Source organism: Sinorhizobium alkalisoli, assembly GCF_008932245.1.
In the GTDB taxonomy this organism is placed as follows: Bacteria; Pseudomonadota; Alphaproteobacteria; order Rhizobiales; family Rhizobiaceae; genus Sinorhizobium; species Sinorhizobium alkalisoli.
In genome coordinates, this window is record NZ_CP034909.1 from 676,526 (window position 1) to 896,382 (window position 219,857).

At 62.1% G+C, this 219,857-nt stretch carries 227 protein-coding genes, 2 tRNA genes and 5 pseudogenes (2 of these 234 running past the window's edge); 127 read left to right on the forward strand and 107 right to left on the reverse strand.

From position 1 onward, the window contains the following. Positions 1-571, forward strand: the 3' portion of a protein-coding gene (locus EKH55_RS03275) for a glutathione S-transferase family protein (protein ID WP_069460530.1). The gene continues 131 nt to the left of window position 1, outside the view; only the last 571 of its 702 coding nucleotides appear in the window; the start codon falls outside the window, past its left edge; the stop codon is at positions 569-571. 216 nt (positions 572-787) lie between these two features. Here EKH55_RS03275 and EKH55_RS03280 read toward each other — a convergent pair whose 3' ends face one another. Further along, positions 788-1,129 carry a DUF2147 domain-containing protein gene (locus EKH55_RS03280; protein ID WP_069460531.1) on the reverse strand — a complete coding sequence of 114 codons (342 nt, stop codon included), beginning with the start codon at positions 1,127-1,129 and terminating at the stop codon, positions 788-790. Between the two features lie 494 nt (positions 1,130-1,623). Here EKH55_RS03280 and EKH55_RS03285 point away from each other — a divergent pair, with 494 nt between their 5' ends. Next, positions 1,624-1,890 (forward strand): SEL1-like repeat protein, encoded by a 267-nt coding sequence (locus tag EKH55_RS03285; RefSeq protein ID WP_069460532.1) that lies wholly within the window; start codon positions 1,624-1,626, stop codon positions 1,888-1,890. Positions 1,891-1,907: 17 nt separating this feature from the next. On the opposite strand, the gene EKH55_RS03290 is transcribed toward EKH55_RS03285, so the two are convergent. Together EKH55_RS03290 and EKH55_RS03295 are read right to left on the reverse strand one after the other, a co-directional pair. After that, positions 1,908-3,023, reverse strand: a complete 1,116-nt coding sequence (locus EKH55_RS03290; RefSeq protein ID WP_151610969.1) for a pyridoxal phosphate-dependent aminotransferase — start codon at positions 3,021-3,023, stop codon at positions 1,908-1,910. Between the two features lie 88 nt (positions 3,024-3,111). Beyond that, complete coding sequence (locus EKH55_RS03295) at positions 3,112-3,549, reverse strand: hypothetical protein (RefSeq protein ID WP_069460534.1); 438 nt, start codon at positions 3,547-3,549, stop codon at positions 3,112-3,114. 456 nt (positions 3,550-4,005) lie between these two features. Between EKH55_RS03295 and EKH55_RS03300 the strand changes: the two genes are divergently transcribed. The 4 genes from EKH55_RS03300 (at position 4,006) to EKH55_RS03315 (ending at position 7,865) form a co-directional block, all read left to right on the forward strand. Continuing rightward, positions 4,006-4,095 (forward strand) — tRNA-Ser (locus EKH55_RS03300). Positions 4,096-4,197: 102 nt separating this feature from the next. Beyond that, complete coding sequence (locus tag EKH55_RS03305; protein ID WP_192803741.1) at positions 4,198-5,961, forward strand: site-specific integrase; 1,764 nt, start codon at positions 4,198-4,200, stop codon at positions 5,959-5,961. A gap of 128 nt (positions 5,962-6,089) precedes the next feature. Further along, positions 6,090-7,343, forward strand: a complete 1,254-nt coding sequence (locus tag EKH55_RS03310) for an NACHT domain-containing protein (RefSeq protein ID WP_151610971.1) — start codon at positions 6,090-6,092, stop codon at positions 7,341-7,343. A gap of 228 nt (positions 7,344-7,571) precedes the next feature. Continuing rightward, on the forward strand, positions 7,572-7,865 hold the full coding sequence (locus tag EKH55_RS03315; RefSeq protein ID WP_151610972.1) for a hypothetical protein: 294 nt from the start codon (positions 7,572-7,574) through the stop codon (positions 7,863-7,865). A 75-nt stretch (positions 7,866-7,940) separates the two neighbouring features. Here the strand turns inward: EKH55_RS03315 and EKH55_RS03320 are convergent, their stop codons facing one another. Further along, positions 7,941-8,687, reverse strand: a complete 747-nt coding sequence (locus tag EKH55_RS03320; RefSeq protein WP_210249907.1) for a DUF6998 domain-containing protein — start codon at positions 8,685-8,687, stop codon at positions 7,941-7,943. 41 nt (positions 8,688-8,728) lie between these two features. Beyond that, the gene (locus EKH55_RS03325) at positions 8,729-10,312 is read right to left on the reverse strand and encodes a hypothetical protein (protein WP_151610973.1); all 1,584 of its coding nucleotides are present in this window, start codon (positions 10,310-10,312) and stop codon (positions 8,729-8,731) included. A gap of 139 nt (positions 10,313-10,451) precedes the next feature. On the opposite strand from EKH55_RS03325, the gene EKH55_RS03330 reads away from it, so the two are divergent. Together EKH55_RS03330 and EKH55_RS03335 are read left to right on the forward strand one after the other, a co-directional pair. Beyond that, complete coding sequence (locus EKH55_RS03330) at positions 10,452-10,643, forward strand: GIY-YIG nuclease family protein (protein ID WP_345790217.1); 192 nt, start codon at positions 10,452-10,454, stop codon at positions 10,641-10,643. A 603-nt stretch (positions 10,644-11,246) separates the two neighbouring features. After that, on the forward strand, positions 11,247-12,281 hold the full coding sequence (locus tag EKH55_RS03335; RefSeq protein ID WP_151610975.1) for a porin: 1,035 nt from the start codon (positions 11,247-11,249) through the stop codon (positions 12,279-12,281). Positions 12,282-12,506: 225 nt separating this feature from the next. Here EKH55_RS03335 and EKH55_RS03340 read toward each other — a convergent pair whose 3' ends face one another. The 4 genes from EKH55_RS03340 to EKH55_RS03355 form a co-directional block, all read right to left on the reverse strand. After that, on the reverse strand, positions 12,507-13,442 hold the full coding sequence (locus EKH55_RS03340; RefSeq protein WP_069460536.1) for a tyrosine-type recombinase/integrase: 936 nt from the start codon (positions 13,440-13,442) through the stop codon (positions 12,507-12,509). 164 nt (positions 13,443-13,606) lie between these two features. Beyond that, positions 13,607-14,590, reverse strand: coding sequence for a porin (locus EKH55_RS03345; RefSeq protein ID WP_069460537.1), 984 nt, complete (start codon positions 14,588-14,590; stop codon positions 13,607-13,609). A gap of 234 nt (positions 14,591-14,824) precedes the next feature. Next, positions 14,825-15,688, reverse strand: coding sequence for an alpha/beta fold hydrolase (locus EKH55_RS03350; RefSeq protein WP_069460538.1), 864 nt, complete (start codon positions 15,686-15,688; stop codon positions 14,825-14,827). Between the two features lie 254 nt (positions 15,689-15,942). Then, a complete protein-coding gene (locus EKH55_RS03355; protein ID WP_151610976.1) occupies positions 15,943-18,003 on the reverse strand; it encodes a lytic transglycosylase domain-containing protein in 2,061 nt (686 codons plus the stop codon). 316 nt (positions 18,004-18,319) lie between these two features. Between EKH55_RS03355 and dapA the strand changes: the two genes are divergently transcribed. Further along, positions 18,320-19,204: a 4-hydroxy-tetrahydrodipicolinate synthase gene (dapA, locus tag EKH55_RS03360; protein ID WP_151610977.1), complete on the forward strand. Its 885-nt coding sequence runs from the start codon at positions 18,320-18,322 to the stop codon at positions 19,202-19,204. Beyond that, entirely contained in the window at positions 19,204-19,683 is a 480-nt protein-coding gene (gene smpB / locus EKH55_RS03365; RefSeq protein ID WP_069460541.1) for an SsrA-binding protein SmpB, read from the forward strand. The genes dapA and smpB overlap by 1 nt, the downstream gene beginning before the upstream one ends. 144 nt (positions 19,684-19,827) lie before the next feature. Here the strand turns inward: smpB and EKH55_RS03370 are convergent, their stop codons facing one another. Beyond that, positions 19,828-20,406, reverse strand: coding sequence for a LabA-like NYN domain-containing protein (locus EKH55_RS03370; RefSeq protein WP_034854310.1), 579 nt, complete (start codon positions 20,404-20,406; stop codon positions 19,828-19,830). Between the two features lie 474 nt (positions 20,407-20,880). Here EKH55_RS03370 and rpoZ point away from each other — a divergent pair, with 474 nt between their 5' ends. From rpoZ to EKH55_RS03430, 12 genes and pseudogenes are all read left to right on the forward strand, one after another. Further along, positions 20,881-21,285, forward strand: a complete 405-nt coding sequence (rpoZ, locus tag EKH55_RS03375) for a DNA-directed RNA polymerase subunit omega (protein ID WP_151610978.1) — start codon at positions 20,881-20,883, stop codon at positions 21,283-21,285. 106 nt (positions 21,286-21,391) lie between these two features. Then, a complete protein-coding gene (locus EKH55_RS03380) occupies positions 21,392-23,617 on the forward strand; it encodes a RelA/SpoT family protein (RefSeq protein ID WP_069460543.1) in 2,226 nt (741 codons plus the stop codon). A 215-nt stretch (positions 23,618-23,832) separates the two neighbouring features. Then, positions 23,833-23,985: a DUF3563 family protein gene (locus EKH55_RS03385; protein WP_069460544.1), complete on the forward strand. Its 153-nt coding sequence runs from the start codon at positions 23,833-23,835 to the stop codon at positions 23,983-23,985. A gap of 202 nt (positions 23,986-24,187) precedes the next feature. Further along, positions 24,188-24,724, forward strand: a complete 537-nt coding sequence (locus EKH55_RS03390; protein WP_151610979.1) for a DUF2062 domain-containing protein — start codon at positions 24,188-24,190, stop codon at positions 24,722-24,724. A 17-nt stretch (positions 24,725-24,741) separates the two neighbouring features. Next, positions 24,742-25,161, forward strand: coding sequence for a holo-ACP synthase (gene acpS, locus EKH55_RS03395; protein WP_069460546.1), 420 nt, complete (start codon positions 24,742-24,744; stop codon positions 25,159-25,161). A gap of 220 nt (positions 25,162-25,381) precedes the next feature. Next, positions 25,382-26,125: a signal peptidase I gene (gene lepB / locus EKH55_RS03400; RefSeq protein WP_069460837.1), complete on the forward strand. Its 744-nt coding sequence runs from the start codon at positions 25,382-25,384 to the stop codon at positions 26,123-26,125. After that, entirely contained in the window at positions 26,125-26,841 is a 717-nt protein-coding gene (gene rnc, locus EKH55_RS03405; protein WP_106407947.1) for a ribonuclease III, read from the forward strand. The genes lepB and rnc overlap by 1 nt, the downstream gene beginning before the upstream one ends. Before the next feature lie 8 nt (positions 26,842-26,849). Further along, positions 26,850-27,779, forward strand: coding sequence for a GTPase Era (gene era / locus EKH55_RS03410; protein ID WP_069460838.1), 930 nt, complete (start codon positions 26,850-26,852; stop codon positions 27,777-27,779). A gap of 195 nt (positions 27,780-27,974) precedes the next feature. Beyond that, the gene (locus EKH55_RS03415; protein WP_151610980.1) at positions 27,975-28,988 is read left to right on the forward strand and encodes a glutathione S-transferase family protein; all 1,014 of its coding nucleotides are present in this window, start codon (positions 27,975-27,977) and stop codon (positions 28,986-28,988) included. Between the two features lie 437 nt (positions 28,989-29,425). Next, entirely contained in the window at positions 29,426-30,682 is a 1,257-nt protein-coding gene (locus EKH55_RS03420; RefSeq protein ID WP_151610981.1) for a cyclopropane fatty acid synthase, read from the forward strand. A 193-nt stretch (positions 30,683-30,875) separates the two neighbouring features. Beyond that, positions 30,876-33,182 (forward strand): Tex family protein, encoded by a 2,307-nt coding sequence (locus EKH55_RS03425; RefSeq protein WP_151610982.1) that lies wholly within the window; start codon positions 30,876-30,878, stop codon positions 33,180-33,182. 216 nt (positions 33,183-33,398) lie between these two features. After that, a pseudogene (locus EKH55_RS03430) lies at positions 33,399-33,712 on the forward strand (hypothetical protein). Between the two features lie 181 nt (positions 33,713-33,893). On the opposite strand, the gene rkpK reads toward EKH55_RS03430, so the two are convergent. From rkpK to EKH55_RS03445, 3 genes are all read right to left on the reverse strand, one after another. Then, positions 33,894-35,207 (reverse strand): UDP-glucose 6-dehydrogenase, encoded by a 1,314-nt coding sequence (rkpK, locus tag EKH55_RS03435; RefSeq protein WP_069460552.1) that lies wholly within the window; start codon positions 35,205-35,207, stop codon positions 33,894-33,896. Positions 35,208-35,495: 288 nt separating this feature from the next. Then, the gene (locus EKH55_RS03440) at positions 35,496-36,518 is read right to left on the reverse strand and encodes an NAD-dependent epimerase (protein ID WP_069460553.1); all 1,023 of its coding nucleotides are present in this window, start codon (positions 36,516-36,518) and stop codon (positions 35,496-35,498) included. Positions 36,519-36,753: 235 nt separating this feature from the next. Next, positions 36,754-37,491: a L,D-transpeptidase gene (locus EKH55_RS03445; protein ID WP_069460839.1), complete on the reverse strand. Its 738-nt coding sequence runs from the start codon at positions 37,489-37,491 to the stop codon at positions 36,754-36,756. A gap of 211 nt (positions 37,492-37,702) precedes the next feature. Here EKH55_RS03445 and recO point away from each other — a divergent pair, with 211 nt between their 5' ends. Then, positions 37,703-38,449 carry a DNA repair protein RecO gene (gene recO / locus EKH55_RS03450; RefSeq protein ID WP_106407949.1) on the forward strand — a complete coding sequence of 249 codons (747 nt, stop codon included), beginning with the start codon at positions 37,703-37,705 and terminating at the stop codon, positions 38,447-38,449. A gap of 112 nt (positions 38,450-38,561) precedes the next feature. Here recO and EKH55_RS03455 read toward each other — a convergent pair whose 3' ends face one another. Further along, positions 38,562-40,562, reverse strand: a complete 2,001-nt coding sequence (locus tag EKH55_RS03455) for a PhoX family protein (RefSeq protein WP_069460555.1) — start codon at positions 40,560-40,562, stop codon at positions 38,562-38,564. Between the two features lie 261 nt (positions 40,563-40,823). On the opposite strand from EKH55_RS03455, the gene EKH55_RS03460 reads away from it, so the two are divergent. Further along, complete coding sequence (locus tag EKH55_RS03460; protein ID WP_151610983.1) at positions 40,824-43,613, forward strand: DUF2339 domain-containing protein; 2,790 nt, start codon at positions 40,824-40,826, stop codon at positions 43,611-43,613. Continuing rightward, entirely contained in the window at positions 43,610-44,266 is a 657-nt protein-coding gene (locus EKH55_RS03465) for an HD domain-containing protein (RefSeq protein WP_069460557.1), read from the forward strand. The genes EKH55_RS03460 and EKH55_RS03465 overlap by 4 nt, the downstream gene beginning before the upstream one ends. A gap of 53 nt (positions 44,267-44,319) precedes the next feature. On the opposite strand, the gene rbsK is transcribed toward EKH55_RS03465, so the two are convergent. The 5 genes from rbsK to EKH55_RS03490 form a co-directional block, all read right to left on the reverse strand. After that, positions 44,320-45,261 (reverse strand): ribokinase, encoded by a 942-nt coding sequence (rbsK, locus tag EKH55_RS03470; protein ID WP_069460558.1) that lies wholly within the window; start codon positions 45,259-45,261, stop codon positions 44,320-44,322. 49 nt (positions 45,262-45,310) lie between these two features. Next, positions 45,311-46,309 carry a LacI family DNA-binding transcriptional regulator gene (locus EKH55_RS03475; protein WP_069460559.1) on the reverse strand — a complete coding sequence of 333 codons (999 nt, stop codon included), beginning with the start codon at positions 46,307-46,309 and terminating at the stop codon, positions 45,311-45,313. Between the two features lie 18 nt (positions 46,310-46,327). Then, on the reverse strand, positions 46,328-47,239 hold the full coding sequence (locus EKH55_RS03480; RefSeq protein ID WP_069460560.1) for a carbohydrate ABC transporter permease: 912 nt from the start codon (positions 47,237-47,239) through the stop codon (positions 46,328-46,330). Then, positions 47,239-48,357 carry a carbohydrate ABC transporter permease gene (locus EKH55_RS03485; RefSeq protein ID WP_151610984.1) on the reverse strand — a complete coding sequence of 373 codons (1,119 nt, stop codon included), beginning with the start codon at positions 48,355-48,357 and terminating at the stop codon, positions 47,239-47,241. Before EKH55_RS03485 ends, EKH55_RS03480 begins: the two co-directional genes overlap by 1 nt. 66 nt (positions 48,358-48,423) lie before the next feature. Continuing rightward, a complete protein-coding gene (locus EKH55_RS03490) occupies positions 48,424-50,064 on the reverse strand; it encodes an extracellular solute-binding protein (protein ID WP_069460840.1) in 1,641 nt (546 codons plus the stop codon). Between the two features lie 322 nt (positions 50,065-50,386). Between EKH55_RS03490 and EKH55_RS03495 the strand changes: the two genes are divergently transcribed. The 7 genes from EKH55_RS03495 to EKH55_RS03525 all read left to right on the forward strand — a co-directional run bounded on the left by EKH55_RS03495 (position 50,387) and on the right by EKH55_RS03525 (position 58,264). Continuing rightward, positions 50,387-51,463 (forward strand): ABC transporter ATP-binding protein, encoded by a 1,077-nt coding sequence (locus EKH55_RS03495; RefSeq protein ID WP_151610985.1) that lies wholly within the window; start codon positions 50,387-50,389, stop codon positions 51,461-51,463. Positions 51,464-51,586: 123 nt separating this feature from the next. Further along, a complete protein-coding gene (locus tag EKH55_RS03500) occupies positions 51,587-52,438 on the forward strand; it encodes an MOSC domain-containing protein (RefSeq protein WP_151610986.1) in 852 nt (283 codons plus the stop codon). A gap of 122 nt (positions 52,439-52,560) precedes the next feature. Then, a complete protein-coding gene (locus EKH55_RS03505) occupies positions 52,561-53,796 on the forward strand; it encodes an MFS transporter (protein ID WP_069460564.1) in 1,236 nt (411 codons plus the stop codon). A gap of 171 nt (positions 53,797-53,967) precedes the next feature. Next, on the forward strand, positions 53,968-55,047 hold the full coding sequence (nadA, locus tag EKH55_RS03510) for a quinolinate synthase NadA (RefSeq protein WP_151610987.1): 1,080 nt from the start codon (positions 53,968-53,970) through the stop codon (positions 55,045-55,047). Positions 55,048-55,097: 50 nt separating this feature from the next. Continuing rightward, positions 55,098-56,696 carry an L-aspartate oxidase gene (locus EKH55_RS03515; protein ID WP_151610988.1) on the forward strand — a complete coding sequence of 533 codons (1,599 nt, stop codon included), beginning with the start codon at positions 55,098-55,100 and terminating at the stop codon, positions 56,694-56,696. A gap of 40 nt (positions 56,697-56,736) precedes the next feature. Beyond that, positions 56,737-57,639, forward strand: coding sequence for a carboxylating nicotinate-nucleotide diphosphorylase (gene nadC / locus EKH55_RS03520; RefSeq protein WP_069460567.1), 903 nt, complete (start codon positions 56,737-56,739; stop codon positions 57,637-57,639). A 103-nt stretch (positions 57,640-57,742) separates the two neighbouring features. Beyond that, positions 57,743-58,264, forward strand: coding sequence for a superoxide dismutase family protein (locus EKH55_RS03525; protein ID WP_427915836.1), 522 nt, complete (start codon positions 57,743-57,745; stop codon positions 58,262-58,264). A 3-nt stretch (positions 58,265-58,267) separates the two neighbouring features. On the opposite strand, the gene EKH55_RS03530 is transcribed toward EKH55_RS03525, so the two are convergent. The 8 genes from EKH55_RS03530 to EKH55_RS03565 all read right to left on the reverse strand — a co-directional run bounded on the left by EKH55_RS03530 (position 58,268) and on the right by EKH55_RS03565 (position 63,473). Next, entirely contained in the window at positions 58,268-59,290 is a 1,023-nt protein-coding gene (locus tag EKH55_RS03530) for an NUDIX hydrolase (protein WP_069460568.1), read from the reverse strand. Next, positions 59,238-59,777, reverse strand: coding sequence for a tyrosine phosphatase family protein (locus tag EKH55_RS03535; protein WP_069460569.1), 540 nt, complete (start codon positions 59,775-59,777; stop codon positions 59,238-59,240). Before EKH55_RS03535 ends, EKH55_RS03530 begins: the two co-directional genes overlap by 53 nt. Continuing rightward, positions 59,774-60,388 (reverse strand): HD domain-containing protein, encoded by a 615-nt coding sequence (locus EKH55_RS03540; protein ID WP_069460570.1) that lies wholly within the window; start codon positions 60,386-60,388, stop codon positions 59,774-59,776. Before EKH55_RS03540 ends, EKH55_RS03535 begins: the two co-directional genes overlap by 4 nt. Continuing rightward, complete coding sequence (gene ygfZ / locus EKH55_RS03545; RefSeq protein ID WP_069460571.1) at positions 60,385-61,233, reverse strand: CAF17-like 4Fe-4S cluster assembly/insertion protein YgfZ; 849 nt, start codon at positions 61,231-61,233, stop codon at positions 60,385-60,387. The genes EKH55_RS03540 and ygfZ overlap by 4 nt, the downstream gene beginning before the upstream one ends. A gap of 66 nt (positions 61,234-61,299) precedes the next feature. Then, entirely contained in the window at positions 61,300-62,040 is a 741-nt protein-coding gene (locus tag EKH55_RS03550) for a hypothetical protein (RefSeq protein ID WP_069460572.1), read from the reverse strand. Positions 62,041-62,054: 14 nt separating this feature from the next. Beyond that, positions 62,055-62,324 carry a hypothetical protein gene (locus tag EKH55_RS03555; protein ID WP_106407932.1) on the reverse strand — a complete coding sequence of 90 codons (270 nt, stop codon included), beginning with the start codon at positions 62,322-62,324 and terminating at the stop codon, positions 62,055-62,057. Between the two features lie 158 nt (positions 62,325-62,482). Then, a complete protein-coding gene (locus EKH55_RS03560) occupies positions 62,483-62,911 on the reverse strand; it encodes a TIGR02301 family protein (protein WP_069460573.1) in 429 nt (142 codons plus the stop codon). Between the two features lie 133 nt (positions 62,912-63,044). Beyond that, positions 63,045-63,473: an NUDIX hydrolase gene (locus EKH55_RS03565; protein WP_069460574.1), complete on the reverse strand. Its 429-nt coding sequence runs from the start codon at positions 63,471-63,473 to the stop codon at positions 63,045-63,047. 58 nt (positions 63,474-63,531) lie between these two features. Between EKH55_RS03565 and EKH55_RS03570 the strand changes: the two genes are divergently transcribed. Beyond that, complete coding sequence (locus tag EKH55_RS03570; protein ID WP_069460575.1) at positions 63,532-64,302, forward strand: SOS response-associated peptidase; 771 nt, start codon at positions 63,532-63,534, stop codon at positions 64,300-64,302. A 9-nt stretch (positions 64,303-64,311) separates the two neighbouring features. On the opposite strand, the gene EKH55_RS29305 is transcribed toward EKH55_RS03570, so the two are convergent. Beyond that, complete coding sequence (locus EKH55_RS29305) at positions 64,312-64,464, reverse strand: hypothetical protein (protein ID WP_165614752.1); 153 nt, start codon at positions 64,462-64,464, stop codon at positions 64,312-64,314. A 410-nt stretch (positions 64,465-64,874) separates the two neighbouring features. Here EKH55_RS29305 and cysS point away from each other — a divergent pair, with 410 nt between their 5' ends. The 7 genes from cysS to rarD all read left to right on the forward strand — a co-directional run bounded on the left by cysS (position 64,875) and on the right by rarD (position 71,551). Next, positions 64,875-66,275: a cysteine--tRNA ligase gene (gene cysS, locus EKH55_RS03575; RefSeq protein WP_069460577.1), complete on the forward strand. Its 1,401-nt coding sequence runs from the start codon at positions 64,875-64,877 to the stop codon at positions 66,273-66,275. Positions 66,276-66,324: 49 nt separating this feature from the next. Continuing rightward, a complete protein-coding gene (locus tag EKH55_RS03580; RefSeq protein WP_069460578.1) occupies positions 66,325-66,804 on the forward strand; it encodes a GFA family protein in 480 nt (159 codons plus the stop codon). Further along, positions 66,804-67,280 (forward strand): GFA family protein, encoded by a 477-nt coding sequence (locus tag EKH55_RS03585; protein ID WP_069460579.1) that lies wholly within the window; start codon positions 66,804-66,806, stop codon positions 67,278-67,280. Before EKH55_RS03580 ends, EKH55_RS03585 begins: the two co-directional genes overlap by 1 nt. Beyond that, a complete protein-coding gene (locus tag EKH55_RS03590) occupies positions 67,280-67,780 on the forward strand; it encodes a GFA family protein (RefSeq protein WP_069460843.1) in 501 nt (166 codons plus the stop codon). Before EKH55_RS03585 ends, EKH55_RS03590 begins: the two co-directional genes overlap by 1 nt. Beyond that, positions 67,777-68,739: a prolyl aminopeptidase gene (pip, locus tag EKH55_RS03595; RefSeq protein ID WP_069460580.1), complete on the forward strand. Its 963-nt coding sequence runs from the start codon at positions 67,777-67,779 to the stop codon at positions 68,737-68,739. The genes EKH55_RS03590 and pip overlap by 4 nt, the downstream gene beginning before the upstream one ends. A 48-nt stretch (positions 68,740-68,787) precedes the next feature. Beyond that, positions 68,788-70,404: a citramalate synthase gene (gene cimA, locus EKH55_RS03600; protein WP_069460581.1), complete on the forward strand. Its 1,617-nt coding sequence runs from the start codon at positions 68,788-68,790 to the stop codon at positions 70,402-70,404. Positions 70,405-70,612: 208 nt separating this feature from the next. Further along, positions 70,613-71,551: an EamA family transporter RarD gene (gene rarD, locus EKH55_RS03605; protein WP_069460844.1), complete on the forward strand. Its 939-nt coding sequence runs from the start codon at positions 70,613-70,615 to the stop codon at positions 71,549-71,551. Positions 71,552-71,595: 44 nt separating this feature from the next. Here rarD and EKH55_RS03610 read toward each other — a convergent pair whose 3' ends face one another. After that, positions 71,596-72,213: an LOG family protein gene (locus EKH55_RS03610; RefSeq protein ID WP_083265423.1), complete on the reverse strand. Its 618-nt coding sequence runs from the start codon at positions 72,211-72,213 to the stop codon at positions 71,596-71,598. A 245-nt stretch (positions 72,214-72,458) separates the two neighbouring features. Here EKH55_RS03610 and EKH55_RS03615 point away from each other — a divergent pair, with 245 nt between their 5' ends. The 4 genes from EKH55_RS03615 to EKH55_RS03630 all read left to right on the forward strand — a co-directional run bounded on the left by EKH55_RS03615 (position 72,459) and on the right by EKH55_RS03630 (position 78,017). Next, positions 72,459-74,159 (forward strand): LysM peptidoglycan-binding domain-containing protein, encoded by a 1,701-nt coding sequence (locus EKH55_RS03615; RefSeq protein ID WP_069460583.1) that lies wholly within the window; start codon positions 72,459-72,461, stop codon positions 74,157-74,159. 177 nt (positions 74,160-74,336) lie between these two features. Beyond that, positions 74,337-76,229, forward strand: coding sequence for an ABCB family ABC transporter ATP-binding protein/permease (locus EKH55_RS03620; RefSeq protein ID WP_069460584.1), 1,893 nt, complete (start codon positions 74,337-74,339; stop codon positions 76,227-76,229). A gap of 198 nt (positions 76,230-76,427) precedes the next feature. Continuing rightward, positions 76,428-77,126, forward strand: a complete 699-nt coding sequence (locus EKH55_RS03625) for a phosphatidylserine decarboxylase (RefSeq protein WP_069460585.1) — start codon at positions 76,428-76,430, stop codon at positions 77,124-77,126. 39 nt (positions 77,127-77,165) lie between these two features. Next, positions 77,166-78,017: a CDP-alcohol phosphatidyltransferase family protein gene (locus tag EKH55_RS03630; protein ID WP_225192498.1), complete on the forward strand. Its 852-nt coding sequence runs from the start codon at positions 77,166-77,168 to the stop codon at positions 78,015-78,017. A gap of 144 nt (positions 78,018-78,161) precedes the next feature. Here the strand turns inward: EKH55_RS03630 and EKH55_RS03635 are convergent, their stop codons facing one another. The 5 genes from EKH55_RS03635 to alr form a co-directional block, all read right to left on the reverse strand. Beyond that, a complete protein-coding gene (locus EKH55_RS03635; protein ID WP_069460587.1) occupies positions 78,162-78,902 on the reverse strand; it encodes an SDR family NAD(P)-dependent oxidoreductase in 741 nt (246 codons plus the stop codon). 12 nt (positions 78,903-78,914) lie between these two features. Then, complete coding sequence (gene purF / locus EKH55_RS03640) at positions 78,915-80,405, reverse strand: amidophosphoribosyltransferase (RefSeq protein ID WP_069460588.1); 1,491 nt, start codon at positions 80,403-80,405, stop codon at positions 78,915-78,917. A 143-nt stretch (positions 80,406-80,548) separates the two neighbouring features. Continuing rightward, a complete protein-coding gene (locus EKH55_RS03645) occupies positions 80,549-81,148 on the reverse strand; it encodes a CvpA family protein (RefSeq protein WP_069460589.1) in 600 nt (199 codons plus the stop codon). 112 nt (positions 81,149-81,260) lie between these two features. Continuing rightward, on the reverse strand, positions 81,261-82,664 hold the full coding sequence (gene radA / locus EKH55_RS03650; RefSeq protein WP_151610989.1) for a DNA repair protein RadA: 1,404 nt from the start codon (positions 82,662-82,664) through the stop codon (positions 81,261-81,263). A gap of 216 nt (positions 82,665-82,880) precedes the next feature. Continuing rightward, positions 82,881-84,020 carry an alanine racemase gene (gene alr, locus EKH55_RS03655; protein ID WP_151610990.1) on the reverse strand — a complete coding sequence of 380 codons (1,140 nt, stop codon included), beginning with the start codon at positions 84,018-84,020 and terminating at the stop codon, positions 82,881-82,883. A 250-nt stretch (positions 84,021-84,270) separates the two neighbouring features. Here alr and EKH55_RS03660 point away from each other — a divergent pair, with 250 nt between their 5' ends. The 3 genes from EKH55_RS03660 to EKH55_RS03670 all read left to right on the forward strand — a co-directional run bounded on the left by EKH55_RS03660 (position 84,271) and on the right by EKH55_RS03670 (position 86,202). Further along, positions 84,271-85,128, forward strand: coding sequence for an AraC family transcriptional regulator (locus EKH55_RS03660; protein ID WP_069460592.1), 858 nt, complete (start codon positions 84,271-84,273; stop codon positions 85,126-85,128). 118 nt (positions 85,129-85,246) lie between these two features. Continuing rightward, positions 85,247-85,900, forward strand: coding sequence for an AzlC family ABC transporter permease (locus tag EKH55_RS03665; RefSeq protein ID WP_106407950.1), 654 nt, complete (start codon positions 85,247-85,249; stop codon positions 85,898-85,900). Further along, positions 85,897-86,202, forward strand: a complete 306-nt coding sequence (locus tag EKH55_RS03670) for an AzlD family protein (RefSeq protein WP_069460594.1) — start codon at positions 85,897-85,899, stop codon at positions 86,200-86,202. Before EKH55_RS03665 ends, EKH55_RS03670 begins: the two co-directional genes overlap by 4 nt. Positions 86,203-86,353: 151 nt before the next feature. Here the strand turns inward: EKH55_RS03670 and EKH55_RS03675 are convergent, their stop codons facing one another. From EKH55_RS03675 to rpsF, 5 genes are all read right to left on the reverse strand, one after another. Next, positions 86,354-87,853, reverse strand: coding sequence for a replicative DNA helicase (locus EKH55_RS03675; RefSeq protein WP_069460595.1), 1,500 nt, complete (start codon positions 87,851-87,853; stop codon positions 86,354-86,356). A 334-nt stretch (positions 87,854-88,187) separates the two neighbouring features. After that, entirely contained in the window at positions 88,188-88,763 is a 576-nt protein-coding gene (gene rplI, locus EKH55_RS03680) for a 50S ribosomal protein L9 (RefSeq protein ID WP_069460596.1), read from the reverse strand. A gap of 35 nt (positions 88,764-88,798) precedes the next feature. Further along, positions 88,799-89,752, reverse strand: a complete 954-nt coding sequence (locus tag EKH55_RS03685) for a YybS family protein (RefSeq protein ID WP_069460597.1) — start codon at positions 89,750-89,752, stop codon at positions 88,799-88,801. Between the two features lie 191 nt (positions 89,753-89,943). Then, positions 89,944-90,192 carry a 30S ribosomal protein S18 gene (gene rpsR, locus EKH55_RS03690; RefSeq protein WP_012707461.1) on the reverse strand — a complete coding sequence of 83 codons (249 nt, stop codon included), beginning with the start codon at positions 90,190-90,192 and terminating at the stop codon, positions 89,944-89,946. Positions 90,193-90,218: 26 nt separating this feature from the next. Continuing rightward, entirely contained in the window at positions 90,219-90,662 is a 444-nt protein-coding gene (gene rpsF / locus EKH55_RS03695) for a 30S ribosomal protein S6 (RefSeq protein WP_069460598.1), read from the reverse strand. Positions 90,663-91,037: 375 nt separating this feature from the next. Between rpsF and EKH55_RS03700 the strand changes: the two genes are divergently transcribed. Beyond that, entirely contained in the window at positions 91,038-91,370 is a 333-nt protein-coding gene (locus EKH55_RS03700; protein ID WP_151610991.1) for a four-helix bundle copper-binding protein, read from the forward strand. Between the two features lie 15 nt (positions 91,371-91,385). Here the strand turns inward: EKH55_RS03700 and EKH55_RS03705 are convergent, their stop codons facing one another. Beyond that, the gene (locus tag EKH55_RS03705; protein ID WP_069460600.1) at positions 91,386-92,429 is read right to left on the reverse strand and encodes an aldo/keto reductase; all 1,044 of its coding nucleotides are present in this window, start codon (positions 92,427-92,429) and stop codon (positions 91,386-91,388) included. Positions 92,430-92,792: 363 nt separating this feature from the next. Between EKH55_RS03705 and fabD the strand changes: the two genes are divergently transcribed. The 4 genes from fabD (at position 92,793) to fabF (ending at position 96,539) form a co-directional block, all read left to right on the forward strand. Then, positions 92,793-93,737, forward strand: coding sequence for an ACP S-malonyltransferase (gene fabD, locus EKH55_RS03710; protein ID WP_069460845.1), 945 nt, complete (start codon positions 92,793-92,795; stop codon positions 93,735-93,737). Between the two features lie 26 nt (positions 93,738-93,763). Continuing rightward, positions 93,764-94,501: a 3-oxoacyl-[acyl-carrier-protein] reductase gene (fabG, locus tag EKH55_RS03715; RefSeq protein ID WP_069460601.1), complete on the forward strand. Its 738-nt coding sequence runs from the start codon at positions 93,764-93,766 to the stop codon at positions 94,499-94,501. Positions 94,502-94,813: 312 nt separating this feature from the next. Continuing rightward, complete coding sequence (locus tag EKH55_RS03720; protein WP_003531676.1) at positions 94,814-95,050, forward strand: acyl carrier protein; 237 nt, start codon at positions 94,814-94,816, stop codon at positions 95,048-95,050. A gap of 223 nt (positions 95,051-95,273) precedes the next feature. Beyond that, on the forward strand, positions 95,274-96,539 hold the full coding sequence (gene fabF / locus EKH55_RS03725) for a beta-ketoacyl-ACP synthase II (protein WP_069460602.1): 1,266 nt from the start codon (positions 95,274-95,276) through the stop codon (positions 96,537-96,539). Between the two features lie 265 nt (positions 96,540-96,804). On the opposite strand, the gene EKH55_RS29650 is transcribed toward fabF, so the two are convergent. After that, the gene (locus tag EKH55_RS29650; protein ID WP_245314737.1) at positions 96,805-97,059 is read right to left on the reverse strand and encodes a hypothetical protein; all 255 of its coding nucleotides are present in this window, start codon (positions 97,057-97,059) and stop codon (positions 96,805-96,807) included. On the opposite strand from EKH55_RS29650, the gene mltG reads away from it, so the two are divergent. The 3 genes from mltG (at position 96,953) to gmk (ending at position 99,993) form a co-directional block, all read left to right on the forward strand. Next, on the forward strand, positions 96,953-98,074 hold the full coding sequence (gene mltG, locus EKH55_RS03730) for an endolytic transglycosylase MltG (RefSeq protein WP_245314731.1): 1,122 nt from the start codon (positions 96,953-96,955) through the stop codon (positions 98,072-98,074). The two genes, EKH55_RS29650 and mltG, sit on opposite strands and share 107 nt — an antisense overlap. A gap of 368 nt (positions 98,075-98,442) precedes the next feature. Further along, positions 98,443-99,330, forward strand: a complete 888-nt coding sequence (locus EKH55_RS03735) for a YicC/YloC family endoribonuclease (protein ID WP_069460847.1) — start codon at positions 98,443-98,445, stop codon at positions 99,328-99,330. A 3-nt stretch (positions 99,331-99,333) separates the two neighbouring features. Continuing rightward, a complete protein-coding gene (gene gmk / locus EKH55_RS03740; RefSeq protein ID WP_069460603.1) occupies positions 99,334-99,993 on the forward strand; it encodes a guanylate kinase in 660 nt (219 codons plus the stop codon). Between the two features lie 260 nt (positions 99,994-100,253). Here gmk and rsmA read toward each other — a convergent pair whose 3' ends face one another. The 6 genes from rsmA to lptF form a co-directional block, all read right to left on the reverse strand. Then, positions 100,254-101,078, reverse strand: coding sequence for a 16S rRNA (adenine(1518)-N(6)/adenine(1519)-N(6))-dimethyltransferase RsmA (gene rsmA / locus EKH55_RS03745; protein WP_069460604.1), 825 nt, complete (start codon positions 101,076-101,078; stop codon positions 100,254-100,256). Next, entirely contained in the window at positions 101,078-102,106 is a 1,029-nt protein-coding gene (gene pdxA / locus EKH55_RS03750) for a 4-hydroxythreonine-4-phosphate dehydrogenase PdxA (RefSeq protein WP_069460605.1), read from the reverse strand. Before pdxA ends, rsmA begins: the two co-directional genes overlap by 1 nt. A 9-nt stretch (positions 102,107-102,115) precedes the next feature. Beyond that, complete coding sequence (locus EKH55_RS03755; RefSeq protein WP_069460848.1) at positions 102,116-103,057, reverse strand: peptidylprolyl isomerase; 942 nt, start codon at positions 103,055-103,057, stop codon at positions 102,116-102,118. Between the two features lie 303 nt (positions 103,058-103,360). Continuing rightward, the gene (locus EKH55_RS03760) at positions 103,361-105,709 is read right to left on the reverse strand and encodes an LPS-assembly protein LptD (protein WP_151610992.1); all 2,349 of its coding nucleotides are present in this window, start codon (positions 105,707-105,709) and stop codon (positions 103,361-103,363) included. Continuing rightward, complete coding sequence (gene lptG, locus EKH55_RS03765; protein ID WP_069460607.1) at positions 105,709-106,791, reverse strand: LPS export ABC transporter permease LptG; 1,083 nt, start codon at positions 106,789-106,791, stop codon at positions 105,709-105,711. The genes EKH55_RS03760 and lptG overlap by 1 nt, the downstream gene beginning before the upstream one ends. Next, positions 106,788-107,957, reverse strand: coding sequence for an LPS export ABC transporter permease LptF (lptF, locus tag EKH55_RS03770; RefSeq protein ID WP_151610993.1), 1,170 nt, complete (start codon positions 107,955-107,957; stop codon positions 106,788-106,790). The genes lptG and lptF overlap by 4 nt, the downstream gene beginning before the upstream one ends. Positions 107,958-108,338: 381 nt before the next feature. On the opposite strand from lptF, the gene EKH55_RS03780 reads away from it, so the two are divergent. Both EKH55_RS03780 and EKH55_RS03785 read left to right on the forward strand, forming a co-directional pair. Then, positions 108,339-109,832 carry a leucyl aminopeptidase gene (locus EKH55_RS03780; protein WP_069460609.1) on the forward strand — a complete coding sequence of 498 codons (1,494 nt, stop codon included), beginning with the start codon at positions 108,339-108,341 and terminating at the stop codon, positions 109,830-109,832. Between the two features lie 38 nt (positions 109,833-109,870). Next, positions 109,871-110,320, forward strand: a complete 450-nt coding sequence (locus EKH55_RS03785; RefSeq protein WP_069460610.1) for a DNA polymerase III subunit chi — start codon at positions 109,871-109,873, stop codon at positions 110,318-110,320. Between the two features lie 100 nt (positions 110,321-110,420). Here EKH55_RS03785 and EKH55_RS03790 read toward each other — a convergent pair whose 3' ends face one another. Further along, positions 110,421-111,347 carry a Gfo/Idh/MocA family protein gene (locus EKH55_RS03790; RefSeq protein WP_151610994.1) on the reverse strand — a complete coding sequence of 309 codons (927 nt, stop codon included), beginning with the start codon at positions 111,345-111,347 and terminating at the stop codon, positions 110,421-110,423. A gap of 174 nt (positions 111,348-111,521) precedes the next feature. Here EKH55_RS03790 and EKH55_RS03795 point away from each other — a divergent pair, with 174 nt between their 5' ends. Then, the gene (locus EKH55_RS03795; protein ID WP_151610995.1) at positions 111,522-112,361 is read left to right on the forward strand and encodes a GNAT family N-acetyltransferase; all 840 of its coding nucleotides are present in this window, start codon (positions 111,522-111,524) and stop codon (positions 112,359-112,361) included. Positions 112,362-112,410: 49 nt separating this feature from the next. Here the strand turns inward: EKH55_RS03795 and EKH55_RS03800 are convergent, their stop codons facing one another. Beyond that, the gene (locus EKH55_RS03800; RefSeq protein ID WP_069460613.1) at positions 112,411-114,300 is read right to left on the reverse strand and encodes an ABC-F family ATP-binding cassette domain-containing protein; all 1,890 of its coding nucleotides are present in this window, start codon (positions 114,298-114,300) and stop codon (positions 112,411-112,413) included. A gap of 316 nt (positions 114,301-114,616) precedes the next feature. Here EKH55_RS03800 and EKH55_RS03805 point away from each other — a divergent pair, with 316 nt between their 5' ends. Continuing rightward, a complete protein-coding gene (locus EKH55_RS03805) occupies positions 114,617-114,895 on the forward strand; it encodes a hypothetical protein (RefSeq protein WP_192803742.1) in 279 nt (92 codons plus the stop codon). Between the two features lie 276 nt (positions 114,896-115,171). Then, a complete protein-coding gene (locus EKH55_RS03810; protein ID WP_151610997.1) occupies positions 115,172-117,841 on the forward strand; it encodes an AMP-binding protein in 2,670 nt (889 codons plus the stop codon). Here the strand turns inward: EKH55_RS03810 and EKH55_RS03815 are convergent. Then, the gene (locus EKH55_RS03815) at positions 117,782-118,294 is read right to left on the reverse strand and encodes a DinB family protein (protein WP_069460615.1); all 513 of its coding nucleotides are present in this window, start codon (positions 118,292-118,294) and stop codon (positions 117,782-117,784) included. The genes EKH55_RS03810 and EKH55_RS03815 overlap by 60 nt on opposite strands. 172 nt (positions 118,295-118,466) lie before the next feature. Between EKH55_RS03815 and EKH55_RS03820 the strand changes: the two genes are divergently transcribed. Further along, positions 118,467-119,156, forward strand: a complete 690-nt coding sequence (locus EKH55_RS03820) for a glutathione S-transferase family protein (protein ID WP_069460616.1) — start codon at positions 118,467-118,469, stop codon at positions 119,154-119,156. A 103-nt stretch (positions 119,157-119,259) separates the two neighbouring features. Beyond that, the gene (gene ndk, locus EKH55_RS03825) at positions 119,260-119,682 is read left to right on the forward strand and encodes a nucleoside-diphosphate kinase (protein ID WP_034854226.1); all 423 of its coding nucleotides are present in this window, start codon (positions 119,260-119,262) and stop codon (positions 119,680-119,682) included. A 72-nt stretch (positions 119,683-119,754) separates the two neighbouring features. Here ndk and EKH55_RS03830 read toward each other — a convergent pair whose 3' ends face one another. Further along, positions 119,755-120,258: a hypothetical protein gene (locus EKH55_RS03830; protein WP_069460618.1), complete on the reverse strand. Its 504-nt coding sequence runs from the start codon at positions 120,256-120,258 to the stop codon at positions 119,755-119,757. After that, a complete protein-coding gene (locus EKH55_RS03835; RefSeq protein WP_069460619.1) occupies positions 120,255-120,812 on the reverse strand; it encodes a CGNR zinc finger domain-containing protein in 558 nt (185 codons plus the stop codon). The genes EKH55_RS03830 and EKH55_RS03835 overlap by 4 nt, the downstream gene beginning before the upstream one ends. Before the next feature lie 167 nt (positions 120,813-120,979). Here EKH55_RS03835 and EKH55_RS03840 point away from each other — a divergent pair, with 167 nt between their 5' ends. Next, positions 120,980-121,876 carry a branched-chain amino acid ABC transporter permease gene (locus tag EKH55_RS03840; protein ID WP_151610998.1) on the forward strand — a complete coding sequence of 299 codons (897 nt, stop codon included), beginning with the start codon at positions 120,980-120,982 and terminating at the stop codon, positions 121,874-121,876. Between the two features lie 118 nt (positions 121,877-121,994). Here EKH55_RS03840 and EKH55_RS03845 read toward each other — a convergent pair whose 3' ends face one another. The 5 genes from EKH55_RS03845 to EKH55_RS03865 all read right to left on the reverse strand — a co-directional run bounded on the left by EKH55_RS03845 (position 121,995) and on the right by EKH55_RS03865 (position 126,327). Beyond that, positions 121,995-122,459, reverse strand: a complete 465-nt coding sequence (locus tag EKH55_RS03845) for a molybdenum cofactor biosynthesis protein MoaE (protein ID WP_069460621.1) — start codon at positions 122,457-122,459, stop codon at positions 121,995-121,997. Positions 122,460-122,463: 4 nt separating this feature from the next. After that, positions 122,464-122,724, reverse strand: coding sequence for a molybdopterin converting factor subunit 1 (gene moaD / locus EKH55_RS03850; RefSeq protein WP_069460622.1), 261 nt, complete (start codon positions 122,722-122,724; stop codon positions 122,464-122,466). Then, entirely contained in the window at positions 122,721-123,308 is a 588-nt protein-coding gene (gene pgsA, locus EKH55_RS03855; RefSeq protein ID WP_069460623.1) for a CDP-diacylglycerol--glycerol-3-phosphate 3-phosphatidyltransferase, read from the reverse strand. Before pgsA ends, moaD begins: the two co-directional genes overlap by 4 nt. A 233-nt stretch (positions 123,309-123,541) precedes the next feature. Then, positions 123,542-125,356, reverse strand: a complete 1,815-nt coding sequence (gene uvrC / locus EKH55_RS03860; RefSeq protein WP_427915840.1) for an excinuclease ABC subunit UvrC — start codon at positions 125,354-125,356, stop codon at positions 123,542-123,544. Between the two features lie 206 nt (positions 125,357-125,562). After that, positions 125,563-126,327 (reverse strand): SDR family oxidoreductase, encoded by a 765-nt coding sequence (locus tag EKH55_RS03865; protein WP_069460625.1) that lies wholly within the window; start codon positions 126,325-126,327, stop codon positions 125,563-125,565. Between the two features lie 369 nt (positions 126,328-126,696). Between EKH55_RS03865 and EKH55_RS03870 the strand changes: the two genes are divergently transcribed. Beyond that, positions 126,697-127,335 (forward strand): outer membrane protein, encoded by a 639-nt coding sequence (locus EKH55_RS03870; protein ID WP_151610999.1) that lies wholly within the window; start codon positions 126,697-126,699, stop codon positions 127,333-127,335. Between the two features lie 69 nt (positions 127,336-127,404). On the opposite strand, the gene EKH55_RS03875 is transcribed toward EKH55_RS03870, so the two are convergent. From EKH55_RS03875 to EKH55_RS03890, 4 genes are all read right to left on the reverse strand, one after another. Then, entirely contained in the window at positions 127,405-127,995 is a 591-nt protein-coding gene (locus EKH55_RS03875; protein WP_151611000.1) for a glutathione S-transferase, read from the reverse strand. A gap of 16 nt (positions 127,996-128,011) precedes the next feature. Then, complete coding sequence (locus EKH55_RS03880) at positions 128,012-128,629, reverse strand: ribonuclease T2 family protein (protein WP_425353250.1); 618 nt, start codon at positions 128,627-128,629, stop codon at positions 128,012-128,014. 74 nt (positions 128,630-128,703) lie between these two features. Further along, positions 128,704-129,147, reverse strand: coding sequence for a hypothetical protein (locus EKH55_RS03885; protein WP_069460629.1), 444 nt, complete (start codon positions 129,145-129,147; stop codon positions 128,704-128,706). A 51-nt stretch (positions 129,148-129,198) separates the two neighbouring features. Further along, positions 129,199-130,068, reverse strand: coding sequence for a 23S rRNA (adenine(2030)-N(6))-methyltransferase RlmJ (locus EKH55_RS03890; protein ID WP_151611001.1), 870 nt, complete (start codon positions 130,066-130,068; stop codon positions 129,199-129,201). A 68-nt stretch (positions 130,069-130,136) separates the two neighbouring features. On the opposite strand from EKH55_RS03890, the gene EKH55_RS03895 reads away from it, so the two are divergent. Together EKH55_RS03895 and EKH55_RS03900 are read left to right on the forward strand one after the other, a co-directional pair. Next, positions 130,137-132,269: a molybdopterin-containing oxidoreductase family protein gene (locus EKH55_RS03895; RefSeq protein WP_151611002.1), complete on the forward strand. Its 2,133-nt coding sequence runs from the start codon at positions 130,137-130,139 to the stop codon at positions 132,267-132,269. 45 nt (positions 132,270-132,314) lie between these two features. After that, complete coding sequence (locus EKH55_RS03900; RefSeq protein ID WP_151611003.1) at positions 132,315-132,911, forward strand: NUDIX domain-containing protein; 597 nt, start codon at positions 132,315-132,317, stop codon at positions 132,909-132,911. Between the two features lie 61 nt (positions 132,912-132,972). Here EKH55_RS03900 and purN read toward each other — a convergent pair whose 3' ends face one another. Both purN and purM read right to left on the reverse strand, forming a co-directional pair. Continuing rightward, positions 132,973-133,647 (reverse strand): phosphoribosylglycinamide formyltransferase, encoded by a 675-nt coding sequence (gene purN, locus EKH55_RS03905; RefSeq protein ID WP_151611004.1) that lies wholly within the window; start codon positions 133,645-133,647, stop codon positions 132,973-132,975. Then, positions 133,644-134,714 (reverse strand): phosphoribosylformylglycinamidine cyclo-ligase, encoded by a 1,071-nt coding sequence (gene purM, locus EKH55_RS03910; protein WP_151611005.1) that lies wholly within the window; start codon positions 134,712-134,714, stop codon positions 133,644-133,646. The genes purN and purM overlap by 4 nt, the downstream gene beginning before the upstream one ends. Before the next feature lie 245 nt (positions 134,715-134,959). Here purM and EKH55_RS03915 point away from each other — a divergent pair, with 245 nt between their 5' ends. From EKH55_RS03915 to ppx, 4 genes are all read left to right on the forward strand, one after another. Then, a complete protein-coding gene (locus EKH55_RS03915) occupies positions 134,960-136,081 on the forward strand; it encodes an AI-2E family transporter (RefSeq protein ID WP_069460850.1) in 1,122 nt (373 codons plus the stop codon). Positions 136,082-136,103: 22 nt separating this feature from the next. Continuing rightward, entirely contained in the window at positions 136,104-136,793 is a 690-nt protein-coding gene (gene hdaA / locus EKH55_RS03920; protein WP_069460635.1) for a DnaA regulatory inactivator HdaA, read from the forward strand. A 106-nt stretch (positions 136,794-136,899) separates the two neighbouring features. Next, positions 136,900-139,062 (forward strand): RNA degradosome polyphosphate kinase, encoded by a 2,163-nt coding sequence (locus tag EKH55_RS03925; RefSeq protein WP_225190759.1) that lies wholly within the window; start codon positions 136,900-136,902, stop codon positions 139,060-139,062. 11 nt (positions 139,063-139,073) lie between these two features. Next, positions 139,074-140,597 carry an exopolyphosphatase gene (ppx, locus tag EKH55_RS03930; RefSeq protein WP_069460637.1) on the forward strand — a complete coding sequence of 508 codons (1,524 nt, stop codon included), beginning with the start codon at positions 139,074-139,076 and terminating at the stop codon, positions 140,595-140,597. 66 nt (positions 140,598-140,663) lie between these two features. Here ppx and EKH55_RS03935 read toward each other — a convergent pair whose 3' ends face one another. The 4 genes from EKH55_RS03935 to EKH55_RS03950 form a co-directional block, all read right to left on the reverse strand. After that, positions 140,664-141,746 (reverse strand): adenylate/guanylate cyclase domain-containing protein, encoded by a 1,083-nt coding sequence (locus tag EKH55_RS03935; RefSeq protein ID WP_069460638.1) that lies wholly within the window; start codon positions 141,744-141,746, stop codon positions 140,664-140,666. Between the two features lie 245 nt (positions 141,747-141,991). Next, complete coding sequence (gene rnd, locus EKH55_RS03940; RefSeq protein WP_069460639.1) at positions 141,992-143,143, reverse strand: ribonuclease D; 1,152 nt, start codon at positions 143,141-143,143, stop codon at positions 141,992-141,994. A gap of 80 nt (positions 143,144-143,223) precedes the next feature. Then, complete coding sequence (locus tag EKH55_RS03945) at positions 143,224-144,624, reverse strand: multicopper oxidase family protein (RefSeq protein ID WP_069460640.1); 1,401 nt, start codon at positions 144,622-144,624, stop codon at positions 143,224-143,226. A gap of 116 nt (positions 144,625-144,740) precedes the next feature. After that, entirely contained in the window at positions 144,741-145,976 is a 1,236-nt protein-coding gene (locus tag EKH55_RS03950; protein WP_069460641.1) for an MFS transporter, read from the reverse strand. A gap of 291 nt (positions 145,977-146,267) precedes the next feature. Between EKH55_RS03950 and aspS the strand changes: the two genes are divergently transcribed. Continuing rightward, positions 146,268-148,055: an aspartate--tRNA ligase gene (gene aspS / locus EKH55_RS03955; RefSeq protein WP_069460642.1), complete on the forward strand. Its 1,788-nt coding sequence runs from the start codon at positions 146,268-146,270 to the stop codon at positions 148,053-148,055. 69 nt (positions 148,056-148,124) lie between these two features. Here the strand turns inward: aspS and EKH55_RS03960 are convergent, their stop codons facing one another. The 9 genes from EKH55_RS03960 to EKH55_RS04000 all read right to left on the reverse strand — a co-directional run bounded on the left by EKH55_RS03960 (position 148,125) and on the right by EKH55_RS04000 (position 158,884). After that, complete coding sequence (locus tag EKH55_RS03960; RefSeq protein ID WP_151611006.1) at positions 148,125-149,450, reverse strand: extracellular solute-binding protein; 1,326 nt, start codon at positions 149,448-149,450, stop codon at positions 148,125-148,127. Positions 149,451-149,534: 84 nt separating this feature from the next. Continuing rightward, on the reverse strand, positions 149,535-150,383 hold the full coding sequence (locus EKH55_RS03965) for a carbohydrate ABC transporter permease (RefSeq protein WP_069460643.1): 849 nt from the start codon (positions 150,381-150,383) through the stop codon (positions 149,535-149,537). Continuing rightward, positions 150,380-151,315 (reverse strand): carbohydrate ABC transporter permease, encoded by a 936-nt coding sequence (locus tag EKH55_RS03970; RefSeq protein ID WP_069460644.1) that lies wholly within the window; start codon positions 151,313-151,315, stop codon positions 150,380-150,382. Before EKH55_RS03970 ends, EKH55_RS03965 begins: the two co-directional genes overlap by 4 nt. Continuing rightward, entirely contained in the window at positions 151,308-152,408 is a 1,101-nt protein-coding gene (locus EKH55_RS03975; protein ID WP_151611007.1) for an ABC transporter ATP-binding protein, read from the reverse strand. The genes EKH55_RS03970 and EKH55_RS03975 overlap by 8 nt, the downstream gene beginning before the upstream one ends. 243 nt (positions 152,409-152,651) lie before the next feature. Further along, positions 152,652-154,160 (reverse strand): arabinosylfuranosidase ArfA, encoded by a 1,509-nt coding sequence (gene arfA, locus EKH55_RS03980; protein ID WP_151611938.1) that lies wholly within the window; start codon positions 154,158-154,160, stop codon positions 152,652-152,654. 105 nt (positions 154,161-154,265) lie between these two features. Beyond that, positions 154,266-155,192 (reverse strand): ArsR/SmtB family transcription factor, encoded by a 927-nt coding sequence (locus tag EKH55_RS03985; protein WP_069460647.1) that lies wholly within the window; start codon positions 155,190-155,192, stop codon positions 154,266-154,268. 242 nt (positions 155,193-155,434) lie between these two features. Then, on the reverse strand, positions 155,435-157,063 hold the full coding sequence (gene groL / locus EKH55_RS03990) for a chaperonin GroEL (RefSeq protein WP_069460648.1): 1,629 nt from the start codon (positions 157,061-157,063) through the stop codon (positions 155,435-155,437). 130 nt (positions 157,064-157,193) lie between these two features. Then, the gene (locus EKH55_RS03995; RefSeq protein WP_034854195.1) at positions 157,194-157,412 is read right to left on the reverse strand and encodes a hypothetical protein; all 219 of its coding nucleotides are present in this window, start codon (positions 157,410-157,412) and stop codon (positions 157,194-157,196) included. A gap of 278 nt (positions 157,413-157,690) precedes the next feature. Then, a complete protein-coding gene (locus EKH55_RS04000) occupies positions 157,691-158,884 on the reverse strand; it encodes a hypothetical protein (RefSeq protein WP_069460649.1) in 1,194 nt (397 codons plus the stop codon). 465 nt (positions 158,885-159,349) lie between these two features. Here EKH55_RS04000 and parC point away from each other — a divergent pair, with 465 nt between their 5' ends. Then, positions 159,350-161,626, forward strand: coding sequence for a DNA topoisomerase IV subunit A (gene parC, locus EKH55_RS04005; RefSeq protein WP_069460650.1), 2,277 nt, complete (start codon positions 159,350-159,352; stop codon positions 161,624-161,626). 169 nt (positions 161,627-161,795) lie between these two features. After that, entirely contained in the window at positions 161,796-162,095 is a 300-nt protein-coding gene (locus EKH55_RS04010) for a metalloregulator ArsR/SmtB family transcription factor (RefSeq protein ID WP_069460651.1), read from the forward strand. A 110-nt stretch (positions 162,096-162,205) separates the two neighbouring features. On the opposite strand, the gene EKH55_RS04015 is transcribed toward EKH55_RS04010, so the two are convergent. The 4 genes from EKH55_RS04015 to hemB form a co-directional block, all read right to left on the reverse strand. Further along, entirely contained in the window at positions 162,206-163,117 is a 912-nt protein-coding gene (locus EKH55_RS04015) for a DMT family transporter (RefSeq protein WP_151611008.1), read from the reverse strand. Positions 163,118-163,119: 2 nt separating this feature from the next. Beyond that, complete coding sequence (locus EKH55_RS04020; protein ID WP_151611009.1) at positions 163,120-163,899, reverse strand: arginyltransferase; 780 nt, start codon at positions 163,897-163,899, stop codon at positions 163,120-163,122. Between the two features lie 118 nt (positions 163,900-164,017). Continuing rightward, on the reverse strand, positions 164,018-164,482 hold the full coding sequence (locus tag EKH55_RS04025; RefSeq protein WP_069460654.1) for an RDD family protein: 465 nt from the start codon (positions 164,480-164,482) through the stop codon (positions 164,018-164,020). Between the two features lie 71 nt (positions 164,483-164,553). Then, complete coding sequence (gene hemB, locus EKH55_RS04030) at positions 164,554-165,567, reverse strand: porphobilinogen synthase (protein ID WP_069460655.1); 1,014 nt, start codon at positions 165,565-165,567, stop codon at positions 164,554-164,556. A gap of 183 nt (positions 165,568-165,750) precedes the next feature. On the opposite strand from hemB, the gene EKH55_RS04035 reads away from it, so the two are divergent. The 7 genes from EKH55_RS04035 (at position 165,751) to EKH55_RS04065 (ending at position 172,538) form a co-directional block, all read left to right on the forward strand. Further along, positions 165,751-166,188: a DUF6163 family protein gene (locus EKH55_RS04035; RefSeq protein WP_069460656.1), complete on the forward strand. Its 438-nt coding sequence runs from the start codon at positions 165,751-165,753 to the stop codon at positions 166,186-166,188. Between the two features lie 133 nt (positions 166,189-166,321). Further along, positions 166,322-166,846: a transcriptional regulator LdtR gene (gene ldtR / locus EKH55_RS04040; RefSeq protein WP_069460657.1), complete on the forward strand. Its 525-nt coding sequence runs from the start codon at positions 166,322-166,324 to the stop codon at positions 166,844-166,846. 441 nt (positions 166,847-167,287) lie between these two features. After that, the gene (locus EKH55_RS04045) at positions 167,288-168,619 is read left to right on the forward strand and encodes a L,D-transpeptidase family protein (RefSeq protein WP_069460658.1); all 1,332 of its coding nucleotides are present in this window, start codon (positions 167,288-167,290) and stop codon (positions 168,617-168,619) included. 185 nt (positions 168,620-168,804) lie between these two features. After that, positions 168,805-170,100 carry a serine hydroxymethyltransferase gene (gene glyA / locus EKH55_RS04050; protein ID WP_069460659.1) on the forward strand — a complete coding sequence of 432 codons (1,296 nt, stop codon included), beginning with the start codon at positions 168,805-168,807 and terminating at the stop codon, positions 170,098-170,100. 12 nt (positions 170,101-170,112) lie between these two features. Continuing rightward, entirely contained in the window at positions 170,113-170,586 is a 474-nt protein-coding gene (nrdR, locus tag EKH55_RS04055; protein WP_069460660.1) for a transcriptional regulator NrdR, read from the forward strand. A gap of 120 nt (positions 170,587-170,706) precedes the next feature. Beyond that, positions 170,707-171,933, forward strand: coding sequence for a bifunctional diaminohydroxyphosphoribosylaminopyrimidine deaminase/5-amino-6-(5-phosphoribosylamino)uracil reductase RibD (ribD, locus tag EKH55_RS04060; protein ID WP_069460661.1), 1,227 nt, complete (start codon positions 170,707-170,709; stop codon positions 171,931-171,933). After that, positions 171,918-172,538, forward strand: a complete 621-nt coding sequence (locus EKH55_RS04065) for a riboflavin synthase (RefSeq protein ID WP_069460662.1) — start codon at positions 171,918-171,920, stop codon at positions 172,536-172,538. The genes ribD and EKH55_RS04065 overlap by 16 nt, the downstream gene beginning before the upstream one ends. A 67-nt stretch (positions 172,539-172,605) precedes the next feature. Here EKH55_RS04065 and EKH55_RS04070 read toward each other — a convergent pair whose 3' ends face one another. Together EKH55_RS04070 and EKH55_RS04075 are read right to left on the reverse strand one after the other, a co-directional pair. Further along, on the reverse strand, positions 172,606-172,872 hold the full coding sequence (locus tag EKH55_RS04070) for a hypothetical protein (RefSeq protein WP_225190744.1): 267 nt from the start codon (positions 172,870-172,872) through the stop codon (positions 172,606-172,608). 391 nt (positions 172,873-173,263) lie between these two features. Further along, positions 173,264-173,800, reverse strand: a complete 537-nt coding sequence (locus EKH55_RS04075; protein ID WP_069460663.1) for a GNAT family N-acetyltransferase — start codon at positions 173,798-173,800, stop codon at positions 173,264-173,266. 347 nt (positions 173,801-174,147) lie between these two features. On the opposite strand from EKH55_RS04075, the gene ribH reads away from it, so the two are divergent. The 4 genes from ribH (at position 174,148) to EKH55_RS04095 (ending at position 178,657) form a co-directional block, all read left to right on the forward strand. Next, entirely contained in the window at positions 174,148-174,609 is a 462-nt protein-coding gene (gene ribH / locus EKH55_RS04080) for a 6,7-dimethyl-8-ribityllumazine synthase (protein WP_069460664.1), read from the forward strand. Further along, positions 174,606-175,088: a transcription antitermination factor NusB gene (gene nusB / locus EKH55_RS04085; protein WP_069460665.1), complete on the forward strand. Its 483-nt coding sequence runs from the start codon at positions 174,606-174,608 to the stop codon at positions 175,086-175,088. Before ribH ends, nusB begins: the two co-directional genes overlap by 4 nt. Positions 175,089-175,092: 4 nt before the next feature. Continuing rightward, positions 175,093-176,325, forward strand: a complete 1,233-nt coding sequence (locus EKH55_RS04090) for an MFS transporter (protein WP_069460666.1) — start codon at positions 175,093-175,095, stop codon at positions 176,323-176,325. Positions 176,326-176,521: 196 nt separating this feature from the next. Continuing rightward, positions 176,522-178,657 (forward strand): sodium-translocating pyrophosphatase, encoded by a 2,136-nt coding sequence (locus tag EKH55_RS04095; RefSeq protein WP_069460667.1) that lies wholly within the window; start codon positions 176,522-176,524, stop codon positions 178,655-178,657. A gap of 76 nt (positions 178,658-178,733) precedes the next feature. On the opposite strand, the gene EKH55_RS04100 is transcribed toward EKH55_RS04095, so the two are convergent. After that, entirely contained in the window at positions 178,734-179,243 is a 510-nt protein-coding gene (locus EKH55_RS04100) for an outer membrane protein assembly factor BamE (protein WP_151611010.1), read from the reverse strand. A 139-nt stretch (positions 179,244-179,382) separates the two neighbouring features. On the opposite strand from EKH55_RS04100, the gene EKH55_RS04105 reads away from it, so the two are divergent. The 7 genes and pseudogenes from EKH55_RS04105 to EKH55_RS29655 form a co-directional block, all read left to right on the forward strand. Continuing rightward, a complete protein-coding gene (locus tag EKH55_RS04105; protein WP_069460852.1) occupies positions 179,383-179,925 on the forward strand; it encodes a ubiquinol-cytochrome C chaperone family protein in 543 nt (180 codons plus the stop codon). Positions 179,926-180,159: 234 nt separating this feature from the next. Then, positions 180,160-180,711, forward strand: a complete 552-nt coding sequence (locus EKH55_RS04110; protein WP_069460669.1) for a YceD family protein — start codon at positions 180,160-180,162, stop codon at positions 180,709-180,711. 197 nt (positions 180,712-180,908) lie between these two features. Then, positions 180,909-181,952, forward strand: a complete 1,044-nt coding sequence (gene plsX / locus EKH55_RS04115; RefSeq protein ID WP_069460853.1) for a phosphate acyltransferase PlsX — start codon at positions 180,909-180,911, stop codon at positions 181,950-181,952. Positions 181,953-181,969: 17 nt separating this feature from the next. Continuing rightward, entirely contained in the window at positions 181,970-182,941 is a 972-nt protein-coding gene (locus EKH55_RS04120) for a beta-ketoacyl-ACP synthase III (RefSeq protein WP_069460670.1), read from the forward strand. A gap of 102 nt (positions 182,942-183,043) precedes the next feature. Continuing rightward, entirely contained in the window at positions 183,044-183,382 is a 339-nt protein-coding gene (locus EKH55_RS04125) for an integration host factor subunit alpha (protein WP_069460671.1), read from the forward strand. 219 nt (positions 183,383-183,601) lie between these two features. Then, positions 183,602-184,132: a MerR family transcriptional regulator gene (locus tag EKH55_RS04130; RefSeq protein ID WP_069460854.1), complete on the forward strand. Its 531-nt coding sequence runs from the start codon at positions 183,602-183,604 to the stop codon at positions 184,130-184,132. 67 nt (positions 184,133-184,199) lie between these two features. Continuing rightward, positions 184,200-184,413: pseudogene (locus EKH55_RS29655) on the forward strand (IS481 family transposase); the annotation flags it as partial. A gap of 130 nt (positions 184,414-184,543) precedes the next feature. Here the strand turns inward: EKH55_RS29655 and EKH55_RS04140 are convergent. Genes EKH55_RS04140 through EKH55_RS04210 form a run of 16 tightly spaced genes read right to left on the reverse strand, consistent with a single transcriptional unit; the run spans position 184,544 to position 192,197 of the window. Then, positions 184,544-185,719 (reverse strand): tyrosine-type recombinase/integrase, encoded by a 1,176-nt coding sequence (locus EKH55_RS04140; protein ID WP_151611011.1) that lies wholly within the window; start codon positions 185,717-185,719, stop codon positions 184,544-184,546. Further along, the gene (locus EKH55_RS30230) at positions 185,605-185,910 is read right to left on the reverse strand and encodes a helix-turn-helix domain-containing protein (RefSeq protein ID WP_151611012.1); all 306 of its coding nucleotides are present in this window, start codon (positions 185,908-185,910) and stop codon (positions 185,605-185,607) included. The genes EKH55_RS04140 and EKH55_RS30230 overlap by 115 nt, the downstream gene beginning before the upstream one ends. Next, complete coding sequence (locus EKH55_RS04150) at positions 185,907-186,221, reverse strand: hypothetical protein (protein ID WP_151611013.1); 315 nt, start codon at positions 186,219-186,221, stop codon at positions 185,907-185,909. Before EKH55_RS04150 ends, EKH55_RS30230 begins: the two co-directional genes overlap by 4 nt. Continuing rightward, complete coding sequence (locus EKH55_RS29660) at positions 186,218-186,628, reverse strand: hypothetical protein (RefSeq protein ID WP_151611014.1); 411 nt, start codon at positions 186,626-186,628, stop codon at positions 186,218-186,220. Before EKH55_RS29660 ends, EKH55_RS04150 begins: the two co-directional genes overlap by 4 nt. Before the next feature lie 43 nt (positions 186,629-186,671). Further along, the gene (locus tag EKH55_RS04160) at positions 186,672-186,911 is read right to left on the reverse strand and encodes a hypothetical protein (protein ID WP_151611015.1); all 240 of its coding nucleotides are present in this window, start codon (positions 186,909-186,911) and stop codon (positions 186,672-186,674) included. Further along, positions 186,908-187,255 (reverse strand): HNH endonuclease, encoded by a 348-nt coding sequence (locus EKH55_RS04165; protein ID WP_151611016.1) that lies wholly within the window; start codon positions 187,253-187,255, stop codon positions 186,908-186,910. The genes EKH55_RS04160 and EKH55_RS04165 overlap by 4 nt, the downstream gene beginning before the upstream one ends. Continuing rightward, positions 187,255-187,431, reverse strand: coding sequence for a hypothetical protein (locus EKH55_RS29310; protein WP_192803743.1), 177 nt, complete (start codon positions 187,429-187,431; stop codon positions 187,255-187,257). Before EKH55_RS29310 ends, EKH55_RS04165 begins: the two co-directional genes overlap by 1 nt. Next, the gene (locus EKH55_RS04170; RefSeq protein ID WP_151611017.1) at positions 187,431-187,844 is read right to left on the reverse strand and encodes a hypothetical protein; all 414 of its coding nucleotides are present in this window, start codon (positions 187,842-187,844) and stop codon (positions 187,431-187,433) included. Before EKH55_RS04170 ends, EKH55_RS29310 begins: the two co-directional genes overlap by 1 nt. After that, positions 187,841-188,470 (reverse strand): hypothetical protein, encoded by a 630-nt coding sequence (locus EKH55_RS04175; protein WP_151611018.1) that lies wholly within the window; start codon positions 188,468-188,470, stop codon positions 187,841-187,843. The genes EKH55_RS04170 and EKH55_RS04175 overlap by 4 nt, the downstream gene beginning before the upstream one ends. After that, complete coding sequence (locus EKH55_RS04180; RefSeq protein WP_151611019.1) at positions 188,467-188,739, reverse strand: hypothetical protein; 273 nt, start codon at positions 188,737-188,739, stop codon at positions 188,467-188,469. The genes EKH55_RS04175 and EKH55_RS04180 overlap by 4 nt, the downstream gene beginning before the upstream one ends. Continuing rightward, positions 188,736-189,200: a hypothetical protein gene (locus tag EKH55_RS04185; RefSeq protein WP_151611020.1), complete on the reverse strand. Its 465-nt coding sequence runs from the start codon at positions 189,198-189,200 to the stop codon at positions 188,736-188,738. The genes EKH55_RS04180 and EKH55_RS04185 overlap by 4 nt, the downstream gene beginning before the upstream one ends. Then, positions 189,197-189,652 (reverse strand): hypothetical protein, encoded by a 456-nt coding sequence (locus EKH55_RS04190; RefSeq protein ID WP_151611021.1) that lies wholly within the window; start codon positions 189,650-189,652, stop codon positions 189,197-189,199. The genes EKH55_RS04185 and EKH55_RS04190 overlap by 4 nt, the downstream gene beginning before the upstream one ends. 2 nt (positions 189,653-189,654) lie before the next feature. After that, positions 189,655-190,620 carry a recombinase family protein gene (locus EKH55_RS04195; protein WP_151611022.1) on the reverse strand — a complete coding sequence of 322 codons (966 nt, stop codon included), beginning with the start codon at positions 190,618-190,620 and terminating at the stop codon, positions 189,655-189,657. Beyond that, complete coding sequence (locus EKH55_RS04200; protein ID WP_151611023.1) at positions 190,620-191,597, reverse strand: hypothetical protein; 978 nt, start codon at positions 191,595-191,597, stop codon at positions 190,620-190,622. Before EKH55_RS04200 ends, EKH55_RS04195 begins: the two co-directional genes overlap by 1 nt. A gap of 1 nt (position 191,598) precedes the next feature. After that, the gene (locus tag EKH55_RS04205) at positions 191,599-191,847 is read right to left on the reverse strand and encodes a hypothetical protein (protein WP_151611939.1); all 249 of its coding nucleotides are present in this window, start codon (positions 191,845-191,847) and stop codon (positions 191,599-191,601) included. Between the two features lie 17 nt (positions 191,848-191,864). Next, positions 191,865-192,197, reverse strand: a complete 333-nt coding sequence (locus EKH55_RS04210) for a hypothetical protein (protein WP_151611024.1) — start codon at positions 192,195-192,197, stop codon at positions 191,865-191,867. Between the two features lie 205 nt (positions 192,198-192,402). Between EKH55_RS04210 and EKH55_RS04215 the strand changes: the two genes are divergently transcribed. Beyond that, positions 192,403-193,152, forward strand: coding sequence for a DUF5131 family protein (locus EKH55_RS04215; protein ID WP_151611025.1), 750 nt, complete (start codon positions 192,403-192,405; stop codon positions 193,150-193,152). Here the strand turns inward: EKH55_RS04215 and EKH55_RS04220 are convergent. Together EKH55_RS04220 and EKH55_RS04225 are read right to left on the reverse strand one after the other, a co-directional pair. Then, positions 193,142-194,008 carry a three-Cys-motif partner protein TcmP gene (locus EKH55_RS04220; RefSeq protein ID WP_151611026.1) on the reverse strand — a complete coding sequence of 289 codons (867 nt, stop codon included), beginning with the start codon at positions 194,006-194,008 and terminating at the stop codon, positions 193,142-193,144. The genes EKH55_RS04215 and EKH55_RS04220 overlap by 11 nt on opposite strands. A 54-nt stretch (positions 194,009-194,062) precedes the next feature. Further along, positions 194,063-194,782 carry an XRE family transcriptional regulator gene (locus tag EKH55_RS04225; protein WP_246231797.1) on the reverse strand — a complete coding sequence of 240 codons (720 nt, stop codon included), beginning with the start codon at positions 194,780-194,782 and terminating at the stop codon, positions 194,063-194,065. Positions 194,783-194,850: 68 nt separating this feature from the next. Between EKH55_RS04225 and EKH55_RS04230 the strand changes: the two genes are divergently transcribed. From EKH55_RS04230 to EKH55_RS30060, 5 genes and pseudogenes are all read left to right on the forward strand, one after another. Beyond that, positions 194,851-195,057, forward strand: a complete 207-nt coding sequence (locus EKH55_RS04230) for a transcriptional regulator (RefSeq protein WP_151611027.1) — start codon at positions 194,851-194,853, stop codon at positions 195,055-195,057. After that, positions 195,054-195,503, forward strand: coding sequence for a GapR family DNA-binding domain-containing protein (locus tag EKH55_RS29315; protein ID WP_192803744.1), 450 nt, complete (start codon positions 195,054-195,056; stop codon positions 195,501-195,503). The genes EKH55_RS04230 and EKH55_RS29315 overlap by 4 nt, the downstream gene beginning before the upstream one ends. Continuing rightward, positions 195,504-195,746, forward strand: a pseudogene (locus EKH55_RS04240) (DUF2312 domain-containing protein); the annotation flags it as partial. A gap of 947 nt (positions 195,747-196,693) precedes the next feature. Continuing rightward, positions 196,694-197,056 (forward strand): hypothetical protein, encoded by a 363-nt coding sequence (locus EKH55_RS04245; protein WP_151611028.1) that lies wholly within the window; start codon positions 196,694-196,696, stop codon positions 197,054-197,056. A gap of 81 nt (positions 197,057-197,137) precedes the next feature. Further along, positions 197,138-197,260, forward strand: coding sequence for a hypothetical protein (locus EKH55_RS30060; protein ID WP_269808417.1), 123 nt, complete (start codon positions 197,138-197,140; stop codon positions 197,258-197,260). A 23-nt stretch (positions 197,261-197,283) separates the two neighbouring features. On the opposite strand, the gene EKH55_RS04250 is transcribed toward EKH55_RS30060, so the two are convergent. Beyond that, a complete protein-coding gene (locus EKH55_RS04250) occupies positions 197,284-197,538 on the reverse strand; it encodes a hypothetical protein (RefSeq protein ID WP_151611029.1) in 255 nt (84 codons plus the stop codon). A gap of 46 nt (positions 197,539-197,584) precedes the next feature. Here EKH55_RS04250 and EKH55_RS04255 point away from each other — a divergent pair, with 46 nt between their 5' ends. The 5 genes from EKH55_RS04255 to EKH55_RS04275 are packed head-to-tail and all read left to right on the forward strand — an operon-like array spanning position 197,585 to position 201,165. Continuing rightward, entirely contained in the window at positions 197,585-197,980 is a 396-nt protein-coding gene (locus EKH55_RS04255) for a hypothetical protein (RefSeq protein WP_151611030.1), read from the forward strand. Further along, on the forward strand, positions 197,977-198,717 hold the full coding sequence (locus tag EKH55_RS04260; protein WP_151611031.1) for a hypothetical protein: 741 nt from the start codon (positions 197,977-197,979) through the stop codon (positions 198,715-198,717). The genes EKH55_RS04255 and EKH55_RS04260 overlap by 4 nt, the downstream gene beginning before the upstream one ends. Further along, entirely contained in the window at positions 198,714-200,096 is a 1,383-nt protein-coding gene (locus EKH55_RS04265) for a DUF4942 domain-containing protein (protein ID WP_151611032.1), read from the forward strand. Before EKH55_RS04260 ends, EKH55_RS04265 begins: the two co-directional genes overlap by 4 nt. Then, positions 200,093-200,263 (forward strand): hypothetical protein, encoded by a 171-nt coding sequence (locus EKH55_RS04270; RefSeq protein ID WP_192803784.1) that lies wholly within the window; start codon positions 200,093-200,095, stop codon positions 200,261-200,263. The genes EKH55_RS04265 and EKH55_RS04270 overlap by 4 nt, the downstream gene beginning before the upstream one ends. Then, a complete protein-coding gene (locus tag EKH55_RS04275) occupies positions 200,260-201,165 on the forward strand; it encodes a DNA adenine methylase (RefSeq protein WP_151611033.1) in 906 nt (301 codons plus the stop codon). Before EKH55_RS04270 ends, EKH55_RS04275 begins: the two co-directional genes overlap by 4 nt. 5 nt (positions 201,166-201,170) lie before the next feature. On the opposite strand, the gene EKH55_RS04280 is transcribed toward EKH55_RS04275, so the two are convergent. Beyond that, positions 201,171-201,350 (reverse strand): hypothetical protein, encoded by a 180-nt coding sequence (locus EKH55_RS04280; RefSeq protein WP_151611034.1) that lies wholly within the window; start codon positions 201,348-201,350, stop codon positions 201,171-201,173. A 68-nt stretch (positions 201,351-201,418) separates the two neighbouring features. Between EKH55_RS04280 and EKH55_RS04285 the strand changes: the two genes are divergently transcribed. From EKH55_RS04285 to EKH55_RS04315, 7 genes are all read left to right on the forward strand, one after another. Next, complete coding sequence (locus EKH55_RS04285; protein WP_151611035.1) at positions 201,419-201,805, forward strand: DUF1064 domain-containing protein; 387 nt, start codon at positions 201,419-201,421, stop codon at positions 201,803-201,805. A gap of 256 nt (positions 201,806-202,061) precedes the next feature. Next, positions 202,062-202,658: a hypothetical protein gene (locus EKH55_RS04290; RefSeq protein WP_246231771.1), complete on the forward strand. Its 597-nt coding sequence runs from the start codon at positions 202,062-202,064 to the stop codon at positions 202,656-202,658. After that, a complete protein-coding gene (locus EKH55_RS04295) occupies positions 202,600-203,376 on the forward strand; it encodes a hypothetical protein (protein WP_192803745.1) in 777 nt (258 codons plus the stop codon). Before EKH55_RS04290 ends, EKH55_RS04295 begins: the two co-directional genes overlap by 59 nt. After that, positions 203,373-203,798: a GcrA family cell cycle regulator gene (locus tag EKH55_RS04300; protein WP_151611036.1), complete on the forward strand. Its 426-nt coding sequence runs from the start codon at positions 203,373-203,375 to the stop codon at positions 203,796-203,798. Before EKH55_RS04295 ends, EKH55_RS04300 begins: the two co-directional genes overlap by 4 nt. An 18-nt stretch (positions 203,799-203,816) precedes the next feature. Further along, on the forward strand, positions 203,817-204,416 hold the full coding sequence (locus EKH55_RS04305; RefSeq protein ID WP_151611037.1) for a transcription termination/antitermination NusG family protein: 600 nt from the start codon (positions 203,817-203,819) through the stop codon (positions 204,414-204,416). Positions 204,417-204,634: 218 nt separating this feature from the next. Then, positions 204,635-205,108, forward strand: coding sequence for a BA14K family protein (locus tag EKH55_RS04310; protein ID WP_151611943.1), 474 nt, complete (start codon positions 204,635-204,637; stop codon positions 205,106-205,108). Between the two features lie 146 nt (positions 205,109-205,254). Then, positions 205,255-205,329: transfer RNA gene (locus tag EKH55_RS04315), tRNA-Met, on the forward strand. Positions 205,330-205,734: 405 nt separating this feature from the next. On the opposite strand, the gene EKH55_RS04320 is transcribed toward EKH55_RS04315, so the two are convergent. Next, positions 205,735-206,040: a hypothetical protein gene (locus tag EKH55_RS04320; protein ID WP_151611038.1), complete on the reverse strand. Its 306-nt coding sequence runs from the start codon at positions 206,038-206,040 to the stop codon at positions 205,735-205,737. A 120-nt stretch (positions 206,041-206,160) separates the two neighbouring features. Here EKH55_RS04320 and EKH55_RS04325 point away from each other — a divergent pair, with 120 nt between their 5' ends. Continuing rightward, positions 206,161-206,781: a putative metallopeptidase gene (locus tag EKH55_RS04325; protein ID WP_151611039.1), complete on the forward strand. Its 621-nt coding sequence runs from the start codon at positions 206,161-206,163 to the stop codon at positions 206,779-206,781. Here EKH55_RS04325 and EKH55_RS04330 read toward each other — a convergent pair whose 3' ends face one another. Further along, a complete protein-coding gene (locus EKH55_RS04330; RefSeq protein ID WP_151611040.1) occupies positions 206,782-207,027 on the reverse strand; it encodes a hypothetical protein in 246 nt (81 codons plus the stop codon). 41 nt (positions 207,028-207,068) lie between these two features. Here EKH55_RS04330 and EKH55_RS04335 point away from each other — a divergent pair, with 41 nt between their 5' ends. From EKH55_RS04335 to EKH55_RS30235, 4 genes and pseudogenes are all read left to right on the forward strand, one after another. After that, complete coding sequence (locus tag EKH55_RS04335; protein WP_151611041.1) at positions 207,069-207,533, forward strand: DUF2280 domain-containing protein; 465 nt, start codon at positions 207,069-207,071, stop codon at positions 207,531-207,533. Further along, the gene (gene terL, locus EKH55_RS04340) at positions 207,520-208,917 is read left to right on the forward strand and encodes a phage terminase large subunit (RefSeq protein ID WP_151611042.1); all 1,398 of its coding nucleotides are present in this window, start codon (positions 207,520-207,522) and stop codon (positions 208,915-208,917) included. The genes EKH55_RS04335 and terL overlap by 14 nt, the downstream gene beginning before the upstream one ends. A gap of 8 nt (positions 208,918-208,925) precedes the next feature. After that, positions 208,926-210,266, forward strand: a pseudogene (locus tag EKH55_RS04345) (DUF1073 domain-containing protein); the annotation flags it as partial. 72 nt (positions 210,267-210,338) lie between these two features. Next, positions 210,339-210,749, forward strand: a pseudogene (locus EKH55_RS30235) (anti-CBASS protein Acb1 family protein); the annotation flags it as partial. Here EKH55_RS30235 and EKH55_RS04350 read toward each other — a convergent pair. Continuing rightward, positions 210,750-210,977, reverse strand: coding sequence for a hypothetical protein (locus tag EKH55_RS04350; protein WP_127672336.1), 228 nt, complete (start codon positions 210,975-210,977; stop codon positions 210,750-210,752). 43 nt (positions 210,978-211,020) lie between these two features. On the opposite strand from EKH55_RS04350, the gene EKH55_RS04355 reads away from it, so the two are divergent. From EKH55_RS04355 to EKH55_RS04390, 8 genes are read left to right on the forward strand one after another with little or no spacing between them, the layout of a single operon-like run. Next, positions 211,021-212,166 carry a DUF2213 domain-containing protein gene (locus EKH55_RS04355; RefSeq protein WP_151611044.1) on the forward strand — a complete coding sequence of 382 codons (1,146 nt, stop codon included), beginning with the start codon at positions 211,021-211,023 and terminating at the stop codon, positions 212,164-212,166. Between the two features lie 12 nt (positions 212,167-212,178). Next, entirely contained in the window at positions 212,179-212,649 is a 471-nt protein-coding gene (locus EKH55_RS04360) for a structural cement protein Gp24 (RefSeq protein WP_151611045.1), read from the forward strand. A gap of 25 nt (positions 212,650-212,674) precedes the next feature. Next, on the forward strand, positions 212,675-213,649 hold the full coding sequence (locus EKH55_RS04365; RefSeq protein WP_151611046.1) for a DUF2184 domain-containing protein: 975 nt from the start codon (positions 212,675-212,677) through the stop codon (positions 213,647-213,649). Positions 213,650-213,661: 12 nt separating this feature from the next. Beyond that, positions 213,662-214,003: a hypothetical protein gene (locus EKH55_RS04370; protein WP_151611047.1), complete on the forward strand. Its 342-nt coding sequence runs from the start codon at positions 213,662-213,664 to the stop codon at positions 214,001-214,003. A 50-nt stretch (positions 214,004-214,053) separates the two neighbouring features. Further along, positions 214,054-214,548 carry a DnaT-like ssDNA-binding protein gene (locus tag EKH55_RS04375; RefSeq protein ID WP_151611048.1) on the forward strand — a complete coding sequence of 165 codons (495 nt, stop codon included), beginning with the start codon at positions 214,054-214,056 and terminating at the stop codon, positions 214,546-214,548. Beyond that, on the forward strand, positions 214,548-214,907 hold the full coding sequence (locus tag EKH55_RS04380) for a hypothetical protein (protein ID WP_151611049.1): 360 nt from the start codon (positions 214,548-214,550) through the stop codon (positions 214,905-214,907). Before EKH55_RS04375 ends, EKH55_RS04380 begins: the two co-directional genes overlap by 1 nt. Continuing rightward, complete coding sequence (locus EKH55_RS04385; protein WP_151611050.1) at positions 214,904-215,941, forward strand: phage minor head protein; 1,038 nt, start codon at positions 214,904-214,906, stop codon at positions 215,939-215,941. The genes EKH55_RS04380 and EKH55_RS04385 overlap by 4 nt, the downstream gene beginning before the upstream one ends. Beyond that, positions 215,941-216,387: an HK97 gp10 family phage protein gene (locus tag EKH55_RS04390; protein WP_151611051.1), complete on the forward strand. Its 447-nt coding sequence runs from the start codon at positions 215,941-215,943 to the stop codon at positions 216,385-216,387. The genes EKH55_RS04385 and EKH55_RS04390 overlap by 1 nt, the downstream gene beginning before the upstream one ends. Here EKH55_RS04390 and EKH55_RS04395 read toward each other — a convergent pair. Beyond that, the gene (locus EKH55_RS04395) at positions 216,365-216,589 is read right to left on the reverse strand and encodes a hypothetical protein (protein WP_151611052.1); all 225 of its coding nucleotides are present in this window, start codon (positions 216,587-216,589) and stop codon (positions 216,365-216,367) included. The two genes, EKH55_RS04390 and EKH55_RS04395, sit on opposite strands and share 23 nt — an antisense overlap. Between EKH55_RS04395 and EKH55_RS04400 the strand changes: the two genes are divergently transcribed. The 5 genes from EKH55_RS04400 to EKH55_RS04415 all read left to right on the forward strand — a co-directional run. After that, complete coding sequence (locus EKH55_RS04400; protein ID WP_151611053.1) at positions 216,588-217,004, forward strand: phage tail terminator-like protein; 417 nt, start codon at positions 216,588-216,590, stop codon at positions 217,002-217,004. The two genes, EKH55_RS04395 and EKH55_RS04400, sit on opposite strands and share 2 nt — an antisense overlap. Positions 217,005-217,019: 15 nt before the next feature. Next, positions 217,020-217,508, forward strand: a complete 489-nt coding sequence (locus EKH55_RS04405; protein WP_151611054.1) for a hypothetical protein — start codon at positions 217,020-217,022, stop codon at positions 217,506-217,508. An 8-nt stretch (positions 217,509-217,516) separates the two neighbouring features. Continuing rightward, the gene (locus tag EKH55_RS04410; RefSeq protein WP_151611055.1) at positions 217,517-217,903 is read left to right on the forward strand and encodes a hypothetical protein; all 387 of its coding nucleotides are present in this window, start codon (positions 217,517-217,519) and stop codon (positions 217,901-217,903) included. A gap of 179 nt (positions 217,904-218,082) precedes the next feature. Then, complete coding sequence (locus EKH55_RS30240; protein WP_427915841.1) at positions 218,083-218,283, forward strand: phage tail assembly chaperone; 201 nt, start codon at positions 218,083-218,085, stop codon at positions 218,281-218,283. A 4-nt stretch (positions 218,284-218,287) separates the two neighbouring features. Further along, positions 218,288-219,857 carry the 5' portion of a phage tail length tape measure family protein gene (locus EKH55_RS04415; protein WP_192803746.1) on the forward strand. 578 nt of this gene lie beyond the right edge of the window, so the window shows 1,570 of its 2,148 coding nt (coding positions 1-1,570); the start codon lies at positions 218,288-218,290; its stop codon lies beyond the right edge, outside the window.

Below are 219,857 nucleotides of genomic sequence, written 5' to 3' on the forward strand. Positions count from 1 at the left end.
GGAATTCCTGGAGATCTCGCCCAATAACCGCATGCCGGCGATCGTCGATCCCGAGGGCCCGGACGGCGTGCCGATCTCGGTGTTCGAGTCGGGTGCGATCCTGCAATATCTCGGCCGCAAGTACCGCAGGTTCTATCCGAGCGACGAACGTGCCCGCGTCGAAGTCGAGCAATGGCTCTTCTGGCAGGTCGGCGGTCTCGGCCCCATGGCGGGGCAGGCCCATCACTTCCGGCAATATGCGCCGGAACGGATCGCCTATGGCATCGAGCGCTACACCAATGAAGTGAACCGCCTCTATGGCGTGATGAACAAGCGTCTCGCCGACCGGCCCTTCCTGGCCGCCGATTACTCCATTGCCGACATGGCTGCGATCGGCTGGGTGATCCCGCACGAGAACCAGGGGCAAGATCTCAACGAGTTCCCGAACCTGAAGCGCTGGTTCGAGACGATGCTCGCGCGCCCGGCGGTCAAGAAGGCAATCGAGGTCGGCAAGGAGGAGCGAGCCCGTCAGAAGAGCCTTGCAGAGGACAAGGAAGCCCAGAAGATCCTGTTCGGCCAGCGCGCGCGGTAGCGCCGGGTGAGGCGACATGTGGTGCAAACGAATGCCGCTTCGCGGCAACCCTCTTCAACCCCACAGGTGGGAGGGGCTTGGAGATTGCGGCAAATCCCTGGGCATTTCACTGCCTTAGCTCCTGCTGCTACAGTCAAGATGCGGTGAGGAGGTGCGGCAGATTAAGCACCTCCCACCTGTGGGGAGGGGTCTTGCTTCGACCCTGATCAAAACCGCTTACAGACGAGTCCAGGTCTGTGACTTGCAAAGCACCTTCAGCACGCAGCCCTTCATTTGCAGCGAATTGCCGTCGACCGAGCCCGAGCCGCTATAGGTCTTGTCGCTCTCCGGATCGGTGATTTCGCCGCTGTAGCTGCCGGCAGCGCCAGCAAGATTACCAATGCGTTTCCCGGCATGTTTGCCCGTCTTCAGCGTGACGCAGAAGGAACCGCTGCAGGGGGCGATTTCCGCCGTGGCGCCGCTGGCGGTCTTCCAGTTGCCGACGATCGGTTCGGCTGCCTGGACCGAGGCTGCCGCGGCAAGAGCGAGTGCCGCGGCTACGAGCAAAGTGCGAATCATTCAAGTTCCTCCGACAAAATGGGCGGCCTCCACGCCGCCTGAGCACAGGATAACTTACGCATACGTAAAGGTAAATAAGCCGGAAAGCGGGCATTTGGCGAGGCGGAGCGCCGCGCAAGCGGACCCGTTCCTGGTTTCATGGTTAGCGTATGGTTGAAATCGAAGATTGAAGATTTCGTAAAATTCTAGGCGAATTGCCGCTGTTTGAGGGGCCGCGATGCTTAACAAAAACCCAAGTTTACCAAGTATTTGAACTTTGTTTTCGGCAAATTAAGCATGCATTTTAAGCGCCTGTTGAAGGGCCTCGGCGATACTCGGAGCCATAAGAGGAGCGGGGCGAACACCCCGCCGAAAAACCGGAAGCGACGCTGCGCAAAGACGGTGCACTTCCGGAAGCCCGCCAAGAGGCAAGACGAAGACAGGGACCGACAAAACGACAAAAGACAGGTGCGCCCTACGATTGAGGCGCACCAATCGAAGACAGGGACACGACAATGGCACGCTTTGACATGCAGACTGTTTCGGATGCCGCGATGGGTGGCGACAACCGGGCCGACGCCCTCTGTGAAATGGGCCTTGCCTATGCCACGGGCCGCGGCAGGCCAGTCGATTTGGTCGCCGCCCACAAGTGGTTGAACATCGCCGCCATCAAGGGCTCCGATCGCGCCGCGGGTCTTCGCGCTGACCTTGCCGCCACCATGAGCAAGACCGAGCTTGCGGCCGCCCTCCGCGCGGCGCGCGAATGGATGACGATGCACTGACGTCGAGGCGGCGCCGTTCAGTTCAGGTTCTTGAGGACGGCGGGAAGCGAGGCTGCAAGCAGGTCCATCTCCGCATCCGGCCCGGCGCTGATCCGGACGCAGCGATCGAGCGGCGCCACACCCGGCATGCGGATGAAGACGCCGTGGTCGCTCATCAGCCTTTCGACGATCGCTCTGGCATAGCGCGCGTCGCGGCCGCAATCGACGGCAACGAAATTCGTCGCGGAGGCAAGCGGCGTCAGGCCATTATCCCGGGCAATTGTGGCAATCCGGTCGCGGGACCTCGCGATCCGCCGAGTGACTTCAGTGAGATAGGCCTGATCTGCCAGTGCCGCGATTGCCGCCGCAACGCCCACGCGGCTCATGCCGAAATGATTGCGGATCTTGTCGAAGGCCTGGGCGGTGCCGGCTGTCGCCAGCGCGTAGCCGACGCGCGCACCGGCAAGCCCATAGGCCTTGGAGAAGGTGCGGGTGCGAATCACATTGGGTCGGTCGATCAGGCTTTCGACCGGTGGGACCGACTCCGGCGGGGCCGTTTCGCTGTAGGCCTCATCGAGGATGAAGAGCGTCGTTTCCGGCAAGGCGGCGGCAAAATCGACGATGCGATCGGCTGGCCACCAACTGCCCATCGGATTGTCGGGATTGGCGAAATAGACGAGCGGCGCGTCCTCACGCCTCACGGCGGCAAGCAATCCCTCGAGGTCTTCGCGGTCGTTGACATAGGGTACCGTCACCAGCCGGCCGCCATGGCCCGCAACGTGATAGTTGAAAGTCGGGTAGCCTCCGAGCGAGGTGACGACCGGTGCGCCGGGCTCGACGACGAGGCGGACGATCTGCCCGAGCAGGCTGTCGATGCCTTCGCCGATGGCGACACTAGCCGGCGGCACCCCGAGATGGGCGGCAAGAGCCTGCTTCAGTTCCCAATTTTCAGGATCCGCATATTTCCACGTTTCGCCGGCCGCCTCCTGCATGGCCAGTAGCACTGACGGAGCCGGGCCGAACCCGCTCTCATTGGCGCCGATGCGGGCGGCGATCCTGCGGCCGCGCTGTCGCTCGATGGCCTCCGGTCCGACGAAGGGAATGGTGGCCGGCAAGGACTGGATGAGCGGCGTGAAACGCGAGAAGGCGGACATATGGACGACCCTGTTCGAAGTGCGCCCGGAACTTAACGCATAAGAACCGAAATCGGAATCGCCTCGCGCAAGAAAGATCGCGGTCGTTTCAGCCGCGGCTGTCCGCGCCGAAGAAGAAGGGGCGCGCCGGCGCCGTGAGGCGACGTGGGTCCCTCGTCGTTCTCGCGTTTCGGCTTTCTCCGGTAAAGTAATCGAGGCGGACGATCTCGTGCAGGAACGATTCTTCGATCGTCTTGATGAATTGCACCGCGAGTTTGTCGCCCGCCCGGTGGATCTCGGCGCAACCGATGCGCCGGTTCGTTCCGACGACGTGGAGATAGTAGTGCAGCGGCAAGCCGATCGTGGTGCCGACGGAAAAGCGCGCTCCGCCACGCGAGATTTCGATCATCCTGCAGGCCCGTATGGATACTCCGCCAAGCCCCGGCTGCACCGCCATCAGCGTTCCGGCATGGGCGATGGCGAAGCGCTCGTGACGTTCGTCATAGAGCGGCGAAGGCGCAAGCGAATACATCGTCGACTGCTGCATGCATCTGCTCCGGCAAATGGAGCGCCGACAGTGCAAAGGCGGGCATCATCGGCTTTCGCCGGCGTCGCACCCGTCGCTCCGGTCGGGCTCATGGAAGGTGGAATCCCGGCAAGTCATTCGCCGGCGCTTTTCGCAAACCTGTTGCAAAGGCCGACAGTCAGTCTCCGCCGGCAAGCTTGCAATCCCTTGAAGATATTCGATAGAAATCTAACGAGCGTCGCTTTCCCGCAGACGCCGCTTTGCCTCCGCGCCGGCGCTGCATGAAGACGGTCGGCAAATTGGATACGGATCAGCCGATCCAGGAATGCCTTTGCGGGCAGCACGTCGAAGCGTCTGCAGCGCGCTTCTGATTCGACGGCTCGCCCCGCCGGAACCCGGACGAAAATGGTAGGATTTCCTGAAATCCGACAAAAAAATCTTGCATTGCCGACGCACTGACACTAGTCAGGCGCTAACGGAGAGGTGGCCGAGTGGTCGAAGGCGCTCCCCTGCTAAGGGAGTATACCGGAAACGGTATCGAGGGTTCGAATCCCTTCTTCTCCGCCATTTCCCTCCGATTAGCCCAGGCATGCTGGATTTCGGCCTCTAGGCCAAAGGTTTTGTCGTCAACTGCTACACAAACGTGCTACACGCACGGGTATGGACGACATGGCAAAACCACCGGGCCTCGTTCAGCGTGGCCGTATTTGGTATCTCCGCAAGAGAGTTCCCAACGACCTCGTTGGTCGATACGGGCGGCGCGAAATTCCCATCAGTCTGGAAACCGACGACTACGACACGGCCTTACCCCTGTTTCACGCAGAAATGGCCAAGCTCGAAGCGGAGTTCAGCGCAATACGGCGTCGGCGCGATTTGTTTGCTGGTGTCGCTACCTCAGACTTGCCGCAAGATGTGTTGAACGTCACCGAGGAAGAAGCTGTCGCTATTGCGCGTGCTCTAGTGAAAGAGCGCATTTCCGATCCGGAGAGCAAGCGGACGGCGAGGGAGTACCTTCCTGAGGCAGTTTCCGACATCCGTGACGAAATGAGCGCCGATGTTGGCGATCTACTCGACCCTGACAGCCTTGCTGCCGATCAACGCGTTCAATCAGCCGCCGTGAGTGCATTACGCCGAAATGGCTACAGTGTGCTGGATCGACAGCGCGTGGACGCGCGCCTGTTGGAGATGGTTCGCCGCGCTCTGGCGGCGGCTGGGCGCATTGAATTGGCGCGGTTTGATGGGGACTTTTCCGACGATCCGCGAGATGCGGCCTTTGCGGACTTGTGCGAGGATGATTTGTCGCGGGTAGCGGTCGCCCGTAAGCCAAACATATCCGTATCCTCGGCCATCGACCTATTCTGGGATCGGGTGATTTCCCTTGAGCCGAAGGCGGCGAAAACGGAAGCCAAGTACCGAGCGATCTTCGAGGTCATCAAGCGCTTTTTCGGGGCCGATACCCCTGCCGCGACCATCACCCGTGAGCAATGCTTCGCGTTTCGCGACGCCGTCGCCAGACTGCCACCGAACTACGCGAAGAAGAAGGGCGCGCCGCCACCCGACGCGAGCATAGATGAGATCATCGAATATGCTCGCCAGAACGACCTCCCGGCAATGTCCTATGGTACGCAGGCGATCTACGTTGCATTGATGGTGCGGCTCTTCACATGGGCCAGCAACGAGAGGATGACTAAAGACCTCGTGGTGACCGACATCAAACCTCGCGGCAAACGACCCGCCAAGCACGAGTTGCGCGGCGCCTTCTCTGCCGAACAACTTGCTGCAATATTCGATGCGCCGATCTATCGCGGCTGCAAGGATGACAAGCTCGGATTTGCGACGCCCGGACCCAATATCATCAAGAAGAGCCGATATTGGTTGCCGCTATTGGGACTGTTTACCGGTATGCGCGAGGGGGAAATCCTGAGCCTAACAGCGGACAACGTCCTCATTAGTGAAACGGGTACAGCCTACATCGATCTCAGCAAACGCAAGGGTAAGAACGCCTACAGTAGACGTGAGGTGCCCTTGCATTCAGTTTTGCTGCAGGCGGGTTTTTTGAAGTTTGTCGAAGAGCAGCGGAACTCGGAAAATGGCGCCCTGTTTCCGGACGTTAAAAAGGGCGCCGACGGCACGCAAACAGCGATCTTCTCGAAGCGCTTCGGGACTTTTCTGAAGGCCTGTGGGATCAAGGACATCGACACCGCAGCCTGCTTTCACATGTTCCGCCATACGCTGAAGGATGGGCTCGATCGCGGTCACGTGCCGGAGAATTATATCGAAGCTATCCAAGGATGGTCCCGCAAAATGAAAACAAGCAGGTCATATGGGCAGGGCTTCGAAGCCGATACGCTCAAGCCTTGGATCGAGAAACTAGTGCTGCCGAAGTTCGACCTTTCGCACATCACGGGGCGCACGTGTATGGCCGAATACTAAGCACCCTTGCCGCCCAAAATACCGAGTGAAACCCACGGCGTAATACAACTATGTGGATTACATTTCGGTGCCCTTGAACCTGTTCCACTTCTAGTATCAGGTGAAGATCGCTAGGGCGAGGGTTGCTGATGATAAGTGAGGTTGCGCTGGGTCTTGTCTCCTCGGCATTGCACGAGGGACTGAAACATCCTGTTACCGCGATTAAGTCTGCGGCAACTAGAAGAGCGGAGCTCGGAAAAGCGCTCGATGGCACATCAGCCAGCAATGAGCAGGCGAGTAGAGCCGCTGCAGCACTGGCTGACCTAGCGCGGGTAATCGCCCACCGCTACAATGAATACTCGGAACGAGTGGACGAATTTCTGTCTGAGATCAAGCGCAGTGCTATACCGTCGACACTTACCCATCTACTAATGTGCTCATTGTCGCCGGACGAGATTAAGCCAGCGTTTGACTGCATTTACAACACGTATACACCTCTTCCTTTCGGGGCAGACGAGCTGTTTGATGCATACTGCACGGCAGTTAGGCTTCGGCTAGAGGAGGCAGTCAAGGACAAAGAGCTTCTCAGTATTCTGCAGGCTCAGGTAGGCGATTTGCGGCAGCGTGTAGACGATGTGAGGCGAGCGCTATCGTCAGCAGACAAACTGAAGACAACTCTTTCTTATGACCAGTATCGCGATGCAAAGCTGAAATTGGCAAAGGCAGTTGAGGCCGCAAACAGGGATGTTGCGGTCGAAACAGATCGCGGTACAAAACGCGTGCTAATAAACAAGATTGTAATCTCGGCGCGTCTAAGCTTAACCGATGGAGAGAAAATAGCTGTCCCGAGCCCTGACGGCTCTGGAGACGGACAGAAGCTTAGTTTAAGTGACTTCAAGAGGAGCTTCTATCGGGCGGTGGTTCTCGGCGATCCGGGTGGGGGGAAGTCAACTCTAACCCAATTGCTGTGCTATGATCTGGCAAAAAGAATTTCCGTCGAGGCACAGAATACAAAGCGACCCGGTTTCGAACCACGAGACCTGCTGCTCCCCCTAAAGATAACCTTGAGAAGTTTCGACAAGAAGCAGAAGCAAGACCCTAGCTTCACGCTAATTGATCACATCGTCAACGAGCTCAGAGTGGTGTTGGACAATGATCCCGCGTTTACGGAGGCGTTTTTACTGCACGCTGCCGGTCTACAACGGCTTTACCCACGAAGAGAGGGTGCGCGGCTGGCAGTTAGTAATGTTCATGATCGACAACGACTGGGCGACACGCGGTGCAACATGTTGCATCTCGGGGCAGACACAGCAGCTAAGGCTGCACAGCGAAACTTATTATGGCTGGGAGCCGTACACCCTAAATCATTCGATCCATATGGCCCTCCACCAGCGCTTCAGTAAGCCGGATCAGTGGCGGCGCATTGTCGAGCGATACGCCGCGACAGGCGAAGAATGGTTCGCCCGGCTGTCTTCAGTGCCGATTGACCTCGCGGCGCAGCTACGCGCCAAATTTGGCCCGGAAATTGCGGACATCTTCGCACGCGCTCCGATCCCGGAAGGCGTCACCATTCCCCACCATCAGATATACCGCCGGTCTCCACTGGCGGACTAACCCACAGAGGAGTTGTCATGTTCTCTCATCCTGTCGCCGGTTTCGGCAAGGTCTGCATTCTGGGTGGCATTCTGTTCGCCGGGGTGGCTTTCTCGATGCGCCCGGATCAAGCATCGTTGCTGTTCATTCTGTCTGGCATTCTTGAGAGCTTGGGCTTCTTTTTCCTCCTGCTCGGCGTGATTGCTCAAGGTTTCCTGCGGATCGAGCGCCATCTTGCAGGCATTCCGGAGATGAAGGTTGCGTTTGAAGCATCCGAGCCAAAAACGGCGGCCAGAGGCAACCCTTATCAGAGGAAAGACGAACAGAAATGATCGCCTCCAGCCGAAGCGAGCAGCCTGTTCAAAGCGGTCGCGTTCGCCCAACTGACACAGGCAAGATCACATTGGCTATCTGTCGGTTGGACGACAGTCGCCTTCGGAAAAACCAAAATCATCGCCCATATCAGCGCCTTCACGCGCATTCAGCGCGCGAATGATGTCCGCACCGAGTGCCTGCGTGTTTTTCAGTCCGCCCTTAGAATTGAACAGGTCTACGCCAATTTCTGTCGCTATTGGTCTCAACTTTTCCTTGACGACGACCGGCTGGGCCTTCCCATCTCGACGGATGCGGATTGCGCCGCTTTCGTATTGGACGATTTCAAGGTCGGCGTAATGCGCTTTGGCGATGATCTCCAAATCTTCGGCTGGTCGCTCTTCTCGAAATCCTCGGGCAATCGGATAGATGAGTTGGCTTCCCTGTGGGCGCATCAGGCGTTGCGCATCCTCAGCGGAGATGTCGAGTAGCTCTTCGACCGAGACGCCTTTTTCCTCATCGATATTCATCCGGAGGACCATAATGCGGTCAACGTGGTGAAAGGTGTTTTGGTTGAAGGCAACATGGTTAGAGGTCGTGACGGTTTTCACCGAAATCCGCTCGTTGGAAGCGGAGACGACATCGTATCCGCGTTGATTGGTGTCCAGTGCCATCTGCCCGCGTGTGATCATCGCGGCGTAAAGCTCGCCGATCCGTCCGGTAAGATGGTTCAACTCGCCCGGACTTACGCCCCAGCTGATTTCTTTCTCGAACCAAGACAGTGCCTCGGCGAGTGACTGGATGATCTGGACTTGAGTGAGGGTAGGCCTATTGGTCTTCATTGTCGCTGCCTATGCAACATGTTGCACGAGATATAATTTGGTTAATGCGTTTGCGTCCCAAGTGGTTGTTCTTCTTCGATGGGGCGAATGCCTAATCGACGCTCAATTGCTTGGATGAAAGTCGGGCGCGTGCCAAACCGTTCGTGGGGATCGGAGAAATCTGGTAGGAGGTCCGCTAGGTTGGGATATGCGCCAGTTTGCGTATGGACCCAGTCGCAGTAGTCAACGATGTTTCGCATAGCGAGGATGCGATCACGGGAAAGGCGGGGGGCGTTGAAGGCGAGTTTCGCCCAGAGTTGTGCGACATACCTGCGAGTTTCTTCCTCGCCCGCCTCCCAGACATAGCCCCTTCGCCAATGGCGGAGGCGCCTTATAGTCTCTCGAACTCTATCTAGGGCGCCTTCCCGCTCGGTGGGGGCCAGTTCTATGGCTTCTAGAATGTGATTGGTTGCTCGGATGTCGGGCATCCACTCAATACGATTGCCATTCCAGTAGCCGTCATGACCGAGAAAATTGATGCCCGAAGGTTCTGTTATGACGCACTCCTTCGGGGCCTTCAGCCCCAGAGGCCCACAATCGTGGTCTCTTGCACGACCTACAAGGTAGGCATCTGCCGCCCTCACGCTGTCTAATGCACGTCCGAGGATCAAAATGTTATCCGCGTAGGACATTACACGGACATCATCGGGCATACCGGCTAAAAGGTCTGCCACAAGAACTTCGGCGGCGACAGGCGAAGCAGCGCTTCCTTGTGCCAGCAAGCCTCTGGGGGGAAGAGGCGCATCATCAACTGCCTCGGTAGAATGATCGCCAGACGAACCGGGATTTCCGTGTCTGTAACCGATGACATTCATCACCACCGAACCCGGTAGCGGCCTCAGCAACTTCGCAAGCCCTTGGAGGTTCACGTGAGGATAGAATTGCTCGATGTCCCGTTCTATCGCGTAAACGAACCGTTGCTGGGCATGCTCATCAACCGCCCTTAGAGCGGCTTTGACACCGCCATTTATCGTGAAATGCCGTCCCGTGGGAAGAGGAAACATCGCCTTGATCAGGTCCGCCACCATGCATTGCAGCGCATGCTTTCCCGGCCCGAACGAATATATGGTTCGGCGTCGCTTGTGTGGGGCGGGTTGATGCGTCCTTGCTGTCACGGCTTCAGAGAAATGATAGGTAGCCGTCATTCTTGCGGCCACCTCACGCATCGCGTCGGGCGGATAGCTCGCAAGCAGCTTCTTCGCTCGAACGCTCTTAAGCAGATACAACAACTTCAGATTTTCGTCGCTTAGAAACCGGCGAATGAGGAAGCGTCGTTTATCCCGGTTCGCAGTGTTTTCGATCCGCGCCAGAAGGGCGTCCCGGCGTTCCCTATGGCTAAGGACTTCTTCAACGAAGCTGAGGTGATCGTCGCGGTAGTTGTTAAAGGCGTAAGGCGGCTGGGTCATGCAGACCGTGTAGAACGAACGACGGCCCTTGACCAGAACATGCAGCCGTTGCAACGCGCTGCAAACTGCCTTAACGGTGCTACACGTAACTGCAACACAAACGACGCAGTGTGGCGACCACAGATCGCGGTTTTCCGGGCTCTCTGAGGAATTGATGGCGTTTCCCTTCTTCTCCGCCATCCTGCTTCGCTCTTCGAGCTTCGCAGGATTGGCAGAACTTTTCTGGCGAAGCAGGATGCCCTCCGAAGCTTTAGCGAAGGAGGGCTTTTTGTATTACGTCTACCTTATCGAAAGTCTGTAAACTTGCGGTGAGCGCTATGTGGGGATGACCGCTGATCTCAGGCGGCGCCTGCAAGAGCACAACGCCGGAAAATCTTCCCATACGGCCAAGCTCAGGCCGTGGCGTCTGGAGACCTATATCGCCTTTTCCGATCGGACAAGGGCCGAAGCGTTCGAACGCTATCTGAAGTCCGGATCGGGCCACGCCTTCGCAAGCAAGCGCCTCTGGTGAGAGCCGGCCTTCACCCCTTAACCCTCGATCCGGCGCCTAGCGCGTTCCGCTCTGCATGCGCACCGGCATCTGCGGTTGAACGCTAGCTCCCGAACCGAATCGCCACCCGCTCCACAGCGCCCCCGATTCGCCCATCCCGCGCACAGATTCCCTTGAGAATCACCCGATCCACCCCGATTCTGAGTGTCCGTGCGGCTCGGCCCCCATGCCGAGGCAGACGCAAAGTCCCCGCCCGAATGGGGCCGATGCCCGGTTTTGCCCCGAATTTCGGCCGCTTTCTGCCTCTTTTCGGAACAGCGGGTGCACTATGCATCGCGGCTAAACCCTAGTCGACAAAGGATTTTCTTAAGGCTTTGTTAATCCTTTCAGGCCGTCTGGGGCGATTTTGTGTCGTTTGAGCAACAGGGATCGGGGAAGGGCGGCGCAAAGCAGTTGATCTCGCAAGTTGGTCGTTGCGCGCCCCACCCGGTTTTGTATTTTCAACTCCGGAAGCAAGGGCGGTTGATCGTCCGACTTCTTGAACGAATTGGGGATGGGGCAGGGAACGCTGTCCTTCAGCAAAGAAACCCAGACCCGTGTGAAACTTTTGACTGGAGGTCAGAAATGAACATCAAGAGCCTTCTTCTCGGCTCCGCTGCTGCGCTCGCAGCAGTATCCGGCGCCCAGGCTGCCGACGCGATCGTCGCTGCCGAGCCGGAGCCCATGGAATATGTTCGCGTTTGCGACGCTTTCGGCACGGGCTACTTCTACATCCCGGGCACGGAAACCTGCCTCAAGATCGGCGGCTTCATCCGCGTTCAGGGCGACTTCGGCCGTGACGCCGCGGACAACCGTTGGAACCAGGACGATCTCGGCGGCAACAACCAGTCCACGTCGGATTGGGATATGTTCTCCCGCGCTTACATCTCGTTCGACGCCAAGAGCGACACCGAATTCGGCACGCTCACCGGCTTCTTCGCCATGGAAGCAAACGCCGACAACGATGCTGCCAGCGACGCTGACAGCCTGTTCGACGTCGACGAAGCCTACATCCAGCTCGGCGGCCTCAAGGCCGGCTTCTTCTACAGCTGGTGGGATAAGGGCCTGAACGGCGAAACCGACGACCTCTCCACCAACTCGGAATTCAACTCGATCGCCTATCTCTATGACGGCGGCACGTTCCAGGCTGGCGTTGCCATCGACGAACTCGAAGGCACCTCCACGAAGGCTAACGGCGTTGGCATCGAAGGTATCGTCTCCGCATCGCTCGGCGGCGTAAGCTTCGACCTGCTCGGCGGCTACGACACCGAGTTCGAAGAAGGCGCCATCCGCGCCCTGCTTTCGGCCGACCTCGGTCCGGGCGTCTTCCAGCTCGCTGGTATCTGGGCTTCCGACTTCAACGCCTACTACGGCGATGCCGAGTGGACCGTTGCTGCTTCTTACCGCTTCAATGCAACCGAGAAGTTCGCAATCACCCCCGGCGCTCAGTACTGGAGCGATGTCGACTTCATCGACGGCAACGACCAGTGGCGCGTTGGCGTAACGGCCGACTACCAGATAACCGAAGGTCTCGCTTCGCGTCTGTCGGTTCAGTACACCGATCCGGACATCGGCGACGACTCCGTCAGCGGCTTCCTCCGCCTGCAGCGTGACTTCTAATCTGACCTGACCTCGGTCAGTAAAGGAAAGCCCGGCTCATCGAGCCGGGCTTTTTTGACTCCGGGGCTGCGATCGGCATGGTAGAGATTCTTGAACCCGGTCACGTGTCCGATGGAATAACTCCGGGACAGCCGCCGGCGAGCTGGCGATCGGAGAGGAAAGTCTCTTCAGCCAAGGGCTTGGCGCAGGATTCCGGTCACAAATGCAGGATGAGGATCGGTGAGTTCAACTCGCCAAATGCCGCTCGAGAACGGGCACGCACATGTCCAGATCGTGCGTTGCCAGATGGGCGTAGCGCATGGTCATCGTCAGCGTCTGATGGCCGAGCCACATTTGAACCCGTCGGAGATCGATGCCGCCGCGCACCAGGCGCGAGGCGCAGGTATGTCTTAGGATGTGGGGAACGATGTCTTCTTCATCGCCGAGCCCCGCATCCTGCTTGGCCGCATTCCAGACCGCCCGAAATTTTTGCGGGTCGACGTCGCCGAATGGTCCTGGGGATCGATCTGCGAGGGCTTTCAGAACCCTTTTTGCTCTCGTGGTCAGGGGGACAGTGCGGCTGCGTCCCGATTTCGTGATCCAGAACGTTGCCCGCCCCTCATGAATGTCGTTCCACTTGAGGCCGATGGCCTCGCCGAGGCGAGCGCCCGAATCCACGAGGAATATCGAGAATTGCAGAAAGAGTTCGGAGCGGATCCCGATTTCCCGGAACAGCGCTTCCTCTTCATCGGCTTCCAGGAAGCGCAGGCGTCCGGCTCGCTCCTTCTGGCGCCTGAATTCCGGCAGACTGTGGATCTCGCCCATCTTATACGCTTTCCGCAGCAGCTTGCTCAGCGCCGACATCTTTCGATTGATGGTCGCGTTGCTGTTGCCGCGTTTGCGTAATGCGCCGATCAGACTGTCGAGCAAATCCTGCGAGAAGGTGGAAAACCGGGCGCCGAGCAGAATCTCGTCGAGCTCGCCGATGAAGGCTTTTACATTATATTTGTGGTGGCCTTCGTCCCACAGGATGTCGGCGTAGCGATGAAACAATTCGGCTAGCGAGGTCTCCTTGACCAGGCCCTTCGGGCCCTTCTGACCAAAACAATAATTGACCTCGTATTCCGGACTTGCGCCCGAAATCCCGAAGTCGCTCGCCAATTTTGCGGCGCCTGACGTCACGTTTGCTGTTTCCTTACCACCCCACCACGAATGGACCAAGAAACCGCTGGCGCTCAAGCCAACGCTTATATTTCATCCGCCTAAAGAACCCAGGCGGCACGCATATGTTGCAGTACGGCAACAGCCCGCAACCCTTAGAGTTGCGGGCTTTGCGCTCGTTCAGATTAGAAGTCGCGCTGCAGGCGGAGGAAGCCACCGACGGAGTCATCGGCATTGTCGGCGTCGGTGTACTGAACCGACAGACGCGACGAGAGACCTTCCGTGATCTGATAGTCGGCCGTTACGCCAACCTTCCACTTGTCAACGCCGTCGACGAAGGCGAGATCGCTCCAGTACTGGGCGCCGGGGGTGATCTTGAACTTGTCGGTGACCTTGAAGGCGTAGGAGGCGGCAACCGTCCACTCAGACTGGCTGAAGTAGGCGTTCGCGTCGGAAGCCCAGATACCAGCGAGCTGGAAGACGCCCGGGCCGAGGTCGGCCGAAAGCAGGGCGCGGATGGCGCCTTCTTCGAGTTCCGTGTCGAAGCCGCCAAGCAGGTCGAAGCTTACGCCGCCGAGCGAAGCGGAAACGATGCCTTCGATGCCGACGCCGTTGTTGCGGGTGGTGATGTCTTCGAGTTCGTCGATGGCAACACCAGCCTGGAACGAACCACCATCATAGAGATAGGCGATGGAGTTGAATTCCGAGTTGCTGGAGAGCGAGTCAGTCTCGCCGTTCAGGCCCTTATCCCACCAGCTGTAGAAGAAACCGGCCTTCAGGCCGCCGAGCTGGATGTAGGCTTCGTCGATCTTGTAATCGGCATCGGCGACGTCGTTATCGGCATCAGCCTCGAGCGCATAGAAGCCGGTGAGCGTGCCGAATTCGGTGTCGCTCTTGGCGTCGAAGGAGATGTAAGCGCGGGAGAAGACATCCCAGTCGGAGGGAGCAGATTCATCACGGCCGAAGTCGCCCTGAACGCGGATGAAGCCGCCGATCTTGAGGCAGGTTTCCGTGCCCGGGATGTAGAAGTAGCCCGTGCCGAAAGCGTCGCAAACGCGAACATATTCCATGGGCTCCGGCTCGGCAGCGACGATCGCGTCGGCAGCCTGGGCGCCGGATACTGCTGCGAGCGCAGCAGCGGAGCCGAGAAGAAGGCTCTTGATGTTCATTTCTGACCTCCAGTCAGAATTGAACATCGGGCCACCGATGGCGATCGCCGCTACCCCCTCTGGCCTGCCGGCCATCTCCCCCACAAGAGGGGGGAATCGATGCGGCACCATTGCGCCTCCACCAGCGCGTTCCGCTTGTAGAAACGTTTCGATTGGATCGAGGGGCAGCCGAGCACATTCTCCCCCCTTGTGGGGGAGATGGCCGGCAGGCCAGAGGGTAGAGCTTGCGGCCTTCTACCTGCGCACGAAATCGCCGATCGCCTGCTTCAGTCCGTCGAGATGCAGGAGCGGCGCGTGGCCTTGGCCGATCGCGGTCACTGCGATCAGTCCGGAATGCCGTCGCGCCATTTCCTGGACCGTCGCTTCGCTGAGCAGTCGGGAATGTTCACCGCGTACGACCATCATCGGAATATTGGTGAAGGCGTCGAACTGGGGCCAAAGTGGCGAAAGCACGCTTTCGCCGGTGAGATCCAGCAGCTGCGCGGCGATCGCTGGATCGTAGTCGGCGATCGGCGTGCCATTCTGGTCGCGGTAGATCGCTTCGGCCATGGCGCGCCAGTCGTCGGCGGTGAGGATCGGGAAGTCCGGGCCGTGCACCGTCCGGAGATAGTCGGGCGCCACCGCCCAACTCGCCGGCCCGTCCTTGGTGTTCAGGTAGTCGCGGATCGCGAGCAATCCCGCCAGTTCGATCACAGGGCCGATATCGTTGAGAATGGCGCGAGCAACAAGGGCAGGGGTGGTGACGGCGAGGTGATGAAGGATCAGGCCCCCGCGCGAGGTGCCGATGAAAGTGGCCTTGTCGATGCCGAAATGGGCGCATGCCGTGACGATGTCCTCGGCCTCGACGGGAATTGCGTAGCGGCTCTTGTCCTCGTCACGCGCCGACTGCCCGCGGCCGCGATAGTCAAGCGAGACGATCGCGTGCGCGCCGCCTTCGGGCGAGGCGAGGAAAACAGCGAGGTCGTGAAAATCGCGGCTGTTGCGGGTCAGCCCCGGCAGGCAGACGATAGGGCTGCGACGTTGCCCGATCGCGGGGCCGTAGGATCGAGCATAGAGCTTCAAGCCGTCCTTGGCGCGGAAATAATGTTCCTGAAACATCTGGCTCCTTTGGGGCGGGTGGGTCGTTAAAGGTGCTGGCAGCCGCGACCCCCTCTGGCCTGCCGGCCATCTCCCCCACAAGGCGGGAGACGACTCGCGGCACCGTGCCGCCTCCACTGGAGCTTTCCGCTTCCAGCAGCGTTTCGGTTGGAAGCGAGGGGTATGCCGCTTGTATTCTCCCCCTTGTGGGGGAGATGGTCGGCAGGCCAGAGGGGGTATGCCGGCTGGCAGGACGTGCGTCGCCGTTTCCGAGCTCAAGGCTCCCGCCCCACCCGCAAGTCCGCAACGATATCGGCCTTTTGCCCGAGGCGGGCCTTGTACACCTGGTAATTCTCCATCACCCGCTGCACGTAATTGCGCGTCTCCTCGAATGGAATGCGCTCTATCCAGTCGACGATGTCGTCGATCGGCTTGCCGCGCGGATCGCCGTAGCGTGCCATCCACTGCGGCACCCGGCGCGGGCCGGCATTGTAGGCGATGAAGGTCAGGATATAGGAGCCGCCGAAACTCTCGATCTGCTCGCCGAGATAATGGGCCCCGAGTGTTGCATTATAGCCGGCGTCCGCCGTCAGCCGCTCTGCGGAATAGGCAAGGCCATAGCGGCTGGCCACGCCCTTGGCGGTTGCCGGCAGAAGCTGCAGGAGCCCGCGGGCATTTGCCGCGGAAACGGCCGCCGGATTGAAGGCGCTTTCCTGGCGGGCGATTGCATAGGCGAGCGCCTTGCCGGCGCCGCCGATATTGGCGCCCGACGGAATGACGCCAAGTGGAAAGGCGAGGGCGGCGACGTCGATGCCGCGGCCGAAGGCGATCTTGCCGATCTGCAGTGAAAGTTGATGGCCCCGCGTTTCTTCCGCCCGCGCCGCAAGGATCGCGAGTTCCTCGGGACTGGTCAGCTCCTCGGCCAGCGCCCGGTAGAGGCTGTCCGCACGCCAGCCATGTCCTGCCTCCTCCAGCCGGTCGATAGCCCGGACGGCTTCGCGCTCTTGGAACCGCCTCCGGTCTTCCTCCGTCGGCGTCGGATAGCTGACATTGAGCGTGGGGCGGCCGAGTCGGGCCGCGGCCAGTTGCCCGTAGAAGCTTGCCGGATAGTACGCCGCATTGGCGAAATACTCCTCCGATTTCCCGGGGCCGCCAGCCTCCGCGGCGCGCCCGAGCCAATACCAGGCGCGTGAGGCCGAGATCGGCCGGCTGGAGGCTTCGAGGATCCTGCGGAAATGGCGCGCCGCCGTCGCCGGCTCTTCGAGCGCGCGCAACGCATACCAGCCGGCATGGAATTCGGCATCGACGATGTCGGTCGGCTCGTTTGCCGCATGGTGCGCCGCGATGCGATAGGCGCCGCGGAAGTCGCCCTGATCGAGCAGCCCACGGCTGACGATGCGCTGCTCCGTCCACCATTCGCCGGCATCGACAAGGGCGCTTTTGTCGCGCGGCATCCGGTCGAGAAGCTTTGCCGCCTCCTCATATTTTTCCTGCTTGCGCAGATATTCGATGCGCAGGAAGAGATAGGCGGGATCGTCACGCCAGGACGAATCGACGGCCGCGATCAGATCGGCGGCCTTGCCGCTGCCGCGGATGACGGCGGCCCAGGCGCGGTACAGAGACTGCGCCTTGCCGAGCGCGGCGAAGCGCTCCGCCTGCTCGACGCGGCTTCTGTAAAGGAGCATCTCCATGCGCTGCTTGTGGTCGGCAGGCTGCAGCAGCGCGGAGAATTCCGAGAGCACCTTGTCTTCGATGTCCTTGTCCAGAGCATCCTTGACCCAAAGGCCCCGCAGGTGCCCCGCCGCTTCGGCGCTTCGGTCTTCTGCGGCGAGCGCACGCGCGAGGACGATCGCGCCCTCCGCGGTTTCCGGTCGGGTCGCGCCGAAGGCGGCGATGACGTCCGCAGCCGGCGGGTTCTCGCGGTAAAGCGCCCGCTCCGAATGGGCGCGCAGCGACTTCAGGCCCGGCCAGCCCTCGAGTTCCTGTTGCGCCGCGGCAATTTCACGGGACGGGACGCCCCTCTGGCCAGAGAGCGCGATTGCCCAGGTGAGGATATGCCGGTCGAGCGTGCCCATGCGCAGTCCGTCGCGAACGGCGATCGCCTGCTCCGGTTTCCGGTTGGAAAGGGCGTCGAGGCCGGCCTTCACTTGCAAGCTGCGGGGCGCAGTCGCGGCCGGAATGGTGGCGGTCGCTTCTCCGGACGCGACGCGTCCCGTCTTGGCCGGAAATTCAGGCTTGCTCGTCGGCACGGGTATCCGGCCTTCGCTTGCGGCAGACGAAGCCATCATCGCGACACCAACGCCGGCGGCGAGAGACAGAAAGTGTGATCCGCGCATCAAGAACCCCGAGCTTCCCCCATTGTCTCAGTCTTCATTTGGCGCCGGATTGCCCTAACGAAACATTAATCCGCGCGAATCCGTCGAGGAGCCAAAGGCCGCTACGGTTGTCGAACGCAACGCTTCTCTGTCGTAAAACGACATCGATCCAACACCACAGGCCGCAACAATCGACTTGCACGGAAACTGACGGCAAATGCATCGTCACGCCGCTTGCCGCAGCCATATCACATGATTATGGTGCGGCAGTTTTTAACCATCGAATGCGGCCAAAGAGTGAGCGTTTCTTGCCCTTCCGAGCCGTCAGGAGTTGTGCATGTTCAAGGGTTCCATTCCCGCACTCGTAACCCCGTTCACGTCCACCGGTGCCGTGGACGCGGATCGTTTCGTCGCGCATGTGGAATGGCAGACGAAAGAGGGCAGCCACGGACTTGTGCCGGTGGGCACGACCGGCGAGTCCCCGACGCTTTCGCATGACGAGCATAAGCAGGTCGTGGAACTCTGCGTCGAGGCGGCCGCGCGGCGCGTGCCGGTCATCGCCGGCGCCGGCTCCAACAACACGATCGAGGCGATCGAGCTTGCGCAGCACGCCGAGAGGGCCGGCGCCGATGCGATCCTGGTGGTTACGCCCTACTACAACAAGCCGACGCAGAAGGGGCTCTTTGCCCATTTCGCGGCGATCGCCGAAAGCGTGAAGCTGCCGATCGTGATCTACAATATTCCCGGCCGGTCTGTTGTCGATATGAGCGTCGAAACCATGGCCGCGCTCGCAAGGGCCTATCCGACGATCGTCGGTGTCAAGGATGCGACCGGCAAGATCGAGCGCGTTTCCGAGCAGCGCATGGCCTGCGGCAAGGATTTCGTCCAGCTTTCCGGCGAGGACGCGACCGCGCTCGGCTTCAACGCGCATGGCGGGGTCGGCTGCATCTCCGTCACAGCCAATGTCGCCCCGCGGCTCTGCGCTGAATTCCAGGAGGCGACGCTCGCGGGTGATTATGCCAAGGCACTGGAATACCAAGACAAATTGATGCCGCTACACAAGGCGATTTTCATGGAGCCGGGTCTCTGCGGCGCGAAATACGCGCTCAATCGCCTCGGCCGGATGAGCCGCACGGTGCGGTCGCCGCTGCTCTCGACGCTGGAGCCGGCAACCGAGGCGGCTATCGACGCGGCGCTCAGGCATGCGGGATTGATGAATTGATGGCACAAAAGGGCAGCGAGCGCACGGTCAGAAGAGTTGTGGCGGAGAACCGCAAGGCTCGCTTCAACTACGAGATCGTCGATACCTACGAGGCCGGTCTCGTCCTGACCGGAACGGAGGTCAAGTCGTTGCGTGAGGGCAAGGCCAATATTTCTGAATCCTACGCGACCGACGAGGGCGGTGAAATCTGGCTGATCAATTCCTATCTGCCGGAATATCTGCAGGCCAACCGCTTCAATCATGAGACGCGCCGCCGGCGGAAACTGCTTCTGTCGAAGCGACAGGTCAATCGCCTGCAGGGCGCCGTCAACCGCGAGGGCATGTCCCTGGTGCCGCTCCGGATCTATTTCAACGAGCGCGGTCGGGCGAAACTCGAACTGGCGCTCGCCAAGGGCAAGAAACTGCACGACAAGCGAGAGACGGCCAAGGAGCGGGACTGGAACCGGCAGAAGAGCCGGCTGCTCAAGGAGCGCGGTTGAGTTCTGTTGATTGTTGGAGGGCGCTGGTGCCCCTCATCCCGCTGCCGCGACCTTCTCCCCGCAGGCGGGGAGAGGGCTAGTCCTCGGGTTAAACCCGAGGAGAGGGGCACCACGCCGCACGCCCTGGTATCCCGTCTATTCTGATCAAAGCTCCACATCATCCGCAACCGGCTCTGCCGGCCGCGGCGTGCGTTCCGAAGGTTCGCGGCCAACCTCGCCTCTGAGCGTTGCGAGATCGATGAAATGGTCGGCCTGGCGGCGCAGGTCGTCGGCGATCATCGGAGGCTGCGTCGACATGGTCGAGACGACGGAGACCTTGCGGCCCTTGCGCTGCAGCGCCTCGACGAGCGTGGTGAAATCGCCGTCGCCGGAGAAGATCACCAAGTGATCAACGGTCTCGGCCTGTTCCATGGCGTCGATCGCAAGCTCTATATCCATATTGCCCTTGATCTTGCGCCGTCCGAGCGAGTCGGTGAATTCCTTGGCCGGCTTGGTCACGACCTTGTAGCCATTGTAGTCCAGCCAGTCGATCAGCGGCCGGATTGAGGAATATTCCTGGTCCTCGATGAGCGCCGTGTAATAATAGGCCCTGAGCAGGTAGCCGCGTTTCTGGAATGCTTTGAGCAGCTTGCGGTAATCGATGTCGAAACCTAGGCTCTTCGAGGCGGCATAGAGATTGGCGCCGTCGATAAACAGAGCGATTTTCTCCCGGGGATCGAACATCGTGATTTCCTTTTCCACGCCTGCGCATTGTACCGACCGCCCCCGCGGAAGGCTGCGCTTAAATAGGTGCACTACATTAATAATTGCTGGTATGGCAAATAATGTAAGTTAGGCGATTGCATTAATCCAACAGGCGTATGCTGCCTATTGCAAATTTTAGCAGTCGCTGCAGTTCATCCACACGTTCAATTTACGATTGTCGGCGGCGTTTATACCTCGCTTGCAATGAAATACGATCCATATCTAACGCCTGCAACCCGTGCCGGGACGGCACATTCTACCATGCGGCGGGGAAGGATGTGAGCGCCGGATGCAGGAAAAACTTGAACTTGTGCGGATTTGATTGTATCCGGGCGCTAATTCCAGAAATCGGAGCCAATGGAGCCGTCACGTTACGGCAATTTCCGGTTTCGACGTCGTCAATCTGCGCAGCGGCAATGCCGCCGCGCCTTTCCAGTCGCAAAGGACAAGGCCATGGCCCGCGTCACCGTCGAAGACTGCATCGACAAGGTCGAAAATCGTTTCGAGCTCGTCCTGCTTGCCAGCCACCGCGCTCGTCTCATATCGCAAGGCGCCCAGATCACGGTCGACCGCGACAATGACAAGAACCCGGTCGTCGCATTGCGCGAGATCGCCGACGAGGCGCTTTCGCCCGGCGATCTGAAGGAAGACCTGATCCACTCGCTGCAGAAGCATGTCGAAGTGGACGAGCCAGAGCCCGATGCGGCCGCGCTCACCCAGACCGAGACGGCCGCTTTCGCGGAAGCCGCGGAGGAAGAAGACCAGCCGGAAGCGCTGACCTTCGACCGCATGTCCGAGGAAGAACTGCTGGCCGGCATCGAGGGCCTGGTTCCCCCGGAAAAGAGCGACGACTACTGAGATCCGTTCGGCAAAAGCTGTTCCAACGTGTTTTCGAAGCAGTGCGCCACTCGTATGATTGGCGCACTTTTTTTGTTTGTTGTGATTGCAATGGAGCCGCCAGCGGATGATGCGCCAATACGAGCTCGTTGAGCGCGTGCAGAGCTACAAGCCCGATGTCAATGAGGCCTTGCTGAACAAGGCCTATGTCTACGCCATGCAGAAACATGGACAGCAGAAGCGGGCAAGCGGCGATCCCTATATTTCCCACCCCCTGGAAGTGGCGGCGATCCTGACGGAGATGCACCTCGACGAGTCCACGATCGCCGTGGCGCTGCTGCACGACACGATCGAGGACACGACAGCGACGCGACAGGAGATCGACGAACTCTTCGGCGAGGATATCGGCGCGCTGGTCGAGGGGCTGACGAAAATCAAGAAGCTCGATCTCGTCACCAAGAAAGCGAAGCAGGCGGAAAACCTGCGCAAGCTCCTGCTGGCGATCTCGGACGATGTCCGCGTTCTCCTCGTCAAGCTCGCCGACCGGCTGCACAACATGCGCACGCTCGATCACATGTCGGCGGAAAAGCGTGCCCGGATATCCGAGGAGACGATGGACATCTATGCGCCGCTTGCCGGGCGCATGGGCATGCAGGACATGCGCGAGGAACTCGAAAACCTCGCCTTCCGCCATATCAATCCAGAGGCTTACGAGACGGTCACGAGGCGGCTGGAGGAGCTCTCCCAGCGCAATGAAGGCCTGATCAAGAAGATCGAACAGGAATTGAGCGACTTGCTCGAGGCCGAGGGCCTCAAGAGCGGCTATGTGAAGGGAAGACAGAAGAAGCCCTATTCCGTCTTTCGCAAGATGCAGTCGAAATCGCTCTCTTTCGAGCAATTGTCGGATGTCTGGGGCTTCCGCATTATCGTCGACGATATCCAATCCTGCTATCGGGCGCTCGGCATCGTCCACACCCGCTGGCGCGTGGTACCGGGCCGTTTCAAGGACTACATCTCCACCCCGAAGCAAAATGATTACCAGTCGATACACACGACGATTATCGGACCGTCCCGCCAACGCATCGAACTGCAGATCCGCACCAAGCGCATGCATGAGATCGCCGAATACGGCATCGCGGCGCATGCGATCTACAAGGATCGCGACACCGTCTCGGGGGAGGCGACGCGGTCTCCGACGTCGAATGCCTATGCGTGGCTGCGCCGCACGATCGAGTCGCTCGCCGAAGGCGACAATCCGGAAGAATTCCTCGAGCACACAAAACTCGAACTGTTCCAGGACCAGGTATTCTGCTTCACGCCCAAGGGGCAGTTGATCGCGCTGCCGCGTGGCGCGACGCCGATCGACTTTGCCTATGCGGTGCACACCAATATCGGCGATACCTGCGTCGGCGCCAAGATCAACGGCCGCATCATGCCGCTGGTGACGCGACTGAACAATGGTGACGAGGTGGAGATCATCCGCTCCGGCATTCAGGTGCCGCCACCCGCCTGGGAAGAGATCGTCGTCACCGGCAAGGCGCGCGCCGCCATTCGCCGCGCGACGCGTGCGGCGGTGCGCAAGCAATATGCCGGCCTCGGCTACCGCATCCTCGAGCGCACCTTCGAGCGGGCCGGCAAAACCTTCTCACGCGAGGGATTGAAGCCGGTGCTGCACCGGCTCGGGCAGAAGGAAATCGAAGACGCGATAGCCGCCGTCGGCCGCGGGGAGCTCTCCTCGCTCGACGTGCTGCGTGCCGTCTTCCCCGACCATCAGGACGAACGCGTGACCGTCAAGCCTAGCGCAGACGACGGCTGGTTCAACATGCGTAGCGCCGCCGGGATGGTCTTCAAGCTGCCGGGCCGCTCGAAAGAGGCGACCGCTGCGCAGCAGGCCGAAGGACCGGAAGCGCTGCCGATCCGCGGCCTGTCCGGCAATGCCGAGGTGCATTTCAGCCCCGCCGGGGCGGTTCCCGGCGACCGGATCGTCGGCATCATGGATAAGGAGAAGGGCATCACCATCTACCCGATCCAGTCGCCGATCCTGCAGAAGTTCGACGAGGAACCGGAGCGCTGGATCGATGTGCGATGGGATCTGGACGAGGCGAACAACAGCCGTTTCATGGCAAGGATTGCTGTCAGCGCCTTGAACGAGCCCGGCACGCTGGCGGAGATTGCCCAGGCGGTTGCTACCACCGACGTAAACATCCGCTCGCTGTCGATGGGCCGCGTGGCAGCCGATTTCAGCGAATTGCAGTTTGATCTCGAAGTCTGGGACCTGCGCCAGCTCAACCATCTGATGACGCAACTGAAGGAACTGCCGAGCATTTCCATGGTGAAGCGCCTGTTCGCGTGATCCAAATACCAGGCTCGGTGACAGGAGCCGATAGGGCCGGCTCGATCCTGGGCGTCGAGAACCTGCTGATGCAAATGCCTGAATATCGGGCACGGATGAGCGAGAAACCGGTGTTGCCATGCGCGCGGCGCATGGCTGCCGCCTCATCCCGGCGCTGGTGTAGCAGACATAGCTAAACTATCTTCCTGCTCGGGAGGTAAACGAAGAGGTTTGCCATGTTCAAGCAGTTGAAGAAAATCACCCGTGCTCTGCACATTCCCACCGTCGAGGAACGCGAGATCGCCTATCTGAACGGCTCGGTCGATCGCATGGACCTCGAGCACCGCCAGCGTCAGATCGATCGCGGCCTTTTTCGGAAGTATTATTGACCTGCAGCCGTTGCGCCCCGGTGAGGCGCCGCGGAAGCGCTCAATCGAGTCATGCGCCATTTGCATGGCTCCCACGCTGGCAGACCCGTCATGGTCTCCCTTGCGTGCGGCGCTGCTCGCACTTATCTTTCGCCAGAACGAGGCGGGCGGGCCGTCTTGCGCCGATTTGCGGCGGTCTCTGCATGGGATCATGACGGCATAGATGTTATTTAGGCGTAGAAAACCGGTGCCGCTTGCCGAAAGACTCCGCGCCGTGATCTCGCCGCGCAAGGGGCGAGGGCGCGGTTTGCGCTATATCGCCCTGCGTATACTGCGCCTGAAATCGTCGCCGCATTCGATTGCCGTCGGCGTGGCGGCGGGCGCAGCATCCTCCTTCACTCCGTTCTTCGGTTTGCACATCGTTATGGCGGTCATCCTTGCATCGGCCTTCTCGGGCAATGTGCTCGCAGCCGCCATCAGCACGGTACTCGCCAATCCGATCACCATTCCGGTGATCCTGACCGTTTCCTATGAGATCGGCACCGCGCTTTTGGGGCCAGTGGGCGGTGCGGCCGTCACCGCGGCGGAAATCGGCCGGATGATCGAGCACATGAACCTGGCTGAACTCTGGGGACCGGTTCTGAAGCCGCTGCTCGTCGGTTCGATCCCGCTCGCCTTGGCCGGCGCCTTGATCTTCTATCCGCTTGCCTTCCGGGCCGCTTGGCATTTTCAGAAGCAGCGCCGGCACCAGCGTGTGTAGAGGGTCGGACATTCATCATGATCATCGGCATCGGCAGCGATCTCATCGATATCCGCCGCATAGAGAATTCTCTCGAGCGTTTCGGCGAGCGTTTCGTCCAGCGCTGTTTCACCGACATCGAAATCGCCAAGTCGGAGAGCCGCAAGAACCGCGCGGCATCCTACGCCAAGCGCTTCGCGGCCAAAGAGGCCTGTTCGAAGGCGCTGGGTACCGGCCTGGCGCAGGGCGTGTTCTGGAAGGACATGGGCGTCGTCAACATGCCGGGTGGAAAGCCGACGATGCAATTGACCGGCGGCGCGGCGCAGCGCCTGCAAGGGATGTTGCCCGTCGGACACCGCGCGGCGATCCATCTGACGATCACCGACGATTTTCCATTGGCGCAGGCCTTCGTGATTATCGAGGCTCTTGCGGTTGCTCCGGCGGATGGAACGGTTTAGAGCACTCTCGGGAAGACGGGACCTGCGCGCGAGCGCACTGCGCCACTGAGACCTTGTGCCTCCGAAAAGACGCACGTCGCTGCAAAGGTCGCTTGAGGTGCGGTATTCCCGGAAACTATAGGATCGACTTGCGCGGCGTCGCGCAGGCACGGGAGTTCGGGGCATTCGAATGCTGAATCGCAAGGCACCCACCGGTCAGGATGACAAGGAAGAAGGCAGAGTGTCAGAGAACACAGAAACGAAGCAGAGCGGTCTCTGGGAAAATGTGAAGGTCATCATCCAGGCACTGCTCCTGGCTTTGGTCATCCGGACGGTCTTCTTTCAGCCCTTTACGATTCCGTCGGGTTCCATGATGCCGACGCTGCTCGTCGGCGACTACATCTTCGTCAACAAATTCGCCTACGGCTATTCGAAATACTCGCTGCCCTTCTCGCCGAACCTCTTCAGCGGGCGCATTTTCGCGAGCGAGCCGGAGCGCGGCGATATCGTCGTCTTCCGTTTCCCGCCGAACCCGGACATCGACTACATCAAGCGGCTGGTCGGCCTTCCGGGCGACCGAATCCAGGTGCGCAACAGCGTTCTCTACGTCAATGACAAGCCCGTTGATCGCGTGCCGGACGGGTCGTTCCGCGCGGACGACCAATACGACACGGGCGGCGACATCCCGGTTTACCGGGAGACCATGGACAACGGCGTTTCCTATGACACCCTCGACCAATTCCCGGATTCGCGCGGTGATAATACCCGTGAATTCATCGTCCCCGAGGGCCACTACTTCATGATGGGCGACAACCGGGACAATTCTGCCGACAGCCGCTTCGATGTCGGTTTCGTTCCGGCTGAGAACCTGGTCGGCCGCGCCAGCCTGATCTTCTTCTCGCTCGGCAACGACACCTCGTTCCGTGAGATTTGGAAGTGGCCGGCCAACCTGCGCTACGACCGCCTGTTCAAGGGCGTCGAATGATGAAGGGACGCTCGCTGAGCGCGGAGGATCGGGCAAGGCTCGAGACCGCGATCGGTTATCAGTTCTCGGAGAAGGAGCGGCTTGATCGCGCCCTGACCCATTCCAGCGCCCGAACGGCGCGGGGCAGCAACTACCAGCGGCTGGAATTTCTCGGCGATCGCGTGCTCGGGCTCTGCGTAGCGGAACTCCTGTTCCAGACCTTTCGTGACGCCAACGAGGGCGAGCTTTCGGTGCGCCTGAACCAGCTCGTCAGCGCAGAGAGCTGCGCGCGGGTTGCCGACGAGCTATCGCTGCACGAATTCATCCGCACGGGGTCGGACGTCAAGAGAATTACGGGCAAGCACATGATGAATGTGAGGGCCGATGTGGTAGAGTCGCTGATCGCCGCCATCTATCTCGACGGCGGGCTGGAGGCGGCGCGGCGCTTCGTGCTCAAGCACTGGACCGATCGCGCCGAAAGCGCCGACGGTGCCCGGCGCGATGCGAAAACCGAATTGCAGGAATGGGCGCACGCCAGGTTCGGTGTCGCGCCGAAATACAGGACGGATGATCGTTCCGGTCCCGACCATGATCCCCGCTTCACGGTGACGGTCGAGGTGGCCGGGCTAGCGCCCGAGACGGGCATGGACCGCTCGAAACGCGCCGCGGAGCAGATCGCCGCCATGAGGTTGCTGGAGCGCGAGGGTGTTTGGCAGAAGCGGTCTGCCGGAGATTGACGGATATCATGACGGACAAGGAACAGGACAAGGGCGCCGGCGCCAAGCCGACCCGCTCGGGTTTCGTGGCGCTGATCGGCGCGACGAATGCCGGCAAATCGACATTGGTCAACCGCCTTGTCGGGGCGAAGGTGACGATCGTCAGCCATAAGGTGCAGACGACGCGGGCGATCATTCGCGGCATTGCCATTCACGACAACACCCAGATCGTCTTCCTGGATACCCCCGGCATCTTCAAGCCGCGCCGGCGGCTTGACCGCGCCATGGTCACCACCGCATGGGGCGGCGCAAAGGATGCCGACGTGATCGTGCTGCTGATCGACAGCGAGCGCGGGCTCAAGGGCGATGCGGAGGCGATCCTCGATGGCTTGAAGGAGGTCCGGCAGCCAAAGGTGCTGGTGCTCAACAAGATCGACCGGGTCCGCCCGGAGGAACTGTTGCAGCTTTCGGCCGCGGCAAACGATGCCGTCGGCTTCGAGCGTACCTTCATGATTTCGGCGCAGAACGGCTCCGGCTGCCAGGATCTCATGGATTACCTCGCGGCGACGCTGCCGGAGGGCCCGTGGTATTATCCCGAGGACCAGATTTCCGACCTGCCGATGCGCCAGCTCGCGGCCGAGATCACCCGCGAAAAGCTGTTCCTTCGCCTGCATCAGGAGATCCCCTACGCCTCGCATGTCGAGACCGAGAAGTGGGAAGAACGCAAGGATGGCTCCGTGCGCATCGAGCAGGTGATCTATGTCGAGCGCGACAGCCAGAAGAAGATCGCGCTCGGCAAGGGCGGTGAGGCGATCAAGGCGATCTCGACGGCGGCCCGCAGGGAGATTTCGGAGATCCTGGAACAGCCGGTCCACCTGTTCCTGTTCGTGAAGGTGCGCGAGAACTGGGGGGACGATCCGGAACGCTTCCGCGAAATGGGGCTCGAATTCCCGAAGTAGCCCGTAGCTCCGCGGCTTGCGGTCGTTAGACTGTAAACGAGTAAGATTCGCTCGCGCCCACCTCCTCCCGTGAGGCAAGTCCGTTATCCAGAGCGCGAACAATCTGTCACCCCTCCACGCGATTGACCCGCCGGTAGTCTCATGGGAGGAGGTGGGCGATGGCGCCGGTGAGTACAGCGTCTCGGGAGAGCTCGAATGCCGCAACTGGTCGACGGAGAATGGGTAAGGACCGATGTCGCCGCGAGCGAGATGAAGGACGGCGCCTTCCACCGCGAGCCGACCCGGTTCCGCAACTGGATCACCGCCGATGGACGGCCGGGGCCGGACGGCCAGCCGGCGCGAAGGGCGGAAGCCGGCCGCTACCGGTTGTTCGTATCGTATCTTTGCCCCTGGGCCTCGCGCACCATCGCGATGCGCGTACTCAAGGGTCTCGAAGGGATCGTCAGCCTTGCAGTGGCGGATCCCGTGCTGGGAGACGACGGATGGGCCTATCGCGAGCCCGCCGACGCCGGCACCCGCGTCGGCCGCATTCGCTACCATCACCAGCTCTACACCGCAAGCGATCCGACCTATACGGGCAAGGTCTCGGTGCCGGTGCTGTGGGACATGCAGGAGGGATCGATCGTCAACAACGAATCGGCCGAAATCATCCGCATTCTCAATACGGCTTTTGATCGGCTCTCAGGCAATCGCCTGGACTTCTATCCTGCATCTTTGCGCAAGGACGTCGAACGTTGGAACGAGCCGATCTACACCCGCGTGAATAACGGTGTCTATCGGGCGGGCTTCGCCAAGACGCAGGCCGCCTATGACGAGGCCGTCGCGGCGCTTTTCGACATGCTCGACGAGCTCGAATCGCATCTTTCGACGCACAGATATCTCGCCGGCGAATATCTTACCGAAGCGGATCTCCGCCTGTTCGTAACCCTGGTCCGTTTCGACGCCGCCTATTACGGTGCCTTCAAGTGCAACATTCGCCGGATCGAGGATTATCCTTCGCTCTCCGGTCACCTGCGGGAGATCTACCAGTGGCCGGGCATCCGCGAGAGCGTACGCATCGACGAGATCAAGCGCGGCTATTACAGCCTGCGCAACGTCAACCCGACCGGAATCGTACCGGCCGGACCTGCAATCGACTTCGATCGTCCGCATGATCGAGACCGTCTCCCCGGCCGGGGCGTCTTCGGCGCCGGCTCCATGTTTCCGTAAAGCTTGACCGGCTGCAGTCGAGTCCGCTGCAGCGATCTCTACGCATCAGAACAAGACGAACGCTGTAGAGGGCCGACACCGGGCGGTACCTCAAACGTATAGCGATAGTTCTTTCGAATATTCTAAGGCGGCAAGTCCTTGAGGGGCCACGGAAAAGCCCCATTGATAAACCGCCGAACCTCGCTAAGTTTAAGGGAAGTTCTGATGGATAGGAGCCCTAAACGGCTTGCCTGACGACATCCCGGTCGCTGCTCCTGCGCGCATTGCCGGTTCAGCTTTCCGGAGGCCGTGAGGCTTGCCCGAGCCGGTTTCCGGCCACTTCCGGACGCGACCATTTCGCGAGCGCAGCACATATTTCCGGAAGACGGCCGAGCCACCCTACGCTCCGTGCGGAAGAACCGAAAGGTTTCAGTCGAGGTCTGGCGTCGAGGTAGGATATGAATGCGGCATTGGTGAATTTGCTTCGCAGTCTGGTGCAGAAGGGAAAACTCAAGGTCATCTTCGCGACGGGTGAGCAGGTCGTGTTCGGCGACGGCACGGGGAAGCCGGCGACCATAAGGCTCGTCGACGCCGAAGCAGAAAAGGCCATAGTGCGCGATCCCGGGCTGAAGTTCGGCGAAATGTACATGGACGGTCGCGTCGTCATCGAGGAGGGCGATATCTTCGATGTCCTTTCCATCGCCAAGAGCAATGGTCTGGAGAACGCCGCAAACGCCGCCAACACCGTGACGGCGGTTTGGCACGTTCTGCGCCAGCAGCTAAAGAGCCGGCTGCCGGTCAATCGCAACCGCCGCAACGTCGCGCATCATTACGATCTCGATGGCAAGCTCTTCAACCTCTTCCTGGATGAGGACTGGCAATATTCCTGCGCCTATTTTCATCCGCCGGGAATCTCGCTCGAAGAGGCTCAGCGCGCCAAGAAGCGGCACATCGCGGCCAAGCTTCTGCTCGAACCCGGCCAGAAGGTGCTGGAGGTCGGCTCCGGCTGGGGCGGAATGGCCATGTATCTCGCCGAATCCTCGGGGGTCGAGGTTACGGGCATCACGCTCAGCGAGGAGCAGCTCAAGGTTTCGCGCGAGCGCGCAGCCAAACGCGGCCTTTCCGATCGCGTCCGATTCGAATTGCAGGACTATCGCACTATGCAGGGGCGGCAGTTCGATCGCATCGTCTCCGTCGGCATGTTCGAGCATGTGGGCATCGGCAATTACGGCATTTTCTTCCGCAAGATGAAGGAGCTCCTGAAGCCCGAGGGGGTGATGCTGCTTCACTCGATCGGCCAGATGTACAAGCCCTGGGCCACCAATCCGTGGATCGAGAAATACATATTCCCCGGCGGCTATATCCCCGCCCTTTCGGAGGTTCTGCCGCCGGTCGAAAACGTTCGACTGCTGGTCAAGGACATCGAAATCCTGCCGATGCATTACGCCTGGACGCTCAGGGCCTGGCGCGAGCGCTTCGTGGCGCGGCGGGAAGAGGTGCTGAGGCTGTACGACGAGCGCTTCTTCAGGATGTGGGAATTCTATCTCGCTGCCTCGGAGACTGCGTTCCTCTACGACAAGCATTTCGTTTTCCAGCTCCAGCTTTCGCCATCGCTCGAGACGGTTCCGGTGTCGCGCGATTACATCGAAGCGAAGGAGCGCGAACTGCTGGAATTCGAGAAGACGCGGCAGCGGCTGGAACTCATTGCCGTTTGACCATCCGCCTGCGATATTTTTGAAGAAGCGATGAGAGGGCGCACCATCCCCCTTCGCCCGCATGCGGGGAAGAAGCCGCGGGGAATCGTTTCTGCTCTCCTGTGGAGTTCCGGCTGGCCGCAAACGGCTTTCGCTTGGCCTTGCCTCGTTGCGCCGGTATGGTCCCGCCGGAAACAGAAGAACGGAATGCCGAATGGTCACGACCGCAAAGCCCATCGCCACCATCATCGCAAGCGAGATCAAGGCGACCCCTGCTCAGGTCGGCGCCGCAGTCGAATTGCTCGACGGCGGGGCCACCGTGCCGTTCATCGCCCGCTACCGCAAGGAGGTCACCGGCGGTCTCGACGATACGCAACTGCGTATTCTCTCCGAGCGGCTCACCTATCTGCGCGAACTCGAGGCGCGGCGCGTGTCGATTCTCGACTCGATCCGCACCCAGGGCAAGCTCACCGATGACCTCGAAGGCAAAATAGCCGCCGCTGTCACCAAGGCGGAGCTCGAGGACATCTATCTGCCCTACAAGCCGAAGCGGCGGACCAAGGCGGAAATCGCACGGGAGCGCGGCCTCGGGCCGCTCGCGGAAGGGATCCTTGCCGATCGCACCATCGCGCCGGCCGAGCGTGCGGCCGCCTTCCTGAGCGCGAATATCCCAGACGTGAAGACGGCGCTCGACGGCGCCCGCGACATCATCGCCGAGGGCATGACCGAAAATGCCGACCTTCTCGGGCGCCTGCGCAACCATATGCGCGAAGCGGCCTTCCTGCGCGCCAGGGTGGTTGACGGCAGGCAGGAGGCCGGCGCGAAATTCTCCGACTATTTCGACCATACGGAGCGCTGGGCCACCGCGCCCGGGCACCGGGCGCTGGCGATGCTGCGCGGTTGGAACGAGGAGGTCCTTTCCGTCGATATCGTCGTCGATCAGGACGAGGTTTCGCCGCAGAAACCCGTCGAACGGATGATCGCGGCTGCCTATGATGTGCGCGGATCCCTGCCGGGAGACAAGTGGCTGCTGGAGGTCATAGGCTGGACCTGGCGTATCAAACTTTCGCTGTCGCTCTCGCTGGACCTGATGCGCGAGCTGCGTGAGCGGGCCGAGGAGGAGGCGATTCGCGTCTTCGCACGCAATCTCAAGGACCTGCTGCTTGCCGCCCCGGCCGGCTCGCGTGCGACCATGGGTCTCGATCCCGGCATCCGCACCGGCGTGAAGGTCGCCGTCGTCGACGGCACGGGAAAACTCCTGGACACGACGACCGTCTATCCCTTTCCGCCGAAGAACGATGTTCGCGGCACGCAAGCCGAACTCGCATCATTGCTGCGCAAGCACCAGGTTGAGCTGATTGCCATTGGCAACGGCACCGGCAGCCGCGAAACAGAGAAACTCGTCGCCGACATGCTAGCGCAAATGCCGGCACCGAAGCCGACGAAAGTCATCGTCTCGGAAGCGGGAGCCTCGGTTTACTCCGCTTCGGAAACGGCGGCCGTCGAGTTCCCGGAGCTCGATGTTTCACTGCGCGGGGCCGTGTCGATCGCGCGGCGGCTGCAGGATCCGCTTGCCGAACTCGTCAAGATTGAGCCGAAATCGATCGGCGTCGGTCAGTATCAGCACGACGTCGACCAGTCGAAGCTCAGCCGGTCGCTGGACGCAGTGGTCGAAGATGCCGTGAATGCCGTCGGCGTCGATCTCAACACCGCTTCGGCCCCGCTTCTGGCGCGGGTCTCGGGACTCGGCAAGTCGTCGGCGGAAGCGATCGTTGCACATCGCAATGCGATGGGCCCCTTTGCCAACCGGCAGGAACTTCTGAAGGTGGCGCGCCTCGGTGCGCGCACCTTCGAGCAATGCGCCGGTTTCCTGAGGATTCCGAATGGACCCGAGCCGCTCGATGCCTCCGCCGTGCACCCGGAAGCCTATGGCATCGCCAAGAAGATCGTCGCCGCCTGCGGCCGCGATGTGCGCTCGCTGATGGGCGATAGCGCTGCCTTGAAGAAGCTCGACCCGCGGATTTTCGTCGACGAGCGCTTCGGTCTGCCAACCGTCAAGGACATTCTCGCCGAGCTGGAGAAACCCGGCCGCGATCCTCGTCCGAGCTTCAAGACCGCGACCTTCGCCGAAGGTATCGACGATATCAGGGACCTGAAAGTCGGCATGCAGCTCGAAGGCACCGTGACGAACGTCGCAGCCTTTGGCGCCTTCGTCGATATCGGCGTGCACCAGGATGGCCTCGTGCATGTGTCGCAGCTCGCAGATCGTTTCGTCAAGGATCCGCATGAGATCGTCAAGGCCGGCGACGTAGTACGTGTGCGCGTCACGGAGGTCGATATCGCCCGCAAGCGTATCGGCCTTAGCATGCGCAAGGATGGCGGCGCCGACACCGGCCAAGAGGCGAGGGGAGCAAATCCGAGCGGCGGCAATCGCAATGCGGGCGGGCGGCCGCAGAAGAGCCAGGCCCCGGCACAGGGTGGGTTCGGTGCAGCGCTTATAGAGGCGATGCGCAAAAAGTGAGCGCCGGAAGGAACGGCTTTTGCCGCGGATCGTTAGTACAACGACACGGTTGGCTGGATTCCGATTTTTCAGTTCCTGAACCGGCCCTCCGTCATCCCTCCGGTGGCGACGCACGTCGTCGCATGTAGGTGTCGACCTTTAGGAGTGCCGGTCTACTGCGGAACAGGCCCGTGAAAATCCTCTTCCGCCGGAGCCCCCGGTGAGAGGAGGTGCCTCATGGTACGCAATGTGACCCGCAGCCTTCCGCACGCTGCTCTGCTGGCGCTGGCAGCAACGGTTTATCCGGTTCCGGCTGAAGCGCAGGGCGTCGTAAATTGCGCCGAGCGGTCCCAGGTGATCGAGTTCCTGGCGCGGCAATATGCCGAAAAACAGGCGGCGGTCGGACTGATCAACCCGCGGGCGGTGATGGAACTCTATGCTGCCGACAGCGGTACGTGGACTCTGATCGTGAGGATGTCTCCGGTCGCAGCTGCGTTATCTTTGCGGGGCAAAGCTGGGACGCCAAGGTGCCGGTAGGAACGAAGGCCTGACGGATTCGTCGAAGCTTGACTCCTGTCTGCAGCCCCCTTGATTTCCAGGTGCCCAGGCTACAGCGCCGCGCGTCTTTTCAGGCGCGCGGCGCTGTAGCTCTTGAAACTACGCATCGTTCCGAAATCCGGTTCCGGACCGATGCGACCCGGGGCCGTCACGGAGCGACGTGGTTCCGCCTCATCAATCCGGTCTGCCGATGCTGGCATAGCTGAAGCCGTGCTTGGTGACTTCGTCCTTGCGATAGATGTTGCGCAGGTCGACGAGCAGCGGCGTCTTCATGGCGGCCTTCAGCCGGCCGAAATCCAGCGCCCGGAACTCGTTCCATTCGGTGACGATCACGAGCGCATCGGCGCGCGCCGCAGCCTCATAAGGGTCTTTCGCATAATTCATGCCGTCGATGACCTTGCGGGCGTTTTCCACGCCTTCCGGATCGTAGCCGGTGACTTCGGCGCCCGCGTCCCGGAGTGTCTGAACGATCGCGATCGCCGGGCTATCGCGCATGTCGTCGGTGTTCGGCTTGAAGGTGAGGCCGAGCACGGCGATCTTGCGGCCGCGCACGTCGCCGCCGGCCGCCACGATCACCTTGCGGCCCATTGCGCGCTTGCGGTTGTCGTTGACGGCAACTGTGGTCTCGACCAGTCGCACGGGGCTGTCATGGTCCTGCGCCGTCTTGACGAGCGCCAGCGTGTCTTTGGGGAAGCAGGAGCCGCCATAGCCCGGGCCGGCATGCAGGAATTTGGAGCCGATGCGCCCGTCGAGGCCGATGCCGCGGGCCACGTCCTGGACATTGGCGCCAACTTTTTCGCACAGGTCAGCCATTTCGTTGATGAAGGTGATCTTCATCGCCAGGAAGGCATTACCGGCATACTTGATCAGTTCGGACGTGCGGCGCGTCGTGAAGACCAGCGGCGCCTGGTTCAGGTAGAGCGGGCGATAGACTTCTGTCATCACCTCACGCGCCCGTTCGGCATTGCCGTCGAGGCCGATGACGATCCGGTCCGGTCGCTTGAAATCCTCGATCGCCGCGCCTTCGCGCAGGAACTCCGGATTGGAGACGACGGCGAAGTCGGCCTCCGGATTGGTCTCGCGAATGATGCGCTCGACCTCGTCACCGGTTCCGACCGGTACGGTGGATTTGGTGACGATCACGGTGAAGCCGGAGAGGTTGGCGGCGATCTCGCGCGCAGCCGCGTAGACGTAGGACAGATCGGCATGGCCGTCGCCGCGACGCGACGGCGTGCCGACGGCAATGAAGACGACGTCGCTGTTTGCGACGGCGGATGTGAGGTCGGTGGTGAAGGTCAGGCGTCCTGCGGCGACATTGTGGGCGACGAGCTGGGCGAGGCCCGGTTCGAAAATCGGAATCTCTCCCTTCTCGAGGGCCACGATCTTGCCCTCGTCCTTGTCGAGGCAGACGACGTCATGGCCGAAATCCGCAAAGCACACGCCGGAAACCAGGCCGACATAGCCGGCGCCAATCATCGTTATCTTCATCCGCTCTTCCTTTGTCGTTGGGTCTTCAAGGCTCTTGGGAGGTAGGCCAGGCGCTACCAAACCCGCGTCGCAGAATGGGCGAATTTGGTAGATCCCAAGCCAACTGCATGTCTCCTTAAACCTCGTCTAAGAGAAGGACATGCAGAAATTCAAAGTGCTACAGCGACCTTTGCGCGTCTGGTAAGACGCGCGGCGCTGTAGACCAATCCATTGATAGGCAAATAGGACCGATTTTCGACCAGCAAATGACAGGGGCGTGCGCATTCGCCGCAATTGTCTCGAAACGCCTCAATCGGCGCCGCCTGCGTGGTAATATTGCGCATACCATTTCACGAACCTGCCGACACCCTCCTCGATTGAAATCGAGGGCTTGAAGCCGGTGAGCGCCTCGAGCAGTTCCGGCGACGCATAGGTGCGTGGCACGTCCCCCTTCTGCATCGGCAGCATGTTTCGGATCGCTGGACGGCCGAGCGCTTGCTCGACAGTCTCCACGAAGGTCATCAGGTCCACCGGCTGGCCACCCCCGAGATTGACGACACGGAACGGCGCATGGCGCGAGAGGGTGTCGTCGGCCGCATCTGCCGCGACGCGGTTGTCTTCGGAGGGCGCGACGTGCGAAAGCCGGAGAATGCCCTCCACGAGATCGTCGATATAGGTGAAATCGCGGCTCATGCGCCCTTCACCGTAAATGTCGATTGGCCTGTTGTTGTGGATGGCTTCGACAAATTTGAAGAGCGCCATGTCCGGCCGCCCCCACGGGCCATAGACGGTGAAGAAGCGGAAAGCCGTCGTCGGTACCTTGTGGAGATGGGCGTAGCTGTGAGCCATCAGCTCCATCGACTTCTTGGTCGCGGCATAAAGTGTCATCGGCTCGTCGGCCCTGTCGGTCTCGACAAAGGGAATTTTTTCGTTGGCGCCGTAGATCGAAGAGGTCGAGGCGAGCATCAGATGTTTCGGGGCAACCGCTTTCGCGAGTTCCAGGATGTTCCAGGATCCCACGACATTCGAGTCCATGTAGGCTTTTGGGTTTTCGAGGCTGTAGCGAACGCCCGCCTGTGCGGCGAGGTGGATGATGACCTCCGGCTCGGCGAGCCCCGCCGCCCGGTCAAGGGCGGCCCGGTCTTCAAGCATGGCCGTCACTGCCTTGAAGCCGTTGGAGCGCTCGAGAATGGCATGCCGGCGCTCTTTCAGAGTTACGTCGTAATAGGGCGTCATGCCGTCGAAGCCGACCACGAAGTGCCCGTCGTCGATCAGCCGCTTGGCGACGTGAAAGCCTATGAAACCTGCGGTTCCGGTGATGAGGTAACGCACGACGATATCCCAGATTGCAATAACTCACCGTTCATACGCACAAAGGCGGGCGATTGAAAGGTGTCGCTCCGATGGCTTGTCTGCAGCGCGTCATGATCGAGCGTACTCGTGCGACGCGCTTGAGGTCCGTGTTTTTATGCCTGTCATTCCCCAAAACCGCCGCACGTTTTTGGGCGACATGATTACAGCGCCGCGCGTCTTTTCAGACGCGCAAAGGTCGCGGATGCCCCCCCGCTCAGAAGGAAAGAAGCGGGTTGTCGGCCGTCGTGCCCATCGGGGCGTCGCCCGGCGGCAGCGCCGCACTCATCGGCGGTTCCGCCTGGATCACGACAACCCGAGTTCCTTCCGGCACGCGACTATAAAGATCGATGATATCCTGATTGAGCATGCGGATGCAGCCGCTCGAAACCGCCCTGCCGATCGACCAGGCTTCCGGGGTGCCGTGAATACGGAACAGCGTGTCCTTGCCGTTCTGGTAAAGGTAGAGGGCGCGCGGGCCAAGCGGATTGGTAAGACCTGGTTCCATGCCGCCCGCGAGCGGCCCGTAGCGCTCCGGCTCGCGTGCGACCATATCCGATGTCGGGATCCAGCGCGGCCATTCCGCCTTCCGGCCGATGCGGGCCTCGCCGGCGAACTCCAGGCCTTCCCTGCCGACCCCGATCCCGTAGCGCAGCGCCATCCCGCCGTCCTGCACCAAATAAAGATACCGGTCGGGCGTGTCGATGACGATCGTGCCCGGCGGCTCGATGGTGGAGTATGGTACCTGCTGGCGCAGGAAATTCGGGGCCACCTTGCTGATGTCGGTCGCCGGCAGCGGGAAAAGCTCTTCCGGCAACGGCCCGTACATCGCCGTGTAATAAGGGTCGGGTCCAGCCGGCCGGGCGGCCCGCGGCTTGCTGCTGCTCGCGCAGGCTGCGAGGGCAATGGCGGCGACGAGAAGAATGGAAATCTGTGCGAGGCGGAACACAAACATAATCGAAACGATCCTGTCGATGGCAAATGGCATCGGCGAAATCGGCCGTCACGCCTGTGCCCTCATTCGAACACGGCTGCGAATCGACCCGTTTCGAATGTAGTCCGAGGAGGGGGCGGCTGAAAGGGGCCTTTGCGCCTGCGGGCGTCCTGGTGCGGTATTCGATCCATCCCGCTTGATCGGCTTCACGCCGCGGGTGTATGCCTTTTCAATGCAATGGAGCGACCAGGCCATCATTCTCGGCATCCGCAGACATGGCGAGAGCTCGGTCATCGCGGAGGTCATGACGTCCGGGCACGGCCGGCATCTGGGGCTGGTGCGCGCGGGCCGATCGCGTGCCATGCAGCCGGTGCTGCAGCCGGGCAATTCGGTCGAGGTCACCTGGCGCGCGCGCCTCGACGAACATCTCGGCGAATTCCGTGTCGAACCCACGCAGTTGCGCGCCGCCAGTCTGATGGAGACGGCGATCTCGGTTTACGGCATCCAGGCCTTGGGTGCCCTTTTGCGGCTTCTGCCCGAGCGCGATCCGCATCCGCATCTTTACGAGGCGCTTGCCGTCATCGTCGACCACTTGCAGGAACCTGCGGATGCCGGCGAACTCTTCGTGCGCTTCGAACTGGCGGTTCTGGACGATCTCGGCTTCGGCCTCGATCTTTCGGAATGCGCGGCAACAGGCAGGCGCGACGAACTCGTCTATGTGTCGCCGAAATCGGGCCGCGCAGTCAGCCGCGAGGCGGGCGCCCCTTATGGCGAGCGCATGCTCGCCCTTCCAAACTTTCTATCGGGTCGCCAGAAGGCGGCCGATCACGACGCGCTCGCGGCAGCGTTCCGTCTCACCGCGCACTTCCTGAACCGCCATGTCTACGAGCCGCGCGGCATCCATGCGTCTTCCGCGCGCGACGGATTCGTCCAGGCGACGTTGAAGGCTTTGAGTCCGGCCTCGCCGTCAGCTGCCTGATCGAAGAAAAGGGCGCCGCACATCTCATGCGGCGCCCCGTTCACAAAGAATGCTGTAGGCCTGACTCGACGCATCAGCCCGAAAACCGGGTCCGACTCTCGGGCTGATGCGCTTAGCCGATCTTGCCGCCGCCCTGCTTGGTCACGGCGACGACGGCCGGACGAACCGGCATGTCGTCGCGGAAGTCCGGCCAGCGCGTCGCTGGCTTTTCATAGGTCGCAAGCCCGGCATCGCCCGGATGCTGCACGGCGAGAAAGAAGGTGTCGCTCGTGGGGTTGAAGCTCGGGCCGCACATTTCGGCACCGACCGGCACGCGGAAGAAGAGCTTCGAGGTGCCGCGGGCTTCACCTTCCGTGTCGACCGCCCAGATGCCGTCCGTACGGCCGGTCTCCTTTTCATTGTTGCCGTCGGTCGCGACCCAAAGGCGGCCATCGGCGTCGATGGCGCAATTGTCCGGCATGCCGAACCAGCCGTTCTTGGTCGTCGCTGTCGAGAAGGACGCACCGACCTCGGCAACGCTTGGATCGCCGCATTTCAAGAGGATGTCCCAACGCGACTTGGTCGAGGCGAAATCACCGTCCGTTTCGGTGATCTCGACGATGTGGCCGAAGGCGTTCTTGGCGCGGGGGTTGGCGGCGTCGATCTCGTCCTCTTTCCGCTTGGTGTTGTTGGTCAGCATGACGTAGACCTTGCCCGTCTTCGGGTTGGGCTGGACATCTTCCGGGCGGTCCATCTTGGTGGCGCCGAGCGCATCGGCGGCAAGCCGGGTGTTGATCAGCACATCGGCCTGCGAGGCGAAGCCGTTCTCGGCCGTCAGCGGGCCCTCGCCGTGGATGAGCGGCATCCAGGTGACTGTGCCGTCCTCGTCGAACTTCGCCACGTAGAGTGTGCCGTCGTCGAGAAGATCCATGTTCGCCGCGCGGTCGTCGGGCTTGTAGGTGCCATTCGTCACGAACTTGTAGACATAGTCGTACCGCTCGTCGTCGCCGCTATAGAGCACGACGCGGCCGTCTTTGTTGACGATGGATTCACAGCCCTCGTGCTTGAAGCGTCCGACGGCGGTGCGCTTCTTCGGCACGGAATTGGGGTCGAACGGATCGACCTCGACGATCCAGCCGAAGCGGTTGGCCTCGTTCGGCTCCTTCGTGACATCGAAGCGATCGTAGAATTTCGACCATTCATATTGCCCACCCGGCGCGCCGAGACGCTTCAGCACCTTGAATTCCGGATGATCTTCGGCGAGGTCGCCGCCGAAATAGCCGTTGAAGTTTTCCTCGGCCATCAGATAGGTGCCCCAGGCGGTGACGCCGCCGGCGCAGTTGTTGATCGTGCCGAAGACCGTAGTGCCGGTCGCGTCGGCCGAGGTCTTCAACCGCTCATGGCCGGCCGCCGGACCGGAAAGCTGCATTTCGGTGTTGGCGGTGATGCGGCGGTTGAACTTGCCGTCGAGAACCGGCTGCCACTTGCCGTCGACCTTGCGAATCTCGATGACGGTTCCGCCATGGGCCGCCATCTCGATGTCGACCAGTTCCTTGGTGTAGTCGCCGAGAACGACTTTATCCTGTTCCTTGCCGTCCTCCGTCACCTTTTCGACGCGGGCGAAGTTCGGGAACATGATTTCGGCATTGGTGTATTCGTGGTTGACGACCAGAAGGCCGTGGTCGGGACTGCCATCGAGCGGGATGAAACCGACATAGTCGTTGTTGTAACCGAACTGCCGGCTCTGAGCCTCTGCCGTCTGCTTGAGCGGATCGAAGTCGGGGCTGTCGGCGAAGATCTTGTCGCCCCAGCGCAAAAGGATATCGGCATCGTAGCCTTCGGCGACGTGGTGAGTTTCGTCGACGCCGGCTTCGATCTCCTTGAAGTCGAACTGCGACATCTCCTTGGCCCTGGCGTCATCGGCAGTCAGCAGGGCGAGCGGGCTGACTGTCGTGGAAATGGCGGCGACCGCAAGCGAACCGCCGATGAAGGACCGGCGCGAGAAGCGGCGGTTTATGATGTCGCCCATGGTGGGGTTGGCGGAACAGTTCTGGCCGATGTCTTCCAGCTCCTCTCTTCGTTCCGTCAGAGTCTTGATTTCGATTTCTTCCGCCGAGCCGAGATACTTGTCCATGCTTACTCTCCCCGTTGAGACGATAGAACCGCCAGCGTGATGCGGCGTCGACATCGCTCTACCAGCTAGCTCATGACAGTTATGCGACAGTTCAATGAAGAGATTGCAGCGCCTCCCTGCATCAGCAATGCGCCAGGAGGCCAGCGCTTGCGAAATGAACCGATGATTGCGTATCGCCTATGGCTCAATCTATGCTCCGCCTATGGCATTCCACGCCAAGCTGTGCGAATCCTTCGCAAGCTCTTGTGGTGTCGGTGATCCATGCTCGAACTCATTGCCATTGTTGCCTTTATTCTGGCGCTTGCCGCCTTCCTCGGTGGCCGTGGTGCCGCGAAGCGATTCGATGCGGAAATCACGGACCTGAAGGCGGAGATTGCCCGACTCGCGAAACGGCAGGCGACGGATCTGCCGTCCGAGGCAGAAAGGCCATTGGAGGCTGCGGATGAGACCGAACCGGAGGAAGCGCCCCCCGCCGGACCGTGGTCGCAGGCGCGAGAGGGGGCGCGAATCTTCAGCGACGCCGCGGCTGACGAAGGGAGCCTGGGCAGCCCCACCAGCGATCCGGCTGCCGCTGCGGCTGCGCCGATTGCAGCAGCGCCGGTCGAGAGCCTCGAAAGCCGGATCGGCGGGCGGTGGCCGGTCTGGGTCGGCGGTCTCGCACTGGCGCTGGGCGGTTACTTCCTCGTGCAATATTCTATCGAAGCGGGACTGTTGAGCCCGGCCGTCCGCCTGACGCTTTCCGCCGCCTTCGGTCTCCTTCTTGGCTTCGCGGGCGAGGTTATTCGGCGCCAAGCGGTGCCGGCGATCGCCGATCGCTTCCGCAACGCCATGATCCCCGGCGTGCTGACGGCTGCCGGTGCTGTGACGCTGTTCGGCGTCGTCTATGCGGCTCATGGCATCTACGCATATATCGGCACGGCCACGGCCTTCCTGCTGCTGGCGCTGATTTCGCTCGCCACGGTGGGCCTGTCGCTGCTGCATGGACAGGCACTTGCCGGGCTTGGGCTGCTCGCATCGCTGCTCACGCCCCTGTTCGTCTCGAGCGGCGAGCCGCGGCCCTGGGTTCTGTTCGGTTTCCTCTCGACCGCCTGGCTCGCGACGTTTCTCGCCTCGCGCCTCAAGCAATGGACGGTCGTACCGACGCTCGCCAATGCGGGCCTTGGCCTCTGGGGGCTTGCCTATGTCACGCTCGAAGCGCCCTTCGAGGCTCCGCCGGTCGCTTTCGCCCTTCTGGTGATGATCGCTGGCATCGGGCTCGTCTGGCCCGGCAATCTGCCGCGCGAGCCTTTCGATACGGCGGACGCAGTCACGGGCCCTTGGGAGCGGCTGTTTGCACCGCCAAAGGCGGCCATCACTGTCTCCGCAGCGATCGCCGCCGCAGTCCTGGCGCTCCTGTTCATCAGCCCGGCGCTCGAGGCCCTGCGTATCCCGGTTGCCGAATTCGTGATCGTGACGGCGGCTCTTGCCGCGGTGGGCGCCTTGCGGGCGACGGCGGTTTACGCGGCGTTGCTTGCCGCCTTCGCAGCGATCGCCGGCACCTGGAGCCTGACCGCGTTCAGCGGCGTGCTCGCCTATTTCGATCCGTTGGCACCCTCACCGGAGATCGTCATCCCGAGCCGCGTTGCGATGCTGACGGCGATGACCCTGGCAGCTTTGTTCCCGTTGCTTGCGGCCGCGGTTCTAGCCGGGAGGCTCCGGGTGGAGCGGCATTTCGCCATTCTTTGGGCCTGCCTTGCCGCAGGCGTGCCGAATGCCCTTGTCGGCATGTCCTTTCTGATGACGGGCACATTCGCCTTCGACTTGCCGCATGGGCTTGCCGCTTTCGCCGGGGGCCTGTTTCTCCTGGCGCTCGCCGAATGGCTTTATCGGCGCGGTACGGAACCGGGCGAAGGCATCGATGCCGATGCCGCGCTCCTGGTCCTCGGATCCTTCGGCCTGTTCGTCATCGATCTCCATGCCTGGACGGACGGTCTCGTCACGACGCTTGCCATTGCGCTTCTCGGGGCGGGATACAGCTTCGCGACCCGGTTTCGCAACCGGCCGATCCTGCCCTGGGTAACCGCGGCTTCAGCCGTGGTCGTGCTCGGGCGCATTGCCTGGGAGCCGACGATCGTCGGCCCGGGCAGCCTCGGCACCACACCCGTCTTCAACGCGCTTCTGCCGGGCTACGGCATCCCGGCGCTGCTGCTTGTCGCCTGCGCCTATTTCCTGCGGAACGCGCGAGACAGGCGCGTGGTGAACCTCCTGCAGGCACTCGCGTGCCTCTTCGCGCTCCTGACGGTTGCGATCCTTGTGCGCCATGCGATGAATGGCGGCGTGCTCGACAGTTCCGTTCCGACGCTCGGCGAGCAATCGATCTATACGCTGCTCGCCATCGGCGCCTCCGGCATCCTGATGACTCTCGACGGCAGGTCGCCGAGCCCGGTCTTCCGCTACGGCAGCATGGCCCTTGGAACTCTATCGATGCTGTCGGTCCTCGCCGCGCACCTCGTCGGACTGAACCCCTTTTTCAGCGGCGAGCTGCTAGGGTCCCTTCCCTTCTTCGATCTCTTGTTTATCGGTTATCTGCTGCCGGCATTCGGCTATGCCTTGCTTGCCTGGTACGCTCGCGGCAGGCGCCCCTTGCCCTATGTGATGGCGCTCGCCGGCAGCGGCGCCGTCCTTGCCTTCGCGTGGGCGAGCCTGAGCGTGCGCCGCTTCTGGCAGGGCCAGAGTGTTGCCGACTGGAAGGGCTTCCTTCCGGGTGAAACCTATACCTATTCGGTCGTCTGGCTGGCGCTCGGGGTTTTCCTGCTCATGGCCGGCTCGCGCTTCAACGCGAAAAGCATCCGTGTCGCCTCGGCCGTGCTCGTCTTCATAGCGGTTCTGAAGGTCTTCCTGATCGACATGTCGAACCTCGAGGGCTTCCTCAGGGCGCTCTCCTTCATCGGTCTTGGCGGCGTGCTGATCGGCATCGGGCTCTTCTATCAGCGGATCCTATCGAGCCGCGGCCTCGATGTTGCATCCGGGGCTGCGGCGAGCACGGCCGGCGAGGGGGCGCACCGCGCATGAGCCGTCCTGCCACGCTTGCTGCCGCCTTTTCGCCATTTGAAGAGCTTGCGGATGAGCTCCTGCCGCATGCCTTTTCCGGTGATGATGGCTCGCACGATGCCGCACATCTCATCCGGGTCTGGAGGAACGCCGTGCGCATCCGCGCGGAGGAGGGCGGCAAGGCGCGCCAACTCGCAGCCGCGGTGCTGCTGCATGATTGCGTGGCCGTCGAGAAGAATTCGCCGCAGCGTGCCGAGGCCTCGCGGCTTGCCGCAGAAAAGGCATGGCAGGTCCTCGACGGGCTCGGCTGGCGTACGGCGGAAATCTCGCCCGTCGCCCACGCAATTTTGACGCACAGCTTTTCCGCCAACATTCCGCCGGAAACGCTCGAGGCGAAGATCCTCCAGGACGCCGACCGGCTCGACGCCATCGGCATGATCGGCGCCGCCCGCTGCTTCTACATCGCCGGGCGCATGGGCAGCGGTCTTTACGATCCGCTCGATCCGCTCGCCGAGGACCGGCCGCTCGACGACAAGGCCTTCGCCATCGATCACTTCGAAACGAAGCTGTTTCGCCTCGCTGACGGCTTCCAGACGGCCGCCGGCCGGCGCCTGGCGCGGGAGCGCCAGCAGCGGCTGCGCGGCGTGCTCGCCATGGTGCTCGACGAAATTTAGCGCGGCATGAGGAATAGTGTGCGCGGGTTTCCGCCCGCATGCGCGCTAACTTCTTAGAATCGCGTGCGGCTGGAATTCAGAAGCTCGTCGATTTCGGCGCGCAAGGGCATGGCGGGAGCCGTTCCGGAGCGGGTCACTGCAATCGCAGCCGTGGCGCAGCCAAATCGAACCGCCTCGACTGGAGTGTTCCCTTCCGACAGCGACGCGGCGAAGCCTCCGAGAAAAGCATCGCCGGCGCCGGTGGTATCGACGACCTTGCCAGCTGAAAAGGCCGGAACCAGGACGCTCTGTTGGGTGCTGTGGTAGAGTGCGCCGCGGGGGCCGAGCGTGATAATGGCGCAGCCCGCTCCTTTGCGGAGCAGAAGCTCGGCCGCAGCGCGTGCCTGTTCGTCGGTCTCGACGGCATGGCCGACGAGATGGGCGACCTCCACCTCGTTGGGCACGACATAGTCGCACAATGTGTAGATCTCGTCCGGAATGGTTTGGGCGGGCGCCGGGTTGAAGACCGTCGTCACGCCGGCGCGCTTCGCAATGGAGAGTGCGTGGACCGCCGCCTCCAGCGGCTGTTCCAGTTGGGTCATGAATATGGCGGCGTTTTCGATCTCCGCCCTGTTGGCGTCCACGTCCTCGACGCCGATCAGTCCGGCCGCGCCTGGAGCGACGATGATCGCATTGTCGCCATTGTCCTCGTTGACGAAGATGAATGCGGCACCGGTCGAGACGCCTTCCATCTTCATCACATTGGCTTTGACGCCGGCCGCGGCATAGGCCGAAAGCGCCATGTCGCCGAAGGGGTCGTTGCCGATACGGGAAATGAAAGTCACCTTGCCGCCGGCCTTGGCCGCGGCAATCGCCTGGTTTGACCCCTTGCCGCCCGGGCCGAGCTTGAAATCCGAACCGAGCAGCGTCTCAGCGATATGGGGCATCCGCTTGGCGGTATAGGCAGTATCGGCGGCGAAGATCCCGAGAATGACAATTCCGCTGCGTCCGCTCATTTGTTTCTCCCCGTTGGCGGCCGGTCACCGGCCGTGTTCCTATCCGGTTTCAATCGCATCGCGGCGCCGTGGAGCCACGCGCGATCAGTGAACCGTCGATCATCTCGTCCTTGGCGGTGAAAGATCCGCCGAAAAGAAGCGCCACGGCGCGCATTGCCAGCTTTTCCACCGGCTGACACACCGTGGTCAGCCGGGGAACGACGAGTTTGGCGAGCGAAATATCGTCGAAGCCGGCAATCGACAGCTCGCGCGGAACATCGATCTTCAGGTCGCTTGCCGCTCGCAACGCACCGATTGCCTGTTGATCGCTCGCCGCGGCAATGGCCGTCGGACGCTTGTCGGGCGCCAGGGACAGGACTTCGCGGGCGATCATCTCGCCGGATTCGTAGTCGAATTTCCCCGGGTAGATCGTCAGATCGACTGCCTCGCCGGTTTCGCCGAGACGGCGGAGCCGATCGACGAAGCCTTGCTGTCTCAGCCGCCCGACCTCCGTATCGGGCGGCCCAGCAATATAGGCGATCCGGCGATGCCCGAGCCCGTAAAGGTGATCCGCCATCAAGGACGCCGCCTGGGCGTGGTTGGTCGACACCAAGGGGAAGTCGGCGAAACGCCGGTCCAGCGAGATGATCGGGATCGGCAGGTCCCCGGGCAGATGCGGGCCTTGGCTGGAAGCAGCCACGATGATGCCGCACACGGAACGATCCAGAAATGCCGATATGTGGTGGCGTTCGGCCTCGGGGTCGTTGTGCGAACTCGCCAGCATGACCGTATGCTTGCGCTGCATGGCGGCGCTTTCGATGCTCGCGGCCATCTGCGCGAAAAATGGATTGGTGATATCCGGAACGATCAGGCCGATCACATCGGTCTTGCTGGTGCGCAGCGCCCTCGCGGTGACGTTCGGTCGGTAGCCGAGTGCCGCGATCGCATCGGTCACCTTCTCGCGCAGGGCAGGCTTTACCGCCGCTTCCCCGGCGAGCACGCGGGAGACGGTCCCGACCGAGACGCCCGCCTGCTCGGCGACATCCTTGACTGTGGGCATTCTGCGCATGTTCGATACCCGCCGGATCTACTTCACCGCTCCGGCGGTCATGCCTGCAATGATATGTTTCTCGAGCAGGACGCCCACGAAGACCAGTGGAAGGATTCCGGCGGTCGAAAGTGCAGCCATGGACCACCAGTTGATGCCCTGGCTGCCGGTCTGGCTGGCGATCATCACCGGCAGGGTGTTCGTGTTGGTCGAGGTCAGCAGCGCCGCGAAGAAATATTCGTTCCAGCACAGGATCAGCGAGAGGATGAAGGCGGCCACCATGCCTGGAAGGACGAGAGGCACGATGATCCGCAGGAAGGCTCCCCATATGGAAAGACCATCGACGAGCGCCGCCTCCTCGAGCTCCACCGGCACGGTCGCGAACTGGTCGCGCATGATCCAGATCACGATCGGCAGGACCATGAGTGTATAGACCGCGATCATGCCGACATATGTGTCCAGCAGAGCAAGCTCCTTGTAGAGGACCAGAAACGGCAGCGCCAGCACCACGGGCGGCATGATGAGCTGGGAAAGGAAGAAGAACGAGATGTCGGAATTGCGCATATATCCGAACTTGTAGGAAAAGCGACTGAGGCCGTAGGCGGCGAGCGAACCCAGGACGACCGCCAGGCCCGAGGCGGTGATCGACATGATCATGCTGTTCCACAGCCGGCGCATGAATTCCTCGCGTACGGTCGACACATTGACGATCGTGTCGGGCGACAGCCCGAGCGAACGCCAGCCGAGCCAACTGGGCGTGAAATCGAACCATGGGACCAGATTGCCCTTCATCACATCCGCAGCCGTCTTGAAGGAGGTTGAGACCGTCCAGAAGAGCGGGAACATGCAAATCACGGCCCAGGCCGCGAGCAGCCCGTAGACGACGAAGCGCATCGCCCACCAGCGAAGGCGCTGGCCGCGGGCATATTTGTCGAAGTCGATCGAAACCATCACAGCCTTCCCGTCAATTGCCGAACGATCCGGTCCGATAACTTCAAGAGCATGGTCATGCCGAATACGATGATCACCAGGTACACGATCGCGAGCAGCGTGCCGTATCCGACGTTCGAACGGTCGCGGTATTCGCGATAGATGAAGCTTGTAACCGAGTCGGTCGCGCCACCGGGGCCGCCCGCGGTGACCGTTATGATGATGTCGGCGAGCTTCAGCTTGAAGATGATGCGGATCATGACGGCCGTCACCGAGACCGGCAGCATCAGCGGGAAGATGACCTTCCAGAAGCGCTGCCAGCGGGTGGCGCCGTCGACCTCTGCCGCCTCCAGAACCTCCCGGGGCAGGGCCTGAAGGCCGGCGAGGAGCATGATCATCATGAATGGAATGAAGGTCCAGGCGTCCATGATCATGATGGAAAGCCTGGCGGTCAGCGGGTCGCCGAAGAAGGAGGGGTTCTCCCAGCCAAGCCAGCGGGCAAGCCTCGCGATCGGGCCGAAGCGGATTTCCAGCATCGATTTGCCGACCATCCAACTGACCGCGACGGGCGAAAGCATCAGCGGCACGAGGAATGTGACGCGCCAGAACTTTCGCGCGGCAATGTTTTGGCTCAGGAGCAATGCGAGCCCGAAGGCGATTGCGTATTCGACCGCGATCGCCAGGCAGTAGAGCACCATGTTGAGCAGAGCATTGGCGTAGAAGGGATCGCTGAGCATGCGGCGCAGATTGTCGAGCCCGTTGAATTGCCGCCCGGTCAGCGATGCCAGGTTCCAGTCGGAAAAGCCGACCCAGAGCGCGAACAACAGCGGGAAGACGACCATCGAGACGACGAAGAGTGCGGCCGGCAGGACGAACAGCGCTTTCTTCCCGGCCTCGCCATAAAGGACGACGCGCGTCACGCACAGGACGATCGCCCAGAGAATATAGGCATAGAGAACCGGGCGCCAGTTCTCGAAGCCAAAGGCGATCCATCCCGATTCGTGGGCCGCTTGCAGCGCAAAGGACGTGGCAAGCCAGATGGCGCTCAGCCAAAGCGCCGCGCGGCCCCAGAAGTGGCGGCCTGGAGAAATGGAATCGGCTTCGACTGTGTGCAGCAAATCGCGATCGAGCGTCGTCATGTTATCCCTCGGACAGAATTGCCACCGGCGGAGGCGGATTTCCGCTCCGCCGGTGGCGCTGTTCCATTAAAGTCCAAGGCTCGCCCGATAGAGCTTCAACTGGCTCTCGCGGCCGATCTGGTCGGTGATCTTTTCCCAGGCGGCGGCAATCGCGTCCGCGGTCTCCTGGGCCGACTTGTATTGTCCGGCAAAGCCCTTTGCCAGCTCGTCTTCCGCGACGGAGTAGTATTGAAAGATGCCGGGGATGCGGGGCTCGATGGCGGCATTGGTGTGGTTGTAGCTGTCGGCATTCGATCCGAGGTAGTCCTCGATATAGGCACGATCATAGCCGGCTGCCTGCCACTCGTCATAGTTGAAGTGGGACTGCCGATAGGGCTGGAAGCCGGACGGATAGGCCGATGTCCACAGCGAAAGATCCTTGCCGCCCAAATGTGCGGCTGCCGACCACGCGGCCTTGCGCTTCTTCTCGTCACCGGACACCCGCTTGGTGACGTAAATCCCCCAGCCGAGATAGGCCATGTTCGGCGCTTCGTTGTAGGTCTCTTCCCACTGGCCGCTCTTGCGGTTGTACACGCGGTTGGAACCGCGATTGATGCCGAAGCCGACGACATCGCCGACGACCGAGGTGTCGGAAGTGCGAGCGCTCGAGCCCACGTCGCCCCACCACATCAGCATGGAGCCGGTGCCTGCGAGGAACTGAGAGAATGCCGTCGTACCGGGGTCCGCATTGATTTGGTCGGACGGATAGGCATTGGCGGCGATCAGGTCCATCACATCCTGGATCGCCTGGACCCAGGCCGGGTTGTTGACGAGCGGCTTCATGGTGTCTGGGTCGAACAGCCAGGCGGGATCGCCGGGATACTTGGCATAGGCGGTCGCGCGGTTCTCAAGGAAGTAGAAGCCGAAGCCGCCCCAGCCCTTCAGCGGATCGAGATAGCCGTAGGCCGCCAGACCCGTCAGGGGATCCGACTTGCCGATGAGAGCCTTGGAGACTTCATTGACCTCCTGCCAGGTCTTCGGCGGTTCGGCGCGGCCGCTGATCGAGCCTTCGCCGAAATAGTCCTTCCTGTAGGAAAAGGTATGGCAGTCGCCATCGATCGTTACGCGGTAGGTCTTGCCGTCCCAGGTTCCGACCGGTGGCTTCAGGTAACCCACGAGGTCGTCCGCGTCGATCTGCGCTGCGACCCAATCGGGCATTTCGTCCAGGAGCCCGCGGCCCGCTGTATCGCCTTCGAAGGGGGCGCCCATCTCGATGATGTCGAAATCGACGGTGCCGGTCGCGATCGATTGCTGCAGGCGTGCGTTATAGTCGGCCTGGGCCAGGTCGATCCAGTTGATCTTGGCACCCGTATAGGCCTCCCACGGCTTCAGGAAGCCGCGGAAAAGGAAGTTATGAAGGTTCTGGTTGTTGAGGCCCATGAAGGTGAGTTCGACCCCTGCGAACTCACCCTCCGCCACGTTGGCCTTGGTCGGGGCGAGGCAGAGCTCGCCGACCTTCTGCCAATCGGCATCCGTCGGAGCGCCCTTGCCGACGCCCGGAATTTTCAGGATCTGCGCCCGCAGGTCGTCCTCGGCCGAGGCCCTCGTGGGAATGCCGCCCAGGACGCCTGTGAGCCCGACCAACGCCGCAGCGCTTGCGGTGCCCCGCAGGACGTCGCGGCGGTTCGCCTGGCGACGCATCAACGCTTCGTAGATTTCGACTTTCATAAGAGGCTCCTCCACCCTTATCTCGTTGCCGCCCGGCGCGACCTTTGTCAGGCTGGCCATTAGCGCTCGCCACGGGCGGAACTATTTGGTAAGCAAGAAATGAAACGTTTCATATCTTGATTGAAACCGCTCCTCTCGGTCTCGGTGGTGAGGATCAGGCGGCGAAGAGAAAATGTCAACAAGGCAATGAAACGTTTCACGGAGGAGGCTGCAGGGGTCTTCCGAGAAGGGCGCTGGCTTGTTTTGCCCGCTCCGGCGACGTGGAGATTCATGCAGGGAGCGGCCGTGGCTACGCCTGGCCATGAGAGCGAGTGGGAGCGAGATGGCTGGAGTCAAGATTTCCAGGGTGCTGAAGGCTTACGGTACCCTGAACGTGCTTCACGGCGTGGACATCGATATCGCCGATGGGGAGTTCGTCGTGCTGGTCGGGCCTTCCGGCTGCGGCAAGTCGACCCTCCTGCGGATGGTCGCTGGGCTTGAAAGCATCACGAGCGGGACCATTGCGATCGGCGACAAGGTCGTCAACAATCTGCCGCCCAAGGATCGCGATATCGCCATGGTCTTCCAGAGCTATGCTCTCTATCCGCATAAGACCGTCGCGGAGAACATGGTATTCGCTTTGCGGCTGCAGAAGCGGCCAGCCGATGTCATCAAGGAGCGCCTGCGGGCCGCAGCGGAGACATTGGACCTCGTTCCCTACCTCGACCGGTATCCGCGCCAACTGTCCGGCGGCCAGCGCCAGCGCGTGGCCATGGGGCGGGCGATCGTGCGCGACCCGCAGGTGTTCCTGTTCGATGAGCCGTTGTCGAACCTGGACGCGAAGCTACGCGTACAGATGCGCAAGGAAATCAAGGAACTACACCAGCGACTGAAGACGACAACCATTTACGTGACCCATGACCAGGTCGAGGCGATGACCATGGCCGACAAGATCGTGGTCATGCAAAGCGGCAAGGTCGAACAGATCGGCACGCCGCTCGAGCTTTACGACAGTCCGGACAACACCTTCGTGGCGACTTTCATCGGTTCGCCTGCCATGAACCTCCTGAAGGGAGCATACGCGGCGGCTGGCAACCTTTTTGTGACCGAGGCCGGTGACCGGATCCCGCTCGGCTTCAAGCCGGAGGCGACGGATGGGCAGACCGTCCTACTCGGGGTTCGACCGGAGCACTTGGCGCTTGCCGATAATGGCCTTCAGACGACCGTGAACGTAACCGAGCCAACGGGATCTGAGACGATGGTGTTTCTGCGCTACGGCAATGGCGAGATCGTCGCGCTCTTCTCCGATCGTTATGATTTCAAGCCGGGGCAGCAGATCGCCGTCGCCGCCGGCGCAGGAAAACTGCATGTCTTCGATGCGATGTCCGGAAAGAGCTTGCGGCCGAATGCGGCGGTCTGACGCTGGTCGGGCACCACCGGCGGCTCGGAGACCACCGAAGCTCAGCTCTTTCAACGGGTTGCGGCGCCTCCATGAATCGGATTAGGAAAAAATTGATTCTGTTTCTGAACCTGGAAGTGCGCGATGAAAGTGACCGGCCTCAACATTCACCCGTTGAAAAGCGGGCGCGCCATTCCGCAAACCTCGGTGACGGTCAAACTCGACGGCCTCGTGGGCGACCGGCGTTTCATGCTGGTCGAGCCCGGCGGCCGCTTCATCACCCAGCGCGAATTGCAGGCGCTGGCGCAGGTGGAAGCGGTGCCGGTCGACCGCGGCGTGCATCTGAAGATGAACGGCAGCGCACTGTCCGCCCGCTTCGATCCGGACCGGCGACTTGCAGTCCGCGTCTGGTCGAGCGACGTGAATGCCGCGCTGGCTGACGAGGCAGCCAATGAAGCGCTCTCCGGATGGTTCGGACGGTCCCTCAAGTTCGTCCATATGGACGAAGAAGCTGAGCGCTTCGTCGGCGCCGAATGGGCGGGATCGGCGGTGCCGGTCGGGTTTGCCGACGGCTTTCCCATCCTGATCACGACGACCGGTTCGCTTGCCGACCTCAATCGCACCCTCGTCGAAAAAGGGCAGGAGCCGGTCGGCATGGAGCGCTTCCGTACCAACATCCTGATCGACTGTGACGAGCCCTGGGCGGAGGATCTTTGGGAGAGCCTGGAGATCGGCGGCATCGTAGTCGATCTCGTCAAGCCCTGTTCGCGTTGCATCATGACCACGCAGGATCAGACGACCGGGGAGCGCATCGGCGGCAATCCGATCCAGGGCCTTTCGGAAAAACGCATGTCCGCCGATCGCCGCGTTCCCGGCGTCCTCTTCGGCTGGAATGCCGTACCGCGCGGCGAAGGGACGGTAAACCTCGGCGATGTGGCGACCGTCGGACGCTATCGGAAGGAGCGTTGGCCGATGAAGTTGCGCGACAGCGCCTGAAATGCGGATTGGCACGGCTGCGGGAACGTCATCAATTCCTGTGATCCAATCGTCAATTTAATTGGTTTTGCGCAATTAAAGCGTGCTCATAGGATGGCCCCTCAATAGATCGGAGCCTCCCCATGTCCGCAGTCACCCCAGCCGTGCGTACGGCAGATCATGGCAGTCTGCCCTGGTTGATCATTGCCGCCGGTTCCATGATCGCGATGCTGACCTTCGGTCCGCGTTCGGCCATGGGCTTCTTCCAGTTGCCCATGCTCGCCGACACCGGATGGGACAGGACGACCTTCGGTCTTGCCATGGCAATCCAGAACCTCTGCTGGGGTCTCGGCCAGCCGTTCTTCGGCGCCATCGCCGACAAGTTCGGCACCTGGCGCACGCTGGCGCTTTCGGGCCTTCTCTACGCAAGCGGCCTCGTCATCATGGCCTTCGCCAATGCGCCGATCTGGTTGCATATCGGCGGCGGCGTGCTGGTCGGTCTCGGCGTCGCGTCCGGCTCCTTCGGCATCGTGCTCTCAGCCTTCGCACGCAATGTCGCGCCGGACCGTCGTGCGCTCGTCTTCGGCATCGGCACTGCGGCGGGCTCGGCCGGCATGTTTCTTTTCGCGCCGCTGAGCCAGGGGCTGATTTCAGCCTATGGCTGGTCCGACAGTCTCGTCTATCTCGGCCTCCTGATGCTGCTCGTGCCGCTCATCGCCGTCCCGCTGCGCGGCAATGCCAGTTCGGGGAGGCACTCCGAAGCGCTGTCCGCGCAGACCATTGGCGAGGCCGTAAAGGAAGCGCTCGGCCATCGGAGCTATCTGCTGCTCGTCTCCGGCTTCTTCGTCTGCGGCTATCAGGTGGCCTTCATCACGGCACATTTCCCGGCCTATCTCGGCGACATCGGCATCGATGCCCGTTATGCGGTGATCGCGCTTGCGCTGATCGGCTTCTTCAACATTATCGGCTCTCTGTCCGCCGGCATCATCAGCCAGCGCTATTCGAAGCCCTACTTCCTGGCGTGGATCTATCTTGGACGCTCGGTCGTGGTGACGGCCTTTCTCCTGCTGCCGCAAACGCCGATGTCGGTCATCGTCTTCGCGATTGCCATGGGTCTCCTGTGGCTTTCGACCGTGCCGCCGACCAACGCGCTCGTGGCGATAATGTTCGGAACGCGCCATCTCGGCCTGCTCGGTGGCATCGTCTTCCTTTCCCACCAGGTAGGCTCCTTTTTGGGGGTCTGGATGGGCGGCTATCTCTACGACCGCTTCGGATCCTACGATCCTGTCTGGTGGCTCGGCGTCGCGCTCGGCGTCTTCGCGGCGATCGTTCACTGGCCGATCGAAGAACGCGGCGTCGCCCGCCCGGCTATGGCCTGACATCGAGAGGGTGCGTCCGGCAGCGCCGGGCGCACTGCCTGTTTGCGACGCTTGAAATCTGTCACAAAACTTTCTAAATCAGTTCGGCGGCCCCCAGCCGCTTTTTTTTAAGCCAATTATGCTCACATTGAGCATAATTGGTCGAGCCGAGAACGGCAAAAGGAGAGCTCGATGAGCAGACTTAACCTTCGCACGGCCGCGGCGTCTGCGCCAGCCTTCGTGAGCGCTGCGGCGCGCTTCGGCGTCATCGAAAGGCCGGACCTCGCCTACACCCCGGCGGTCGCCCGCGAGACCGAGCATCTCCACGAAAAGGTCAAGGATTTCATTCCGCCGATAGAATGGGCAGCCTATGCGCCTTATATCCACGCCATCAACCGGCTGAAGAAAGAACGCAACGCCGTCATCCTGGCGCACAATTACCAGACGCCGGACATCTTCCATTGCGTTGCCGATATCGTCGGCGATTCGCTACAGCTCGCGCGCGACGCCACCAAGGTGGATGCCGAGATCATCGTCCAGTGCGGCGTGCACTTCATGGCCGAAACCTCCAAGCTGCTCAATCCGGACAAGACGGTGCTGATCCCCGACGCCAGGGCCGGTTGCTCGCTCTCGGAATCGATCACCGGTGCCGATGTGCGGCTCTTGAAGGAGCGCTATCCCGGCGTTCCGGTCGTCACCTACGTCAACACCTCGGCCGAGGTGAAGGCCGAGACCGATATCTGCTGCACCTCGTCGAACGTGTTGGCGGTTGTCGAAAGCCTCGAATCCGACACCGTGCTCTGCATCCCGGACGAATACCTGGCGATGAACGTCGCCCGCCAGACCAACAAGAAGATTCTCACCTGGAAGGGTCATTGCGAGGTTCACGAGCGCTTCACCGCGGCCGAACTCCTCGCCTACAAGGAGGCCAATCCGGGCATCGAGATCATTGGCCATCCGGAATGCCATCCGGACGTGATCGCCGTTTGCGATTTCTCCGGTTCGACTTCGGGCATGATCAACTACGTCAAGGACAAGCGGCCCGGCCGCGTGCTGCTCGTCACCGAATGCTCGATGGCGTCCAATATCCAGGCGGAGGTGCAAGGCGTCGACTTCGTCAAACCCTGCAATCTCTGTCCGCACATGAAGCGCATCACGCTGCCGAAGATCCTCGACAGCCTGCTCGACATGACGGAAGAGGTTCTGGTGGATCCCGCCATCGCCGACCGCGCGCGCCTGGCCGTCGAGCGCATGGTGAACCTCAAGCAGTAATATCGGCTGCAGAGCCAGCCCATGCAGGCCGTCGAAGGAGTGACCGCGCCATGCTGACCGACCATTTCCGTCCGCAATCCTTCAATGGGATCGATGATATCGTCATCGTCGGCGGGGGCCTTGCGGGGCTTTTCTGCGCGCTGAAGCTCGCGCCGCGGCCCGTCACCGTCCTGGCTGCCGCGCCGATCGGCCACGGCGCCTCCTCCGCCTGGGCGCAAGGGGGGATTGCCGCGGCGATGAGCACGGGCGACACGTACGAGAAGCACGTCGCCGATACGGTCGCCGCCGGAGCCGGCATCGTCGACGAGAAGATGACGCGTATGATGGTCGCCGAGGGACCGGCGCGCATCCACGATCTGCTCGAATACGGCGTGCCCTTCGACCGGGATCTCGAGGGCAGGCTCCTGCTTTCGCGCGAGGCCGCGCATTCCGAGCGGCGCATCGTCCGCGTCAAGGGTGACATGGCCGGCCGGGCCATCATGGAGGCGCTGATCGCCGCCGTGCGCGGCACCCCTTCGATCCGCGTGCTGGAAGGTTACGTGGTTGAGGAACTGGTGCGCGAAGGCCGTTTCATTTCCGGTGTCGTGGCCAGGCCTGATGCCGGTCAGTCGAAGAGGCGGGTATCCTTTCCGGCGCGCGCCGTCGTCCTCTGCTCGGGCGGTGTCGGTCACCTCTTCGCGGTTACCACCAATCCCTGGGAGGCTTGTGGCCAGGGCGTGGGCATGGCGGCGCGGGCCGGCGCCATCATCGCCGATCCCGAATTCGTGCAGTTCCACCCGACCGCGATCAATATCGGCAAGGATCCGGCACCGCTCGCCACCGAGGCGCTGCGCGGCGATGGCGCCATTCTCGTCAATTCCAAAGGCCAACGCTTCATGCTCGACATTCATCCGGACGGAGAGCTTGCCCCGCGCGATGTCGTTTCCCGCGGCGTCTTCGCCGAAGTGCAGGCCGGGCGCGGCGCCTTCCTCGATTGCACCAGGGCCGTCGGCAAGCATTTCCCCGAGATGTTTCCGACCGTCTATGCCTCCTGCATCGCGGCCGGCATAGACCCGGTGGAACAGCCGATCCCGGTCGCGCCGGCGGTGCACTACCATATGGGCGGCGTGCTCACCGACGGAGAGGGGAGGACCTCGATCGATGGCCTCTGGGCTGCGGGCGAAGTCACTTCCACCGGCGTCCACGGCGCCAATCGGCTTGCCTCGAATTCGCTCCTTGAAGCGGTCGTCTTTGCCGCGCGCATCGCCGACAACATCAAGGGCGCCCTGCCGGCGCCGAAGCTCACCGAATGGGGCGACAATGCCGGCGAGAACGACGATCCGGTGACGGTCGACGACAGTCCGCCATTCAAGCGCTTGCGTGCGCTGATGAGCGAGTGCGTCGGCGTCGTGCGCACGCGCGAGAGCCTGGCTCGTTCCATCCGCGAGATCGCCGAGCTGGAGCGCGCCAACACGCGGTTGCGCTTCGCCAATATCGTCACCACGGCCAAGCTCATCGCCGTTGCCGCCTTGCAGCGCTCGGAGAGCCGGGGCGGCCATTTCCGCGCCGATTGCCCGGAAGAGCGACCCGAATGGCGGCGCCGCACCTATTTGACACTGGCGCAGGCGGAGCGGCTGGCGGCCGAGGTCGCCGAAACCGAGCCGGCGTGACCCCGCGCCACCGTGGATTCAGACAATGGGGAACTCCGTCATGACCGTCGCCCTTCGTCCCGAACTCCCCGCTCTCATGGTCGAGGAGCAGGTGAGAAACGCTCTATTGGAAGACCTCGGCCGCGCTGGCGACATCACCACGCTTGCGACCGTCGGACCGGATATGGCGGCCACGGCCGAAATGCGCGGGCGCGAAGCGGGCGTCATTGCGGGCCTGGAACTGGCACGCACCGCCTTCCGCCTCATCGATCCGTCGATCAGTTTCGAAGCCCTGGTTAACGAGGGGGAACGCGTGGCAGCGGGAACGGCCATCGCCCGGATATCCGGTCGCGCCCGCTGCCTGCTGTCGGCGGAGCGCGTAGCGCTCAATTTTCTTATGCATCTGTCGGGCATCGCCAGCTATACGGCAAAATTCGCCGACGAGATTGCCCACACGGCGGCGAAGGTCTGCTGCACGCGCAAGACCATCCCCGGCCTGCGGGCGCTCGAGAAATATGCCGTGCGCCTCGGCGGCGGCTCCAACCACCGCTACGGGCTCGATGACGCGGTGCTGATCAAGGACAATCACATCGCGGTTTCCGGAGGGGTCGCCGACGCCATCCGCGCCGCGCGCGCCTATTGCGGTCATCTGGTGAAGGTCGAGGTCGAGGTCGATGGCCTCGCTCAGATGCGCGAGGCGCTGACCGCCGGGCCGGACGTGATCCTGCTGGACAATATGGATCCGGACCTGCTCCGCGAAGCCGTCTTGATAAACGCCGCTCATTGGGGACTCGGCGCCGCCGTATACCCGGGCGATCCGCGCCGCACCCGGCTCGAGGCCTCCGGCAATGTCAAGATCGACACGATCCGCGCGATTGCCGAAACGGGCGTCGACTATATCTCCACCTCGAAGATCACCATGGCGGCGCCGACGCTCGATATCGGGCTCGATATTTCGATCTAGCCGAACCCAAGCCAGCGGTGGCTCCGGCAAAATCCATCCGGGCAGGGGAACGAGGTCGGCAGCCATGCGTTGCCGTCTTGGAGCCGAGAGCAAGGAAGGATTGATGATGATCAGGACGATAGCTGTCGTCGCCTTCGCGGCGGGACTGGCAACCGCTGCGGCCGCACAACAATCATCTCAGACGGCAACCGCCGATTTCATCGGCAAGGATCGCAAGGAGACGGGGCGGGCGACCCTGACGGCCGGCGGCAAGGGCGTGCTGTTTGAGGTGGAGGTCAGCGGCCTGCCGAAGGACACCTGGGTTGCCTTCCACGTGCACGAAATGGGGAATTGCGACCCTGCGGAGAGCTTCAAGTCTGCGGGAAGCCACTTTGCCGGTGAAGACGAAAACGCCGAACACGGATTCCTCGCGGCAAACGGCCCGCATGCCGGCGATCTGCCGAACCAATATGTCGGCGCCGACGGTGTCCTGCGTGCCCACGTGTTCAACAGCTTCGTATCGCTTGATGAAACGGGGACGGCGATCCGCGGCCGCGCTTTGGTGATCCACCAGAATTCCGACGACAACCGCAGCCAGCCGGACGGCGGTGGCGGCGAACGATTGGCCTGCGCCGTCATCAGGTGACGTTTATCGGCCTCCGACCTTAAGGCCCGGAGCGGGCCGCTCGTCGAGAATTTGCCGTCTGAAGCGGAAAAGCGCCGCGGGCCGGCCACCGGTCGACGCCAGCGTTCCTCCCGTGGCTTCGACGAGTTCGGCGCCCTCGACCAGCCGACGAAAATTCTGTTTGTGTAGGTGCTGGCCGGAGATTGCCTCCACAGTCGCCTGCAGATGGGTCAACGTGAATTCCGGCGGCATCAGTTCGAAGACGACGGGCCTGTACTTGATCTTGCCGCGCAGCCGGGCGATGGCGGTGGCAACGATGCGGCGATGATCGTGCCGCATGGCGAGCCCGACCGCCGAACCGCCGGGGCCGCGGCAATGACCGTCGATCACGGCCTCCCGCACCAGCCCCGCCTCGTAAAGCAGCTCGTACCGCTCCAGCACGCGCTCCTCGTCCCAGGGGAAGTCATCGAGACCGAAAGCGAGGCGCAGGCGCGCTCGGCGCTGTGCGCTCGAGACGGATTTCTCCTTGTCGGCCTGGGCAATCTTCCATTGGGCGAGCGCAGGCAGGATCGCCTGGTCGAGAATTGCCGGGCGACCCTGCCGCCAGTCTTCCCAAGGCAGATAACGGTACCAGTCCCGCCAATGGGCGCCTGCCTCCGCCAGCCGTTCGTTGTTCTCGGCGTCGGTGCGCGTCAGCGCGAGATAGCCGACGGAGACCATGTGCTTGCCTTCCTCGCCAGGAAGACGCTGCCGACCGCGATCGCCGAAGGTATAGAGCTGCTCGATATAGCCGAGCTTCAGCGCGGTCCGCTTCTCGACGCGGGCGCGAAGGCTCTCCTCGAAAGTGCGGTGGCGCGCCGGATCGAAGGGCCCGAAGGGCAGGCCGTCGCGCACGTCGCCATCGGTTTCGCTGACGGCGAGAATGCGCGGGCTGCGGTTGACGACGGCGACGATGACCGCATTGAGGCCGATCTCGACCGTAGCGGGTTGTGCGTCAGCCGGCATGCATGGACATCTCCGGGCGAAGTGGCAGGAGGAAGGGCGCATTGCCGTCGGCCTCCGCGCCGCGGCCGATGGCTCGTACCGCCGCGATCAGCCTTCCCTTGCGCGATAACGCATGATCCCCAATTTCCACCAGCCGGGTGTTCGGCGTCGCGAAGGGCGACACCACCCGCAGCCGCGTCGCCAGCACCACGTCGTCCTGATCGGGCTCGACGGCAAGTGCCGCGATCAGCGCTGCGGCCGGTGAGCGCGAAACGCCCATCCAGCAATGGACGAGGAGCGGTCGCGCACGATCCCATTGCCGCGCGAATTCGACGATCTGCTCGACGTGGGTCTCCTGCGGCGCTACGAGGTCGCCCGTCCCGGCGAAGCTGATGTCGTTGACGCCGATCGTCAGATGTTTCGTGCCGTCGATCACCGCAGGGCGATGGAAATCCTGCCCCTTCGCAAGCAGGCTGACCATTTCGCGGCAGCGGTGGCGAACCGCCATTTCCGCTATGCGTGCGAGCGGCGACACGACGATGCCTGTCATGTCACGCTCTCGTGCTTCGCCTTGGCGCGCTCATTCTCGAGCGTGCCGAAACGGGCGGAAAAAAGGCGTTGTGCCTCGATCGCCGGCAGCGGATCGATCAGCAGGGTCTCGCGCGTAATGCCGCGCGGCTGACCGAAGAACCTCCGGGCCTCTTCGGGCGAGAAGCCTGCAATTTCCGTCGCCTCGAAATAGGCGGCGACGCGGTCGGCCTTCTTGATCCGATCCTTAAGTTCCCTGGGCGTGTGCGCCGGCAGACCGAAGCGCAGATGCACCGCGCTCTCCAGGCGGTTTTCCACCGCCTTATAGCCGCCACCGACCACGGCCTTGAAAGGTGAGATCATATCGCCGATCACATATTCCGGCGCATCGTGGAGCAGCGCCATCAGGCAGTCGTCGGCACTGCAGCGATTGGTGCGCCGGAAAATCTCCTCTACGAGCAGGCTGTGCTGGGCGACGGAAAAGGCGTGATCGCCGGTCGTCTGCCCGTTCCAGCGCGCAACGCGGGCGAGTCCGTGGGCGATGTCGGCCAGTTCGACGTCGAGCGGCGAGGGGTCGAGCAGATCGAGCCGCCGACCGGAAAGCATCCGTTGCCAGGCTCGCGCATTCGTCATGCGCTTGCCTCATCGGTATCCGCCGGAAAGACGAGTCCGGTCCAGCCGGGCAGCGTCAGCATCACGGGCACATCGCCGGCAAGGATCGCTTCCCCCTTCGCCATCGCTTCCCCCGCCTTGTCGATGCGCACGATCGCGAGCCCGGCCTTGTCGCGCACCGTCCCGAGCGCGCCGATCGGCCGCCCGGAGGCGGAGATGCTCGTGCCCGTCGGCGGGAGGGCCATTTCGCCGGCGACGATCACCACGCGGCGCCGGGCCGAGCCGCGGTGCTGCATGCGCGAAACGACCTCCTGCCCGACATAGCAACCCTTGCGGAAGGATAGACCGCCATTCAGATCCATCAGCACATCGTGGGGAAAGGCGTCCTGCAAGGCATAGTCCCGACCGGCGACAGCGACGCCCGCCGCGATCCTCAGACCGTCGAGATCGGCGACGGTCGCGTCGGCTTCGGCCGTCTCGGCATAAATCCGGAACACCGGCGTGCCGGCCTTTTCAAAACGGTGGTCGCGATAGCTGCCGCTCGGTCGCTCCTCGCCGAAGACGACCGTCACCGGCGCTGGCGAGGCGAGCGAGAGTTCCACCGCTGATCTGAGCTTGTACATGGTCAGGCGCTTTAGAAGCACCTCGGCCTGATCGCTCGTCGTCTCCAGCCGGAATTTGTCGCCGTCGCGGGAGATCAGAAACTCGAAAAAAATCTTGCCCTGCGGGGTCAGAAGGGCACCGGGACTCGCTTCGCCCTCGGCCAGCGAACCGATATCGGTGGTGACCAGGCCCTGCAACAGCGCTTCTGCGTCCTGTCCGGAAACGCGGATCACTGCACGGTTGTCAAGGCAGAGCTTCGGCATGGCTTCGAATCCTGTTCTGTTTCTCGAACAGGTAGGATTTCCGGTGGGCAAGAGCAAGCGTGCCGGTCAATCGCCGGCGACGAAGAACCTCCATCGGCCGTCGGGCGCAATGCCCACACGATAGAAATTGTAGTTGCCGAGTTCCTCCATGCCGGCGAAGTCACCGGCTGTGACGAGGCGGAACAGATCGACCTTCTCCGGTGGCGTCAGGGACGACAGAGGTTTCTCGGCAAAATAGGGCCAGATATAGGCCTCCTCAGGCGTGCCCTTGTCCGCAAGAACGAAAGCAGTCGAAAGCACGTCGAGGAGGATCGCCAGAATTTCGACGCCGTCCTGGTCGCCGGACAGGCCCTTCAGCACCGCAATCGGATCCTCCTCGCCGGCGGCGCCGGAGACTTGCGTCTGGGTCGGACCCTTGCCGAGCAGGGGGCGCAGCCTCTCGATGTCTCCGGACGCAGCGGCTTCGACGATCAGTTCGCGCATGCGGACGACGGGTGCCGGTAGTTTCGAAACATCCGTCAGCACCTCGACCGGCTCGACCACCTCCGGTGCAGCCTCTTCGATGGCCTCTCCCGCCCCTTCGTTCACCAACGGGTCAGGTGTTGGAATCTCAAGCGGGACGGCCTCTTCGGGCGCCTCTCGAGGTGCCGGTGCATCGCTCTGCCCGTCGGCAACGGGAGCGGGGGCCGGTCGCAATTCGCTGAGCGCGAATGCAGGCGCAACCGCGGTCGGTGACAGGACGACACCTGCCAGCAGCAGCGCAACGAGGCGCACCGGTGTCGCCCGGTAAGCTGAAGTCCGGCTCATGGGCAGTCCTGGCGTTACTGTAGAGTCCGCTGTGGCGAAAATTCTCCAGCGAGCATCCGCTCGCGAAGAGAGTTCAGCATGGCCTCGGCACCCTCTTCGCCGTGGAGCCGAACGGTTTCCCGCATTGCCAGCGCAATGGCCGCGTCGGCGATGATTTCCGGCTCGATTCCGTCGGCCATACCGTCCGCCCAGGCTTCGTTCTGGTGTTCCAGGGCCGCCTGCATTTTTTCGTGGACGATCATGTCGTCAATGTCGGTCAGGCTTGGTTCCATCATTCGATCCATGCGGGTTCCATCAGCTATACTCGGCCTAAGCTAGCGCCTCTCTGCTGAACCGCAACTGAACGGGCAGACAGGCCGGGCACTCCTTACCACTGTCTTAACAACTTAGCAGCCTTTTCCCGAAACGACACGGGCTCGCGGAAAAAGGGGTTAATATCCTGTTAATTCCCGAAGCGTGCCACGATTTCTGAAGCAAGTGTTGCGCCTTCGGCACGGTATCGCGCCTCGGCGAGTGTCGCCGACTCGGTGCAGGCGCTGTAGACGGAGGCAAATGTCCGATAGCCCCGGTTGAAGGCGGCGGTCATGTGCTCGCGTCGTTTCGGTTCGCCTGCCGTCTCACGGTCGATCAACGCCTGCATCGATTGCCGCCAGGTGTCTTCGGGTTTCGCCAGGCAGAGATTGCGCAGGTAATGGACCGAACCCAGTATTTCGGCGAGCCGCAACAGGCGCTGTTCATAGGGCGGCGGTTTCGCCTCGACGGCCGGCGGGGGTGTCTCGGCGGGCGGCGCGTCCTGGGCGGCAGCGGCTGCCGCCAAGGCAAGCGTCACGCAGGTCAGGAACAGCCGTATTGGAAGCGATGCAGCGGTCATCGCTCCATCAAAGCCGAATCGGGTCTGGTTTCAAGCCTGTGCAACGGGAGAACACGAGCATTTTTTGAAGCCCGAGCTGGCGCGAAATACACAACTGGATGCAGGCGGACCATCTTCGATGGATGTCCGCGTCCTATTCCGGGCAGGCCGTCGTCCGGATGCGAACCAGCTTCTCCACGCAGTCACGAACGCTTTTCGGAACGGGCAAGGCAAAGATTTCGTCCGGCGTGAACCAGCCGACATCCAAGGCGTCGTCATTGGCAATAGCTACACAGGCGGCGTCCGCCTCGACCGTGAAGACGGATAGGAGAAAGTGACGGCTCTCGGTTCGTCGCGGGGGAAGGTCGTAAACCTCGAAAAGCACGGGATTGCATCCCCTTATGCCGGTCTCCTCCGCCAACTCGCGAAGGGCGGTTTCCGCCGGCGTTTCGCCGGCCTCGGCGCGACCGCCCGGGAAAGCATACATCTGGGCTGCGGGTGGATTGGCCCGCCGGACGAGGAGATAGCGTCCGTCCCGTTCGAGAATGGCGGAGGAAGCGCGTTCAGGTTGGCTTTGCATAATCCGGATCGAATTGCATGGGGTCGTTGACCCACCTTAAGCGAAGTGCCACATCCCTGTCATGTGCGGACGTTTTGCGCTGACGGCGACGCCGGAAGTATTGGTGGAACTGCTTGGGCTGCTGAAAGTCGAGGGCTTTCCGGCGCGGTTCAATATTGCTCCGACGCAGCCGATCCTTGTCGTCATCGCCACGGAGCGGCCGGAGCCCGGTAGCAATCTGCCGGAGCGCAAGGCGCTCCTCGCACGCTGGGGATTCACGCCGGGCTGGGTGAAGGACCCGCGCAGCTTCCCGCTGCTGATCAATGCCCGTGCCGAAACGGTGGCGGACAAGGCGGCCTTCCGGGGTGCGATGCGGCACCGCCGCATCCTGGTTCCGGCCTCCGGCTTCTACGAGTGGCATCGGCCGCCAAGGGGCAGCCGGGGCGCCTCGCAGGCCTATTGGATCCGGCCGAAGGAGGGCGGTATCGTCGCCTTTGCCGGGCTCATGGAAACCTGGTCGTCAGCGGACGGTTCGGAGGTCGATACCGCAGCCATCCTGACGACCAGCGCCAACAGGGCGGTCAGCCACGTTCACGACCGCATGCCGGTCGTTATCCAACCGCAGGATTTCACGCGTTGGCTCGATTGCAGGAGGCAGGAACCGCGCGAGGTTGCGGATCTCATGGTACCGGCGGCTGAGGAGCTCTTCGAGGCGATCCCCGTCTCCGATCGGGTCAACAAGGTCGGGAATATGGGGCCCGAGCTTCAGGAAGAAGTCACGCCCGCCGCCGGGGCTGCATTGGAGACCGAGGATCCGAGTGGGGACGGGTGCGGCCAGCTGTCGCTGTTCTAGAGGAGGCGCTCACGTGCGGCGCTTGGTGCTCTTAGTGCTCTTGGTGTTCGTCGGCTTGGCCTTGGCTTGCAGGGCGGCAGCGAGCACGGCCTTGATGCCGAGCGGCCGGTATTTCGTGACGAGATCCGCCGCCGGGGTTTTTGTTGTGGTCGCGGCTTTCATTTCACACTCTCCTGTGTTTTCCCGAGTCATGGTAACGCTTCGCTTTCGCATTTGTGCCGAAAGCCGCGTCACTTTTCATTTCCTTGGGAAACAGGATACGGCGCACAACCATGCCTCACGAATCGCTTTCCCGCGTGGCGCTTTCGGATAAGCCAAAACATGACAGATCCGTGGCCATGGGCATCGACGACGACGACTTTCGCTTGCATGCGGCTCGCCTCTTGACCGGGGCGGAGCGACGCGCGATAAGGGGCGCCATGAAGACGGTTATCTGCATAATTTGCCGGAAAATTATTCGCTAGCGCCCCGCTGGCCTGGCCGTTTTCGTCTCCACAATTCCAAGATGACAAAACGTGCGGGCCCCCCGGACGCGCTGTTGCAACGGTTGCATGCAGGCTTGGAGATTTGGGATGGGCGGAATGCCGGTTTTGAAGCTGTACAACACGCTGACGCGGGAGAAGGCCGATTTCCGGCCGATCGACCCTCAAAACGTCCGCATGTATGTCTGCGGACCGACGGTCTACGACTATGCCCATATCGGCAATGCGCGGCCGATCATCGTCTTCGACGTGGTTTTCCGGCTGCTGCGTCATATCTACGGCGAAAGCCAGGTCACCTATGCGCGCAACATCACCGACGTCGACGACAAGATCAATGCACGGGCGTTGCGCGACTATTCCGGCCTTCCGCTGAACGAGGCTATCCGCCGCGTCACGGAATCGACCGAGAAGCAGTTCCTGGAAGACGCCGCGGTGCTCGGCTGCCTCGACCCGACCGTGCAGCCGCGCGCCACCGAAAACATCGCCCAGATGATCGAGATCATCGAGAAGCTCATTGCGAAGGGCCATGCCTACGAGGCCGAAGGCGAGGTGTTGTTCGACACCACGTCGATGGCCGATTACGGGCAGCTTTCCAAGCGCAACCTCGAGGAACAGCAGGCAGGCGCCCGCATCGCCGTCGAGGCCCACAAGCGAAATCCGGGGGACTTCGTGCTCTGGAAGCTCTCGGAGGAGCATGAGCCGGGCTGGGAAAGTCCCTGGGGGCGGGGCCGGCCCGGCTGGCACATCGAGTGCTCGGCGATGAGTGGACGCTATCTTGGCGAGGTGTTCGATATTCATGGCGGCGGCATCGATCTGATCTTTCCGCACCACGAGAACGAGATTGCTCAGTCGCGTTGCGCCCACGGCACCGAAGTGATGGCGAATGTGTGGATGCATAACGGCTTCCTGCAGGTCGAAGGCCGCAAGATGTCGAAGTCGGAAGGCAATTTCATCACCATCTACGAGCTCCTGCACACGGAGAAATTCGGCGGCCGGCAATGGCCGGGCGAGGTCCTCAGGCTCGCCATGCTGATGACGCATTATCGCGAGCCGATCGACTTCTCGATCAAGCGGCTGGAGGAGGCCGAGCATCTGCTCTCGAAATGGCCGGTACCGGGCGATGCGGCTGGGGAGCCGGACCGCCAGGTGGTGGCGGCTCTTGCGGACGACCTCAATACGGTTACAGCGATCCAGGCGCTGCATGCGCTGGCTCAAAAGGCGTCGGCCGATGCGCAATATCTCGGCGCCTTTGCCGCGAGCGCCGCCCTGATCGGCGTCGTGCCGAAGGAGATCGAACTCGACGAGGCGGTCGTGCACGAGATCGACGCCCGCGTGCGCGTGCGCCTCGAACTTCTAAAGGCGAAGAACTATGCCGAGGCCGATGCGATCCGCGCCGATCTGCAGGGGCGGGGCATCCAGCTCAAGGACGGCAAGGATCCGGAAACGGGCGAACGGGTGACGACCTGGGAAGTGAAACGCTCGCAGCCCTGACCGGCGCGACGGCAAGGACCGCCGGTGCGCGAGGCAAGAGGAGGACCACATGGCTGACGATATCCATAGCGGCGGATGCCAATGCGGTGCGGTCCGCTTTCGCGTGGAAGGCAAGCTCGGCGACGCCTCGGTCTGCCATTGCCGCATGTGCCAGAAGGCGAGCGGCAACTTCTACCTGCCGCTCGTCTCCGTTCGCGGTGCAAGGCTTGTCTGGACGCGTGGCGAGCGCAAGCGCTTCCAGTCCTCGAACCACGTGTGGCGCGGCTTCTGTGGAGATTGTGGGACGCCGCTCACCTATGAGGCGCCGGACGGGATGGCGCTGGCGATCGCGGCTTTCGACAGGCCGGAAGGCATCGCGCCGGCGATTCAATGGGGCGTGGAGGCGAAGTTGCCTTATGTCGATCGCGTGCCGGAACTTCCCGGCGAGGAGACGATGGCCGACCGGGATTCGGCATCCTTCCTCGCCGATCTCGTGTCCTATCAGCACCCGGACCATGACACCGAAACCTGGCCACGGAAGGAGAGATGATGAGCGAGACCGTCAGAACAGGAGGGTGCCAATGCGGCGCCGTTCGCTTCCGCACCCGCGGCGCGCTTGGACGTCCGTCGATCTGCCACTGCCGCATGTGCCAGAAGCAGTTCGGCTCGTTCTTCTCGGCCCTGGTGACGGCGCCGAAGGACGGCGTCGAATGGACCCGTGACGAACCGAGCTACTTTCAGTCGTCCGTCAATATCGATCGCGGCTTCTGCCCGAAATGCGGCACGCCGCTGACCTATCGGCATCCCGGGGGGCTCGAAATTGCGATCGGCGCCTTCGACGACCGCTCCGATCTTTCGCCGCGCATCCAGGTCAACTTCCAGGCGAGGCTGCCTTGGGTCGAGACCATTTTCGACCAGCCGGTTCATGAAGATCCGGATTACTATGCGCGACAGGAGCAGATCATCTCGTTCCAGCATCCGGACCATGAGACCGAGCAATGGCCGCCGGCGGGAGTCTGGGCATGATGATCCGGCGCATCTTCACGGGCGGTTGCCAATGCGGCGCGGTGCGCTATCGCGCCGAGGGTACGCTTGAGGATGCGCATATCTGTCATTGCCGCATGTGCCAGAAGGCGGCCGGAAACTATTTCCTGCCGCTCGCCAATATCGCGCGCGAGGATTTCCGGATCACGCGCGGCGAGCCCGCCTGGTTCAGGTCATCGGACCTCGTGCGGCGCGGGTTCTGCCGCGCATGCGGTACTCCGCTTTTCTATGACATGCCGAACGAGAACTTCCTGAACATCACGCTCGGCTCCCTCGACGATCCGGACGACGTGCAGCCGATTTACCAATCCGGTGTCGAGTCGCGCATGCTGTGGTTTTCGCACTTGCCGGCCCTGCGTGAAAAGGAGACCGACGACGGCAGCGATGCGGCCGCGGCGCGCCATCTCGCCGTCCTGGAATCCAACCGCCAGCATCCCGATTTCGACACCATCCACTGGCCACGCGAGGAAGAGTTTCAGTGAGTGCTGATCTGCGTAATCTCTATCCGGAAATCGAGCCCTATGCTTCCGGTCACCTGGACGTGGGCGACGGACATCTCGTCTATTGGGAGCGGGTCGGCACGCCCGGCGCCAAGTCGGCGGTCTTCCTGCATGGCGGCCCCGGCGGCACGATCTCGCCGAGCCACCGCCGTCTCTTCGATCCGGAGCTCTATGACGTCTTGCTCTTCGACCAGCGCGGCTGCGGCAAGTCGATGCCGCACGCCGAACTGGAGGCGAATACGACCTGGCATCTGGTCACCGATATCGAGCGGCTGAGGGAATTGGCCGGTGTCGAGAAGTGGCTGGTCTTCGGCGGCTCCTGGGGATCGACGCTGGCGCTCGCTTACGCCGAAACCCATCCGGAGCGCGTCTCCGAGCTGGTCCTTCGTGGCATCTACATGCTCACCAGAGCCGAGCTCGATTGGTATTATCAGTTCGGCGTGTCGGAAATGTTCCCGGACAAGTGGGAGCGTTTCGTCGCGCCGATCCCGCCGGAAGAGCGCCACGCGATGATGCGGGCCTATAATCGGCGGCTGACGAGCGAGGACCGCGCGACGCGGATCGCAGCAGCAAAGGCCTGGAGCCTCTGGGAGGGCGAGACGATCACGCTCCTACCGGAGCCAGAGACCAGCAACCGCTTCGAGGAAGAGGAATTCGCCGACGCCTTCGCCCGCATCGAGAACCATTTCTTCGTCAATGCCGGCTGGCTCGAGGAGGGGCAATTGCTGCGCGACGCGCACAAGCTCCATGGTATCCCGGGCGTGATCGTGCACGGCCGCTACGACATGCCGTGCCCGGCCAGATTTGCCTGGCGATTGCACAAGGCGTGGCCCGCGGCCGAATTCCACCTCATCGAGGGCGCAGGCCACGCCTATTCGGAGCCCGGCATTCTCGATCGCCTGATTCGCTCGACCGACAAGTTCGCCGGCAAAACCGAATGACGCGGAAGTCGCCGCGGCTTTTGTAGACTTTGCATTTGGAACCAAGCCATGACCAGGGAACGCATCTATCTCTTCGACACGACGCTTCGAGACGGGCAGCAGACGCCCGGCATCGACTTTTCCGTCGAGGACAAGATTGCGATCGCGGCGATGCTTGATGAATTCGGCGTCGACTATGTCGAAGGCGGCTATCCGGGCGCCAATCCGACGGACACGGAATTCTTCAAGCGCAAACGCACGGCGCAGGCTTCTTTCGTCGCCTTTGGCATGACCAAGCGTGCGGGCGTCTCGGCCTCAAATGATCCCGGCCTCAACGCGCTGCTCGCCGCCGCGAGCGACGCGATCTGCCTCGTCGCCAAGAGTTGGGATTACCATGTCTCGGTGGCGCTCGGCTGCACCGAGGACGAAAATCTCGAGAGCATCCGCGCCTCGGTGGAGGCAGTCGTCGCCTCCGGCCGCGAGGCGATGGTCGACTGCGAGCATTTCTTCGATGGCTACAAGGCAAACCCGGCCTATGCCACCGCCTGCGCAAGAGCTGCGCTCCAGGCGGGCGCACGCTGGGTGGTGCTCTGCGACACCAATGGCGGCACCCAGCCCTCCGAAGTCCGCGAGATCGTCTCGGCGATGATTGCGGCGGGCGTGCCGGGTGCAAGGCTCGGTATCCATGCCCACAACGACACCGGACAGGCGGTGGCGAATTCGCTCGCCGCCGTCGAGGCTGGCGTGCGCCAGATCCAGGGAACGCTGAACGGAATCGGCGAGCGGTGCGGCAACGCCAACCTCGTGACGCTGATTGCGACGCTGGGGCTCAAGGAGACCTATTCGGGGTGTTTTGAGACAGGCATCGACGCCGAGAGGCTGCAGGAACTGACTGAGCTTGCCCATGCCTTCGACGAACTCCTCAATCGCTCGCCGGATCCGCAGGCGCCCTATGTCGGCGCTTCGGCATTCGCCACCAAGGCCGGCATTCATGCCTCGGCTCTTCTGAAGGACCCGCGCACCTACGAGCATGTCGCGCCGGAAAGCGTCGGCAACCTGCGCAAGGTCATGGTCTCGGACCAGGGCGGCAAGGCAAATTTCATCAATGCGCTGAAGCGCCGCGGCATCACGGTCGGCAAGGACGATCCGCGCCTCGACAAATTGATTTCGATCGTCAAGGAGCGCGAGGCGACGGGCTATGCCTACGAGGGCGCGGATGCGAGTTTCACGCTGCTCGCCAACCGCATCTTAGGTACGGTGCCGGATTTCTTTCATGTGGAGAGCTTCCGCGTGATGGTCGAGCGTCGCTTCGATGCGAATGGCAATCTGAAGACCGTCTCGGAAGCCGTGGCCAGGGTGATCGTCGACGGCGAGACGATGATGTCGGTCGCCGAGGGCCATGGTCCGGTCAACGCGCTCGACCTCGCGCTGCGCAAGGACCTCGGCAAGTACCAATCGGAAATCGCCGACCTGGAACTCGCTGATTACAAGGTGCGCATCCTCAATGGCGGCACCGAGGCCGTCACCCGGGTGCTGATCGAGTCGACGGACCGGACCGGCGCGCGCTGGTGGACGGTCGGCGTATCCGACAACATCATCGATGCCTCCTTCCAAGCGCTGATGGACAGCATCGTCTACAAGCTGCTCAAGAACCGCGACCAGGTCGGACTGGTGGCGGCGGAGTAGGACCGTTCGAACTTCAAAGGGTATGGCGGCAATTCCTGTCGCAACCTTCAGCAACACTCACGCTTCGCTTCACGGAAATGAATTGGTGCATCACCATTCGTTGGAGTAGGACGCTCGAGGAACGGCGGTCCGTGGGACGAGCCGTGATTTTTGCCGGAGTGATTGCGTGCCCTCGCATGACTCCGGCGCCGTTTTCAGGACCACGACCATGGCCGAGCCGAACGCGAAACCGCCCGCCGACAATACCGATTCCGCACGAGGATTCGCCTTCGCGCTGGCGGCATATCTTCTTTGGGGTTTTCTGCCGTTTTTCATGAAGGCGGTGGCGCATATCCCGGCGCCCGAGGTCGTCGCCCATCGCATCGTCTGGTCGGTGCCGCTCGCGGGGCTCGTGCTTGTGTGGCTCGGCCGCACACAGGAGCTCAAGGCGGCGCTCAGCTCTCCGCGCATGCTGAAAATGGCGACCTTGACGGCCGCGCTCATCACGGTGAACTGGGGCATCTATGTCTGGGCGATCGGTGCCGGCCGGGCGATCGAGACGGCGCTCGGCTATTATATCAACCCGCTCTTCTCCATCTTTCTCGGCGCGGTGCTGCTCAAGGAGCGGCCGAACGCGGCGCAGATGGTGGCGATCGCGCTTGCCGCACTGGCGGTTGCCGTGCTTGCCCTCGACGCCGGCGGTCTTCCCTGGGTGTCGATCGGACTTTGCTTCTCGTGGGGCTTCTACGCTTTTTTCCGCAAGACGCTGCCGATCGGACCGAACCAGGGCTTTTTCCTGGAAGTGCTTCTCCTGAGCGTCCCCGCGCTTGGCTACGTCGTCTGGCTCGAGGCAACGGGTGAGGGGCATTTCGGCGATACCGGAATGACCGATGTCCTTTTGCTTCTCGCTTGCGGTCTGGTTACGGCCGTGCCGTTGATGATCTATGCCAACGGCGCCAAGCTGCTCAGGCTCTCGACCATCGGCATCATGCAATATATCGCCCCGACGATGATCTTCCTGATCGCAGTCTTCGTCTTCAACGAGCCCTTCGGAGCCATGAAGCTCGTCGCATTCATTTTGATCTGGGCGGCGCTGTTCCTCTATTCAGGCGCGATGCTGGCCGAAAGCAGGGCGCGCCGAGCGGCGCGGCCGACGCCGGCCGAATGAGCCGATGTCGGGGCCGCGATCTTCGGCCCCTTTCCCTCGAAAGTTCAGAGCTTGGAGATGATCCCGCTCTCGCCCTCGCTGCCTTTTGAAGTCGCTACGCCGAGAATGCCGGGAACGATCTCCTCGGCCTTGTCGATAACGAGTGGTTGAACGAGATGGGACGTGTGGACGAAGCCTTCGTCGCGCATATGCTGCAGGAGCTCCAGCAGCGGCGTCCAGAATCCATTGATATTTCCGAACACCATCGGCTTGCGGTGCCGGCCGAGTTGCGCCCAGGTCATGATCTCGACGATCTCTTCCAGCGTACCGATCCCGCCGGGCAGCGCGACGAAGGCATCGGCACGCTCGAACATCTTGTGCTTGCGCTCGTGCATATCGGCCGTGACGATGAGCTCGTTGAGCTGCCCCAACGAATGGCGAGTCGCTTCCTTGTCCATCAGAAACTCGGGAATGATGCCGGTGACGTGGCCGCCCGCCGAGAGCACACCGCTTGCAACCGCGCCCATGATGCCTCGCGTGCCGCCACCATAGACAAGCTGCAGGCCATGCGACGCGATGGACTTGCCGAGAAGGCGTCCAGCCAGCATGTGGTCGGGATCACGTCCGGGCTGTGAGCCGCAATAAACGCAGACGGATCGAATCGTGGTAGCTTCCTTGCTCATGCCGCCAAGTGACATTGCAGCGCAGCATGGGTCAAGGAAAATGAGGGAAAAAGCCTCTCCGCGGATGTGCGCCTGCACACTCGGCGCTTGTGCCGAGCCATAGGAAACGTTAGCAATTTCAGCGATACACTGAAGAATTCCGACGGACGGGTCGCCGTTGCGCTATAATGCGGCAAAAGCTTGGCGACCGTAGGCCTGCAATGGGGATGCGCGGAGCATGATGCTCTGCTGCTGTGGAGAGTGGCATGATAAAGAACAAAGCCAGCTGGGTGGCCCTTAGCGTGCTGGCGATTGCGACTGCGCTGATGGTTTTCGTAGTCCAGCCGAACCTGAACGACGAGACGACGGAAGAGGCCGCACAATCCACGGCCGGCGGAGTATCGGGTGAGCCGGCGCTGGCAACGGCGGAAACCGCTCCTGCCAACGGAGCGCAGGTCGCCGCCTCCGATGCGGATGCGGCCAAGGACTGGACCGTACCCGGATTCGACGTCCTTCGCGTCGAGCCCGACGGGTCGACGGTGATCGCCGGTCGCGCTGAACCGGGTACAAAGCTCGAGATTCTAAGTGGTGATACGGTTCTCGGCACGGCGGACGTCAGTGCAGGAGGGGATTTTGCGGCCGTGTTCGACAAGCCTCTGCCGGCCGGCGATCACCAGCTGACGCTCAGGAGTGTCGGCGCGGGTGGTGCAAGCAGGACGTCGGACGAGGTTGCGACCATTTCCGTTCCGAAGGAACCGGGCGGCCAATTGTTGGCGATGGTGTCCCGACCGGGCGAGGCGAGTCGGCTGATCACTACGCCGAAAGCCGAGGACGAGCCGGCGCAGTCGGCCGCTGCACCAGTCGCACAGGCGGATACTGCTGCGGCCCCGGCAACGCCGGACACGCCCAATGCGGTGCCGGGGCTGCAGGTGACGGCCGTGGAGATCGAAGGAAAGACCATGTTCGTCGCCGGCAATGCAAGGCCGGGGGCGCTGGTGCGAATCTATGCCGACGACTCGCTGTTCGGAGAGATGAGGGCCGATGGAAAGGGGCAATTCGTCGTCGATGGTACGATTGATCTCGCGGTCGGCAGCCATATCATCCGGGCCGATATGATGAACGACGACGCCACCAAGGTAGCCATGCGTGCGTCGGTGCCCTTCGATCGGCCCGAGGGCGTGCAGGTCGCGGCGATTGCCGCTACGCCGGCTGACGCCGCCGCCACGGGGCTTGACGGGCTGAAGACGGAAGCAGGCAAGGCGCTCGCTTTGTTGAAAGGCCTCTTCGCCGACGGCAAACAGCCGACGGCCGAACAGCTGGCGGCAGCACGATCGGCCACCGAGTTCGCCCTTCAGTCGCTTGCGGAATTCAAACCCGCCGACAATTCCGCGCCGGCGGTGGTCGCGGCGGCGAATGACGCCTCCAATGCGGCCGGCAAGGCATTGTCGGTTCTGAAGTCTTCGCCGCAGGATCCCGCAAGCGTAGTTGCCGCCCTGGACAAGGTGGATGGCGTGATCGGCCCCGCATTGCCGCGACCGGCGAGTGTCGCGGTGGCCCTCGCTTCAGACAAGCCCGTGATGGCAACGCAACCGGAAACCATGAGCGCTGTCGAGCAGCCAAAGGTCGAGGAAGCGGAAGAAACCGCAGCCAAGTCCGACATCGAGACCAAGCAGATGGCGGCGGCCGCGCCGGCCACTGCGGATGAGCAGCCGGCGACGATCCAGCAGGCGCCGCTCCAGGAAAGCAAGTCTTCCGTGATCATTCGCCGCGGCGATACGCTTTGGGAGATTTCGAGGCGCGTCTACGGGGCGGGCGTTCGCTACACGACGATCTATCTCGCCAACCGTGAGCAGATCGAAAATCCCGACCTCATTCAACCGGGCCAGGTTTTTGGCGTGCCCCACGAGGCGCTTTCCGATGTGGAATCGCGGGAGATCCATCGCAAGCACATGCGACACGAGGATTAATCGCGCTTCCGGCCGCGCTTCCATTGCGGCTTAGGGAGAGCTGACCTATCTGTGAAGCAAAGGCGGCGTCCTCAAAGACGCCGCTTTTCATTGAGCCGGACGAGATAGGGGTTTGCGACGGCCCTTTGAGCGCCCGGAAAACGATGACCATCAAGAGCATCGGAAGCGGACTGACACGTGGCATCCAGCACTCAGACGAAAACGGTTTCCGCCGACACCAGCAACCCCTTGTCGACGATCGCGAATCTCTGGCCCTATATGTGGCCGGCCGACCGTTTTGACCTGAAGCTCAGGGTCGTTTGGGCGACGGTGATTCTCGTGGTTGCCAAGGTCGTCCTCATCCTCGTGCCCTACTTCTTCAAATGGGCCACGGATGCGCTCAATGACAGACCGGATGATCTGGCTTTCCTGCCGCAATTCCTCACCGGCGCCGTCATGCTGGTGCTCGCCTATAACCTCGCGCGTCTGTTGCAGAGCGGTCTTAATCAGCTGCGCGACGCGCTTTTCGCCAGTGTCGGCCAGCACGCCGTTCGGCAGCTTGCCTACCGAACCTTTGTGCACATGCATCAGCTGTCGCTGCGCTTCCACCTCGAGCGGCGCACCGGCGGGCTATCGCGCATCATAGAACGCGGTACCAAGGGCATCGAGACGATCGTCCGTTTCACGATTCTGAACAGCGTGCCGACGCTTATCGAGTTCCTGCTGACGGCGGTGATCTTCTGGTGGGGCTATGGCTTCAGCTATCTCCTCGTTACCGCCGTTACCGTCTGGCTCTATATCTGGTTCACCGTGCGAGCCAGCGATTGGCGCATCGCCATCCGTCGTTCGATGAACGACAGTGATACGGACGCAAACACCAAGGCGATAGACTCGCTCCTGAACTTTGAGACGGTCAAGTATTTCGGCAACGAGGAAATGGAGGCCAAGCGCTTCGACCGCTCGATGGCGCGCTATGAACGGGCCGCGACCCAGGTCTGGACCTCGCTTGGCTGGCTGAACTTCGGACAGGCGCTGATCTTCGGTGGCGGCACAGCGGTCATGATGACGATGACGGCGCTGGCCGTTCAGCGCGGCGAACAGACGATCGGCGACTTCGTCTTCGTGAATGCGATGCTCATCCAGCTCGCCATTCCCTTGAACTTCATCGGCTTTGTCTATCGCGAAATCCGCCAGGGCCTCACCGATATCGAACACATGTTCGACCTCCTGGACGTATGTCCGGAAGTCGTCGATCGGCCGAGTGCGACCGATCTCAAGATCGAGCGCGGAGGGATCGCCTTTCGCGACGTGCATTTCGCCTATGATCCGGCACGGCCGATCCTGAAGGGGATATCCTTCGAAGTGCCCGCCGGCAAGACGGTCGCTGTCGTCGGTCCGTCCGGCGCCGGCAAATCCACCCTTTCTCGGCTTCTCTACCGCTTCTACGATGTGCAGCGGGGATCGATCACCATCGATGACCAGGACGTGCGCGATGTCACCCAGAAGAGCCTGCGCGCCGTCATCGGCATGGTGCCGCAGGACACGGTGCTCTTCAACGACACGATCGCCTACAATATCCGCTATGGCCGGGTGAGCGCTTCCGATGCCGAGGTTGCAGCGGCCGCCGAAGCCGCACAGATCGCCGATTTCATCCGCGGCCTGCCGGAGGGCTACAGCGCAATGGTCGGCGAGCGCGGGCTGAAGCTCTCGGGCGGAGAGAAGCAGCGCGTCGCCATCGCCCGAACAATCCTGAAGGCGCCGCCGATCCTGATTCTCGACGAAGCGACATCGGCGCTCGACACGAAGACGGAACAGGAAATCCAGGCGGCTCTCGACGTGATCTCACGCAATCGCACGACCCTCGTCATCGCCCACCGCCTGTCGACCGTCATCAATGCCGACGAGATCATCGTACTGAAGGACGGGGTCATTGCCGAGCGTGGCACGCATGGGGAACTCATCGATCGCGACGGCCTTTATGCTTCGATGTGGAGCCGCCAGCGCGAGGCGACGCAGGCGGAGGAGCAGTTGAAGCGGGTGCGCGAAAGCGACGATCTCGGCATCGTCGACCGCGGCGTGCCCGCCCTCTGAAGAGTACCGGTTGCAGCCCGGGTCGGCGTCCAGGCGTTGCCGGGCCGTCCAATTCGCGCTACTGCATGTCTCCTTGAATCGAATTCGGTTTAAGGACAAAGACATGCGGCAATTCAACGTGCTACGGCGACCTTGGCGCGTCTGACGAGACGCTTGGCGCCGGAGGTGACGTTCGGCGTAAAATCTGGAGTAGATTTCATGAACTTGGTCGACACAGTGCGCAACACGCTCGTTCCGGTGCACAGGGAAGGCTATCGCTTCATCGCGATCTTCTTCGCCGTTTCACTGGTGCTTGGCCTCCTGTGGGAGCCCTTGATGTGGATCGGCTTCCTGCTGACCGCCTGGTGCGCCTATTTCTTCCGTGACCCCGAGCGCATGACGCCGATCGACGAAGACCTCGTCATCAGTCCGGCCGACGGGCGCGTGTCGGCGATCGCCCGTGTGACGCCGCCGGAGGAATTGGGTCTCGGTTCTGAACCGATGCTGCGCATCTCCGTGTTCATGAATGTGTTCGACTGTCATGTGAATCGTGCGCCGATGGGCGGTACGGTTCGGCGCATCGCCTATCGGGCCGGCAGCTTCCTCAATGCGGAACTCGACAAGGCAAGCCACGATAACGAGCGCAACGGCCTTGTCATCGAAACGAACCATGGCGCGATCGGGGTCGTCCAGATCGCTGGTCTGGTCGCGCGCCGCATCCTCTGCTGGACGCGGGAGGACGCTGCACTGGAAGCGGGCGAGCGTTTCGGTCTGATCCGGTTCGGTTCTCGGCTCGATGTCTTTCTGCCCGAGGGTGCCGCGCCGCGCGTCAGCGTCGGCCAGACGGCCGTTGCTGGGGAAACGGTGCTTGCCGAATTCGGCTCGGAAAAGGGGCCCGTCATCAGCCATCGCGCATAAGGAGTGGTCATGGAAGAGCCCCGGATGGAAGAGCCCCGGATGGACAAGGCGGCGGGTGTGCCGGCATCGGACGCCGACGCGAGCGGCACCCATGACAAGGCGCGCGGGCCGCGGCTGCGCGAAATACCGCTGCGCCTGATGATCCCCAACATGATCACGGTTCTGGCGATCTGCGCCGGCCTATCCGGCATTCGTCTCGCCTTCGAGAATCGTTTCGAGCTGGCGGTTGGCATGGTCTTGCTGGCGGCGTTCCTGGACGGCATCGATGGACGCGTGGCACGCCTGCTCAAGGCGACGTCGAATTTCGGCGGCCAGATGGATTCACTTGCCGATATCATCAACTTCGGTGTGGCTCCGGCACTTGTCCTTTATGTTTTCCTGCTCGATCAGGCACGCTCGATCGGCTGGATCGCGGCCCTCATCTACGCCATTGCGACCGGACTGCGACTCGCCCGTTTCAACGTCATGGCCGAGCGTCAGGTGAAAGCCTCCTGGCAGTCCGAATATTTCGTCGGCGTTCCGGCGCCGGCGGGCGCCATACTCGTGCTCCTGCCGGTCTATATCGGCCTGCTCGGATTCGCGCCCGAGCGGGTGTTTGCCCTGATCGCGTCAGCCTATACCGTTCTGATCGCCTTCCTGCTGGTCAGCCGCTTGCCGGTCTGGTCCGGCAAGTCGGAAACCAGCCGTGTGCGTCGCGATCTCGTGCTTCCGGTCATCCTCGTCGTCGTCCTCTATGTTGCGACGCTGATGACCTATACCTGGGAAACCATGGTGGTGACCGCGCTGGCCTACCTGATCAGCCTGCCCTTCGGCGCGCGCGCCTGGCAGCGCAAATATGGCGACTGGACGGTACCGCAAGGGGGCGATGGGCTTCCAGGGGATACTGAATAGGCGGGGAGAAGGGACTTGCCGCAGCGTCTCAGTACCCTCTCCCCGCGCGCAGGGATTGGGTCAGTCCTCGGGTTAAACCGGTTAAACCCGAGGAGAGGGGCCATCTTCCACTTATTCGAGCCTACAAGCTGTCGTCGAAAAGTCCTATTCCGGCCTGCGGTAATCGACGATCTTCTTCTCACGAACGATGAAGAGCTTGCCAGTTTCCGTCTGCTCGGGACCGAAGAGCGGCATCAGCGCGGCGGCGACCTCGGAAGGGTGCGGCACCGTCGATGGATCCTCGCCCGGCATCATCTGCGCCCGCATGGCGGTGCGGGTCGCGCCTGGATCGACGCTCAGGATGCGCAGCGGCAGACGCTGTGTTTCATGCGCCCAGGTTCGCGCCAGCGCCTCGACGGCGGCTTTCGAGGCGGAGTAGGGGGCCCAGAAGGGCCTGCATTTGTGTGCGGCGCTTGACGAGAGAAGCAGGGCGCGACCCGCATCGGAGCGCACGAGCAGCGGCTCGAGGGAGCGGATCAGTCGCCAGGTCGCGGTGACGTTGATCGTCATCACCTTTTCGAAGACTTTTGCCTCCACGTGGCCGATCGGCGAAGTCGTCCCGAGCACGCCGGCGTTAGCGACCAAAATGTCCAGCTTGCCCCAGCGCTCGTTGATGGCGCCGCCAAGCTTGTCGATAGCGGCCATGTCCGCAAGGTCGAAGGGAACAAGCGTGGCCGAGCCGCCAACGTCCTTGATGGCGTCGTCAAGCTCTTCCAGTCCGCCGACGGTGCGGGCGCAAGCGATAACATGCGCGCCGGCCTTGGCGAGCTCGAGGGCGGTGAAGTAGCCGATGCCGCGCGATGCGCCGGTGACGACGGCGATCCGGTCTTTCAGATTGGGCGTCATTTTGTTGTCTTGTTATCCGTTGCTGGCAAGAACCGAGAGCTTGCGGACGTTGCTCGCGCCTTCCTGGTCGAGTAGGCGGGTGGGGTAATCACCGGTGAAATAGTGATCGGTGAACTGCGGCGCTTGCGGGTCGCGCGACGTGCCGCCGACGGCGCGGTAAAGGCCGTCGATCGAGAGGAACTCGAGCGAATCAGCGCCGATATATCGGCACATGGAGGCGAGATCGGCGTGCTGGTTGGCAAGCAGCTTGTCGCGGTCCGGCGTGTCGATGCCGTAGAAGTCCGGATGGAAAATCATCGGGCTCGCGACGCGCACATGCACTTCCCGCGCCCCGGCGTCGCGGATCATCTGCACGATCTTGACCGAGGTCGTGCCGCGCACGATGGAATCGTCGACGAGAACCACACGCTTGTCCTTGATCATTGCCCGGTTGGCCGAATGCTTCAGCTTGACGCCGAAGGCCCGGATCTGCTGCGTCGGCTCGATGAACGTCCGTCCGACATAGTGGTTTCGGATGATGCCGTATTCGAAGGGAATGCCGCTCTGCTGCGCGTAGCCGAGTGCGGCGGGAGTGCCGCCATCGGGCACGGGAACGACGACGTCGGCTTCGACAGGCGCATCCTTGGCGAGATTGATGCCCATGTTCTTGCGCGCCACATAGACGCTGCGGCCACCGACGACCGAATCCGGACGCGCGAAATAGACGTACTCAAAGAGGCAGAGCCGTTCAGGCCGCGGCGATTCGGGCTTACGCGCATCGATCGAGATCGAGCCGTCCGGCTGGATCTCGCAAATGACCACTTCGCCGTTCTCGACATCGCGGATGTACCTGGCGCCGATGATGTCGAGCGCGCAAGTTTCCGAACAGAAGATCGGCTTGCCGTCGAGTTCGCCCATCACGAGGGGCCGGATGCCGATCGGGTCGCGCGCGGCGATCAGCTTGGTTCGCGTCATCGCCAGCATGGAATAGCCGCCTTCCATCTGGCGAATGGCGTCGATGAAGCGATCGGAGGAGGAGGCTTGCTTGGAGCGGGCTATGAGATGAAGGACGACTTCCGTGTCCGAGGTCGACTGACAGATTGCGCCGTCGGCGATCAGTTGGCGGCGGAGAGTCAGGCCATTGGTGAAGTTGCCGTTGTGGGCGATGGCGATGCCGCCAACTTCGAGTTCGGCGAAGAGCGGCTGAACGTTGCGCAGCGCCACTTCGCCCGTCGTCGAGTAGCGCGTATGCCCGATGGAGATAAAGCCCGGCAGCTTCGCCAGCGTCGCCGGATCGGTATAGTGGTCGCCGACGAGACCCATGCGCTTTTCTGTGTAGAACTGCTTGCCGTCGAAGGTGACGATACCCGCCGCTTCCTGGCCCCGGTGCTGGAGCGCGTGCAGTCCCAGTGCGGTCAGCGTCGCCGCATCGGCATGGCCGAGAATGCCGAAAACGCCGCACTCTTCGTGCAGCGTATCGCCATCGAATTCGTCGTGGATTTCACTGGATCTGAGATCGGTCATCGCAGTCTGCCCTTGCTCCGCGCCGTGCGCATATCGTGATCGCTCCGCCAGTCGTCAAGCAATCTTAGCCGAAAAGCCTTGCGAGCTCATTTCAAATAGACAAAGCCCGCACCGCGGGCTTTGTTTGCAAACGTCTTCCTTCATCAGCCGTTCGTCGCCGGAGCGCCATCGCTCGGCGCCTGCTCGTTGGCGGCGGGCGGGTTTTCGCTCTCTCCTTCGCCAGTCGTATCACGGCCGCGCAAACGGTTGAGAATGGTGGCGTCCGCTTCTTCTGGCAGCAGTGCCACCAGCCTGTTGCCGAGATTGTCGAGCAACGGCTTCGATTTTGCTTGCGTGACCCAGATCGGCTGCTGCTGGGGCGAGACCAGCCAGTTGAAGAACAGCATGGCGACGACGACCAGCAGAATGCCGCGCGCCGCTCCGAAGAGAAAGCCAAGCGTGCGGTCGAGGGCGCCGATGCGGCTGTCGATGATGAAATCGGCGATCCGCATCGTGATAAAGGAAATCACGATCAGCGCCACCAGGAAGATGACGGCGGCCGAACCGATCAGCGCCACCGTATCATTGTCGGTATATTGCTTCGCATAGGGGAGCAGGTACCGGTAGAGAAAATACGCGGCGGCGGCCGCGCCGATCCAACTCGCGACCGACAGAACTTCGCGCGAGAAACCGCGGACCATCGCGAGGATGGCCGAAAACAGAGCGACGCCGAGAACGATACCGTCGAGAATTGTGATGGGCATATTGTCCTTACTCCGACCCCGTCTCCAAGCGGGTCATACAAAGCTTATCTGCCTCCGGACGCCCGCGCATGCGCCCGAGACATTTATCCACCGCCGATCGCGGGCCTATGTCTCAATCCGCCTCCTCCGCCTGCTGCAGAACGCGCCGCGATCCGGCGATCTGCGCCACGAGATCCGGCAGGGTTTCCATCTCGCTTAACCGGCCATTGCCGTTCTTCGGCAGGTCGGGCGATGCAGACGGCAATACGGCCCGGGAGAAACCGAGTTTTTCGGCTTCCTTGAGACGTTGAGCGGTATGCGCAACCGGCCGGACGGCACCCGACAAGCTGATTTCGCCGAAATAGACGCAATCAGCCGGAAGGGCAAGCCCGGCAAGTGACGAAACCAGCGCGGAAGCGACAGCGAGGTCGGCCGCGGGCTCGGAAATGCGATAGCCACCCGCGACATTCAGATAGACGTCGTGCTGGCCGAGCCGTACGCCGCAATGGGCCTCGAGCACGGCTAGGATCATGGAGAGCCGCGCCGAATCCCAGCCGATCACTGCGCGCCGCGGCGTGCCGAGCGAGGTCGGAGCCACCAGAGCCTGTACTTCGACGAGCAGAGGCCGGGTTCCTTCCATGCCGGCAAACACGGCGGCACCCGGCGACTTCTCATTGCGCTCCCCGAGAAAGAGCTCCGACGGATTGGCGACTTCGCGCAAGCCACTATCCGACATCTCGAATACGCCAATTTCGTCCGTCGCGCCGAAGCGGTTCTTGACGGTTCGCAAGATACGGTAGTGATGGCCGCGATCGCCTTCGAAATAAAGCACCGCGTCGACCATGTGCTCGACGACACGCGGACCGGCGATCTGGCCTTCCTTGGTGACATGGCCGACGAGCACGATCGCGGTGCCGGTCTGCTTGGCGAAACGGATCATCGCCTGCACGCCGGTGCGCACCTGCGTCACCGTACCGGGAGCGGAATCGACCGTATCGCTCCAGAGCGTCTGGATCGAATCGATGATGACGAGGTCGGGCCGTTTGCCTTCGGAAAGCGTCGCCAGAATATCCTCGACATTGGTCTCGGCCGCAAGCAGCACGTCACTGTCGGCGGCCCCGAGCCGCTGGGCGCGCAGCCGCACCTGGGCTACCGCCTCTTCACCCGAGACATAGATCACCCGATGCTTGCGGCGGGAAAGGGCCGCCGCGGCCTGCATCAGCACCGTCGATTTGCCGATTCCGGGATCGCCGCCGACGAGCAGCGCAGAGCCGCGCACAAAGCCGCCGCCGGTCACGCGGTCGAGCTCGGAAATTCCCGATTCGATCCGCGGCGCATCCTCGATCTCGCCGGAAAGCGTCGTCAGCGCCACGGGACGACCCTTCTTCGGTGCGCGTGCGGGACCGCCGCCGATGCCGCCCGTCGGGTCTTCCTCGATGATCGTGTTCCATTCGCCGCAGCCGTCGCACTTGCCCGCCCAGCGGGAGTGGACGGTGCCGCAATTCTGGCAGATGAACTGGGTGCGGGCTTTCGCCATATGAACTCGCTTTCGGCAGACGGGAAGGTGGGCGGAGCGTCTTCGCCCGAGAATCACTTTCGGCGGTCACATAATGACCCGAAATGCCGCCTTAGCGCATCGGCCCGAACATGACTTTCGGAAAGCTCGATGAGCGGAGTCAAAGAGCTACAGCGACCTTTGCGCGTCTGAAAGCCGCGCGGCGCTGTAAAGGACGGTTTTCAACAGCGGTCTGACTCAGTTGCCGCCGATATACGCACGGCAGTAGCGCCGACCAAGGCTCGTCAGCAGTTCGTAGCCGATCGTGCCGCCGGCACGAGCCACGTCGTCGATCGCAACGTTGCGGCCGAAGAGCTCGATATAGTCGCCGGCGCGAATGGCGCTTTCCGGCAAGTCCGTGACGTCGAAGAGGCTTAAATCCATCGTCACCCGGCCGACATGCGGCACTCTCTGCCCATGCAGGAAGCCGTAGGCGCCCGACGGCATCGCCTGCCGGAGCGTGACGCCGCCGCCCGAAAGCGAACGGTGATAGCCGTCGGCATAGCCGATCGCGACCGTGGCGATACGGCTGTCGCGGGCAAAGCGCGCCGAAGCGCCGTAGCTTGCCGTGCCGCCTGAGGGGACAGCCCGGATCTGCAGAATGCGCGCTTCCGCAGTTACGACCGGCTTCATCGGATTGGGGACGCCGTTCACCGCCTCGCCGCCATAAACGGCGATTCCGGGGCGTGTAAGATCGAAATGATAGTCCGCGCCGAGGAAAACGCCGCCCGAATTGGCGAGACTCGCGGGGATGCCCTCGAAGGCCGCCGTCACCTCGCGGAAGCGCTGAAGCTGGTAGAAATTCATCGGATGTTTCGGGTCGTCGGCACAGGCGAGATGGCTCATAACGAGCACCGGCGAGAAGCTTGCGGGCCTCGCCGGGTCGTGGGCAAGCGCGAGAGCTTCCTCCACGCAGAGGCCGAGGCGGTTCATGCCGGTGTCGACATGCAGCACGCAAGGATAGTCGCCCCGTTCTGAAAGCGCGGCCATGAAGGCGGCAAGCTGCTCCGCCGAGTTGACGACCGGCACGAGGTCGTTGGCGAAGAAGAGCTCCTCATTGCCCGGCCACATGCCCCCAAGGATATAGATCCGAGCGTCCGGCAGCAGCGGGCGAAGCTCGACGCCTTCCTCGACGCTGGCGACGAAGAAATCACGCGCTCCGGCGGCATAGAGCACCGGCGCCGCCTCGAAGACACCGATCCCGTAGGCGTCGGCCTTTAGGACGGCGGCAGCGCGGGCATTGCCCGAGCGCTCGTCCATGGACCGCCAGTTGTCGGCGAGCGCGGCAAGGTCGATGGTGAGCCGGTTGGAGGCAGCGATGAATTCTGGGCTGTGCATGAGGCGGGCTCTCCTACTGCATGTCTCCTTTAATCGACTTCGATTCAAGGACAAAGACATACAGCATTTCAAAGTGCTACAGCGACCTTTGCGCGTTCAATCAAACGCGCGGCGCTGTAGGGTGGTGGCTTGAGCTTTTACAGGCATGCGTCGATGGCGGCAAATCGGCTTCGCCGAGGCGGACTGAATGTGCGGACGGGCGAGCACTTTTGTACAAGACGTCCAGGCCCGGCGGCGCTAGGATTGATCGATGCATACGATTTCTCAGGAAGAGGCCACCGAGGCCATGCCGCTCAAAGGTGCCGAGCGGACGCGATTCTGGCGGGATCCACGCTTCAATGGGATGGAGTGCCTGAGCGCCACTTTCATCACCCATGAATTCGCGCCGCACGCGCACGACACGTTCAGCATCGGCGCCATCGAGGCCGGCTCGCAGATCAGCACGATCAAGGGCGAGCGATCCCAGACGGGGCCGGGCGACTTCTATCTCATCAACCCCGACGAGGTGCATGACGGGCATCCCGGCGCTGACGGCTACCGCTATCGCATGATCTATCCCTCGATGGAACTTTTCGTCGACGTTCTCGAGGATGTCACGGGCCGCGCTTTCCGTGGAACGCCCTCCTTTTCCCGACAACGGCTGACGGATCCGGAACTTGCCGATGCCTTCCATCGAGCACACCGTACCCTTGAAGGTAAGGCGGGAGCTCTGGAGGCGGACGAAAGCATGTTCAGCTTCCTGGCCACGCTTTTCCAGCGGCACGGAAGTGCGATTATCGTTCCCGTCCGGTCGCGTGAGAGCTCTGCCGTTCGTCGCGCGCGCGACTATCTGATCGAGAACTACGCGCGCGACATCGGCCTCGACGAGCTTGCCAAGGTGGCGGGCCTCAGCCGCGCGCATCTGATCCGCGCGTTCCGCAGGGAGTTCCACATCACCCCGCATGCTTTTCTCACTGACAAGCGCGTGCGCGAGGCACGCAGCCTGCTGCGGCTCGGTTGGTCGGCCGCCGATACGGCGTATCATTGCGGCTTCGCCGACCAGGCGCATTTCACCCGTCATTTCAAGGCGAGGACCGGCGTGACGCCGGGTGCTTTCCGCGCCGGCTGATCACTTTCGTTCAAGACCCGGCATCGTTCTCCCCCTATGAGCTCTGGTAAAAAGGACGGAGATCATGGACGTGAAAAGGGTGGATATCCTCGACGAATTTATCGGCGGCGTACGGGCGATGGCGCCGCTTACCGTGGCGGTCGTCCCGATCGGCCTGGTCTTCGGCGCCGTTGCCGCTTCCAAAGGGTTGAGCAGCCTCGAAACAACGATGATGAGTGCCCTGGTTTTTGCCGGAGGCTCGCAATTCGTGGCCATGGATATCTGGATGCATCCGGCCTCCTGGGGCGCGCTCGCCTTCTCGGCCTTGCTCGTGAACATCCGGCACGTCCTGATGGGCGTCTCGATAGGCACGAGGATGCCGTCCTTTTCCGGGCCGGCGAAGTATGCCGCGATGCTGCTGCTGGCCGACGAAATCTGGGCGATGGCGGAGCTGCGCGCTGAAGAGACACGGTTGACGCCGGCATGGTATGCCGGCCTCGCGATACCCTTCTATTGCGTCTGGGTGCTGACGAGCCTTGCGGGCTCGCTCGTTGGCGCCTTCCTGGGAGATCCGAAGGCGATCGGTCTCGATTTTGCCTTTCCGGCCGTCTTCACGGTTCTCGTCGCGAGTTTCTGGAAGGGCCGCGAGACCGGCGCGGTGCTCGCCGCCAGTGCCGCCGCGGCCGTGCTCGTCCACCAGCTTCTGCCTGGCGTCTGGTACATCGCGGCCGGTGCCGCCGCGGGTGTCGTTGCAACCCTCGTGACGCGCGTCGGCCAGGAGGCCTGCGCATGACCCTCGATCCGAGTACCTTCCTCGCCATCGTCGCCATGGCCGCAGCCACGGCGCTGACGCGCATCGCCGGCCTCGTCCTCATCCGCTTCGTCGCCATCGGTCCGCAGCAGAGGCGAGCGCTGGAGGTTATTCCGCCCGCCGTGCTGATGGCCGTCATCGCCCCGACGGCACTCGCCACCGGCCCGGCCGAAACGCTCGCCACCCTTGCGACGGCAATTGCTGCGACGCGACTGCCGCTGCTTTGGGCCGTTGCGATCGGCGTCTTTGCCGTGGCAATGGGAAGGGCAATGATTGGCGGGTGACACTGGTCTATAAAAGGCGGCCCTCAGCGCGCTGGCGGCCCATTCCTCGCCGGAGGGTCCGGAGAGCATGAGGGGGCGCCACGAGTCCCCTTCTCCCCGCCTGCAGCCAGAAGATCGCGGCAGCGGGATGAGGGGACAACTCCCGTCCGGCTCAATGTTCGTATTGCGTGAACGACGGGTCGGCCAGATCCGAGAAGCGGGTGAATTCGGACTGGAAGGCGAGTTTTACGGTGCCGGTCGGTCCGTGACGCTGCTTGGCGATGATCACGTCGGCCGTGCCCTTCACCTTGTCCATCTGCATTTTCCACTCTTCGTATTTCGGATCGAATTCGTCACGCGGCTCCATGTTCTTGACGTAATACTCCTCGCGGAAGACGAAGAGCACCACGTCGGCGTCCTGCTCTATCGAGCCCGATTCGCGCAAGTCAGACAGCTGCGGGCGCTTGTCTTCGCGGCTTTCGACGGCACGCGAGAGCTGCGATAGTGCAATGATCGGCACGTTGAGTTCCTTGCCGAGCGCCTTGAGGCCGGTGGTAATCTCGGTGATTTCCTGTACGCGGTTTTCCCCCGATTTCTTCGAGCCGGTCATTAGCTGCACGTAGTCGACGACGAGCACGTCGAGGCCGCGCTGCCGCTTCAGGCGTCGGGCGCGCGCCGCCAATTGGGCGATGGAGATGCCGCCGGTCTGGTCGATATAGAGCGGCACCTTCTGCATCATCTGCGAGCAGGCGACGAGCTTTTCGAAATCGGCCTCCGAAATGTCGCCGCGGCGGATCTTCGATGAAGAGACTTCCGTCTGCTCGGAGATGATACGGGTTGCAAGCTGTTCCGACGACATTTCGAGCGAATAGAAGCCGACGACGCCGCCGTTCTTTGCCTTGAACGAGCCGTCCGGCTGCACCTCCGGCTCGTAGGACGCAGCGATGTTGTAGGCGATGTTCGTCGCAAGCGACGTCTTGCCCATGCCCGGGCGTCCGGCCAGGATGATCAGGTCCGAACGCTGCAACCCGCCCATCTTGCCGTCGAGCGAATGGATGCCGGTGGAGATGCCCGAAAGATGCCCGTCGCGCTCGAAGGCTTGGCCTGCCATGTCGATGGCAAGAGCCACGGCATCATTGAACGACTGGAAGCCGCCGTCGTAGCGCCCCGTCTCGGCAAGTTCGAAGAGCCGCCGTTCGGCATCCTCGATCTGGCTTTGCGGCGGCATGTCGAGCGGCGCGTCATAGGCGATGTTGACCATATCCTCGCCGATGGTGATCAGCGAGCGGCGCAGCGCCAGGTCGTAGATCGCCCGGCCGTAATCCTCCGCATTGATGATCGAAACGGCTTCGGCCGCTAGGCGCGCGAGATATTGCGCCACCGTCAGGTCTCCGACCTTTTCGTCGGCCTTCAGGAAGGTCTTGACCGTCACCGGATTGGCGGTCTTGCCCATGCGGATGATTTCGCCGGCGATCTCGAAGATCTTGCGATGCAGCGGCTCGTAGAGATGCACGGGCTTAAGGAAGTCCGACACGCGGTAGAAGGCGTCGTTGTTGACCAGGATGGCGCCAAGCAGCGCCTGTTCGGCTTCCAGGTTGTTCGGCGCCTCGCGATAGTGCTGGTCCGCCTGATCCTTGGCCAAGGGGGCGAGCTTTCGCGCTGCGTCGTTCATGATCTTCTTTCCGTTCCGCCTGTCGTTCCTTCGAGCAATCCGGTTTGCGGCCTGCGCCGGTCCGCGTCTAGTGTAGCCGTGCAACAGTGCCGCGGCATGCAACCTCGCCCGTCGCCTTTGCCCGTTGTCCACATTCATCCACAGGGCCGCCCGAAGGCGCGATAGGGGCCGGTCGCAAGGCAGGGGCAATTGAGACTGGGAGTCCGGATAAGGTATCTGATTCGCGCTTTGGCGTCGCTCGCTAAGCGAGTGGTTAGGTCGACCTGCCCGGGAAAGAAAAAACCCGGACCACAAGGGGTCCGGGTTTCTCCTGAATCAGTTCTTTCGCTGGCGCTTATTCTTCTTCGCCTTCGAACTCGGCTTCCGGGTTGAAGAAGTCTTCCGGCTTCAGCGCGTCCTCGTCGACGCCGTAGATCGCCTCGGCGGAGGTCAGGCTTTCGCCCTTGGCCTGACGCTCGGCTTCTTCGGCAGAGCGGGCGACGTTGATTTCGATGACTGCATCGACTTCGCCATGCAGGTGCAGCGTAACCTTATGGACACCGATAGCCTTGATCGGCTGGTTGAGGTTCACCTGGTTGCGGTTGATGTTGAAACCTTCTGCAGCCAGGGCTTCAATGATGTCGCGAGCGGCAACCGAGCCGTAAAGCTGGCCGGTTTCGCCAGCGGAACGGACGATGACGAAGGACTTGCCGTCGAGCGTTTCGGCAACCTTCTGGGCTTCCGACTTGCGCTCCAGATTGCGGGCTTCAAGCGTTGCGCGCTCTGCTTCGAAGCGGGCCTTGTTGGCAGCATTGGCGCGCAGCGCCTTGCCGAGCGGCAGCAGGTAGTTGCGGGCGAACCCGTCGCGAACCTTCACGGTTTCGCCCATCTGGCCGAGCTTGGCGATGCGTTCGAGAAGAATGACTTCCATGATTTCGTTCCTTTCAGTTTGGCATTGTTCGTTGTTTAGCTTTTTCCCGTCGGCGTAACCGCGATGGTGCGTCGAGTGTCGGTCAATCCGAAGAGAAGGAAGAAGAGCGCCGGAAGCGTGAACACGAATACCGACAGATAGGCGATCCACAGCACGGGCAGCCGCCATGCCCTGCCGCGCGTGCGGTAGTGGAAGGAGGCAAAGCCCGAAAGCAGAAAGCCCGCACCGAAGGTGCCGCAAACGAGGGCGCCGATCGTCGCGGGCGCGCCGCCGATGAAGGCGAGGACGAGCCCTGCGAGAAAGATGAAGATGGCGTTGCGATGCATGCGCAGCGTGGAGGGGATATCTTCCCGCGGCCGCACGGAGCGACCGGACATCTGCACGATACGGATTGCAAGATAGTAGGCCGAAAACAGCATCATCACCCAGACGGCCCCTTGCACGAGCGGGAGCGCCAGCGTGAATATTGCCTTCAACTGGGCGACGGAGGCAGCGTCCGGATTGTAGAGCGGCTCCTGCGCCTTCACCGCCTCGATCAGCATATCGACCATGAGGTCGGAGACGCTCGCATCATAGCCGACGATGTAGCCGACAATGATCATGCCGATGGTGACGAGGCCCGCGAGATGGCTGAGGATGTCTGAAAGCGGATACCAGGCGAGGGCGCTCTCCGGTCCGCCGATCTCGCTGGCCGGGCGGGCGAGATTGGCGAGATGGCTGAGCCAGCCCGCGGGAATAAGGGTCACGACCAGGATTAGAAGCGCGAAATAGGGGGACGCGAGGCTTGCTGCCGTCACGCTAGCGGCGGCAATGGCGGCAATGGCGGCGGCGTTGCCCCAGCCGAGCCCGGCGATCAGGATCGGCAGCGCGGAAGCGGCATAGAGGACAATGGCAAAGGACGACTGCGTATTCGCGCCCATCGACAGAAGGGCGGCGGTAATGCCGGCGAGCGCGCCGACGATCAGCGATGTCCTGTTCCAGTTCTGCACGTTCGCTGTCCTGCTTCAACGCAGTTAGGGGCGACTGTTCGCGTGCCCCAACATGGGATTTGGCGTCTACCGCCGGTTCCGGTCCGCGCCCACCGCGGAAGGGAGAGGGCAGGGCTTCATCCGAGATGAAGAGCCCTGCCCAAGGGATTTGAACTTCCGTTGAGTCAGGCGATCAACGGAGAGTCATGGCCTTACGACACGACGTAGGGCAGCAGGCCGAGGAAGCGTGCGCGCTTGATCGCCTGGGCGAGTTCGCGCTGCTTCTTCTGGGAAACGGCGGTGATGCGGGACGGAACGATCTTGCCGCGCTCGGAAATGTAGCGCTGCAGGAGGCGGACGTCCTTGTAGTCGATCCGCGGAGCGTTTGCGCCCGAGAAGGGGCAGGTCTTGCGGCGACGGTGGAACGGGCGGCGTACCGGAGCGGAAGAAACTTCAGCCATTGTCATCTATCTCCTTCGGCTTCTGATTACGCGCGGTCTTCACGCGGACGGCGCGGGCGGTCTTCGCGGTCACCACGGTCGGAACGGGGACCACGGTCGCCCCCGTCGCGGGGGCCACGGCCTTCGCCGCGCGGACGATCGTCGCGGTCGCGCTTCTGCATCATCGCGGACGGGCCCTCTTCGTGCTTCTCGACGGCGATCGTCATATAGCGCAGCACGTCTTCGTTGATGCGCATCTGGCGCTCGACTTCGTGGACTGCCGGCGCCGGAGCATCGATGTCCATGAGGACGTAGTGAGCCTTGCGGTTCTTCTTGATGCGGTAGGTGAGGGACTTCAGGCCCCAGTTCTCGACGCGACCGACCTTGCCGCCATTCGCTTCGATTACGCCCTTGTACTGTTCGACGAGGGCGTCGACCTGCTGCGGCGTGATGTCCTGCCGTGCAAGGAATACGTGTTCATAAAGAGCCATTGTGGCTTGCCTTTCTTGCGTTAATCAGCCCGGGCCTCGGCGGCTAAGCCTCAACGACTGTTCTTATTGGCTGCGACGAGCCGGCAAGAAAGTGTTGTATCGAGACGGTCGAGAGCGGAGACACGGGAGGCCGGAATATCTCTATATTCCTAGCGGCCTCCAAGGCGGAAGCCGGCCCTCCGTTCAGCCACCAGCCAGAAGACCGGGCGTTTCGAACAGCGCGCTTATACGGATTTTCCGGACAAATGCAAGGCGCGATCGCAAGAACTTGCCGGACGTGCGGCCATTCGGCGCGCTCAGATGGGGAGATTGGGGAACATACGCCTGCCGTCCTTGTTTTGCCTCCTGCAACACCGCAAGCAGCAGGAGACGAAGATGAGCCATATCGACCCCAAGGTGCAGGAATGCATCGACAAGTGCCTCGCCTGCTACAGTGCCTGCCTCTCGACGGCGATAGGCCATTGCCTGGAAACGGGCGGCAAGCACACCGAGCCGTCGCATTTCCGGTTGATGATGGCCTGCGCGGAAGTTTGCCGGACCGCGGCGCATTTCATGCTGGTCGGGACGCGCCATCACCGGCACATCTGCGCCGAATGCGCGGAGATCTGCGCCGAATGCGCGACCGATTGCGAACGCATCGGCGACATGCAGGGTTGCGTCGACGCCTGCCGGCGTTGCGCGGAAAGCTGCCGCTTGATGGCTGCCTGAGAGGGGCGATCCCGATCAGATCGGCGCCGGATAGAGCCGATGCAGACGGCGAATGCCGTTCATGACGTCCTGTGAGAGCGTAATCTCGGCGGCGCCGATATCGGTCTTCAGCTGTGCAATCGATGTGGCGCCGATGATGGCCGAGGCCAGGAACGGTCGCGTCAGGCAGAAAGCGAGCGCCATCTGCGCCGGATCGAGACCCTGTTCCCGCGCGAGCGCCACATAGGCTGCAACGGCGGGTTCCTGGTGCGGCGTGAAGCGGCCGCCGAGATCGCCGTTGATCGACAGGCGCGATCCGGCGGGCTTCGCCCCGTCGAGATACTTTCCGGTCAGGAGGCCGGCTGCGAGCGGCGAATAGGCGAGCAGCCCGACATCCTCATGGTGCGACAGTTCGGCCAGGTCGAGGTCGTAGCTGCGATAAAGTAGGTTGTATTCGTTCTGGATCGTCGCCACGCGTGGAAGGCCATGTTGCTCGGCGAGGTCGAGCATCTTCATCGTGCCCCAGGCCGTATCGTTCGAAAGCCCGACGGAGCGAACCTTTCCGGCCCTCACGAGTTCGCCGAGCTTGTCGAGAATTGCCTTTAGATCGGCGGCGACATGCGCCTTGTCCTGTTTCGATGGATCGTAGGACCACGCATTGCGGAAATGATAGTGGCCGCGGTTCGGCCAGTGAATCTGATAGAGATCGACGTAGTCGGTCTTCAGCCGTTTGAGGCTGGCATTGATCGCCTGGTCGATGCCCTCCGGGGTGATCGCTCCCCCATTGCGGATATAGGAGCGGCCGGAGCCTGCGACCTTGGTCGCGAGCACCACATCGTCGCGCCGCCGCCGCTTTGTCAGCCACTCGCCGACGATGCGTTCGGTATTGCCATAGGTCTCGGGCGAAAGCGGCGTCGTAGGGTAGAGTTCTGCTGTGTCGATGAAATTCACGCCGAGCTCGAAGGCGTAGTCGAGCTGTGCATGGGCCTCTGTCGGCGTGTTCTGCGAGCCCCAGGTCATCGTCCCGAGGCAGATCTCGGAAACCTTGATGCCGGTGCGGCCGAGTGTGTTGTAGCGCATGAGGTGACGTTCCTTGGTCGTGGCGGGCCTTGGTCGTGGCGGGCGCGCGCCGGCGGGAGGGTTGGCGCGCCGCCTCAATGCAGGATGATGCCTGCAGCCCGAGTATAGATGGTGCGCGGCAGCAATGACGAAGGCAAACTTACGTCTTGATTGACGAAGTTCAAGGGCAAAAGCCAAGGAGAGGCTGATGAAGACGGCGCCGCGCGCTTGACTCGCCGGTCAGGAATGTGAATGGAGAGGGGAAAACAGCAGGCGGGTCGGAAGCGGAGGATGTCTTCGCCGGTGTTCCGTTTGAACCACGGGATCGATCGAGGCGGGCCGGATCGCTCCGCCCTGAAACGATCATGGGAAGAGGCACTCCTGATGAGCATTGCATTCACGTTCCCCGGTCAGGGCAGCCAGGCTGTCGGCATGGGCAAGGATCTGGCGGAAGCTTTCCCGGAAGCGGCCGCCGTCTTTGCCGAAGTCGATGAAGCGCTTGGCGAGAAGCTTTCCGAGATCATGTGGAACGGGCCCGAAGAGGCGCTCACGCTAACCGCCAATGCGCAGCCGGCGCTGATGGCGGTCTCGCTCGCCGTCATCCGTGTCCTCGAGGCAAAAGGGCTCGATCTGAAGAGCAAGGTCTCGTTCGTCGCCGGTCATTCGCTCGGCGAGTACTCGGCCCTTTGTGCCGCCGGGACCTTTTCCCTCGCCGATACGGCGCGACTCTTGCGCATTCGCGGCAATGCCATGCAGGCGGCCGTTCCGGTCGGGAAGGGCGCGATGGCGGCGATCATCGGCCTCGAGCACGATGATGTCGAGGCGGTCTGTCGTGAGGCCGCGTCGATCGGCGCATGCCAGATCGCCAACGACAATGGCGGCGGGCAGTTGGTGATCTCCGGCGAGAGGCCGGCGGTCGAAAGAGCGGCGGCGCTTGCTTCGGAAAAGGGTGCCAAGCGGGCCTTGATGCTGCCGGTCTCGGCGCCCTTCCATTCCGCCCTGATGGCACCCGCCGCCGAAGCCATGCGCGAGGCGCTCTCCAAGGTCGAAATGCGCAATCCAGCCGTGCCGGTCGTGGCGAACGTGCGCGCTGCCCCAGTCGGCGATGCCGAGAAGATCGCGCGGCTGCTCGTGGAGCAGGTGACTGGGCAGGTGCGCTGGCGCGAGACGGTGCAATGGTTCGCCGCCAATGGCGTCGCGACGCTTTACGAGATCGGCTCGGGCAAGGTGCTGACGGGGCTTGCCCGGCGGATCGACAAGAATGTCACCGGCATCGCGGTCAATACGCCCGCCGATATCGACGCGGCGCTTGCCGCCCTCGTGGCCTGAGCGCCGCAATCACAAGGGAGAAATCCATGTTCGATCTTTCCGGCCGCAAGGCCCTCGTAACCGGCGCGTCCGGTGGTATTGGCGAGGAAATCGCCCGCTTGCTGCATGCCCAAGGCGTCACCGTCGGCCTGCACGGCACGCGCGTGGAGAAGCTCGAGGCATTGGCGAACTCGCTCGGCGAGCGGGTCCATGTCTTCCCCGCGAACCTCTCCGCCAGGAGCGAAGTCAAGGCGCTTGGCGAAAAGGCGGAGGTCGAACTCGGCGGCGTCGACATCCTCGTCAACAATGCCGGCATCACCAAGGACGGACTTTTCGTTCGTATGAGCGACGAGGACTGGGACAATGTTCTGGAGGTCAACCTGACGTCCGTGTTCCGCCTGACGCGGGAACTGACCCATCCCATGATGCGCCGCCGCTTCGGCCGCATCATCAACATCACCTCCGTCGTCGGCGTCACCGGCAACCCGGGCCAAGCCAATTATTGCGCGTCGAAGGCGGGCATGATCGGCTTCTCCAAATCGCTTGCCCAGGAAATTGCCACCCGCAACGTCACCGTGAACTGCGTCGCGCCGGGCTTCATCGAAAGCGCCATGACCGGCAAGCTGAACGAGAAGCAGAAGGAAGGCATCATGGCGGCCATCCCGATGCGACGCATGGGGAGCGGCGCGGAGGTGGCCTCCGCCGTCGTCTATCTCGCCTCCAATGAGGCGAGCTACGTCACCGGCCAAACCATCCACGTCAATGGCGGCATGGCAATGATCTGATCCCGTGTTCCCGTGGCTGGTTTTCGCGACACCCAGCCGGCCGTCTGAACCGAGGCCAAATGCCTGAAATTCAATGTTGAGCAAGCGAATGTCAGGCATTTTCCGACTTTGCGACAGACTTAAACCGTGTTAATCGGGCCATGACTGTGCGCAGTCGACCGGTCCGGTCGGGTCGTCCGGCAGCTTCGCTGCCACGGTTTTCCGCAGTGTCGGTTGAATGGATTGCCCGGTGGCCCATCTTGGTCTATCAGGCGTGAATTGAATACCGGCGCCATTGGCGCCGCAGAGAAACGAAGGTCGAGGAACTCCGACATGAGCGATATCGCAGAACGCGTGAAGAAAATTGTTATTGATCATCTTGGCGTCGACGCCGAAAAGGTCAGCGAAGGCGCAAGCTTCATCGATGACCTCGGCGCGGACTCGCTCGACACGGTCGAACTGGTCATGGCATTCGAAGAAGAATTCGGTGTCGAGATCCCGGACGACGCTGCGGACTCGATCCTGACCGTCGGCGACGCCGTCAAGTTCATCGAGAAGGCTCAGGCCTGATTGCATTTCGCGGCCAAAGCCGCTTGACGGGCCGCCTTTCTCGCGGCCCGCTCAGCCCTGGGGAGGTGGGCTGGCCCGCGTCTGCCGCGGGTAGCGATCAGCAAAGCGTTCCCGCCTTTCCCTATGAACGTCGTCACAAGATTTGCAGCGGAGGCATGGGTCGGGGCGTCGCAGGCGGTCCGGTCCGGCACTGGAATCGAACAGTCAGGGTGGATCACGGTTTATGAGACGTGTCGTTATCACCGGTACCGGCATGGTATCGCCTCTGGGTTGCGGAACCGAGGTTAGCTGGTCGCGTCTTCTTGCCGGCGGCAACGCGGCGCGCAAGGTCACGGAATTCGAGGTTGAGGATCTCCCCGCCAAGATCGCCTGCCGTATCCCGTTCGGCGACGGTGCCGACGGCACCTTCAATGCCGACGACTGGATGGAGCCGAAGGAGCAGCGCAAGGTCGATCCCTTCATCGTCTATGCGATGGCGGCCGCGGACATGGCGCTGGCCGATGCGGGCTGGAAGCCGGAAAGCGATGAAGACCAGATCGCGACCGGCGTTCTGATCGGTTCCGGGATCGGCGGCCTGGAAGGGATCGTCGAGGGCGGCTACACCTTGCGCGACAGGGGTCCCCGCCGGCTATCGCCCTTTTTCATTCCGGGCCGTCTGATCAATCTTGCCTCTGGCCAGGTCTCCATTCGCCACCGGTTGCGCGGCCCCAACCATTCCGTCGTCACGGCGTGCTCGACCGGCGCGCATGCGATTGGCGATGCAAGCCGGCTGATTGCGCTCGGCGATGCCGACGTGATGGTGGCAGGCGGAACCGAATCGCCGATTTGCCGCATTTCACTGGCGGGCTTTGCCGCCTGCAAGGCGCTCTCGACCCAGCACAACGACAGCCCGCAAAAAGCGTCGCGGCCATATGATGCGGATCGCGACGGCTTCGTCATGGGTGAAGGCGCCGGCGTCGTCGTTCTGGAAGAACTCGATCATGCAAAGGCCCGCGGCGCCAAGATCTATGCCGAGGTGGTCGGCTATGGCCTCTCCGGCGATGCCTTCCACATCACCGCGCCTTCGGAGGATGGTGATGGTGCCTATCGCTGCATGCAGATGGCGCTGAAGCGCGCGGGGATCACGGCCGCCGATGTCGACTACATCAACGCGCACGGCACGTCGACCATGGCCGACACGATCGAACTCGGCGCCGTCGAGCGACTGGTCGGCGACAGCGCGTCGAAAATATCCATGTCTTCGACGAAGTCGGCCATCGGGCATCTGCTCGGGGCTGCGGGCGCGGTCGAGGCGATTTTTTCGGCGCTGGCGATTCGCGACAATGTCGCACCGCCCACGCTCAATCTCGACAATCCGTCCGTCGAGACCAAGATTGATCTGGTGCCGCACGTCGCCCGCAAGCGCGAGATCAATGTTGCCCTGTCGAATTCTTTCGGTTTCGGCGGCACGAACGCATCTCTGGTTCTGCGCCGCTACACGGGCGATTGATGCTGCGCTCTCGGTGTGACAGCGCGTTGCCCGCGCTGTCGAGCCCGGTCCCGCCGCCGAATGTCCTGCTTTTTGCCGCAATGCTCGCTAAAACCTGTCGGCGAAGGGCTTGGCAGGGGGAATGCGGGCGACGTTCCGTGCGCATGCCGCTCTCGAGGGCGGGAGTCATCGTTGACGGGGAACCGGCCGGCTTCATCGCCACGCGGTGGCGATGTTCGCGCAAGGCACGGCTGACAATTGTAGGATACCCATTGCCCTGACACATTCATGCGTGCCGCCGGTCCAGGCCGAAATTCGCGCCGGCGGGCTGCTTGATCGAAGGAGCGAATTTCGGATTCGGGATCATCGTGAGCGACTCAAACGAGAACAGAGCGGCGCAGTTCGGCCGCAATGAGAGCGGGAGCAACGGGCCGATCATTCCGAAGTCGGCCAGCGAGGCGCTGCGACCGGAAAAGGTGCCGCAGCCGCCGAAGCGTTCGCGAAAGGCCCGCAGCCAAGTCGTGATCTTCTTGAACTTCATGATGACTGTCGTCGTCCTAGTGGCACTGGCGGCGGCCGGCGCCGTCTATTACGCCATGCACGAATATGAAAAGCCGGGTCCGCTCGAGGCGAACAGGAATTTCATCGTGCGCAGCGGTGCCGGCATACAGGAAATCGCCAATGGCCTGGAGCGCAACGACATCATCACCGATAGCCGCGTGTTCCGCTTTGTCTCCGAGGCCTATCTGGACGATGACACGCTGAAGGCCGGCGAATACGAGATCAAGGCCCATGCTTCGATGCAGGAGATCATGCAGCTCCTGAAGTCAGGCAAGTCGATCCTCTATTCGGTCTCGCTGCCGGAGGGCCTGACGGTCAAGCAGATGTTCCGCAAGCTCGCCGATGATCCGGTTCTCGTAGGCGAGCTCCCGAGCGAACTGCCGCCGGAGGGGTCGCTTAAGCCGGATACCTACAAGTTCATGCGCGGTACGCAACGCAACGAAATCATCGAGCAGATGATCGCCGCGCAGAAAGCCATGGTCGAGCAGATCTGGAGCAAACGCGATCCCGACCTGCCGATTTCAACGATCGAGGAATTCGTCACCCTTGCCTCGATCGTCGAAAAGGAAACGGGACGTGCCGACGAGCGGCCGCGGGTCGCGTCGGTATTCATCAACCGGCTCGAAAAAGGGATGCGGCTGCAATCGGACCCGACGATCATCTACGGCATCTTCGGGGGAGAGGGCAAACCTGCGGATCGGGCGATCCTGAAATCGGATCTCGACAAGGACACGCCCTACAACACCTATGTCATCAAGGGGCTGCCGCCGACACCGATCGCCAATCCCGGCCGGGCCGCTCTCGAAGCGGTCGCCAATCCGTCGCGCACGCCCGAACTCTATTTCGTCGCTGACGGGACGGGCGGGCACGTCTTCGCTGAAACGCTCGAGGAGCACAACGCCAATGTTCGGCGGTGGCGAAAGCTCGAAGCTGAAAAGGCGGCGGAGGCGGCGAAGGCCGCCGCGGAGGCAGCACCCGCGGTTGAGGCGCAGTAGAAACGAGCCCGTGCGCCATCGGCGCGACCATTTGGACCGTTCTCGCAGCGTCTTCGCCTTTATTTCTGTGCATAAGCCAGGCTATGGCGGAGGAGAGCATTGCTCCACCGCAACCGCCAGACAGCGGCTGTTGTCGCGTGCAGTGACGTCCTGAAGGACGCACAAAGGACGCTGTATTGTGGACGATCGGCAGGCGGCGCGGTTATCCCTTGCGGGATGCTGCGCCGCCGACCTATTGCTGCTGCTACCGCGTGTCTTCTTGAATCGAGTTTGATTTACGGACAAAGACATGCCGCAATTCAAAGTGCTACAGCGATCTTTGCGCGTCGAATGAGACGCGGGGCACTGTAGGAACGATGGAGGATGACATGCCGCTCCAATCGATGACCGGCTTTGCCAGAAAAGAGGGGAGCAGCGGGCGCTTTCGCTGGGCGTGGGAATTGCGCTCGGTCAATGGCAAAGGGCTCGACGTGCGGCTGCGCCTGCCGCCCGGTCTGGAGCGACTGGAGCCGGACTGTCGGCGCCTCGCCGCACAGTATTTTTCGCGCGGCAACCTGCAGATCGCCCTGTCGCTTGCGAGTAGCGAGACGGCGATCGAGGCCGTGGTCAATCACGAAGCGCTGGCGGCAGTGCTGAAGTTGCGGGAGCAGATCGGCGACCGGGTCGATCCGGCGCCGCTTCGGTTCGACACGCTGCTGACAATCCGCGGCATCATCGACTTTCGCGAGCCGGAAGAGAGCGAGAGCGAGCGTGAGGCCCGCGATGCGGACATCCTTTCCGGCCTGGATCAGGCGCTCGCCGACCTGAAAAGCATGCGGGAAAAGGAGGGAAGCGCACTCGGACAGATTCTTTCCGCCCAGGTGGACCGCATCGAGCAGCTGAGGGCCACGGTGGAGAACGATCCGTCGCGCAGCCCGCAGGCCATTGCCGACCGGCTGGCGCAGCAATTGGCGCTGGTGATGGAGAATTCGTCCTCGCTTGACCGCGAAAGGCTGCATGCCGAGGTCGCCTTACTCGCTACCAGGGCTGATCTCCGCGAAGAAATCGATCGTCTGGGTGCCCACGTCGCCGCCGCGCGCGACCTCCTGGCGAGGGGCGGACCGGTCGGGCGCAAGCTCGATTTCCTTGCACAGGAATTTAACCGCGAATCGAATACGATCTGTTCGAAGTCGAACGCCGCCGCTGTTTCGGCTGCCGGTATCGAATTGAAGGTGGTCATCGACCAGTTCCGCGAACAGGTTCAGAACTTGGAGTAAGACATGAAATCGGCGACCCCTTCGCCCATCAAGATTGCCCGTCGCGGATTGATGCTCGTGATATCGTCCCCGTCGGGTGCCGGAAAATCGACGATCGCGCGCAATCTCCTCGAGGCGGATCCGGAACTCAGCATTTCGGTGAGCGTGACGACGCGGGCGCGCCGGCCGAGCGAGATCGAGGGGCGCCACTATTTCTTCAAGTCCGTCCGGGAATTCGAAGCATTGAAGGCGACGGATTCGCTGCTTGAATGGGCCGAAGTGCACGGAAACTACTACGGCACGCCGCGCGACGCCGTCGAGACGGCCATGGCCGAGGGCCGTGATATGCTCTTCGACATTGACTGGCAGGGAGCCCAGCAGCTTCAGGAGAAGATGGCTGGCGACGTGGTTTCGATTTTCATTCTGCCGCCGACCATGGCCGAACTGCAGTCGCGCCTGCATCGGCGCGCCGAAGACACCGAGGAAGTCATCGCCACCCGGCTCGCCAATTCGCGCGCTGAGATCGAGCACTGGCGAGAGTACGATTATATCGTCGTGAACGACGACCTCGACCGCGCCTTTTCTGCAGTCCGCTCGATCATCGAGGCCGAACGGCTGCGTCGCGACCGTCGACCCGGACTGTTCGAATTCGTCAATGGGCTTCTGACGGAGAATCCTTTCTGACTTCTCTGGGCTATTCGGCGAGCGTCGGGAAAGCGGGAAGGGGGCGATGCCCCCTCTGCCCTGCCGGGCATCTCCCCCACAAGGGGGGGAGATCGGCCAGAAGCACAGCCGAGCCAGTATCAACATCGCGTGTGCGAATGCGGAAGACCGGAACCCAGCTATCTGGGGCGAGAGATCGCCACTTGCCGATCTCTCCCCTTGTGGGGGAGATGGCCGGCAGGCCAGAGGGGGTGCTTCGCTGTGTCCGTTCCAGATACCGCTCAAAGGCAATTGGCCAGACGGCAGAATTCTTCGACCGTCAGCGTTTCGGCGCGGCGTTGCGGGTCGATGCCCGCCTTGGCAAGCAGTGCCTCGCCGCCGAGCGGCTTAAGGCTTTGCCGCAGCATCTTGCGACGCTGGCCGAAGGCCGCATGGGTCACTCTCTCGAGTGATTTAACCGGGCAGGGGATCGGATTTTCGATCGGCTCCAAGTGCACGACCGTGGAGGTCACCTTCGGTGGCGGCGTGAAGGCCTGGGGCGGCACGTCGAATGCCAGCCGCGCCTTCGTCCGCCAGCCGCAGAGAACGCCCAGGCGGCCGTAATGATCGTCATCCGCACTTGCGACGATCCGCAGGCCCACCTCACGCTGAAACATCAGGGTCAGCGACTGCCAGAAGGACGGCCAGCGCTTCGGCAACAGCCAATTGACCAGGAGCTGGGTACCGACGTTATAGGGCAGGTTGGCGATGATGCGCGTCGGGCCGTCGGCGAGCGTTTCAAAGTCGATCTTCAGGGCGTCGGCCTCGATCACCTCCAGACGGTCAGGATAATGGGCGCCAATTTCCGCGAGCGCCGGCAGGCAACGGGGGTCGCGTTCGATTGCGACGACCTTCTTCGCACCAAGCGCCAGGATCGCGCGCGTCAGCCCGCCAGGGCCGGGGCCGACTTCGATAACGGTCACGTCCTCGAGTGGACCGGCCGTGCGGGCGATCTTCTGGGTGAGATTGAGGTCGAGCAGGAAGTTCTGCCCGAGCGCCTTTTTCGCGTCCAATCCATGGCGGTGGATGACGTCTCGAAGGGGCGGCAGGCCGTCGAGCGCCGCCATCAGCGAAAAGCTCCCGCCGTGTTGGCGGCGAGTTCCGCCGCCAGGCGCAATGCGGCGATCAGACTGTGCGCGCGTGCTATTCCTTTGCCGGCGATGCCGAATGCGGTGCCGTGGTCTGGCGACGTCCTGATGAAGGGCAGGCCGAGCGTGACATTGACGCTGTCGTCAAAGCCGAGCGCCTTGGCGGGGATCAGCGCCTGGTCGTGATACATGCAGATGGCGACGTCAAAGGTTTCCCTGGCGCGGTCGTGGAACATGGTGTCGGCCGGAAGCGGGCCTGCGACATCCAGTCCCTCGGTGCGGAGCCGGTCGATGACGGGACGGATGATTGCATCGTCCTCGAGACCGAGCGCTCCGCCTTCGCCCGCATGCGGGTTGAGGCCGGCAATCGCGAGGCGAGGCGCCGCCACGCCGAAGCGGCGCTTGAGATCGCCGGCCGTGATCACGGAAGTCTTGTAGATGAGGTCTGGGGTCAGGGCAGCCGGCACCTCCTTGAGCGGAATATGAATGGTCACGGGCACAGCGCGCAGTTTCGGTCCGGCGAGCATCATCACCGGCAGGGTGGGCGCACCCGTCGCCTTCTCCGCGAGGTCGGCGAGATATTCGGTATGGCCGGGGAAGCGGAATCCCGCCTCATAGAGGACGGCCTTGGCGATCGGGTTGGTCGTCACGGCGGTGGCTTCGCCGCTCATTACCAGCCGGACGGCGGTATCGATCGCCCCGGTGACGGTGACGGCGTTCTCCGGGTTGGGTTGGCCGGCAACGACGGCGGCGGGGCAGCGGATCGGCAGGACGGGGAGCGCGTCAGCGAAGGCCACGGCCGCACCCGCGCAATCGGTCTCCCTGATCTGAACGGTCTCTCCGAGGGCCTTGGCACGCTCGGAGAGCACCGCCGGGTCACCGATGAAAAGGAAAGGGGGGATCTCTTGCGACCGCCGGAGCGCCCATGTGGAAAGGGTGATGTCCGGGCCGATACCGGCCGGATCGCCCATCGTCAGGGCGATCGGACCGTCGCTCGTCTCGTTCATGACCGGCCGTTACTTGTTGATGATCTGCGCCTTGGCGCGCAGTTCTTCGAGATATTTGGCGCTGTTCGGATCCTCGCTGCCCGTTTTCTTGCCGAGATCCTCGGCGCGAAAGACGATTTCGGCGGCAGTGTCGTCATTGACCTGGCGCTTTTTGCAGATCGCCAGATATTCGACGCCCTTTTCCGTGACGCGCGTGCCCGTGGTCATCCCGTCGCCCGCTTTCTCGACGAGCGGCTTCCATTCCTCCGGCAGTTGCTGCGCGAGCACCCGACCAAGACTGCGGATCGACACGTCGCGGTAGTTCGCTGCGAAGGCCTTCGAGCTGTCGCAACCGGGAAATTTGGAGCGCGAGGCGTTCGCTTCCGCCTGCCGCTTACCGGTGATCGCGCCGCGCTTCGATTCCGGAATGACGAAGATGACCTGTTGCAGGAAATATTCCGTCGTCACCGGCTTGTCGCCGCCCGCTTCCATCATGCGCTTGACGAGGTCGCCACCGGAAAGACGATTGGCGCTGCCATAGCGGAAGTTCACGAGACGCGGCCAACTCATCTGAACGGCGATATATTGCTTGAAGTGCTCTACCCCGACGCCCGCCTGTTCGAGGATTTTGCCGAGCTGTTCGGTCGAGAGCTTGTTGCCCGCGGCAAAACGCGCGTAGGCGGCATCGACCTCCTGGGTGCTGACCGACTGCTGGACCCGGGCAATTTCGCCCCGCTTGAGGACCTCGTCAATCAGCTGCTTTTTCGCTTCGGCGGCTCCGCCGCTCTGGTGCTGAAGACGAAGGAAAGCTGTGCGCTTGGCAATGTCGCCCGAGGTGATCACGACATTGTTGACGATCACCTTGACCTCGCTTGCCGCCCTGGCGACCGTGGCGGCCGAAAAGCTCAATGCTCCGGCAATCGCCAGTGCCGAAAGTGCCCCCACGATCGAGAATTTCCCACCCATCATCATTCCTTGCCCGTTCCGCGCTCCAGCGTGAGCGACCTTCCGCGGCCGCGCTCTCCCATATTTGGTGGCAAATGCATAATACATGCGGCCAAACGATGACAAGAGCGCATGAATGGCCGAAGAGCGATCTTTGAGCGCTGCTTCCGCCTCTTCCCATCGGAGCAGGATGCCGGTGGTGAGGCCGAGGTCTGAACGCATGGCGCTCCACGAGCCCGCGCACTACAGACACATCTGCGGAGACTGCCTGGCGCACCGGCCACGAGAATCGACCGTTGCGCCTCCGAAAAGACGCACGGCGCCGTAACGTCAGAAATAGTCGAGTTCGTCGACCGTGGTATCGCCCACATTGATATCGCCGAGCGTGCGGAAGCTGATCCGCGCGCCGATCGACCAGTCGTTGGCAAGCGAGTTGTCCGTATCGCGCTCCTGCCTGTAGACGATCGAGAACAGCGTGTCCTGATCGTCATAGGTGATGCCGAAACCATTGCGCGATATGACGCCTTGGTTGATGTCATAGGTCACCGCGCCGAAAACCGACCAGTAGTCGTGGAAGCGATAGGCGGCTGCCGTCTGCACTTCGTCCTGATCGGACGAAGACCCGTAGAGTGGCTGCGCCTCGATGCGCGTATAGGTCAGGGCTGCCTGCCAGGTCAGGCCGAGATAGCCGACGGTCGCGTCCGCGCGGCGCAGGTTGAAACTCTCTTCGTCCAGTCGGCCGGAAAGGCTCGCCATCAGGCCGGACGGCGCGTCGACGCCGAGCATCGCGACATAGTCGGAGCGATCGGTTTCGAGGCCCGAATCCGAGCCGGCCTTGACAAGATCGTCGGTTGCGAAGGAGTTGAGGCCGGCAAGGTGGAAGGACTGGCCGGCACTGGCGCGCAGGCCATAGCCGCTGTCGAAGGTGCCGGTATAGCGCAGGCCGATATTGGCGCGCGTTCCGCCCTCGATCCGGTCGTAGCCCGAGTATTTGTCGCGTTCGAAAAGATTGGTGGCGTCGAAGACAAAGCTCTGGGCGTCCTCGTTCGGCAAGCCGCCCGCGTATTGTTCGTCCGGGCGCACATAGATCTGCCCGATCGGCTCCAGAATATGGCTGCTGCTCTCGCCCGCAAAGAGCATCGGATAACGCGCCTCGAGGCCGGCCGTCAGCATGCGCCGCGTAAGCGCGTCACTGTTGGTGAACTCGCCGGTATAGCCGGCAGGGTCGTCCATGTTGACGCCGATGGCGTCGCCGCGCGCCGCCAGCAGCGGCGTCAGGACGAGCCCGCCGGGCGCGATGAATGTCCGCTTCCATTCGACTTCCGCTGTCAGCCGGTGCGACGTGCCTTCAAGGCCGGGAAAGCGCAGGACGCCGAACCCGGCAGTGTCCACGTCCAGTCGGTTGCGCCTTACGTTTGTCAGGTTGACGTCGGCATTGAGCTCTCCGCCCAGCACCGGTTCCGGCGCGGTGTAGGAATAGTCGAGGACCTGCGCGACCGGTTGCTGGTTTTCCGCCAGGCTGTCCGGGTCTGCGTCCTGGATGTCGAAATAAAAGGCGCGCAGATCGAAATAGTTGCGCCTGCCGAGGCCGGTCAGATAGGCTTGGTTGATATAGGTGGTGCCGTCGAAGGTCGACAGGTCGTAGGTCTTGGCGAAGTTGTTGTCCGTCTGCACGAGGACGTCCCAGCCGAAGGTCCAGCGAGGATTGACCTCGAATCGGCCTCTGGATGCGACCATTGCGCGGTTCGTTTCAAGGGCATCGACGGTACCCGGCGTGAATCGGTCGCGGTTCATCTGGCTTATGCCGGCGACGTTCAGCGTGTGCAGGCCGTTGTGGAATTGCTGGCGAAATTCGCCTTCGAGCAAAAAGCCCTGGCGCGTCAGGCCCGTTGCGGTGACCGTGGCATCCATATAGGGCGAGATCGCCCAATAATAGGGCACGCTGACGCCGGCGCCGAGTTTCTGCGTGTAGCTGAAATGAGGAAACAGGAAGCCGCTCTTGCGCTTGACCGTGTGGTCGGGGATTTCCATCACCGGAATATAGGCGATCGGCTTGCCGAAGAGCTCGAAATAGGCGTTTTCAAGCCGGATCGTATGGGTGCGGCCGTTCTGGATGACGCGCTCGGCCTTGATATGCCACAGCGAGCGATGCTCGGGCTTGGTCGCGCAGGGCGTGCAGGCGGTGTAGACGGCCTTGTTCAGGATGAACTGATCGCCGCTGCGCCGCTCGCCGGTCTCGGCCGCGAGCCTGGTGAGATCCGTCGTCTCGATCCTGAGCGCCTCGACGATACCGTTGGCGAAATCGTCCGTCACGTCCATTCGTTCGGCATAGACGATGTTGCCGTCCGGCTCGATCAGTTGGATATCGCCGGTCGCCACGATGCGGCCGGACCTCTGGTCGTATTCGACTTGGCGGGCGACCATCTTGTAGCCGCCATATTCGATCTGGACGTTGCCGCGCACGGTCACTGTTTCCGCGTCGCGATTGTAGACGAGCTCGTTGGCCGTCAACAGCATCTTGGCGTCGGCGGGGATGTTCGGCTGCAGCGAATCGAGCCGCGTTCCTGTGTCCTGCGCCATGGCTGGCGCATTCATTCCGATGGCAAGGGCATACAGCGCCACGCCTGCAAGCAGGGCGGCATTCATCAAATCCATACGTTCGCGGTTGCCTGCCGCCACTAGCCATCCTCCTGATGCAACAGAATCGTCGAGCCCAGCGCCATCGCTACAACAACTGGCAACCAGGCTGCAACGAACGGAGGCACAATACCGCTGCTCCCGAATGCTTTTACAAGCACGGTGACGACATAAAGCACGAAGCCTGAGAGGATTCCACCGAGAATCACCGCGCGAGATTGGTTGAACCGGCTAAATTTCAGGGACACGCATGCGGCGATCAGCGTCATCGCAACGAGAAGCAGCGGCAGGGACAAAAGCGAGTGAAGCTGCGTCTCCATGCCTTTCGTCGAAAATCCAAAGGAACGAGCGATCTCAATCTTTCGCGGAAGGTCGAAAAACTGAATGGAATCAGCCTTTGCGAGGCGTTCCTGTACGAATTCCGGTTTCAGATTGGTACGAAGTCGTGCTGTTTCCAAACGCCGGGGCAACTGCCCATTCCCGGTTTCGGTGACGCCGTTAAGAAGCCAGTAACCGTCTTCGAGTTTCGCCGACTTCGCATCCTGCCTGAGAATGATCGTTCCCTGTGGATCAAAGTGGATGACGGTGACGTTTATGAGCTCCGTGCCGCCGTTCTGGACGGACCGGGCGCCGATGATCGTGTCGGTACCTTCATAGATCTGCCTCAGCCACGGAATCGAGTTCGTTTGTGCCGCGCGGGACGACCCCCATTCGGCCTCCAGCGCCTCGGCTCTCTTAGCGCCCCAGGCGGCAAGCGGGTTGAGCGCGATCACGGCCAGCACGCCGAACAGAAACGAGCCGAGCACGAATGGCCTCAGGAACTGCCACACGGAAATGCCTGCCGCCCGGGTGACGACCAGCTCGTAACGCCGGTTGAGCGAAATCAGCGCCGCCATCGCAGCAAATAGCGCGACGAAGGGAATGGTCTGCTGCAGAATCATCGGAATGCGGAATGTCGTCATCACCAGCGCACCGGCGACCGAATAATGTGGCAGGTTGGACATGCGGGTGGCGAGTTCGCTGAAGTCGATGATAAAAATCAGCGTGAAGATCCCGATCAGGAACCAGAACGTCGTAACGACGTAACGCCTGAAGAAATAGCGGCCGAGCGTGTTGAGAATCATGATGCCTGCCCCGCGTCAGCGCCGGCCCGCGAGTGCCGGATCCGGGCTATTAGGTCGGAGAGCTTGTCGTGCCACGATGTCGGTATGTACAGTCGGCGATTGCTTGCGAGCTGGCGGATGGCCAGTGCGCCGGTCATGAGTGGGACGAGATACATGAGCGGCACGAACCAGACGGAATCTTCCGCACTGTTGGCCGCATAGAAGGTCATCCAGCGGATGATCAGGGCGGCCCCGACCGCGCTGATCGTCGGATGCACCCGGGCTTCGCGATGGGAGCGGGCATCGCTGCTGATGACGAGCGCGATCAGGCCGAAAAGAAGGGGGTAGCTCCATTCGGTGAAGCGCCGGTGGAGTTCCGCGGTGAAGACAAGCGGGGTCCTCTTCAAGGCAGGATCTTCCGGGTCCGGTTTCAGAAGATAGAATAGGTCGCGGTCCTTGGGCCGGATGTTCGCCTCGCCCGCCGACTTCGTCATGTCCGTGAGGTCGAAGGCGTAGGAGTCGAACTTGATCACCGATACGCCGCCCTCCGGCAGTTTGCGGTGAACCTCGCCATCCTTCATCACCAGCGCCGAGCTCTTCTCGTCCACCGCGCCCTCGCGTGCGTAATAGACGAGTTCGAAATTCGGATTGCGTGAATCGGCGACGAAGATGCCGTGCAGCACACCGCCGCTGCGCCGGGCGCCTACCTGGACGTAGAGCCCGTCCGTGATCTTGCGGAAGGAATTCTCCTGTACCACGGACGACAGCAGGTCGGCATGCGCGGTCGCGATCATCTTGCGGACGGCGACGCGCGAATAGGGCTCGACGAAGTTGTCGATGGCAAAGGAAAGGACACTCAGCCCGGCCGCGAGATAGAGCACCGGCCGGATGATCGACATGCGCGAGCTGCCGGCGGCGCTGAGCACGGTCAGCTCCGAATCGCTGTTCATCGCACTCAGCGTCTGCGTCACGCCGATCACGAGCGCGAAGGGCAGGATGATCGGGACGACAGACGGCAGGATCAGCGTCGCGAGCTTCAGAAAGGCCAGCACCGACTGGCCGCTGTCGGTCACGAGATTGACATTGGCAAGCGCTTGCGTGGTCCAGACGATTCCGAGCAGCGGCAGGAGCGTTGCGAGGAACATGATCGCCGCGCGCCGGAAAATGTAGCGTTCGATCAGCTTCATAGACGATTCCGGTCAACATCCTGCTAAAGATCACGGCCCGCAAATAGGCATCGCGATCGTTTCCAACAAGCGGTGCGAAATGCGTGTGCCCGCCATTCCACCCGCCGCCCTGCCGTCCGCGCGAATCGCCACTGGCGCTGCCCGGCCGGACCGGTTCTCGTTCCTGCGTTGCAAACCAGAATCTGGAACAACAGGGATAATATATGGCGAAGAACTGCGGTTAAGCGCATGTAAACATGTGCGGCCATCTTGCCAAGCGATTCAAAAGCGAGAAGGGTACCCGCCACGGTTTTGCTCGTGGCCGATATTGCGAATGTCGCCCGCTGTAGCTGCCCGGTAACAGACCGGGCGCCTCCCAATCAGAAGTGTCCGGAGTCCTGAATGCCGATGAAGTTCGAATTCACCTTCATGAAATCCCATCGCCCGGCCGGCGGCGTCGCCGTTCTTCTACAGGTGGCGAACGCCAAGGAAGCGGCCGGCGCAACTGTTACCGATCCTGAAGGCGTTCTCGCCAAGGCAGCAAAGATCGGCAAGTTCACAGGCAAGGCGCTCACGACCCTCGATATCGTCGCCCCGCATGGCTCGCCGGCCGATCGGATCGTCCTTCTCGGCCTCGGTGGCGCGGCGGATGTTACGGATCACGATTGGTTGAAGGCCGGCGGTGCGGCGGCCGCCAAGCTGCGCAAGGTCGAGAAGGCGACGATATTCCTCGATGCTCCGGGCATCGACATCACCGGCAAGGCAGCCGCGGACTTCGCCCTCGGCATGGAAATGAACGCCTATGCTTTCGACAGCTACAAGACGCGCAAGTCCGATGACGAAGCCAAAACGCCCCAGAAGCCGGTAAAGGTCACGATCGTCACCGGCGCCGTGATTGCCGCCAAGAAAGCCTTCGCAACGGCTCTGTCGGTCGGCGAGGGTGTTTTCCTGGCGCGGGACCTCGTTAACGAACCGGCCAATATTCTCGGTCCGGTTGAGTTCGCTGCGCGTGCGAAGGAGCTGGAAAAGCTCGGCGTGGAGGTCGAAATTCTCACCGAGCGGGAGATGAAGAAGCTTGGCATGGGTGCGCTGCTCGGCGTCGCCCAGGGATCGGCCCGGCCGCCGCGGCTCGTCATCATGCAATGGAAGGGTGGCAAGGGGAAGGACAAGCCGCTGGCATTCGTCGGAAAGGGCGTCGTGTTCGATACCGGCGGCATCTCGATCAAGCCGGCCTCCGGCATGGAGGAAATGAAGGGCGACATGGGTGGGGCGGCCGCGGTGACCGGTCTCATGCATGTGCTGGCGGCGCGCAAGGCGGCCGTCAATGCGGTCGGTATCATCGGGCTCGTGGAGAACATGCCGGACGGCAGTGCGCAGCGCCCGGGCGACATCGTGACCTCGATGTCGGGGCAGACGATCGAGGTGATCAATACCGACGCCGAAGGCAGGCTCGTCCTCTGCGATGCGCTCTGGTATTGCATCGATCGCTTCAAGCCGAAAGCGATGATCGATCTGGCGACGCTGACGGGCGCGATCCTGGTGGCGCTCAGCAACCACTATGCCGGCCTGTTCTCCAATGACGATCGTCTGGCCGAGCAATTGCTTGCGGCGGGCACCACCACACAGGAGCGCCTGTGGCGGATGCCGCTCGGCAAGGAATACGACAAGATGATCGACAGCAAGTTCGCCGACATGAAGAACACGGGCGGCCGTCATGGCGGCTCGGTTACGGCTGCCCAGTTCCTCAAACGCTTCGTCAAGGACACGCCCTGGGCGCATCTCGACGTCGCCGGCACGGCCATGGGCTCGCCGACCGACGAGATCAACCAGTCCTGGGGTTCCGGTTTCGGTGTGCGGCTGCTGGACGAACTGGTCCGCGCAAACTACGAATCCTGATCGTTGCGCGAGAGAGTGGGTGCCCGGGAGAGATCGGCATGACCGAGATTCTTTTCTACCACCTGACGGAATCGAAACTCGAGGACGCCCTGCCGCCTTTGCTCGACAAGAGCATCGAGCGCGGGTGGCGCGTGGTGGTGCAGACGGTCGATGTCGAAAGGCGCGACGCTCTCGATACGCATCTCTGGGTCTATCGCGAGGACAGCTTCCTGCCGCACGGCACCGATGCGGGGGAATTCGCGGCCGAGCAGCCGATCCTGATCGTCGCCAACGGGGGCAATCCAAGCGCCGCCACAGTCCGATTCCTTGTCGACGGGGCCGAGCCACCGGAGGTCGCCGGTTACGAACGGGTCGTCTTCATGTTCGATGGATACGACCAGGCGCAGCTCGAGGCGGCGCGTGCCCAGTGGAAGCGGCTCAAGGCCGAGGGGCACAATCTCACTTATTGGCAGCAGAATCGCGATGGACGGTGGGAGAAGAAGGCGTGAATCACGTCCAGCAAACCCCTCCTCACAAGGGGGAGGGGTTGGGGAGGGGTGAACAAGCGGCGACCGAGAACGATAGCGAGACGACTTCCGCCGCCACGTCTCAATCGTGAAACGTCTCGACGAACTTGCGGCGCCCGAGCATGAAGGCATCGGCGACGTGCCGGAGCGGCGCCAGGTCGACATCCGATCTGCCGGTTTTGATAATTTCGGCAAAGCGCCGATAGAGCATCGGATATTCCTGCTCGGGCTCCTCGTGGACGATCTTCCCGTCGATGGCGAGCTTTGCGCCGCCTTCGGAGAGAACCATTTCGCCGGCCTCGGTTTCCGCGCTGATGTCCCAGCTCTGCTTGCCCGTCTGCCGCCAATCGAATTCGGCGGCGACGTCGAGCTTCTCGGCGTCGCTGAACGTGATCGAAGCGGCGATCGGCGCATCGCGGTTCTCCGGGAATTCGAGCGTTGCAGAGGTTATGAAGATCGGGCGCGGCAGGATATGGGTGATGATAGAAAGGGCATTGATGCCCGGGTCGAAGACACCGAGCCCGCCGGCAGCCCATATCCATGCCTGATTCGGGTGCCAGTGCCGCACATCCTCCTTCCAGATGATCCGGACGTTGCGGATCGTGGTCGAGGCGAGAAAGGCCCTGGCCGCTTCGACCGCGGGTGCATAGCGCGAATGCCAGCTCGCAAATAGGGAAACGTTCTTTTCGGCGGCACGCGCCTCGAGGTCGGCGACCTCGCTCAAGGTGGCGCCCGGCGGCTTTTCGAGGAAGACATGCTTGCCGGCCGCAAGGGCGGTATGAGCTGCTTCGTAGCGATATTGCGGCGGCATGCAGAGCGACACCGCCTCGATCGCAGGCACTGCTTCCAGCATTGCCTCGATCGACTTGAAGTTGTCGATGCCGTCCACGGTTCCATGGCGGCTCGCAGCCGCGATCAACTGGTAATCGGCGTTCTTCTGGAGCGCCGGCAGGTGCTGATCGCGCACGATCTTGCCGACGCCGACTATGGCAATCTTGATGGGGGACATGATGTTTCGCCCTGATTAGTATGACTTATTGCCGCTGTTGTAGCAGATTGGGGAGAGCGGGCAAGCGGGCTTCGCACTACGGATCAAAGCTGCCAGTCTGGGCACAAAATGCCAACAGGAAAGTTAGACGCCAAGTCCGCGATCCGAGCTTGAGCCAGACGTCAAGGAGTTGCCATGCCGACCATCCGCCACGCGACGCGCGCCGAACTCGATACGATCATCGAGTGGGCCGCAAGGGAAGGTTGGAACCCCGGACTTGAAGATGCCAACGCATTCTGGGCCGCCGATCCGCAGGGCTATTGGGTTGCCACGCAGGACGATGCGCTGGCGGCGGCCATCTCCGTCGTGCGTTATGGCAATCAGCATGCCTTTCTCGGCCTCTATATCGCCGAGCCGGCCTTTCGGGGCAGGGACATCGGCCTTCAACTGTGGAGACACGTGATCGAAAGCGCCGAGGGCCGGACGATCGGTCTCGACGGAGTCGTCGCCCAGCAGGAAAACTACCGAAGATCCGGATTCTCATGGGCGCATGCGAATATCCGCTATGGCGGGACGGCCAATGTCATCGAGCCGCCTGGTACCGACCTCGTCGATGCCGCGCCGGTTCATGCTGCGGCGCTGATCGACTATGACAGCCGCTTCAACCCGGCCCGGCGCGATGCGTTTCTACACGAATGGACCAAACAGTTACAAACGCGCCGCAGCATCGTGCTGCTGCGCGATGGCATCATTGTCGGCTACGGCGCGATCCGCGCCTGCCGCGATGGCTTCAAGATCGGCCCGCTTTTCGCCGACAGCGAGACCGGTGCCGATCTGATCTTTCGAAAGCTCGCCGCCGGCGTCAAAGGTGCGCGGGTCCATCTCGACATTCCCGAGCCGAATGCCTCGGCGCGGGCGCTTTGCGTGCGCTACAATTTGAAGCCGGTCTTCGAGACCGCGCGCATGTATCGGGGGCGGGCGCCGGATCTGCCCCTGGCGCGGATCTATGGGGTAACGACCTTCGAGCTTGGCTGATGATCGGCGATCCCGGGCAAATCCGTAGGGACACTTTGCGGAGCCATGCTCAGTCCGCCATCGCCTCCTCGTACTCGGCAGACAGCATGAGCCATTGCTCCTCGGCCTCAGCCAGTTTGGCAGCCGCCTCGGCACGTTCCTTCGCCCTTTGGGCGGCTTTGGCCGGCGCCTTTTCGTAGAGCGCGGGGTCGGCGAGTTCGGTATCGAGCGCCTGAATCTGTTTCTCCAGTTTTCCCGTCAAGGACTCGATCTCGTTGATCTTTTTCTTAAGCGGCGCCAGTGAGGCGCGCTTATCGGCATTGGCCTTGCGCTGGTCGGCCTTCGACAGCGCCTCATCCGCACCATTCGCCTTCTGCCTGTCATCCCGAGCCTTCGGGCCGCCGACGATAAGGCTTCGGTAGTCTTCGAGATCGCCATCGTAGCTCGTAACCGTTCCGTCACTTACCAGCCACAGGCGATCGGCGGTCGCCTCGATCAGGTGCCGGTCATGCGAGATCAGAATGACGGCGCCGGAATAGTCGTTGAGCGCGGAGATCAGCGCATTGCGGCTGTCGATGTCCAGGTGGTTGGTCGGCTCGTCGAGGATGAGCAGGTTCGGCTGATCGAAGGCGGCGAGCCCCATCAGCAGCCTTGCCTTCTCGCCGCCGGAGAGATCTTTGGCGGCCGTGTCCATCTTTTCCGTCGCGAGCCCCATTTGCGCCACGCGTGATCGCACCTTTGCTTCCGGCGCGTCCGGCATAAGACGGCGCACGTGCTCCACCGCGCTTTGTGTCGGGACGAGATCGTCGAGCTGGTGCTGGGCGAAGAAACCGATCTTCAGGCCGGGTGCGACGCGCACATCGCCGGCGTCAGCCGCGAGGCGGCCCGAGATGAACTTCGCAAAGGTGGACTTGCCGTTGCCGTTGGAGCCGAGGAGCGCAATGCGGTCGTCGGCGTCGATGCGGAGGTTCAGCCTCTTCAGGACCGGCTTGTCGGGCTCGTAGCCGACGGCGCCGCCCTGGACAGCGACAATGGGCGAGGCCACCTGCTTTTCCGGGGCCGGGAAGATGAAACCCTGCACATGCTCCTCGATTACCGCCGCGACGGTGCCCATGCGCTCCAGCGCCTTGATGCGGCTTTGGGCCTGGCGTGCCTTCGTCGCCTTTGCTCTGAAGCGGTCGATGAAGCTCTGCAGGTGCTTGCGCGCGGCCTCGTTCTTGGCGCGCGCCTTCATCTGCAATTCGTTGGCCTCCGCCTTCTGCCGTTCGAACTGGTCGTAGGAGCCGCGGTAGAAGGTGAGTTTCTTCTGGTCGAGGTGCACGATCGCGTTGACCGCCGTATTCAGGAGATCGCGGTCGTGGCTGATGATGATGACCGTGTGCGGATAGCGGCGAATGTAGTCCTCGAGCCAGAGCGTGCCTTCGAGGTCGAGATAGTTGGTCGGCTCGTCGAGCAGGAGCAGGTCCGGCTCGGAAAAGAGCACGGACGCGAGTGCCACGCGCATCCGCCAGCCACCGGAGAAGGCTGAGGCCGGGCGCTTCTGTGCCTCGTGATCGAAGCCGAGGCCGGAGAGGATGCTCGCCGCGCGTGCTTCAGCCGAGTGGGCGCCGATATCGGCAAGCCGCGTCTGGATCTCGGCGATCCGATGGGCGTCCGTCGCCGTTTCCGCCTCGGCGAGAAGCGCCGTGCGCTCCCTGTCTGCCTTCAGAACGATCTCGATCAGTGGCTCGTCCGTGCCCGGCGCTTCCTGCGCCACCTGACCGATCCGCGCGTTCTTCGGCAACGAAACATTGCCGGTCTCGGCCGCAAGCTCGCCCGTGATGATGCGGAAAAGTGTCGACTTACCGGCGCCGTTTCGACCGACGAGTCCCGCCTTTGTGCCCGTCGGAAGCGTCACGGAAGCGTTGTCGATGAGAAGACGGCCCGCTATGCGGGCGGAAAGGCCGGTGATCTGGATCATGCCGGCCTTTTGCCCGGACTCTTTGAGGAAGGCAAGGGGCCGCAGATTCCGCTTCAGCGGGGTCCGATATGCCTGCGGCCGGCATTTTCAAGAGGGGATTGTTATCGGATCATGGACAACGTGTTCCGATAATCAATACTTCCAAACCTCATGATGAGGCCCCACATCTAAAACGAAGGGCTAACCGCTCTTCCGACCGCTTGGCATCGGATTGAACGCTACCGGCTCGGCCGCCGCGTTCGATTTGACCGGTCCGACCAATGTGGCCGTGAGAAAACCATCGTTCAAGCGAACGACCGATCTGGAGTGATTGATCATGAGGAATGCAATCCAAACTGCTCTTGCCGCCGCCCTCGTCGCCACCGCGGTCCTCGGCGGGGCCACCGCCGCCTTCGCGGGCGGCAGCTACTACGAAGGCGTCAGCCCGACCCCGCTCTACACCGGACGCACGGCCAAGGCGGGTGGCGAGACTGTCCGTTACAATGCGAACGGCACCATCGACCGGACCGCCACCGGCTCGGTCTACGGCTATGCACCGCAGCCGAAGGCGATCCCGGGCGGCGAAGGCGAATATTACCAGGGCCTTAGCCGCTGAACTGCCGCGGCGCGGGCATTCTGCCCGCGCTCGCCCGATCCTCCCAAGCACCTGGCTTCGCTCAGCGAAGCCGGGTTCGCTTATTCGGCGCATGGACGGCCCTGGTTCGGAGGTCGGGCGTTTTCGACCGCCGGAGAGTAGATGTGGTCGCTGCCGTCCTTTTCGGCATCTGCCAACGCCAAGGCGAGTTCGGCCGGCGCTGGAACTCCGCGCCAGCGGCTGCGCCATCACCATACTTGACTCTCAGAGTCATCAATAATATGCCGCCTCGCCAGAATGGAGGCGATATTGGGGCCTGGGGATACTTCGAATTTTCCGTTTCGCGTTTCGGCACTGGCGGCCAGGGGCGAGAAGCCGGCGCTCCTGTTTCCCGGCGGCCGGGTCGTCACGTATCGGGATTTGGCCGAGCGCGTCGACCGTCTCGCGAGGCTCTGGCGCGGCCGGCGCGGCCTGGTCATGGTCGAGGCGGACCTCTCGGAGCATGCGGTCGTCGGTTATCTGGCCGCGCTCGAGGCCGGTCACGCCGTCGCCATGCAGACGCCCTGCGGCGCAGAGACGGACTGCGCCGTCTTCAGGCCGGAATATCGCTACCGCCGTTTCGACGGGCGCTGGCGTATCGAGCGGCTCGAGGGCGACCCAGTGATGCCCCATCCTGATCTCGCCGTCCTCCTTTCGACATCCGGCAGCACCGGACAAGGCAAGAGCGTCCGCCTTTCCGCGGGCAATATTTGCTCCAATGCACAGGCCATAGCCGAATATCTCGGTCTCACGGCGGCGGACAGAGCCTGCCTTATTCTGCCGCTCCACTATTCCTATGGGCTTTCCGTGCTGAACGCCCATCTCTCTGTTGGCGCCAGTGTCTATTTGCCGGGCGGCTCCATTCTCGACGAGAGCTTCCTAGACGGGCTTGCCGGGAGCGTCAGTACCAATTTTTCGGGCGTTCCCTATTCCTTCGAACTCCTGGAGAAGGTGGGCTTTCGCGAGCGCGCCTTTGCGTCGTTGCGCTTCATGACGGTTGCCGGCGGGCGTTTGGCGTCCGAGACCATTCGCCTCTACAACGAACACCTCACCGCCCGCGACGCTTCCCTGTTCGTGATGTATGGTCAGACGGAGGCGACCGCCCGCGTGGCCTATATGCCGCCGGAGCATCTTCGCGGCCGGGAGGATCGCATCGGCATCGCGGTCCCCGGCGGCAGCCTGGCAATCGAGGATGAAGAAGGCCGGCTGATCTCCGGCGTGGATCAGCCGGGCGAGCTTGTCTATCGCGGTCCAAATGTGATGATGGGCTACGCCCAATCGCGGGAGGATCTCGCGCGCGGCGCCGACCTTCGCGAACTCAGGACCGGCGACCTCGCCATGCGGGATGCGGACGGATTTTTCCGCATCATCGGTCGAACCAGGCGCATGTCGAAAATTGCTGGCCTTCGTATCGGGCATGACAGCCTGGAAGCCGCGCTCGAACGTCACGGAATTGCCGCCGCCGTCACCGGCGACGATGCCGAGATCCATGCCCATTACGTCGGCGAATGCGGCTCGGAGGCCGTCCGCCGGCTCCTAGTCGCCGCAAGCGGCCTGACCCTGCTGCAGGTCAAAGCCTCGCGTGTCGCCGCATTGCCGCGCCTGCCGTCGGGCAAGATCGACTACCAGGCGCTACGCGATCGCGCGGGCAGGGCGGATGCAGTTGCTGAAAGCAAAGACGTACAGGGCCTGTTCGAACAGCTCTTCTTTCCGGCAAGGGTTCGGCCCGGGGACAGCTTTCTGTCGCTGGGCGGCGATTCCCTCCGTTTCGTGCAATTGTCGCTCGGCCTCGAGAAGATCCTCGGCGAAGCGCCGGAAAAATGGGAACGAATGTCGGTCCGGGACCTGGCGGCCATGGACCGAAGCGTGAGCAAACGCCCGCAGGTCGGCATCGATCTGGTCATCCGCGCGTTGGCGATCTTGCTGGTCGTGGTCCATCACGAAACCCTTTGGCCGATCCCGGGTGGGGCGGCCGCAATGGTCATTCTCGTTGGTTTCGGTTTCGCGCGGTTCCAGAGCGGATCGCTTATTTCCGGCTCGCTCAAGCAGCTGTTGCGGCCGCTCGTCCACATTCTCGTCCCCTATTATCTGATCGTCGCGGCCTACGCGCTTGCCTGGGGTGAAGTGCCCTGGGCTTCCGTCTTCCTCGTGGGCAATTTCGGCTTGGCCGACCCGGAGCGCCACAGCATGGTGCCCTATCTCTACTGGTTCATAGAGGCCTATTGCCAGATGCTGCTGGTGTTCGCAGCCCTGTTTGCCCTACCTTTCGCCCGGCGTTCGGCGGCCGCCCGGCCCTTCGAAACCGGCATGGTTTTCCTTGCCGCCGGTCTCGCGGCTCGGCTCGTGCTGCCGCAATTCTGGGATATCGGCAATCGTCAGATCTTCACCCTGCCGTGGATATTCTATCTTGCAGCTGTCGGCTGGTGTGCGGCGGTCGCCGAAACCCCGCGTCAGCGGCTCGCGTTGATGGTGGCAGGCGCGTCGATTTTCCTCTACTTCGGCATCTACAAGGGCGTCTGGGTCGGCACCAAGATCAAATATCTCCTGCAGATCGCCGTGCTCGCGGGGCTCCTGTTCCTGCCTCGCATCCGTCTGCCGCAATGGGGCACGCAACTGATCCTGCCCGTGTCCGCGGCAGGTTTTCATATCTACATCCTTCACCGCTTCGTGCCGGAGCTCCTGCTTCTGCCGGCGCAGCCGCTGCTGCCGCCCGCCGCCTATTCGCTCCTGGCAATTGCCGGCGGCATCCTGCTCGGCCTTGCGGCATGGGCGGCGCAGCGCCAGCTCTACGCATGGCTTTCACGCACCCGAAACCGCCTCCGTCCGATGGAATGGTCGAACGCGACCCGGCGCTGGACGATTTTTACCTCAGGCCGCCCACTTCTCGCCGTCGGTCCGCAGAAAGAAAACCAGGTCCAGCGTCAGTGAAGGGCGGCCGAGCGCGGTGAGGGTGGCGTGCGCCTGGCCGCGATGGTGGGTCTGGTGGTTGAAGAAGTGGGCAAGCGTCGGTCCGAGCTTCTGCCTGATCTCGCCCGGCATGGTGATGGGCGTGTAGGTGAAATGCGCGCCAAGTCGCGCCTCGTCGAGACCGTCGACATAGCTGATGATGCGCTCGTCTTCGATCCGGCGCGCCACCTCCAGGCCGGCGAGATCATCGTGCAGGATCTGGTCGAGCCGTGTTGGTGCGTCGCCTTCTCCGCAAAAGCGCCTCATCCAGATCCGGTCGGCGGCGAGGATATGGTTGAGCGTGGCATGCAGCGATCCGAAAAAGGCTCCCTTGTCCGTGCGGTATTCCGCATCGGATAACTCCGAAGCGGCGGCATAGAGCTGGCGGTTGGCCCAACGATTGTAATCGGCAAACATCCGGTAATGATCGAGCATCGGCTTCTCCGTGGACTGGCCCTGTTGGAGCAGCCTACAGCGAACAGGCATTTCCGTGTGGAATGCAATTCATGAAATTTACTGATTTGATCGGACGGCGTCGTTGACGTCCTATGGGCCGCCTACTGCATGTCCTTTGGCTCGAGGACACAATCGCTGATCTGGAGATGGAATGATCCGCAAACTTTATGCCCTCTGCGGCACCGACCGCACGCGCCCCTTCTCGCCCCATGTGTGGAAGACCAAGCTTTCCCTGATGCATAAGGGGCTCGATTTCGACGTGGCCCCCGTCGGCTTCACGCAGATCCCGAGGATTGAGCAGGGCGCAACGAAGATAGTGCCCCTGCTGCGCGATGGCGACAGGCTCGTCAGCGACAGTTTCGATATCGCTCTCCATCTCGAGGCAACCTATCCCGAACGCCCGCCGCTCTTCGGCGGCGAGGGCGGCAAGGCGGCCGCCCGCTTCGTCGAGGGCTGGTCGCAGATGACGCTGCACCCGATGATCGGGCGCATTGCCATCATGGATATCCACGACCGCCTTGATCCGGTCGACCGGGCCTATTTCCGGCAAAGCCGCGAGCAGCGCTTCGGCAAGCCGCTCGAGGCGGTGGCCGAAGCAGGGCAGGCCGATATCGAAACCTTTTCGGCCAAGCTCGAACCGCTCCGCCACATGCTGAAGTTCCAGCCCTTCCTCGGCGGAGACGGTCCGCTTTTCTCAGACTATATCGTCTTCGGCGCACTGCAATGGGCGCGGATCGTTTCGCGGCAGTGCCTGCTCGCGGACGGTGACTTGGTAACCGCCTGGTTCGAGCGCTGTCTCGACCTGCACGACGGTTTCGGCCGCTCCGTGACAGCGGCGTGAAACTACAGACGGCTGCGGCGAATCATCACCGCGCCCCCTTGTTTTGCGCGGCATTGGCGGCTAAGGGAACCGCCACTTTCTCCAGAAACGAGGATCTGTGCCAATGGCGATTGAACGTACCTTTTCGATGATCAAGCCGGATGCGACGAAGCGCAACCTGACCGGCGCCATCACCAAGATGCTCGAAGACGCCGGCCTGCGGGTCGTCGCTTCGAAGCGCGTGTGGATGAGCCGCCGCGAGGCTGAAGGCTTCTACGCCGTCCACAAGGAGCGCCCGTTCTTCGGCGAACTGGTCGAGTTCATGTCCTCCGGCCCGACGGTCGTTCAGGTTCTCGAAGGCGAGAACGCGATTGCCAAGAACCGCGAAATCATGGGCGCCACCAACCCGGCCAATGCCGACGAAGGCACCATCCGTAAGGTCTTCGCGCTGTCGATCGGCGAAAACTCCGTTCACGGTTCCGACGGTCCGGAAACGGCCGCCGAGGAAATCGCTTACTGGTTCGCCGGCACCGAGATCGTCGGCTGAATCAAAATCTTCGCTTCGGGCCGCAACGGCTTGAAACGATTCCATGAACGGGGCGGCGACGCCCCGTTTGCTTTATGCCGGGCAGGCGGCCATGTCGAACTGCATCGGCGCCAGACCGTCGCGGAAGACCTCCGGATTCTTGTCATAGGCCGGCCCCACCACCAGGGGCCTCGCCGGCAGGACATCCTGATCGACGTCGGACGTCACCGTCGTTTCCAATTTCTGCAGCGTTGCTCCGTCCGGCCCCTTGACCTCGATCGTCACGGCATAGGGCCTCTCTTTCCTGACGCAGGTGACATCGGGGCTTTCCAGCACGATTTTGTCGAGCTTGGGGAAGAGCTTGCGCGTGAGTGTCAGCGGCTCGCCGCCGGCGGGGTTCTCGAAACTCGCCACCACGACACTGCCGTCTGGGACGGGTTCGGTCTTGTTGAGTGTAATCATGTAGGTGGCGTAAGCCAGCCGGTAGTTGAACACGAATATCTTGCCGGTGAGCTTTAACGGGTCGGGCCCGGTCTCGCGCTGGCAGCCGATAAGAGCCACCGCGGCCAGGACGGCGCAAATAGCTATTCTCTTCATGGCTGCGTTTCCTCTCTGCGGCGATAGTGACGCCTGGCCTTGGAGCGGTTGCCGCAAACCGCCATGTCGCACCAGGTGCGGCTCCTGTTGCGGCTGCGGTCGAGAAACAGCCATTCGCAATTGGGGCAGATTTTCAGTCGGTCCGGCTCCGGATTGGAGACGAGGCTGAGCGCCGAATGCGCCGTCGCCGCGTCGAGGGCGATGTTGCCGCCGCGTTGCGGGGTCCGGCGCAGGACGGCGGCGATTGCTTCCAGAAGATCTGCGAGAAGATCGGGCCGGTCCTGGTCCAGTACCTTCGCCCGGAAATGACGGTCCGCTGCCTCGCGCAAGTCCAGAAATGATTTGCGGTGTTCGGGCCGCGCCCGACCGAGCGGCCCGAAGCGCTGCCGCTCGGCGCCGTAGAGATTGGCGGCGTCGGCGAAGGAGTCCATTGCCGCGAAATCGGCGAAACGGTCGATCCTGCGCTGCGGATCGAAGCGCAGGACGACGGAATTGGCGACGTCCAGCGCCAGGGCGCCCCCGGCGAATCGATGTGCAGTCCAGGTGAAGCTCATGTCGGAAATACTAACTGGCAAAACCAGGTTTGCAAGTTATATTGCATCTGTCGACGGGCCGTAATGGCAAAGCTTCGGGCGGGTTCCCGATCCGCCGCCGCAGTTCGCGATGTAAATTGAGCTTCTGTGAACCCGGATCATCTCGGGGGTGCGTTACGGGAGATGCCATGGCCTATTTTCTTCAGCAGATCGCCAACGCCGCACCCGTGGCCGCGCTGTATGCGGCGCTCGCCTTCGGCTATGCCATCGCCTTCGCCGTGACGAGGCGGGCCGATCTGACCTATGGCGCGCTCTTCGCCTTCGCCGGACAGATCTTTGTGCTCTTTGCCGACTTCGGCTGGAACCGCCTTTGGCTCGTGCTGCCTGCCGCCCTTGGGGTCGGGGCTGCTGCGGCCCTTGCATTCGGCCTTGGTGCCGGCCTCGTCGCAGGGCGCTACGTCATGCGTCCGCTCGCCTTTTCATCCGCAAACGCCGTGGTCGTCGCCTCTCTGGGTAGTCTGCTGGTGCTCATGGAAACGGCGCGTCTTGCGTCGGATACGCGCAGCCTCTGGCTGCCGCCGTTCCTGAACGAGGTCATCGTCTTTTGGCCGAACCCGCGGTTTCCCGTGACCCTGACCACCGTTCAACTGGTGAATACCGGGCTGATGACAGCGCTGGTTGCCGGAGGGCACTGGTTGCTCACCCATTCCTATGCCGGCCGTTACTGGCGCGCCGTCTCGGAAGATCGTGAGGCGGCCGCCCTTTGCGGTGTCGATCCATCGGCCGTCTATATCGCCGCCTATGGCGCGGCCGCACTGATTGCCATTGTCTGCGGAGTTCTTGCCGCATCCTACTACGGCAACATGGATTTCGGCATGGGCCTGAGCTTCGGGGTGAAGGTGCTCTTCATCGCCGCGATCGGCGGCCAGACGGCGCCTCTTCTTGCAGCCTGCGGCGCGGCCGGCGTGGGGCTCCTGGAGACGCTATGGAGCGCTTACGGACCGATCCTCTGGCGGGACTTTGCGATCTTCGGTTTTCTGGTCGTCGTCCTGGTCGTGACGCGTCGGGAGAAGACGATCCCATAGAAGCCGCCCACAGCCGAGTCTTCCTCCTCGCAGGGCCGGCTTCGGTGATCGGTGCGGACGTGGTGCGACTGACGCAATGGTGGGGTGAGTGGTGAAACGCGTTCCCCCTGCAACGTGGTCAGTCTTCCCACCGCTCGCGCGCCGCGTCGTCCACGTCCCTGGCGCTGACCCATTCGCCGGCGCTGCCGTCGGCGTGATGCTCTTTCTTCCAGAAGGGGGCCGAGGTCTTGAGGAAGTCCATGATGAAATTCGCGCCGTCGAAGGCCGCTTGCCTGTGCGGCGAGGCGGCAATCACCAGGACGATGTTCTCGCCGGGATTGATCCGGCCGAAGCGGTGAATGGCGGTCGCCGCCTGCAGGCCGAAGCGCGTCGTTGCCTCGTGGCAGATGCGACGGATCTCGGCCTCCGCCATGCCGGGGTAATGTTCGAGTTCAAGTGCATTGAGCGCGCCCGCCTCGTCGCGGCAGAGTCCGGAAAAGCTGACCACCGCGCCAATGTCCGTCCGCCCGCGGCGAAGCGCGGAGAGCTCGGCAGCGAGGTCGAAGTCCTCCAGCTGGACGCGCACGGTGACGGGCGCAGCCATGGTCCTAGCCGCCCGTCATCGGAGGAAAGAGAGCGATCTCGCGGGCGCCGGCGACCGGTTCGCCATGCGCGACATGTTCCCGGTCGATCGCCGCACGGATGACGTTCTCATGCTCCAGCGCCGCCTCATATTCTGCGCCGAGCGTCTTCAGATAAGCCAGCAGATCGGCGATCGTGACGACGTCCGCCGGCAGTTCCAGCGTTTCCTCACCCTTGCCGATCCGCTCGCGGACCCATGAGAAATAGACGAGATTGACGGTGCTCATTCGTTGACCACGTGTTTGAGTCCGGCGCGGAAATAATCATAGCCCGTATAGAGCGTGATCGCCGCCGCGATCCACAGAAGCAGGATACCCGCTTCCGTCGTATAGGGCACGATCTTGTCGCCGGCCGGACCGGCAAGCAGGAAGGCGATCGCCACCATCTGGATCGTCGTCTTCCATTTGGCGACCCGCGTCACCGGCACGCTGACCTTGAGCGCCGCGAGATATTCGCGCAGGCCGGAAACGAGGATCTCCCGGCAAAGAATAATGATCGCCGCCCAGATCGACCAGCCGGCAATCGTGCCGTCGGCGGCCACGAGCAGGAGGATCGAGGCGACCAGCAATTTGTCGGCGATCGGGTCCAGCATTCGGCCGATATTGGAGGTCTGCTTCCAGATGCGGGCGAGATAGCCGTCGAAGAAGTCCGTGATCGAGGCGGTGATGAAGAGCACGAGCGCCGTCCAGCGGGCGAAATCGGAGCTGTGCAGTCGGCCCTCGATGAAGAAGCAGAACACGATCAGCGGCACGATGAGGATGCGGAAATAGGTCAGCAGGTTCGGGATGCTGTAGGCTACGGGCGTTGGCATAGACTCGGTTTCTCTGGACACGACCTCCCCCATTTCCGCGATCTAGGGTTATCGGCGCTGGCTGTTCTGGTTGCGGGGCGAGCGGGACAAGCTTGACGACGGTTTTCCCGTCCCCCCAAGTTTGCACGTGTACAGAATGACTTTGCGACCGCAAGGTCAACAGGTCATTCGAACACCTCTGTCATATTTCCCGGATTCGGCTGAATGCAGGCTGAATTGCGCCACCCGGAAATTCATTTGGTGGCGTCCTCGTGAAAGTGCTCGTAGACGAGGCGGGCGACCGACTCGGAAATGCCGTTCACCGCCATCAGATCGTTGACGCCGGCGCGCGATACCGCCTTGGCGGTGCCGAAGTGGGTGAGAAGCGCGCGCTTGCGGGTCGGGCCGATGCCGGCGATTTCGTCGAGCGGGTTCTTGACCATCTCCTTCTTGCGCCGCGCCCGGTGCGAACCGATGGCAAAGCGGTGCGCCTCGTCGCGAAGCCGCTGGATGAAATAGAGGACCGGATCGCGCGGCGGCAGGGTGAAGCTTTCCCGGCCTTCAGCGAAGAAGCGCTCGCGTCCGGCATCGCGATCGACGCCCTTGGCGACGCCGATCGCCGCCACGCAATCCTCGATCTCGAGTTCCTCCAGAATGGCGCGAACGGCCGTCATCTGTCCCTGGCCGCCGTCGATCAGGATGACGTCGGGCCAGGCCGGAAAGCCGGTCTCCTCGCCTGGATCAGCCGAGCGGTCTGGCTTCCCTTCCTCCTTCAGGAGACGCGAAAAGCGGCGCGTCATAACCTCGCGCATCATGCCGAAATCGTCGCCGGGGGTGATGTCGGTCGATTTGATGTTGAACTTGCGATACTGGCCTTTGACGAAGCCTTCCGGGCCGGCCACCACCATGCCGCCGACCGCATTGGTGCCCATGATGTGCGAGTTGTCGTAGATCTCGATGCGGCGCGGCACGTAAGGGAGCTTGAAGGTGTCCGCAAAGCCCTCGAGCAGCCGCGACTGCGATGCCGTTTCTGCGAGCTTGCGGCCATGTGCCTCGCGCGCGTTGGCGAGGGCGTGGTCGACGAGGTCCTTCTTCTCGCCGCGCTGCGGCACGAGAATCGACACTTTGTAACCGGATTTCTCGGTAAGCGCCTGGGCGAGGAGCTCCTGTTCCGCGACAGCTTCGCAGAGCAGGATCTGCCGCGGGCAGGGCTTGTCGTCATAGAACTGCGCCAGAAAGGCACTGAGCACCTCGCTTGCCGGGAGCGCCGGGTCCGCCTTGGGGAAATAGGCGCGGTTGCCCCAGTTCTGCCCGGTGCGGAAGAAGAACACTTGAATGCAGGAGATCCCGCCTTCATGATGGATGGCGAAGACATCCGCCTCCTCGACGCCCGCCGGGTTGATGCCCTGATGGCTCTGGACGTGGCTGAGTGCTGCCAGCCGGTCGCGATAGAGCGCCGCGCGCTCGAAGTCGAGATTTTCGGAGGCTTCCGCCATGGCGGCGGCGATCGTCTGCTTCACCGCCTGGCTCTTGCCGGAGAGGAAATCCATCGCCTCCCGGACGAGCTCCGCATAATCTTCATCGCTGATCTCGCCCGTGCAGGGCGCCGCGCAGCGCTTGATCTGGTAAAGCAGGCAAGGACGCGTGCGCGTTTCGAAGACGCTGTCGGTGCAGGTCCGGAGCAGGAAGGCGCGCTGCAGCGAATTAATCGTTCGTCCGACGGCGCCGGCCGAGGCGAAGGGGCCGAAATACTCGCCCTTTCGGCTGCGCGCGCCGCGATGCTTGTAGAGTGCAGGGGCGCGGGTGTCGCCGGTGACGACGATATAGGGAAAGGACTTGTCGTCGCGCAGAAGCACGTTGAACCGCGGACGAAGGCGCTTGATCAGGTTCGCCTCGAGCAGCAGCGCCTCGATCTCCGTCCGTGTCGTGACGAATTCCATATTCGCGGTCTCGCGGACCATGCGCGCGATACGGTTGGAGTGGCCGCGCCCCTGCGCGTAGTTGCTCACCCGCTTTTTGAGGCTGCGCGCCTTGCCCACGTAAAGCACGTCGCCGGCCTCGTTGAGCATGCGATAGACACCCGGCCCGTTCGGCAAGCGCTTGACGAAAGCCTGGATCAATTCGGCGCCTTTGAGACCTTCCGTTTCCGGCGGGCCTTCCGCCCACGCGACCGCGCGGACGGGTCGCTCGCTCTCGCTTGCTTCGACGAGGTCTTCGTCGTCGTCCGTCTCGCTGCCGTCATAAAGAATGCCGCCATCCGTGGGCGTTCGCCCGTTCATTCGACTATCTCCCGAATATCCGGCGTCTCCCAGGCGAGGTGTTGCCCGCCGTCGAGCGCGATCATCTGTCCGGTAACCGAGGGCGTCTCGAAAAGGAAGCGGATCGCGCGTCCGAATTCGTCGAGCGTCGGGCCGCGCCTGAGGATCAACGCCTCGACCTGCGCCTCGAAATCCGCTCGGTCCTGCCGGTCGTTGGGCAGCGTCGGGCCCGGTCCAATGCCGTTGACGCGGATGTCGGGGGCAAGCGCCTGCGCCATCGTCCGGGTAGCCGTCCAGAGCGCCGACTTGGACAGCATATAGGAATAAAAGCGGGGATTGGGAGACCAGACACGCTGATCGATCACATTGATGATGAGGCCGGAGACTCCGCCTGGCCGCTGACGGGCGAAATCACCGGCAAGCAGGGACGGGGCCTTCACGTGGAGCGCGAAATGCCGCTCCCACACCGCTTCGTCGAACTGCTCGAGACTGTCCTTGCTGAAGACGGAAGCATTGTTGACGAGAAGATCAAGCGGGCCGATCCGGGCAACGGCCTCCGCAATCAGCCGGGATGCGGCTTCGGCATTGGTTAGGTCCGCCTTCAGCGCGACGGCCCTGACGCCCTCGGCGCCAAGCTCCGCCACCAATGTCTCCGCGTCGGAGAAGGAGCCGTTCGCATGAATGGCGACCGCAAAGCCGTGCGCCGCCAGATCCTTGACTATTGCCCTGCCTATCCGTCGGGCACCGCCCGTGACCAGTGCCGCCTTGAGTGCCCTTTTCAACGTGTCGTCCCGTTCCGCGAATCCTGTTCCAACAGCTCCAAGATATAGGCCGGAAGCAGGCGGCCGAAACACTCCCCGGACGATTCATTTCCAAAAATTTAACGGGATCGGCGCAAATTGAGTTATTTTCTGCGGTTAAAGTATAGTTTTCGTTAATCTCAAGATATAGTTAATAGATACCCTGTTGTGGGAAAGCAACACCGAATTTCCGCCGCGCTGGCGCCACTGAAATTCCATATTTTGGCTCTTGAGAATCCGCATTTGCTGTCCAATTTTCGGTCAACCGGGCGGGTTAATCACAGATGTCCGGAGCCCGCTAAGGGGCACATCGTGCTTGCTTCGGGGCGCCGGTTCGAAAAGGAGAATAGTATGCGTACACTCACCACCACCCTCATGCCTTCGGCCATGGTTCTCGTTGCCTTCCAGGCCGCCCACGCCGCTGATGCGATCTACGAGGTCCCCGCTGCTCCGGCTGCCGAATACACCGAGCCCGCGGTCAAGAACTGGTCGGGCGCCTATGTCGGCGGCACGGCGAACTGGCATCACGGCGAAGCCAATGCTACCGGCGGCAACACCTCGGCCGGTTTCGGCGGCGGCCTCTACGGCGGCTACAACGTCCAGGACGGGCAGATGGTCTATGGCGGTGAAGCCGATATCAACTATGCCGGCAATGATGCCACGCGGGGCGACCGCCGCGTCAAGCAGGGCGTCAACGGCTCGGTTCGCGGTCGCGTCGGCGTCGACGTGAACCCGGTTCTCGTTTATGGCACGGCCGGTGTCGCGCTCGGCAACGCCAAGCTGTCGACCTCAGCAGGCTCGGACGACAAGACGCTGGTCGGCTGGACCGCCGGCGTCGGCGCGGAGACCTTCGTCACCGATAACATCACCGCGCGTGCCGAATACCGCTACACGGACTACGCCTCGAAGGACTTCCGCCCGGGTGGTACGACTGTCTCGTCCGGCTATGACGAGCACAGCGTCCGCCTCGGCATGGGCGTGAAGTTCTGATCCTCCAAGACGGATTGCTAACGAGAAAGGCCGGGGTAACCCGGCCTTTTTAGCATGCGACCTATTCTGTCAGGCCTTGAATTTCGAATAGTCGGGGAAGTGCTTCTCGAATTTGGCGGGCCATTTTTCGAGTTTGCGCCGGCCTTTCTGCCACTCGCCGGTGAAGCGCAGCTCGATGTAGCGCAGCATGGCGGCGAGAGCGAAGTGGCCGGCATGCAGTTTGCCGCCGGTCTTCGGCAGATTGGCCTCGAGGGTGTCGAGGCCGCGCTCCACCTTTTCCCACTGCCGGTCGATCCAGGGCTGATGCACCTTTTCCGGCGGATGCGAGCGCTTTTCGTAGACGATGGCGAGCAGGCTGTCGCAGATGCCGTCACAAAGCGCTTCCAGCACTTCCACCTCCGTGCGTTTTGCGGGCTTCTTGGGGTAGAGCTTGCCTTTGGTCTCTCGGTCGATGAAGTGCATGATCGCGCGGCTGTCGTAAATCGCCTGGCCATCCGCGTCGACCAGGGTCGGAATCTTGCCGAGCGGATTGTTCGCAACGAGTTCCGGCGCATTGGCGTTGGTGTCCGTCAAGACGCTTTCCGCGGCCAGGCCGACGTGATGGGCCGCCATGCGGACCTTGTTCGAATAGGGGGAGGCGGGGGAGTAAAAGATCTTCATACGGCGTCTTTCTGTTTCATTGGGCGGAAGGCAGGACGACCGCGCTTCTTCTGCAGGCACGGCTATCCACTCCCGGGCAAGTCCTGAAGTTCAGCTCCTTGTCGAAGCAAATCCTGACCTCGTCGAGAAGCCGGCCCTCGCAGGTAACGGCGATCATCTGCTGCGTCATCCCCGGGTTTTTCTTTACAAAAGCCGATTCGATCGACGAGACGGACAGATTGCGCGATTGACCTGTGCTCAGAAGGTCGGGGGGAATGGTGAGCCTTTCGCGAGCCATCCGTGTGACGGCGAAATAATCGGCCTGGCCGAGCCCGGAGCAGGTGCCGTGCTTGCGCCACTGATGGCCGATCAGGCCCATGGACGGGATGAGATCGAGATATTGCCGTCCGAGCGCCTCGGGCACGCGCCGCGGCGCCTGGCTTGGACAATTTTCCGGATAGTCGCGTTCGTATTGCGGCCACAGGCCATGGACGACAAGGCCCCGCCGCCGGCCACCGGTTTCGCATTGATCCGTCTTTCCCTGCGGGTCGTTGGCCTTGCACCAGCTCGGCGACCAGGAAAGTGACAGCACGTAGAAGTCAAAGCCCGTGCCGACTGGAATTGCTTCGGTATTCGCTGCAGGTGACGCCGCCATGCTGCCGTCGTCGCCGCTGCAGCCGGCGATCGCGAAGAGTGCGACGAACGCCGGCAAGAGCCTTTCTGCCGCGATCAACGCAACGAAGCGCAATGGGCGCCGTAGACATACCAAGGATCGAGCCCGCCAATGCAGAACTCGACATTGGAGCCGACGCCGGCAAAGCCCCATGGCCGCTCGATTACATACCACATTGAGCGGCGCAAGCCGTCGGTGGTAACCGCCGTTCCGTAGCAATATTCGCGCTCCACCAGATGGGTGTAATCACGCGGCTCGTACCGCGTGAGACCCATGTCGCGGATCTCGGAAATGGCGATATTCGCGTGGAGATAGTTTGCGGCCTTGTAGTCGAAGCGCCGGGTAATGAAGCCGAGAACGGAGGGATCGCCGCAAGCGCCGATATCGTAAGTCGGCTTGACGACGGGCGCCTCGGCAAAATCGGCAGCGGCGGCATGACCGACTGCTCCGGCGGCAATGGAAAGCGAGGTGAGAAGCATTGCGGCAAGCTTGCAAGTCATGGCTACCTCCCTGAATCACATGGAGAGATTGCGGCCGGCGGCTTGTCTCCGTCAAGTCCCTCGGTTGAGTGGCGTTTCCCCGCGCAGCCAGAAGCAGCGTGCCGAAGCGAACCGATCCTGTGTAAGATGCGCTTTCAGGAAGGGCAGCAGAATGTCGAGTTCGCCCTTGAGCGTGTAGGGCGGATTGACGATGACGAGACCCGATCCGGCGAGCCCCGTCGTGTTCCGGTCGCTTCGGACCGAGAGTTCGGCGACAAGCATTTTCGGGATGTCGAGCGCCTTCAATGCCTCATGAAATTCCTTGATCGGCGCGCCTTTCTTCAGCGGGTACCAGAGGCAGTAGATGCCTCCCGGGAAGCGGCGATAGGCCTTGGCGAGCCCATCGACCAGCCGCTCGTACTCGCCTTCGACCTCGAAGGGCGGATCGACGAGGACGAGACCGCGCTTCTCTTTCGGCGGCAGATGGGCACCGAGCGCTAGCCAGCCGTCGAGCCGCGTGATCCGGCTTTGGAAATCGCCGTCGAACAGCCGGTGCAGCGTTTCATAGTCGTCGGGATGCAATTCCATCGCCGAAAGCCTGTCCTTCGGGCGAAAGAGCATGCGCACGAGCTTCGGCGAACCGGGATAATGGGTGAGCCCGCCTTCCGGATTGAGGTCGCGCACGACCGAGAGGTAGGGCTCCAGGATAGCCGCGACCGTGGCGGGGAGTTCGGCATCGATCAACCGCCCGATGCCCTCGCGCCATTCGCCCGTCTTTTGCGCTTCCTCGCTCGAAAGATCGTAGAGTCCGATGCCGGCATGGGTGTCGAGCACCCGGAAGGCCTTGTCCTTCTGCTTCAGATAGGTGACGAGCCGCGCCAGCACCGCGTGCTTCAGGACATCGGCGAAATTGCCAGCATGGTAGATGTGCCGATAGTTCATGAGAGCCGCCGATGGCTACGATCAAATGTTTCGATGAATGGCGAAAGAGGCTTTGAGCGCCCGGACCCATGCCATATAGAAAAGCCATGAACGTTGCGACCCCCATCAACCCACAAAAATCCGTCCGCCATTCGGTCTGCCCCCACGATTGTCCCTCGGCCTGCGCGCTGGAAGTGGACCTGAGCGCCGACGGACGGATCGGGCGGCTGCGCGGTGCCGCCGACAACAGTTATACGGCCGGTGTTATCTGCGCCAAGGTGGCGCGCTACAGCGAGCGCATCTACCATCCCGGCCGGCTGATGGTGCCGCAGCGCCGCATCGGCGCCATAGGCGAGGGCAAGTGGCAGGAAATCTCGTGGGAAGCCGCCCTCGACGAGATCGCCGATGAGTTCGTAAAGGCCGAGCAGAGGTACGGCGCGGAAGCGGTCTGGCCCTATTTCTATGCCGGAACCATGGGGCAGGTCCAGCGCGACTCGATCGAGCGGCTACGTCACGCGAAGCGCTATTCGGGCTTCTTCGGCTCGATCTGTACCAACATGGCCTGGACAGGCTTCACCATGGCGACCGGAGCCCTGCGAGGTCCCGACCCGCGCGAAATGGCCAAGTCCGATTGCGTGGTGATCTGGGGCACCAATGCGGTGGCGACACAGGTCAATGTGATGACGCATGCCGTCAAGGCGCGGAAGGAGCGCGGCGCAAAGATCGTCGTCATCGACATCTACGACAATCCGACGATGAAGCAGGCCGATATGGGCATCGTGCTGGAACCGGGCACTGACGCTGCACTTGCCTGCGCCGTCATGCACGTGGCCTTCCGCGACGGCTATGCCGATCGGGCCTACATGGCGCAGTTCGCCGACGATCCCGCGGGTCTTGAGGCGCATCTTGAGACGCGAGGGCCGAAATGGGCATCCGGCATCACCGGCCTGTCGGTCGAGGAGATCGAGGCCTTCGCGAAGCTTGTCGGAACGACGCCGAGATCCTATTTTCGCCTCGGCTACGGCTTCACCCGACAGCGCAACGGCTCCGTCGCAATCCATGCGGCCGCCTCGGTCGCGACCGTGCTCGGCTCCTGGAAGCACGAGGGCGGCGGCGCTTTCCATTCGAACAACGACATCTTCAAGCTGGACAAGCGCGAACTTGTCGGCACGGCACTCAACGATCCCGACGTGCGCATGCTCGACCAGTCGCAGATCGGCCGCGTGCTGACGGGCGACGCAGAGGCGTTGCGCCGCCGCGGGCCAGTGACGGCGTTGCTCATCCAGAACACCAATCCGGTGAACGTCGCGCCGGAGCAGCGGCTGGTGAAGCGAGGCTTCCTGCGTAACGACCTGTTCGTCGCCGTGCACGAGCAGTTCATGACCGATACGGCGCAACTGGCCGACATCGTGCTGCCCGCGACCATGTTCCTGGAACACGACGACCTCTATCGTGGCGGCGGTCACCAGCACATCCTGATCGGTCCGAAACTGGTCGAGCCGCCGCCGACGGTGCGCACCAATCTCTTCGTTATCGAGGAACTGGCAAGGCGCCTCGGCGTCGACGACCGCCCCGGCTTCGGCATGTCGGAGCGGCAGCATATCGATCGGCTGCTCGCCAATTACGGGATCGGCTACGAGGAGATGAAAGCGAGGAAATGGCTCGATTGCCAGCCGCCCTTCGACGACGCGCATTTCCTGCACGGCTTCGGGCATCCGGATGGGAAGTTCCGCTTCAAGGCGGACTGGACGGGCACGCCCGCGCCGAACCGGCCGCCGAAATCCATGGGCCCACAGGGCCCGTTCGGCCAATTGCCGCAGTTTCCGGATCAGGTAGATCTGATCGAAATCGCCGACGCGCGCCATCCATTCCGGCTCGCGACCTCGCCGGCCCGCTCATTCCTGAACTCGACCTTCGCGGAAACGCCGTCCTCGATTGCCAAGGAAGGGCGGCCGGAGGTGATGATCCATGGCGGGGATGCCGCCGACCTCGGCATCGGCGATGGTGATATCGTCACGCTCGGCAACGAGCGCGGCGAAATCCGCCTGCATGCCAGGATCGGCGGCGGCGCGCGCCGCGGCGTCGTCATCGCCGAGGGGCTCTGGCCAAACGGCGCCCATCTCGACGGCGAGGGGATCAACGTGTTGACCGGCGCCGACGCGGTCGCGCCCTATGGCGGCGCGGCCTTTCACGACAATCGGGTCTGGTTGCGCCCGGCCTGAACAATATCGGGCCGAACAAGAGCCCGCTTCCGAAGAAGGACAGTCATGAAGGAACATTCCGACTCACGCGTCCGGATCATCGACCGGCGGCCGCTCTGGAACGGCTTCATCAGCCTTGAGCAGGTCACGCTAGAGCAGCAGATGTCCGATGGGACCACTGCGCGTCTTGTGCGCGAGGTGCATGACCACGGCCGTGCGGCGACAATCCTGCTTTTCGACCCGGAGCGGCAGGTGGTGGTGCTCGTGCGTCAACTTCGCATTCCAGTCTTCATGCAAGGCGAGTCGGCCTATCTGATCGAAACGCCGGCTGGCCTTCTCGATGGTGAGGAGCCGGAGGTGGCGATCTGCCGCGAGGCCATGGAAGAGACCGGTTACTGCATCGAAAGCGCCATGCATCTCTTCGACGCCTATATGAGTCCCGGCTCCATAACAGAGCGGACGAGCTTCTTCCTCGGCCGTATCGACACATCCCGGAAAGTGGCGGCAGGCGGAGGGCTTGCGCATGAGGGTGAGGACATCGAGGTCCTGGAAGTCCCTTTCGAAGAGGCCGTCCGGATGATCGGCAGCGGCGAGATCTGCGACGCCAAGACCATCATGCTTCTGCAATGGGCAATGTTGAACGGCGCAGCCCTGTCGGAATGAACGCCTAAAGAGCATACCTCGCCGGGAATTCACTGCCCGGCAGGGCAAAGGGGGTGTTTCGCTACCGCTCGAGCTGAACGGCAGGAGAAATCAGCGCGCCCGTTGCTTCGCTGGGGGCATGGCTGACGGCACAGCCATTCTTCATCTCGACCGTGCCTTCCGCAACCAGCCTCAAGGCCAGTGGATAGATCTGATGCTCGACGGTCAGGACGCGGGAGGCAAGGGTCTCGGGCGTGTCGTCGGCAAGGATCGGAACGGCGGCTTGGGCGATGATCGGGCCGTCATCCATGGCCTCGGTCACGAAATGGACCGTGCAGCCCGCAATCTTCATCCCCGCGTCGATCGCGCGCTGATGCGTATGGAGCCCCGGGAAAAGCGGCAGGAGCGAGGGGTGGATGTTGAGGATTTTGCCTTCATGGCGATGGATGAAGGCCGCCGAAAGCATCCGCATATAGCCGGCAAGGCAGATGACATCCGGCTGCAGCCGATCGAGTTCGGCAAGGATCGCCGCCTCATGTGCCTCCTTGCTGGAGAAGTCCTGTCGGACGAAGGTGGAGGTCCGGATGCCGAGTGCCGCCGCTTTGGCCAGCCCCCCTGCCTCCGCCTTGTCCGATATGACGGCGATGATCTCGGCCGGGAAATCGGGCTCGGCCGCGGCCGTCGCCAGCGACAGCATGTTCGAGCCCCCGCCGGAGATGAAGACAACGGCCTTTTTCTTGGCTGCGGATGGGCTCATAGGGCGAGATTGCCCTTGTAGATCGTGCCGGCGGCGCCTTCCTCGCGCGCGACCATGCGGCCGAGCGTGAAGACCGTTTCGCCTTCGCCGGTGAGCACTGCCGCGACACGGTCGGCTTCCGCCGCCGAGACGACGGCGATCATGCCGACGCCGCAATTGAAGGTACGCAGCATCTCGTTGGCGGCGACGCCGCCGGTCTTGGCGAGCCAGGAGAAGACGGCCGGCGGCTTGACGGCGTCGAGATCGATCTCGGCCGCGAGGTGTTTCGGCAGCACGCGCGGAATGTTTTCCGGAAAGCCGCCGCCGGTGATGTGGGCCAGCGCCTTGATCGCGCCGGTATCGCGGATCGCGCTGAGGAGCGGCTTTACGTAGATACGCGTCGGCGTCATCAGCAGGTCGGCGAGCGTACCCGCGCCGAAGGGCGCCGGCGCGTTCCAGGCGAGGCCCGAGAGCGACACGATCTTGCGCACCAGCGAGTAGCCGTTCGAGTGTACGCCGGAGGAGGAAAGCCCGAGGATGACATCGCCTTCGGCAATGTCGCCCGCCGGGAGAAGCTGCCCGCGCTCGGCGGCACCGACGGCGAAACCGGCAAGGTCGTAGTCGCCGCCGGAATACATGCCCGGCATTTCGGCCGTTTCCCCGCCGATCAGCGCACAGCCTGCCTCGCGGCAGCCGACGGCAATGCCGGCGACGATCGCCGCGCCCTGGTCCGGATCGAGCTTGCCGGTGGCGAAATAGTCGAGGAAGAACAGCGGTTCTGCACCTTGTACCACGAGGTCGTTGACGCACATGGCGACGAGGTCGATGCCGACGGTGTCGTGCTTGTCGGCGTCGATGGCGATCTTGAGCTTGGTCCCGACGCCGTCATTAGCCGCGACTAGGACCGGATCGTTAAAGCCGGCGGCCTTGAGATCGAAGAGCCCGCCGAACCCGCCGATTTCGCCGTCGGCACCCGGCCGCCGGGTCGAGCGCACATGCGGCTTGATTTTCTCGACCATCAGGTTGCCGGCATCGATATCCACCCCCGCGTCGCTATAGGTGAGGCCGTTCTTTCCCGACTGGCTCATGCTCGTTCTCCAAGGCTCGTCGCATTTTGCGGATGCGATTGGCACGGTCGGTCGAGGAGTGCAAGCGCAGAGGCCCACGGGAGCAGTGTTTTTTCACCTTTTTGCCGATCCCTCAACGGATTGAAGGGCGAGAGAGGCGAAACGGCGGGGCCCGGAGGATGCCGGACTTGACCTTGGCGTGCGCAGACCCCTATCTCGTCCTACGTCAAGGCGCGACATGTGCCGGAGGCGCGATGGGGAATATCATGATCAACCGAGTGAGCGGTTTGGGACTGCGGCGCCAGCTTTTCTTCTGGTTGCTCGTGCTCTCCGCGTTCATCCTCTTCCTGATGCTATTCAGGTCTATCCTGCTACCATTCCTCGCCGGCATGGCGCTCGCCTATTTTCTCGATCCGGTGGCGGATGGTTTGGAGCGCCTGGGCCTCAGCCGGCTGATGGCGACGATCGTCATCCTGGTGACCTTTATCTTCATCTTCGCGCTGTCGCTGATGATCATCATCCCGCTGATCTTCACGCAGGCCGCCGATTTCATCCAGAAGATGCCCGGCTATATCTCAAGGCTGCAGGATTTCCTGACAGACTCGCAGTCGACGCTGCTCCCGGACTGGCTCGCCGACGAGATGACGGTGATCAAGCAGAATTCGGCCAAGCTTCTGGAGCAGGGCGCAAGTTTCCTCGGCACGCTGTTCCAGCAGATCTGGAACTCCGGCATGGCGCTTTTGGACATCCTCTCGCTCTTCGTCATTACGCCGGTCGTCGCCTTTTACCTGCTGCTCGACTGGGACCGGATGATCGAGACCGTGGACAGCTGGATACCGCGCGACCATGTCGAGGTCGTCCGCCAGATCGCCCGTGACATGAACACGACGATTGCCGGTTTCGTTCGCGGGCAGGGATCGCTATGCGTCATCCTCGGCCTCTATTATGCCATCGGGCTTTCGCTGGTCGGGCTCAATTTCGGCATGCTGATAGGCCTCTTTGCCGGCATGATCAGTTTCATCCCCTATGTCGGGTCGCTGGTCGGCCTGGTGCTCGCCGTCGGCGTGGCGCTCGTCCAGTTCTGGCCGAACTATTTCTGGATCGTGCTCGTCCTTGTCATTTTCTTCACCGGTCAGTTCCTTGAAGGCAACATTCTCCAGCCGAAGCTGGTCGGCAAGAGCGTCGGTCTCCATCCCGTCTGGCTGATGTTCGCCCTGCTGGCCTTCGGCGCGCTGTTCGGCTTCGTCGGCCTGCTGGTGGCGGTGCCGGCCGCCGCCGCAATCGGCGTCCTTGTTCGCTTCGGAATCCAGCGATACCTTGAAAGCGACCTCTATCACGGGCATAGAACGGCCGCGAACCAGCCGTCGGAGGGCGAGGAGCCCCGCTGACGAAATTGTCCTGGGCCAGAGCATGACGAAACGTCCCTACGAACAACTGCCGCTCGTCTTCAGACACGATCCGGCCTCGGGCAGAGAAGATCTGCTCGTTTCCGACCGTTTGAGCGCGGCCATCGCCATCATCGATCATTGGCCCGACTGGCCGTCGCCTGTCGTCATCATCGCCGGACCGGTCGGTTCCGGGAAGTCGCATCTTGCCAGCATCTGGCGGCAGATGACGGGCGCCGAGGTGATCCACCCGACCGCGGGCTCGAATGCCGCCGACATCGCCTCCGCAGGTCCGGTCCTCTTCGAGGATGTCGATCGGCAGGGATTCGACGACACGGCGCTTTTCCACGTCATCAACAGCGTTCGCCAGAACGGCACGGGCCTTTTGATGACCTCGCGCCTGTGGCCGATGTCCTGGCCCGTGACGCTTCCGGATCTGCGGTCCCGTCTCAAAGCCGCCACGGTCGTCGAGATCGGCGAGCCGGACGACGAATTACTGACGCAGGTGCTCTTCAAGCTTTTTGCCGACCGACAGCTCCTCGTCGATGAGCGCCTCGTCGCCTACATCGTCAATCGGATGGAGCGCTCGCTGGCGACGGCACAGCTCGTCGTCGAACGGCTCGACCATTTGGCACTCTCGCGCGGCACGCGGCTGACCCGCGCGCTGGCGGCGGAAGTCTTGGATGAACTGGCAAATGCCCGCTGCGCCGATTGACTGTCACAGTTCCGTCGTCAAACTGAGATAGCCCGTTCATGCGGAGCAATGGGATTCGATAGGCATGGATAGCGCGACGTCTGCAATAACCGAAAAAAGGGTGGCTATGGAACAGAAGGCGCCGCCCGAGGCTGTCGACCTGTCCACGAGCCCGGAGCGCTTCGTCAATCGCGAATTTTCCTGGCTGCAGTTCAACCGCCGCGTTCTCGAGGAGACGCTGAACACGGCGCATCCGCTCCTTGAACGCGTCCGCTTCCTCTCCATCTCGGCCGCCAACCTCGACGAATTCTTCATGGTGCGCGTCGCCGGCCTCGAGGGCCAGGTCCGTTCGGGCGTTTCGCTGCGCAGCCCCGACGGCAAGACGCCGGCCGAACAGCTCGAGGATATCTTGAAGGAGATCGACAATCTGCAGATGGAGCAGCAGGCATCGCTTGCGGTTCTGCAGCAATATCTCGCCAAGGAAGATATCCTCATCGTCCGCCCGGCCGCCTTATCCGCCCAGGACAGGAGCTGGCTCGCCAACGAATTCGACCAATCGATCTTCCCGGTCCTAACGCCGCTTTCGATCGATCCGGCGCACCCGTTCCCCTTCATTCCGAATCTCGGTTTCTCGATCGGCCTCCAACTCGTCAGCAAGACCGGCCGCGAGCCGATGACGGCGCTCTTACGCCTGCCAGTTGCCCTCGATCGCTTCGTCCGGTTGCCCGACGTCAAGAACGTCATCCGCTACATCACGCTGGAAGACGTCGTAGGCCAGTTCATCGATCGTCTGTTCCCGGGCTACGAAGTCCAGGGCTCGGGAACGTTCCGCATCATCCGCGACAGCGATATCGAAGTCGAGGAAGAGGCCGAAGACCTTGTCCGCCTGTTCGAGACGGCACTGAAGCGCCGCCGCCGCGGTTCCGTGATCCGCATCGAAACCGATTCCGAAATGCCGGCCTCGCTGCGCCAGTTCGTCGTGCATGAACTCGGCGTGCCCGACAATCGCGTCGCCGTCCTGCCGGGGCTGCTGGCACTCAACACCTTTTCCGAAATCACCAAGGCGCCGCGCGAGGACTTGCGTTTCGAGCCCTACAACCCGCGCTTCCCGGAACGCGTCCGCGAACATGGTGGGGATTGCTTCGCAGCGATTCGCGAGAAGGACATGGTGGTCCACCATCCTTACGAGTCCTTCGACGTCGTGGTGCAGTTCCTGCTGCAGGCAGCGCGCGATCCGGACGTGCTCGCCATCAAGCAGACCCTTTACCGCACCTCGAACGACAGTCCGATCGTGCGCGCGCTGATCGACGCGGCGGATGCGGGCAAGTCGGTGACGGCGCTGGTCGAGCTCAAGGCCCGCTTCGACGAGGAGGCGAACATCCGCTGGGCGCGCGACCTCGAGCGCGCGGGCGTCCAGGTCGTCTTCGGCTTCATCGAGCTCAAGACGCATGCGAAAATGTCCATGGTCGTGCGCCGGGAGGAGGGCAAGCTCCGGACCTATTGCCACCTCGGAACCGGCAACTACCATCCTGTGACCGCAAAGATCTATACGGACCTGTCGTTCTTCACCTGTAACGCCGTGATCGCCCACGACATGGCGAACATCTTCAATTTCATCACCGGCTATGGCGAACCGGAGGCGGGCATGAAGCTCGCGGTGTCGCCGCACACGCTGCGCCCGCGCATCCTCCAGCATATCGACGAGGAGATCGCGCATGTGGAGGCCGGTCGGCCGGCGGCGATCTGGATGAAGATGAACTCGCTTGTCGACCCGGAGATTATCGACGCGCTCTACAGGGCAAGCCGCGCCGGCGTCGAGGTCGATCTCGTCGTGCGCGGCATCTGCTGCCTGCGTCCGCAGGTGCCGGGCCTCTCCGACAATATTCGTGTCAAGTCCATCGTCGGCCGTTTCCTCGAGCATTCCCGCATTTTCTGCTTCGGCAACGGCCATGGGCTTCCCTCAGAAAATGCGCTTGTCTATATCGGTTCGGCGGATATGATGCCGCGCAATCTGGACCGGCGGGTCGAGACGCTCGTGCCTCTCATCAACCGGACTGTGCACGAACAGGTTCTTTCGCAGATCATGCTGGGCAATCTCATCGACAACCAGCAGAGCTACGAGATTCTTCCGGACGGCACGTCGCGCCGCATGGAAGTCGGCAAGGATGCCGAGCCGTTCAACGCGCAGCATTATTTTATGACCAATCCCAGTCTTTCGGGCCGGGGTGAGGCCCTGAAGTCCAGTGCACCGAAGCTGATTGCCGGCTGGAAAAGCGGTTGGCGCAAGTAAACTGGAATTAAATGGTCGAGTCTGAAGCGCAGGGGCGTCTGCCCGGCATCCGCCCGGTTTCCGTTGTGGACATCGGCTCCAACTCCATTCGTCTGGTCATCTATGAGGGTCTGAGCCGCGCACCGGCGGTGCTGTTCAATGAAAAAGTGATGTGCGGTCTCGGCAAGGGCATCGACGCGACCGGCCGCATGGAGGAGGACAGCGTTGAACGGGCGCTGAAGGCGCTGCAACGCTTTCGCGCACTGTCGGATCAGGCGCGCGCCACCAGCATGTTCGTGCTGGCCACGGCCGCCGCCCGTGAGGCGTCGAACGGCCCCCCCTTCATCGAGAAGGCCGAAGCCATTCTCGGGCAGAAGGTACGAATCCTGACCGGAGAAGAGGAAGCCTATTTCTCCGCCATGGGCGTCCTCAGCGGATACCACGATCCCGATGGCATCGTTGGCGACCTCGGCGGTGGTTCGCTCGAGTTTGTCGATATCAGGGGCAAGGAGATCGGCAAGGGCATAACGCTACCGCTCGGAGGCATTCGTCTGTTCGAACACTCCGGCGGCTCACTGCCGAAAGCGAGGACTTGGGTTCGCAAGTTCATGAAGGAAGCGGAGGTCCTGAAGAAGGGGGCTGCGCGCACCTTCTACGCCGTCGGCGGCACCTGGCGTGCGATCGCCAAGCTTCACATGGAAATGCGCGACTATCCGCTCCACATGATGCAGGGCTACGAGATTTCATCGGACGAGGCGATGGCGGTCCTGGCGGAGGTGATCGAGCCGAAGCTCCTCAAGCCATCGGCCTTTTCCACGATTTCCAAGAGCCGCCGCAGCCTGCTGCCCTTCGGGGCGGTGACGATGCAGGAGGCAATTTCAAACATGAAGCCCGAACGCATCTCGTTTTCCGCCCTTGGCGTGCGCGAAGGCTATCTTTTCTCGCTGTTGTCGGAGGCGGAGCGCTCGCAGGATCCGTTGCTCACAGCCGCCGACGAGCTTGCGATATTGAGGGCTCGTTCGCCCGAACATGCGCGCGAGCTTGCCGAATGGACCGGCCGCATGGTGCCGTTCTTCGGCGTCGAGGAAACGCAGGAGGAAAGCCGCTACCGCCGGGCGGCATGCCTGCTGGCGGATATCAGCTGGCGCGCGCATCCCGACTATCGCGGCCTTCAGGCACTCAATGTCATCGCCCACTCGGCCTTTTCCGGCATCAGCCATGCGGGCCGCGCCTACATCGCCCTCGCGAATTACTACAGGCTCGAGGGGCTTAACGACGATGGCGCGACGGGGCCGCTCGCCCGGGTGACGACGCCGCGCCTGCTGGAGCTCGCTAAGCTGCTCGGCGGCCTGTTGCGCGTCGCCTATCTCTTCTCCGCGTCCATGCCCGGCGTTGCCCGTCACCTTACATTGCGGCCGTCGTCCCAGCCCGACACCGACCTCGAATTCGTTGTGCCCGCCGCCTATGCGAACTTCGCGGGCGAGCGGCTGGAAGGCCGTCTGCAGCAACTGGCCAAGCTGACGGGCAAGGGGCTCGCTTTCCGGTTCGAGAGCTGATCAGCGCCCGCGCGTCCCCGCGGGCCCCACGCCCGCTGCTCGGTGCGCTCCTTCCTTCGCATCTCTTCAGGCGCGCAAGGGTCGCTGCGGCGCGTCGAATACCTGCCCGTCTCTTCGTGAGCCGTGGCCTGTCAGCCTGCCCCTGTGAAGCGCGAGCACTCCGAGCCTTTGGCCCCGGCCCTTGATCTCGTGCTCGCCGAGATCCTCCTCGCGGATGAATTCCGGCAGACGAATGCGCCGCAGCAGGTCGGCCGAGATCAGCACCTGCCGGTCGAGCGAGCGGCACAGGCCTTCGAGGCGCGACGTCGTGTTCACCGTATCTCCGAAATAGGTGATCTTGTGCTTGTCGACGCCGATTTCGGCGGCCACGATCGTTCCGCCGTGGATCGCCGCCCGCAGGCGCGGCACCTCACCATAGTCCTTTTTCCAGCGAGCGGCGTCCGCTTCGACCTCGTCCAGGATGTCGAAGATGCAGCGGATACAGGCGGCATCGGCCACGGCGCGGGCGAAGGGCCAACTGATGATCGCGGAATCGCCGACATAATCGTCGATCGTGCCGCGGTAGCGCAGCACCGGATCGGCCATAGTTGCAAACAGTTTCCCCAGAAATTCCTGCGTCTTGAGATCGCCGAAGCGTTCGGCAAAGGAGGTCGAACCGACGAGATCGACGAAAAGAAACACGCGCTCTTCCTGTATCGGCTTACGATAGTGGCCAGTCAGCAGGCTTAAGAAAACATCGCGGCCGAGAAGTTCGCGCACGCGCAGCAGGAAGATGATCGGACCCGATACAACGAGTGCGTAGATGAGCGCATTGAAGGAGGGAACCAGCGCGTCGCTCCAGTCCTGTTGCAGCACGCCGGTCAGTTTCAGCGCCATGCCCGCCGCGGCAAAGCCGAAATTCTCTATTGTGAAATAGACGGCGACCGACGATAGCAAAAAGCCGGGAGTCGGAAGACTGTGGATTTTTCTGTAGAGACGCCGGAAAATGATGCGCCGTTCAAAGGCCAGCACCGGCATGCATATGAAAACGGCATAGGTTGCGCCGATGAGCGCGCCATCTCCATAGACGACCCAGGCGTAGGCCACGCCACTGCCCGCGACGACCAGCAACGCCAGGATGAATTCGAGCGTGGAAAACCTCCAGCGCATGCGTAAGGGCCTCGCAATCGGAGAACGCAGAACAGTCCGGCTCGTCCGAACCTATCCGATCCTCTGCGCTTTACCAGGATCCGTTGATCGATTCCCGTTGGCTATAGCATTTCGTAGTCAGGTGGAATCACCCGGTGTCGCACAAATGCCGCAAAAACAAACAGATAGAGCGGCAGCGACATTTATGTGAGCGCATTCCGCTCTAAAATCGGATTCGGGCGGAAAGTTGTTGTCCGGGCACGCTTTCAATCGCCGATCGTCATCGCCTCGATCTTCTTGTCGACGAAACGCAAGGCAACCTCGCCATTGATGAGCTTCAGCGCCATGTCGCCGAAAAGCTCGCGGCGCCAGCCCTTGAGGGCGGCGACATCGGCCTTCTCGCCGTCTGCGGCGATCCGGTCCAGGTCTTCGCTGTTCGCGATGATCTTGGCCGCAACGCCTTCCTTCTCGGAAATGAGCTTCAGCAGCACCTTCAGCATCTCGCCTGCCGCGCCCGCGCCCTCCGGCGCATGATTCTGTCGCGGCAGCCGAGGCAGTTCGGCCTTGGGAATCGCAAGTGCCTCGTTCACCGCCGCGACGACGGCGGCGCCGGCGCTGGAGCGTTCCCAGCCCTTTGGGACGGTCCGGAGCCGGCCGAGCGCCTCCGCGTCTTTCGGCTGCTGCTGGGCGACTTCGTAAATCGCGTCGTCCTTCAAAATCCGGCCGCGCGGCACGTTGCGCGTGCGTGCCTCGCGTTCGCGCCAGGCGGCCACCCTCTGCAGCACCGCAAGCTCGATCGGCTTTCTCACACGCATCTTCAGGCGCTGCCAGGCGTCGTCCGGATGCAGGTCGTAGGTCCCGCGGTTTTCGAGGATAGCCATTTCCTCTGCCAGCCAGGCGGAGCGCCCTTCACGCTCCAGCTCCTTCTTCAGGTACTGGTAGATGTCTCGGAGATGGGTGACGTCGGCCAGCGCATATTCGAGTTGCTTGTCCGTCAGCGGTCTGCGGCTCCAGTCGGTGAAACGCGAGGATTTGTCTATCTGTTCGTTCTTGATACGGTTGACGAGCTGATCGTAGGAGACGCTATCGCCGAAGCCGCACACCATGGCGGCCACCTGGGTGTCGAACAGGGGATGCGGGATGAGGTCGCCGAGATGATGGATGATTTCGATGTCCTGACGCGCGGCATGGAAGACCTTGACGACGTCTGGATTGGCCATCAGCGCGAAGAAGGGCGCGAGATCGATCCCCGGCGCCATCGGGTCGACGATGACCGCCATCTCGGGGTTGGCCATCTGGATCAGGCAGAGTTCCGGCCAGAAGGTGGTTTCACGCAGGAACTCGGTGTCGATTGTAATATAGCTCGAGCGGGCCAGCGCTTGGCAGGCGGCCTCCAAATCTGCGGTTGTTTGTATCATCGGAATTTTATTCACTGTGGCGAAAATGAGGCTTGTGCACCCCGTGTATCGTTTCGTAGCACCTGTCACAATCGAAAATGTCAGACGACCTTGAAATAACCGGTCATGCCGGTCTTTTGATGTTCGATGATATGGCAATGGATAACCCAGGCGCCGGCATTGTCGGCAACCAGTGCTAATTCCGCCCGCTCATCGGGCAGAAGCAGAATCGTATCCGTTGGCGGCGGCAGGACACGCCGTTTGTTGGAGCGCAGGATACGAAAGCTGAGGCCGTGCAGATGGATCGGATGCGCATGCGGTGTGCGGTTCGCGATTTCGAGCACATAGCTTTCGCCGAGCTTCAATTCCTCGATCGGGGCGATCGGGTCCGGCGTATCTCCGGACCACGGCACCTTGTTGAGCGCCCAGAAAGTGTAGCCGAGGGAACCGCAGATCGAAGGCATGGACTTGTGCTCGGCCGTCGCCGTCAGGTCGATCGGGATGCGCTTTGCCGTCGAAAGGTCCGCTTCGGCGATCGTATTGGCGGGGAGGGGCGTGACGTCGCCGAGGTCGCGTTTCAACGAAGCGCCAACCGAGCGGAAGCCGGCGATCGTCCAAGGCTGCGAGCCGCGGAAATTGCCGAGCGTGACCTCGGCGCCCTCGCTTTCTGGCATGCGCAGGACGAGGTCCAGGCGTTGCCCGGGGCCGAGATCGTAGCGTTGGAGCAGGAACGGGCGCTCGACGGAGTTGCCGTCGAGCGCGATGACTTTTGCATTGGCGCCTTCAAGGCCGAGGGTGTAGATGCGCGTGACGTCGGTTGCGGCGATGCGCACCCGAACGAGGCCGCCGGCGGGCGCGTCGTAGATGGGTTCGCGCTGCCAATTGGCCGTCCGGACCGTGCCGTATGTCCCACCGCGAGCGGCGTCGCGCGGCTTGAAGGGAGCGATGAACTTTCCGCCGGCGCCAAGCCGCCAGTCGCGGAGATTGAGGACGATTTCCCCGTCGAATTCGGGGTCTTCGGGATTCTCGACGACGAGCACGCCGGTCAGCCCCCGGCCCATCTGCGTCAGCGTATTGCAATGGGGGTGATACCAAAAGGTGCCGGCGTCCGGCGGCGTGAAGACGTAGTCGAAGTGGTCGTCCGGATAGACATAGGGCTGCGTCAGTTCCGGCACGCCGTCCATCGCATTGGCAATGCGCAAGCCATGCCAGTGGACGGTCGTCGGTTCGTCGAGCCTGTTGACGAGCCTCGCCGCGAAGGTCTCGCCCTTGCGCATCCGCAAGGTCGGCGGCATGCCTGAATGGGGCGCTTGGCCGAGCGCATAGGTCATGACGGGACTGGTGCCCTCGGCCGCGATCTGCGTCTCTGCCGTTTGCGCGGTCAGCATCTGCCGTTCGGGTGCAGCCCCGGCCCGTGCCGAGAGCCCTGCGCCGAGCGCAAAGGCGCCTCCGATCGCGGCCGAGCCGTGAAGAAAGGAGCGGCGGCTGAGCATCGGCGTCATGGTTTTCTAGATCCCGGATTCTGGACGGGAGGTCGCCTCCCTCACTACTCGATCGCTTCTAAAGCTGATTTTTACTTTCAGCAATTCGCAGCATTTGCACATCTTGACGCAGGCGATCACCGATCGCGTTTCGAGTTGCCGCCGACCAGCTTGTTGAAGAAGGAGGAAGTGCGTAGCAGGTTGCGAAACGGCATCGACCGTTCCTCCGCCGGGACCGGGGCGCGGGCCGTCATGCGTCGGATCGTATAGAGCATGAAGAGGGCGAGGATGCCGGCCGTATAGATAAAGAGTGCCTGGGGCCCGAAAAGATCGAGCAGGAAGGACGCGAAGAGCGGCCCGATGATGGCGCCGAGCGACCAGAAGAAGAGCATGCCGGCGGAAACGAGCGCATGCTGACCTTCTGCCGCGTGGTCGTTCGCATGGGCCGAACAGAGCGAGTAAAGCGGCATGGCGAAGGCGCCGAAGGCGAAGATGCCGGCAAAATTCAGCCACTCGTCGCTGCCGGCGCCGAAGGCGAGGAATAGCCCCGCCAACAGGGAGCCGAACGTGGCGATCAGGATGATCAGACGCCGGTCGAACTGGTCGGAATAGTGCCCGAGCGGATATTGCAATACGACGCCGCCGATGATTCCGGCGCTCATGAACGTGGCGATTGCCGTCACGGAAAGGCCGATCCCCTGCGCATAGATCGGCCCGAGCGAGCGGAAGGCGGCATTGGTGAGCCCGACCACGATGCACCCGATCGTGGCGAGCGGCGAGATGTTCCAGAGCGCCTTGACGTCGAAACGGATAGCTTCTGGCGCGATTGGACTGGAGCGATCGGCAAAAGAGATCGGCACCAGCGAAAGCGTCAGCGCCATGGAAATGATGGCGAAGAGCTCGAAACCGCCGATTCCGACGGCCGGTATCAGGTATTGCGCAGCGGTAACCGAACCGAGGTCGACGACACGATAGATCGACAGCGTACGCGCTCGGTTGGCATTGGTGACGCTGGCATTGAGCCAGCTTTCGACCGTCGCAAAGAGACTTGCGAAGCATATGCCGGCGACGAGCCGCATCAGGAACCAGAACCCCGGCTCGACGACGAGCACCATCGCGATCGCTGCGGCCGAGGCGATCGCCGCCATGGCGGAGAATGTGCGGATATGGCCGATCGAACGCAGGATGCGGGTTACGTAGACGCAGCCGATCGCGAAACCGACATTGTAGCCTGCGCCGATCACGCCGATGAGCGAGGTCGAAAACCCTTCTTCCAGTGCCCGAAGCGAAATGAAAGTGCCCTGCAGCCCGTTGCCGCCGATGAGGATGCCGGCGGTGGCGAGGAGGGGGATGAGCGGACGGATATTTGACATGGGTCGCATCCGGACCTGCAGTCGCGGCTTGAGAGGACGGGAGAGGCTCGGTCTATCTAGCGGTAGCAGGCGCTCGGGGACAGTAGCGATTTGTAGCCTCCCATCCGCTTTGTGTCGGTTCAGGCAGAATCGCGGCGGGAGGGGCACTCGCCGAGCCGATCTTGCCGGGATGGCGTCGCGGCCTTGACAAAAGCGGCGCATCATGCGCTTTTCCGCCCGATTTCGACCAGTGCCGCCGCGCGCCGCCTTTGCGAGCCTCACGCGGTCCTCTGCAATTTCCAGGACTAGACGATGCACCGTTACCGCAGCCACACCTGTGCCGCCCTCCGCAAGTCGGATGTCGGCTCCACCGTTCGCCTCTCCGGCTGGGTTCACCGCGTCCGCGACCATGGCGGCGTGCTCTTCATCGATCTGCGCGACCATTATGGCGTGACCCAGGTCGTCGCCGATCCCGATTCCCCGGCCTTCAAGATGGCGGAGACGGTGCGCGGCGAATGGGTGATCCGCGTCGATGGCACGGTCAAGGCCCGCACCGAGGATACGATCAACAGGAACATGCCGACCGGCGAGATCGAGCTCTATGCCGGCGAGATAGAGGTGTTGTCGGCCGCCAAGGAATTGCCGCTGCCGGTATTCGGCGAGCCGGATTATCCGGAAGACGTGCGCCTTAGGTACCGCTTTCTCGATCTGCGTCGCGAAACGCTGCACAAGAACATCGTCAAGCGCACCGAGATCATCGGTGCCATGCGCCGGCGCATGAACGAGATCGGCTTTACCGAATACACGACACCGATCCTGACCGCTTCCTCGCCTGAGGGCGCGCGCGACTTCCTGGTGCCGAGCCGTCTTCACCCCGGCAGCTTCTACGCGCTGCCGCAGGCGCCGCAGCAGTACAAGCAGCTACTGATGGTCGCCGGCTTCGACCGCTACTTCCAGATCGCCCCCTGTTTCCGCGATGAGGATCCGCGCGCCGACCGCCTGCCCGGCGAATTCTACCAACTCGACCTGGAGATGAGCTTCGTCGAGCAGGAGGACGTCTGGGACACGATGGAGCCGATGATCCGCTCGATCTTCGCGGATTTCGCAGGCGGCAAGCCGGTCACGGAGAAGTTCCCGCGCATCCCCTATGACACGGCGATCCGTAAATACGGCTCCGACAAGCCGGATCTCCGCAACCCGATCGAAATGCAGGAGGTCACCGAACACTTCGCCGGCTCCGGCTTCAAGGTCTTCGCCAATATGATCGCCTCCAACCCGAAGGTGGAGATCTGGGCCATTCCGGCAAAGACCGGCGGCAGCCGCGCCTTCTGCGACCGCATGAACGGCTGGGCGCAGAGCCAGGGCCAGCCAGGCCTCGGCTACATCTTCTGGCGCAAGGAAGGGGAGAAGCTGGAAGGCGCCGGCCCGCTTGCCAAGAATATCGGCGAGGAGCGCACGGACGCGATCCGCACGCAACTCGGGCTTGAGGATGGGGACGCGTGCTTCTTCGTCGCCGGTGAACCCGCCAAGTTCTACAAGTTCGCCGGAGAAGCCCGCAGCCGCGCCGGCGAGGAACTGAACCTCGTCGACCGCGACCGCTTCGAACTGTGCTGGATCGTCGACTTCCCGTTCTATGAATGGAACGAAGACGAAAAGCGCGTCGACTTCGCCCACAATCCTTTCTCTATGCCGCAGGGCGGCCTCGAGGCACTCTCTGGCGACGACCTGCTCTCGATCAAGGCGTTCCAGTACGACATGGTCTGCAACGGCTTTGAAATCGCGTCGGGCTCGATCCGTAACCAGTCGCCGGAGCTCATGGTCAAGGCTTTCGAAAACGTCGGCCTCAGTCAGGCGGATGTCGAAGAGCAGTTCGGCGGCCTCTACCGCGCCTTCCAGTACGGCGCGCCTCCGCATGGCGGCATGGCGTTTGGCATCGACCGCATCGTCATGCTGCTGGTCGGCGCCAAGAACCTGCGCGAAATCTCCCTCTTCCCGATGAACCAGCAGGCGGTCGACCTTCTCATGGGCGCGCCGTCGCCGGCGACGCCCGCGCAATTGCGTGAACTGGCGATCCGGCCGATCCCGCAGAAGAAGGACTGAGTTCCTTCCTTTAAAACAAAAAGGCCCGGCGATCGCCTCGCCGGGCTTTTCTTCGCGGCGCGCGCGTTCTCAGATATTGGCGAGCAACTCGTTGATGCGCGATTCCATGTCTGCCAGGGCCGCGTCGATTTCCTTCTGTCCGGTGATCGCTGCATTCATCTCCTGGCCGATGATGTCTTGAATGGCGAACTGGCGTTGCACGGTCGAGGGGAGCGGCGTGCCGAGCGTTGCGACGGCCGCGATCGTGTCGCGATGCGGCAGCGCCTTGAACTCCTCCGATTCCAGCACCGCCTTCACAGCCGGAAGATGGCCGGTGCGCGACCACTCGAAATCGTTGTCGTTGAAGAACTTCAGGAATTTGCCGATCGCCGCTTCTTCCTCTGGTGTGCGCTGCTTCTGCGAGACGGCCCAGCTGTGCCCGTCCGCATATTGCGCCTTTGTGCCGGGGAAGAGCTGCGGATAGGGATAGACGGCGTAGCCGCCTGCATTGAGCGCCGTTCCTGATGTTTCCGATGAGGCGGTGTAGTCGCCGATCACCCATGTGCCGTTCAAATGAACGCCGCCTTCGCCTGCGAGGAAGGCGTTGATGCCGGCGGCGTAATCCATGTCCTTCGTCGTGTAATCGTTGTCGTAGATCGCTTTGTACATTTCGAGCACGCGTCTTGCTTCCGGCGTATTGAGCTTCACCTGCTCGGGGTCGGCGAAGAAGTCGGAATCCTGCTGGAAGAGATAGGTGTAGAGGTTGCGCGTATAGAGTGCCACCTCATTGGCGAGGTTCTGAACGAAATAGGGTTTGCCGGTTTTCTCCTTGAACTGCTTGGCCTGTGCCATAAGCTCGTCGACGCTGGTCGGCAACTTCGGCGTGCCATCGGCATTGACGAGCCCGGCCTTCTTGAAGAGGTCCATGTTGATGTGGAACAGCATGGTCCAGTTGTCGATCGGCAGGCCATAGATACTACCGTCCTTGGTGACGCCGCTGAGGCTTGCTTCGGTGAAGTCGGAGGGCGCGATGCCGACTGATTTGAGGAGATCATCGAGCGGCATCAAGAGCCCCCTCGACTGGTAGTCTCCGAGTACGGAATGGTGGATGGTGACGATGTCCGGCGGATCGCCGGCCGCAAACTGCGCCGTCAGCTGGTCGTAACCCGGCCATTCGACCGTGGACACGCTTACGTGCACGTCCGGATTGTCGGCATTGAACTTGTTGATCAGCGACGTGATGATGCCGCATTCTCCGACGGCCTTGCTGACGTCGGTGTTGGTGCCGAACTCCGCGTCGCAGGCGCCGAAAAAGCGTTGCACGGTGAGCTCCGTTGCCGCAAGGGTAGGCGTCGCCGTTGCCAAGGCAAACGCAGAGGCGGCTGCCAGCATGTATTTGCGCAGGGTAAGCGTCATTTCCATCTCCTCCTCATCGGGTCGTCGACCCTTGCTGACTCTCCTCCCGAGAGCCGATTGCCAACGTTCATCGATGGGCTGCCTTCAGCGCACGGCGGCGCCGGAGACGGCCGTCACGATGTATTTCTGGAAGAACAGGTAGAGAATGAGGATCGGCGCGCCTGCGAAGACCGCCTGCGACATCAGGAAGCCAAGCCCCTCCGATTGCGCGAAGTTCGTCTGCGTCGAGGCGATGCCGATCGTCAGCGTGTACATTTCCTTCTTCGTGCCGGAGATCAATGGCCAGAAGTAGTCGTTCCAGGAAGACAGGAAGGTGAAGATGCCGAGCGTTGCCTGGGCAGGCAGTGTCAGCGGCAGCAGCACTTTCCAGAAGATCTTGAAGCGGCTGGCATTGTCGAGCAATGCGGCCTCGTCGAGCTCCTTCGGGATGGCGCGGAAATATTGCGTCATCAGGAACACGCCGAAGGGGGCGGCCAGGCCTGGCAGGATCAGCCCATGATAGGTGTTGTGGAATTTCAGCCAGCTGAAGAGCTGGTGGCGGGCGATCAGCACCGCCTGCTCCGGAACGGCGAGTCCGAGCAGAACAATGACGAACAGCGTATTCCGGAACGGAAAGTTCAATCGCGCAAAACCGTAGCCGGCGAGTGATGAGAGGACCAGCGTGAAGATCGTCAGCGTGCCCGAGACGATCATACTGTTCAGAATCCAACGGAAGACCGAGGACGTCGCCAGGATATTGATGTAGTTGACAATCGTATACGGCGCATGGAAGACGGAGTTCATATCCGTCATCAGTTCCTTGTTGTCCTTGAGCGACATCGCGACGACCCACGCGATCGGCGCCATCATCAGAAGCGCAAGGCTGATCGCCAGGATAAGGATGATGCGATCGCCGGTCGAGCGCCCGACCATGCCGGAAGATATGGAGCTCATCCTTCTACTCCCTTTCGACGCGAGATGAAGTACTGCGTGAGCGCTGCGATCATGATCAGAATGAAAAGGATTTCGGATGCTGCGGCGCCAAGCCCGAGATCCCATTTGGTGAAAGCCGCCTCGTAGATATAGAGCACGATCGGCTTCGAGACGTTGTTGGGACCGCCCTGCGTCATTAGCCGCGCCTGCCCGAAGAGCTGGAACTGCAGGACGATCTCGATGATTATCACCAGGACAAAGGTGCGCCGGATTGAGGGCAGGGTAATGTGCCAGAGGGTGCGCCAGCGGCTCGCATTGTCGAGCGCCGCAGCCTCGTAGATATCCTGAGGCACCTGCTGCAGGGCCGAGAGAAACAGCATCATCGGCAGACCGATGCACCACCAGACGGTCGCGATTGCAATCCCGATCATTGTCAGCTTCGGATCGGAGAGGAAAACGGGCGCGGTTGCGCCGAACCAGCCATAGATCGTGGCGAGCAGGCCGAAATTGCCGATGAAGACGATGCGCCAGATCAGCGTGACGATCGTCACCGACAGGACGGACGACGAGAAGTAGACGGTGCGCAACGCGGCGGCTGTTCTCGTCTTGCGATTGAGTGCCAGCGCCAGCAAGAGCCCGATGAGGGCAAGCGCGGGAACGGTTAGGAAAACGAAATAGAAGGTATTGCCGACCGCCTGGAGGAAGATCTTGTCCCTGAAGAGCCGAAGATAATTGTCGAGGCCGACGAACCGCCCGGTGCCGAAGGCATCGGCCTTGTGCAGGCTGAGCCAGACGCCCCAGAAGAGCGGCACGACGAGCAGCGTCACGAAAAAGATGAGGTAGGGCGCGACGAAAAGCGCGTTGCGCCAGAGCGGCGCGTTGATGTTCTGCGCCGCCTGCCGAGCGGCTGGCCTGGCGGTCGAACTGCTGCCGGGGAGGGCCGCCTCAGCCATGGGCCGTCTCCTCATTGTGCCAGGCCCGGCCTGCGGCGTCGAAAAGGTGGGTGCGAGCGCCGTCGAGTGTCAGGGCAATTTCGTCGCCGATCGCGATGCGGCTGTTGCCGATATCCTCGGCGACGATGGCGCTTCCGTCCTTGAGGCGAGCATAGAGCAGCGTTCGGTCGCCGAGCCGTTCGATCACATCGACCTTGCCCGTGGTCGTCGCCGTCCCGCCATGCGCGAGCTTGACCGCCTCGGCGCGAATGCCGAGCGCGTGCTCGCTACCGTTGATCCCGGCAAGAGGGATCGCCGTCTGCAGTTCGGTCCCGTCCGGCAATCTTGCTCGAACAAAACCTCCCTGGATCGAAAGGCTGACGGGCAGGAAGTTCATCGTCGGCGAGCCGACGAAGGTCGCAACGAAGCGGCTTGCCGGGCGCGAATAGATCTCCATCGGCGTGCCGATCTGCTCGATCTTGCGATTGTTCATGACGACGATGCGATCGGCGAGCGTCATCGCCTCGATCTGGTCATGGGTGACGAAGACCATCGTCGATTTGACGCGGTTGCGAAGCTGGGCGAGTTCGACGCGGGTGCGCACACGCAGCGCCGCATCGAGATTGGAGAGCGGTTCATCGAACAGGAAGGCCTTCGGTTCCTTGACGATGGCCCGGCCGATCGCGACGCGCTGACGCTGACCGCCGGAAAGCTGGCCGGGCTTGCGTTCGAGCAGGTGGCCGATTTCCAGCAGGCGCGCGGCTTCCGCGACGCGGGCGGAAATGACATCGGCCGGCACGTTGATGTTGCGCAGTCCAAACGCCATGTTATCGGCGACGGTCATGTGCGGATAGAGCGCATAGCTCTGGAACACCATGGCGATGTCGCGCTTGCCCGGTGGCAGGTTGTCGATGCGCTGGCCGTTGATCGCGATCGTTCCCTCGTCGACGCTTTCGAGGCCGGCGATCATGCGCAGAAGCGTTGACTTGCCGCAACCCGAGGGCCCCAGGAACACCATGAACTCATTGGCCTTGATCGACAGCGACAGGCCGTCGAGGACGGTCAGCGAGCCGTAGCGCTTGCTGACACTCTGAATGTCGATATGGGCGGTCATGCGGCTGCTCCGATCGGGCAGTCAGAATGGGGAAAGCTGATATACACATTTGGTCGGAACGCGCCGGACGCCATGGTTCTCGGGTGGCTCGGCGAGCCTCGACCGGTCAACGATAGTGCCAAAACAGAAGCGCTTGCTCCCATCTTCTCCTCCCAGCGGCACGTCGAGCCTGTGCCTAAACGATAAATCATACAATTGGAATGTCAACAATATTACGATATGTATCGGTTATCATGATATTAATCAACGCAGCCGGATCATGCGGTAGGAGAGGGGCGGAATCCTGGCGCCGAGTCTTCCATCCGAAGCCACTGCACCGTCTCCCTTCCTCGGGACCACATTGTCCGGTCTTTCGGCCGTGTTGGTGGCGTTGATGTCCGAATGAGCGAGCACCTGGTCATCGACAATCGTCAGCGCGCCGAAGTCGATCAGGCGGACGTTGAGATCGAGCGTTTCCGTGCCATGCCGGTTGACGATGAAGAAGGTGACGGCTTTTTGGTCGGTGTCATGGACGGCCGATACATCGAGATACGGCACGTCGCCGAGGCCCTCGACCCGATAGGTCGGGCTGTCGACATGCAGCTTGAGAGCCGTCCCGCGACCATAGGCCGAGGCGAAATAATAGGGATAGAAAATCGTCTGGCGCCAGGCCGGCCCGCCCGGCACCGTCATGATCGGGGCGATGACATTCACGAGTTGCGCCAGGCAGGCGATCTTCACGACGTCGGCGCGGTTGATAAAGGTGTTAAGGATGCAGCCGACCTGAAGCACGTCCTCGAAATTGTAATCGTCCTCGAGCAGGGCAGGCGCGTGCGGCCATCCATGGGCGCCCGCAAGTGTCTCCTTGTCGCGTTCCTTCGAATGATACCAGACATTCCATTCATCGAACGAGATATAGACGCTCTTGTCCGAGCGCTTCTTGGCCTTGACGTAAGCGATCACGCCGGCGACTGTGCCGATATAGTTGTCGAGTTCGATGCTGCGGGCGAGATAGTTGGCGGTGTTCTTGGCGCGGTTCTCGAAATACATGTGCAGCGAGATGTAGTCGACCTCGTTGTAGGTGTGATCGAGAACCGTCGCTTCCCACTCTGGATAGGTCGGCATGTGCGCATTGGAGGAACCGCAGACGACCAGCTCGAGCGAGCTGTCGAAGGCGCGCATTGCCTTGGCGGTCTCGTGCGCCAGCCTGCCATATTCATCAGCGGTCTTGTGGCCGATCTGCCAGGGGCCGTCCATCTCGTTGCCGAGGCACCAGACCTTGACGCCCCAAGGCTCGGCGCGGCCGTTGGCGCGGCGCTTATCGCTCCATACGCTGCCGCCTGGGTGATTGACGTATTCTAGGAAGTTGCGGGCCTCGTCGAGTCCGCGCGAGCCGAGATTCACGGCGAGCATCATCTCCGTGTCGACGGCCGCACACCATTCGGCGAATTCATGGATGCCGACCTGATTGCTTTCTGAGGTGTGCCAGGCGAGATCGAGGCGGACCGGCCGGCTCTCTTTCGGACCAATGCCGTCTTCCCAATTGTAGGCGGACACGAAATTCCCGCCCGGATAGCGGACGATCGGAACCTTGAGTTTCCTGACAAGATCGATCACATCCCGGCGCATGCCGTTCTCGTCGGCGGTTGGATGGTCGGGTTCGTAGATGCCGGTATAAACGGCGCGCCCGAGGTGTTCGATGAAGGAGCCGTAAAGGCGGGGATCGATATCCGAGATCGTATACTTGCTGTGTACCGTGACCGCAGCCTTCATGCATTCCTCCACTACATCATAATTCATGATTTATATCATAAATCAGGATGAATAAAGCGGAAGCCGCGGCGATGGTCAAGAGGCGATATTTGCCCCGCACAAGTCTCAGCGCGTTTTGAGGCGCAAGAGGATATCCTGGTCGTAGTTGCCGAAACCACGGCCGAAGATGTTGACCCCGCCGGGGTGGCGGGCATTGTCGCGCACGCCGACGCGAAGCCGGATCGAGTGATGCTCTTCGACCTTCAGGTCTGCGAGCTTGACATTGGAGATACGCAGGCCATCGACGAAGGCGCCGTCATCATTGACCCTGAAACTCTTGAGCTTGCCGTATTGCGAGCCCTTGAGCTTCCACCAATCCGGCGTGAAAACCCCGCGTTTGTCGCCGAAATCACCCGGAGACGTCCAGGTTCCGATGTCGACGCCATTGACCGTCAGCGTGATGTCGGAAGGCCAGTCGGCGCTGGTTCCAGGCACTTCCGAGCTCAACTCCATGACGAATTCGACCTCGCGAATAATGGTATTCGTCAGCCGCGCATTATTGGGAAACTGATACTCGACGTAGCCGCGCGTGAACCAGATGAGCGCCGCCTTCATGCGGTCGGGATCGAGAAACGTGTCGGGGACGTCGAGCAGGCCGATGATGCCGTCGACCGAGCAAAGCCCGCAAGGGGCGGTCACCTCGAAGCTCGTATAGAGCCCGAGCGGCATCGACACTTCGATCGCGTCCGGTTCGGTTTCCTTGATTTCATTCTTGAAGACGACGAGGACTTCGTCATAGACGCTATGGCAAACCTTCTGGTTTCCCTTGCGCGCCTTCTGCGTTTCGGTGCGGATGAGCCCGGCCTCCTCCAGCATCTGAACGTTGGTCGAGACGCTCGACTGCGGCAGCTTGAGGATGTCCGCAATTTCGTTGACGTTCAGCGGCCCCTTTTTGTGCAGGAGCTTCAACACAGAGACCCTTGCCGGTGAAGCGAGCCCCTTCAGAATGGGCATGCCTTCCTCCGGGTCGACGACAAGAAAATTGCGGCTCATGGGGCTCCGATAGACAGGGATGAAAATGCGTATCGATGTTCTATATCAAAGAAAGTGATTTATTCAATCGCGTCTTCGCTCGACAAGCGCTCGAAATGACAAGAAGAGATGGCCGGCGTTTCGCTCCGCCCCGCTGCGATTCGAGCTGACAATACGGGGTCGTACGACCGCCCTGCCAACGTGCGGGGCACACAACAGCCGCGCTGTGATCTGCGCTTGTTTCAGGGCTCGTTCCGTCGTTCTTAGAAATCCATGCCCGGTGCCGGCGGCATCGGTGACTGCCCGTCCTTCTTCGGTTTCTCGGCGATCATCGCTTCGGTCGTCACCAAAAGGCCGGCAACGGAGGCTGCATCCTGTAGCGCCGCGCGCACGACCTTGGCCGGGTCGATCACGCCCATTTCGAAGAGATCGCCGAATTCGTTCGTCTGGGCATTCCAGCCGTAGGAGAAGTCCGACTTCTCGCGCAGCTGCCCGACAATGATCGATCCTTCGGAACCGGCATTCTCGGCGATCTGGCGGACCGGCGCCTCGACCGCCCGGCGAACGATCTCGACGCCGACGCGCTGGTCGTCATTGGCCGTGGGCACGCTGCCGAGCGCCTTGACCACCCTGAGCAGCGCGACGCCGCCACCCGGCAGGATACCTTCTTCGACCGCCGCGCGTGTCGCGTGCAGCGCGTCGTCGACGCGGTCTTTCTTTTCCTTCACCTCGACCTCGGTCGAGCCGCCGACACGGATGACGGCAACGCCGCCGGCGAGCTTTGCCAGCCGCTCCTGCAGCTTTTCGCGATCGTAGTCGGAGGTCGTCTCCTCGATCTGTGCCTTGATCTGCGCGACGCGGCCGCTGATATCCTCCCTGCTGCCGGCGCCGTCGACGATGGTCGTGGTCTCCTTCTCGACCATGATGCGCTTCGCCCGTCCGAGCGTGTCCATGGTGACGTTCTCAAGTTTGATGCCGAGATCTTCGGAGACGACGGTGCCGCCGGTGAGAACCGCGATATCCTCCAGCATCGCCTTGCGGCGATCGCCGAATCCGGGTGCTTTGACGGCGGCGATCTTCAGTCCGCCGCGAAGCTTGTTGACGACGAGCGTGGCGAGCGCTTCGCCCTCGACGTCTTCAGCGATGATCAGGAGCGGCTTGCCGGCCTGGATGACCCCTTCGAGGATGGGGATCATCGCCTGCAGGTTCGAGAGCTTCTTCTCGTGAATCAGGATATAGGCATCTTCGAGTTCCGCCCGCATCTTCTCCTGATTGGTGATGAAGTAGGGCGAGAGATAGCCCCTATCGAATTGCATGCCCTCGACCACTTCGAGCTCGATCTCGGCGGTCTTGGCTTCCTCGACGGTGATCACCCCCTCATTGCCGACCTTTTCCATCGCTTCGGCGAGATAGCGGCCGATCTCCGCATCCCCATTGGCCGAGATCGTCGCGACTTGAGCGATTTCCTCGTTCTTCGAGACTTTGCGGGCGTGCCCCTGGAGTTCCTTGACGATCGCGTCGACGGCGAGGTCGATGCCGCGCTTCAAATCCATCGGGTTCATGCCGGAGGCTACGGCCTTGGCGCCTTCCCGAACGATCGCCTGGGCGAGCACGGTCGCCGTCGTCGTACCGTCGCCGGCGACATCGCTCGTCCGCGAGGCGACCTCACGCAGCATCTGCGCCCCCATGTTCTCGAACTTGTCCTCAAGCTCGATTTCCTTGGCGACGGAGACGCCGTCCTTGGTGATCCGCGGTGCGCCGAATGATTTGTCGATCACCACGTTTCGACCCTTGGGGCCAAGCGTCACCCGGACGGCATTGGCCATGATATCGACGCCGCGTAACATGCGGTCGCGAGCGTCGGTATTGAACTTGACGTCTTTGGCAGCCATGTGCGCCTCCTCCCTCAGCACGGAAATCTTTGTTCCTCCGCGTCCGGCCTCATAGGCAGCCGGTCCGCACTCATTTTTGGCATTCTCGCACCGCCCCGGAAGCGACGCGCTCCCGAGGCCTGCACTTGCCTCACTCTTCGACGTCGTCAGGCGTCAGGATGTCGATCAATGCCGCGACGCGGCCGGCGGGAAGATGGCGGCCCTCGCCGATCAGGGCCTCGTCATTGTTGACCCAGGCGATTGCCTCGGCAAGCTCGCTTGCGGTTGCGCCCGTTGCAAGAAGTTCGGCCATCAGAGTCTCGTCGACCGGGCCGAGGATAGCGGTGATATCCGACTGCTTCAGTCCCATGGCGTACTCCTTCCGTTTCATCGGTCGGGCGATGCACGACTGTCGGCAACCCAGATAATAGATAGGCAGCCGCCTTCATCCATCAAGCACACCATCATAGCATCAATCGGAGGGATAAAAAAAAGCCCGGCGCCAGGGCGAGGCTGCGCATGTCTCCTTGAAACGACCTCGTTTCAAGGAGACATGCAGCAACTCAAGAATGCTACAGCGTCGCGCGTCTGAAAAAGACGCGCGACGCTGGAGATTTTGGCTGCCGTACGGGTCGGCGGCAGCGGCAATCAATCGTTCGCCGCCACCGTCACGCCCAGAACCGACGGAAGCGTATTGGGCGCGCCCATGGCCGCGCCCATGATCATCGGAAACGGCACCGGCTTCTCCGGTTCGGCGCTGATGGTCAAGCTCTTCGGGCTGTCGAGATAGGCATTGACGGCAGCAGTCACCTGGTTCTGCAGTTCCGGCAGGTTGAACTGAGCCATCATGATCGGCACCAGGCCCTTCAGCGACTGCGCCAGTTGCTCGCCGGTGACCCCCTGTTGGCTGCCAGCGAAATCGAGCGCCTTTTTCGTGATCGACGCGTCGTCGAAGCGGATCGAGGCGCTGTTGAACGTCAGTTGCTGCATCAGGCCGAGCATGGCGAGGCCCATTGCCTGCTCTGCCTCTTTCTTGTTCGGGTTTGCCTCGGCCGCCTTGACTGCTTCCTGCATCGATTTCAGGAACTCGAGCGTATAGCCGGAAAAGTCCATCGTGATATTCAGCCGTCCGATGTTCTGGAAATCCAGGGCGTATTCCTCGAGTGCGAGATTACCGCTCTTGAGTTCCCAACTTCCTTTCATGGTGATCTTGCCGTCGATCTGCTGCAGGCCGAGCTTCTCGATCGCTTCCTTCGCCTTGGCGTCGTCCATTTCGGAGAGGTCCGCCTGCACGCCGGCGATGATGGCATCGAAGTCGAATCCGGCGTCGTTCTCCTGTCGCGTCAGATTGCCTTCCATGCTGGAAATGGTGAAGGCCTCCTTGCCTTTCACCGTGAGCACCAGCGGTCCGGTGCTGAAGGATTCATAGAGCAGGATGTCGTTGATCGTATCGCCCGACGGATCGCCGGGGATATCGAGACCGCCAATGGCAATATCCTTCAGGGAGATTGCATCCTTTCCGTCCTTCGCATCGACGTCCGGGAAGGAGACCGTCTCGGCGTAGTAGCCGCCGTCGTCCGCTTCCTCGACGCCCTCGAACGTCACCTGACCGATATCGAAGGATTGGCCGGGCTTGGCTGCCACCTGCAGCTTGACGCCCGTGACGGTCACGGTATCGCCGTCGGCCTCCGCCTTGTCGAAGCTAAGCTTGGACCCGTTGAGCTCGAGGGCGGCGCTCAGCTTCCTCACCATGTCCGCGCCGTCTAGGGCAAAGGCCGGGCCGGCAAGCGTGAGAAAGGCGGCGCCGGCCATCATCAGGCGGATCTTGCGCGCGTTCATCATATTGGATTTCCTTTGAAAAAAAATTCGTCGTTAAGTGGTATCCGGAGTCGCCCGTTGCAATCTGAGCGATGTTGGTGCCCTCCGTCAAATCGGCACGGCAATGGCTGCGGAAACGCCGCCGGCGAACATCCCGCCGGCCTTTCCACGCGGGCGCATTCCGATGCATGCGTTGCGGTTGCGGCACTCGCTCTCCCTCAGTCCCAAATCGGTCACGCCAGACCCTAATACGAAACTCGGCAAATTTATATTGCCGCCTGCAATCGCGCGTCATGCCTGATGGATCATGCTTTCCGGAAGGTTAGCCGCAGTGCGTTCAAAACGTCGGAAAGGCAAGCGGAGGGTGCTGGTTCTCCACAAGGTTGCGCAAAAGCGTTCTACGGTTTTGCGATCGGAACCTGCGGCAAACCCATGGATATCTGCTTTGGAATCCTTGCCGTGGCGGACCCGGTGCGCTAGCAAGAGCATATGGGACAGAGCCTTTTGCCGCCATCTGGCGGAGACGACAACATTCTGCCGGTTGACCTCAAGGCAGCGCTGGAAGAGCGCTATCTCGCCTACGCACTGTCGACCATCATGCACCGCGCGCTGCCGGATGTCCGAGACGGGCTGAAGCCGGTTCATCGCCGCATCATCCACGCCATGAGCGAGATGGGGCTCAGGCCCAACTCCTCGTTCAAGAAATGCGCGCGCATCGTCGGCGACGTCATCGGTAAGTTCCATCCACACGGAGACCAGTCCGTCTATGACGCGCTGGTGCGCCTCGCGCAGGATTTCTCGCAACGCTATCCGGTCGTCGACGGCCAGGGCAATTTCGGCAATATCGATGGCGACAACGCTGCCGCCTATCGATACACCGAAGCCAAGATGACCGAGGTTGCGGCCCTCCTCCTGGAGGGAATCGATCAGGACGCGGTCGACTTCCGTCCGACATACAACGAGGAAGATCAGGAGCCGACGGTGCTTCCCGGCGCCTTCCCCAACCTGCTCGCCAACGGCGCCTCGGGCATCGCCGTTGGCATGGCGACGTCGATCCCGCCGCACAATGCGCATGAGCTCTGCGACGCGGCGCTCCATCTCATCCGCCACCCGAATGCGACGGTGGAGGAGCTTCTGTTCGATCCGGCCAATCCTCAGCGGGGCGGGATCGAGGGGCCGGATTTCCCGACCGGCGGCGTCATCGTCGAGAGCCGCGCCAGCATGATCGAGTCCTACCGCACGGGCCGCGGCGGGTTTCGCGTGCGCGCCCGCTGGGGTGTGGAGGATCTGGGCCGCGGCGGCTATCAGATCGTCGTGACGGAAATTCCATACCAGGTGCAGAAGTCGCGGCTGATCGAAAAGATCGCCGAACTGCTCGTGGCCCGAAAGCTGCCGCTGCTCGAGGATATTCGCGACGAATCGGCCGAGGATGTGCGCGTCGTCCTGGTGCCGAAGAACCGCACCGTCGACGCCAATATCCTGATGGAATCGCTCTTCAAGCTGACTGAACTCGAAAGCCGCATTCCGCTCAACATGAATGTCCTGTCGATGGGCCGCGTGCCGCGCGTCATGGCGTTGAACGAGGTGCTGAGCGAATGGCTGGCGCACCGCCGCGAGGTGCTGCAGCGACGTTCCCGCCACCGGCTTGCCGCAATCGACCGGCGGCTGGAGATCCTCGGCGGCTATCTTGTCGCCTATTTGAATATCGACGAGGTCATCCGCATCATCCGCGAGGAGGATGAGCCGAAGGCGGTGATGATCGAGCGCTTCGGCCTGACGGACGTCCAAGCCGAAGCGATCCTCAATATGCGGCTGCGCTCGCTGCGCAAGCTTGAGGAATTCGAAATCCGCACCGAATTCGACGCGCTCTCCAAGGAAAAGGCCGAGATCGAGGCGCTGCTCGCATCGGATGACAAGCAATGGCAGACCGTCGCCTGGGAGATCGGCGAGGTCAAGAAGAAGTTCGCCAAGGCGACCGAGATCGGCAGGCGGCGCAGCACCTTCGCCAACGCGCCCGAGGCCGATATCGAAGCCATCCAGCAGGCGATGATCGAGAAGGAGCCGATCACTGTCGTCATTTCGGAGAAGGGTTGGATCCGGGCCCTCAAGGGGCACATTTCCGACACGTCCTCGCTGCAGTTCAAGGACGGCGACGCGCTGAAGGTCGCGTTCCCGGCGCAGACGACGGACAAGATCCTTGTCTTCACCACCGGTGGCAAGGTCTATACGCTCGGCGGCGACAAGCTGCCGGGCGGGCGCGGCCACGGCGAACCGCTGCGCATCATGGTCGACATGGAAACCGATCAGGATGTGCTGACGGCGCTCGTGCACGATCCAGCGCGCAAACTCATCGTCGCGTCCGCCGCCGGCAACGGCTTCGTCGTCACAGAGAGCGATATTGTTGCCAATACCCGCAAGGGCAAGCAGGTGATGAATGTCGCCATGCCGGACGAGGCGAAACTCGTGGTTGCCGTGAAGGGCGATCACGTCGCGGTCGTCGGCGAAAACCGCAAGATGCTCGTCTTTCCGCTGGTGCAGATCCCGGAAATGGCCCGCGGCAAGGGCGTGCGCCTGCAACGCTACAAGGATGGTGGCATTTCCGACATTCGCTGCTTCGCCATCGCGGACGGCCTCACCTGGGAAGACAGCGCCGGCCGGGTCTTCACCAAGTCCAAGGACGAACTGATCGAGTGGCTCGGCGATCGTGCCGGGGCCGGCCGTGTCGTCCCCAAGGGCTTCCCGCGCAGCGGCCGCTTCAGCGGCTGACCGCAAGATTCGGCATCTTGAAATTACAGGTTGCTGCATCATCTTGAATAGGCGCCCCCGCCTTTTCTCCAGGCGGGACTTTCCGCTGGGGGCGCCATCACTCTTTGACCCATGATTCCTGAAGTCCGACGAGACGCGGGGGAATCCTGCGCCCGGAGAGAGGAACGCGATGATTTCGGCCCTTGACGACACCTTGCTGGCGCTCGCCGACCCGACGCGCCGCCGCATACTCGAAGTCCTGCTCGCTGGCGAGGCCTCCGCCGCGGATATCGCCATCGCTGTCGGCGTTCGACGGGACGAGCTTTTAAGGCATATGACGGTTCTCGAAGAGGCGGAGCTGATTTCCCGGCGATCGCAGGGCGAGGGCGAACTGATCGCCGCCAATCCGGCGCCGCTGGAGATCGCGGCCGAATGGATCAACACCAATCGCGAACTCTGGGCGATGCGCTCTCAGATGCAGGAAACATAGAGCAGCCGCCCTGAACCGATTTTCGGAAAGCTCGATGCGCAGATTCAAAGCGTGACGGCGATGTTTGCGCGTCCAATGCGTCTGAAAAGACGCGCGGCGCCACAAGGCACTCAACCGGCAAGCGGTTGCTCCGGGCAGGAATGCTGTGGCTTTGCCATCTTATGGCGCATCTGCCGGAGCGAATGGCCGACCAAGGCCAGGATCAGGATCGCGCCACCCAGAAGGGTCTGGGCCGTGGGCGTTTCGGAAAAGATGATCCAGACCCAGATCGGTGCCAGCACCGTCTCCAGAAGATAGAACATGCCGACTTCAGGCGCCGAGAGATAGCGCGGCCCCGTCGCCAGACAGAAGAAGGCGAGGGGGATCACCACGAGCCCGTTGACGAGAATGTAGCCGGGCTCGGCGATGGAGAAGCCGTCGGATGGCAGGAGCAGGAGCGCGGCGAGTGCCGGAAAAATCGCGGTCGTCAGTGGCACCAGCGCCATGTCCCGGCCACTGGCGCGGCTGACGGTGATCGCACTTGCCAGCAGGAAAGCGGAGCACGCGGCCATGGCGTCCCCGAAGAAATGACCGCTTTCCAGGCCATCCGCGACGATCACTCCGACGCCCAGAAGCATGAACGCCATCGTCAGGAGCGTGGCGCGGGAAGGCCGCTCCTTCAGGAATATCCAGGAGAGAATCGCCGCGAACATCGACGTGAATGCAAGGATGAAGACCACATTCGTGGTCGAGGTATTGAATACCGCAAGCAGGAAGGTGAAGGAATTGATGCCGTAGAAGAGACCGGCCATGAGACCGGCCTTGCCGGGGATCAGCGCGGTCGGCCGGCGCAGCACGCGATTGATAACGAACCAGGCGAGGATCGCGACGGCGAAGGTCGACAGGCTGCGCAAGGCGAGCAGCGACCAGACCTCGCCGTTCGCCGAGCGGATCAGCGGAATGTCGAAGGAAAGTGCAAGGCCGCCGAGGCCGGTGATGGCAAGACCACGCCGGTGGCGGGCGGCGTCAGGAGAGTGGCGCAAGATTAGTCCGTGGAGGTGTCTCTGGATTCGGGATCGCCAGCATAGCGCTCCCAGCCGCGCGCCATAAGATGCTCCTGCGGCAAAAATTTCGTCTTGTAGCCCATTTTCCGGGAGCCCTTGACCCAATAGCCGAGATAAACATGCGGCAGGCTGCGTTCCTTCGCCCTGCGGATGTGGTCGAGGATCATGAAGGTGCCGAGCGAACGGTTCGAAAGAGCCGGATCGAAGAAGGAATAGACCATCGACAGCCCGTCGCCCATACGGTCGGTCAGCGCCGTGGCAACGAGCGGACCGCGGGCCCTTTCGCTGATCCCGTCGCCCTCGGCCCGCAGCCGGTATTCGATGATGTGGGTATGGACATGGGTGTCCTCGACCATCATCGCGTAATCGAGCACGGACATGTCGGACATGCCGCCCTTCTGGTGGCGGTTGTCCAGGTATCGGCGGAAGAGGTTGTATTGCTCGCTGGACGGTTCGGCCGGATATTCGGCGGACATGATGTCACGGTTGGCCGCGAGCACGCGGCGCATCGATCGGGTCGGCGCAAATTCGTTGGCGAGAATGCGCACGGAGACGCAGGCGCGGCAGGTTTCGCAGGCCGGGCGATAGGCGATGTTCTGCGACCGGCGAAAACCGCCCTGGGTCAAGAGATCGTTGAGCTCGGGGGCTCGTTCACCCACCATGTGGGTGAAGACCTTCCGTTCCATTTCGTTCGGCAGGTAAGGGCACGCTGCCGGCGCGGTCAGGTAGAATTGTGGAGACGGTGTGGTCTGTGTGTTCATCGAGCGTGGCGGTCACTCTTCGTGCGGCTCATCGCCATAGGATGGCCGAAGAATGGAAAACGTCAACACACTCGTTCGGCAAGACACCAGCAAATTCAGGTGGGTTTGGCCGGGGCTGTCAGTACATGTCGCGCCGGACGACGACGGTGCCGATCAGAAGGTCGTGCAGCAGCCTCCCGCGATCAGTGAAGAGGCCGAGCAGCAGGATGAGCGGCGTCAGCAGTGCATTGGCGATCCAGAAGATAGCCAGGTGCACGATGGCCGTCAGGAAATCCATCGGCCGCCCGTCGGTGCGGGCGATTGCCACGCCCATGACTTTCATCCCCGGCGATGCCTGATCGCGTCCGCCGACGGTGAGCCCGAAATAGAGCATCGCCACCAGCGCAAACAGAATCGGATAGAGGAAAAAGCCGAGGCCGAGCGTAAGGATGCCGATGAAGAAAACGACCACCGCCGCCGGGATCCAGAGAAGCGCGACAATAACGTAATCGAGGATGAAGGCAAACACCCGGCGCGACAGGACGCCCTGATAGGCGCGCCAATCCTGGCTCGGAAGTCGGAGTTCTTGGTCGTGCATGCTCATTTCGGCCCTCGCGTCGTTCCCGAATCATATGGGGAGCGATTCCGACAAAACAATGCGGGTTGCCGCAAGCGTCAGGGATTTTGAAGGAGCTTTGCCGCCTCGACGGCAAAATAGGTGAGGATGCCGTCGCAGCCCGCCCGCTTGAAGGCAAGCAAGGTTTCGAGCATCACCCGTTCGCCGTCGATCCAGCCATTGGCGGCGGCCGCCTTGACCTGCGTGTATTCGCCCGACACCTGATAGGCGAAGACGGGCAGGCCGAAGGCCTCCTTCATTCGCCAGCAGATGTCGAGATAGGCCAGTCCGGGCTTCACCATCAGCATGTCGGCGCCTTCTTCGACGTCGAGTGCGGCATCGCGAATTGCCTCGGTGCCGTTGGCCGGGTCGATATAGTAAGTCTTCTTGTCGCCCTTGAGCAGTCCGCCGGTGCCGATCGCCTCGCGATAGGGGCCATAGAAGGCGGAGGCGAATTTCGTCGCATAGGACATGATGCCGACAGTCTGGTGACCGCTCGCATCAAGCGCTTCGCGGATTGCGCCGATCCGCCCGTCCATCATGTCGGAAGGAGCGATGATGTCGGAGCCGGCATTCGCCTGGATCACTGCCGCCCTGGCAATCGCCTCCACCGTCTCGTCATTGACGATCTCGCCGTCGCGCAGGATGCCGTCGTGGCCGTGACTGGTGAAGGGGTCAAGCGCCACGTCGGTGATGACGCCGATATGGGGAACTGCTTTCTTGATCGCTCGGGTCGCCTGGTTGATGAGGTTGTCGGGCGCGAGGCTGTGCGAGCCGGTCTCGTCGCGCAGCGCCACGTCGATATTGGGGAAGGTGGCGATGGCTGGAATGCCGAGATCGGCCGCCTCCTTTGCCGCCTCGACCGCCTTGTCGACGCTCATGCGGTTGACACCTGGCATCGCTTCGATCGGGTCGACGATGCCATTGCCGGGGACAATGAAGATGGGCCAGATCAGGTCGTCGACGGTGAGGCGGTTTTCCTGGACCAGCCGACGCGTCCAGTCCGCCTTGCGGTTGCGGCGCATGCGGCGGTGTCCGGTTATCCTGTCCACAAGATTTGTACTGCCGTTCATCGCGCCTGGCGCCTTTCCTTCGTCTCTATCCTGAACGCGGTTTATCACGCGCCTCACCGGGTTGAAAACAGTCTTGCGAGGCGCGTGCCTGCGGCATTTTTCGCTCGACGAGAGGTGTGATCGAGATCGCCTTCCCGTCCTTCGTGCTGGTGCGCCGAATGCGCACGGCCTATCTTGCGACCTATGCTTCATGATTCTCAGCATGTGCCGAAGCCGTCGCTTGTCGAAATTCTCTTCGGCTGGTTTCTGCGGCTGGTGTCCATCGCCTGTTTCTGGTTCGCGCTCGAATACTGGGCGATGCTGATCGGTTTTTCCCATGGCGGCGCCGGCCGGTTCGATCTCTTGCCGCCTCAATGGCGCGCGGCCGCGACGGCGCTTGCCGTCGTCTACCCGGTTGCGGCGATCGGTCTGTGGCTGCTCGTCTCCTGGGGTCCGGTGGTCTGGGTCGTCGCCGCTGCAATCGAAATCGCGATGTACGAGTCCTATCCGGGCATTCTCGGCGCACGTCCGTTCCTGCTCCTGCTGCACGGGAGCGTCGCCGTCACCTTCGTCCTCTTTCGTGCCGTGCTCTATTTTCAGCGGCTGCGCCAGGCGCGGAAGGTAAGGGTTGATTCACCCTGAGACAGGCTCCGGCAGTGGTAAGTACATGTTAAGGCTGCGGTTTAAGTAGAATTTTATACGTATTCGATAGGGTCTCACTCAAGGCGGGAAAACAAAGAGACACCGCCAAGCGAAACAGTGAGGCACGAAGAAAATGAACACGAAAATGAAGCCGCAGGCCGCAGCGCCCCAATACACCCAAGGTAATCTCCAGGAAGAGACGATCCGTGGTCTCTATCTCGAATCCCTTCACCTCGTCGAGCGTTTGCATCGGCGCCTGCTGGACGTCATCAAAGACGAATTCGACCGTCAGGGCCGCAGCGACGTCAATGCCGTCCAGGCGCTCTTGCTCTTCAACATCGGCAACTCCGAACTGACCGCCGGCGAGCTTCGCTCACGGGGTTACTATCTCGGCTCGAACGTTTCCTACAATGTCAAGAAGCTGGTCGATCTCGGTCTAATAAACCACCAACGCTCCCGCGTCGATCGCCGTTCGGTTCGCATCAGCCTGACCGAGGAAGGCCAGGAGATCGCCGAAACGGTCGCCAGGCTCTATGAGCGCCACATCGTCTCGATCGACAAGGTCGGCGGCATCGGCTCCGAGGAGTTCACGCAGATGAACAAGCTCTTGCAGCGCCTCGATCGCTTTTGGAACGACAGCATCATGTATCGCCTTTAGTTGGGCGGCGGTCACCTCCAGCACCAGAGGTCGGGCGCAATCCCTGCGTGTCCGGCCTTTGCTGATATTGTCCGCGGTGATTGTGGGCGCTCCTCCGCCGGCGGTCGGCCGTTTTGGCCGCCGAGACACGAATCGGCCATATTGCTGTGACAGCGACGCAGGCACGCGGCAGGTTCTCGTGTGCGGTTGCGTTTCGTCGCCGTCCGCCTGCCGGTATGGCTCTCGCTTGCATGACCGTGTAGGTATGTGTGGGGCGGGTGGGCATGCGAGTTAACCTTTGTTAACCACGTTCGTGCTACTGCTTGTCTCCTTGAATCGACCTCTGGTGAGGGAGGCATGCAGCAGTTCAAAGAGCTGTAGCGACCCCTGCGCGTCTGATGGGACGCGTGGGCGCTGCAGGGCTCGGGCAGCGCGTTTCGACGCATTGAGATGGTAGGGACTATGTCGAAAAAGAACGGAATTGATGCTAACTCGCGTCGCGCATTTCTGCGCTCGGCCGCAGCGTTTGGCGCCGCGGCATGGGCCGGGTCTGCGTATGCTCAGACGGCGCTGGATGAGCTCATCAATTCGCCGCGTCGCGGCTCCTGGGACGACCAGTTCGACGCAAAGGCCTCGCGCACCGCAACGGCAGTCCTCTCCAACACGCCGGTCTTCGGACCCGAGACGATCGCGCATGTGCAGCAGGCGATTTTCGACTACCAGCAGATCGTCGCCGCCGGCGGATGGCCGATGGTAACGGCGCCATCGACCGTGCGGCTGGAACTCGGGGTGAACGACCCAGCCGTCCAGCAGTTGCGTCAACGGCTGATGGTCTCCGGCGACCTGCCTCGCGCGGCCGGCATTTCCTCCGCCTTCGATTCCTATGTCGACGGCGCGGTCAAGCGATTCCAGGCCCGCCACGGGCTGCCGACGGACGGCGTGATCGGCGAGTTCACGCTGAAGGCGCTCAATGTCGACGCCGCCACCCGACTGGCTCAGCTCGAAACCAACCTCGTGCGGTTGCAGTCGATGTCCGGCGATCTCGGCCGCCGCTATGTCATGGTCAACATTCCCGCAGCCTATATCGAGGCGGTCGAGAACGGTCGCGTCGTGCTGCGCCACACCGCCATTGTCGGCAAGATCGACCGCCAGTCGCCGATCCTCAACTCCAAGATCTACGAGGTCATCCTCAATCCCTATTGGACCGCGCCGCGCTCGATCGTTCAGAAGGACATCATGCCGCTGATGCGCAAGGACCCGACCTATCTGGAGCGCAACGCCATCCGCCTCTTCGATGCCAGCGGCAACGAAGTTTCGCCAGAAACGGTGGACTGGAATGCGGAAAAGGCGCCGAACCTGATGTTCCGGCAGGATCCGGGCAAGATCAATGCGATGTCCTCGACGAAGATCAACTTCCACAACGAGCACGCGGTCTACATGCACGACACCCCGCAGCAGGGCCTGTTCAACAAGCTGATGCGCTTCGAATCCTCCGGCTGCGTACGCGTGCAGAACGTGCGTGACCTTTCGACCTGGCTGCTCAAGGAGACGCCCGGCTGGTCGCGCCAGCAGATCGAGGCGACGATCAAGTCGGGAGTCAACACGCCGATCGAGCTCGCCGAAGAGGTGCCGGTCTATTTCACTTACGTCACCGCATGGTCGGCGAAGGATCGCGTAGTCCAGTTCCGCGACGATATCTACCAGCGCGACGGCGCGGCCGAACTCGCGCTGCAGACCACGACCGGAATCGAGCAATCGGCCGGACCGATCGACGCCGACGCCCTGCCGCAATAAGCAAGGTGCCGTATTCTTCGACAAAGGCCGCGCATCTCCATGGAATGCGCGGCCTTTCACGTGATTGCGGTCTCGATATTTGGGCGCCCCGGATGGTGGAAATGGCGCAATCCGCATAGCGGATATTGCCCTCGGCGTGCGAGGAAGATAAAGGAACACCCACCTTTGAGAGGAGCCTCGAGCCGATGCTTGCACAGACCAACGACGCCTTTTTCACCCGCTCTCTCGCCGATAGCGATCCGGAGATCTCCGGTGCGATCGAGAAGGAGCTCGGTCGCCAGCGCCATGAGATCGAGCTGATCGCTTCCGAAAACATCGTTTCGCGCGCCGTGCTCGAGGCCCAGGGCTCGATCATGACGAACAAATATGCCGAGGGCTATCCGGGCAAGCGCTATTACGGCGGCTGCCAGTTCGTCGACATCGCCGAGGAACTGGCGATCGAGCGCGCCAAGAAGCTCTTCGGTGTCAATTTCGCCAACGTGCAGCCGAATTCGGGCTCACAGATGAACCAGGCGGTGTTCCTGGCGCTGCTGCAGCCGGGCGACACCTTCATGGGTCTCGACCTCAATTCCGGCGGTCACCTGACCCACGGTTCCCCGGTCAACATGTCGGGTAAGTGGTTCAACGTCGTTTCCTACGGGGTGCGTGAAGACGACCATCTGCTCGACATGGATGACGTTGCCGAGAAGGCGCGCAGGCACAAGCCGAAACTGATCATCGCCGGCGGCACCGCCTATTCGCGCATCTGGGACTGGAAGCGCTTCCGCGAAATCGCCGACGAGATCGGCGCCTGGCTGATGGTCGACATGGCGCATATCGCGGGCCTCGTTGCCGGCGGCCAGCATCCTTCGCCGTTCCCCCATTGCCATGTCGCGACGACGACCACGCACAAGTCGTTGCGCGGTCCCCGCGGCGGCATGGTTCTCACCAATGACGAAGAGATTGCCAAGAAGATCAACTCGGCCGTCTTCCCGGGTCTGCAGGGCGGTCCTCTGATGCATGTGATCGCCGCCAAGGCTGTCGCTTTCGGTGAGGCTCTGCAGCCCTCCTTCAAGGATTATGCGGCACAAATCGTCAAGAACGCCCGCACCCTTGCGGAAACGCTGAAGGCCAACGGTCTCGATATTGTCTCGGGCGGTACCGACAACCACCTGATGCTGGTGGATCTGCGCAAGAAGAATGCGACCGGCAAGCGTGCCGAGGCCGCGCTCGGACGCGCCTTCATCACCTGCAACAAGAACGGCATCCCCTTCGATCCGGAAAAGCCCTTCGTCACCTCGGGCGTGCGCCTCGGCGCGCCGGCCGGCACCACGCGCGGCTTCAAGGAAGCGGAATTCAAGGAAATCGGCGAGCTCATCGTCGAAGTCCTCGATGGCCTCAAGGCCGCGAATTCCGACGAGGGCAATGCCGCGGTCGAAGCGGCGGTCCGCGAGAAGGTGGTGAAGCTCACCGATCGCTTCCCCATGTACAGCTACATGTAATCGGAAGGCCGCATGCGCTGCCCCTATTGTGGTTCTGAAGACAGCCAGGTGAAGGATTCCCGTCCAGCCGAGGACGGGAACGCCATTCGCCGTCGCCGCATCTGCCCGGACTGCGGCGGCCGGTTCACGACTTTCGAGAGGGTGCAGCTGCGTGAGCTGATGATCATCAAGAAGACCGGCCGAAAGGTGCCTTTCGACCGGGACAAGCTGTTGCGATCCTTCGAGATCGCGCTCAGGAAACGCCCGGTCGACCGTGATCGGATCGAGCGGGCAGTCTCCGGCATCGTCCGCCGCCTGGAGAGCTCCGGAGAGACGGAGATCCACTCGGAGGAAATCGGCCTCCAGGTGCTCGAGGCGCTGAAGAGTCTCGACGACGTCGCCTTCGTCCGCTACGCCTCCGTCTATCGCGATTTCTCCCACGCCGACGATTTCGAGAAGGTGATCGCCGAAATCAGCGCCAAGATCGCGCGCGATCCCGGAGAATAGCCAGAGCAGATATTCGTGGTCCCTCCCGAGCTGTCTGCCCCGGTTCCTTTATTGCCACAGGTCTGGTCGCGAAACGGTGGGACACTTTCGCGGAACCTGCATTGGGAGACTGGGAGGCGCATGAGCGAGCCGATACATGAAGACGAGAGATTCATGGCTGCGGCGTTGCGTCTCGCCCGGCATAATCTCGGTCTCACCTCTACCAATCCTTCCGTCGGCTGCGTGATCGTCAAGGATGGGGCGATCGTCGGTCGCGCCGCGACGGCGCCGGGCGGCCGCCCGCATGCCGAGACGCAGGCGCTTGCCGAGGCCGGTGAAAGGGCGAGGGGGGCAACGGCCTATGTCACCCTCGAACCCTGTTCGCATCACGGCAAAACGCCGCCCTGTGCCGACGCGCTCGTTGCCGCGGGCGTGGCCCGTGTGGTCGTGTGCATTCTCGACCCCGATGAGCGCGTAGCCGGACGCGGCGTGGTGAGGCTGCGCGAGGCTGGCATCGATGTCGATCTCGGCATTCTCGGCGAGGCCGGCGAGCGCGTGCTGGAGGGCTACCTCATGCGTCAGCGCAACAAACGCCCGCACGTGATTCTGAAACTTGCCGTTTCCTCCGACGGCATGATCGGCAAGGAAGGGGAGGGGCAGGTCAGGATCACCGGCGCGATCTCCCGTGCGCAGGTACAGGTCCTGCGGGCCGAAACCGACGCGATCCTTGTCGGCGTCGGCACGGCCAGTGCCGATGATCCGGAACTGACGGTGCGGCTCGCCGGCCTCGAGGAACGCTCCCCCATTCGCATCGTGCTCGACCGCCGCCTGGAACTGCCGATCGAGTCGAAATTGGTGCGCACGGCGCGCGACATTCCGCTGATAGTCGTGGCGGGCGGCGCGGATATTCCTTCTCCCCGCCCGCGGGGAGAAGGTCCCAGAAGGGCGGATGAGGGGCCAGGCGGCAGCGATTCGCCCCTCTCCTCGGGTTTAACCCGAGGACCGGCCCTCTCCCCGCACGCGGGGAGAGGGGGCGACTACGCTAACCGCCGTGCAGCCCTTGAGGCCGCCGGCGTCGAGGTCCTGTGCACGGACACAATCTCCGACCTTTTGACGGCACTCGCGTCGCGCGGCATCTCTTCGCTCCTGGTCGAGGGCGGCGCCCGTGCCGCCCGCGACTTTTTTGATGCGGATCTCATCGACCGCATCCTGCTGTTCACCGGTCCGGCAGCCATTGGCGAGAGCGGCATCAGATCCCCATTTGAACGGACGTCCGTTCCGCCCCGCTTCACACTCCGGCGCATCGCGCGCTACGGTGACGACATTTTCGAGGAATACGAGAGAGATACCGGATGTTCACAGGCATAATCACCGACATTGGCAAGGTTGAGAAGGTCGCGCCGCTCAGCGAAGGGATCAAGCTTCGCATCGCCAGCAATTACGATCCGAAGACGATCGACATGGGCGCCTCAATCGCCCATGCAGGCGTGTGTCTGACGGTGACGGGGCTGCCGGAGACCGGCAGCAATGAGCGCTGGTTCGAAGCGGAGGCATGGGAGGAGGCGCTGAGGCTCACGACCATCGGCGCCTGGCGAGAGGGCACCCGCATCAATCTCGAACGGTCGCTGAAAATCGGCGACGAGCTTGGTGGCCATATCGTCTCGGGTCACGTAGACGGAGTCGCGGAGATCCTCGCCGTGGAACCGGAAGGCGACGCCGTGCGCTTCCGCCTGCGGGTGCCAGATCATCTCGCCCGTTTCGTCGCTCCGAAGGGGTCAGTGGCGCTCGACGGCACGTCGCTCACCGTCAACAAGGTCGACGGCGCCGAGTTCGATGTGCTTTTGATCCGCCATTCGCTCGAAGTCACCACCTGGGGAGAGCGCAAGGCCGGGGATCTCGTTAATCTCGAAGTCGACACGATGGCGCGCTATGCGGCGCGACTGGCGCAGTTTCCCGCTCCGAAGCCGGAGTGATTGCTCGCCACCGCGGCCAAGGGTGCAGTTCGCCCCGGGGGAGGGCGGACTGCAGGACTTTATGGGCTCAGCGGAGATAAATCGTCAGCCCGCCGTCGGCGGCTTGCTCGGCCGCGGCGATATTGTTCAACTCGACATCATGCGCCTTCAGCTCGGCGACAAGAGGCCGGTTGGCCTCGACCGCAGATTGCAATGCGACACGCTGCTGCGGCGTGGCCTCGTCAATCCAGCTCCGGGTCTGGTCTTGCCGGCTTAGCGTGTCGACATTGACAATCCTGAGATTGTTGCCTTTGAAACCGCGCACCGTCTGCTCGATCTGCTTTGGCCAGTTCATCTCGACGCTTGCCGCTTGCGCGGTGCCGCCGAAGGTCAGGGCGGAGCGGCGATGATGGTTGCCCTTGCGATGCGGTTCATTGTCGTGCTCCTTTGGTTTGGGATGCCCGCTCGGCCGGCCATCGCGTTCGCGATGGCGCGCCGGGCAGGGCGCCGCAGGCCAGCGCCGGCCGTTTGCGGAGGGAGGTCCCGCAGCGAGAGGCGTCTGGCTGTTTCGAACTGCCGGGGCGGCGTTTCCTCATTCAGAAGGGCTCGCGCCGTGCCGACGGTTGCAAAGCTGGGCGCGAATTTGGCCGAATCCGTGGCTAACTCTCTGAAAAATAATTAAAAAAAAATCGTGTTTGAAACCTGTCGGAGCGGCGGCCGTCGCTAATGCGGTCGGCCGCATCGGTTCAGGCGATATTAGCCGAACGTCTTTCGAACATGATCATCGGCCTCCCGTGATAATTCGTGCGCCAGAATTCCGTGAAGCCGTGCTTCAGCGCGACCCGGATCGAAGCCTGGTTGCCCGGTTCGATGATGCAGGTCTTTCTCAGGCCAGGAAAGACGCGGTCGCCCCAGGCGAGAGCGGCGGCGACCGCTTCCGTCGCAAGGCCGCGACCATGGCTTTTCGGCGAGATTGCCCATCCCATTTCCATCGTTCCATCGAGCGAAGGCGTGATCTGGCGATGAGCATCGTGAAAGCCCGCCTCGCCGACGAATGCGCCGCTTTCCTTCTCCTGGATCGCGAAAAAACCGAAACCGAAATAATGCCACATGCCGACCTGGCGCAGGAAGCGCGTCCAGGATTGTTCCCGCGTATAGGGCGCCCCGCCCACATAGCGGGTCACCTCTTCGTCCGCGAAGAGTGCACAGTAGAGGGGGAAGTCGTCTCGCCGATAGGGGCGCAGAAGAAGCCGCTCGGTCTCGATGACGGGAACGCGGTGCATTTTCGCTCCAATAGTTCGGTCGATGCCATGAATTTCAGCCCCCGCTCGCCGTCTCCAAGATCGGCCGTCGAGGGCGAGCGGCCGGTCAGGGACGGAAAGATACTTGAGGTTTCGAGTATGTTATACATCCCACGGGTGGTGTTGCTTGTTCATGGATTCAACGTTGAATTGCCGTTGCCGCGACCGAAGGCCTGATCGAAATATTTCGGCTCCCGGATGCGGCAAGGGCCATCGGGCTGCAAATGGCTCCGCGTCGCGGAATTTACTTGCCATTCCGCGCGGGGCGTGGTTTGACCCCCGCCTGCACCGGCCAAGTCCGGTCCCGGATTTTTCAAGACAGGTGACCCATGGCGAAGACCGAGCCTCTCCGCATCCTGATTGTGGAAGCGCGCTTCTATGACGATATGGCCGATGCGATGCTCGACGGAGCGAAACACGCGCTCGATGCGGCCGGCGCTACCTACGACATCGTTACGGTACCGGGAGCCCTGGAAGTTCCCGCGGCGATCGCCATGGCGCTCGATGCAGCGGACGAAGGCGGCACTGACTATGACGGCTTCGTCGCGCTCGGCATGGTGATCCGCGGTGAAACCTATCATTTCGATATTGTGGCCAACGAGTCCGCCCGCGCATTGATGGATCTCGCCGTCAGCGAAAGCCTGGCGCTCGGCAATGGTATCCTGACTGTCGACAGCGAGGAACAGGCATGGGCGCGTGCCCGCAGGTCGGAGGGCGACAAGGGTGGTTTTGCCGCGCGCGCCGCCCTGACCATGATCGAACTGAAGAACAAGTTAGGCGCAGAAAAGTGACGAATACCCCCTCGGATCAACCGCTGAAGCAGGTTAATCAGCGTGGTGCTGCCCGCCTTGCGGCCGTGCAGGCGCTTTACCAGATGGATATCGGCGGAACCGGCGTACTGGAGATCGTCGCCGAATTCGAGGCGCATCGTCTCGGCAGGGAGCTCGACGGCGACACCTATCTGAAGGCGGACCCGTCCTGGTTCCGCTCGATCGTTTCCGGCGTCGTGCGCGACCAGCGCAAGCTCGATCCGCTGATCGGCTCCGCCCTGCAGGACGATTGGGCGCTCTCCCGGCTCGATTCCACCGTCCGTGCCATCCTGCGCGCCGGCACTTTCGAGCTCCTGGAGCGCAAGGACGTGCCGATTCCGGTGATCGTCACCGAATATGTCGAGATCGCCAAAGCCTTCTTCGAGGAGGAGGAGCCGAAGCTCGTCAACGCCGTCCTGGACCGGATCGCCAAGCAGGTCCGCGGCGAGCGTCGGAAGTAACGCGATGGTTACTGCGGCGGTCGGCGACATCGGGGCGGTTCTTCGCGAAGCGCGCCGCAATGTCCTGCTGCTCGCCATTGCCCAGGCGCTTCTGGGCGTCGTGGGGCCGATCAGCTTCGCCGTGGGCGGCGTGGCCGGTCACCAATTGCTCGGCGACGACAAGTCGTTAGCGACCGCGCCTCTGACAGCCTTCAATATCGGCATGGCGCTCGGCGTCGTTCTGGTGGCGATGCTGTCACGCCTTACGGGCAGGCGCTTGGCCTTCATGATCGGCGCCTCAATCGCGGCAGCCGGTGGCGTTATCGCCGCCGCTGCCCTGTTCCGTGAAAGCTTTTGGCTTTTTGCAGGTGGCCTTGCCGTGCTCGGCGCCTCCAACGGCTTCACCCAAAAACTGCGCTTTGCCGCGGCCGATGCGTCGCCGTCCTTCTTCAAGCCCAAGGCAATCTCCTGGATCCTCGGCGGCGGCATCGTCTCGGCGGTTCTCGGACCACAGATCGTCATCTTTGCCGGCGATTATTTTGCGCCCGTCTGGTTTGCCGGCGCCTTCGTTGCCCTCTTGCCCGTCTGCCTTGTCGCACTTTTCTTCTTTGCCCCGCTACGATTGCCCGACGGTGTTCCGGCATCCGCCGCGCGCCCGGAAGCGCCCGCACGGCCGCTGGGCGAGATCGTCGGCAATCAGCGCTTCCTGACCGGCATGGTTTGCGGCATTTCCGCCTATGCGCTGATGACCTTCATGATGACCGGTGCCCCCGTCGCCATGGTCGTCGGCTGCGGGTTCTCGAGCGATCTCGCGACGCTCGGCATCCAGTGGCACGTGCTGGCCATGTTCGCTCCGAGCTTCGTCACGGGCTGGCTGATCAGCCGCTTCGGTGCGGAGCGCATCGTCGCCTCGGGATTTCTGCTGCTGATGGCCTGCGCGGCGATCGCGCATCTTGGCGTCGAGCTCTGGAACTTCTGGGCCGCTCTGGTTCTTCTCGGCCTCGGCTGGAACTTCGCCTTCATCGGTGCAACGGCGATCGTCGCCCAGAGCTACCGGCCTCACGAGGCCGACAAGGTCCAGGCGTTCCACGACATCGTGCTCTTCACTGCCGTTGCCGTTTCGTCCTTCGCCTCCGGCAAGGTGCTGACCGCCTATGGCTGGGACATGCTCAACTCCGTTGTGTGGCCAGTCGCAGGCCTGTGCCTCCTTCTCCTCTTCCTACTGATGCGAGCGAGCAGGAAAACCGCCGCAGCCTGAGCTTCGTGCAAGGGCTTGCCGGAAAACTCCCTGTCCCGGAGATGCGGGTATTTTCAGGGGCTTGACGTTCCCTGTTCGCACCCGCACTCTTGCCGCGCCGTGAGGACGTGCCGCTCGAGGAGGCGGCGCGCGAGTCGCGGTTTGAGGGGCCTGCGGCAGGGAGTGAGCCCGCAGGTTGTAACGGAGGATAGTGCGAATGACCATATTACTGGCCGTTATCGCATGCGGGTTGCTTTCGGTGGCTTACGCCGTCTGGGCGGCACAGTCGGTGCTTGCTGCCGATCAGGGGAATGCCCGCATGCAGGAGATTGCAGGCTTTATCAGAGAGGGGGCTCAGGCCTACCTCATGCGTCAGTACAAAACCATCGCCATCGTCGGTGTCGTCGTCTTCATCGGCGCATGGCTTCTTCTCTCGGGTACGGCCGCGATCGGTTTCCTGATCGGTGCGATCCTCTCGGGCGCGGCCGGTTTCATCGGCATGCATGTCTCCGTAAGGGCCAATGTTCGCACGGCCCAGGCCGCATCGGTCAGCCTTGCCTCCGGCCTCGATATCGCCTTCAAGTCAGGCGCCATCACCGGCCTCCTCGTGGCGGGTCTCGCGCTGCTGGGTGTCGCTGTCTACTATTCCGTCCTCACCGTCGGCCTCGGGCATGATCCTGCCTCGCGCGAGGTGATCGATGCATTGGTGGCGCTCGGTTTCGGCGGCTCGCTGATCTCGATCTTCGCCCGTCTCGGCGGCGGCATCTTTACCAAGGGCGCGGATGTCGGCGGCGACCTCGTCGGCAAGGTCGAGGCGGGCATTCCGGAAGACGACCCGCGCAATCCCGCGACGATCGCCGACAATGTGGGCGACAATGTCGGCGACTGCGCCGGCATGGCCGCCGACCTTTTCGAAACCTATGCGGTTTCTGTCGTCGCGACCATGGTTCTGGCGGCGATCTTCTTCGCCGGCACTCCGATGTTTTCGAGCATCATGGTCTACCCGCTGGCAATCTGCGCCGTCTGCATCATCACATCGATCATCGGCACCTTCTTCGTCAAGCTCGGAGCGAATGGCTCGATCATGGGCGCTCTCTATCGCGGGCTGATCATGACCGGCGTGTTGTCGATTCTCGGTCTCGGCGCAGCCACGTCGCTGACGATCGGCTGGGGGTCCATCGGTGTGGTCGCCGGCAAGGACATCACTGGCTGGGGCCTGTTCTTCTGCGGCATCATCGGTCTCATCGTCACGGCCCTGATCGTCGTGATCACCGAATACTACACCGGCACCAACAAGCGGCCGGTGAATTCCATCGCGCAGGCCTCCGTCACCGGCCACGGCACCAACGTGATCCAGGGGTTGGCGGTATCGCTCGAATCGACCGCGCTTCCGGCGATCGTCATCGTCGGCGGCATCATCGCCACCTATCAGTTCGCCGGCCTCTTCGGTACCGGCATCGCCGTCACCACCATGCTCGGCCTCGCCGGCATGATCGTGGCGCTCGACGCCTTTGGCCCCGTGACGGACAATGCCGGGGGCATCGCGGAGATGTCGAATCTGCCGCCGGAAGTGCGAAAGGCGACCGACGCGCTCGATGCGGTCGGCAACACCACCAAGGCGGTCACCAAGGGCTATGCGATCGGCTCCGCCGGCCTCGGCGCTCTCGTCCTCTTCGCGGCCTATTCCAACGACCTCGCCTATTTCGCCGCCCATGGCGAACAGTATCCCTATTTCGCTGACGTCGGGCCGATCTCTTTCGACCTGTCGAACCCCTATGTCGTCGCCGGCCTCATCTTCGGCGGCCTGATCCCCTATCTCTTCGGCGGCATTGCGATGACCGCCGTCGGTCGGGCAGGCGGTGCCGTCGTCGAGGAGGTGCGGCGACAATTCAAGGAAAAGCCGGGCATCATGGAAGGCAAGGACCGGCCGGACTATGGCCGCGCCGTCGACATGCTGACCAAGGCGGCGATCCGCGAAATGATCATTCCCTCGCTCCTGCCGGTGCTGGCGCCGATCGTCGTCTATTTCGGCGTGCTGCTCCTTTCGGGCTCGAAGGCCTCCGCCTTCGCGGCATTGGGCGCTTCGCTTCTCGGCGTCATCGTGAATGGCCTGTTCGTGGCGGTTTCCATGACCTCCGGGGGCGGTGCCTGGGATAACGCCAAGAAGAGCTTCGAGGACGGGTTCGTGGACAAGAACGGCACGCGCCACATGAAGGGTTCGGACGCGCACAAGGCATCCGTGACCGGTGACACGGTGGGCGATCCCTACAAGGACACGGCCGGGCCGGCGGTCAATCCGGCGATCAAGATCACGAACATCGTGGCCTTGCTGCTGCTCGCCGTGCTTGCCTGAGACAATCCTTGAGTAAAAAGGGCCCGCGGAACCAGTGTTCCGCGGGCTGTTTCTTGGCACCTGCCATGCCGATTCGTCACATGTCGCCGAAATTCTTGAAGAGGTTGCGCGCTGCGCCCTGTCCGACGCCGGGGCCTGTCAGCAGCTGCCCGAGGAAACTCGTCTCCTTGCCGCCGGTCGGGGTCGTGCTCGACAGCATGTCGAAGACCTTGCCGTCCTTGAGCGTGTAATGGGCGAGTTGGCTGACGACGCCTTCCTTGTCGAAATAGACGGCGAGGACCGACTGGTCGATGATCTTCGGCTTCATGAAGGCCACCGGCCGTTTGCGAGTCTGGGAAATGTAGTAGAATACCTCGTTGTCGAATGTCGCGGTCGTCGACGGCGTGCCGAGCGACAGGAGGACCTGTTCACGGCTCGATCCGACAGGCACGAGGTTCAGCGTTTCCTGGTCGACGACATAGCCCTGATGCAGGACTTCGCCGACATCGAGGGTCTGACAGCCGGCAAGGGCTGCAGTGGAGAGCGAAGCCACGACCACGGCGCGGGCCAGTACGTCCAGGTTCGATGTCAAATACCGCTTCGTCAACAACTGCTCCTCTTGGAGTAACGATGGCAGATCCGCCATTGCAATTCGTGCCTGCTTCGGTAAACCAGCTTCGGCTATCATGCAACAACGTGATGGGCGCTTGCCCATCGATTTCGAAAAGCCACGACTGGGCTTTGTGATGATTTTTGGACTGTTCAAGAGAAAAAGCGGCAACATTGCGATAGTGGAGCGCCAATATGCGCATCTCACCGCCGCGGCGCGCCAGCCATTTCTCTATACCGACCTCGATGTGCCCGACACGGTGATGGGGCGTTTCGAGATGCTCTCGGCAATGTTGATCCTCTATTTCCGACGTACTCGCAGTTCGCCGCGAACCGGCCAGGAGATCGCGCAGGAGATCGTCGACGCCTTTTTCGAAGACGTCGATCACTCGATCCGGGAGTTGGGCATCGGCGATGCGGGCGTGCCGAAGAAGATGAAGAAGCTTGCCGGCATGTTCTATGGACGGCTCGAATCCTACGCGGCCGCTCTCGACGGGAGCGACCGCGAGATGCTGGCCGCAGCACTCAGGCGCAACTTCCATCCCGAGAGGGAGGGCGCGCCATCGATGGCGGGACTTGCCGCCTATCTCTTCCTCGTCGAAGAGGTGCTGTCGGGCATCCCCGAGGACGCGGTCGAAGTCGGCCAGTTGCGCATTCCGCCGGCAGGGCCGCGGACCTGACAGGCGGGCGAAGCAGGGATCAGAATCTGCGGCAAACCTAAGGAATCCGAGCAGGTAATCGTGGTAAACCCATGAATATCTGCTTGGCGCATCGGTCCGAGAACCGGAGCCGATTTTCGGAAAGCTCGATGCGCAGAGGCAAAGAGTTACGGCGACCTTTGCGCGTCTGAAAAGACACGCGGCGCTGTCAAAGGCCGCGCCCGCCTTCTCGCGGCGCGGCAGGAAGGAACGATCATGAAGCACGAAAGCAACCCGACATTCTCCTACCCGGTGAAGGTGGGGCATATTTCGGCAAATCCCGTCAAGGTGCATGTGTCGGCAAACGAGGCGGAACGCCGCGCGCTTGCCGAGCTCTGGAAGGTCGACGAGGTGCAGTCGCTCGATGCCGACCTCGAGATCGGGCGATGGAAGAAGGACGGCGTGAAGATCAAGGGCGAGGTGCGCGCGCTTGTCGTCCAGACCTGCGTGGTGACGCTCGACCCCGTGGAGGCGAATATCCGCGAGCCGGTCGAGGCGATCTTCGTACCGGAAGGGTCACGGCTGGCACGCCAGGCCGACAATGATGGCGGCGAGGTGATTCTCGATCCGGGCGGCCCCGACATCCCCGACACCTTTGCCGGTGACACGATCGACGCCGGCGCTGTCGTTAGCGAGCACGTCGCTCTGGCAATCGACCCCTATCCGCGCAAGGAGGGGGTCGCCTTCGGCGAGCGCATCGAGAGTTCCGCCGGGGATGACGAGCGGCCCAATCCGTTTGCGGTGCTCAAGGATTGGAAAAAGAAATGAAGCGGCGCGAGTGCGGACTACAATTCGGTTGTCACGCAAGCGAAAAGCAGTATTTTGGCCCGGCTCCGGCCAAGGGGTCGCAGTGCCGGGACGTTGCATGCTGGCGCGAGTGTCAGAAGGAACGCGGGATCGCTGCCGCTTGAAGAATGCGCCGCGGCCAGACGCGTCGCATAGCGGGAAAAAGGGATAAGACACGCGTGGTCAGAATTTCACTTGACGTGATGGGCGGCGACTATGGTCCTGAAGTCGTCATCCCGGGCGCAGCAAGGGCGCTCGAACGTCATCCGGACATCCGTTTCGTTCTGTTCGGACAGGAATCTCGGTGCGCCGAATTGTTGGCGAAACATCCAAAGCTCCAGGCCGCAAGCACCTTCCATGATTGCGAGATCGCCGTCGGCATGGATGAAAAGCCGAGCCAAGCGCTCAGGCGCGGGCGCGGCAAGTCGAGCATGTGGAAGGCAATCGACGCGATCAATGCCGATGAGGCGGATGTCGTGGTCTCGGCGGGCAATACCGGCGCGCTGATGGCGATGTCGGTCTTCTGTCTAAGGACCATGCAGGGCATTCAGCGTCCGGCGATTGCCGCCATCTGGCCGACGCTCAAGGGCGAAAGCATCGTCCTCGACGTCGGCGCGACGATCGGCGCAGATGCGCAGCAGCTCATGGATTTCGCGCTGATGGGCGGGGCGATGGCCCGTGCTCTCTTCGAGGTCGAGCGTCCGTCCGTCGGCCTGTTGAATGTCGGCGTCGAGGAGATCAAGGGGCAGGAAGAGGTCAAGGAAGCCGGTCGGCTTATCCGCGAAGCCAATATCGAGGGCATCGACTATTACGGCTTCGTCGAGGGTGACGATATCGGCCGCGGCACCGTGGACGTGGTCGTGACGGAAGGGTTCTCGGGCAATATCGCGCTCAAGGCGGCGGAAGGCACCGCGCGCCAGATCGCCGAATATCTCCGCGCTGCCATGTCGCGCACGCTCCTTGCCAGGGTCGGCTATGTCTTCGCCAAGGGAGCCTTCGATCGGCTGCGCGAGAAGATGGATCCCCGCAAGGTCAATGGCGGCGTCTTCCTGGGGCTGAACGGCATCGTCATCAAGAGCCATGGCGGCACGGATGCCGAGGGTTTCGCCGCGGCGATCGATGTCGGCTACGACATGGTCAAGAACGGCCTGAAGGCAAAGATCGAGGCCGACCTGGCGCGCTATCACGGCACCCAGACGCCGGAGGCCCTTCCGCGGGCTTGAATGAAAGGTTTTAGCAGATGATCCGTTCTGTCGTTCGCGGTTTCGGCGCAGCGCTGCCGAAGCGGGTGATGACCAACAAGGAAATGGAATCCCGGGTCGACACGTCCGATGATTGGATCGTGCAGCGGACCGGCATTCGCCAGCGCTACATCGCCGGCGAGGGCGAGACGACGGCGTCGCTGGGCGAGGGAGCCGCCCGCGCCGCCCTTCAGAGGGCCGGGCTGACACCGGACGATCTCGACCTGATCATCGTCGCGACCTCGACCCCCGACAACACCTTCCCGGCGACGGCGGTCAACATCCAGAACCGTCTCGGCATGCGCCACGGGGCGGCGTTCGACCTGCAGGCGGTCTGCTCCGGTTTCGTCTATGCGGTTGCGACCGCGGATGCCTATATCCGCGGCGGCCTTGCCAGGCGTGCCCTGGTGATTGGCGCCGAGACCTTCTCGCGCATTCTCGACTGGTCCGACCGCACGACCTGCGTGCTCTTCGGAGACGGCGCCGGCGCCCTCATCCTTGAAGCCGGGAAAGGCGAGGGCACCAATGCCGATCGCGGCGTGCTGACTGCGCAGCTGCGCTCCGACGGCGTCCATGGCGACAAACTCTATGTCGACGGAGGCCCGTCGACGACCGGTACGGTGGGCCATCTCCGGATGGAAGGACGCGAGGTCTTCAAGCACGCGGTCGGCATGATCACCGATGTGATCGAAGCCGCTTTCGAGGCGACGGGGACGACGGCGGACGACGTCGACTGGCTCGTTCCCCACCAGGCCAATCGCCGCATCATCGACGGCTCTGCCAGGAAGCTCGGCATCCCACTCGAAAAGGTTGTCGTGACGGTGGACCAGCATGGCAATACGTCAGCAGCCTCTATTCCGCTCGCGCTCAACACCGCAGCTGCCGATGGGCGGATCAAGAGGGGTGACCTTGTGATGCTCGAGGCCATGGGCGGCGGGTTCACCTGGGGCTCGGTTCTGCTCCGCTGGTAAGGCAGAAAGAAAATAATTGAAGTAAGGCAGGCGCTTGACCGGAAAAGGCAAGGGCAATAGTCTTCTTCCGCTGATCGGCATGCCAGATATCGGTGGGGGAAGATGAGCGGGAAAACAGTAACACGAGCGGACTTGGCTGAGTCGGTTTTTCGCAAGGTCGGATTGTCTCGGACGGAGTCCGCCGAACTTGTGGAGACCGTCATCGACGAGATCTGCAACGCTATCGTGCGGGGCGAGAGCGTGAAGCTGTCTTCTTTCGCAACTTTTCAGGTGCGCGACAAGAACGAGCGCATCGGGCGAAACCCCAAGACGGGTGAGGAAGTGCCGATCTCCCCGCGTCGCGTCATGACCTTCAAGGCTTCGAACGTCTTGAAGCAGCGGGTGCTGAAGGCGCATCTGACCCGCAAGGCCAAGCAGAAGCATGCCGATGCGGCTTCCTGATCGGCTGCCGCAACCGTAAATGCGGTTGAAAACCCCTTCATAAACCATTGAAATTGGTCTGATTCGTGCGATCATCGCGCAATTGATCCGTTCACTGCGCCGGTCGATCGTGCGCTGCTGCAGCATTCCTTGAGCCGATGCGCCCGAGGAATGACGCAGCGATTCAAGCTGTTGCAGCGGCCGGCGATGCGCTCGCCGCCGCTTGGAGATTGGGACGATATGGAAAAGAGCCCGGATGCCTTCCGTACCATCAGCGAGGTCGCAGACGAACTTGATCTGCCACAGCACGTGCTGAGGTTCTGGGAAACGCGCTTCCAGCAGATCAAGCCGATGAAGCGCGGCGGTGGCCGGCGCTATTACCGCCCCGAGGACGTCGACCTGCTCAAGGGCATCCGACATCTGCTCTATGATCACGGCTATACGATCAAGGGCGTGCAGAAGCTCCTCAAGGCCAATGGCAACAAATTCGTCGCCGCCATCGCCAGCGGCGACTTGGCGGCCGTCGAGGCCCTTGCTGCGTCCAGCCACGAGGAACCGGCGCCGCCGAAGGCGGGCATTGCCGAGGAGGACCAGATCGTCGGCCGCGCCAAGGCGCCGCCAAGTCGTCGCTTCTTCTCCTTCGGCGGCGGTAGCGACGACGCGGAAATCTCGCTCGGCAAGGCATCCGTCAGCAAGGAAGACCGGGCGCTGCTGCAGGAGGCGCTTTACGATCTGCTCGAATGCAAGCGGTTGCTCGACCAGGTGCGGTGAACCCGGTCGACCGACTCACTGTCGTCGATTGGGAAGCCCGAAGACGAGTGCCGTCAGGAAGGGTTCAAGGCCCAATGACGGTCTGCCGGAGCTCGAATCCCCCCACGATCGCGACGTCATGGTTGCCGCCTGCGGCCGCATCTGCATGCATCGCAAGAAGATCAACATCTCGACCGTCATGGCCGGCCAGAGGCTTGGCATCAAGGAAATATCGACTTCGAGCAGAGGACTTTGCAACCATCGACAACCCGTTCGGCACGAGGTTGTCACCCATGTCTTAGGTGCAAACTGTTACCTATGTCTCCGGGCTGTACAAGGGCTTAAATGGTCGGAGCGGCGGGATTCGAACCCACGACCCCTTGACCCCCAGGAAAATACGCATATTCCAGTTTTTGCTTTGGGAGCGGCCACTTACGCGGCCCCCTTCTGCCCAGCTCGGGACTTTTTCCGGGACTGTGTGACTCGCTTTTGCGCCTGGTGCAGTTCCTCCATGGCGTCAAAAACCTCCTCGTCGAGCACATGCGCGTACCGCGTCGTCGTCTTGATGTCGGCGTGGTTCAGCACCTTCTGCACCATCTTCAGATTGCCGGTCTTGCGCAGTAGCTTCGTTCCAACGTCGTGCCGGAAATCATGGAAGCGGAGATCCTGCAGGCCGGCGTCCTTGCGCGTGCGCTTCCATTCTGTCTTCAGGCCGGAATAGGTCACCGGATAGCGCTTTCCCCTAACGCGCGCCTCCCCATCTCCCTTGTATGAAGCATTCGCCTTCCTGGCGCGCTTCGCCTCATACGTAAAAACGAATCGCTCGTGGTGGCCGATCAGCGGCCGGATGATGTCGCGGACAGTGGACGTAATTGCGGTCTTCACCAGGCGTCCGCCCTTGCCGGTTCGCGTGATCCAACCCGTCTGCCAGTTCACCATCGGCCATTCGATCAGGCACTCGTCGAGGCGCAGGCCTGTCGCGCGGGCGAAGGCGAAGATCGGCGCATAATCCGGCCGCACCTTGGCGTCGATCGCTTTGCCCTCGTGCTCGTGCACTTCCCGGATTCGTTCCTTTGGCTCCTCGAGGAAATGATCCTTCCAGTTGGGTTCCGCGGGGAAGCTGTATTTCCAGGTGCGCTTGGCGCGCGTGAACAGCTTCTTCAGGACCAGCGTCGTCGACCGGTTGACTGTCGCGGCCGAGACGAATCGCATCGGCTTGTCGTCCTTTGTCTTGTCGCGGCCCCATGCCGGCTGCGATCGGCGCCACTGAACGAGCTTCGCTACGTCGCCGTCCGTGATGTCGGCAAGCAGCTTCGTCTTGCCAAAATACTCGACGAGCCTGGCAAGGTCTGTCGCAGTCGTTTCTGCGTTGGCATGCAACTGGCCGACCTCCAGCCAATATCGATCGGCGGCGATGTTTATGGTGAGTGGCCCGCCGCCAGCATCACGAGCAGCCTTGACGGCCGCTTTCGCCTTGGCGCGCTCCTCCCGCTCTACCTCTTCTGCTTTTCGGCGATTAGGAGTGCCCGTCGTTCCATGAAACCGATTACCTCCGATTTGGAAGTCGTAGTGGTAATTCGGCGAGTTTTTTGGCTTGTAGACGGACATTTGCGCATCCTGCGGCGATTGATGAAGTCGAGGATATCCTTTCGATCGAAGGCCATGCGGGGCCGTTTCTTGCCCGCTCCCTTCGGGATGAAGGCTATTTCGCCAGCATCGACGTGCTCGCGCAAGACCTTGACGGAGATCGTCAACATCGCTGCGGCCTCGGCCGGAGTTAGGAGGTCGTGGTCTGTCATTCATGGCCTCCTGCCGGCTCTGGCGCGGCGGCAAGCATAGCTTCCCATCCAGACGGCCCGTCATACCCGCCTGCGACATTCATGCGCGCGACCCGGCCGGCTGCGATCATCTCTGGCGTCGGCTCGATCGGGACGAGCTTCCAGCCTTCCGGCGCCGTCGTTAGCGCCTGTCCGATGGCCAGCATGATCTCCATCGTGCTCATCGGCCTTGGAGGGTTTCCTAGGACGGATTCGACGTAGGAGCGGATGTCCTCGGGAAGGGCGTAGAATTCACGCGTGGCGGGGCTGGCGTTAGTGAGGTCGGGGATCATGGCTTCTTCTCTTCAGGTGCGGCCAGAAGGCCCTGAGATGCGATACGTTCGTGAACGGTCTCGCCGGTAGGCAGCAGGATTTGACCGAGAAATGCGGCGTCGAAAGATAAAATCCCGGTCTCCACGGCCGTCAACTGCCCTTTGATCCAATCGCGGAGGATCGACCACACGGCAATCTGGCCCTTCTCAAGGGCACGGCGCTCGTGCTCCACCCTAGTCATCCGCATTCGGTTCGAATACGGGTTCTCGCGCAGCCAGGCGGCGGCATAGCCCTTGGCGCTGGCGCTCACCTGGACACCGCGTCCGCGGTACTCGAACTGGATGATGACATTGCCCTCGGCGAAATCTTCCATCGGTGCAAACTTGGAGCAGCCGAATGCCTGAATGGTCTTGCGGATATCGTCCATAGCCGATCGGCCGGAACTGCTGTTGGAGTAGGGAAGGCTCATGTCAGCGGCGCTCCTGGTCGGCCGTGGCACCTTCTCTCATCGAGCTGTGAGCCCAATTCTGAGTGCATGCGCAGAATGGGCAGATCCAGCCGCGAACGGTCGGGACTAATGCGCCCAGATCGCCAAAGGCAACTCGGTGATTGCCGTCGCCTCGGTTTGCGCAGGTGAACGGGTGGAACTGACCGGCGGTCTGGTGTTTGGCGAGGTTCACGACCTCATCCGCGGTGAACACGTTTGTCATGCATCCCTCGTCTTTGCAAAGCCGCGGCTTTTGATGCGGGCTTTCGATTTCGGATAGATGCCAAGGTGCTTCTTGCGGACCCGATCGCACTTGGCCTGAATCGATTGCTCCTCGGTCGATTTCTCGCGGTGCGGCTCTTTTAGGACCGGCCAGAGATTGCTCTCGCGGTGCTCTCCGCCTCGCCATAGAGCCTTAATGTGGTCCAAGTCCCAGGCTTCGCCAGCCATGATCTTCCGGCCGGATAGCTGGCAGACGCCGCCGTATTTCTCGAAGAGGCGGAGGCGGACGCGCGGCGGCACCTTCTCGTCGTCGGTCTTGCCGATCCATTCGGGGACGCTGCGCATCAGATGCCTCCCACGTACGCGGCAAACCACGCGAGAAGGATGCAGAGCAGGCAAGCGCCTATGTGCCCGCCTCGCTCATGTCGAGCGACCTTCCCGAGCCCAACGTCGATGAAGCCGTTGAAGCCGGCCGCAAAGAACATAGCGGCGAGAAAATAGGCTATTGCGTTCGCAACCATCACGCTCTCCCCGTGAGCTTCCGCGTCATCCGCACGACCTCGCGATGGCGATTGTGCTCCGAGAGCATGTCGCGCTGGACTAGCTTGATGGTTTTGCCGGGAACCCGGATCACGCGCAGGACGCGCGCCTTGTCGCACTCAAAGGAGTGACCGGGATGCACGGCGTCAGGATCCGGCGTCAACTCACCGATCGGCTCGACTTCATAGACCTTGCCGCAGCCTGAATGATGCATGCAGGCGTAGAGTAGAGCGCCGTGCATATCGGTGCAGACGTAGACCTTGTTGGTGTTGCAGACGCCAGCCGCGCCGAATCGAGCGGTCGACGGTGCTTTCGTCGTCGCTGGCGGAAGGACGAACTGACCGACGGTCAGGCCGCCGAATCCGCCGTGGAAGTAGCGAACGGGGCCTATCATGCCGCCTCCGGCTCGATCTGGTCGACGTTTTGCTTGACGACGCGGAAGGAATAAGCGGCCACCCAAGGATTCTTCGACGCCGCCCCGGCGCCGTTGATGTAATCCCAAAGCTTGAGATAGCAGGCGCTGAAAGGGGTGGATGATTGCTCGACGCCAACAGCCGTCAGATCGTGAGGCCAGATGCCGGGCACATAACAAAACGGCGGGTCAGCAGTTTCCCACTCCACACCTTCGGCTTCAGCATCCTTCTCGCTGATGTCCTGCAACCGCTCGACGCGAACGTCGGTGACGATCAGGGTGATGCGGGACGCCCAGCGCGGCATGAAGATCGACGGACGCCAAGGATAGCCACGCGCCTCTGCATCCAAGTCAGCGCAAGGGTCTGTCGCAGCATACCGCACTTCGCAAATGCTACTCTTCGTGGGCTGGTAATCGCCAAAGGACAGGCCTTGCCATGTCTCCCTGGCCCAAAGCCTATCGCCGATCGCGATGCGCAGTTGCCGCGGGGCCTGGCCCTCCAGAATATCATCCGGCTGCGGCTTCAGAATCCGCCGCGTCTGCGTCTTGCGGCCGTCGAGCAGCGCGCGGACCATCGGGGCGGAGAAGAGGATAGGGCGGTCGGTCATTCCGCACCTGCCTTTGCCTTGGCGATCATGCGCTCAAGAGGTGAGAGGTGATCTTCGACGGCCTTCGCCTTGAGTGGCGGCAGGCCAAACTTCTCCAGGTATTTGCGCGAGTGCTTCGCCCAGACCTTCTTGCCCCAACTCGTAGAGGCGAATTCCCATGGGCGAGCGGCGCGCAACGCCTTCTTGCGAGTGGCAAGGTCGGCGTCGACCGGAAGGCTGCGGTGGACCTCGCCGATGACGTGAGAGGCGGTTTTCTGCCAGTCGATCATGCTGCACCGCCTTTCAAGGCTGCGGTGATGTCCGCATGAAGTTGGCGAACCTCGGCAAGCGCTGCGTTGAAGCGTGGCGCACGGGCCGGGTAGGGCGCATTCATCTCCGCTTGCTCTTTGGCAGTGGTTACGCCGTCGATGACGTATTCCTCGGCGCGCGATAGCAGAGCGCGGAGCTTCGCAATCTCGGCGTCCTTAGCGACGATGGCGTCAAGCGTCTCATAGTACGAGTTGCAGGCCTCGACGATGAAGGCCGCATTATCGCGGTGGTAATTGAACCGCCAGGGCGCAGCCGTGTGGCTCATTCGGCAGACATGAAACTCGCCACTCATCATGGCTAAAGGCTTCATGGCCTCTTCGTCGACATTGACCGGTTGAATGGACGTGTAGACGTTCCCGTTGTCGAAGTTAGGTTCGCTTACGACCTTCCACGGCAGGGCAGTGTGCTTGCTGTCGCTCATGCTGCCCTCCGCTTCAAATCTTCTGGATTGGTGAGGACGAGGCCCTGCTCGGAGAAGTGCCGGTGCACAGCGTCGAGATAGGCGGTCTTCTGCCTGGTCGTCATGATCCGCGTGACACCGAAATCGAACGGCACCATCATCAGCTTGAGCTTGTGCTCGTATGGGAGTGGCATGATCACCGCATCGTACTCGGCCTTGAACACGTCGTTCTCGTTGCGAAGGATCGGAACGCCGAAGTGCAGCTTGCAGTATCCGCGCACCTCTTCCGGCGTCTGATCGCCGAGCTGGGCGGCGATCTCAAGCATCCATTGGCGCTGCAGCCGGTTCTGGTCGCTGGTCCGGTGCTTGCCGTCGGTGATGCTGGCGGTGAAGGGGAGTTTCCTCTCCTTCACGAACCGGATCAGCATGTCCCGGGCCTGTTCGGTCTCGACGATGCGGTTGTTGGTCGCCATGGTCAGCCCCCAGCAAGAGGCGCAAGTTGAGCGAGGCGCCGGTCTCGGATCGCATAGGCAGCATCGATCATGTCGGCGTGGCCGTTGGTTTCGAGCACGGCCGGCGCGTCGAAGTCGGTCCAGATCTCCTCGACCTGCACCTCGTCCTTCGCGCCGGCGAGCGAGGTTTCGATCTGCTCGAGGAAATCGCCGAGAACGAATTCTTCTTCGGCCGCCGCCTCGGTTTTGCTTCCGGGCTCTGCTTCGATCGTCTTGGCGGCGGGTGGCGCTGGCGGGGCCGGGGGCTTCGGCGGCTGCGCGGGCTTGGCCGGTGTGATGTCGCGCATCGTTTCCGCCTCGTCGATATCGCGCACCTCGAATTCATCGCGGATGCCGCCGAGAACGTCGCCGAACAGTTCACGCAAGCAATAGCCAGCCGCGCGCCAGGCAATCATGCGCTGAGGAAAGCGATACCATGGCGCATCGTTCGGCTGGCCGTCCTTCCAGACCGGCTGGTTATTCTCCCAGACCTTTTTTCGGACAGTCGGACGATCATCCCAAAGGCCAGCGCGCTCGGCTTCGGCTTGGGAGAACTCGACGCGGCTTTCTTCGCCGGTATCGTTGCGCTTGGCATGGCAGAATCCAATCATCTGCCCATCGCGCATTTCGTGCCCGGTCTTGAGGAAGGCAACTTTCCCAGACTGGCGAACGACGTTGATCAGGCCATCGCCGTATAACGCCGGCTTGCCGTTGATGACGGTGAAGCTGCGAAGGCTGACCATCGGCTTCAATCCGAGCTCGGCACCAGACATGATACAGACGGCTACCGCGCTGGCGGCATCATCGCCGGTCTTCTTGCCGACGAGTGACGAAGGGGCGAGGCCCGCCGCGACCACGGCGCGGGCTATGCGGAAAGTCTCTTCGAACGTCTGCGGAATGATCGCGAGGACATTGCCGCCGGCGGAAAGTGCGGGAACATGCTGGTTCATTACGCGGCCCTCTGCTCTTCGAAGCGCTCAACACCATCGATCTCGACGCCGGCGCGTACGGCGCGGTTAGCGAGCGTCTCGACGAGCGCTTTCATTTCGGGATGGTTGCTCAAGGCCTTGAGGGCCTTGTCGTAGTCAACGATGCGAGCCGAAACGAAGGTGCGGAGCGAGACGCGAGCGCCGGTGCGACCGGCCTGGGCGTTCTTGGCCTGCGCCGCCTGTTCCTGCTTGTCGGCTTCCTTCTGCAGGCGTTCCGCTTCGGCCTGCGCGGCGGTATCGCTCACGTCGGCTTGGGCGGCGAGTGCTTCGGCCTCTCGGCGCTTTCGATCGGCCTCTTCCTGCGCCTTGCGCTGGCGCTCCCGTTCTATGCGCTGCTGCTCGATCAGGTAGGCGTCCATATGCCTTTTGAGCTTCTTCGACAGATCGGCCGGCGCATCCTTGAGGTCGCGCCACTTGTTGTCGACATCGCGACCGGCGTCGAGGTGCGGCTGCTTCTCGACCTTGTGCAGGTCCGTCGCCTTCTTCGCGATGGCGGCGAGCCGCTTCGACCAGATCGCGGCCTTGTCAGCCTGATCCTGCGTCGTGATCGGCGTCTTCATGAAGGCGAGGGCCTGTTCGGCCTCGGCTTCGTATTCGAGCTTAAGAGCCTCGAACGGATCATCCGGCAGATTGTGGCCCATGGCGGGCGCCGGCGGCTCGTCGTCCCATCCTGCGCCCTCGATGGCCTTCTGGTAAGCCTCGTAGCTGACCGGATGCGTGCGGCAGAAATTCCAAGCTTCGGCGGCGTCGACCATCCGCTCGCCGCGCATCGCCAGCCATTCGCCGTCATCGCCGCGCCAGATCGCAACAGGCTCCCACTGGGCGCCCTTGAAGCGGGTCCGGTAATATCCCTGCTCGGGCTGCCCTTCATGCATCGGGCCGAAGTTGCCGGCCAGCGCGTTCTGCCACCAAGTCCAAATGCTCGTTTCTACTGTCATGTCAGACGCTCCTGGCTTTGACGATTTGACGGTGGACCTGCTCCGTCTTCCAGGCGCCGACGGCGATCACGCCGAGAACGGTCGCGAGAAAGATCAGGAGGAGGGCGGTGGTGTAGGTTGCCCGGTTGAACTGCTTGAGCGCTTCCAGATCGTCGTCGCGGTCGACAGCACAGCGGGTGCAGGAGCAGCCGAAGGCGGCGGCGGGGCAGGCGGAGCGCCTGGCATCCGCCTTCGCGTTGTGTGCGTCTATGGTGGCGCGGTGAGGGGTCACAGGCGTGCTCCCTCGATGACGTCGCCGAACTGCTGGCGATGATTAAGCGTCGAATGGGGCTGGTCGCGCGCCGGCGCCTCGAATTCCTTCTCGCGGTTGATCGCGAAATAGACATCGTCGACGAGCTCCGACGCCGGCGCGGCCTCACGTTGGAACACGTCGCCATCGGCGCCGAGGTTCCATGCGAGCGAAGCGAGGTCGGAATAGGTGCGCTGCAGGAACTCCTTAAGCGCGGCCTGTTCGTCTTCATCGTTCTGGCTACTGCGGATCGCCGTGGAAAGGCGGAGTGCGTTGACCTTGAAACTGTGCAGTGCGGATTGGAGGCTCATCGCTTCATCTCCCGGCGTGACCGTGTGTTGATGAAGGGATGAAAGCATAACTTTCATCTCCAGGCAAGCGAAAAGAAAGCAATGCTTTCACAAATGCGTGGCGACAGAATGATCCATGGGCGCGACGGGAGGCACCGTGCGCCGACAACCGAACCTTAATCAGTTCTCAATTATCAACTATGTTTGAAGATAGGAGAATCGTCCTATGGCAGAGACATCAATTGAATGGACTGACGCTACGTGGAACCCTGTCGCAGGCTGCACAATTATGAGCGCGGGATGCACAAACTGCTACGCGATGCGCATGGCGGCGCGTCTAGACGCCATGGGCGTCGAAAAATACCGTGGTCTCACTCGGAAAAGCGGTGGTCGAGCGAAATGGACCGGTGATCTCTTTCTAGACGAGGCTGCTCTTTCGATTCCGGAAAGCTGGTCCAAGGCGCGTAACGTATTCGTCAATTCGATGTCGGACCTGTTCCACCCAAATGTGCCGGTGCCTTTCATCCGTAAGGTCTGGAGCGTCATGGCGAACACGCGCCGGCACACGTATCAAATCCTGACCAAGCGGCCCGATCGCATGGCAGAGGTGCTCAGCGATGATTTCGATATTCTGCCGAACGTATGGCTCGGCACGAGTGTCGAAGATGGCCGCGTGCTTCATCGGCTCGATGAGCTGCGCCAGGTTCCGGCGCGGATACGCTTCGTTTCTTTTGAACCACTGATCGGCTCGGTCGCCGGCGCAGATCTATCCGGTATCCATTGGGCCATCGTAGGCGGAGAATCCGGTCCTCAGGCGCGGTCTATGGACTCGGTTTGGATAGATGAAATCTTCCAAATCTGCACTGACGCAAAAGCCGCCTTCTTTTTCAAGCAATGGGGCGGGAAAAACAAGAAAGCAACTGGCCGCAGCTACCGCGGAAGAACATGGGACGAAATGCCGCCGCCTATGCCTTGATAATACTGTTTCCAATCCGCGTTGCGAGGCCAATCGCCTTCCCAGCGGGATTGGAGATAGCCAAGAAAAGGGAGAACATTGGAACGCCGCTGGCGTTCTTCAGTCTCTTAGGCGGCAGAACCTTCGGGAATAGCCCTCTCAGCCGGTCGTAGACGAATTTTTCGATTGCCTCGACATCGGCAACTCGCTGGTACGCTTCGTCATATTCGCCAAGCAGATCACTTTTGCGGGGGCGATTGTACCAAGCCTCTATCCATCCGTCGGTACCCAGCATTCTGGTAATAGCTGCTCGTTTCTTCTCGTCCATTCGTGCTGGATCTTTTGTCGCTTGCCGAAACAAGCCCGCCAATGAAACCAAGTACCAGACGTCAATCGCCTCTGTCTTACGAATTCTCTCGAGAGTGGACCAGTTCACCGCCATCCCGTAGGGATCCAGAAACATGACGGCGCGTTTTCCGACCCATTTCATGGCTTCGATTTCGGCTTCGATCGCCACGTTTGCATCACCCCTCACGATGTCGATTCGACGGCCAGGATACTGGGACTTCAACCGCTCAAGCGCGAGGCAATAGCTCTTTTTCTTTTCCATGAAGACGATGCGGTCAAAAGCCGGAACAATATCCAGTGCGATTTGGGCCGACCCTCGCCGACGTTCAATCTTTTCTTTGACACCGGGGAGCAGATCCGCCTTCGTAGCATTCTGCTTAATAACTCTCTCGCCAGTGCCGGCGAATGCATCTATGTACCAGAGTTCGGAAAACTGTGGGCGAAGGGCAGTGTTGAAGGCCCTTAGGTAGGCCTCGACCAACGACAACTTCAAATCCGTTGATACGTTGCCAAACTCGTGGTCGCTCAAGCGTAGTGCCCTTTTCGTTCCGAAAGAGTCTGGAGCGACGTAGAGAGCATCGGCCTATTCCCCGCTCTTCAAGACGTAGTGAACGGTATGGACCTGTCGTCCATCAAACCGGATCTGCTTGGCCGGATTGAATTGCTCAAGGATGAGTTCACTTTGGGTATGGCGAATCAGCTTCTTAATGTAGGCCAGCTTAGGTCCGTGCTCTTCCGTCTGAATTTCGGCGACAACGTAGTCTCCCTTCACGGGGCGGCGTCGCGGGTTCACGTAAACGGTCTCGCCGTCCTCATAACGCGGATACATTGAATCACCGGATACCTGGACGCCATAGGCTTCCGGTATGCCGCTGAGGCTGGGTGGTGCAAAGATGTCGTCGAGCCGATGCCCGTTTAGTTCGAATTCGCCGTAATCTCCGCCCACAGCCGCCCCGTACAATGGTATCTTTGGGCCCTTCTGTATCATTTCACCGGTTATTTTTGCGTTCGCTGGCTCCGGGGCAACAGGCTCCGGTGCGAAAGGTTCCCCGCGACCGTAGGCTAGCCATTCCAAGCTTACGCCGGAGACGCGACAGATCGTCGTCAGGCTGTCGAGACCGACCTCTTTGCCTAGCTCCCAATTCCCGACCGCGCCGCGCGTAACCGGCTTGCCTTCCTTGCTCAGAAGTTCCGCGAGTTGCTCCTGTGACCGCAGCTTGAGCATATCCGTGCGGACCTGCTTGATGCGCGCGCCGCGCTCCTCGTCGATTTTTCTAACTGGCGTCATTTCGCGAATATGCATCACGAAAGCGATTCTTTCATCGAAAGACATGCTTGCAATATAGTGAAAGATATGCTTTCAATTGGCGCATGGAACAGATTTGCACCAGAGCCAAAGAAGTCGCCGGCGGCCCCGCCGCCATCGCTAAAGCGCTTGGGGATGTGACTCCGCAAGCGGTATCGCAGTGGAAGCGGATACCGGCTGACCGGGTGCTCGAAATGGAGCGCATCACCGGCATATCCCGTCATGAGCTTCGCCCCGATGTCTTCGGCAGGGCATCGGAGGCAGCGGAATGACCTCCGACGCCCAAATCAAAGCTTTCATCGACCGCATCCTTCGCCTGAAGGAAGAGCAGGACACGATCGGCGAGGACATCCGCGACATCTATGCGGAAGCGGCGAAGGCTGGCTTCAACAAAAGCGCACTCGGCATGATGGTCCGAGATGAACGGCAGAAGGCGCAAGGATGCTGCGTCTATTTCGCCGTGTTCCCAAAGTCGAACCTGCTGAAGATTGGCATCTCCCGGAACGTCGAGCGCCGACTGGATGCGCTCTCGTACCAGCGCGGCGAGCGCGCTGAGTTGCTCGGGTCGTTCCCGTCCACCTACCCGATGGAGGGGTGGTACCACGCGCAATTCAGCGGGTGGCGGCTGTTCGGCGAGTATTTCGCTTTGAACGAAGCCACCCGCCAGATGGCTCTCGAAATCATCAACGTCGAAAAATGCAAGGCGGAGGCGGCTTAGATGTCGGACACCCACATTGTTGCGCGTGACCAGCTCCGCGGTTTCATCGAACGCATCGAACGCCTCGAAGAGGAAAAGAAATCGATCGCCGACGACATCAAGGATGTCTACGGCGAGGCCAAGTCGATGGGCTTCGACACGAAGATCCTGCGCAAGGTCATCTCCATCCGCAAGCAGGATGCCGACGAGCGCGCCGAGCAAGAGGCGATCCTCGACACCTACCTGCACGCCCTCGGCATGATCCAAATGGACATGTTCGAGGAACCCGAACCGGACGGCGGCGCAGTCGCTGCAGTGAAGGGCAATGCCCGACTGGCGAACGCCGCTGGCGTTGAACCGCCGCCGTCCGAGCGCATCGATCCGACGACCGGAGAGATCCTCGACGACATGAAGGCGAAGTCTCGCCAGCGGATGACCGACGGCATGGCCGATCACAAGGCCCTGTCGTCGGCTCTGGCAAAGGATGGGCTCATATCCGAGGAAGCCCACGCCGAGAACGTCAAGTTGGCAGACGCTGTTGCCCAGAAATATGGAAACGGCGTCAGAGCCGACGGCGGCCTCGACATTGTCACCAAGCACACCGAAATCGCCACGGCCTCTCAAGGTGAAGCCGCGGCTCCCAGCGACGAGCGCGTAAGTCCCACAGTCGACATCGGCAGCGCCGGCGCCAACGCAGGAGGAGAAGATGTAGACGGCAGCGCGGAGCGCGCGTCCCCTGTTGCAACGTCGTCTGGCCCGGACGGTAAACGGGCAACCAATTCGCCTGAAGAGGCAAACGAGACGGTGGGCGGCTTTCCGGTTGCTGCAGCGCCGACCAGTGCGGAGGAAACCGGCGTCGATGGCCGAGACGCTGAAGAGGCCAACGGGAACGTCGCCGTTAAGAGCGTGACAGCCGGAGAGACGGCAACCAATTCCAGAGCGAAAGCATCCGATGACAACGCTGCGATCAGCGCCAAGACGGCGCCCGCAGGACGGGAGATGCGAGTAGGCGAGGCTGGACGCGATTACCAGCCTGCAACGTCTGACGATGGACGTGACAGCCTGGAGAGACAGGCACCTATTCCCACCGCCAAGCCGAAAACCGCGCTCCGGCCCAGATGTCGGAACCCTGAAGCCTGCGCCGGCTATGGCGATCGTCACTGCCATGCCTGCACCGTCGCGATGCGCGAGAAAGCGGAGGAAGTCGCCTGATGTCGTTCAATCACTTTGTCCGCTTCACCAAGGCAGAAGACGCGATGGCGCAGCGTGCCATAGAGCGCGGCGTCGGGCTCGATCGGTCCAACTCCTCCCGCGTCGAACTCTCTGCGATGGTCTCGGAATTCGCAGCCAAGAAGGGCATCCGCAAGTTCGCCGATGGCGAAAGTAGCTCCTACGACAGCATCAAGAGCTTCCTTGCCGATCGAGGATACGAGCTCGCCTACCGCGTCAACCGCTACACGATCAAGAAGGCCGGCGCGCGCGGGCTCGGCAATACCATGACCTGGGCGAAGGTCATCGACTTCGTCGACGAGATTCGCCGCTCCGAAAACCTCCAACCTCTGAGGGCTGCGTGATGAACCCAACATGGATTTTGATGCTCCCGCTTTTCTTCTGGCCGGCGATCGTCTGGCAGGCCGCGATCGAGGAAGTCGGCAATGGCAGGTGATCTGATCGCAATCGTCCTGGGCTCGGCCGGGGCCATGATCTGGCTCTTGCTGCTGCTGTCGAAGCTCTCGGCTCGGGAGTTCCGACAGCGCGGTTTCGTCGCGAAGGATTGAGCGCTTCTCCTCCTCCCAGGCGCTCAACGCTGGTCCCGGTCATCCTCCTCCCAGCCGGGGCCAGCAACTCTCAAACGGATCCGCTTGTTCGCCAGTCTCATGACCACGGCTTGAACAGCGGCACCCAAGGGAATGGGAGCCGGCGACGACGAGGTCACGTCGCCGGCAGCAGGACCGGACGTTGCGGCGGTGGTCCTGCGAAACGGAAAGACCTGGGAGGGACCGGCAGCCGTTGGCGCGGCGCCGTCCTCTCCATCGGAAGTAATGCCTCTGCGCATCACGCGTCTCCTTGAACGGGAACAGTGATCGCACAGGGACCGAGAAATGTACGGCAATAGAGTTTCCAAAACCGGAAAACGTGTTTCCGAGGCGAAGATGACAAGCGTGGCATTGACAGAGGCAAGAGGTTGGTACGCCGCCCTTATGGACGCTGAGTTCAAGGGCCGTGGCGACCGCGAAAAGGCTGTCCGGGGCAGGCTGGCGGATAAGACCGGCGTCCCGGAGAGCTACCTCTATCGACTTCAGTACAAGACACGTGAAATGAAGGACATCGCCGGATCAGCTTATCGGGCGCTGATGCTGGCGTACGACGACATGTGCCTGAGGAACGAGGAAGCGGCGGCCAAGCATCGCGCCGATCGCCACGCACTGAGGAAAGCCCATGCGACTGCTGATAAGCGCTCTGAAAAGAGCGTGGGAATGGGGGAGGCTTCAAATTGAGAAGCTCCTCCACTGGATGCGCCGGCACCGGCCTCGGGAATGACCGACTTTTCCCGCAGCAACATACATTGACTTTCCCGACCGGTCGCCGGAGCCGCACACGTTCGTTGCGGGTCCTTATAGCCTGCGAGTTTTCCGGAACGGTCCGAAATGCCTTTCTCGATCGCGGCCATGACGCTTGGTCCTGCGATCTGCTGCCGGCTGAGAACGGCAGCAACCGGCACATCCGCGGCGACGCACGTGACCTGCTGAATGACGGCTGGGACATGCTGATCGTCGCGCATCCTCCGTGCACGAGGCTCTGCAACAGCGGCGTTCGCTGGCTGTCCATTCCTCCTCCCGGGAAGACGGTCGAGCAAATGTGGGCCGAGCTCGACGAGGGCGCGGCGCTGTTCTCCGCCTTCTGGAACGCGCCGATCGATCGGATCTGCATCGAAAACCCCGTCATGCACAAGCATGCCAAGGCGCGCATCGCGAACTACGAAGAGTTTGCCCAGAGCGTGCAGCCTTGGCAATTCGGCCATCCCGAGGTCAAGCGCACCTGCTTCTGGCTCCGCGGCCTTCCTCCGCTTGTTCCCACCGACATCGTCTCTGGCCGTGAGGCCCGTGTTCACCGCATGCCGCCGGGCCCTGACCGCTGGAAAGAGCGCTCCCGCTTCTTCCCTGGCATAGCCGCCGCCATGGCTGACCAATGGGGCGACTACGCCGTCCAACAGTTCCTCCGCGAGGCAGCATGAACCAGCTCATCACCCGCGCATCGATCGCCGAGATTGCCCGTCACCGCGATGCTACCCTTGCAGCCTTCGAGGCAGCCCGCCAGGCAGAGGCATTCGCCAAAGAGAAGATGAACGAAGCTCACAAGCTCCTGAAGGTCGCGGCGCCCTTCGCCGCCGGCCTATTCGCCACGCGCGATGTCAAGGACATCACCGACCGCCATTACATTGATGGCCGAGTGTGGGACTCGGTCATCCATTCCACCCAACTCAACCACCTGATGGACAAGAAGGCAAAAGACGAATTTCGCCAGCAGCTTCTGACCGAGGCGCCGGAGTTCACCGAAGAGAACGCCTACGCCACGATCGAGCAGTTCGCTTCCGAAGCCGGGATGATTTTCCGCCGGGGCATCGCCGAGATGTTCTCCAACCTCGATCGCCGCTTCCGCTCACACAGCGGCTGGAAGATCGGCGGCCGAGTCATCTTGTCGGGCGCATTCGATAGTTGGGGGCTCTGGAACTATTACCGCGACCACCGCTCCACCCTTCAGGACATCGAGCGGACCTTCCTTCTCCTGGATGGCCGCAAGCCGGTTTCTGACTATGCCGGGATCGTCGGAGAGATCGACCGCGTCCGCATGACGGATGGCTTGAGAAACGCGCGCCAGACGGAAGTCCAGAGCGAATTCTACACCGTCCGTATTTTTAAGAACGGCAATGCTCACCTGTGGTTTAAGCGTGACGATCTGGTCCGGCTCGCAAACCGAATGATCGGCGAATATTACGGCGAGGTCATCCCGGAGGAGCGCAAGCACGAAGACGACGGCGGCTTGCACGAGCCGAAGCGGGAGATGGCGAAGAATTTCGGCTTCTTCCCGACGCCGGACAGCCTCGCAGAGCGGACAATCGACCTCGCCAGCCTCTACAGTCGGGATGGCGCGCTTCGGGTTCTTGAGCCTTCCGCCGGCACAGGACAGCTTTCCAAGCGCGCTCGGCGAGAAGGCGCCGCCGTCGACTGCATCGAGTGCCAGCCGCATTTAGCAAACGACCTGAAGGCCGCCGGCATCTACGGCATGGTGATCTGCGCCGATTTCCTGGCGATCGATCCTGCGACGAGCGGGCTTTACGACCGCATCATTATGAACCCGCCGTTCGATCGCGAGCGCGACATCGACCACGTCATGCACGCTCTGAAGTTCCTCAAGGACGACGGTCTCCTGGTAGCGATCATGTCGGCGCATACCGAGTTCGCCGAGAGCCGCAAGGCCGTCGCCTTCCGCGAACACATCGCCAAACTCAACGGCGTCTTTTCCGACAATCCCCGCAATTCCTTCTCGAGCGTTGGCACCAACGTCAACACGCTCACTCTGAAGGTCTGGAAGAATGGGAGGAAGGTTTGGTGATTACTCCCTCAGCAATCATCGAATGGGCTGAAGCCCAGAAGCGCCAGAAGTTCACCTGGCTGGAAGACCATGGCCCGCGATCGAAGCGCCCGCGTCCTGAGACTGAGGCTGAGAACAAGCTGCGCGACGCCGTCATCGCTCTCTGCAATGGGAGGGCGGCAGCGTGACGGAAACACTCAACGTTCGCCCATTTTGGCAGCCTTCCGGTAGAGAGCCCACTAGGCCTCTTCTTCGCTGGCATGGCGGAAAGTGGATACTTGCCCCGTGGATCATCTCATTCTTCCCTGAGCACCGCGTCTATTGCGAGCCGTTCGGCGGAGCTGCGAGCGTCCTCATCCGGAAGCCGAGGTCATATGCCGAAATCTACAATGACCTGGATGATGATGTGGTGAACCTGTTCCGCGTCCTTCGAAGCAACCGCTATGCCGAACTGACGCACAACATTATCCACACGCCGTTTGCTCGCTCGGAATTTCGAGCAGCTTACGAAGAGACCGATGACCCGGTCGAGAAAGCGCGCCGCCTTATCATCAGATCATTCATGGGCTTCGGATCAGATGGGCACAACGGCACTCGTATGACGGGCTTCCGAGCCAATAGCAACCGATCTGGCACGACGCCGGCGCACGATTGGGCCAACTACAGCGAGGGTCTTGAGCTAATCATCTGGCGGCTTGAAGGCGTAGTCGTCGAAAACCGTCCTGCCATCGAAGTAATGGCTCAGTGCGACGGACCTGAGACGCTGCACTATGTCGACCCGCCGTATGTGTGGGAGACGCGCTCCAAGGCCAAAAACTCAAGCAAAAAGAACTACCGGCATGAATTGAGCAACGAAGATCACGAGAAGCTGCTCACTTTTTTGGGCGGTCTCAAGGGCATGGTTGTCCTCTCTGGCTATCCGCATCCCCTTTATGAAGGTGCGCTTAGTCATTGGGAGCGGCATGAGCGCAAGGCTCTTGCCGACGGCGCACGCGAGCGCACCGAAGTTCTATGGCTCAACCCCGCAGCCTCTAAAGCCAACGCCGCGGGTACAGCGCAGATGCATCTCTTCACCGGGGGCGCGGCATGACAGGTTCAACCGCTCATCTTCGACGGGACCTCCTCGCCGGGCACCGGACTGATGTCGGGCGCGTCCGGGCCCACGTCGGGCTCTGGTTCTTCGATTGGTGGCTCCGGCAGATCTGGCGGCACATCCGGCGGCATGTCTGGCGGGAATTCAGGGTCATTGGGCTTCGGGATCGGGGTCGTTGGCATTCAGGCCTCCTCTTTGCTCGTGCAACCGATGCTGGGCTGTATTTGTTCCACGAGCCGGGAGGTGTGGCATGACCTTAATTTCAGATCGCATGTCCGCAGCCCAGTTCCGCGATATCCAGCAAGCTGATCAGTCCGAACGGCCTTCGAAGTACCGAAATAAGAAGACGACCGTCGACGGCATCAAGTTCGACAGCAAGCGCGAAGCACAGTTCTATGCCTCGCTGAAGCAGTTGGAGCGCGCCGGCCAGGTCTACGAGGTCGAGTTGCAGAAGCCGTATGCCCTCACGGTCAACGGTCAGCTTGTCTGCACCTATCGTTGCGACTTCGCGTTCTATGACGCCATCCAAAAGCGCAACCGCGTCGTCGACGTGAAGGGCGTTGCCACCAGGGATTTCAACATCAAGCGCAAGCTGATGCGGGCCATCTACGGCATCGACGTGGAGGTCATCCGCTGATGAGCCGGTGGATTCGCGTCCAGACTTCCATCTTCGATCATGAGGCATTCGCCTCTGAGCCGTTACCGAGCGAGAGGCATGGCTTTGGCTGATCTCGAATGCTGCGTGGAAGGAAACGAAGCATCGCATCGGTAATGACGTTCTCAACGTCCCGATCGGCAGCCTTTTTACGACGTTGCGGGGCCTACAATCCGCATGGAAATGGAAATCGGACAAGCGCGTACGGCTGTTTCTCTCTCTTCTCGAAAGAGAGGGAATGATCGAGATAAGCACGGACGCAGGAAAGACGCACGTTACCGTCTGTAATTACTCGCGTTATCAGGAAACAGGACGCAGTGAAGACGCACCCGGGACGCACGGCGGACGCACGGCGGACGCACTAAAGACACCAATACACCAGAACACCAATACATCCTCACTTCGTTCGGATGTTTGCCCGGAGCCGGAAAAATCCGCTCCGGTCTCGCCGACGGTGATCGATCTTCCGACCGTCAACGGCGACGTTGTTTCGATTACCGAGGCGGATGTGGCCGAGTGGGCGGAGGCCTTCCCTGCCGTCGACGTTCGCCAGCAACTGGCGGCCATGCGTGCATGGCTCAACGCCAATCCCAAGAACCGCAAGACCAGCAAGGGCATGAAGCGCTTCGTCGTTGCGTGGCTCACTCGCGACCAGGATCGCGGCGGAGGGCGCCAGCGTCCCCAAGCGCAATCGCCACCTCGACCGATGAGCCCATCCCTGCAACGCCACCACGACATCCACTCCCGACTGAAACGCGACCTATACGGTGAACCAGATGAGCAATTTGCCGGCCCAACTGTCGACCTTGCAGCAGGAGATTTCCGCTCTCACTGAGAAGCTCGCGCCGGCCAATGCTGACGAGATCGGCCAGTGCATAGAAGGCCTGATGAGCGGCGGCATGCGGATCTCCGAAACGATCACGGCCGCCAACCCGGTCGAGGAATATCGGCTCTCCCTGCGCAACGTGCCGGTATACGGCCTGCGCCGGGCGTACACGAAGCTGAAGCGCGGCGAATACGAGAACATCAACCTGGCGTTCATTCCGCTGCCGGCGGAACTGGCGGCCATGGCGAACGCCGAATGCCGGATCATCCGCGAGGACCGGGTTCGGAAGCATGAAACGCTCAGGGCCATCGAGGCAAGCGTCAGCAGAACGTTGCCGAGCGCTCACGGCCTCATGGACCTGCGGGTGAAGCAGCGCGAGCGTGCCAACGAACTGGCGGCCCAAGGGTTCTACCTTGTCGCCGAGGGCGTCGACCATCTGGAGTTCACGAATCTCGCTCGATCGCGCGAACTGCCAACTCGGTCTGTCCACCTGTGGGCCATTGATGAGGTGTGGTCGCCGATCGCCGTCCGGGTCAACCGCAACAGGATCCACACAAGGCTGAACGTCCAGCACGAGCCGGTTTCGCCTGAGCGCGCCGACGAGCTCGCAAAGATGCTGGCGCTCCCTGACGCCCGGGAAGTGAGCGATGAGCAGATGGCCTATCGCCGCCGCATCGAGGCTGAGATTGAAGCGGTAGAGACTCCTGCAGAGGAGAAAGCGGCATGAACATCCAGCACCGCACCGTCGACATCGAAGCCGCGGCGAAGCTTTGGAGGGACGACCTTACCGCCTCGCAGATTGCCAAGCGCTTCGGCGTCAGCCGCAATGTCATCGTCGGCATCGCCTACCGGAACCGGAAGCTGTTCCCGCAGCGTGAGGAGCGCAAGTCCCAGGGGACGAGGGCGGCAGCACTGCGCGCGCCTCGGAAGAAGGTGTTGGTACCGCCTGCCGCGCAGCCGGCGCCGGTGCCTGAAGTCGAGCTCGCGCCGCCGACGGCCTACGACGCCGAGCGCCTCGCATCCGCAAAGCTCCTCCACGAACTCACGGCCGGCCAGTGCTGCTGGCCCCTCAACAATGGCGGTCCGTACCTGTTCTGTGCGGCGGAAACGACGGGCCGCTACTGCAGAACCCATCAAGCCAGAGCATAGCAGACGAGGGAAAACGATATGCTGAGAAACGAATGGTACGCGATCAAGGCCCGGCCGGGAACGCAGCGCAAGGCGTCGCCCAGGGTAGGGGAGACCGACGAGCGTAAGGGCGAATTCATCATCGAGCGTACCCTTCGAGACGCCGGCTTCGAGGTGTTCATGCCGTCATTCCGGCGCGACATCAAGCACCACCGGACAAAGGAGCTGCATGAGCGCCGCTTCGCCATGCTCGTCGGCTATTGCTTCGTAAACCTGCCGACGCGGGAGTTCTTCCGCCTCTCGCGCGTCGATGGCGTCACGGCCATTCTCGGAGTCGCCGGATGCCCGCTCCGGATCGCAGACAAGCTTATCGAGGATCTCTACGATGCCGAGGCCTCGGCTCAATCCACGCTCGAGAGAGAACGCAGCGCACGCCGGAAGCGCACCAGGCGCGAGTTGCAAGAAGAATTCCCGGAGGGCAAGGTCGTCACGATCGCCGCTTCGCATCGGCTCGTCGGCGGCATGCTGGCAACCGTCCTCGACGTCACCAGCAGAAACACGGTGAAAACCCTTGTGGAAACGTTATCAGGGCTGGTCCGCGTCGAAGTTCCTCTTGAACTAATCGACCGCGTCGCTTAATCTCCTTGCAATCATTGGTGATTTGCAGGCTGTTCTGATCGCGGACCTCGATTAGAGGGAACACTCGCCGGGCCTTAGGGAGGAAGCTCACCGCCTCCCGCCTTGGCAGAATATTGTTTAAAGCGAAGAAAATTGGCGGCCAAGCGTCCAACAACGTTCATCCTGCGTTCATCGCAAGCACCCGAAAATGACTCGACGAAAAAATGTTGGGTGATCTGATGAAGAAGATAGGTGCACTGTTAGCTGCGGTGACTACGGCTTTTGCGGGCGCGGTACCGGCACAGGCAATGTCCATGCCGCCTGTTTCGATGCGGTATTCGAATTCTCAAGCTGTTGACCTGGTCCATCACAAGCCTGGCCACCGTGGCGGCCCACCGCACGCGCGCAGGTACAGCAGCCCACGCTACAGCGCCGGGCCACGTTACGGTTATTACAATGGCTACCGGGGGTACCGGTACAATCGGGATGGTTATCGTCGGCACAGTGATGGATGGTGGTATCCGCTGGCCGCATTCGGAGCTGGGCTGGCCATCGGCGGAGCGATCGCGTCGCCTCCGCGCAGGGTTTATTCGGACGCTAGTTCAGCCCATGTTGAATGGTGCTACGATCGCTATCGTTCATATCGAGCTTACGACAACACCTTCCAGCCCTATTACGGGCCGCGCCAGGAATGCATTTCTCCGTACTATTGATCCTGCGCTTTCTAAACTGCAGTGACCACCCTTTGACCGCCGTCTACTCGGTAGGGTGGTCGCCTTCGTTTCTGATCCAGCGCCGGGCATTCCCGACGTCAAGCAGCCTCCTGCCGGAGAGGTGGACGAAATCCGGCATCAGTTTACGCAGGCAGGGCAACTGGTAAGCCGCGTGGCTCATAACCACGAAGGACCGGGTTCGATTCCCGGGCCTGCAACCAGATACTAGGGAAGCCGACGCGCCCCGACCTTTCGCAGCGCTGGATACGCAACCAGCGCCGTCGGCCAAGCCGGGAGGGTAGCCCGGCAGCAATTCGAGGCAATGCCTCACGAGATGCGGGAAGAGAGCCGAGGCGTCACCCGACAGTGCCAAAAGCTCGCGTAGGAACCATGTACGGGTTGAATGGTACAATGCGCCCCGCTGCCTTCTTTCGTGCCGCCGTGAAAACGGATGGCCGCCTCAAGCTGGCGCGATATCGGGCCGCCAGACGGTCACAGATCGGGAAGGCGGACACGGCAACTCTAGCCGGTTCGAGAAGGCAAAGGGAGAATGGTCCCGGTCGTTCCTTCCCGAGTGGATCAGGGCGGCAGCGAATACGCCCGGGAAACGGAACCCTCCTGACCAGCTAACTCTTCGGCACCTTTTTGTCGGAAGCGAAAGTGGCTGTCGTGTAGTGCGCGACAATCCATTTCTCGAGCGTAATCTTTGCTCCGAGCTTTTTTTCGGCTGCGGGTTTGATCGCCTTGAATGTGTTCACAGCCTCTTCCATCGACGCGAAATCGCCTACGAGAGTTGTGTTTGGCAGCCGATTCCATTCGTTTGAGGAACTTAGAATCCACCCCTCCCATCCGAGGGGTCTTGCAGCTTCCAAAAACTCATAGTGGGGCGAGTTCGCTTCGTTCAGATCATAACAGGCGATAAATCTCGACATTCATTTCTCCGTTTCTGATTGCATAAGCAGGAAACGATGAATGTGAGCGATTCGCAACCGGAAGACGGCATAGCGAGACAGTTACACCCGCAACTCACAGGTACTTGAGGGCAATCGACAGTGAGACCTCAGCCACCGTCTTCTCTGATCGAGGACATCAGTTCGCCGGCGTTCGTTCCGGCCGAAGATATGCCGGAATGGGTAGAGGCAACCTTCCTCGATCCCTCCTCGCCGCTCCATAACGAGGAACACGCCCACTTAGCGCATGCCGAGATCGGCTTCCTCTGGACCGTCGTCGAGAACAGCCGCAAAGGCCGCCGCATCATCGGCCAGTGCGAAGAGGGGAAGCCCCAAGGCGCTATGGGTAAGTGGGCCCGCGCCCGTGCAGAGATGCAGGTGAAGCAGTGGTTCGGCTTCGTGCCGGATTTCATCATCACGCTGGATGCTGAATACTGCCGGGCATGTGGCGATGCCGAGTTCATGGCGCTCGTCGAGCACGAGCTCTATCACGCCGCCCAAGAGACGGATGCTTTCGGCGCTCCGAAGTTCAGCAGGTCAACCGGACGCCCTGTCTTCACCATCCGCGGACATGACGTGGAAGAGTTCGTCGGCGTCGTTCGTCGCTACGGGGCAGATGCAGCCGGTATCCGCGCGATCGTCGATGCGGCCAATCGGCCGCCTGAGATCGCCAGGGCGCAAATCGCCCATGCTTGCGGCACCTGCCAGCTCAGGATCGCGTAACTAGATGACGGCCACGTTGCCAGCCTTCACCTGATCAGTCACCACCACCGTGTCGCCGAGGAGAAGCACCTCAACCTCGTCACTTGGGTTCCGATCGAGACAGAGGCGGTATTCGGTCAGCTGACCGCCCGGATGGTTCATGGATGACCTGGTCCATTTAACTCCGCTGTACACGCCCACCGGAATTGCCCGGCCAGAGACTTCACAGGCTGTCAGTACATGCAATGTCACCGCGTACTTCCCCATATCCGCAACCTCCATTGATTTGACCGGACTTTGACACAACCATGGCGAAAGCGAAACTCTCCGATGAGGTGAAGACCTACATCGTGCAGGCACTGTCGTGTTTCGACAGCCCTTCGGTGGTGGCGGCCGCAGTCAAGAAGGAGTTCGGAGTCGACGTGAGCCGCCAGCTCGTCGAGAGCCACGATCCGAACAAGAAGGCAGCCTCCGGACTGGCGCCGAAATGGCGTGTCCTGTTCGAAGAGACCCGCAAGACCTTCCTCGAGGATACGGCCACCATCGCCATCAGCCATCGCGCGGTCCGGCTGCGCGCCCTGCAGCGCATGGCCGAGAAGGCAGAGAACCAGGGCAACATGGTGCTGGCATCGTCCCTCCTGAAGCAGGCGGCGGAAGAAGTCGGCGGCGCATACACGAACCGGCGCGAGCTGACGGGAAAGGATGGAAAGGACTTGCCGGTACCAGTATCGCCGGTGACGATCTTCCAGTTGCCCGACAATGGCAGGAGCTGAGCAAGGGCAGGGCGCCCAGACAGTTATCCGGCCGCAGGCGGGCCCGCAGACATCATTCCTCGCCTCGCCAGCGGATATCGCGATCTATGGTGGGTCGGCTGGCGGCGGCAAGACGTGGGCTCTGCTCATGGAGCCGCTGCGCCATGTCGCGAACCCGCAGTTCGGGGCAGTGTTCTTCCGGCGCACGCTGGTGCAGGTCCGAAACGAGGGGGGGCTCTGGGACGAGAGCGAGAAGCTCTACCCGAGCCTGAACGCAAAACCGAGGGTGGCGCCGGATCTGTCGTGGACGTTTCCGTCTGGGGCGTCGGTCAGCTTCGCGCACCTCGAGCACGACAAGACGGTATCGAACTGGCAGGGCTCGCAGATCCCGCTGATCTGCTTCGACGAGCTCACACACTTCAGTGCAAAGCAGTTCTGGTACCTGCTGTCGCGTAACCGATCGATGTGCGGCGTCCGCCCGTATGTCAGGGCGACCTGCAACCCGGATGCGGATAGCTGGGTAGCCGAGTTCATATCCTGGTGGATCAACCAGGATACCGGGCTTCCGATACCTGAGCGGGCAGGCGTTCTCCGCTACTTCGTCCGCATCGGTGACGCGATCATCTGGGCAGACCATCCGTCGGAGCTCGCCGACTACACGGCGCCCGATGAGAACGGCAACCCGAAGCCGATTGAGCCGAAGTCGGTGACCTTCGTCCCAGCCAAGCTGACGGACAACAAGGCGCTGATGGCGGCGGACCCCGGCTATCTCGCCAACCTCATGGCTCTGCCGACGGTGGAGCGCGAGCGCCTCCTCGGCGGCAACTGGAAGATTCGGCCCGCAGCCGGGCTGCTGTTCCGCCGCGGCTGGTGTGAGGTCGTTGACGCTATCCCCGCCGGCGCGCGCTGGATGCGTGGCTGGGACCTTGGCGCGACACCGAAGACAGAGAGCAACGATCCGGACTGGACCGCCGGTACCAAGATTGGAAAGCTTCCGGACGGCCGGTACATCGTGGCTCACCACTGCCGTGATCGGCTGTCGCCATCCGGCGTCGAGCGGCTGATCAAGAACACGGCGGAAGCCGACGGCAAGGATGTGCACATTTCTCTGCCTCAGGATCCTGGGCAGGCGGGCAAATCGCAGGTCACGAACCTGACAAAGCTGCTGTCCGGCTTCACCGTTCGGGCGACGCCTGAATCCGGCGACAAGACCACGCGATTCAGCCCGTTCTCTGCTCAGGCGGAAGCAGGCAACGTCCTGGTGCTTCGCGGTCCATGGAATGAGACGTGGTTTTCATCGCTCGAGGGCTTCCCCGAGGCGGTTCACGATGATGACGCCGACAGCACGAGCCGGGCGTTCAACGCGCTTCTGAGCGCGAGCACATACACGCTGGCGAACGTTTAGGAGCGGACATGGCCAACATTATCGCATTCGTCCGCGACAGCCTGACAAACATGGTCGCCAACCTCGGCACGAGCAGAGACAAGGCGGCGGCAACCTACTATTCGATGCCGCTGCTTTCGGACGAAGAACTGCTTAACGCCTATCGGGGCGCGTGGCTGCCGCGGAAGATCGTCGACATTCCGGCCTTCGACAGCATCCGCGCCTGGCGCGACTGGCAGGCGAAGAAGCCGCAGATCGAGGCGATCGAAGCGGAAGAGAAGCGCCTGAACGTGATGAGCAAGCTGCTGGAGACCCGGATCAAGGCGCGGCTCTGGGGCGGCGCTGCAATGGTCATCGGTACCGGCGACCAGGACTTGACGCAGCCGCTCGACGTCGAGCGGATCGGGAAGGGCGGCCTGAAATACCTCACGGTCATGACGCGTCGGCATCTCACTGCCGGCGAGATCGATCGCGATCCGGCGTCCGAGTGGTATGGCAAGCCGAAGCTCTATCAGCTCAACTCCGCCGACGGCGCCCAGGTCGAAATCCATCCGTCGCGCCTCGTCGTCTTCAACGGCAGCCAGCCGCCGGACGAAGATATCATGACCACGACCTATGCCGGCTGGGGCGACAGCGTGCTCCTGTCGGTCGTAGATGCGATAAAGCAGGCGGACGGTACCGCGGCCAACATCGCCAGCCTCGTCTTCGAGGCGAAGGTCAACGTCATCCGCATCCCGGATTTCATGCAGAACCTGGGCGACGAGCGGTACCGGGCGAAGATCCTCGAGCGCTACACGCTCGCGGCCACGGCCAAGGGCATCAACGGCGACCTCCTCCTCGATAAGGAAGAGGAGTACGAACAGAAGACGGCGAGCTTCGCCACTCTGCCTGAAGTGCTCATGTCGTTCCTGCAGATAGTGTCCGGCGCCGCCGACATTCCGGCCACCCGGCTTCTCGGGCAGTCTCCGGCCGGTATGAACGCCACCGGCGAAAGCGACCTGCGGAACTATTACGATCGCCTGCAGGCGATGCAGACCGTCGAGATGACGCCGGCGATGGCGCGCCTCGACGAGTGCATCATCCGCAGCGCACTCGGTTCGCGTGACCCGGACATCTATTACGAGTGGGCGCCTCTCTGGGGCATGTCGGAGAAGGAGAAGGCTGACGTCTTCAAGACGAAGGCCGATGCTGCCCGGCAGTTGGTTGGCACGACACCCGGACAGGAGATCATCCCGCGCGACGCCGTTTCCGATGCGCTGGTCAACACATTCATCGAAGACGGCTCGCTGCCCGGTCTCGATGCAGCGATCGAGGAATACGGTAGGCTCAGTGAGCAAGAGCCCGACGAGGAAGAGGTCGCCGCAGCTGCAGCCCAGCAGGCGCAACAGACGCCACCGGGACAGAGGCGGCCTACCGCCGACGTCGCGCCTCGCACACTCTATGTCCGTCGAGATGTCGTCAATCGCGCTGATATCGTACGCTGGGCCGAAGGGCAGGGCTTCACCGACATCGTTCCAGACCTTCATGTGACGATCGCCTACAGCCGCCAGCCTGTCGACTGGTTCGAGATGGGCGAGAGCTGGTCGCCTCGGCTTGAGATAGCTGCCGGCGGGCCCCGCCAGATGGACAGCCTGGGCGCAGATGGCAAGTACAAGGCCTTGCTCATCACCGCGTCGGAACTGGTATGGCGTCACCGCGCCATGATCGAGGCTGGCGCCTCGTGGGATTGGCCGGAGTACCAGCCGCATATCTCCATCCAGATCGGCGGCGATTTAGATCTGTCCAAGGTCGAGCCCTACCGCGGCAAGATCATCCTTGGTCCTGAAATATTCGAAGAGGTGCGAGACGACTGATCAGCGAGGCTTAGTCTGCAACTCACGCAGCAGCTCGCGCGCTGCCTGATGGACCTCGTGTGCATCCTCAGGGCTGAGTTTGCTCGTTTCGGGACCGGCGTCTCGGATCGTGAGGTCGCCGATCTGGGAAGGATCCTTGTAGCGGTAAGTTGAAATTTCCAGGCCGGATGGCCGGTGAACCACCGTTAGCTCGTCTTTGATTTCGAACTGATCTCTCGTCACAGCCATTGCGCGTCCTCGATTCTCTGTTGGTCGATTGGGAACCAATATCATGAAATTCACAGACACTGCACCGATCGCTGGCACGCGCCGGACCGCCGACGGCTACCTTGTTGCTGACGTGCGCACGGCGCGCACTGGCATCCAGCTCTATACCGGCCATGAGGTCGGCAAGCCGGAGATGCAGGTCGTGAAGGTCTACCGGCCGGAAGAGCACGTTTTCGACACGGCCAGCCTCGGCAGCTATGCGCACAAGCCTGTGACGAACGATCATCCGGCTGAAGCGGTCACCGCCGATAATTGGAAGGCGCTCGCCGTAGGCTCGATCGGCGACGAGATTGCCCGCGATGGTGAATTCGTCCGCGTTCCGCTCATCGTCATGGATGCGGCGGTAATCGCCGAAATCGAGGGCGGCAAGCGCGAGCTCTCCGCCGGCTACACCTGCGATCTCGCATGGGAGCCGGGCACCACGCCCGCGGGCGAGAAATACGACGCCATTCAGAAAGATATCCGGATCAACCACGTCGCCATCGTGCAGCGCGGCCGCGCCGGATCACAAGCTCGCATCGGCGACGGTGTGAGGTCGTGGGGCGCTGCCCCGTTCACCAGTGATCAGAAACCGAAAGAGGACAAGATCATGACCCTGAAGACGGTTACCGTCGATGGCATCCCGGTTGAAGTAACCGACCAGGGTGCCACGGTGATCGGCACGCTGCAGCAGCGCCTTGCCGACGCCAACACCAAGTTCGCCGACGCCGAGAAGGCACACCAGACGGCTCTGGCCGCCAAGGACGCCGAACTCGCGAAGAAGGATGCCGAAATCGATGCGTTGAAAGGCAAGATCCTTTCGGACGCCGATCTCGACAAGCGCGTCCAGGCGCGTGCCGATCTCATCACCAAGGCGCATGTGATTGCCAAGGACGTGAAGACCGAAGGGCTTTCCGACGCGGCAATCCGCAAGGCTGTCGTCGTCGCTAAGCTGGGCGATGCCGCGGTTGCCGACAAGTCGGAAGCCTACGTCGATGCCCGCTTCGACATGCTCGTCGAGGACGCCAGCCAGAACGGCGCCGATCCCTTCCGCACCGTCGTTCAGCAGGGCCTTTCGCAGGTCAGCGACGCCGACAAGGTCGTAACTGACGCCTATTCGCAGATGGTCGCCGACATGAAGGCCGGCAAGACTTCTGCAACGGCCAACTGAGGAGACGCTTCAATGGCTACCTACCAGACGACCTATGGTGCGGCTCCCGCGAAGGGGCTTGCCGGCCAGATCGCATCCGAAGAGAAGTGCAACAAGGTCAGCCGCACTGTCGAGACGGCCGCCGGCATCAAGTTCGGCGCTCCTGCGCAGCGCGGTACCGGGGATCACGGCGTTGCCATCCTGTCCACCGGCGATTTCCTCGGGCTTGCGGTCCTCAATCCCGCGGTGCCGGCGGACGCAAGCAACCCGGATGCCTATCCGCAGTACTTCACGGGCGCATTCATGACGATGGGCACGATGTACGTCACTGCGGGTGCGACGGTCGCGGCCGGGGACCCGGTCTATTACGTCACCGCGACGGGCCGGTACACCAACACCGACAATTCCGCCGCAAACCCGGCCATTCCCGATGCCTTCTTCGAAGAGGCAGGAGCGGACGGCGCCATCGTCCAGATCAGCCTTGGCTTGCGCCATCAGGCGTAACGCTTAGCGAAAGGAAACCTGAACCATGAACACTATCGTCCGTCAGGCCTTCGCTGATGCGCAGGCCGCGTTCCCCTTCGTGATCGCGCAGGGGCGCAACATCGAAACCCGCATCTACCAGCGGCGTTATCCGACCTTCAACTACGGCGCCCACGTGCCCGTCGTGACGGAAGGGAACGCCTGGGCGATCGGTACGACCTTCTTCACCGTCGACACGGCCGGCGAGGCGAAGTTCCTCTCCGGCGCCGGTACCGACATGCCGTTCAACCAGGCAACGAAGGACATGGCCAGCCATGACTTCGCGATGATCGGCTCCGGCTGGGAGTGGAACATCGAGGAAGTCAATCAGGCGGCGCTCTATGGCATCGACCTGAACGGCACCAAGGCCATGTCGGCGTCCGACAAGGTCGAGCGCCTCCTCAACTCGGTTGCCATGGTCGGCACGACCGAGAAGAACTGGACCGGCTTCGTCAACGACCCGCAGGTCTCGCGTGTCGACGTTGCCGCGGATGGCACGGGATCTTCGACCTTCTGGTCGGCGAAGTCCAACGACCAGATCCTCCGGGACATCAACGACCTGATTTCCAGCGTTCGCGAGAACACGTCCGAGGTCGAATGGGTGGACACGCTGCGGCTGCCGCCGGAAGCGTTCCGTCTCATCGCTACCCGCCGTCTCGGCGAAGGCGACGGTCTTTTGACCCTTCTGGAGTACATCCGCCGCAACAACGTCTACACGGCGGAAACCGGTCAGCCGCTCGACATCCAGCCGCTCCGCGAACTCGCGACGGCATCCCAGGACGGCGGCGGCCGCATGGTCGTGTATCGTCGGGACACGGAAGTTCTCCGCTTCCACCTGCCGATGCCGCGCCGCGTTCTCCAGCCGCGGCAGAAGTCTATTATGGGCTTTGAAACCGGCATCATCGCCCGTACCGGCGGTACCGAATGGCGTCTGCCTGGTGCTGCGGCATACGGCGACGAAATCACCGCTCCGCCGGCCTGATAGGAGGAAGTGATGAAGGTCACCAACAACAGCCCGGCGCTGCAGGGCGTCCGCTCGAAAGGGCGGGCGGTCTACATCCAGCCGGGGCAGACCCGCGACGTCGATCTCGAAGGCGTCGATCTCGACAAGGCCAAGCGTCTTTCGTTCCTTAAAATCGAGGGCGCTTGCAAGGCTGGTGCCAGCCAGGACGGCGACGGTGCGAAAACGCCACTTGAAGTGCTCGAAATGGCGAAGGACCCGAACGTGCAGTTCATGTCGTTCAAGGCGGCGGCGGCCAAGCTGCTCGGCGATAAGACGCCGTCCAAGAAGGACGAGATCATTGCCGCCCTCGAAGAGCTGGCAACGCAGCCATGACATTCAGCCCGGCGGTTACCTGCCGGGCCCTTACTGCATCGGAGATAGACATGGCAGGTTACGGCGATAATGCAGGCTTCACGGCTTACGCTGCGGCGTCCGGCTATGTCATCCCCGATGGTACGACCGATGCCCAGAAAGACGCAGCACGTCAGCGCGGCTCTCTGGTGATCGATCGGTATGAACCGAGGTTCAGCGGCAAGCGCACCGGCGGGTACGCTCAAGAGAGGGCGTGGCCGCGCACCGGCGCCACGACTTATTACGGCGAGGCGATCCCCTCGAACGAAGTCCCGCTCGCCATCGTCAACGCCTCGTACGAGGCGGCATTCCTCGAGCTCACGAACCCCGGCAGCCTTTCGCCGGTGGTGACCGGCACGCAAACGGTGAAACGCGAGAAGATCGGACAGCTTGAGGTCGAATATTCAACCTCTTCTTCAACGGACATTGACGATCTCGTGGCGCTCGCTACGCCGGTAGTCACCACGATCGAGGGGCTGCTATGGCCGTTCCTCGTGCCGTGCTTTCCGGGCGCGCTGGTGGTCTGATGGCGAACCTGATCTATACACGCCTGCAGGCGACGGCGCAGCGCCTCATAGCCAAGTACGGCCAGGCCGGCACCGTCAAGCGCGAGACCCCTCCGGATCCTGTCTATGGCGGCGATCCTGTCGTGATGTCGTACCCTGCCACGCTGGTACCGATGGCATACGAGGCCCGCTTCATCGACGGCACGGTCATCCAGGCCGGCGACATGCAGATTTACATCTCCGCTGTCGGCCTGCCGATCGAGCCGACTGTCGGCGACGTCGTTACCGCCAACGGGAAAGATTACGCCATCGTCAACGGTGACCCGAACAAATACGACGGCGTCACGCCGGTCGTCTTCATCGTGCAGGGTCGCCAATGACCTTCGATGAACTGCTCGCCACATATGAGCCCAGGCTTGCCGCCGCATTTCGAGAGGCGATCGAGGCTATTAAGTCGAGCATCGTTCTGGCGCGCGTCGTCGAGCGTCTAGAGCGTGGCGACGTCAACGGCGCTATCGAGGCCATGCAGATCGAGCCGGAGGCGTTCTCCGCGCTCGAGATCGCGCTGCAGGAGGCTTTCAACGCCGGCGGCACGAATGCGGTCGGCGAGCTGCCGAAGGTGATGGACCCGCAGGGCAACCGCGTGATCTGGCGCTTCGGTGTCCGTAATCCTGTTGCTGAGGCGATCTTGCGTGACCTATCTTCGACGATGGTCACGCACATCACCGATGACCAGCGGCAGGGGATCCGGCAAGCGCTCGAGCAGGGGCTTGCCCGCGGTGCGAACCCGCGCGCAACGGCGCTCGACGTCGTCGGCAGGCAGAACCGCGTCACCGGCCGCCGCGAGGGCGGTGTGATCGGGCTGACTCGTTATCAGGTCGAGTTCATCGAGCGCGCTCGCGTGCATCTGGCGTCCGGTGATCCGGAATTGATGAACCGATATTTCGAGCTGAAGACGCGCGACAAACGTTTCGACCGGACCGTCATGGCCGCGATCAGGGCAGGAAATCCGGTCAGCAGCGAGGCGCTCACCAAGATCATCGGCCGGCTACGCGATAAGAACCTGCTTCTCCGCGGCGAGATGCTGGCGCGCACCGAAACGATGATGGCGCTTGGCTCTGCTCGCGACGAAGCGATGAGGCAGCAGATCGAGGCCGGAAAGGTCCAGGCGCAGGACGTCCAGAAGCGGTGGCATTCGGCCGGCGACAACCGGGTGAGGCACACGCACCGGGTTCTGAACGGCCAGGCCGTCGGCATCGACGAGGTATTCCAGAGCCCAAGCGGCGCCATGCTTCGCTATCCTGGCGACCCGCGTGCGCCCATCGCCGAAGTATCCGGCTGCCGCTGCTGGTGCGAGTATGATGTCGACTACATCGCCGCAGGCCTCCGCCGGTACCGTGCGAGGGCGGCTTAATGGCTACGCTCCGCTTCAGCGCTCAGGTCGCGGGATGGGCCGAGAAAGTGCCGGAGGCCGTCGAGGCGGTGTTCAAGGAGAGCACCAAGGAAATCGTCCGCGAGATGCAGACGCCGCGCTCTGCCGGCGGCCGGATGCGGGTGGATACCGGATTTCTCCGTGCGTCGCTCATGGCTTCAACGGCGGCCATGCCATCGATCAATCCGAGCGCCAAGCCAATCGAGGGCGGCGCATACACCTATAACGAAGGGCAGATCGAGGCTGTGATCACTGGGGCCTCGGTCGGAGACACGCTGTATTTCGGCTACACCGCATCCTACGCTGCCCATCGCGAGTACGGAGCCAATGGCCAGCCGCCGGATGCGTTCGTTCGTCTCGCGGTTCAGAATTGGGGAATGGCGGTCGATCGCAACGCAAAGAAGGTCAAAGCGGCGTTTGGCCTTTGATTGCCCGGTTACCGTCGCTTCCTTCTTCGGCAGCCATCAGCAATCCAAGTGAAAGCAGCATCAAGGACTTCTCTGCGGCTCGTAGGGCCGTCTCAGCACGAACCGTTTCGCCCTTTGCCTGCGCAAGCGTCATCCTCGCGTTGGTCAGCAGGTCGTGCGCCTGGTTGTCAGTCAGCTTTTCGGACATGAGGAATTGATACATGGCGACCGGAATCGACGCAATCATCTTCAAGGCGTTGACCGATCATCTGCTGACGTTGACGCCGGCACTCCCCATCGCGGCGCCGAACGTGGTGTTCCCCGCGGCGGGGCAATCCATGCCGTCGAAATACCTGGCTGTCTCATTCCTGCCGAACAAGACCCGGGAGATCACCTTGGGAGACGACCCGCAGCAGAAGCGGGGGCTCTATCAGGTGTCGGTCGTGTTCGCCGTCGGCGTCGGGATCATCGGTGCGCTCGAGACTGTCGAGACCATCATCTCGCTTTTCAAGAACCGATCGCTTTTGGCTTCTGGCGTGAAGGTCACGATCAGCAGCGAGCCGTGGGCGTCAGGCCCGATCCAGGAAGGAAACCGGGTCCAGATCCCGGTCACCATCCCATACCACTGTTTTGCCTAGGAAAGGATCCGAACAATGGCAGGCATCAAGACCACCCTTGCGGGGGCGAAAATCTCCATCAGCACCGCGGCTGTCACACTCCCGCTTAATCAGGCCGCCTTCGAGGCTCTGACCTTCACGGAGATCAAGAGCGTTGGCAATCTTGGCGACTATGGCAGCCCTCCGAACCTGATCAACTACAACACGCTCGACACCGAGGTCATGTCCAAGGCCAAGGGCGTCGAGGACGCCGGCGACATGTCGATCGAGGTTGCGCGCATCTTCGATGATCCCGGTCAGATCGCCATTCGAGCCGCGAGCGCGACCAAGTTCAACTATGCAATCAAGGTCGAGTACGCCGACGCGCCTACCCCATCCTGGTCGAATACGGTCATGTATGCGGCCGGTCCGGTCACTGGTCCTCAATTGCTCGGCGGCAGCACGGACGATTTCATCCGCGAATCCTTCACCGTGGGCTTCACCGATCAGCGCCCGATATTCGTTGCCCCTGTTGAAACCCCGTAAGGTGACCAATGGACCTGCTTTCCCTCAGCCCGAACACCATTACCGTTGACTTGACGCACCCGGCGACAGGTGCGCCGCTTGGTGTGTCGGTCGAGCTCCGCAGCCTCGAAAGCGACGAGGTCAAGGCCGTCGAGCGCCAGCTGAAGAACAAGGCGCTCAAGGGGGGCCGCAACACCGTTACTGCCGAGAAGATTGATGACAACACCATCGCACTCCTGGCGGCGGCGATCGTATCGTGGACATTCTCGGGTGATGCCAACCTGGGCGGCGACAAGAAGCCGGCTTGCACTGACGCCAATAAGCGGAAGCTGCTCGCTGTCCCGGCGCTCGCCAAACAGATCGACGTCGCGCTCGGAGACGAAGCGGCTTTTTTTGCAGCCTCGGAGACCGCCTAAGGCAGGCTGTCTCCGTTGCGGTCGAGTTCAACACCCCCGGCTATGAGCTCGATCGTGGCCGGGATGGAAAGGACATCGTCTCCAAGCGCGAATTATACGAGCGCTTCGGGCGGGAAAACCTGATCCAAGAGCCAGAGATCCCGGACGAAGGCGAACACCTTTGGACGTGGTTCTGGCACCTGTCCGGCCGACGTCAACAGGGCATGAGCGGCCCGCAGCCGCTCACCTATGAAGAGATAACCTCTTGGTCCCGCCTGACCGGTGAAATCCTCCTTCGTGAGGAGATCGCCATCCTAATAGACATGGACGATGCCTACCTCGATGCTCTCGCAAAAGAGCGAGAGGCACAGCGCGTAGCGAATGAGAAGCCGAAGGGGTAGCACCATGGACGTGGCGCAGCTTGGCATTGAAGTAACCAGCAAGGGCGCCCCAAAGGCCACCGCCGATCTCCAGAAGCTGACGAACGCCGCCAAAATGGCAGATTCAGCTTCTGACGGCCTGTCCGCATCCACCAAGAACGCGGGTGCTGCCGCATCTGCCGCAGCCGGCGGCTTCAAGCAGGCCGCATCTGCCACAAAGGCATATGCCGCTGCCGCCAACAGCAACGTCAAGCGCATGGGCGGCTCCATGTCGGGCCTCGCTGCCCAGTTCCAGGATATCGGCGTCACTGCCGCAATGGGCATGAACCCGATGCTGATTGCCCTCCAGCAGGGTACGCAAATCGCAGGCCAGATGGAGATGGCGATGCAGGGCGGGGCTAAAGCGTCGTCCGTCTTCTCCGCGGCTTTCGCCTCACTGCTATCTCCAGTGACGCTCGTCTCTATCGCGCTCACGGCCGCGGCCGCAGCTGGTCTCCAACTGGTGGATTGGGCCGGTTTGGCTGCTTCGGCGCTCACAGGCCTTGCCGATGTGCTGCAGACGATAGCACCCTATGCCGTCGGCGCGGCCGCCGCTCTGGCGCTACTCTACGCCCCCGCGATCATCGGCGGTATCATCAGCGTGATTGCGCTTCTGGCTCGGCTGTCGGTCGCCGCTGTATCAGCCGGCGCCGCCATGCTCGCGGCGAACCCGGCCGGCGCGCTTGTCCTCGGGATCACGGCCGCTGTCGCCGCGGCAAACATCTTCCGCGACGAGCTCGCGCAGATCTTCGGGCGCGATATTGTTGCCGACGCAAAAAACGGCGTGAACTTCATCATTGGCGCCTTTGTCGGCGGCTTCAACGCGATCAAGGCAACGTGGTCCGCGCTTCCCGGCGCGATCGGTGACTTCGTCTATGCGACCGCGAACGCGGTTGTCGCAGGCACGGAACTCATGGTCAACATGGTCGTCGCCAAGATCGACGAGCTGATTGCCAAGCTCAACGCCTCCATGAAGTCGCTGCCATTTGGCCTCGGAGACAGCATCAGCATTCCGACGATCGGGAAGTTCGACTTCGGCAGGGTCGAGAACCCCTACAAGGGGCAGGCGGCGGCGGTGGCGACCGAAGCAAGCGCCGCGATGTCTTCGGCCATGAGCACTGATTATGTCGGTGGATTCGGCGAGGCTATTTCCCGCGGCGCCTCGGCTGCATCGGCAAAGCTCAAGGAGCTGGCCAAGGACCTGACGACGGTAGATGACAAGTCGAAAAAGAAGAAGGGCGGAGCCGGCGGAAAGACGGAAGCCGAGAAGTACTCCGACATCGTCGACGGCGCGAACCGCCGCATCGCTTCGCTGAAGGCGGAACAGGCGGCCCTCGGCATGACCGAGCAGGCAGCGCTTGCCCTGAAGTATGAGACCGAACTGCTCAACCAGGCACAGCAGAAGGGGATCAACCTAACTGCTTCCCAGAAGGCTGAACTTGCCGGTCTCGCCCAGCAGATGGCGTCGACTGAGATCGCCACGAGAAACACGAAAGAGGCGATGGACTTCGCCAAGGATGCCACCAAAGGCTTCCTGTCGGATCTTCGCTCCGGTC

What these genes read in the sequence shown, in the direction of transcription:
- EKH55_RS03815 (WP_069460615.1), bottom strand. Translation starts at nt 118,294, where the DNA reads ATGCTCGATCATTACCGGATGTTTGCCGATTACAATCGTTGGGCCAAC.
- EKH55_RS03890 (WP_151611001.1), bottom strand. Translation starts at nt 130,068, where the DNA reads ATGAACTATCGGCACATCTACCATGCTGGCAATTTCGCCGATGTCCTG.
- lptF (WP_151610993.1), bottom strand. Translation starts at nt 107,957, where the DNA reads ATGAAGCTGATCGAACGCTACATTTTCCGGCGCGCGGCGATCATGTTC.
- rnd (WP_069460639.1), bottom strand. Translation starts at nt 143,143, where the DNA reads ATGATACAAACAACCGCAGATTTGGAGGCCGCCTGCCAAGCGCTGGCC.
- moaD (WP_069460622.1), bottom strand. Translation starts at nt 122,724, where the DNA reads ATGAGCACCGTCAATCTCGTCTATTTCTCATGGGTCCGCGAGCGGATC.
- EKH55_RS30060 (WP_269808417.1), top strand. Translation starts at nt 197,138, where the DNA reads ATGGCAGGTGATCTGATCGCAATCGTCCTGGGCTCGGCCGGGGCCATG.
- EKH55_RS03485 (WP_151610984.1), bottom strand. Translation starts at nt 48,357, where the DNA reads ATGACGACGCTCGATCGCGATTTGCTGCACACAGTCGAAGCCGATTCC.
- EKH55_RS04025 (WP_069460654.1), bottom strand. Translation starts at nt 164,482, where the DNA reads ATGAGCATGCACGACCAAGAACTCCGACTTCCGAGCCAGGATTGGCGC.
- rnc (WP_106407947.1), top strand. Translation starts at nt 26,125, where the DNA reads ATGAAGGGACGCTCGCTGAGCGCGGAGGATCGGGCAAGGCTCGAGACC.
- EKH55_RS03670 (WP_069460594.1), top strand. Translation starts at nt 85,897, where the DNA reads ATGACCCTCGATCCGAGTACCTTCCTCGCCATCGTCGCCATGGCCGCA.
- EKH55_RS04355 (WP_151611044.1), top strand. Translation starts at nt 211,021, where the DNA reads ATGAAATTCACAGACACTGCACCGATCGCTGGCACGCGCCGGACCGCC.
- EKH55_RS03700 (WP_151610991.1), top strand. Translation starts at nt 91,038, where the DNA reads ATGAGCCATATCGACCCCAAGGTGCAGGAATGCATCGACAAGTGCCTC.
- EKH55_RS03800 (WP_069460613.1), bottom strand. Translation starts at nt 114,300, where the DNA reads ATGATCCAGATCACCGGCCTTTCCGCCCGCATAGCGGGCCGTCTTCTC.
- EKH55_RS04410 (WP_151611055.1), top strand. Translation starts at nt 217,517, where the DNA reads ATGGACCTGCTTTCCCTCAGCCCGAACACCATTACCGTTGACTTGACG.
- EKH55_RS04385 (WP_151611050.1), top strand. Translation starts at nt 214,904, where the DNA reads ATGACCTTCGATGAACTGCTCGCCACATATGAGCCCAGGCTTGCCGCC.
- EKH55_RS04110 (WP_069460669.1), top strand. Translation starts at nt 180,160, where the DNA reads ATGAAGCACGAAAGCAACCCGACATTCTCCTACCCGGTGAAGGTGGGG.
- recO (WP_106407949.1), top strand. Translation starts at nt 37,703, where the DNA reads ATGCAATGGAGCGACCAGGCCATCATTCTCGGCATCCGCAGACATGGC.
- uvrC (WP_427915840.1), bottom strand. Translation starts at nt 125,356, where the DNA reads ATGCTCAACGAGGCCGGCGACGTGCTTTACGTGGGCAAGGCGCGCAGC.
- alr (WP_151610990.1), bottom strand. Translation starts at nt 84,020, where the DNA reads ATGCACAGCCCAGAATTCATCGCTGCCTCCAACCGGCTCACCATCGAC.
- gmk (WP_069460603.1), top strand. Translation starts at nt 99,334, where the DNA reads ATGAAATCGGCGACCCCTTCGCCCATCAAGATTGCCCGTCGCGGATTG.
- EKH55_RS04375 (WP_151611048.1), top strand. Translation starts at nt 214,054, where the DNA reads ATGGCAGGTTACGGCGATAATGCAGGCTTCACGGCTTACGCTGCGGCG.
- EKH55_RS04175 (WP_151611018.1), bottom strand. Translation starts at nt 188,470, where the DNA reads ATGACCGACCGCCCTATCCTCTTCTCCGCCCCGATGGTCCGCGCGCTG.
- EKH55_RS04195 (WP_151611022.1), bottom strand. Translation starts at nt 190,620, where the DNA reads ATGAACCAGCATGTTCCCGCACTTTCCGCCGGCGGCAATGTCCTCGCG.
- EKH55_RS04215 (WP_151611025.1), top strand. Translation starts at nt 192,403, where the DNA reads ATGGCAGAGACATCAATTGAATGGACTGACGCTACGTGGAACCCTGTC.
- EKH55_RS03490 (WP_069460840.1), bottom strand. Translation starts at nt 50,064, where the DNA reads ATGAAAGTCGAAATCTACGAAGCGTTGATGCGTCGCCAGGCGAACCGC.
- ldtR (WP_069460657.1), top strand. Translation starts at nt 166,322, where the DNA reads ATGAACACGAAAATGAAGCCGCAGGCCGCAGCGCCCCAATACACCCAA.
- EKH55_RS04120 (WP_069460670.1), top strand. Translation starts at nt 181,970, where the DNA reads ATGATCCGTTCTGTCGTTCGCGGTTTCGGCGCAGCGCTGCCGAAGCGG.
- EKH55_RS03630 (WP_225192498.1), top strand. Translation starts at nt 77,166, where the DNA reads ATGGACAAGGCGGCGGGTGTGCCGGCATCGGACGCCGACGCGAGCGGC.
- rkpK (WP_069460552.1), bottom strand. Translation starts at nt 35,207, where the DNA reads ATGAAGATAACGATGATTGGCGCCGGCTATGTCGGCCTGGTTTCCGGC.
- groL (WP_069460648.1), bottom strand. Translation starts at nt 157,063, where the DNA reads ATGGCTGCCAAAGACGTCAAGTTCAATACCGACGCTCGCGACCGCATG.
- EKH55_RS03590 (WP_069460843.1), top strand. Translation starts at nt 67,280, where the DNA reads ATGATCCGGCGCATCTTCACGGGCGGTTGCCAATGCGGCGCGGTGCGC.
- EKH55_RS03895 (WP_151611002.1), top strand. Translation starts at nt 130,137, where the DNA reads ATGCCATATAGAAAAGCCATGAACGTTGCGACCCCCATCAACCCACAA.
- EKH55_RS04180 (WP_151611019.1), bottom strand. Translation starts at nt 188,739, where the DNA reads ATGATCGACTGGCAGAAAACCGCCTCTCACGTCATCGGCGAGGTCCAC.
- nadC (WP_069460567.1), top strand. Translation starts at nt 56,737, where the DNA reads ATGACCGTCGCCCTTCGTCCCGAACTCCCCGCTCTCATGGTCGAGGAG.
- EKH55_RS03325 (WP_151610973.1), bottom strand. Translation starts at nt 10,312, where the DNA reads ATGGCGGAGAAGAAGGGAAACGCCATCAATTCCTCAGAGAGCCCGGAA.
- EKH55_RS03530 (WP_069460568.1), bottom strand. Translation starts at nt 59,290, where the DNA reads ATGCGCCCTTCCTCCTGCCACTTCGCCCGGAGATGTCCATGCATGCCG.
- EKH55_RS03985 (WP_069460647.1), bottom strand. Translation starts at nt 155,192, where the DNA reads ATGAGCCGCAATTTTCTTGTCGTCGACCCGGAGGAAGGCATGCCCATT.
- nadA (WP_151610987.1), top strand. Translation starts at nt 53,968, where the DNA reads ATGAGCAGACTTAACCTTCGCACGGCCGCGGCGTCTGCGCCAGCCTTC.
- EKH55_RS03290 (WP_151610969.1), bottom strand. Translation starts at nt 3,023, where the DNA reads ATGTCCGCCTTCTCGCGTTTCACGCCGCTCATCCAGTCCTTGCCGGCC.
- EKH55_RS03965 (WP_069460643.1), bottom strand. Translation starts at nt 150,383, where the DNA reads ATGAGCTCCATATCTTCCGGCATGGTCGGGCGCTCGACCGGCGATCGC.
- EKH55_RS03945 (WP_069460640.1), bottom strand. Translation starts at nt 144,624, where the DNA reads ATGACGCCGATGCTCAGCCGCCGCTCCTTTCTTCACGGCTCGGCCGCG.
- EKH55_RS04125 (WP_069460671.1), top strand. Translation starts at nt 183,044, where the DNA reads ATGAGCGGGAAAACAGTAACACGAGCGGACTTGGCTGAGTCGGTTTTT.
- EKH55_RS04370 (WP_151611047.1), top strand. Translation starts at nt 213,662, where the DNA reads ATGAAGGTCACCAACAACAGCCCGGCGCTGCAGGGCGTCCGCTCGAAA.
- EKH55_RS03840 (WP_151610998.1), top strand. Translation starts at nt 120,980, where the DNA reads ATGGCCTATTTTCTTCAGCAGATCGCCAACGCCGCACCCGTGGCCGCG.
- EKH55_RS04210 (WP_151611024.1), bottom strand. Translation starts at nt 192,197, where the DNA reads ATGAGCCTCCAATCCGCACTGCACAGTTTCAAGGTCAACGCACTCCGC.
- EKH55_RS04160 (WP_151611015.1), bottom strand. Translation starts at nt 186,911, where the DNA reads ATGACAAACGTGTTCACCGCGGATGAGGTCGTGAACCTCGCCAAACAC.
- EKH55_RS03935 (WP_069460638.1), bottom strand. Translation starts at nt 141,746, where the DNA reads ATGCGCTGGAGGTTTTCCACGCTCGAATTCATCCTGGCGTTGCTGGTC.
- EKH55_RS03355 (WP_151610976.1), bottom strand. Translation starts at nt 18,003, where the DNA reads ATGCGCGGATCACACTTTCTGTCTCTCGCCGCCGGCGTTGGTGTCGCG.
- EKH55_RS03780 (WP_069460609.1), top strand. Translation starts at nt 108,339, where the DNA reads ATGCCGATGAAGTTCGAATTCACCTTCATGAAATCCCATCGCCCGGCC.
- acpS (WP_069460546.1), top strand. Translation starts at nt 24,742, where the DNA reads ATGATCATCGGCATCGGCAGCGATCTCATCGATATCCGCCGCATAGAG.
- EKH55_RS04350 (WP_127672336.1), bottom strand. Translation starts at nt 210,977, where the DNA reads ATGGCTGTGACGAGAGATCAGTTCGAAATCAAAGACGAGCTAACGGTG.
- EKH55_RS03535 (WP_069460569.1), bottom strand. Translation starts at nt 59,777, where the DNA reads ATGACAGGCATCGTCGTGTCGCCGCTCGCACGCATAGCGGAAATGGCG.
- EKH55_RS03370 (WP_034854310.1), bottom strand. Translation starts at nt 20,406, where the DNA reads ATGTTCGATCCCCGGGAGAAAATCGCTCTGTTTATCGACGGCGCCAAT.
- EKH55_RS30230 (WP_151611012.1), bottom strand. Translation starts at nt 185,910, where the DNA reads ATGACAGACCACGACCTCCTAACTCCGGCCGAGGCCGCAGCGATGTTG.
- EKH55_RS03335 (WP_151610975.1), top strand. Translation starts at nt 11,247, where the DNA reads ATGAACATCAAGAGCCTTCTTCTCGGCTCCGCTGCTGCGCTCGCAGCA.
- EKH55_RS04335 (WP_151611041.1), top strand. Translation starts at nt 207,069, where the DNA reads ATGGCGAAAGCGAAACTCTCCGATGAGGTGAAGACCTACATCGTGCAG.
- EKH55_RS03390 (WP_151610979.1), top strand. Translation starts at nt 24,188, where the DNA reads ATGTTATTTAGGCGTAGAAAACCGGTGCCGCTTGCCGAAAGACTCCGC.
- EKH55_RS03500 (WP_151610986.1), top strand. Translation starts at nt 51,587, where the DNA reads ATGAAAGTGACCGGCCTCAACATTCACCCGTTGAAAAGCGGGCGCGCC.
- rpoZ (WP_151610978.1), top strand. Translation starts at nt 20,881, where the DNA reads ATGGCCCGCGTCACCGTCGAAGACTGCATCGACAAGGTCGAAAATCGT.
- rbsK (WP_069460558.1), bottom strand. Translation starts at nt 45,261, where the DNA reads ATGAGCGGACGCAGCGGAATTGTCATTCTCGGGATCTTCGCCGCCGAT.
- EKH55_RS03950 (WP_069460641.1), bottom strand. Translation starts at nt 145,976, where the DNA reads ATGTCAAATATCCGTCCGCTCATCCCCCTCCTCGCCACCGCCGGCATC.
- EKH55_RS03460 (WP_151610983.1), top strand. Translation starts at nt 40,824, where the DNA reads ATGCTCGAACTCATTGCCATTGTTGCCTTTATTCTGGCGCTTGCCGCC.
- EKH55_RS04300 (WP_151611036.1), top strand. Translation starts at nt 203,373, where the DNA reads ATGAACATCCAGCACCGCACCGTCGACATCGAAGCCGCGGCGAAGCTT.
- EKH55_RS03810 (WP_151610997.1), top strand. Translation starts at nt 115,172, where the DNA reads ATGGAGGCGATATTGGGGCCTGGGGATACTTCGAATTTTCCGTTTCGC.
- EKH55_RS03675 (WP_069460595.1), bottom strand. Translation starts at nt 87,853, where the DNA reads ATGAACGACGCAGCGCGAAAGCTCGCCCCCTTGGCCAAGGATCAGGCG.
- EKH55_RS29310 (WP_192803743.1), bottom strand. Translation starts at nt 187,431, where the DNA reads ATGGTTGCGAACGCAATAGCCTATTTTCTCGCCGCTATGTTCTTTGCG.
- EKH55_RS03720 (WP_003531676.1), top strand. Translation starts at nt 94,814, where the DNA reads ATGAGCGATATCGCAGAACGCGTGAAGAAAATTGTTATTGATCATCTT.
- EKH55_RS03495 (WP_151610985.1), top strand. Translation starts at nt 50,387, where the DNA reads ATGGCTGGAGTCAAGATTTCCAGGGTGCTGAAGGCTTACGGTACCCTG.
- EKH55_RS03900 (WP_151611003.1), top strand. Translation starts at nt 132,315, where the DNA reads ATGAAGGAACATTCCGACTCACGCGTCCGGATCATCGACCGGCGGCCG.
- fabG (WP_069460601.1), top strand. Translation starts at nt 93,764, where the DNA reads ATGTTCGATCTTTCCGGCCGCAAGGCCCTCGTAACCGGCGCGTCCGGT.
- EKH55_RS03705 (WP_069460600.1), bottom strand. Translation starts at nt 92,429, where the DNA reads ATGCGCTACAACACACTCGGCCGCACCGGCATCAAGGTTTCCGAGATC.
- ppx (WP_069460637.1), top strand. Translation starts at nt 139,074, where the DNA reads ATGGTCGAGTCTGAAGCGCAGGGGCGTCTGCCCGGCATCCGCCCGGTT.
- fabD (WP_069460845.1), top strand. Translation starts at nt 92,793, where the DNA reads ATGAGCATTGCATTCACGTTCCCCGGTCAGGGCAGCCAGGCTGTCGGC.
- EKH55_RS03665 (WP_106407950.1), top strand. Translation starts at nt 85,247, where the DNA reads ATGGCGCCGCTTACCGTGGCGGTCGTCCCGATCGGCCTGGTCTTCGGC.
- pgsA (WP_069460623.1), bottom strand. Translation starts at nt 123,308, where the DNA reads ATGCCAACGCCCGTAGCCTACAGCATCCCGAACCTGCTGACCTATTTC.
- EKH55_RS03585 (WP_069460579.1), top strand. Translation starts at nt 66,804, where the DNA reads ATGAGCGAGACCGTCAGAACAGGAGGGTGCCAATGCGGCGCCGTTCGC.
- EKH55_RS04390 (WP_151611051.1), top strand. Translation starts at nt 215,941, where the DNA reads ATGGCTACGCTCCGCTTCAGCGCTCAGGTCGCGGGATGGGCCGAGAAA.
- EKH55_RS03795 (WP_151610995.1), top strand. Translation starts at nt 111,522, where the DNA reads ATGCCGACCATCCGCCACGCGACGCGCGCCGAACTCGATACGATCATC.
- rpsR (WP_012707461.1), bottom strand. Translation starts at nt 90,192, where the DNA reads ATGGCTGAAGTTTCTTCCGCTCCGGTACGCCGCCCGTTCCACCGTCGC.
- EKH55_RS04245 (WP_151611028.1), top strand. Translation starts at nt 196,694, where the DNA reads ATGTCGTTCAATCACTTTGTCCGCTTCACCAAGGCAGAAGACGCGATG.
- ribH (WP_069460664.1), top strand. Translation starts at nt 174,148, where the DNA reads ATGGCGAAGACCGAGCCTCTCCGCATCCTGATTGTGGAAGCGCGCTTC.
- EKH55_RS04230 (WP_151611027.1), top strand. Translation starts at nt 194,851, where the DNA reads ATGGAACAGATTTGCACCAGAGCCAAAGAAGTCGCCGGCGGCCCCGCC.
- EKH55_RS04065 (WP_069460662.1), top strand. Translation starts at nt 171,918, where the DNA reads ATGTTCACAGGCATAATCACCGACATTGGCAAGGTTGAGAAGGTCGCG.
- glyA (WP_069460659.1), top strand. Translation starts at nt 168,805, where the DNA reads ATGCTTGCACAGACCAACGACGCCTTTTTCACCCGCTCTCTCGCCGAT.
- EKH55_RS03625 (WP_069460585.1), top strand. Translation starts at nt 76,428, where the DNA reads ATGAACTTGGTCGACACAGTGCGCAACACGCTCGTTCCGGTGCACAGG.
- EKH55_RS04035 (WP_069460656.1), top strand. Translation starts at nt 165,751, where the DNA reads ATGCTTCATGATTCTCAGCATGTGCCGAAGCCGTCGCTTGTCGAAATT.
- pdxA (WP_069460605.1), bottom strand. Translation starts at nt 102,106, where the DNA reads ATGAACGAGACGAGCGACGGTCCGATCGCCCTGACGATGGGCGATCCG.
- EKH55_RS03305 (WP_192803741.1), top strand. Translation starts at nt 4,198, where the DNA reads ATGGCAAAACCACCGGGCCTCGTTCAGCGTGGCCGTATTTGGTATCTC.
- rplI (WP_069460596.1), bottom strand. Translation starts at nt 88,763, where the DNA reads ATGGAAGTCATTCTTCTCGAACGCATCGCCAAGCTCGGCCAGATGGGC.
- era (WP_069460838.1), top strand. Translation starts at nt 26,850, where the DNA reads ATGACGGACAAGGAACAGGACAAGGGCGCCGGCGCCAAGCCGACCCGC.
- hemB (WP_069460655.1), bottom strand. Translation starts at nt 165,567, where the DNA reads ATGAACGGCAGTACAAATCTTGTGGACAGGATAACCGGACACCGCCGC.
- EKH55_RS04020 (WP_151611009.1), bottom strand. Translation starts at nt 163,899, where the DNA reads ATGAACACACAGACCACACCGTCTCCACAATTCTACCTGACCGCGCCG.
- EKH55_RS03915 (WP_069460850.1), top strand. Translation starts at nt 134,960, where the DNA reads ATGATCAACCGAGTGAGCGGTTTGGGACTGCGGCGCCAGCTTTTCTTC.
- nrdR (WP_069460660.1), top strand. Translation starts at nt 170,113, where the DNA reads ATGCGCTGCCCCTATTGTGGTTCTGAAGACAGCCAGGTGAAGGATTCC.
- EKH55_RS04045 (WP_069460658.1), top strand. Translation starts at nt 167,288, where the DNA reads ATGTCGAAAAAGAACGGAATTGATGCTAACTCGCGTCGCGCATTTCTG.
- EKH55_RS04400 (WP_151611053.1), top strand. Translation starts at nt 216,588, where the DNA reads ATGGCGACCGGAATCGACGCAATCATCTTCAAGGCGTTGACCGATCAT.
- EKH55_RS03560 (WP_069460573.1), bottom strand. Translation starts at nt 62,911, where the DNA reads ATGACCGCTGCATCGCTTCCAATACGGCTGTTCCTGACCTGCGTGACG.
- EKH55_RS03465 (WP_069460557.1), top strand. Translation starts at nt 43,610, where the DNA reads ATGAGCCGTCCTGCCACGCTTGCTGCCGCCTTTTCGCCATTTGAAGAG.
- EKH55_RS03505 (WP_069460564.1), top strand. Translation starts at nt 52,561, where the DNA reads ATGTCCGCAGTCACCCCAGCCGTGCGTACGGCAGATCATGGCAGTCTG.
- purM (WP_151611005.1), bottom strand. Translation starts at nt 134,714, where the DNA reads ATGAGCCAGTCGGGAAAGAACGGCCTCACCTATAGCGACGCGGGGGTG.
- EKH55_RS04150 (WP_151611013.1), bottom strand. Translation starts at nt 186,221, where the DNA reads ATGATCCCCGACCTCACTAACGCCAGCCCCGCCACGCGTGAATTCTAC.
- arfA (WP_151611938.1), bottom strand. Translation starts at nt 154,160, where the DNA reads ATGAAGGCTGCGGTCACGGTACACAGCAAGTATACGATCTCGGATATC.
- EKH55_RS04295 (WP_192803745.1), top strand. Translation starts at nt 202,600, where the DNA reads ATGAGCAATTTGCCGGCCCAACTGTCGACCTTGCAGCAGGAGATTTCC.
- EKH55_RS04000 (WP_069460649.1), bottom strand. Translation starts at nt 158,884, where the DNA reads ATGATGAACGCGCGCAAGATCCGCCTGATGATGGCCGGCGCCGCCTTT.
- EKH55_RS04265 (WP_151611032.1), top strand. Translation starts at nt 198,714, where the DNA reads ATGAACCAGCTCATCACCCGCGCATCGATCGCCGAGATTGCCCGTCAC.
- EKH55_RS04190 (WP_151611021.1), bottom strand. Translation starts at nt 189,652, where the DNA reads ATGGCGACCAACAACCGCATCGTCGAGACCGAACAGGCCCGGGACATG.
- EKH55_RS04395 (WP_151611052.1), bottom strand. Translation starts at nt 216,589, where the DNA reads ATGTATCAATTCCTCATGTCCGAAAAGCTGACTGACAACCAGGCGCAC.
- EKH55_RS03385 (WP_069460544.1), top strand. Translation starts at nt 23,833, where the DNA reads ATGTTCAAGCAGTTGAAGAAAATCACCCGTGCTCTGCACATTCCCACC.
- smpB (WP_069460541.1), top strand. Translation starts at nt 19,204, where the DNA reads ATGGCACAAAAGGGCAGCGAGCGCACGGTCAGAAGAGTTGTGGCGGAG.
- EKH55_RS29305 (WP_165614752.1), bottom strand. Translation starts at nt 64,464, where the DNA reads ATGAAAGCCGCGACCACAACAAAAACCCCGGCGGCGGATCTCGTCACG.
- terL (WP_151611042.1), top strand. Translation starts at nt 207,520, where the DNA reads ATGGCAGGAGCTGAGCAAGGGCAGGGCGCCCAGACAGTTATCCGGCCG.
- EKH55_RS03735 (WP_069460847.1), top strand. Translation starts at nt 98,443, where the DNA reads ATGCCGCTCCAATCGATGACCGGCTTTGCCAGAAAAGAGGGGAGCAGC.
- purF (WP_069460588.1), bottom strand. Translation starts at nt 80,405, where the DNA reads ATGACCGATCTCAGATCCAGTGAAATCCACGACGAATTCGATGGCGAT.
- EKH55_RS04070 (WP_225190744.1), bottom strand. Translation starts at nt 172,872, where the DNA reads ATGAACTGGCCAAAGCAGATCGAGCAGACGGTGCGCGGTTTCAAAGGC.
- EKH55_RS03875 (WP_151611000.1), bottom strand. Translation starts at nt 127,995, where the DNA reads ATGAAGATCTTTTACTCCCCCGCCTCCCCCTATTCGAACAAGGTCCGC.
- EKH55_RS04320 (WP_151611038.1), bottom strand. Translation starts at nt 206,040, where the DNA reads ATGTCGAGATTTATCGCCTGTTATGATCTGAACGAAGCGAACTCGCCC.
- EKH55_RS04090 (WP_069460666.1), top strand. Translation starts at nt 175,093, where the DNA reads ATGGTTACTGCGGCGGTCGGCGACATCGGGGCGGTTCTTCGCGAAGCG.
- EKH55_RS03820 (WP_069460616.1), top strand. Translation starts at nt 118,467, where the DNA reads ATGATCCGCAAACTTTATGCCCTCTGCGGCACCGACCGCACGCGCCCC.
- EKH55_RS03755 (WP_069460848.1), bottom strand. Translation starts at nt 103,057, where the DNA reads ATGATGATGGGTGGGAAATTCTCGATCGTGGGGGCACTTTCGGCACTG.
- EKH55_RS03475 (WP_069460559.1), bottom strand. Translation starts at nt 46,309, where the DNA reads ATGCGCAGAATGCCCACAGTCAAGGATGTCGCCGAGCAGGCGGGCGTC.
- EKH55_RS03280 (WP_069460531.1), bottom strand. Translation starts at nt 1,129, where the DNA reads ATGATTCGCACTTTGCTCGTAGCCGCGGCACTCGCTCTTGCCGCGGCA.
- EKH55_RS03880 (WP_425353250.1), bottom strand. Translation starts at nt 128,629, where the DNA reads ATGGCGGCGTCACCTGCAGCGAATACCGAAGCAATTCCAGTCGGCACG.
- EKH55_RS04225 (WP_246231797.1), bottom strand. Translation starts at nt 194,782, where the DNA reads ATGCATATTCGCGAAATGACGCCAGTTAGAAAAATCGACGAGGAGCGC.
- EKH55_RS04095 (WP_069460667.1), top strand. Translation starts at nt 176,522, where the DNA reads ATGACCATATTACTGGCCGTTATCGCATGCGGGTTGCTTTCGGTGGCT.
- EKH55_RS03995 (WP_034854195.1), bottom strand. Translation starts at nt 157,412, where the DNA reads ATGGGACTGAAGCAGTCGGATATCACCGCTATCCTCGGCCCGGTCGAC.
- cimA (WP_069460581.1), top strand. Translation starts at nt 68,788, where the DNA reads ATGACCAGGGAACGCATCTATCTCTTCGACACGACGCTTCGAGACGGG.
- EKH55_RS04170 (WP_151611017.1), bottom strand. Translation starts at nt 187,844, where the DNA reads ATGATAGGCCCCGTTCGCTACTTCCACGGCGGATTCGGCGGCCTGACC.
- EKH55_RS03790 (WP_151610994.1), bottom strand. Translation starts at nt 111,347, where the DNA reads ATGTCCCCCATCAAGATTGCCATAGTCGGCGTCGGCAAGATCGTGCGC.
- rsmA (WP_069460604.1), bottom strand. Translation starts at nt 101,078, where the DNA reads ATGGCGGCGCTCGACGGCCTGCCGCCCCTTCGAGACGTCATCCACCGC.
- EKH55_RS03635 (WP_069460587.1), bottom strand. Translation starts at nt 78,902, where the DNA reads ATGACGCCCAATCTGAAAGACCGGATCGCCGTCGTCACCGGCGCATCG.
- EKH55_RS04200 (WP_151611023.1), bottom strand. Translation starts at nt 191,597, where the DNA reads ATGACAGTAGAAACGAGCATTTGGACTTGGTGGCAGAACGCGCTGGCC.
- EKH55_RS03295 (WP_069460534.1), bottom strand. Translation starts at nt 3,549, where the DNA reads ATGCAGCAGTCGACGATGTATTCGCTTGCGCCTTCGCCGCTCTATGAC.
- hdaA (WP_069460635.1), top strand. Translation starts at nt 136,104, where the DNA reads ATGACGAAACGTCCCTACGAACAACTGCCGCTCGTCTTCAGACACGAT.
- EKH55_RS03870 (WP_151610999.1), top strand. Translation starts at nt 126,697, where the DNA reads ATGCGTACACTCACCACCACCCTCATGCCTTCGGCCATGGTTCTCGTT.
- EKH55_RS04365 (WP_151611046.1), top strand. Translation starts at nt 212,675, where the DNA reads ATGAACACTATCGTCCGTCAGGCCTTCGCTGATGCGCAGGCCGCGTTC.
- fabF (WP_069460602.1), top strand. Translation starts at nt 95,274, where the DNA reads ATGAGACGTGTCGTTATCACCGGTACCGGCATGGTATCGCCTCTGGGT.
- EKH55_RS04360 (WP_151611045.1), top strand. Translation starts at nt 212,179, where the DNA reads ATGGCTACCTACCAGACGACCTATGGTGCGGCTCCCGCGAAGGGGCTT.
- EKH55_RS03975 (WP_151611007.1), bottom strand. Translation starts at nt 152,408, where the DNA reads ATGACCGCCCATATCGACATTCAGAGTGTCAGCAAGCGCTACGGCTCG.
- EKH55_RS04330 (WP_151611040.1), bottom strand. Translation starts at nt 207,027, where the DNA reads ATGGGGAAGTACGCGGTGACATTGCATGTACTGACAGCCTGTGAAGTC.
- EKH55_RS03925 (WP_225190759.1), top strand. Translation starts at nt 136,900, where the DNA reads ATGGAACAGAAGGCGCCGCCCGAGGCTGTCGACCTGTCCACGAGCCCG.
- EKH55_RS04255 (WP_151611030.1), top strand. Translation starts at nt 197,585, where the DNA reads ATGTACGGCAATAGAGTTTCCAAAACCGGAAAACGTGTTTCCGAGGCG.
- EKH55_RS03525 (WP_427915836.1), top strand. Translation starts at nt 57,743, where the DNA reads ATGATGATCAGGACGATAGCTGTCGTCGCCTTCGCGGCGGGACTGGCA.
- EKH55_RS03455 (WP_069460555.1), bottom strand. Translation starts at nt 40,562, where the DNA reads ATGGACAAGTATCTCGGCTCGGCGGAAGAAATCGAAATCAAGACTCTG.
- EKH55_RS04290 (WP_246231771.1), top strand. Translation starts at nt 202,062, where the DNA reads ATGATCGAGATAAGCACGGACGCAGGAAAGACGCACGTTACCGTCTGT.
- EKH55_RS03310 (WP_151610971.1), top strand. Translation starts at nt 6,090, where the DNA reads ATGATAAGTGAGGTTGCGCTGGGTCTTGTCTCCTCGGCATTGCACGAG.
- EKH55_RS03345 (WP_069460537.1), bottom strand. Translation starts at nt 14,590, where the DNA reads ATGAACATCAAGAGCCTTCTTCTCGGCTCCGCTGCTGCGCTCGCAGCA.
- rarD (WP_069460844.1), top strand. Translation starts at nt 70,613, where the DNA reads ATGGCCGAGCCGAACGCGAAACCGCCCGCCGACAATACCGATTCCGCA.
- EKH55_RS03830 (WP_069460618.1), bottom strand. Translation starts at nt 120,258, where the DNA reads ATGAAGAGAATAGCTATTTGCGCCGTCCTGGCCGCGGTGGCTCTTATC.
- EKH55_RS03785 (WP_069460610.1), top strand. Translation starts at nt 109,871, where the DNA reads ATGACCGAGATTCTTTTCTACCACCTGACGGAATCGAAACTCGAGGAC.
- dapA (WP_151610977.1), top strand. Translation starts at nt 18,320, where the DNA reads ATGTTCAAGGGTTCCATTCCCGCACTCGTAACCCCGTTCACGTCCACC.
- EKH55_RS03350 (WP_069460538.1), bottom strand. Translation starts at nt 15,688, where the DNA reads ATGTTTCAGGAACATTATTTCCGCGCCAAGGACGGCTTGAAGCTCTAT.
- EKH55_RS04285 (WP_151611035.1), top strand. Translation starts at nt 201,419, where the DNA reads ATGACCTTAATTTCAGATCGCATGTCCGCAGCCCAGTTCCGCGATATC.
- radA (WP_151610989.1), bottom strand. Translation starts at nt 82,664, where the DNA reads ATGGCGAAAGCCCGCACCCAGTTCATCTGCCAGAATTGCGGCACCGTC.
- EKH55_RS03285 (WP_069460532.1), top strand. Translation starts at nt 1,624, where the DNA reads ATGGCACGCTTTGACATGCAGACTGTTTCGGATGCCGCGATGGGTGGC.
- EKH55_RS04185 (WP_151611020.1), bottom strand. Translation starts at nt 189,200, where the DNA reads ATGAGCGACAGCAAGCACACTGCCCTGCCGTGGAAGGTCGTAAGCGAA.
- purN (WP_151611004.1), bottom strand. Translation starts at nt 133,647, where the DNA reads ATGAGCCCATCCGCAGCCAAGAAAAAGGCCGTTGTCTTCATCTCCGGC.
- EKH55_RS29650 (WP_245314737.1), bottom strand. Translation starts at nt 97,059, where the DNA reads ATGAAGTTCAAGAAGATCACGACTTGGCTGCGGGCCTTTCGCGAACGC.
- EKH55_RS03425 (WP_151610982.1), top strand. Translation starts at nt 30,876, where the DNA reads ATGGTCACGACCGCAAAGCCCATCGCCACCATCATCGCAAGCGAGATC.
- EKH55_RS04140 (WP_151611011.1), bottom strand. Translation starts at nt 185,719, where the DNA reads ATGTCCGTCTACAAGCCAAAAAACTCGCCGAATTACCACTACGACTTC.
- EKH55_RS04305 (WP_151611037.1), top strand. Translation starts at nt 203,817, where the DNA reads ATGCTGAGAAACGAATGGTACGCGATCAAGGCCCGGCCGGGAACGCAG.
- EKH55_RS03315 (WP_151610972.1), top strand. Translation starts at nt 7,572, where the DNA reads ATGTTCTCTCATCCTGTCGCCGGTTTCGGCAAGGTCTGCATTCTGGGT.
- EKH55_RS03845 (WP_069460621.1), bottom strand. Translation starts at nt 122,459, where the DNA reads ATGGCTGCGCCCGTCACCGTGCGCGTCCAGCTGGAGGACTTCGACCTC.
- EKH55_RS29315 (WP_192803744.1), top strand. Translation starts at nt 195,054, where the DNA reads ATGACCTCCGACGCCCAAATCAAAGCTTTCATCGACCGCATCCTTCGC.
- EKH55_RS04250 (WP_151611029.1), bottom strand. Translation starts at nt 197,538, where the DNA reads ATGCGCAGAGGCATTACTTCCGATGGAGAGGACGGCGCCGCGCCAACG.
- EKH55_RS03660 (WP_069460592.1), top strand. Translation starts at nt 84,271, where the DNA reads ATGCATACGATTTCTCAGGAAGAGGCCACCGAGGCCATGCCGCTCAAA.
- EKH55_RS04405 (WP_151611054.1), top strand. Translation starts at nt 217,020, where the DNA reads ATGGCAGGCATCAAGACCACCCTTGCGGGGGCGAAAATCTCCATCAGC.
- ygfZ (WP_069460571.1), bottom strand. Translation starts at nt 61,233, where the DNA reads ATGCCGAAGCTCTGCCTTGACAACCGTGCAGTGATCCGCGTTTCCGGA.
- parC (WP_069460650.1), top strand. Translation starts at nt 159,350, where the DNA reads ATGGGACAGAGCCTTTTGCCGCCATCTGGCGGAGACGACAACATTCTG.
- EKH55_RS04280 (WP_151611034.1), bottom strand. Translation starts at nt 201,350, where the DNA reads ATGCCAACGACCCCGATCCCGAAGCCCAATGACCCTGAATTCCCGCCA.
- EKH55_RS03805 (WP_192803742.1), top strand. Translation starts at nt 114,617, where the DNA reads ATGAGGAATGCAATCCAAACTGCTCTTGCCGCCGCCCTCGTCGCCACC.
- EKH55_RS03380 (WP_069460543.1), top strand. Translation starts at nt 21,392, where the DNA reads ATGATGCGCCAATACGAGCTCGTTGAGCGCGTGCAGAGCTACAAGCCC.
- EKH55_RS03570 (WP_069460575.1), top strand. Translation starts at nt 63,532, where the DNA reads ATGTGCGGACGTTTTGCGCTGACGGCGACGCCGGAAGTATTGGTGGAA.
- EKH55_RS04130 (WP_069460854.1), top strand. Translation starts at nt 183,602, where the DNA reads ATGGAAAAGAGCCCGGATGCCTTCCGTACCATCAGCGAGGTCGCAGAC.
- EKH55_RS04105 (WP_069460852.1), top strand. Translation starts at nt 179,383, where the DNA reads ATGATTTTTGGACTGTTCAAGAGAAAAAGCGGCAACATTGCGATAGTG.
- EKH55_RS03970 (WP_069460644.1), bottom strand. Translation starts at nt 151,315, where the DNA reads ATGGCTGAGGCGGCCCTCCCCGGCAGCAGTTCGACCGCCAGGCCAGCC.
- EKH55_RS03885 (WP_069460629.1), bottom strand. Translation starts at nt 129,147, where the DNA reads ATGACTTGCAAGCTTGCCGCAATGCTTCTCACCTCGCTTTCCATTGCC.
- EKH55_RS04380 (WP_151611049.1), top strand. Translation starts at nt 214,548, where the DNA reads ATGGCGAACCTGATCTATACACGCCTGCAGGCGACGGCGCAGCGCCTC.
- ribD (WP_069460661.1), top strand. Translation starts at nt 170,707, where the DNA reads ATGAGCGAGCCGATACATGAAGACGAGAGATTCATGGCTGCGGCGTTG.
- EKH55_RS03835 (WP_069460619.1), bottom strand. Translation starts at nt 120,812, where the DNA reads ATGAGCTTCACCTGGACTGCACATCGATTCGCCGGGGGCGCCCTGGCG.
- rpsF (WP_069460598.1), bottom strand. Translation starts at nt 90,662, where the DNA reads ATGGCTCTTTATGAACACGTATTCCTTGCACGGCAGGACATCACGCCG.
- EKH55_RS03610 (WP_083265423.1), bottom strand. Translation starts at nt 72,213, where the DNA reads ATGAGCAAGGAAGCTACCACGATTCGATCCGTCTGCGTTTATTGCGGC.
- aspS (WP_069460642.1), top strand. Translation starts at nt 146,268, where the DNA reads ATGCACCGTTACCGCAGCCACACCTGTGCCGCCCTCCGCAAGTCGGAT.
- EKH55_RS03480 (WP_069460560.1), bottom strand. Translation starts at nt 47,239, where the DNA reads ATGGTTTCGATCGACTTCGACAAATATGCCCGCGGCCAGCGCCTTCGC.
- EKH55_RS04010 (WP_069460651.1), top strand. Translation starts at nt 161,796, where the DNA reads ATGATTTCGGCCCTTGACGACACCTTGCTGGCGCTCGCCGACCCGACG.
- EKH55_RS03420 (WP_151610981.1), top strand. Translation starts at nt 29,426, where the DNA reads ATGAATGCGGCATTGGTGAATTTGCTTCGCAGTCTGGTGCAGAAGGGA.
- EKH55_RS03555 (WP_106407932.1), bottom strand. Translation starts at nt 62,324, where the DNA reads ATGGATCGAATGATGGAACCAAGCCTGACCGACATTGACGACATGATC.
- EKH55_RS04310 (WP_151611943.1), top strand. Translation starts at nt 204,635, where the DNA reads ATGAAGAAGATAGGTGCACTGTTAGCTGCGGTGACTACGGCTTTTGCG.
- EKH55_RS04165 (WP_151611016.1), bottom strand. Translation starts at nt 187,255, where the DNA reads ATGCGCAGCGTCCCCGAATGGATCGGCAAGACCGACGACGAGAAGGTG.
- EKH55_RS03580 (WP_069460578.1), top strand. Translation starts at nt 66,325, where the DNA reads ATGGCTGACGATATCCATAGCGGCGGATGCCAATGCGGTGCGGTCCGC.
- EKH55_RS03645 (WP_069460589.1), bottom strand. Translation starts at nt 81,148, where the DNA reads ATGCCCATCACAATTCTCGACGGTATCGTTCTCGGCGTCGCTCTGTTT.
- EKH55_RS03615 (WP_069460583.1), top strand. Translation starts at nt 72,459, where the DNA reads ATGATAAAGAACAAAGCCAGCTGGGTGGCCCTTAGCGTGCTGGCGATT.
- EKH55_RS29660 (WP_151611014.1), bottom strand. Translation starts at nt 186,628, where the DNA reads ATGGACGATATCCGCAAGACCATTCAGGCATTCGGCTGCTCCAAGTTT.
- EKH55_RS03445 (WP_069460839.1), bottom strand. Translation starts at nt 37,491, where the DNA reads ATGTTTGTGTTCCGCCTCGCACAGATTTCCATTCTTCTCGTCGCCGCC.
- EKH55_RS04075 (WP_069460663.1), bottom strand. Translation starts at nt 173,800, where the DNA reads ATGCACCGCGTTCCCGTCATCGAGACCGAGCGGCTTCTTCTGCGCCCC.
- lptG (WP_069460607.1), bottom strand. Translation starts at nt 106,791, where the DNA reads ATGATTCTCAACACGCTCGGCCGCTATTTCTTCAGGCGTTACGTCGTT.
- cysS (WP_069460577.1), top strand. Translation starts at nt 64,875, where the DNA reads ATGGGCGGAATGCCGGTTTTGAAGCTGTACAACACGCTGACGCGGGAG.
- EKH55_RS03960 (WP_151611006.1), bottom strand. Translation starts at nt 149,450, where the DNA reads ATGACGCTTACCCTGCGCAAATACATGCTGGCAGCCGCCTCTGCGTTT.
- EKH55_RS03320 (WP_210249907.1), bottom strand. Translation starts at nt 8,687, where the DNA reads ATGAAGACCAATAGGCCTACCCTCACTCAAGTCCAGATCATCCAGTCA.
- EKH55_RS03415 (WP_151610980.1), top strand. Translation starts at nt 27,975, where the DNA reads ATGCCGCAACTGGTCGACGGAGAATGGGTAAGGACCGATGTCGCCGCG.
- EKH55_RS03515 (WP_151610988.1), top strand. Translation starts at nt 55,098, where the DNA reads ATGCTGACCGACCATTTCCGTCCGCAATCCTTCAATGGGATCGATGAT.
- EKH55_RS03540 (WP_069460570.1), bottom strand. Translation starts at nt 60,388, where the DNA reads ATGACGAATGCGCGAGCCTGGCAACGGATGCTTTCCGGTCGGCGGCTC.
- ndk (WP_034854226.1), top strand. Translation starts at nt 119,260, where the DNA reads ATGGCGATTGAACGTACCTTTTCGATGATCAAGCCGGATGCGACGAAG.
- EKH55_RS03550 (WP_069460572.1), bottom strand. Translation starts at nt 62,040, where the DNA reads ATGAGCCGGACTTCAGCTTACCGGGCGACACCGGTGCGCCTCGTTGCG.